This is a genomic window from Phreatobacter oligotrophus (genome assembly GCF_003046185.1).
GTDB lineage: Bacteria > Pseudomonadota > Alphaproteobacteria > Rhizobiales > Phreatobacteraceae > Phreatobacter > Phreatobacter oligotrophus.
The window spans coordinates 111,717-337,632 of the sequence record NZ_PZZL01000001.1 but is presented as its reverse complement, the minus strand read 5'-3'; the positions used below and the strand labels follow the sequence as shown (position 1 = coordinate 337,632).

General features: G+C 69.0%; 212 protein-coding genes, 1 tRNA gene, 1 other RNA gene and 1 pseudogene (2 of these 215 only partly in view). 109 read left to right on the top strand and 106 right to left on the bottom strand.

What is annotated here, in order from left to right:
* The 3 genes from C8P69_RS01610 to C8P69_RS01600 form a co-directional block, all read left to right on the top strand.
* A protein-coding gene (locus tag C8P69_RS01610; RefSeq protein ID WP_108174109.1) for an anhydro-N-acetylmuramic acid kinase crosses the window boundary here: on the top strand, positions 1-937 show its 3' portion. It extends 155 nt beyond the left edge of the window; 937 of the gene's 1,092 nt are visible here — the last part of the coding sequence; its start codon lies off the left edge, out of view; the stop codon is at positions 935-937.
* A 64-nt stretch (positions 938-1,001) separates the two neighbouring features.
* The gene (locus C8P69_RS01605) at positions 1,002-2,948 is read left to right on the top strand and encodes a methyl-accepting chemotaxis protein (protein ID WP_108174108.1); all 1,947 of its coding nucleotides are present in this window, start codon (positions 1,002-1,004) and stop codon (positions 2,946-2,948) included.
* Between the two features lie 51 nt (positions 2,949-2,999).
* A complete protein-coding gene (locus tag C8P69_RS01600; protein ID WP_108174107.1) occupies positions 3,000-3,317 on the top strand; it encodes a rhodanese-like domain-containing protein in 318 nt (105 codons plus the stop codon).
* Between the two features lie 6 nt (positions 3,318-3,323).
* On the opposite strand, the gene C8P69_RS01595 is transcribed toward C8P69_RS01600, so the two are convergent.
* On the bottom strand, positions 3,324-6,887 hold the full coding sequence (locus C8P69_RS01595) for a DUF3971 domain-containing protein (RefSeq protein ID WP_146167262.1): 3,564 nt from the start codon (positions 6,885-6,887) through the stop codon (positions 3,324-3,326).
* Positions 6,888-7,124: 237 nt separating this feature from the next.
* On the opposite strand from C8P69_RS01595, the gene bcp reads away from it, so the two are divergent.
* The 3 genes from bcp (at position 7,125) to C8P69_RS01580 (ending at position 11,110) form a co-directional block, all read left to right on the top strand.
* A complete protein-coding gene (gene bcp / locus C8P69_RS01590; RefSeq protein ID WP_108174105.1) occupies positions 7,125-7,589 on the top strand; it encodes a thioredoxin-dependent thiol peroxidase in 465 nt (154 codons plus the stop codon).
* A 131-nt stretch (positions 7,590-7,720) separates the two neighbouring features.
* Entirely contained in the window at positions 7,721-9,070 is a 1,350-nt protein-coding gene (locus C8P69_RS01585) for a M23 family metallopeptidase (protein WP_108174104.1), read from the top strand.
* 63 nt (positions 9,071-9,133) lie between these two features.
* Entirely contained in the window at positions 9,134-11,110 is a 1,977-nt protein-coding gene (locus C8P69_RS01580) for a coiled-coil domain-containing protein (RefSeq protein WP_108174103.1), read from the top strand.
* Between the two features lie 82 nt (positions 11,111-11,192).
* Here the strand turns inward: C8P69_RS01580 and C8P69_RS01575 are convergent, their stop codons facing one another.
* Both C8P69_RS01575 and C8P69_RS01570 read right to left on the bottom strand, forming a co-directional pair.
* Positions 11,193-11,930 (bottom strand): outer membrane protein, encoded by a 738-nt coding sequence (locus tag C8P69_RS01575; RefSeq protein WP_108174102.1) that lies wholly within the window; start codon positions 11,928-11,930, stop codon positions 11,193-11,195.
* A 188-nt stretch (positions 11,931-12,118) separates the two neighbouring features.
* Entirely contained in the window at positions 12,119-12,844 is a 726-nt protein-coding gene (locus C8P69_RS01570) for an outer membrane protein (RefSeq protein WP_108174101.1), read from the bottom strand.
* A gap of 534 nt (positions 12,845-13,378) precedes the next feature.
* Between C8P69_RS01570 and C8P69_RS01565 the strand changes: the two genes are divergently transcribed.
* The 4 genes from C8P69_RS01565 (at position 13,379) to C8P69_RS01550 (ending at position 16,202) form a co-directional block, all read left to right on the top strand.
* A complete protein-coding gene (locus tag C8P69_RS01565) occupies positions 13,379-13,531 on the top strand; it encodes a light-harvesting protein (RefSeq protein WP_108174557.1) in 153 nt (50 codons plus the stop codon).
* Positions 13,532-13,543: 12 nt separating this feature from the next.
* Positions 13,544-13,939: a light-harvesting protein gene (locus C8P69_RS24540; RefSeq protein ID WP_108174100.1), complete on the top strand. Its 396-nt coding sequence runs from the start codon at positions 13,544-13,546 to the stop codon at positions 13,937-13,939.
* Positions 13,940-14,163: 224 nt separating this feature from the next.
* Positions 14,164-15,579 carry an MFS transporter gene (locus C8P69_RS01555; protein WP_108174099.1) on the top strand — a complete coding sequence of 472 codons (1,416 nt, stop codon included), beginning with the start codon at positions 14,164-14,166 and terminating at the stop codon, positions 15,577-15,579.
* A gap of 17 nt (positions 15,580-15,596) precedes the next feature.
* Complete coding sequence (locus C8P69_RS01550) at positions 15,597-16,202, top strand: hypothetical protein (protein ID WP_108174098.1); 606 nt, start codon at positions 15,597-15,599, stop codon at positions 16,200-16,202.
* A gap of 92 nt (positions 16,203-16,294) precedes the next feature.
* On the opposite strand, the gene prfB is transcribed toward C8P69_RS01550, so the two are convergent.
* A protein-coding gene (gene prfB, locus C8P69_RS01545; protein ID WP_108174097.1) for a peptide chain release factor 2 occupies positions 16,295-17,426 on the bottom strand; the annotation gives its coding sequence in 2 pieces (ribosomal slippage) (positions 16,295-17,356 and positions 17,358-17,426; 1,131 coding nt in all).
* A gap of 90 nt (positions 17,427-17,516) precedes the next feature.
* On the bottom strand, positions 17,517-19,265 hold the full coding sequence (locus tag C8P69_RS01540; RefSeq protein ID WP_108174096.1) for a methyl-accepting chemotaxis protein: 1,749 nt from the start codon (positions 19,263-19,265) through the stop codon (positions 17,517-17,519).
* 274 nt (positions 19,266-19,539) lie between these two features.
* On the opposite strand from C8P69_RS01540, the gene C8P69_RS01535 reads away from it, so the two are divergent.
* Both C8P69_RS01535 and C8P69_RS01530 read left to right on the top strand, forming a co-directional pair.
* Positions 19,540-20,967, top strand: a complete 1,428-nt coding sequence (locus C8P69_RS01535; protein WP_170118088.1) for a lysozyme inhibitor LprI family protein — start codon at positions 19,540-19,542, stop codon at positions 20,965-20,967.
* A gap of 166 nt (positions 20,968-21,133) precedes the next feature.
* A complete protein-coding gene (locus tag C8P69_RS01530; protein WP_108174094.1) occupies positions 21,134-22,447 on the top strand; it encodes a solute carrier family 23 protein in 1,314 nt (437 codons plus the stop codon).
* A gap of 346 nt (positions 22,448-22,793) precedes the next feature.
* Here C8P69_RS01530 and C8P69_RS01525 read toward each other — a convergent pair whose 3' ends face one another.
* The 3 genes from C8P69_RS01525 to C8P69_RS01515 all read right to left on the bottom strand — a co-directional run bounded on the left by C8P69_RS01525 (position 22,794) and on the right by C8P69_RS01515 (position 27,420).
* Complete coding sequence (locus C8P69_RS01525) at positions 22,794-25,244, bottom strand: penicillin-binding protein 1A (protein ID WP_108174093.1); 2,451 nt, start codon at positions 25,242-25,244, stop codon at positions 22,794-22,796.
* A gap of 240 nt (positions 25,245-25,484) precedes the next feature.
* Positions 25,485-26,795 carry an N-acetylmuramoyl-L-alanine amidase gene (locus C8P69_RS01520; protein WP_108174092.1) on the bottom strand — a complete coding sequence of 437 codons (1,311 nt, stop codon included), beginning with the start codon at positions 26,793-26,795 and terminating at the stop codon, positions 25,485-25,487.
* A gap of 145 nt (positions 26,796-26,940) precedes the next feature.
* Positions 26,941-27,420, bottom strand: a complete 480-nt coding sequence (locus C8P69_RS01515) for a hypothetical protein (RefSeq protein WP_146167261.1) — start codon at positions 27,418-27,420, stop codon at positions 26,941-26,943.
* Between the two features lie 265 nt (positions 27,421-27,685).
* Between C8P69_RS01515 and C8P69_RS01510 the strand changes: the two genes are divergently transcribed.
* The 4 genes from C8P69_RS01510 to C8P69_RS01495 all read left to right on the top strand — a co-directional run bounded on the left by C8P69_RS01510 (position 27,686) and on the right by C8P69_RS01495 (position 37,039).
* A complete protein-coding gene (locus C8P69_RS01510; protein ID WP_245901826.1) occupies positions 27,686-28,339 on the top strand; it encodes a L,D-transpeptidase in 654 nt (217 codons plus the stop codon).
* Between the two features lie 500 nt (positions 28,340-28,839).
* On the top strand, positions 28,840-31,695 hold the full coding sequence (locus C8P69_RS01505) for an Rne/Rng family ribonuclease (RefSeq protein ID WP_108174090.1): 2,856 nt from the start codon (positions 28,840-28,842) through the stop codon (positions 31,693-31,695).
* Positions 31,696-32,491: 796 nt separating this feature from the next.
* Positions 32,492-36,211 carry a vitamin B12-dependent ribonucleotide reductase gene (locus C8P69_RS01500; protein ID WP_108174089.1) on the top strand — a complete coding sequence of 1,240 codons (3,720 nt, stop codon included), beginning with the start codon at positions 32,492-32,494 and terminating at the stop codon, positions 36,209-36,211.
* A gap of 399 nt (positions 36,212-36,610) precedes the next feature.
* Positions 36,611-37,039: a hypothetical protein gene (locus C8P69_RS01495; RefSeq protein ID WP_108174088.1), complete on the top strand. Its 429-nt coding sequence runs from the start codon at positions 36,611-36,613 to the stop codon at positions 37,037-37,039.
* 70 nt (positions 37,040-37,109) lie between these two features.
* Here C8P69_RS01495 and C8P69_RS01490 read toward each other — a convergent pair whose 3' ends face one another.
* Entirely contained in the window at positions 37,110-38,027 is a 918-nt protein-coding gene (locus tag C8P69_RS01490; protein ID WP_108174087.1) for a LysR family transcriptional regulator, read from the bottom strand.
* 118 nt (positions 38,028-38,145) lie between these two features.
* On the opposite strand from C8P69_RS01490, the gene C8P69_RS01485 reads away from it, so the two are divergent.
* From C8P69_RS01485 to C8P69_RS01445, 9 genes are all read left to right on the top strand, one after another.
* The gene (locus C8P69_RS01485) at positions 38,146-38,697 is read left to right on the top strand and encodes a carboxymuconolactone decarboxylase family protein (RefSeq protein ID WP_108174086.1); all 552 of its coding nucleotides are present in this window, start codon (positions 38,146-38,148) and stop codon (positions 38,695-38,697) included.
* A gap of 67 nt (positions 38,698-38,764) precedes the next feature.
* Complete coding sequence (locus tag C8P69_RS01480; RefSeq protein WP_108174085.1) at positions 38,765-39,430, top strand: peroxiredoxin-like family protein; 666 nt, start codon at positions 38,765-38,767, stop codon at positions 39,428-39,430.
* 48 nt (positions 39,431-39,478) lie between these two features.
* Positions 39,479-39,832, top strand: coding sequence for a DsrE family protein (locus tag C8P69_RS01475; RefSeq protein WP_108174084.1), 354 nt, complete (start codon positions 39,479-39,481; stop codon positions 39,830-39,832).
* A gap of 33 nt (positions 39,833-39,865) precedes the next feature.
* Positions 39,866-40,816 (top strand): DMT family transporter, encoded by a 951-nt coding sequence (locus tag C8P69_RS01470; RefSeq protein WP_108174083.1) that lies wholly within the window; start codon positions 39,866-39,868, stop codon positions 40,814-40,816.
* Between the two features lie 31 nt (positions 40,817-40,847).
* On the top strand, positions 40,848-41,135 hold the full coding sequence (locus C8P69_RS01465; RefSeq protein ID WP_108174082.1) for a DUF2798 domain-containing protein: 288 nt from the start codon (positions 40,848-40,850) through the stop codon (positions 41,133-41,135).
* Positions 41,136-41,233: 98 nt separating this feature from the next.
* Positions 41,234-41,845, top strand: coding sequence for a CDP-alcohol phosphatidyltransferase family protein (locus C8P69_RS01460; protein ID WP_108174081.1), 612 nt, complete (start codon positions 41,234-41,236; stop codon positions 41,843-41,845).
* A gap of 123 nt (positions 41,846-41,968) precedes the next feature.
* Complete coding sequence (locus C8P69_RS01455; RefSeq protein WP_108174080.1) at positions 41,969-43,435, top strand: dihydrolipoyl dehydrogenase family protein; 1,467 nt, start codon at positions 41,969-41,971, stop codon at positions 43,433-43,435.
* A 9-nt stretch (positions 43,436-43,444) separates the two neighbouring features.
* The gene (locus C8P69_RS01450) at positions 43,445-44,173 is read left to right on the top strand and encodes a TVP38/TMEM64 family protein (RefSeq protein WP_108174079.1); all 729 of its coding nucleotides are present in this window, start codon (positions 43,445-43,447) and stop codon (positions 44,171-44,173) included.
* A gap of 54 nt (positions 44,174-44,227) precedes the next feature.
* A complete protein-coding gene (locus tag C8P69_RS01445; protein WP_108174078.1) occupies positions 44,228-45,352 on the top strand; it encodes an FAD-dependent oxidoreductase in 1,125 nt (374 codons plus the stop codon).
* Positions 45,353-45,401: 49 nt separating this feature from the next.
* Here the strand turns inward: C8P69_RS01445 and C8P69_RS01440 are convergent, their stop codons facing one another.
* Together C8P69_RS01440 and C8P69_RS01435 are read right to left on the bottom strand one after the other, a co-directional pair.
* A complete protein-coding gene (locus C8P69_RS01440) occupies positions 45,402-46,178 on the bottom strand; it encodes an SDR family oxidoreductase (protein WP_108174077.1) in 777 nt (258 codons plus the stop codon).
* A gap of 11 nt (positions 46,179-46,189) precedes the next feature.
* Positions 46,190-46,903: a GntR family transcriptional regulator gene (locus C8P69_RS01435; protein WP_108174076.1), complete on the bottom strand. Its 714-nt coding sequence runs from the start codon at positions 46,901-46,903 to the stop codon at positions 46,190-46,192.
* 201 nt (positions 46,904-47,104) lie between these two features.
* Here C8P69_RS01435 and C8P69_RS01430 point away from each other — a divergent pair, with 201 nt between their 5' ends.
* The 6 genes from C8P69_RS01430 (at position 47,105) to kce (ending at position 54,503) form a co-directional block, all read left to right on the top strand.
* Entirely contained in the window at positions 47,105-48,373 is a 1,269-nt protein-coding gene (locus C8P69_RS01430) for an ABC transporter substrate-binding protein (RefSeq protein WP_108174075.1), read from the top strand.
* A 151-nt stretch (positions 48,374-48,524) separates the two neighbouring features.
* A complete protein-coding gene (locus C8P69_RS01425; RefSeq protein ID WP_108174074.1) occupies positions 48,525-49,403 on the top strand; it encodes a branched-chain amino acid ABC transporter permease in 879 nt (292 codons plus the stop codon).
* 4 nt (positions 49,404-49,407) lie between these two features.
* The gene (locus tag C8P69_RS01420; protein WP_108174073.1) at positions 49,408-51,933 is read left to right on the top strand and encodes a branched-chain amino acid ABC transporter ATP-binding protein/permease; all 2,526 of its coding nucleotides are present in this window, start codon (positions 49,408-49,410) and stop codon (positions 51,931-51,933) included.
* Between the two features lie 191 nt (positions 51,934-52,124).
* Entirely contained in the window at positions 52,125-52,604 is a 480-nt protein-coding gene (locus C8P69_RS01415) for an endonuclease domain-containing protein (RefSeq protein WP_170118087.1), read from the top strand.
* A 1-nt stretch (position 52,605) separates the two neighbouring features.
* Positions 52,606-53,532: a 3-hydroxyacyl-CoA dehydrogenase gene (locus tag C8P69_RS01410; protein ID WP_108174071.1), complete on the top strand. Its 927-nt coding sequence runs from the start codon at positions 52,606-52,608 to the stop codon at positions 53,530-53,532.
* A gap of 38 nt (positions 53,533-53,570) precedes the next feature.
* Entirely contained in the window at positions 53,571-54,503 is a 933-nt protein-coding gene (gene kce / locus C8P69_RS01405; protein WP_108174070.1) for a 3,5-dioxohexanoate:acetyl-CoA acetone transferase, read from the top strand.
* Positions 54,504-54,602: 99 nt separating this feature from the next.
* Here kce and C8P69_RS01400 read toward each other — a convergent pair whose 3' ends face one another.
* The 3 genes from C8P69_RS01400 to C8P69_RS01390 are packed head-to-tail and all read right to left on the bottom strand — an operon-like array spanning position 54,603 to position 57,260.
* Complete coding sequence (locus C8P69_RS01400) at positions 54,603-55,616, bottom strand: transketolase family protein (protein WP_245901825.1); 1,014 nt, start codon at positions 55,614-55,616, stop codon at positions 54,603-54,605.
* Positions 55,613-56,455 (bottom strand): transketolase, encoded by an 843-nt coding sequence (locus C8P69_RS01395; RefSeq protein WP_245901824.1) that lies wholly within the window; start codon positions 56,453-56,455, stop codon positions 55,613-55,615. The genes C8P69_RS01400 and C8P69_RS01395 overlap by 4 nt, the downstream gene beginning before the upstream one ends.
* 55 nt (positions 56,456-56,510) lie before the next feature.
* Entirely contained in the window at positions 56,511-57,260 is a 750-nt protein-coding gene (locus C8P69_RS01390) for an SDR family NAD(P)-dependent oxidoreductase (RefSeq protein WP_108174068.1), read from the bottom strand.
* 111 nt (positions 57,261-57,371) lie between these two features.
* Here C8P69_RS01390 and C8P69_RS01385 point away from each other — a divergent pair, with 111 nt between their 5' ends.
* Positions 57,372-58,274, top strand: coding sequence for a LysR substrate-binding domain-containing protein (locus C8P69_RS01385; protein WP_108174067.1), 903 nt, complete (start codon positions 57,372-57,374; stop codon positions 58,272-58,274).
* 39 nt (positions 58,275-58,313) lie between these two features.
* Here the strand turns inward: C8P69_RS01385 and C8P69_RS01380 are convergent, their stop codons facing one another.
* From C8P69_RS01380 to C8P69_RS01275, 23 genes and pseudogenes are all read right to left on the bottom strand, one after another.
* Positions 58,314-59,348, bottom strand: coding sequence for a cobalamin B12-binding domain-containing protein (locus tag C8P69_RS01380; RefSeq protein ID WP_146167259.1), 1,035 nt, complete (start codon positions 59,346-59,348; stop codon positions 58,314-58,316).
* A 176-nt stretch (positions 59,349-59,524) separates the two neighbouring features.
* On the bottom strand, positions 59,525-59,893 hold the full coding sequence (locus C8P69_RS01375) for a hypothetical protein (protein ID WP_108174065.1): 369 nt from the start codon (positions 59,891-59,893) through the stop codon (positions 59,525-59,527).
* A 26-nt stretch (positions 59,894-59,919) separates the two neighbouring features.
* Positions 59,920-63,048 carry an efflux RND transporter permease subunit gene (locus C8P69_RS01370; protein ID WP_108174064.1) on the bottom strand — a complete coding sequence of 1,043 codons (3,129 nt, stop codon included), beginning with the start codon at positions 63,046-63,048 and terminating at the stop codon, positions 59,920-59,922.
* 3 nt (positions 63,049-63,051) lie between these two features.
* Entirely contained in the window at positions 63,052-64,734 is a 1,683-nt protein-coding gene (locus C8P69_RS01365) for an efflux RND transporter periplasmic adaptor subunit (RefSeq protein WP_108174063.1), read from the bottom strand.
* 57 nt (positions 64,735-64,791) lie between these two features.
* Positions 64,792-65,169 (bottom strand): hypothetical protein, encoded by a 378-nt coding sequence (locus tag C8P69_RS01360; protein ID WP_146167258.1) that lies wholly within the window; start codon positions 65,167-65,169, stop codon positions 64,792-64,794.
* A gap of 143 nt (positions 65,170-65,312) precedes the next feature.
* A complete protein-coding gene (locus C8P69_RS01355) occupies positions 65,313-65,705 on the bottom strand; it encodes a DUF4149 domain-containing protein (protein ID WP_108174061.1) in 393 nt (130 codons plus the stop codon).
* Position 65,706: 1 nt separating this feature from the next.
* Entirely contained in the window at positions 65,707-66,516 is an 810-nt protein-coding gene (locus C8P69_RS01350; protein ID WP_245901823.1) for a methyltransferase family protein, read from the bottom strand.
* A 259-nt stretch (positions 66,517-66,775) separates the two neighbouring features.
* A complete protein-coding gene (ugpE, locus tag C8P69_RS01345; RefSeq protein ID WP_108174060.1) occupies positions 66,776-67,648 on the bottom strand; it encodes a sn-glycerol-3-phosphate ABC transporter permease UgpE in 873 nt (290 codons plus the stop codon).
* The gene (gene ugpA / locus C8P69_RS01340) at positions 67,648-68,529 is read right to left on the bottom strand and encodes a sn-glycerol-3-phosphate ABC transporter permease UgpA (protein ID WP_108174059.1); all 882 of its coding nucleotides are present in this window, start codon (positions 68,527-68,529) and stop codon (positions 67,648-67,650) included. The genes ugpE and ugpA overlap by 1 nt, the downstream gene beginning before the upstream one ends.
* A 102-nt stretch (positions 68,530-68,631) precedes the next feature.
* Complete coding sequence (locus tag C8P69_RS01335) at positions 68,632-69,972, bottom strand: extracellular solute-binding protein (RefSeq protein WP_108174058.1); 1,341 nt, start codon at positions 69,970-69,972, stop codon at positions 68,632-68,634.
* Between the two features lie 267 nt (positions 69,973-70,239).
* On the bottom strand, positions 70,240-71,151 hold the full coding sequence (locus tag C8P69_RS01330) for a flagellin (RefSeq protein WP_108174057.1): 912 nt from the start codon (positions 71,149-71,151) through the stop codon (positions 70,240-70,242).
* A gap of 12 nt (positions 71,152-71,163) precedes the next feature.
* Positions 71,164-72,906 (bottom strand): flagellar hook-associated protein FlgK, encoded by a 1,743-nt coding sequence (gene flgK / locus C8P69_RS01325; protein WP_108174056.1) that lies wholly within the window; start codon positions 72,904-72,906, stop codon positions 71,164-71,166.
* 27 nt (positions 72,907-72,933) lie between these two features.
* Positions 72,934-73,383, bottom strand: coding sequence for a flagellar protein FlgN (locus tag C8P69_RS01320; protein WP_108174055.1), 450 nt, complete (start codon positions 73,381-73,383; stop codon positions 72,934-72,936).
* Positions 73,380-73,685, bottom strand: a complete 306-nt coding sequence (locus C8P69_RS01315) for a hypothetical protein (protein WP_108174054.1) — start codon at positions 73,683-73,685, stop codon at positions 73,380-73,382. Before C8P69_RS01315 ends, C8P69_RS01320 begins: the two co-directional genes overlap by 4 nt.
* Positions 73,682-74,938: a flagellar hook protein FlgE gene (gene flgE, locus C8P69_RS01310; protein WP_108174053.1), complete on the bottom strand. Its 1,257-nt coding sequence runs from the start codon at positions 74,936-74,938 to the stop codon at positions 73,682-73,684. The genes C8P69_RS01315 and flgE overlap by 4 nt, the downstream gene beginning before the upstream one ends.
* A 9-nt stretch (positions 74,939-74,947) precedes the next feature.
* Positions 74,948-75,253: a flagellar hook capping FlgD N-terminal domain-containing protein gene (locus C8P69_RS01305; RefSeq protein WP_108174052.1), complete on the bottom strand. Its 306-nt coding sequence runs from the start codon at positions 75,251-75,253 to the stop codon at positions 74,948-74,950.
* 215 nt (positions 75,254-75,468) lie between these two features.
* Positions 75,469-75,786, bottom strand: coding sequence for a hypothetical protein (locus C8P69_RS01300; protein WP_108174051.1), 318 nt, complete (start codon positions 75,784-75,786; stop codon positions 75,469-75,471).
* Positions 75,787-75,926: 140 nt separating this feature from the next.
* On the bottom strand, positions 75,927-76,343 hold the full coding sequence (locus C8P69_RS01295) for a flagellar export chaperone FliS (protein WP_245901822.1): 417 nt from the start codon (positions 76,341-76,343) through the stop codon (positions 75,927-75,929).
* Between the two features lie 8 nt (positions 76,344-76,351).
* Positions 76,352-78,112 carry a flagellar filament capping protein FliD gene (gene fliD, locus C8P69_RS01290; protein ID WP_108174049.1) on the bottom strand — a complete coding sequence of 587 codons (1,761 nt, stop codon included), beginning with the start codon at positions 78,110-78,112 and terminating at the stop codon, positions 76,352-76,354.
* A 77-nt stretch (positions 78,113-78,189) separates the two neighbouring features.
* The gene (locus C8P69_RS24535) at positions 78,190-78,747 is read right to left on the bottom strand and encodes a flagellin (RefSeq protein WP_425440737.1); all 558 of its coding nucleotides are present in this window, start codon (positions 78,745-78,747) and stop codon (positions 78,190-78,192) included.
* Positions 78,748-78,851: 104 nt separating this feature from the next.
* Positions 78,852-79,365: pseudogene (locus C8P69_RS24530) on the bottom strand (flagellin N-terminal helical domain-containing protein); the annotation flags it as partial.
* A 136-nt stretch (positions 79,366-79,501) separates the two neighbouring features.
* Positions 79,502-80,182, bottom strand: a complete 681-nt coding sequence (locus tag C8P69_RS01280) for an RNA polymerase sigma factor (protein ID WP_245901821.1) — start codon at positions 80,180-80,182, stop codon at positions 79,502-79,504.
* A gap of 192 nt (positions 80,183-80,374) precedes the next feature.
* On the bottom strand, positions 80,375-81,022 hold the full coding sequence (locus C8P69_RS01275) for a TetR/AcrR family transcriptional regulator (protein WP_170118086.1): 648 nt from the start codon (positions 81,020-81,022) through the stop codon (positions 80,375-80,377).
* A gap of 111 nt (positions 81,023-81,133) precedes the next feature.
* Here C8P69_RS01275 and C8P69_RS01270 point away from each other — a divergent pair, with 111 nt between their 5' ends.
* The 5 genes from C8P69_RS01270 to C8P69_RS01250 all read left to right on the top strand — a co-directional run bounded on the left by C8P69_RS01270 (position 81,134) and on the right by C8P69_RS01250 (position 88,828).
* Positions 81,134-82,618, top strand: a complete 1,485-nt coding sequence (locus C8P69_RS01270) for an efflux transporter outer membrane subunit (RefSeq protein ID WP_108174554.1) — start codon at positions 81,134-81,136, stop codon at positions 82,616-82,618.
* Between the two features lie 44 nt (positions 82,619-82,662).
* Positions 82,663-83,844: an efflux RND transporter periplasmic adaptor subunit gene (locus C8P69_RS01265; protein WP_108174553.1), complete on the top strand. Its 1,182-nt coding sequence runs from the start codon at positions 82,663-82,665 to the stop codon at positions 83,842-83,844.
* A gap of 2 nt (positions 83,845-83,846) precedes the next feature.
* On the top strand, positions 83,847-85,799 hold the full coding sequence (locus C8P69_RS01260) for a MacB family efflux pump subunit (protein WP_108174045.1): 1,953 nt from the start codon (positions 83,847-83,849) through the stop codon (positions 85,797-85,799).
* Positions 85,800-85,930: 131 nt separating this feature from the next.
* Positions 85,931-87,946: a putative bifunctional diguanylate cyclase/phosphodiesterase gene (locus C8P69_RS01255; RefSeq protein ID WP_245901820.1), complete on the top strand. Its 2,016-nt coding sequence runs from the start codon at positions 85,931-85,933 to the stop codon at positions 87,944-87,946.
* A gap of 159 nt (positions 87,947-88,105) precedes the next feature.
* A complete protein-coding gene (locus tag C8P69_RS01250; RefSeq protein ID WP_108174043.1) occupies positions 88,106-88,828 on the top strand; it encodes an MgtC/SapB family protein in 723 nt (240 codons plus the stop codon).
* A 4-nt stretch (positions 88,829-88,832) separates the two neighbouring features.
* On the opposite strand, the gene C8P69_RS01245 is transcribed toward C8P69_RS01250, so the two are convergent.
* Complete coding sequence (locus C8P69_RS01245) at positions 88,833-89,171, bottom strand: hypothetical protein (protein WP_108174042.1); 339 nt, start codon at positions 89,169-89,171, stop codon at positions 88,833-88,835.
* 3 nt (positions 89,172-89,174) lie between these two features.
* Entirely contained in the window at positions 89,175-90,467 is a 1,293-nt protein-coding gene (locus C8P69_RS01240; protein WP_108174041.1) for a sulfite oxidase, read from the bottom strand.
* A 221-nt stretch (positions 90,468-90,688) separates the two neighbouring features.
* Between C8P69_RS01240 and C8P69_RS01235 the strand changes: the two genes are divergently transcribed.
* From C8P69_RS01235 to C8P69_RS01215, 5 genes are all read left to right on the top strand, one after another.
* Positions 90,689-91,087: a (R)-mandelonitrile lyase gene (locus C8P69_RS01235; RefSeq protein ID WP_108174040.1), complete on the top strand. Its 399-nt coding sequence runs from the start codon at positions 90,689-90,691 to the stop codon at positions 91,085-91,087.
* 54 nt (positions 91,088-91,141) lie between these two features.
* Positions 91,142-92,014 (top strand): glutathione-dependent disulfide-bond oxidoreductase, encoded by an 873-nt coding sequence (yghU, locus tag C8P69_RS01230; protein WP_108174039.1) that lies wholly within the window; start codon positions 91,142-91,144, stop codon positions 92,012-92,014.
* 328 nt (positions 92,015-92,342) lie between these two features.
* Positions 92,343-93,701 (top strand): globin-coupled sensor protein, encoded by a 1,359-nt coding sequence (locus tag C8P69_RS01225; protein ID WP_108174038.1) that lies wholly within the window; start codon positions 92,343-92,345, stop codon positions 93,699-93,701.
* A gap of 149 nt (positions 93,702-93,850) precedes the next feature.
* Positions 93,851-94,819, top strand: a complete 969-nt coding sequence (locus tag C8P69_RS01220) for a TAXI family TRAP transporter solute-binding subunit (protein WP_170118085.1) — start codon at positions 93,851-93,853, stop codon at positions 94,817-94,819.
* Between the two features lie 115 nt (positions 94,820-94,934).
* Positions 94,935-97,382, top strand: a complete 2,448-nt coding sequence (locus tag C8P69_RS01215; RefSeq protein WP_108174036.1) for a TRAP transporter permease — start codon at positions 94,935-94,937, stop codon at positions 97,380-97,382.
* A gap of 6 nt (positions 97,383-97,388) precedes the next feature.
* Here C8P69_RS01215 and C8P69_RS24505 read toward each other — a convergent pair whose 3' ends face one another.
* The 3 genes from C8P69_RS24505 to C8P69_RS23710 form a co-directional block, all read right to left on the bottom strand.
* Positions 97,389-97,724: a YegP family protein gene (locus C8P69_RS24505; protein ID WP_108174035.1), complete on the bottom strand. Its 336-nt coding sequence runs from the start codon at positions 97,722-97,724 to the stop codon at positions 97,389-97,391.
* Positions 97,725-97,820: 96 nt separating this feature from the next.
* A complete protein-coding gene (locus C8P69_RS01205; RefSeq protein ID WP_108174034.1) occupies positions 97,821-98,324 on the bottom strand; it encodes a peptide deformylase in 504 nt (167 codons plus the stop codon).
* 65 nt (positions 98,325-98,389) lie between these two features.
* The gene (locus C8P69_RS23710; protein ID WP_170118084.1) at positions 98,390-98,563 is read right to left on the bottom strand and encodes a hypothetical protein; all 174 of its coding nucleotides are present in this window, start codon (positions 98,561-98,563) and stop codon (positions 98,390-98,392) included.
* Between the two features lie 5 nt (positions 98,564-98,568).
* On the opposite strand from C8P69_RS23710, the gene C8P69_RS01200 reads away from it, so the two are divergent.
* Entirely contained in the window at positions 98,569-100,428 is a 1,860-nt protein-coding gene (locus C8P69_RS01200; RefSeq protein WP_245901819.1) for an ABC transporter ATP-binding protein, read from the top strand.
* A gap of 515 nt (positions 100,429-100,943) precedes the next feature.
* On the opposite strand, the gene thiL is transcribed toward C8P69_RS01200, so the two are convergent.
* From thiL to C8P69_RS01120, 17 genes are all read right to left on the bottom strand, one after another.
* The gene (gene thiL / locus C8P69_RS01195; RefSeq protein ID WP_108174032.1) at positions 100,944-101,936 is read right to left on the bottom strand and encodes a thiamine-phosphate kinase; all 993 of its coding nucleotides are present in this window, start codon (positions 101,934-101,936) and stop codon (positions 100,944-100,946) included.
* A gap of 39 nt (positions 101,937-101,975) precedes the next feature.
* Entirely contained in the window at positions 101,976-102,461 is a 486-nt protein-coding gene (gene nusB, locus C8P69_RS01190) for a transcription antitermination factor NusB (protein ID WP_108174031.1), read from the bottom strand.
* Positions 102,461-102,946 (bottom strand): 6,7-dimethyl-8-ribityllumazine synthase, encoded by a 486-nt coding sequence (ribH, locus tag C8P69_RS01185; RefSeq protein ID WP_108174030.1) that lies wholly within the window; start codon positions 102,944-102,946, stop codon positions 102,461-102,463. The genes nusB and ribH overlap by 1 nt, the downstream gene beginning before the upstream one ends.
* Before the next feature lie 26 nt (positions 102,947-102,972).
* Complete coding sequence (locus C8P69_RS01180) at positions 102,973-103,587, bottom strand: riboflavin synthase (protein WP_108174029.1); 615 nt, start codon at positions 103,585-103,587, stop codon at positions 102,973-102,975.
* A 12-nt stretch (positions 103,588-103,599) separates the two neighbouring features.
* Positions 103,600-104,718, bottom strand: coding sequence for a bifunctional diaminohydroxyphosphoribosylaminopyrimidine deaminase/5-amino-6-(5-phosphoribosylamino)uracil reductase RibD (ribD, locus tag C8P69_RS01175; protein ID WP_108174028.1), 1,119 nt, complete (start codon positions 104,716-104,718; stop codon positions 103,600-103,602).
* Between the two features lie 4 nt (positions 104,719-104,722).
* Complete coding sequence (gene nrdR, locus C8P69_RS01170) at positions 104,723-105,205, bottom strand: transcriptional regulator NrdR (protein WP_108174027.1); 483 nt, start codon at positions 105,203-105,205, stop codon at positions 104,723-104,725.
* Positions 105,206-105,220: 15 nt separating this feature from the next.
* Positions 105,221-106,525 (bottom strand): serine hydroxymethyltransferase, encoded by a 1,305-nt coding sequence (gene glyA / locus C8P69_RS01165; RefSeq protein WP_108174026.1) that lies wholly within the window; start codon positions 106,523-106,525, stop codon positions 105,221-105,223.
* 125 nt (positions 106,526-106,650) lie between these two features.
* Positions 106,651-106,851 (bottom strand): DUF6898 family protein, encoded by a 201-nt coding sequence (locus C8P69_RS01160; protein ID WP_108174025.1) that lies wholly within the window; start codon positions 106,849-106,851, stop codon positions 106,651-106,653.
* A 3-nt stretch (positions 106,852-106,854) separates the two neighbouring features.
* Positions 106,855-107,199: a helix-turn-helix domain-containing protein gene (locus C8P69_RS01155; RefSeq protein ID WP_108174024.1), complete on the bottom strand. Its 345-nt coding sequence runs from the start codon at positions 107,197-107,199 to the stop codon at positions 106,855-106,857.
* Positions 107,175-107,450 carry a BrnT family toxin gene (locus C8P69_RS01150; protein ID WP_108174023.1) on the bottom strand — a complete coding sequence of 92 codons (276 nt, stop codon included), beginning with the start codon at positions 107,448-107,450 and terminating at the stop codon, positions 107,175-107,177. Before C8P69_RS01150 ends, C8P69_RS01155 begins: the two co-directional genes overlap by 25 nt.
* Before the next feature lie 145 nt (positions 107,451-107,595).
* On the bottom strand, positions 107,596-108,861 hold the full coding sequence (locus C8P69_RS01145) for a L,D-transpeptidase family protein (RefSeq protein WP_245901818.1): 1,266 nt from the start codon (positions 108,859-108,861) through the stop codon (positions 107,596-107,598).
* Between the two features lie 247 nt (positions 108,862-109,108).
* A complete protein-coding gene (locus tag C8P69_RS24380; RefSeq protein WP_273510454.1) occupies positions 109,109-109,240 on the bottom strand; it encodes a hypothetical protein in 132 nt (43 codons plus the stop codon).
* 8 nt (positions 109,241-109,248) lie between these two features.
* Positions 109,249-109,773 carry a transcriptional regulator LdtR gene (ldtR, locus tag C8P69_RS01140; protein ID WP_245901847.1) on the bottom strand — a complete coding sequence of 175 codons (525 nt, stop codon included), beginning with the start codon at positions 109,771-109,773 and terminating at the stop codon, positions 109,249-109,251.
* A 461-nt stretch (positions 109,774-110,234) separates the two neighbouring features.
* Positions 110,235-111,122 carry a 3-hydroxyisobutyrate dehydrogenase gene (gene mmsB, locus C8P69_RS01135; RefSeq protein WP_108174022.1) on the bottom strand — a complete coding sequence of 296 codons (888 nt, stop codon included), beginning with the start codon at positions 111,120-111,122 and terminating at the stop codon, positions 110,235-110,237.
* Between the two features lie 52 nt (positions 111,123-111,174).
* Positions 111,175-111,648 (bottom strand): DUF6163 family protein, encoded by a 474-nt coding sequence (locus C8P69_RS01130; protein WP_108174021.1) that lies wholly within the window; start codon positions 111,646-111,648, stop codon positions 111,175-111,177.
* Positions 111,649-111,653: 5 nt separating this feature from the next.
* Positions 111,654-112,742: an enoyl-CoA hydratase/isomerase family protein gene (locus C8P69_RS01125; protein ID WP_108174020.1), complete on the bottom strand. Its 1,089-nt coding sequence runs from the start codon at positions 112,740-112,742 to the stop codon at positions 111,654-111,656.
* A gap of 12 nt (positions 112,743-112,754) precedes the next feature.
* Complete coding sequence (locus C8P69_RS01120) at positions 112,755-113,894, bottom strand: acyl-CoA dehydrogenase family protein (protein WP_108174019.1); 1,140 nt, start codon at positions 113,892-113,894, stop codon at positions 112,755-112,757.
* 190 nt (positions 113,895-114,084) lie between these two features.
* Here C8P69_RS01120 and hemB point away from each other — a divergent pair, with 190 nt between their 5' ends.
* The 4 genes from hemB (at position 114,085) to C8P69_RS01100 (ending at position 117,643) form a co-directional block, all read left to right on the top strand.
* A complete protein-coding gene (hemB, locus tag C8P69_RS01115; RefSeq protein WP_108174018.1) occupies positions 114,085-115,131 on the top strand; it encodes a porphobilinogen synthase in 1,047 nt (348 codons plus the stop codon).
* Entirely contained in the window at positions 115,128-115,559 is a 432-nt protein-coding gene (locus tag C8P69_RS01110) for a hypothetical protein (protein WP_108174017.1), read from the top strand. The genes hemB and C8P69_RS01110 overlap by 4 nt, the downstream gene beginning before the upstream one ends.
* Positions 115,560-115,612: 53 nt before the next feature.
* Complete coding sequence (locus tag C8P69_RS01105; protein ID WP_245901846.1) at positions 115,613-116,779, top strand: threonine ammonia-lyase; 1,167 nt, start codon at positions 115,613-115,615, stop codon at positions 116,777-116,779.
* Positions 116,780-116,893: 114 nt separating this feature from the next.
* Positions 116,894-117,643 (top strand): arginyltransferase, encoded by a 750-nt coding sequence (locus C8P69_RS01100; RefSeq protein WP_108174015.1) that lies wholly within the window; start codon positions 116,894-116,896, stop codon positions 117,641-117,643.
* 12 nt (positions 117,644-117,655) lie between these two features.
* Here the strand turns inward: C8P69_RS01100 and C8P69_RS01095 are convergent, their stop codons facing one another.
* From C8P69_RS01095 to C8P69_RS01075, 5 genes are all read right to left on the bottom strand, one after another.
* The gene (locus tag C8P69_RS01095) at positions 117,656-118,678 is read right to left on the bottom strand and encodes an amino acid ABC transporter substrate-binding protein (protein ID WP_425440736.1); all 1,023 of its coding nucleotides are present in this window, start codon (positions 118,676-118,678) and stop codon (positions 117,656-117,658) included.
* A 149-nt stretch (positions 118,679-118,827) separates the two neighbouring features.
* Positions 118,828-121,077: a DNA topoisomerase IV subunit A gene (gene parC, locus C8P69_RS01090; protein ID WP_108174013.1), complete on the bottom strand. Its 2,250-nt coding sequence runs from the start codon at positions 121,075-121,077 to the stop codon at positions 118,828-118,830.
* Positions 121,078-121,179: 102 nt separating this feature from the next.
* A complete protein-coding gene (locus tag C8P69_RS01085) occupies positions 121,180-121,461 on the bottom strand; it encodes a CopG family antitoxin (RefSeq protein ID WP_108174012.1) in 282 nt (93 codons plus the stop codon).
* Positions 121,430-121,738, bottom strand: coding sequence for a BrnT family toxin (locus C8P69_RS01080; RefSeq protein ID WP_108174011.1), 309 nt, complete (start codon positions 121,736-121,738; stop codon positions 121,430-121,432). The genes C8P69_RS01085 and C8P69_RS01080 overlap by 32 nt, the downstream gene beginning before the upstream one ends.
* Positions 121,739-121,806: 68 nt before the next feature.
* On the bottom strand, positions 121,807-122,235 hold the full coding sequence (locus tag C8P69_RS01075; protein ID WP_108174010.1) for a VOC family protein: 429 nt from the start codon (positions 122,233-122,235) through the stop codon (positions 121,807-121,809).
* Between the two features lie 138 nt (positions 122,236-122,373).
* On the opposite strand from C8P69_RS01075, the gene C8P69_RS01070 reads away from it, so the two are divergent.
* Entirely contained in the window at positions 122,374-122,883 is a 510-nt protein-coding gene (locus tag C8P69_RS01070; protein WP_108174009.1) for a CreA family protein, read from the top strand.
* Here the strand turns inward: C8P69_RS01070 and C8P69_RS01065 are convergent.
* Positions 122,880-123,491, bottom strand: a complete 612-nt coding sequence (locus C8P69_RS01065) for a hypothetical protein (RefSeq protein WP_108174008.1) — start codon at positions 123,489-123,491, stop codon at positions 122,880-122,882. The genes C8P69_RS01070 and C8P69_RS01065 overlap by 4 nt on opposite strands.
* Positions 123,492-123,661: 170 nt before the next feature.
* Here C8P69_RS01065 and C8P69_RS01060 point away from each other — a divergent pair, with 170 nt between their 5' ends.
* The 4 genes from C8P69_RS01060 to cimA all read left to right on the top strand — a co-directional run bounded on the left by C8P69_RS01060 (position 123,662) and on the right by cimA (position 127,775).
* Entirely contained in the window at positions 123,662-124,114 is a 453-nt protein-coding gene (locus C8P69_RS01060; RefSeq protein WP_108174007.1) for a hypothetical protein, read from the top strand.
* A 192-nt stretch (positions 124,115-124,306) separates the two neighbouring features.
* Entirely contained in the window at positions 124,307-125,692 is a 1,386-nt protein-coding gene (cysS, locus tag C8P69_RS01055; RefSeq protein ID WP_108174006.1) for a cysteine--tRNA ligase, read from the top strand.
* Positions 125,689-126,165: a GFA family protein gene (locus C8P69_RS01050; protein WP_108174005.1), complete on the top strand. Its 477-nt coding sequence runs from the start codon at positions 125,689-125,691 to the stop codon at positions 126,163-126,165. Before cysS ends, C8P69_RS01050 begins: the two co-directional genes overlap by 4 nt.
* The gene (cimA, locus tag C8P69_RS01045; RefSeq protein ID WP_108174004.1) at positions 126,162-127,775 is read left to right on the top strand and encodes a citramalate synthase; all 1,614 of its coding nucleotides are present in this window, start codon (positions 126,162-126,164) and stop codon (positions 127,773-127,775) included. Before C8P69_RS01050 ends, cimA begins: the two co-directional genes overlap by 4 nt.
* A 3-nt stretch (positions 127,776-127,778) precedes the next feature.
* Here the strand turns inward: cimA and C8P69_RS01040 are convergent, their stop codons facing one another.
* From C8P69_RS01040 to C8P69_RS01030, 3 genes are read right to left on the bottom strand one after another with little or no spacing between them, the layout of a single operon-like run.
* The gene (locus C8P69_RS01040) at positions 127,779-128,066 is read right to left on the bottom strand and encodes a type II toxin-antitoxin system RelE/ParE family toxin (protein ID WP_108174003.1); all 288 of its coding nucleotides are present in this window, start codon (positions 128,064-128,066) and stop codon (positions 127,779-127,781) included.
* Entirely contained in the window at positions 128,063-128,305 is a 243-nt protein-coding gene (locus C8P69_RS01035; RefSeq protein ID WP_108174002.1) for a type II toxin-antitoxin system ParD family antitoxin, read from the bottom strand. The genes C8P69_RS01040 and C8P69_RS01035 overlap by 4 nt, the downstream gene beginning before the upstream one ends.
* Positions 128,306-128,343: 38 nt before the next feature.
* Positions 128,344-128,955, bottom strand: coding sequence for an LOG family protein (locus C8P69_RS01030; protein WP_108174001.1), 612 nt, complete (start codon positions 128,953-128,955; stop codon positions 128,344-128,346).
* 199 nt (positions 128,956-129,154) lie between these two features.
* Here C8P69_RS01030 and C8P69_RS01025 point away from each other — a divergent pair, with 199 nt between their 5' ends.
* Complete coding sequence (locus C8P69_RS01025; RefSeq protein WP_245901817.1) at positions 129,155-131,116, top strand: ABCB family ABC transporter ATP-binding protein/permease; 1,962 nt, start codon at positions 129,155-129,157, stop codon at positions 131,114-131,116.
* Between the two features lie 8 nt (positions 131,117-131,124).
* Entirely contained in the window at positions 131,125-131,859 is a 735-nt protein-coding gene (locus tag C8P69_RS01020; RefSeq protein ID WP_108173999.1) for a hypothetical protein, read from the top strand.
* Between the two features lie 6 nt (positions 131,860-131,865).
* Here C8P69_RS01020 and C8P69_RS01015 read toward each other — a convergent pair whose 3' ends face one another.
* The 4 genes from C8P69_RS01015 to C8P69_RS01000 all read right to left on the bottom strand — a co-directional run bounded on the left by C8P69_RS01015 (position 131,866) and on the right by C8P69_RS01000 (position 135,652).
* The gene (locus tag C8P69_RS01015; RefSeq protein ID WP_108173998.1) at positions 131,866-132,072 is read right to left on the bottom strand and encodes a DUF2783 domain-containing protein; all 207 of its coding nucleotides are present in this window, start codon (positions 132,070-132,072) and stop codon (positions 131,866-131,868) included.
* Between the two features lie 174 nt (positions 132,073-132,246).
* The gene (locus C8P69_RS01010) at positions 132,247-133,848 is read right to left on the bottom strand and encodes an FAD-dependent oxidoreductase (protein WP_108173997.1); all 1,602 of its coding nucleotides are present in this window, start codon (positions 133,846-133,848) and stop codon (positions 132,247-132,249) included.
* A gap of 77 nt (positions 133,849-133,925) precedes the next feature.
* Positions 133,926-134,240, bottom strand: a complete 315-nt coding sequence (locus C8P69_RS01005) for a hypothetical protein (RefSeq protein ID WP_108173996.1) — start codon at positions 134,238-134,240, stop codon at positions 133,926-133,928.
* A gap of 23 nt (positions 134,241-134,263) precedes the next feature.
* Complete coding sequence (locus C8P69_RS01000) at positions 134,264-135,652, bottom strand: DUF2865 domain-containing protein (RefSeq protein ID WP_108173995.1); 1,389 nt, start codon at positions 135,650-135,652, stop codon at positions 134,264-134,266.
* Between the two features lie 182 nt (positions 135,653-135,834).
* On the opposite strand from C8P69_RS01000, the gene C8P69_RS00995 reads away from it, so the two are divergent.
* The 4 genes from C8P69_RS00995 (at position 135,835) to C8P69_RS00980 (ending at position 139,398) form a co-directional block, all read left to right on the top strand.
* Positions 135,835-137,166, top strand: a complete 1,332-nt coding sequence (locus C8P69_RS00995) for an aspartate aminotransferase family protein (protein ID WP_108173994.1) — start codon at positions 135,835-135,837, stop codon at positions 137,164-137,166.
* Between the two features lie 20 nt (positions 137,167-137,186).
* Positions 137,187-138,224: an amino acid ABC transporter substrate-binding protein gene (locus tag C8P69_RS00990; protein WP_108173993.1), complete on the top strand. Its 1,038-nt coding sequence runs from the start codon at positions 137,187-137,189 to the stop codon at positions 138,222-138,224.
* A 91-nt stretch (positions 138,225-138,315) separates the two neighbouring features.
* Positions 138,316-138,390: transfer RNA gene (locus C8P69_RS00985), tRNA-Val, on the top strand.
* A gap of 255 nt (positions 138,391-138,645) precedes the next feature.
* Positions 138,646-139,398: a GGDEF domain-containing protein gene (locus tag C8P69_RS00980; RefSeq protein WP_108173992.1), complete on the top strand. Its 753-nt coding sequence runs from the start codon at positions 138,646-138,648 to the stop codon at positions 139,396-139,398.
* A gap of 15 nt (positions 139,399-139,413) precedes the next feature.
* Here C8P69_RS00980 and C8P69_RS00975 read toward each other — a convergent pair whose 3' ends face one another.
* The 3 genes from C8P69_RS00975 to C8P69_RS00965 all read right to left on the bottom strand — a co-directional run bounded on the left by C8P69_RS00975 (position 139,414) and on the right by C8P69_RS00965 (position 142,334).
* The gene (locus tag C8P69_RS00975; RefSeq protein WP_108173991.1) at positions 139,414-139,617 is read right to left on the bottom strand and encodes a ribbon-helix-helix domain-containing protein; all 204 of its coding nucleotides are present in this window, start codon (positions 139,615-139,617) and stop codon (positions 139,414-139,416) included.
* 175 nt (positions 139,618-139,792) lie between these two features.
* A complete protein-coding gene (locus C8P69_RS00970) occupies positions 139,793-141,550 on the bottom strand; it encodes a methyl-accepting chemotaxis protein (RefSeq protein ID WP_170118082.1) in 1,758 nt (585 codons plus the stop codon).
* Between the two features lie 112 nt (positions 141,551-141,662).
* Positions 141,663-142,334 carry an HAD-IA family hydrolase gene (locus C8P69_RS00965; RefSeq protein WP_108174550.1) on the bottom strand — a complete coding sequence of 224 codons (672 nt, stop codon included), beginning with the start codon at positions 142,332-142,334 and terminating at the stop codon, positions 141,663-141,665.
* 149 nt (positions 142,335-142,483) lie between these two features.
* Between C8P69_RS00965 and C8P69_RS00960 the strand changes: the two genes are divergently transcribed.
* Positions 142,484-143,956: an NAD-dependent succinate-semialdehyde dehydrogenase gene (locus C8P69_RS00960; RefSeq protein ID WP_108173989.1), complete on the top strand. Its 1,473-nt coding sequence runs from the start codon at positions 142,484-142,486 to the stop codon at positions 143,954-143,956.
* A gap of 247 nt (positions 143,957-144,203) precedes the next feature.
* On the opposite strand, the gene C8P69_RS00955 is transcribed toward C8P69_RS00960, so the two are convergent.
* The 3 genes from C8P69_RS00955 to C8P69_RS00945 form a co-directional block, all read right to left on the bottom strand.
* Positions 144,204-145,739, bottom strand: coding sequence for an ArnT family glycosyltransferase (locus tag C8P69_RS00955; RefSeq protein WP_108173988.1), 1,536 nt, complete (start codon positions 145,737-145,739; stop codon positions 144,204-144,206).
* A gap of 18 nt (positions 145,740-145,757) precedes the next feature.
* Complete coding sequence (locus C8P69_RS00950; RefSeq protein WP_108173987.1) at positions 145,758-146,390, bottom strand: LysE family translocator; 633 nt, start codon at positions 146,388-146,390, stop codon at positions 145,758-145,760.
* A gap of 220 nt (positions 146,391-146,610) precedes the next feature.
* Positions 146,611-147,033, bottom strand: a complete 423-nt coding sequence (locus tag C8P69_RS00945) for an SH3 domain-containing protein (protein WP_108173986.1) — start codon at positions 147,031-147,033, stop codon at positions 146,611-146,613.
* A 142-nt stretch (positions 147,034-147,175) separates the two neighbouring features.
* Between C8P69_RS00945 and C8P69_RS00940 the strand changes: the two genes are divergently transcribed.
* Positions 147,176-147,526 (top strand): antibiotic biosynthesis monooxygenase family protein, encoded by a 351-nt coding sequence (locus tag C8P69_RS00940; RefSeq protein WP_108173985.1) that lies wholly within the window; start codon positions 147,176-147,178, stop codon positions 147,524-147,526.
* A gap of 21 nt (positions 147,527-147,547) precedes the next feature.
* On the opposite strand, the gene C8P69_RS00935 is transcribed toward C8P69_RS00940, so the two are convergent.
* The 3 genes from C8P69_RS00935 to C8P69_RS00925 all read right to left on the bottom strand — a co-directional run bounded on the left by C8P69_RS00935 (position 147,548) and on the right by C8P69_RS00925 (position 150,039).
* Complete coding sequence (locus C8P69_RS00935; protein WP_108173984.1) at positions 147,548-148,540, bottom strand: Bug family tripartite tricarboxylate transporter substrate binding protein; 993 nt, start codon at positions 148,538-148,540, stop codon at positions 147,548-147,550.
* A 130-nt stretch (positions 148,541-148,670) separates the two neighbouring features.
* Positions 148,671-149,726, bottom strand: coding sequence for a hypothetical protein (locus tag C8P69_RS00930; RefSeq protein ID WP_146167257.1), 1,056 nt, complete (start codon positions 149,724-149,726; stop codon positions 148,671-148,673).
* Complete coding sequence (locus tag C8P69_RS00925; protein ID WP_108173982.1) at positions 149,635-150,039, bottom strand: gamma-butyrobetaine hydroxylase family protein; 405 nt, start codon at positions 150,037-150,039, stop codon at positions 149,635-149,637. Before C8P69_RS00925 ends, C8P69_RS00930 begins: the two co-directional genes overlap by 92 nt.
* Positions 150,040-150,200: 161 nt before the next feature.
* Between C8P69_RS00925 and moaA the strand changes: the two genes are divergently transcribed.
* From moaA to C8P69_RS00890, 7 genes are all read left to right on the top strand, one after another.
* A complete protein-coding gene (moaA, locus tag C8P69_RS00920) occupies positions 150,201-151,226 on the top strand; it encodes a GTP 3',8-cyclase MoaA (protein ID WP_211353789.1) in 1,026 nt (341 codons plus the stop codon).
* A 226-nt stretch (positions 151,227-151,452) separates the two neighbouring features.
* The gene (locus tag C8P69_RS00915) at positions 151,453-152,145 is read left to right on the top strand and encodes a hypothetical protein (protein WP_108173981.1); all 693 of its coding nucleotides are present in this window, start codon (positions 151,453-151,455) and stop codon (positions 152,143-152,145) included.
* 93 nt (positions 152,146-152,238) lie between these two features.
* Positions 152,239-153,372: an N-methyl-L-tryptophan oxidase gene (gene solA / locus C8P69_RS00910; RefSeq protein WP_108173980.1), complete on the top strand. Its 1,134-nt coding sequence runs from the start codon at positions 152,239-152,241 to the stop codon at positions 153,370-153,372.
* Between the two features lie 7 nt (positions 153,373-153,379).
* A complete protein-coding gene (locus C8P69_RS00905) occupies positions 153,380-154,309 on the top strand; it encodes a DMT family transporter (RefSeq protein WP_108173979.1) in 930 nt (309 codons plus the stop codon).
* A gap of 341 nt (positions 154,310-154,650) precedes the next feature.
* Positions 154,651-155,259: a TRAP transporter small permease subunit gene (locus C8P69_RS00900; protein ID WP_108173978.1), complete on the top strand. Its 609-nt coding sequence runs from the start codon at positions 154,651-154,653 to the stop codon at positions 155,257-155,259.
* 152 nt (positions 155,260-155,411) lie between these two features.
* Positions 155,412-157,280: a TRAP transporter large permease gene (locus C8P69_RS00895; RefSeq protein WP_108174548.1), complete on the top strand. Its 1,869-nt coding sequence runs from the start codon at positions 155,412-155,414 to the stop codon at positions 157,278-157,280.
* 98 nt (positions 157,281-157,378) lie between these two features.
* The gene (locus tag C8P69_RS00890) at positions 157,379-158,554 is read left to right on the top strand and encodes a patatin-like phospholipase family protein (RefSeq protein WP_108173977.1); all 1,176 of its coding nucleotides are present in this window, start codon (positions 157,379-157,381) and stop codon (positions 158,552-158,554) included.
* Between the two features lie 7 nt (positions 158,555-158,561).
* Here C8P69_RS00890 and C8P69_RS00885 read toward each other — a convergent pair whose 3' ends face one another.
* A complete protein-coding gene (locus C8P69_RS00885; protein ID WP_108173976.1) occupies positions 158,562-159,392 on the bottom strand; it encodes a dienelactone hydrolase family protein in 831 nt (276 codons plus the stop codon).
* Positions 159,393-159,542: 150 nt separating this feature from the next.
* A complete protein-coding gene (locus C8P69_RS00880) occupies positions 159,543-160,631 on the bottom strand; it encodes a TRAP transporter substrate-binding protein (protein WP_108173975.1) in 1,089 nt (362 codons plus the stop codon).
* Positions 160,632-160,891: 260 nt separating this feature from the next.
* Here C8P69_RS00880 and C8P69_RS00875 point away from each other — a divergent pair, with 260 nt between their 5' ends.
* Positions 160,892-161,764, top strand: coding sequence for an NAD(P)-dependent oxidoreductase (locus C8P69_RS00875; RefSeq protein ID WP_108173974.1), 873 nt, complete (start codon positions 160,892-160,894; stop codon positions 161,762-161,764).
* 103 nt (positions 161,765-161,867) lie between these two features.
* Here the strand turns inward: C8P69_RS00875 and C8P69_RS24375 are convergent, their stop codons facing one another.
* The 4 genes from C8P69_RS24375 to C8P69_RS00845 all read right to left on the bottom strand — a co-directional run bounded on the left by C8P69_RS24375 (position 161,868) and on the right by C8P69_RS00845 (position 167,122).
* The gene (locus C8P69_RS24375; protein ID WP_170118081.1) at positions 161,868-164,042 is read right to left on the bottom strand and encodes a caspase family protein; all 2,175 of its coding nucleotides are present in this window, start codon (positions 164,040-164,042) and stop codon (positions 161,868-161,870) included.
* Between the two features lie 111 nt (positions 164,043-164,153).
* Positions 164,154-164,792, bottom strand: coding sequence for a uracil-DNA glycosylase family protein (locus tag C8P69_RS00855; RefSeq protein WP_108173973.1), 639 nt, complete (start codon positions 164,790-164,792; stop codon positions 164,154-164,156).
* A 9-nt stretch (positions 164,793-164,801) separates the two neighbouring features.
* Positions 164,802-165,413: a glutathione S-transferase family protein gene (locus C8P69_RS00850; protein WP_108173972.1), complete on the bottom strand. Its 612-nt coding sequence runs from the start codon at positions 165,411-165,413 to the stop codon at positions 164,802-164,804.
* Positions 165,414-165,511: 98 nt separating this feature from the next.
* Positions 165,512-167,122: a sensor histidine kinase gene (locus C8P69_RS00845; RefSeq protein ID WP_170118080.1), complete on the bottom strand. Its 1,611-nt coding sequence runs from the start codon at positions 167,120-167,122 to the stop codon at positions 165,512-165,514.
* Between the two features lie 176 nt (positions 167,123-167,298).
* Here C8P69_RS00845 and C8P69_RS00840 point away from each other — a divergent pair, with 176 nt between their 5' ends.
* The 3 genes from C8P69_RS00840 to C8P69_RS00830 all read left to right on the top strand — a co-directional run bounded on the left by C8P69_RS00840 (position 167,299) and on the right by C8P69_RS00830 (position 171,739).
* Complete coding sequence (locus tag C8P69_RS00840; RefSeq protein WP_108173970.1) at positions 167,299-167,856, top strand: thermonuclease family protein; 558 nt, start codon at positions 167,299-167,301, stop codon at positions 167,854-167,856.
* Between the two features lie 113 nt (positions 167,857-167,969).
* Complete coding sequence (locus tag C8P69_RS00835; protein ID WP_108173969.1) at positions 167,970-170,138, top strand: ATP-binding protein; 2,169 nt, start codon at positions 167,970-167,972, stop codon at positions 170,136-170,138.
* 83 nt (positions 170,139-170,221) lie between these two features.
* Positions 170,222-171,739 (top strand): malonate--CoA ligase, encoded by a 1,518-nt coding sequence (locus C8P69_RS00830; RefSeq protein ID WP_108173968.1) that lies wholly within the window; start codon positions 170,222-170,224, stop codon positions 171,737-171,739.
* 148 nt (positions 171,740-171,887) lie between these two features.
* On the opposite strand, the gene C8P69_RS00825 is transcribed toward C8P69_RS00830, so the two are convergent.
* Positions 171,888-173,240 carry a 3-carboxy-cis,cis-muconate cycloisomerase gene (locus tag C8P69_RS00825; protein ID WP_108173967.1) on the bottom strand — a complete coding sequence of 451 codons (1,353 nt, stop codon included), beginning with the start codon at positions 173,238-173,240 and terminating at the stop codon, positions 171,888-171,890.
* A 112-nt stretch (positions 173,241-173,352) separates the two neighbouring features.
* On the opposite strand from C8P69_RS00825, the gene C8P69_RS00820 reads away from it, so the two are divergent.
* From C8P69_RS00820 to C8P69_RS00775, 10 genes are all read left to right on the top strand, one after another.
* Positions 173,353-173,613 (top strand): hypothetical protein, encoded by a 261-nt coding sequence (locus C8P69_RS00820; protein ID WP_108173966.1) that lies wholly within the window; start codon positions 173,353-173,355, stop codon positions 173,611-173,613.
* A 53-nt stretch (positions 173,614-173,666) separates the two neighbouring features.
* Positions 173,667-174,051, top strand: an RNA gene (gene rnpB / locus C8P69_RS00815) — RNase P RNA component class A.
* Between the two features lie 116 nt (positions 174,052-174,167).
* A complete protein-coding gene (locus C8P69_RS00810) occupies positions 174,168-174,725 on the top strand; it encodes a LemA family protein (RefSeq protein WP_108173965.1) in 558 nt (185 codons plus the stop codon).
* A 14-nt stretch (positions 174,726-174,739) separates the two neighbouring features.
* Positions 174,740-175,795, top strand: coding sequence for a M48 family metallopeptidase (locus C8P69_RS00805; RefSeq protein WP_108173964.1), 1,056 nt, complete (start codon positions 174,740-174,742; stop codon positions 175,793-175,795).
* A gap of 111 nt (positions 175,796-175,906) precedes the next feature.
* On the top strand, positions 175,907-177,055 hold the full coding sequence (locus tag C8P69_RS00800) for an Acg family FMN-binding oxidoreductase (RefSeq protein ID WP_108173963.1): 1,149 nt from the start codon (positions 175,907-175,909) through the stop codon (positions 177,053-177,055).
* Positions 177,052-177,510 (top strand): MarR family winged helix-turn-helix transcriptional regulator, encoded by a 459-nt coding sequence (locus C8P69_RS00795; protein WP_108173962.1) that lies wholly within the window; start codon positions 177,052-177,054, stop codon positions 177,508-177,510. Before C8P69_RS00800 ends, C8P69_RS00795 begins: the two co-directional genes overlap by 4 nt.
* A gap of 80 nt (positions 177,511-177,590) precedes the next feature.
* Positions 177,591-178,754, top strand: a complete 1,164-nt coding sequence (locus C8P69_RS00790) for a lytic transglycosylase domain-containing protein (RefSeq protein WP_170118079.1) — start codon at positions 177,591-177,593, stop codon at positions 178,752-178,754.
* 55 nt (positions 178,755-178,809) lie between these two features.
* The gene (locus C8P69_RS00785) at positions 178,810-179,940 is read left to right on the top strand and encodes a M20/M25/M40 family metallo-hydrolase (protein WP_108173960.1); all 1,131 of its coding nucleotides are present in this window, start codon (positions 178,810-178,812) and stop codon (positions 179,938-179,940) included.
* A gap of 10 nt (positions 179,941-179,950) precedes the next feature.
* Positions 179,951-180,349, top strand: a complete 399-nt coding sequence (locus C8P69_RS00780) for a carboxymuconolactone decarboxylase family protein (protein WP_108173959.1) — start codon at positions 179,951-179,953, stop codon at positions 180,347-180,349.
* 215 nt (positions 180,350-180,564) lie between these two features.
* Positions 180,565-182,106 (top strand): Do family serine endopeptidase, encoded by a 1,542-nt coding sequence (locus C8P69_RS00775; RefSeq protein ID WP_108173958.1) that lies wholly within the window; start codon positions 180,565-180,567, stop codon positions 182,104-182,106.
* Between the two features lie 81 nt (positions 182,107-182,187).
* Here C8P69_RS00775 and serB read toward each other — a convergent pair whose 3' ends face one another.
* The gene (gene serB, locus C8P69_RS24055; RefSeq protein WP_245901816.1) at positions 182,188-183,084 is read right to left on the bottom strand and encodes a phosphoserine phosphatase SerB; all 897 of its coding nucleotides are present in this window, start codon (positions 183,082-183,084) and stop codon (positions 182,188-182,190) included.
* Between serB and miaA the strand changes: the two genes are divergently transcribed.
* Entirely contained in the window at positions 183,076-184,017 is a 942-nt protein-coding gene (gene miaA, locus C8P69_RS24050; RefSeq protein WP_245901815.1) for a tRNA (adenosine(37)-N6)-dimethylallyltransferase MiaA, read from the top strand. The genes serB and miaA overlap by 9 nt on opposite strands.
* Here miaA and C8P69_RS00760 read toward each other — a convergent pair.
* The 5 genes from C8P69_RS00760 to C8P69_RS00740 all read right to left on the bottom strand — a co-directional run bounded on the left by C8P69_RS00760 (position 184,000) and on the right by C8P69_RS00740 (position 188,704).
* A complete protein-coding gene (locus tag C8P69_RS00760) occupies positions 184,000-185,541 on the bottom strand; it encodes a sensor domain-containing diguanylate cyclase (RefSeq protein WP_170118077.1) in 1,542 nt (513 codons plus the stop codon). The two genes, miaA and C8P69_RS00760, sit on opposite strands and share 18 nt — an antisense overlap.
* A gap of 77 nt (positions 185,542-185,618) precedes the next feature.
* Entirely contained in the window at positions 185,619-186,167 is a 549-nt protein-coding gene (locus C8P69_RS00755; protein WP_108173954.1) for a hypothetical protein, read from the bottom strand.
* Between the two features lies 1 nt (position 186,168).
* The gene (locus C8P69_RS00750) at positions 186,169-186,966 is read right to left on the bottom strand and encodes an inositol monophosphatase family protein (RefSeq protein WP_108173953.1); all 798 of its coding nucleotides are present in this window, start codon (positions 186,964-186,966) and stop codon (positions 186,169-186,171) included.
* A gap of 74 nt (positions 186,967-187,040) precedes the next feature.
* The gene (locus C8P69_RS00745; RefSeq protein WP_108173952.1) at positions 187,041-188,036 is read right to left on the bottom strand and encodes a tetratricopeptide repeat protein; all 996 of its coding nucleotides are present in this window, start codon (positions 188,034-188,036) and stop codon (positions 187,041-187,043) included.
* Positions 188,033-188,704: a thiamine phosphate synthase gene (locus tag C8P69_RS00740; RefSeq protein ID WP_245901814.1), complete on the bottom strand. Its 672-nt coding sequence runs from the start codon at positions 188,702-188,704 to the stop codon at positions 188,033-188,035. The genes C8P69_RS00745 and C8P69_RS00740 overlap by 4 nt, the downstream gene beginning before the upstream one ends.
* Positions 188,705-188,889: 185 nt before the next feature.
* Between C8P69_RS00740 and C8P69_RS00735 the strand changes: the two genes are divergently transcribed.
* The gene (locus C8P69_RS00735) at positions 188,890-190,800 is read left to right on the top strand and encodes a hypothetical protein (RefSeq protein WP_146167254.1); all 1,911 of its coding nucleotides are present in this window, start codon (positions 188,890-188,892) and stop codon (positions 190,798-190,800) included.
* Between the two features lie 99 nt (positions 190,801-190,899).
* Here the strand turns inward: C8P69_RS00735 and fba are convergent, their stop codons facing one another.
* From fba to tkt, 5 genes are all read right to left on the bottom strand, one after another.
* Positions 190,900-191,967 (bottom strand): class II fructose-bisphosphate aldolase, encoded by a 1,068-nt coding sequence (fba, locus tag C8P69_RS00730; protein WP_108173949.1) that lies wholly within the window; start codon positions 191,965-191,967, stop codon positions 190,900-190,902.
* Between the two features lie 100 nt (positions 191,968-192,067).
* Positions 192,068-192,688, bottom strand: a complete 621-nt coding sequence (locus C8P69_RS00725) for an alpha/beta fold hydrolase family protein (protein ID WP_108173948.1) — start codon at positions 192,686-192,688, stop codon at positions 192,068-192,070.
* A 60-nt stretch (positions 192,689-192,748) separates the two neighbouring features.
* Positions 192,749-193,939: a phosphoglycerate kinase gene (locus tag C8P69_RS00720; RefSeq protein WP_108173947.1), complete on the bottom strand. Its 1,191-nt coding sequence runs from the start codon at positions 193,937-193,939 to the stop codon at positions 192,749-192,751.
* A 60-nt stretch (positions 193,940-193,999) separates the two neighbouring features.
* Complete coding sequence (gene gap, locus C8P69_RS00715; RefSeq protein ID WP_108173946.1) at positions 194,000-195,010, bottom strand: type I glyceraldehyde-3-phosphate dehydrogenase; 1,011 nt, start codon at positions 195,008-195,010, stop codon at positions 194,000-194,002.
* 101 nt (positions 195,011-195,111) lie between these two features.
* Complete coding sequence (gene tkt / locus C8P69_RS00710) at positions 195,112-197,106, bottom strand: transketolase (protein WP_108173945.1); 1,995 nt, start codon at positions 197,104-197,106, stop codon at positions 195,112-195,114.
* 318 nt (positions 197,107-197,424) lie between these two features.
* Here tkt and C8P69_RS00705 point away from each other — a divergent pair, with 318 nt between their 5' ends.
* The 5 genes from C8P69_RS00705 (at position 197,425) to C8P69_RS00685 (ending at position 201,546) form a co-directional block, all read left to right on the top strand.
* A complete protein-coding gene (locus tag C8P69_RS00705; protein ID WP_108173944.1) occupies positions 197,425-197,715 on the top strand; it encodes a DUF4164 domain-containing protein in 291 nt (96 codons plus the stop codon).
* A 15-nt stretch (positions 197,716-197,730) separates the two neighbouring features.
* A complete protein-coding gene (locus C8P69_RS00700; protein ID WP_108173943.1) occupies positions 197,731-198,105 on the top strand; it encodes a cell division protein ZapA in 375 nt (124 codons plus the stop codon).
* Positions 198,106-198,234: 129 nt separating this feature from the next.
* Entirely contained in the window at positions 198,235-198,537 is a 303-nt protein-coding gene (locus C8P69_RS00695; RefSeq protein ID WP_108173942.1) for a hypothetical protein, read from the top strand.
* Positions 198,538-198,901: 364 nt separating this feature from the next.
* A complete protein-coding gene (rpsA, locus tag C8P69_RS00690; RefSeq protein WP_108173941.1) occupies positions 198,902-200,608 on the top strand; it encodes a 30S ribosomal protein S1 in 1,707 nt (568 codons plus the stop codon).
* A gap of 194 nt (positions 200,609-200,802) precedes the next feature.
* Positions 200,803-201,546 (top strand): outer membrane protein, encoded by a 744-nt coding sequence (locus tag C8P69_RS00685; RefSeq protein ID WP_108173940.1) that lies wholly within the window; start codon positions 200,803-200,805, stop codon positions 201,544-201,546.
* Between the two features lie 7 nt (positions 201,547-201,553).
* Here C8P69_RS00685 and C8P69_RS00680 read toward each other — a convergent pair whose 3' ends face one another.
* Positions 201,554-202,513 (bottom strand): Bug family tripartite tricarboxylate transporter substrate binding protein, encoded by a 960-nt coding sequence (locus tag C8P69_RS00680; RefSeq protein WP_170118076.1) that lies wholly within the window; start codon positions 202,511-202,513, stop codon positions 201,554-201,556.
* A 132-nt stretch (positions 202,514-202,645) separates the two neighbouring features.
* Between C8P69_RS00680 and C8P69_RS00675 the strand changes: the two genes are divergently transcribed.
* Complete coding sequence (locus C8P69_RS00675; protein WP_170118075.1) at positions 202,646-204,070, top strand: class I adenylate-forming enzyme family protein; 1,425 nt, start codon at positions 202,646-202,648, stop codon at positions 204,068-204,070.
* A 35-nt stretch (positions 204,071-204,105) separates the two neighbouring features.
* Here the strand turns inward: C8P69_RS00675 and C8P69_RS00670 are convergent, their stop codons facing one another.
* Positions 204,106-204,693 carry a transglycosylase SLT domain-containing protein gene (locus C8P69_RS00670; RefSeq protein ID WP_108173938.1) on the bottom strand — a complete coding sequence of 196 codons (588 nt, stop codon included), beginning with the start codon at positions 204,691-204,693 and terminating at the stop codon, positions 204,106-204,108.
* Positions 204,694-204,948: 255 nt separating this feature from the next.
* Between C8P69_RS00670 and C8P69_RS00665 the strand changes: the two genes are divergently transcribed.
* The gene (locus tag C8P69_RS00665) at positions 204,949-205,587 is read left to right on the top strand and encodes an MBL fold metallo-hydrolase (RefSeq protein ID WP_108173937.1); all 639 of its coding nucleotides are present in this window, start codon (positions 204,949-204,951) and stop codon (positions 205,585-205,587) included.
* 176 nt (positions 205,588-205,763) lie between these two features.
* Positions 205,764-206,837: a lysylphosphatidylglycerol synthase transmembrane domain-containing protein gene (locus tag C8P69_RS00660; RefSeq protein WP_108173936.1), complete on the top strand. Its 1,074-nt coding sequence runs from the start codon at positions 205,764-205,766 to the stop codon at positions 206,835-206,837.
* 5 nt (positions 206,838-206,842) lie between these two features.
* Here C8P69_RS00660 and C8P69_RS00655 read toward each other — a convergent pair whose 3' ends face one another.
* Positions 206,843-208,075, bottom strand: coding sequence for a glycosyltransferase (locus C8P69_RS00655; protein WP_108173935.1), 1,233 nt, complete (start codon positions 208,073-208,075; stop codon positions 206,843-206,845).
* A 131-nt stretch (positions 208,076-208,206) separates the two neighbouring features.
* On the opposite strand from C8P69_RS00655, the gene C8P69_RS00650 reads away from it, so the two are divergent.
* The 14 genes from C8P69_RS00650 (at position 208,207) to C8P69_RS00585 (ending at position 218,256) form a co-directional block, all read left to right on the top strand.
* Positions 208,207-208,785: an NADPH-dependent FMN reductase gene (locus tag C8P69_RS00650; protein WP_108173934.1), complete on the top strand. Its 579-nt coding sequence runs from the start codon at positions 208,207-208,209 to the stop codon at positions 208,783-208,785.
* Positions 208,782-209,495: an orotidine-5'-phosphate decarboxylase gene (pyrF, locus tag C8P69_RS00645; protein ID WP_108173933.1), complete on the top strand. Its 714-nt coding sequence runs from the start codon at positions 208,782-208,784 to the stop codon at positions 209,493-209,495. Before C8P69_RS00650 ends, pyrF begins: the two co-directional genes overlap by 4 nt.
* 93 nt (positions 209,496-209,588) lie before the next feature.
* The gene (locus tag C8P69_RS00640; protein WP_108173932.1) at positions 209,589-209,903 is read left to right on the top strand and encodes a hypothetical protein; all 315 of its coding nucleotides are present in this window, start codon (positions 209,589-209,591) and stop codon (positions 209,901-209,903) included.
* A 122-nt stretch (positions 209,904-210,025) separates the two neighbouring features.
* The gene (gene sppA / locus C8P69_RS00635; RefSeq protein WP_108173931.1) at positions 210,026-210,997 is read left to right on the top strand and encodes a signal peptide peptidase SppA; all 972 of its coding nucleotides are present in this window, start codon (positions 210,026-210,028) and stop codon (positions 210,995-210,997) included.
* 46 nt (positions 210,998-211,043) lie between these two features.
* Complete coding sequence (locus tag C8P69_RS00630) at positions 211,044-211,328, top strand: integration host factor subunit beta (protein WP_108173930.1); 285 nt, start codon at positions 211,044-211,046, stop codon at positions 211,326-211,328.
* A gap of 2 nt (positions 211,329-211,330) precedes the next feature.
* Positions 211,331-211,672, top strand: coding sequence for a lipopolysaccharide assembly protein LapA domain-containing protein (locus C8P69_RS00625; protein ID WP_108173929.1), 342 nt, complete (start codon positions 211,331-211,333; stop codon positions 211,670-211,672).
* Positions 211,673-211,679: 7 nt separating this feature from the next.
* Complete coding sequence (gene lhpI, locus C8P69_RS00620; protein WP_108173928.1) at positions 211,680-212,639, top strand: bifunctional Delta(1)-pyrroline-2-carboxylate/Delta(1)-piperideine-2-carboxylate reductase; 960 nt, start codon at positions 211,680-211,682, stop codon at positions 212,637-212,639.
* A gap of 49 nt (positions 212,640-212,688) precedes the next feature.
* A complete protein-coding gene (locus tag C8P69_RS00615; RefSeq protein ID WP_108173927.1) occupies positions 212,689-213,351 on the top strand; it encodes a phosphoribosylanthranilate isomerase in 663 nt (220 codons plus the stop codon).
* Positions 213,351-214,568 (top strand): tryptophan synthase subunit beta, encoded by a 1,218-nt coding sequence (trpB, locus tag C8P69_RS00610; RefSeq protein WP_108174546.1) that lies wholly within the window; start codon positions 213,351-213,353, stop codon positions 214,566-214,568. The genes C8P69_RS00615 and trpB overlap by 1 nt, the downstream gene beginning before the upstream one ends.
* Positions 214,565-215,401, top strand: coding sequence for a tryptophan synthase subunit alpha (trpA, locus tag C8P69_RS00605; RefSeq protein WP_108173926.1), 837 nt, complete (start codon positions 214,565-214,567; stop codon positions 215,399-215,401). The genes trpB and trpA overlap by 4 nt, the downstream gene beginning before the upstream one ends.
* Positions 215,402-215,449: 48 nt before the next feature.
* On the top strand, positions 215,450-215,716 hold the full coding sequence (locus tag C8P69_RS00600) for a hypothetical protein (RefSeq protein WP_108173925.1): 267 nt from the start codon (positions 215,450-215,452) through the stop codon (positions 215,714-215,716).
* A 28-nt stretch (positions 215,717-215,744) separates the two neighbouring features.
* Positions 215,745-216,638, top strand: coding sequence for an acetyl-CoA carboxylase, carboxyltransferase subunit beta (gene accD, locus C8P69_RS00595; protein WP_108173924.1), 894 nt, complete (start codon positions 215,745-215,747; stop codon positions 216,636-216,638).
* A gap of 61 nt (positions 216,639-216,699) precedes the next feature.
* Positions 216,700-218,022: a bifunctional folylpolyglutamate synthase/dihydrofolate synthase gene (locus tag C8P69_RS00590; protein WP_108173923.1), complete on the top strand. Its 1,323-nt coding sequence runs from the start codon at positions 216,700-216,702 to the stop codon at positions 218,020-218,022.
* A gap of 54 nt (positions 218,023-218,076) precedes the next feature.
* Positions 218,077-218,256 (top strand): hypothetical protein, encoded by a 180-nt coding sequence (locus tag C8P69_RS00585; RefSeq protein ID WP_108173922.1) that lies wholly within the window; start codon positions 218,077-218,079, stop codon positions 218,254-218,256.
* Positions 218,257-218,283: 27 nt separating this feature from the next.
* On the opposite strand, the gene C8P69_RS00580 is transcribed toward C8P69_RS00585, so the two are convergent.
* Entirely contained in the window at positions 218,284-219,507 is a 1,224-nt protein-coding gene (locus C8P69_RS00580; protein ID WP_108173921.1) for an NAD(P)/FAD-dependent oxidoreductase, read from the bottom strand.
* Between the two features lie 135 nt (positions 219,508-219,642).
* Here C8P69_RS00580 and C8P69_RS00575 point away from each other — a divergent pair, with 135 nt between their 5' ends.
* The gene (locus C8P69_RS00575) at positions 219,643-220,728 is read left to right on the top strand and encodes a DUF2272 domain-containing protein (RefSeq protein WP_170118074.1); all 1,086 of its coding nucleotides are present in this window, start codon (positions 219,643-219,645) and stop codon (positions 220,726-220,728) included.
* A 91-nt stretch (positions 220,729-220,819) separates the two neighbouring features.
* Positions 220,820-221,482, top strand: a complete 663-nt coding sequence (locus C8P69_RS00570; protein ID WP_108173920.1) for a YitT family protein — start codon at positions 220,820-220,822, stop codon at positions 221,480-221,482.
* Between the two features lie 4 nt (positions 221,483-221,486).
* Here the strand turns inward: C8P69_RS00570 and C8P69_RS00565 are convergent, their stop codons facing one another.
* The 3 genes from C8P69_RS00565 to C8P69_RS00555 all read right to left on the bottom strand — a co-directional run bounded on the left by C8P69_RS00565 (position 221,487) and on the right by C8P69_RS00555 (position 224,585).
* The gene (locus C8P69_RS00565; protein ID WP_170118073.1) at positions 221,487-222,683 is read right to left on the bottom strand and encodes a multidrug effflux MFS transporter; all 1,197 of its coding nucleotides are present in this window, start codon (positions 222,681-222,683) and stop codon (positions 221,487-221,489) included.
* A 116-nt stretch (positions 222,684-222,799) separates the two neighbouring features.
* Positions 222,800-223,774 carry a tripartite tricarboxylate transporter substrate-binding protein gene (locus tag C8P69_RS00560; protein WP_108173918.1) on the bottom strand — a complete coding sequence of 325 codons (975 nt, stop codon included), beginning with the start codon at positions 223,772-223,774 and terminating at the stop codon, positions 222,800-222,802.
* A 67-nt stretch (positions 223,775-223,841) separates the two neighbouring features.
* Entirely contained in the window at positions 223,842-224,585 is a 744-nt protein-coding gene (locus C8P69_RS00555) for a GntR family transcriptional regulator (RefSeq protein ID WP_245901813.1), read from the bottom strand.
* 82 nt (positions 224,586-224,667) lie between these two features.
* On the opposite strand from C8P69_RS00555, the gene C8P69_RS00550 reads away from it, so the two are divergent.
* Both C8P69_RS00550 and C8P69_RS00545 read left to right on the top strand, forming a co-directional pair.
* Positions 224,668-224,955: a UxaA family hydrolase gene (locus C8P69_RS00550; RefSeq protein WP_108173917.1), complete on the top strand. Its 288-nt coding sequence runs from the start codon at positions 224,668-224,670 to the stop codon at positions 224,953-224,955.
* Positions 224,956-225,018: 63 nt separating this feature from the next.
* Positions 225,019-225,916, top strand: the 5' portion of a protein-coding gene (locus tag C8P69_RS00545; RefSeq protein ID WP_245901811.1) for a UxaA family hydrolase. 386 nt of this gene lie beyond the right edge of the window; only the first 898 of its 1,284 coding nucleotides appear in the window; its start codon is at positions 225,019-225,021; its stop codon lies off the right edge, out of view.

Here is a 225,916-nt window from a genome sequence, read left to right as displayed (position 1 = left end):
GGGCGCCCTCCTCACCGATCGCACCGCGCGCACGCCGCTGCTCCAGAAGGCCGAGGACCTCATCACCCGCGCCCATGCCGAGGCGGTCGAGCTCTTCCTCGAACGCAACGGCCTGTCCCGCGGCGACATCGCGGTGGTCGGCTTCCACGGCCAGACCGTCCTCCACCGCCCCGAACTGAAACTGACCGTCCAGATCGGCGACGGCGTGGCGCTGCGCCAGCGTCTCGGCATTCCCGTCGTCCATGATCTCCGGCAGGCCGATGTCGCAGCCGGCGGCCAGGGCGCGCCGCTGGTGCCGGTCTTCCACCGGGCGTTGGCCGATACGGCCGGCCTGCCGCGTCCCCTGGCGGTGGTGAACATCGGCGGCGTCGCCAACGTCACCTTCATCGACGCAGACGGCGGCCTCCTCGCCTTCGATACCGGGCCGGGGAACGCCCTGCTCGACGACTGGATGGCCGAGCGCACCGGCACGGCAGTCGATGCCGGCGGCGCGACGGCGGCGCGGGGGCGCCCGGACGAACAGATCCTCGCCTGGCTCCTCGTCCACCCCTATTTCGCCCGGCGGCCGCCGAAATCGCTCGACCGCAACGCCTTCGCCCATCGCATCGTCGGCAATGTGGCGACGGAGGACGGGGCGGCGACGCTGGCCGCCTTCACCGCGCGCTCCATTGCCCGCGGCGCTGATTTCCTGAAGGCGCCGCCTGCCCTCTGGGTCGTTTGCGGCGGCGGGGCGAAGAACCCGACGCTGCTGCGGCTCCTTGGACAAGCCACAGGCGCCGCGGTGAAGACGGGCGAGGACGTCGGCTGGTCCTCCGACTTCCTGGAGGCCCAGGCCTTCGCCTTCCTCGCGGTGCGGTCGATGAAGGGCCTGCCCCTGACCTATCCCTCCACCACGGGCGTCCCGGCGCCCGTGACCGGTGGGGTTTTCACAGAATGACCGCGACGTTTACGCGCACCTAACCAAAACTGCCGTAACGATAGGGGACCTCCGAGGGACCCCCATGCGCCTCCGCTCGATCCTGCGCCTCAATCTCATGGTGGCCATTGCGGCAACCGCAGCGACCTTCCTGGTGGCGGGGGGAGTCTTCACGGCCCGGCTGATCGACCAGAACCTCAGGCAGCATCTGGAAAGCGATAGCGCCCGGATCGTGGAGCAGGTGCAGAACGAGGCGCGGCGCGCCATCACGGTCGCCGAAGCCATGGCGACAATCCCCGGCGTGGCCGAGGCCATCGCGGCCGGCCAGCGCGACCGCCTCGCGGCACTCGTCATGCCGGCCTTCGAGGTCCTGAAGGGGCAGGGTGTCAACCAGTTCCAGTACCATCTGCCGCCAGCGACGTCTTTCCTACGGGTTCATAGCCCGCAACAATTCGGCGACGACCTTTCGGCGTTTCGCCACACCATCGTGCTCGCCAATCGTGAGCAGAAGTCAGTCCACGGCCTGGAGGGCGGCCGGGCCGGGATCGGCATCCGCGGCGTCACCCCCGTCCGGCTCGCGGGCCGCCACGTCGGCTCCGTCGAGGTCGGCCTTACCTTCGGCAAGCCGTTTGTCGATGCCTTCACGTCGGCAACTGGTTCGCGCCTTGCCATCCTGCTTGACGCGGATGGGGCGCTGCGCGCCCACGCGTCGACCCTTCCCGGCGACCTGACGCTCGATCCCGCCATGCTGGCGGCGGCCCGCCGAGGCGAGGCGAACGGCGCCACCGCTGCCTTCGCCGACCGCAGCTGGGCGCTGCAGGGTCAGCCCCTGCGCGATTTCGCCGGCAACACGATCGGCGTGCTGGTGGTTGCCGTCGACCGCACGGCGCTCGACGCGATGTGGCGGTCGGCCATGATCACCGCGCTGGTGAGCCTCGTCGTCATGCTGATGCTCGGAGTTGTCATTGCCTGGCGCCTCGAGCGGGTTATGGCGCGCCCCCTCTCCGCCATGACCGAGACGATGAGCGAGCTTGCCACCGGCCGCCACGACGTGACCGTCGACGCTTCCAGCCGTGTCGTCGAGGTTCAGGCCATGGCGCGCTCGATGGAGGTCTTCCGCGAGGCCATGGTCGCCCGTCTCGCGGCGGAGGCGACCGCTGCCGCCGAGGCGGAGGCCAAGCTTGCCCGGGCCCGTCGCCACGAGGAGGCCGCCGCCCGCTTCCGCTCCTCGGCTTCCGCCCTCGTCGCCGATCTCGGGGCGGCAACGGCCCAGCTCACCGGCGCGGCGCAGTCGATGTCCGCCATCGCCGTGCAAACGCGCGACAAGTCCTCCAGCGTTGCCGATGCCGCCGCGACCACCACCTCCAACGTCGCGACCGTCGCATCGGCGACGGAGGAGCTATCGGCCGCCATCTCGGAGATCGTGACCCAGGTCGATCGCTCCGCGCAGGTGGCGGGTGACGCCGTGAAGGCCGCAGGCCATGCCGAGGCGGTGGTACAGACGCTTCAGACCGGGACCGAACGCATCGGCAGCGTCGTCAACATCATCAGCGAGATCGCCGACCGCACCAATCTCCTCGCCCTCAACGCTACCATCGAGGCCGCACGCGCAGGCGAGGCCGGAAAGGGCTTCGCGGTGGTGGCAACGGAGGTGAAGACGCTGGCGGCACAGACCTCCAAGGCCACGGGCGAGATCAATGCCCAGATCGGCCGCATCCAATCGGAGACGCGCGATGCCGTCGAGGCACTGGGGCGCATCGTGCGGACGATCGAGGACATGAATGGAATCACCACCGGCATTGCCGCGGTGATGGAGCAGCAGGACGCGGCGACCGGCGAGATCTCGCGCAATGTGCAGCAGGCCGCCACCGGCACCCGGACGGTCTCCTCCAGCATCGACGTGGTGCGCGAAGGGGCGGCCGCGACCGGTGTCGCGGCCAGTCAGGTGCTGGACGCGACGCGTCGTCTCGGTGAGGTCGCCGGCGAGCTCGATCGGGAGGTCGGCGCCTTCCTCACCGAGGTGGCCGCCTGACCGTCGCGCGGAAAACGGTTAGCATGGCGTCGCCCCCCTTTGGAGACGCCCATGCCCGTCCATGACCTCACGCCCGATGACGTCGCCCAGGCGCTCGCCGAGGACCGCATCCTGCTCGTCGATGTGCGGGAGCCGCATGAAGTCGCCATGGCGCGCATTCCGGAAGCGGTGAACCTGCCGCTGTCGCAGTTCGATCCGGCGGCCATCCCGGATCCTCAGGGCAAGATGGTGGTGTTCCTTTGCGCTGCCGGCGTGCGCTCGATCCATGCGAGCGAGGCGGCGCAGGCGGCGGGGCTGCCCTATGACAGCCACATGGCCGGGGGCCTCAAGGCCTGGGCCATGGCCGGCCACGGCTTCGAGCGGGGCTGACGGCCCCTAGCGCAGGGCCTCGTCGCGCAGCAGCGGCTGCTGGACGCCATTGGCGCCGCGGAACTCGAACATCTTGCGCAGGAAGCCGGGCGTCACGGCGGAGAGCGGGTTGATCGTCAGCCGCGGCGCGGTGACCGGGCCGGCGATCTGGTAGGTGATACCGAACACGCCCTCGTCCGGCGCGCCGCCGAGGAAGAAGCCGAGAACGGGGATGCGGGCGAAGATGTTGTTCAGCGCATAGGCGGGCACGTAGGTGCCGCGCAGCAGGAGCTGGTCGCGGCCGGGGTCGAACTCGCCCTCGACCGTCGCGCCGATCGCGGCGCCCCAGAGCAGGCCGTCCGAGACGGTGACCTTGCTGGCATTGCGGGCGAAATTGGCGCGCAGCCGCGAGAAGGCAAAGGCATCGTTCGGCTGCTGGGCCGCCTGCCGCGGGGCGTTGGGGCCGGTGCCGGCAGCGGCGACCATGCCGGAAATCGCCTGGTCGCCGCGGATGCGGAACTCGGTGATCTCGACCGCGCCCTGGCGGATCACGCCGTTCGGCTGGGGCGGCGTCATGATCAGCGCGAGATTGCCGCCCTGGAGCGAGCGGTAGAGGTCGAGGAAGCGCAACAGCGCCCCGGCATCACCCGAGCTGACGGTGATGCGCTGGGCCGCGCCCTGGCCGCGCTGGTCCATGGCGAAGGTGGCGTCGCGGCCGACCCGTCCGCCAGCGCTGAGGGAGCGGATCGTCTGGCCCTGGCGGACCATCCGCATCTCGAACTGGCGGATGACCTCGCCATTGCTGCCGACGACGGCATTGGCCTTGACGTCGACCTCGACCTCGCCGGTCTGGGCCGGAGCGGCGCCTGCGCCGGCGGGACCGGGCTGGGGCGGATCGGAGAGCGACTTGATGAGGTGGCGCGCGTCGATCATCTCGCCGCGGCCGATGACGCGATGGCCGTTGCCGGCGCGCTCGACGCGGATCGACATGCGGTCGCCGTCGGAGAGGTTGTAGGCGGGGAAGACGCCGGAGACGAGGCCGCCCTTGTCGTCGAAGGTCACGGAGCCACGGACCAGCAGGCCGCGGCTTTCGACCACCAGATCCTCGAGCTTCCAGCCGCCCTCGCCCTCGACGGCGACGAAGCGCGCCTTGGCGGCCTGGCCGCGCGGCTTGTTCCAGCCGGGCAGGAGGTCGGCGAGGGTCGCGGGACCCAAGTCAACCTCGACCGTGTAGCGGCCGGAATCCTCGCCGACTGTCATCACCCGCACCGGCGTCGGCCCGACGATGCGGGTGCCGATATTGAGGCCGAGGCGGGCGCGGCCGCGGTCGTCGAGCGTCGCCGTCAGCCGGATCTCGGGCTTCGCCTCGGGGCGCGGCTTGCGATAGTCGAAATTGGCCTGGGCGCCGCCAAGGACGCCCTGCCCGCGCAGCACGAAACTGCGCGGCGTCGTCTGCACCTTGAAGCTCGCCCGCTCCATCCGCATCTCGCCGAAGGCATTGTCGGCGGCGAAACCGGTGAAGTCGGCATCGACCGTGTAGTCGACGAGGTTCGGCTGGTAGGTCTCGGTCATCGGCACGTTGACGATGACGGTGGCGGTCACCTGTCCGTCCACCTTGCCCGAGGGCAGAGTCGGCCCCGCGGCGGCGCCCTTGAAGCCCTCCTCGCCGAGCAGCGCGAAGGCGGCCTCAGCCGGCCCCTGGACGCGGAACCGGCTGACCGACTGGGCCGGCTGGATGCGATGGTCGGCAATGTCGAAACTGCCCTGCACGATCGACAGGCGCTTGCCGGGCTGCGGCTCGATCACGCCGCGCGACACCTCGACATGGGCCATCTGGCCGTCGACGACGACATCGACATCGGCCTCCTTGAGCGGCGAGACGCCGGGCAGCATGCGCATGGAGGTGCCGCGCACGCGGGCCCGCACGGCGAGCCCGTCCTTCTCGAGAACCGGATGCTTCTGGGCGAGGACGCCGGCCGGCACCGACATCCGGACGGTCACCTCCTCCACCATGCCGTTGCGCATGTTGTCCGCCACCCAGTCGCGGACATGCGGGTTGGACAGGCGCGGCCAGAGGGAGACGGCGGTGGCGAGCGGCATTCGCCCCACCGCGAGGTCGAGATCGACGGCCGGCGAGCCGGGCGCGAAGGTCAGCTTGCCGGAGATGCGGGCGAGCGGTTCGGCGCCCTGGTCGACGCTGAGCCCATTGACGGTGAGGGTCTTGGCGGTCGGGTCGAAGACAAAGCGGGTGGAGCCGATGTTCACCGGCACGGGCGGCTCGTGCGGGTTCAAAGCCGAGGTCACCGCCTTGAGGCTGTTGAGCTGCACCACGGTCGGCTCACCGTGGCGCGCCGGCGGGATGATGACGCCGTCCAGCGTGGCGCGGTTCTGGCCGGCGAGGATCTCGACCTTGTCGACCACCAGGCCCGGCGCGCCGGTCTGCCAGCGCACCTCGGCCGAGACGCTGTCGATCGCCAGCCGCATGGCCTCGTCATTGGGATCGCCGACCTTGCCGGCGCCGAGGGCGACGCGGCCCTGCAGGCTGATGGGATCGCCATCCTCGCCGATGACGCTGCGCAGGGTGCCGGAGATGGGCGTGTCGGCATAGCCCACCTGCTGGGCCTGGAGGGCGAGCGCGAGGTCCTTCGGGCTCATGCCGGTCATGGCGAAGTCGATGGTGCGATGGCCCTGCGCATTGCGCGGCGTCACCGTCGCGTTCGATGTCCAGCGGGCGCCGGAGCCGGAGGCATCGAGGTCGATGGACAGGCCACCGCCCGCCGGGACCGTCATGTCGAAGTCGATGCCGGCGAAGACGAAGCGCTTGCCGGAGCGGACATCGTCGACGATCACCGTGCCGTTGCGCAGGCCGAAGCCGGTGAGCCGGTGGCCGTCGAGACCCGATTTTTCAATGAGGTCGAGCCAGATGCCGAGGCGGCGGAACGGCGAGAGCTCGGGCTCGGGCAGGGCCGAGGAGACTTCCGCCGCGGGCCGGGCCGGATCGGCATTGGGCTGGGCCGCGTCTTCCGGCAAGGCGGTGCGGAAGCGGCCGGCGGCGAGCGCGATCTGGCCCTCCTCGCTGACCTTCAGCGCCACCGAGGCGCCGACGAGATCGATGCGGCGGATGGAGGGGCGGCCGAGGATGGGGATCGAATCGAGGCCGAGGGCGACCCGCGGCATGGAGACGACGCGCCGCCCGTCGGCATCATGGATGATGACGTCGCGCGCCTCGACCTCGACCTTGCCGGAGGGATCGCGGACCATGACAGCCGCGCCGATGCTCACCGTCCGGCCGTCGCCGATCTGTTCGGAGAGGGAGCGGGCGATCCAGGGGGTGACGAGGTCCAGCCCCATGCCGCCGCTGCGGATCTGCCAGGAGAGCAGGCCGATGGGGATGGTGAAGAGCAGGAGGAGGCCGACGGCGAAGCCCACGCAGACCTTGCGACGGGTCGACCAGCAGGACGGGGCGCCGCCGAAGATCCGGCCGAGGAAGGCCGGCATCCGGCGATTGGCCCACCAGGACGCGACGCGCGACCGACGTCCGCCCGCCGGCGCCTCCGCCGGTGCCCTGCCCTGATCGGGGCGCCAATCCATTCCGCGTCCATCCCCCGCCTGGGCCCCTCGGCCCGGGATCTCCGTTCGGCGACCTTGCTCCGGCGCCACTCTGCCTCGACTGCCTTAACCAAGCGTTAGGCAACATTCCACAGGACCAATGGCCTTTTCCCCGCCGCAACGCCAGCCCCTCCCCCGGTCGGGACGGACGATCCGGACGGCACCATTCGCCGTATGTTTCCGGTTGTGGCAGGCAATGCTGACGAAAGGAAGGCACCGATGACTTTGGCAGTGGGGGATGTGGCTCCGAACTTCACGGTGGCGACGGACCAGGGTGGGTCCGTCTCGCTCGCCGGACTGAAGGGCCGCAAGGTCGTCATCTATTTCTATCCGAAGGCCGACACCTCGGCCTGCACCCAGGAAGCCAAGGATTTCACCGCGCTCAAGGGCGAGTTCGAGGCGGCCGGCACCACGGTGATCGGTGTCTCGCGCGATCCGGTGAAGGCCCTGGACAAGTTCCAGGCGAAGTACGACCTCGGCGTCGCGCTCGGCTCGGACGAGGACGGCAAGGTCACCGAGGCCTATGGCGTCTGGGTGGAGAAGAGCATGTACGGCAAGAGCTACATGGGCATCGAGCGCTCCACCTTCCTCATCGACGCCGCCGGCAAGGTCGCGCGCATCTGGTCGAAGGTGAAGGTGAAGGACCACGCCGCCGAGGTCCTGGCCGCCGCCAAGGCGCTCTGAGCGCCCTCGCCGCCGCGCCTGCCGCGGCGGCTTCCATTCCACCGGCGGCCGCTGCTGTTTCCGCTGCGGCACGCACGGTTCGTTAACCTTAATCGGGGGTAATGGGGCGTCTCGCGTACGGATGGACGCCGATGCCGCATCCCGGCCCGCATTACAACCGAGCCCAGCTCGCCAAGGATGCCAATCTGCGTGCGCAGGTGCCAGGCGGCGCCCTGACGCTCGCCTGGCGCGGCCGCAGCGGCACCCGCACGCTCTCCCTGTCCTATGCCCTCATCGCGCTGATCGCGGCCCCGGCTGCCGCGCTCTGCCTCTGGGGCGTCGCGGTCACCAGCTATCTCGCCTTCAAGGACGACATCATCGGCGGCGTGATGAGCCGCCATGCCGCCGTCCAGCACGATTACGAGGAGCGGATCCGGCAGTTGCGCGGCCAGCTCGACCGGGTGACCAGCCGCCAGATGGTCGACCAGACCGAGCTGGAGCGCCGGGTCGACCAGGTCGCCCGCCGGCAGGCGCTGCTAGAAACGCGCCAGGCCATCGTCACCGCCCTGAAGGAAACGGTCGGCCAGGGCGCCAGCCCCGCCCGCTCCGTCCTCCCCGGCGCCCGACCCGAGACGGTGCCCGCCCGTCCTCTGCCCGTCGGCGACACGGTCCGGCTGACGCCGCCGCCGGAGCGCCAGTCGCGGCTCGAATCGCGCATCACCGTCGCCAGCGTCGCGCCGGCCACCTTCGCCCTCGCCTCGGCGCCTGCGCCGGGCCAGACCGACCGGATAGAGCAGATCGAGCGCTCGCTCGACACGGTCGAGCAGAACCAGCAGGCCCTGCTCCAGAACCTCGAGACCCGCGCCGAGCGGCGCGCCAAGCGCATCCGCGCCATGCTTGCCGAACTCGGCCTCGCCGAAGGTCGCATCGCGCCGGTGGCGCAGTCGCGCGGCACGGCCGGCACCGGCGGCCCACTCATTCCCCTTCCCGCCCCTGCTGCCGACGCCTCGCCCTTCGAGCGCCAGGTGTTCCGGCTGCAGACCGTCATCCGCGACCATGACCGGCTGACCCAACTCGTCGACAGCATCCCGGTCGCCCGGCCCCATGGCGGCGAACTCGAGCTGTCCTCCGGCTTCGGCGCCCGGCTCGACCCCTTTCTGCGCACCTGGGCGATGCATTCGGGCATCGACTTTCGCGGCGCCACCGGCGAGCCGGTCTTCGCGGCCGCCTCGGGCCGCATCGTCCATGCGGGGCCGCTCGGTGGCTACGGCCTGCTGGTCGAGGTCGACCACGGCAACGGGCTGAGCTCGCGCTACGCCCATCTGTCGCGCATCGAGGTCCGCGAGGGCGACCTCGTGGGCGTCGGCCAGCGCGTCGGACGCATCGGTTCCACCGGCCGGTCGACCGGCCCGCACCTGCATTACGAAACCCGCATCAACGGCGAGGCGGTCGATCCGATGCGCTTCCTGCGGGCCGGCCTGCGCCTCGCCGCCACCGAGTGATTTTTCTGCCGGCAACGGTGCCGGACCGCATGCCTGTTTCAATCCCGGATCCGGGAGACAACCGTGACCGACCTGTTCATTGCCTATCGGCGCGCTGACAAGGAGCGCGTCGACCTCATCCGCCAGTCGCTCTCAAGCCTCGGGCTCACCATGGCCGCCGACATCGAGCCGAAGGGGCGCGGGGCGGCCAAGGCCATCCGCGATGCCGCTGCCTCGGCGCGGGTGGTTCTGGCGCTCTGGCCGGCGGAGATCCTCGACCCGACGCAGAACCATGCCGGTCTCTATGGCCTGGCGCGCACCGCCCATGTCGATGGCCGGCTCGTCGCCGCCCGGCTCGCGCCGCTGGCGGTGGACAAGCTCGAAGCCCCCTTCGACACCCTGCCGACGCCTGATCTGTCGAACTGGCTCGCTGGCGATCCCCGTCCGGCCGGCGCGCCGGAATGGCAGTCGCTCGTGGGCGCCATCGGCCGGATCATCGGCCGTCCGGCCCTCGGCGAACTCGCCCTAGCCCTGGAGGCGGATGGCGCGACGATCGGGCCGGCGCAGATCGCCTTCGCGCGCCGCCATCGCGAGGATGCCGCCAGCGCCACGATCTGGGAGCGGTTCGAGACGGCGGAGCGCGAGCGCTTTGCCGACGCCTTCCGCAAGGCCCATGGCGTGCTGATGGAGCGCCACCAGGGGGCGCAGGACCGGCTCAAGGCCGCGCTCGAGGCCTTTCCCGCCTATCTGCAGGCGGTGCGCAAGGACGCCACGGTCCAGCCGCCCGATCCGCGCGAGGCGATCGCCGACGGTGCAGCCGCGCTGCGCGACGGCGTCGCCCGCCTGGCGGCTGACAATGAGCGGCTGCAGACCGCGCTCGACCGCGCCCGCGTCACGCCCCCGCCGATGGCGGCGAACGGCAACCGGCCCTGGGCCTGGATCGGCATGACGGCCGCCGCCTTCGTGGTGGGGTCGCTGGGTGCCGCGACACTCACAGAATTCGCCGGACCGTTCCGGGGCGATGCCCATCCCCGCATTGCCGGCCTCGCCCAGGCGGCGCAGGAGCGCGCCGAGACGGTCGCGCAGGCCTCGGCGGAGCTCGCGCGCCTGCGCGAACAGGCCCGCACCGCGGCACGCCGGGCCGAGACGGCGGAGGCGAACCTGCGCAATGCCCGCACCCAGCTCGCCCACAGCCAGACCGAACTGATCCAGCGCCAGACGCAGGCGAGCGAGGCGACGGGCTCGACCCGCCGCCTGCAGGGCGAGTTGCAGGCCGCCCAGCAGGCCCTCGCCAGCGCCGAGCGCAAGGCGCAGGAGGCGGCGACCCGCGTCGCCGGCCTCGAGCAGGAGGTTCAGGCGCTGCGCGAGACCGCGACGGCCGCGGCCGATGCGGCGGTCACCACCGGATCGGTGCGGCCGCGCCCCGCGTCGGGAGCCGCCGAGCCGCAGCCAGCGCCCGCCCCCCAGCCGCAGGCCGCACCGCCCGCCGCCTCCGCCCCGCTGCCGCCGGCCCGGCCGGATGGCGAGGTCACGGGTTCGGTGCCCCCTGCCCCGCCCCCGGCCATGGAAGGCCCCTATCGCCACCGGCGCGACCGCTGGTCCTTCGCCATCCCACCCGGCTTCCGCCTCGACAGCGAGAACGACCTGCCGGGCCCGGTGAACTCCGTCCTCATCCACGAGCAGAACCGCGACGCAGTCGTGGTCGTCAGCGCCAATGCGGCGCGTGGCGCGTGCACGGCGCAGGCCTGGTACTGGGACAATATCGTCGAGGGCTCGCGGCCCCGCCGCGGCGAGGTGACGGGCGATGCCGCCCTGCCCCAGGGCGAGGCGAGCTTCCGGGGATTCGCGGTGCGCGGCCGCGGCGTGCTGCAGGCTGACCGCTTCCGCACGGATCTCGACTACTACGACCTCGTGGCGCAGCGGCGCGGCGAGCCAGGCGTCGTTTACCTCGTCCAGGCCCGCTTTCCGCGCTCCATGGCCGGCGAGATGATCCGCTCGGTCCACGCGCTGTGGAAGGACTTCGAGGTCACGGGTCCCCGGGCCTATCCGACCCGGTGCTGAGCCCCGCGCCCTCTCGATCCGGAAACGAAAAAGGCCGCCCGAGGGCGGCCTTTTGCATCACCGGCGTCAGCGCGGACCACGATCAATAGCGGGCGACAACCGCCGAAGGCGCCGTGTTGAACGTATAGCTCACACCCAGGCGCACCGTGTGCGTGTCGAGGCGATGGCGGATGTCGGTGCCTGCAAAGCCAATGGCGGGCTGCACGCGCACGCCATAGGCGCCGTAGAGATACTCGGTCCTGACCGAGATGTTCGGCGTGACCGCATAGGCGAGGCCCGCGCCCACCGTCAGACCGGTGCGGGTGCCGCCATAAGTGGTGTTGGGAAAGCAGGCGCCGCCGGCCGCCACCGATCCGCAGCCCGAGTCATTGGCGAAGGTGACGCCCGCGGTCACGTAGGCAAGAGCGCGATCGAAGGCGTAGCCACCGATGGCCCGGACCGATGAGTCGTAGCGGAACCGGCTGCTGAGGAAGAACGGAGCACCCGCGCCGGGATAATCGCGACGCCGGCCCATCAGCCAGGACAGGTCAGCCTCGGCGCCGATGACGAAGTTGTTGGCGAACTGGTGCCGATAGCCGACATGGCCGCCGATCTTGGCCTCGCTGTCATTGCCGAAGGTGGTGGACGCCACGTTGGTGAACCGGTAGCCGTTCCGTCCGTGCCAGAAACCCGCATCGATGCCGACGTAGAACCCCGTCCAGCTGAACGAGGGGGCCACGACGGCCGCAGCCACGGGGCTGCGCGGCACGCCGAGATCGGCTGCCTGGGCCGAGGCGCCACAGGCCAGGGCGAGAAGCGTGGAGGCGAGGAGGCTGCGCATGGGGGCTGCTTTCCGTGAAACGTCAGGTCCGGACTACCCCAACGTCAGCCGTTCGTCATGGGCGGAATGACGGACCACCGGGGAACGCGGCCGGCAGTGGCAGGAAGGCCACACAACCGCCTCGCAACCGGTTGATTCTCCGTGTCTTTCCTGTGGAACGCCAGCTGCTCGCGCCTCGCCGCCGCCCCTCAGTAGCGGGCGACGACGGCGGAGGGCCCGGTGGCGAATCGGTAATTGAGACCGACCTTCACGGTGTCCATGCTGGCGCGGAAGAAGTCGTTGCCGATGCCCCAGAACTGGGCCTGCGGACGGCGCCACGAGCCGAAATCGTACCGCAGATACTCGACCTTCACCGAGAGATTGGCGTTCACGGCATATTCGATGCCGGCACCCGCCACCCAGCCGAGGCGATCGTTCTGCCAACCCGGGCCGAAGGCGGCGCCACCGAGGTAATTCATGTCGCGGGAGCGGGCATAACCGAGGCCACCGGTCGCGTAGACAAGCGCATCTCCAAAGGCGACGCCGCCGCGAAGGCGGGCTGAGGCGAAGAGGCTCGTGGACTTGCTCACCTCGTCGAGCAGCGCCCCGGGCGCGCGGCGCTGGGCAATGCTGCCGAAGCTGATGTCGCCCTCGATGCCGACCACAAACTGGCTGATCTGCTGGTTGTAGCCGATCTGGAAGCCGCCGAAGACGCCGCGCGGATTGACCGTGTAGAAGAGCGCCGGATTGTCGTCGGCGACACGCTGCTGGCCCCAACCGTAACCGAGATGGACGCCGCCATAGATGCCCGTCCAGGTCGTGGCCGCCGCTGTCACGGCACCGGCGACCGGCAGACGCGGCGAGCCGAGATCGGCTGCCGAAGCGCCCGACGCCGCCACAACCATCGCCACGATCATCCCAGCCCGAAACCGCATGGTCTGCCTCCGATTCCCCTGCAATCCGCCCTCGCGGACCTCAATACCGTTGGAATCGTCGCTGGATGTTTCTGAAATGTGGCAACGCAACAGAAGCCCCGGCAAACACGGAATGCCGTTGCCGCACTGCAACACGCACAGGTTGCATGTGATTTCCGTGTCCGCGTCCGGACACCCTCGCGACCCCGCCGCCGCCCGACCCGGCACCTCGCCGGTCGCACCCTTGTGTCGCGGCGTCTTGACGCATGTTTGTAAAGGTACTATTACACTCGACTACGTCCACTTTTATTGACGTCTTGCGACCGTTCGCGAACCTTCCCAAAGGGTTCGCCCTCCTCTTCACGGTGGCAATTTCGCCGATTGACAGCTGTGCCTCCCCCGGCAGGCCGTCCGCTCGAAGGATCGATTTCCGGTGCGCCAGCACCGGTAGGCTCTGCGCGCTGTTCGACTGCGGCGCGTGGGGGGATTCCGCCAAGGCGGGGTTCCGCAACGGGAGCGGTCTTGTCTCACTGAGGGAGAAAGAAAGTGGACAGCTTGGATGATCCAAACAGGGTCTGGCCGACCGGCCTGACCATCAAGGAGTCGGAGGCGTTGCATAAGCACGTCATCGACGGCGCGCGCATCTTCTTTGCGATTTCGCTGTTCGCGCACCTGCTCGCCTACATGTACTCCCCCTGGCTGAAGTGACGGGAGGGTTCCATGAACAATGGTAGGATCTGGTGTGTGGTGAACCCGACGGTCGGGTTGCCGCTCTTCCTTGGCAGCGTCGCGCTGATTTCCTTCACGGTGCACTTCGCCGTGTTGAACAACACGAGCTGGATCGCGGACTACTGGAAGGGCCGGTCGCGGACCGCGGCCCGGGCCGACACCGCGCCCATCGCCCCGGTCGCCTTGCGCGCTGACGGCAACACCACCTTCGTGCTCAACGTCGCTCCCGCCGGCACCGGCGATGCGGTGAAGCAGATCGTGGTGACCGTGACGCCCCAGGGCGCGGCGAGCGTGGCAGAGGGCACTCCCCCTGCGACGGTGGGCTCGGCCGATGATGCGACCCGCGTGGTGGACAGTCCCCAACGGCTCGCCTTCGCGACGGACTGACGCCAGGCCCGCTCCTGCGGAGCGGCTTGACGAACATGGCGGTCGCATGACCCCGGGACTGGAGCTTCCTTCCGGACTGGGTTATGCGGCTGTCGCCATGGGGACGCAGCCGGCTGCCTCGACCCGACGGTCGTGCCGCACGATCCCCGTCCCCAGACGCCAAAGTCCGGCAGGATTCCGGTCCTGTGCGGCCATGGATCCGGCGCGATGAAGGGTTTCGAGCGATGAACCCCATCAGTCAGAGAGCGATGCAGGCCTGGGTCGGCCTCGGGCCGCGCTTCCTGCCTTTCGCCGATGCCGCCTCGGCCGATGTGCCGCTGTCGCGGCTGCTGCGGCTGTCGCTCGTGCAGGTGTCGGTCGGCATGTCGCTGGTGCTGATGGTCGGCACGCTGAACCGCGTGATGATCGTCGAACTCGGCATCTCCGCCGCCCTGGTCTCCACCATGATCGCGCTGCCGGTGCTGTTCGCGCCGCTGCGCGCCTATATCGGCCAGAGTTCGGACACGCATGTCTCGGTGCTCGGCTGGAAACGGGTGCCCTTCCTCTTCAACGGCTCCATGGTCCAGTTCGGTGGGCTGTCGATCATGCCCTTCGCGCTGCTGGTCCTGTCGGGCGGCGGGGCCTCGCAGGCCTATCCGCAATGGGTCGGACAGGCCGCCGCGGCCCTGTCCTTCCTGCTGGTCGGGGCCGGCATCCACATCACCCAGACCGTTGGCCTCGCGCTCGCCACCGACCTCACCAGCGACGACCGCCGCCCCAAGGTGGTCGGGCTGATGTATGTGTCGCTGCTCGCAGGCTCAATCGCGAGCGCCCTCGTCTTTGGCCAGTTGCTCGAGGACTTCACCCCCGGCCGGCTCATCCAGGTGATCCAGGGCACGGCGGTCCTGACCCTCGTCCTCAACGGCATCGCGCTGTGGAAGCAGGAGAGCCTGAAGCGCGTCACGGCGGCGGAACTCGCCGCTCCGCAACCCCACTTCACCGACTCCATGGCGAACTACATGCGCGGCGGGGCGACGACGCGCCGGCTCGTCGCGGTCGGGCTCGGGACCATGGCCTTCGGCATGCAGGACGTACTGCTTGAGCCCTATGGCGGCGAGATCCTCGGCCTGACGGTCGCGGATACGACCAAGCTTACGGCCGCCCTTGCGGCCGGCGGGCTGGTCGGCTTCGCCGTCGCCTCGCACCTGCTGAGCCGCGGCGCCGACGCCTATGCCATGGCCGGGCGTGGCGCGCTCATCGGCAGCCTCGGCCTCGCCGCCGTCATCCTCGCCTCGCCCTTCGGGTCCGCCGCGCTCTTCGCTGCCGGCGTCATCCTCGTCGGCCTGGGGGGCGGCCTGTTCGGCCACGGCACCCTGACGGCGGCCATGAACGCCGCGCCGGAGGGCCAGGTAGGCCTGGCGCTCGGCGCCTGGGGCGCGATGCAGGCGACCGCCGCCGGCGTCGGCATCGCGCTCGGCGGCCTGATGCGCGATGTCGCACTGTCGTCGGGCGCAGCGGAACAGTTCGGCGCGGCCTTCGGTTATATGACAGTCTACACCACGGAAATCCTCCTGCTCCTCGTCACCTTTGCAGTGATGTCGTCGCTGTTCGGGTCCGGGAGCGAGCGGACCGAGGGAAGCCAGGGCGCGCAACACCCATAGAAGCGGGACACAGGGACATGCGACAGACCATTACCAAACTCTACGGCACGCAGGCCCAGGCCAGTGCGGCAGCGGAAGCGCTGAAGGCCGATGGCCATCGCTACGTGTTCCTCGTCCCGGGCGCGGAGCCCGGCGCGGCCGAGGGCACGGCCGATCCCGAGACGGTCAAGGCCATCATGGCCGCCCAGATCTACAAGGGCGATGCCGAGGTCTATGCCCGGCACCTCGCGAAGGGCGCGAGCCTCGTCACCGTCCACGCGATGTTCGGCAGCGCCCAGCGCGCCATCACCACGCTGAAGAGCTTCGACCCGCTGCCCGACGCCATTCCGAAGCCGCCCGTGCCGAGCCGCTTCGTCTACAGCGTCCATACGCCCTTCTCGAGCACGTTCGAGCTGCCGCTGCTCACCGAGAAGGTGGCCTATCCCGCCGAGACGGTTTCAGGCATCCCGTCGCTGACCCGGCGCCCGGTGCTGTTCACCGGACGGATCATGCCCTTCCTCACGGAGGCGGCTGCGCCGTTCTCGCGAATGCTGAGCCTGCCGACGCTCACCAAGTCAGCGACCCCCTTCTCGTCGCTGTTCCGCCTGCCGCTGCTGACGCGCCGGCGGGAGAGCGCGGCCTGACGCCTGGTAGATCTTCACTGCTCCAACGACAAAGGCCGCCCGATCGGGCGGCCTCTGCATGTTCGGGATGTCGCGCGGAAGGGCGCGCCACTTCACTCCACGTCGTCGGTATCGCCGGCCTTGGTGCCATAGGCCCGCATGGCGAGCGTTGCTTCCATGAAACCGTCGAGATCGCCGTCGAGCACGTCCGAAGGCACGCCGGAGGTCTTCCCCGTGCGCAGGTCCTTCACGAGCTGATAGGGCTGCAGCACATAGGAGCGGATCTGGTGGCCCCAGCCGATATCCGTCTTCGCGGCGAAGTCGGCGGCGGCGGCCTCCTCGCGGATCTTCAGCTCGCGCTCGTAGAGCTTGGCGCGCAGCATCTGCCAGGCGACGGCCCGGTTGGCATGCTGGGAGCGCGAGCCCTGGCTGACCACCATGATGCCCGTCGGATTGTGGACGAGACGCACGGCCGATTCGGTCTTGTTGACGTGCTGGCCGCCGGCGCCGCCCGAGCGCATCGTGTCGATGCGCACGTCGCTCTCGTTGAGCTGGATGTCGATCTTGTCGTCGATCACCGGATAGACCGTCGCCGAGGCGAAGGAGGTGTGGCGGCGTGCGTTCGAATCGAAGGGCGAGATGCGCACCAGGCGGTGCACGCCGGCCTCGGTCTTCAGCCAGCCATAGGCGTTGTGGCCCTTGATGAGCAGGGTCGCCGACTTGATGCCGGCCTCCTCGCCCTCGCTCTCCTCGACCACCTCGACCTTGAAGCCGCGGCGCTCGGCCCAGCGCGTGTACATGCGCATGAGCATGAGGGCCCAGTCCTGGCTCTCGGTGCCGCCGGCGCCGGCATGGACCTCGAGATAGGTGTCGTTGGCGTCGGCCTCGCCCGAGAGCAGGGCCTCGAGCTGCAGGCGCTCGGCCTTGGCGCGGGTCTCGACCAGGGCCTTGGCGGCCTCGTCGAGCGTGCCGGCGTCATCCTCGGCCTCGGCCAGTTCGGCGAGTTCGAGATTGTCGGCGAGGTCGCGGCTGATGGTGGTGAGGGCGGTCATGCGGGCATCGAGCGCGTTGCGCTCCTGCATGACCTTCTGCGCCTTGTCCGGATCGTTCCAGAGATCGTTGGACTCGGCGAGGGCGTTCAGTTCGGCGAGGCGCTTGACCGAGACATCCCAGTCAAAGATGCCTCCTCAGGAGCCCGACAGACTCCTTGATGGCCTCGGCCGTGGCGACGATGTCGGCACGCATGGGGCACTTCCCTTCGGGGTGGACGAAAAAGAGCGCGCACCCTAGTCGTGCGCGCCCTCATGTCAATGCGGTTCGGGCGGCGCCGATGCCTCAGGCGCGGCGGCGTTCCGGGCCGCCATAGCCCGCCGCGCGGAGCTTGCGGCGGTCGAGAGGTCCGCTGCGCAGCGCGGTGATGAACTGCGTCACCTCGCCGGAGAGGCGGCGCGCCTGGTCGGCGAGTTCGCGCGAGCGGGTGCTGACCGAGGCCGCGGTGTCGGACGTGCGGGCGATGACGCCGATGACCGCCTCCACGCTGCTGGTCAGCGTGCCGGTGCCGGTGGCGGCACGCTGGGCGCTGTGCGAGATCTCTTGCGTCGCATGCGACTGCGCATCGACGGATGAGACCACCATGCGGGTGATGGTCTCGACCTCGGTCATCGTCTCGGCGATGGAGCCGATGGTGGCGGCAGCAAGTTCCGTCGAGGCCTGGATGCCACTGACCTGATGGGCGATCTGGGCGGTCGCCTTGGCGGTCTGTCCGGCAAGCTGCTTCACCTCCTGCGCCACGACAGCGAAGCCGCGGCCCGCCTCCCCCGCGCGTGCCGCCTCGATCGTCGCATTGAGGGCGAGCAGGTTGGTCTGGGCGGCGATGGCCTCGATCAGACCGACGACATCGCCGATCTTGCGGCCCGCCTCGGCAAGGCTGCCGATCTGGCGCACCGATTCGGCCGTCACCTCGCGGGCGCGGCCGACCACGTCGGTGGCGCTGACCACCTTGGTCGAGATGTCGACGATGGAGGTGGCGAGTTCCTCGGAGGCGGCGGCAACGTTCTGGATGCTTTGGGACGTATGCACAGACGCCGTCTGCGCCTCGCCCGAACGGCCAGCGGCCTCCTCCGCCATGGCGGTGAGGTGGGTGGAAGCCCCGTCGAGACTGGTCACCGTCTGGTTGGTCGTCTGCAGCACCCCTTCAACCGATGTCTTGAAGGCATCCAGCATGTCGCTCAGCTTGGCGGCATAGGCGAGCTTGGCCTCCTCGTCGCGGACCGTCTGTTCCTCCAGCCGCGCGCGCTCGACGGCGTTGACCTTGAACACCTCGACGGCTCGCGCCATGGCGCCGATTTCGTCGCGGCGGTCCAGGTCCTGAATCGCGACCGTCAAATCCCCCTCCGCCACGGCATTCATCTTGCCGGTCATGCGGGTGATGGAGGACGAGATCGCCCGCGCCATGCGCCAGAAGACGAGGCAGGCGACGGCGGCGATGATCAAAACGACGAGAATGCTGGTGCGGGCGGCGCCCCAGAGGGCGGCTTCCAGATCGTCGATGTAGACGCCCGTGCCGATGACCCAACCCCAGGGGGCAAAGCCCGTGACGTGCGACAGCTTGGGCTGTGGGGTTTGGGCGCCGGGCTTCGGCCACATATAGGCAAGGACACCGCCGCCATCGCGGCCGAGGCGCGCAAACTCGACGAAGATGCGCTTGCCGGTCGGATCCTCGAAGGCCGCGAGATCCTGGCCGTTCAGCCGCGGATTGGTCGGATGCATCACCATCCGGGCCTGGGTGTCGTTGATCCAGAAATAGTCGTCCTGGCCGTAGCGCAGGCGGCCGATCCGCTCGGCGGCCGCGCGACGGGCCGCCTCTTCGGACTTGTCACCGCGGGCGGCCGCGGCCTGCTCATCACGGGCGATGGACAGGGCCGCCTCGGCGAGATGGCGCAGCTCGGTCTCCTTCTGCGCCACGAGGCCGCTGCGCAGGGCATAGAGGTTGTAGCCGGCGATCGCGGTGATCGAGACGACGAAGAGGGCAAGCAACAGGTACAGCCTGTGCGCAAGGCTGCTGCCCGGCGAGAAGCGCGGCATGTCAGACGACTCCGGAGACGTCGGCCGCTCCCCTGCGGCCTCGTGCGCGAGTCTCGGCGACTGCGACTTAACGCTGCGTTATGTCCCCGGCCGCGAGGCCCCAATACACATCATCCGAAAGTGGAAGGCATGGCTCATCTGCGCCGGAACAGGGTCGGTCAGCAGGCCACGCAGCCAGCGATGGACGACCGGGCGGAAGCCTTCAGGGCGTAGCGGCGACATGGCGCGGAAATCCGCGAGGGGCATCAGCCTGTCCATGATCCGGACCCGCCCCATGCGCCGCAGCCTTCTCGCCCTCGCCTTCAGCCTCGCAGGCCTCGCCTCCCCGGCCCTTGCGGATGGCCAACCCGATGTCTCCATTGCCGGCCGCTGGCGCATCGTCGCGGCGGAACGCGCGCCCTGGGCGAGCGGCAGCGCCGTTCCGACCCCGTTCCTGCGCGCCGGCATCGTGTTCCGCGACGGCCGGCTGGTGGGCCCTCACCCGATCGCCTGCCAACCGGCGGACTACAAGCTGATCATGATGCCGGCCGAGGGCCTGTTCGAGGGCGCGCTGCCGCCGGAGCGCGCCGTGGCGCTGGGCGAGAGGCTCGGCGTCGTCGGTCCCGGCGAGACCGTCACCCACCGCGTGACCTGTCCCAATGCCAGTTTCGACTTCCACCGGGCGACCGATTCCGTCTCGCTGAAGATCGCCATCGACAATGTCGTCTATACCTTGCGCCAGCCGGACGGCGACGGCGAAAGCCTGACCGACGAGGCCTTCGTGGCGCCGGCGACGCCGAGCTTCGCCTGTTCCCGCGCCCGCACCACGACGGAACGGTTGATCTGCGACGATGCCGAAGCCGCGCGCCGCGACCGGGAGATGGCCGCGGCCTTCGAACGCCTCAGGCCCTCGCTCTCCGCCGAGGGCCGGGGAGCGCTCCTCGAGGCGCAGCGCACCTTCCTCGGCTACCGCGACCGCCAGTGCCGCTCGGGCGGTGCCATGCCTCGCGAGGAGACCGACCGGCGCGATGCGGCGCGGTGCCTTGCCGAGGTGACCGGCGCGCGCGCCGATCTCCTGACATCCATGGCCGTGCAGCGGGCCGGCAGCCTCACCATCGAGCCCCGCATCACCACCCGCTGGGAACGGCGCGAGAGCGACGACGACGCGATCCGCTCGCTGCTGATGGACGATGTCCTCCCCGTCGCGTCGGGTCCCGGCGCCGAGGCCTTCAACCGCGCTGTCCGCATCGCCGTGCCGACGGGGCGGCCGCTCGACGTGGCGCTCTATCGCCAGCGGATGCCCGATCTCATCGGCGCCCTGACGCGCAGCTATGCCATCGCACTGGCCGATGCCCGCCTCGTCAGCCTGCTGGTGACGGGCACGGTCGAGACCGGCACCCGCGTGTCGCCGACGATGCGCGCCGTCACCTATGACCTGACGAGCCGGTCCCTGGCCGGCCCTGCCGACATCTTCCGGATCGACGCGGCGTTCCGCAGCTTCCTCGCCGCGCGCATCGCCGCCCATGCGCAGGAGCGGAACCGCACCGCCGACCCCGCGGACATGGAGCGACGCATGCTGGAGCCCGACCTCTGGCTCTACCATCCGGACAAGGCGGTGCTGATGCTGCCCTGGCTCGGAGTGGACATGGAGGAGCTCGAGATTCCGGCCGCCGACCTCAAGCCCTTCCTGAAGCCCGGCGGTCCGTGGCGGCCGGTCAGCTGACAGGGCGACAGTGTTGCGCGTTGGGGCGGCCAAACGCCCCCTGAAACCCGTATTTCCGGTGGATGACGGCTGGCGCGGCCTGTAGCCGCTGCGTCAACATGCCTAATGTCGGGCTTTCGGCCGAAACCGGCGATCCGACCGGGCGGCGCATCACGGGGGCTCCCACATGGCTGAAGGCTATTTTCCGAAGTGGACCGAGAAGAGCGGCGGCATCGTCATGCCCGACGAGCGCCTGCCGCTCGGCCAGACCGTCGTGGTCGGCCTGCAGCACGTCGTCGCCATGTTCGGCGCCACGGTGCTCGCGCCGATCCTCATGGGCTTTGACCCGAACGTCGCGATCCTCTTCTCCGGCATCGCCACGCTGATCTTCTTCGTGGTCACCGGCGGGCGCGTGCCGAGCTATCTCGGCTCGTCCTTCGCCTTCATCGGCCCGGTTCTCGCGGCGGTGGCCGCCGGCTCCGCGGCAGGCGCCGCACCGAACATCGGCGTCGCGCTCGGAGGCATCATCGCGGCCGGCGCGCTCTACACCGCCATCGGCCTCGTGGTCATGGTCATCGGCCATGGCTGGGTGGAGAAGGTCATGCCGCCGGTGGTGACCGGCGCCATCGTCGCCGCCATCGGCCTCGTTCTCGCGCCCATCGCCATCGGCATGGCCTCGGGGACCGGCCCGACCAATGCGGAAGGCTCGGCCTTCTCGCGCTGGATCGCCCTGTTCACCGTCGTCGCGGTCGGCGCCTTCGCCGTCTATGCGCCGGGCATGTGGCGCCGCCTGCCGATCCTGCTCGGCGCCATCGCCGGCTATGTGCTCTATCTCGTGCTCGCCAATGTCCTCGGCCTCGGCGCGCCCATCGACTTCTCGAAGGTCGGAGCGGCCCCGCTCTTCGGCCTGCCGAGTTTCACCGCGCCGGTCTTCGACGCCAAGGCCATGGTGCTGATCGCGCCCGTCGCCATCATCCTGGTCGCCGAGAACCTCGGCCACCTCAAGGGCATCGCGGCCATGACCGGCCGCAGCCTCGACCCCTATATCGGCCGCGCCTTCGTCGGCGACGGCATCGCCACCATGCTCTCGGGCTCGGCCGGCGGCACGGGCGTCACCACCTATGCCGAGAACATGGGCGTCATGGCGGTGACCCGCATCTATTCGACGCTGATGTTCGTGGCGGCGGCGCTCATCGCCATCCTGCTCGGCTTCTCGCCGAAGTTCGGCGCGCTGATCCTGACCATCCCGGTTCCGGTGCTCGGCGGCCTCGCCATCGTCGTCTTCGGCCTCATCGCCGCGACGGCGGGGCGGATCTTCGTGGAGAACAAGGTCGACTTCTCCAACCCGCGCAACCTCATCACCGTGGCGGTGGCGCTGGTGCTCGGCGCCGGCAATTTCAAGCTGACCATTGCCGGCTTCACGCTGGACGGCATCGGCACGGCGACGTTCGGGGCGATCATCCTCTACCACCTGCTGCGGGATCCCCAGCCGGAGGCGTGAGGGTCTTCTTCGCGGCGACATCCGGCGGGCGGGGCGAGCGATCGTCCCGCCCGTTGTCGTTGGGGGGGCGACGATGCAAGGCCCCTCACCCTTCCCTCTCCCCGCAGGCGGGGAGAGGGGGACTTTGACGTTCCGCCCTGTTCACATGCCTCGGTGCCGGGCACCACCGCCGCCCATCCGGTCGCAACGCTGTTGCCACCTCTCCCCGCCTGCGGGGAGAGGGAAGGGTGAGGGGCCAAAGTCCCTTTCCCAAAGCTCACCCGGTCCGCCCCAAAGCCTCAGCCGCATACGACAAAGGGCGGCCCGGAGGCCGCCCTTGAAGCATCGCCAGCGGAGGGCTGGGGGATCAGTACAGCCCACCCGTGCCCGTGCCGATGGCGCGGTTGCTCTCGTTCGACGGGCCGCGACGGCCATTGGCCGAGGCCGAGTCGAAGGGATTGATCAGCTGGTAGCTGTCCGGCGGGGCGGTGCCGGGCTTGAAGGCCTCGAGGATCGCGCCCGTGGACCCGGCGCCGGCGCGCAGGCCGGTGCGCGGGTCGATGCGGATCAGCTTGATGCCGGTCGGCACGCGGAAGGGAACGGCCGGCCGGTCGGCCAGCGCCACCTTCATGAAGTCGTGGAAGATCGGCACGGCGAGCGCGCCGCCGGTGGCGCTGGCGCCGAGGCTGCGCGGGTTGTCGTAGCCGACATAGACGCCCACCGCGAGATCGGGCGAGAAGCCGACGAACCAGGCGTCCTTGGCATCGTTGGTGGTGCCGGTCTTGCCGGCGATCGGCTTGCCCAGCGCCCGCAGCGAGGTGGCGGTGCCGCGCAGCACGACGCCCTCCATCATCGAGGTCATCTGGTAGGCCGTCATCGGGTCGAGAACCTGCTCGCGCCGGTCGATGAGGATCGGCTCGTCCTGGTTCTGCCAGCGCGGCGCGGTGCAGCCCTGGCACTGGCGATCGTCGTGGCGGAAGATCGTCGCGCCGGTGCGATCCTGGATGCGGTCGATCAGCGTCGGGCGGATGCGGCGGCCGCCATTGGCGAACATCGAATAGGCCGAGGTCATGCGCATGACCGTCGTCTCGCCGGCGCCCAGCGAATAGGACAGGAAGGCCGGCATGTCGTCATAGACGCCGAAGCGCTTGGCATATTCGGCGATCAGCGGCATGCCGACGTCGTTGGCGAGGCGCACGGTCATGACGTTGCGCGACCGCTCGATGCCGAAGCGCAGGGTCTGCGGGCCGTAGAACTGGCCGGAATAGTTTTCCGGACGCCAGACCTCGCCATTGCCGGTGTTGAGCTCGAAGGGCGCGTCCATGACGACGGTGGACGGCGTATAGCCGTTGTCGAGGGCGGCGGCATAGACGAAGGGCTTGAACGAGGAGCCCGGCTGGCGGCGCGCCTGGGTGGCGCGGTTGAACTGGCTCTGGTCGAAGGAGAAGCCGCCGACCATGGCGAGCACGCGGCCCGTATAGGGATCCATGGCGACGAGGCCGCCGGAGACTTCCGGGATCTGGCGCAGGCGGAACTGGCCTTCGCGGCCGCCCATCGGCTCGACATAGACGACGTCGCCGGCGTTCAGCAGGCGGTTGATCGGCCGGCGCGTCCAGCGTGCGCCCTCGGCGGTGATGAGGCCGATGTCGCGGACGGAGGAGACCTGGCCCGAGGCCTCGCGGCCGGGCTGCAGGCCGATGCGGGCCGTCTCGCCCTGGGCATCGATGACGACGGCGAGGCGCCAGCCCGTGTCGCCGAAGGCGCGGATCTCGGCGAGGCGCTGGCCCCAGTCGCCGCGCATGTCCTCGATGCGGGTCACAGGACCGCGCCAGCCGCGCTGCTCGTCGAAGCGGATGAGGCCGGCGGTGAGCGCGGCGCGGGCGGCAAGCTGGAGCTTCGGATCGAGCGTCGTGCGGATGGAGAGGCCGCCCTCGAGCAGCTTCTTGTCGCCGAAGCGGTCGGTCATCTCGCGACGGACTTCCTCGGCGAAGAAGTCGGCAGCGAAGGTCTGCTGGCGGGGCGAGCGCGGATTGACCGTCAGCGGCGTGCGGCGGGCAGCCTCGCCCTGGGCGGCGGTGATGTGACCGTCCTCGACCATGCGCGAGATGACGTAGTTGCGGCGCTCGACCGCGCGGTCGCGGTTGCGGAAGGGGTGGAGCTGCGTCGGGCTCTTCGGCAGGGCGGCGAGATAGGCCGCCTCCGGGATCGTCAGCTCGTGCACCGACTTGTCGAAATAGACGAGCGCGGCGGCGGCGATGCCATAGGCGCCGTAGCCGGGAATGACGAAGCCGAGATAGATCTCGTTGAGGTAGAGCTCGAGGATCTGGTCCTTCGAGAAGGCCGCCTCCATGCGCATGGCGATGAGCGCCTCGCGCACCTTGCGGTCGACGGTCTGCTCGCCCGAGAGCAGGAAGTTCTTGGCGACCTGCTGGGTGATGGTGGACGCGCCCTGCGGCCGGCGGTTGGAGCCGCGGTTCTGCAGGTTGGTGAGGGCCGCGCGGGCGATGCCGGTGAAGTCGATGCCGTTATGGCTGTAGAAGTTCTTGTCCTCGGCGGAGAGGAAGGCGTTGACCACCAGCTTCGGCACGGCCTGGATCGGCAGGTAGAGGCGGCGCTCGCGGGCATATTCCGCCATAAGCTGGCCGTCCGAGGCATGGACGCGGCTCATGATCGGCGGCTCATAGTTCCGCAGCGTGTTGTAGTCGGGCAGTTCCTTGGTCACCTGCGTGATGTAGACGGCCACGCCGGCGGCCCCGAGCAGGAACGCGATCGTCCCCAGCCCGAACGCCCAACCGAAAAATCGGAAAACCAGCTTCATCCGGCCCCATCGCGCCCCACCGGGGCTGCGCCTCTGGCCCTCCACGGCCGGCAGGCGCCGGGCAGAGGACATCTCATCCAAACGTTCAATCAGTCTACCACGAACCACCACGCCGGCCCACCCTCGGGGGCTGCCGTGACGGGACGTGGGCAGGCCTGCTGACAAGCCTGCACCATGACCGACGCTTGCGCGCCGAAAGTGGCGGGCTTGTGGCCCGTTCGCGACCCCGCGCCGCCCGGCCTACCGCCGTGCCGCGGGCGCCACAGGCCCGCGGTTGCGGGCGGCGAAGAACTGGTCGACCGCCTTCGACACCGAATCCGCCGTGCGCTCGCGCCAGATGGCGGAGGTCAGCATCTCGACGTCGCGGCGACTGGTGACGAAGCCGAGTTCGACCAGGACCGAGGGGATATCGTGGGCGCGGAGCACCTGGAAACCGGCCGAGCGCAGCGGCAGCGTGTGCATGCGCGTCACCTGGCGCATCTCGCCGGCGAGGGTGCGGGCGAAGTTGGCCGAGTAGATGCGCGTCTCGCGGCGGGTGAGGTCGATGAGGATGTCGGCGACCTCCGAGGGCTCTTCCGACAGGTCGAGGCCGGCAATGGCGTCGGCCTTGTTCTCGCGCTCGGCGAGACGCTCGGAGTCGGCGTCCGACGCGCGATCCGACAGCGTATAGACGGTGACGCCGCGGGCATTCTCGTTGGCGCCCCGGATCGAATCGGCGTGGACCGAGATGAAGAGCTGGGCGCGGGCGTCGCGCGCCATCCGCACCCGGTCGGCGAGCGGCACGAAGATGTCGCGGTCGCGGGTCATCAGGACCCGGTAGCGGCCACCGGCGGCGAGCTTGTCGCGCAGTACCTTGGCGAAGTCGAGGACGATCATCTTCTCCTCGTCGCCCGTCGAGGGGGCGATGGCGCCGGGATCGATGCCGCCATGGCCGGGATCGATGACGATGAGGGGCGGGCCGCCATCCTCCTCGACGCGGGGGGAGAGGCGCGGCCCCAAGGTCTCGCGATCGCCGCGGCGGGCGATGTTGCTGACGGCGCGCTCGGTCATGGCCCGGCGGAAGCCGTCGGCATCGGTGCGGACGAGGTCGAGATGCAGGCGCGGCGGCGTCCCCTCCCCGCCCTCGATGGTCAGCGCCCGCTCGATCGTGGCGGGCCCGGTGAGTTCGATGACGATGCGCGACTTGCCCGGCGCGAAGAGGCCGAAGCGGAAGGTCTTCACGAGGCCGCGGCTCTGGGCCTGGGGCGGCGCGATGTGAAAGTTCACCTCGTCGAGGTCGACGATCACCCGGTAGGGGTCGGCGAGGGCGAAGGCGCGCATCTCGACGGGGCGGGTGAGGTCGAAGGTGAGACGGGTGCGCTGGCCCTCGACGCCCACATGGGCGGCGACCACCACGGCGGGAAGAGCGGTTCGGGCGGCTTCGGCGGCGGCGGGCGTCGCACGGGCCGCGGCGCCCATCGTCAGGCTGCCGGTCGTCTGGGCGGAGGAAGGCGACGCCACGGCCAAGCCGAGCGCGGCGACGACGACAGCGATGATGCGCCCCGCTCCCATGGCTTGCGACGGATCCCCCGTGAATCGCGACCGACCGGCCGGATGGTCCTGCGATAAGCCATTAGCGGGACGCGGTTAACCCGCCGTTAAGCATATCCGGCGGGAGCGTGGCCCGCCGGACACGCCATTCCCCGCGTTCTCCGCCTCAGGTCTCCCGGGCGCGGATGCGCTCGACCAAGGCGCGATAGGCGGGAGTGCCGACGCCCACCTGGCCCCAGATCGGCCGCTTGCGCCCGGCGGGGGCGATGGCATCGTTCTCCTCGTCGGCGGCCCAGAGCGCAATGATCTGGCGGGGGAAGAGATAGCCCTCGGCATCGAAGGCATGGTCGCCGCCCTCCGCCGCGGCGATGGCGCGAAAGACCTCGGCCGCCGGCGTATCGGCGCAGTCGAGGCCGGCGACCGTCATGCGGTGGACGTCGGGGAGCGGGGCGATGCCGATGAAGCGGGTGCGGCCGGCATCGTCATAATCGATCTGAACGGTCTCGTCCGCGAAGGTGTCGGATTCCGCATGGGTCGGCCCGGCCGCGAGGCCGAGCTGGCGGGCGGCGGCGCGGATCGCCTCACGCGGCGCGCCGAGCTTCAGCGGCCCGACTCCGTCATGGGGCACGAGGGTCAGCCTGATCACGTTCACAGCGCTCCATGTTGCCGGCCGGGGCGGGCCCGGCGCTCATCTCTGTCTCGCCGCAGCGGCACCGGGTCGAGCATTCCCTGCAACGTCAATGAGTCCCCGGCGCGGCGGAAGCCGGGAAACTGTGTGAATTGAGCAACAGGCGCATGTCCTTTGTAACATTCGCTGGTCGTCTCGCAGGTTCGTGATTGCGGCTTTTTCGCGAAGCAGTCACGTCTAGAGGCCTCGCCTTCACCACGTTCATCGCAGGGCAGCCGCAGTGATGCAGAACGATCTCGACAGTGCCGCGTCCCCCGACATGGGCGGTCTCTCCCGCCGCTTCTTCGTCCTTGCCGCCCCGGCGGTGCTCACGGCGGCTTGCACGACCGCCGGTACCGGCTCGGGCTCCTACGGCCTCGTCAGCGACGGCCGGGTGACCCTTCCCGCCATGGACACCACCGGCATCGACCCGCGCTGGCTTCGCCAGACGGTCGAGTATCGCGGCAGCGAACCGGCCGGCACCGTGGTGGTGCGTCCCTCCGAGCGTCACCTCTACTTCGTGACGGGTCGCGGCACCGCCGTCCGTTACGGCGTCGGCGTCGGTCGCCAGGGCGCGCTCTGGCATGGCCGCGCCACGATCGGCCGCAAGGGTCAGTGGCCGAACTGGACGCCCACGGCGAACATGATCCGCTACGACCCCCGCAACGCCCGCTATGCCGGCGGCATGCCGGGCGGCCTCGGCAACCCGCTCGGCGCCCGTGCGCTCTATCTCTATCGCGGCAACCGGGACACGATGTACCGCCTGCACGGCACCAACGTGCCGTCGTCGATCGGCACCGCCGTCTCGTCGGGCTGCATCCGCCTGTTCAACCACGACATCATCGACCTCCACGACCGCGTCCGCATCGGCACGCCGGTGGTGGTCATCCCGGGCTGAGCCCTTTCGATACGGAGCCGAGGGGGCGGTTCGCCCTGGCGCATAGCCCCCTCCTCCTGTGACGGCTTGCCAATCGGGTCGTCACACCGCTACAAACCATACCGCAAGGTTCGCGGGCCCCGAAGGTGGCGAGTCGCGTCGACCGCCAAAGCGCGCGGTCCGGCATCACGACTTCCCCGCCCGACACGCGCCCCGTCACGGCTCCCGTTCCGGACCAGGACACCTTGCGCCGACGCCGCATTCCCTTTGCGGCGCCTCTCGTTCACGGGTGTACGGCATGCCGGCATCGACGGTTTCAATCGGGTCTGGACGATCGGATGGCGCAGCCATCGTCGCTCGCCGCCCCGCCGTCGGCCTTCCGTCCGGCCCTGCACCCTCCCCTTCCACCGCATTGACGGCCGTGCGCCGGCGCCTCGTCGGCGCCGCCCCGGCTCTTTCAGCCGAGCGGGGCCCAGTCGGGCCGGCGCGAGCGGCCGTCCCAACGTACAAGAGCTCATCCGATGGCCAACAAGATGCTCATCGATGCCGCCCACCCGGAAGAAACCCGGGTCGTGGTGGTCCGCGGTAATCGTGTCGAAGAATTCGATTTCGAAAGCCAATCCCGCAAGCAGCTACGCGGCAACATCTATCTGGCGAAGGTGACGCGGGTCGAACCCTCGCTGCAGGCCGCCTTCATCGAGTACGGCGGCAACCGCCACGGCTTCCTCGCCTTCTCGGAAATCCACCCCGACTACTACCAGATCCCGGTCGCCGACCGCGAGGCGCTGCTCGCCGAAGAGGCGCGCCAGCACCGCGACGAGGATGACGAGGAGAATGGCCGCGGCCGTCGCTCCGATCGCGGCAAGAGCGGCAATGGGCGCCGTCGCCGTCGCGGCGAGCGCCGTCCGCGCAACGAGGCCGCGGAGGCCCGTACCTCCGAGGCGGTGAGCGGCGAGGCCGAACTCGAGACCGAGACCAACGCCGAGGCCGGCGAGGCCTCCGAGACCCACGAGACCGCTGCGGCCGATGCCGCCGAGGTGGTGACCGACGCCACTCCCGTGACCGCCGAGGCGAGCGACGCTGCCGACGCGCCGGCCACGAGCGACGAGGCGTCCGAGGCCCGTGAGGCGGGTGATGACGAGCACGACGACGAGGACGACGAGGACGAGGGCGAGAACGGCACCGCCGAGGAGGACCAGGTCGAGTCCGTCGGCGCCGGCGACGCCTATGAGGACATGCCGGACCGGTCGTTCCGTCCGCGCAAGCAGTACAAGATCCAGGAGGTCATCAAGCGCCGCCAGGTCATGCTGGTGCAGGTCGTGAAGGAGGAGCGCGGCAACAAGGGCGCGGCGCTCACCACCTACCTGTCGCTCGCCGGCCGCTATTCGGTGCTGATGCCCAACACCGCCCGTGGCGGCGGCATCTCCCGCAAGATCACCAACACCGCCGACCGCAAGAAGCTCAAGGAAATCGCCAGCGAGCTGGACGTTCCGGAGGGCATGGGCGTCATCCTGCGCACGGCGGGCGCCAACCGCACCAAGACCGAGGTGCGGCGCGACTTCGAATATCTCCTGCGCATGTGGGAGACGGTGCGCGAGACGACGCTCCAGTCGCACGCGCCGACGCTGGTCTATGAAGAGGGCTCGCTGATCAAGCGCTCGATCCGCGACCTCTACAACAAGGACATCGAAGAGGTCCTGGTCGCCGGCGAAGAGGGCTACAAGGAAGCCAAGGACTTCATGCGCATGCTCATGCCGAGCCATGCGAAGAACGTCCGGCCCTATCGCGAGCCCCAGCCGATCTTCGCCCGCAGCGGCGTGGAAGCGCAGCTCGACGCCATGTTCTCGAACACGGTGCAGCTGAAGTCCGGCGGCTACATCGTCATCAACCCGACCGAGGCGCTGGTCGCCATCGACGTCAACTCGGGTCGCTCGACGCGCGAGCACAATATCGAGGACACGGCGCTGCGCACCAATCTGGAGGCCGCCGACGAGGTGGCGCGCCAGCTGCGCCTGCGTGACCTTGCGGGCCTCATCGTCGTCGACTTCATCGACATGGACGAGGGCCGCAACAACCGCGCCGTCGAGAAGCGCATGAAGGATGCGCTGAAGAACGACCGGGCGCGCATCCAGGTCGGCCGCATCTCGCATTTCGGCCTGCTCGAGATGAGCCGCCAGCGCATCCGCACCGGCGTGCTGGAGAGCTCGACCGAGACCTGCCCGACCTGCGCCGGCCTCGGCCATGTGCGCTCCGTCTCCTCCGTCGCGCTGCACCTCCTGCGCTCGGTCGAGGAGCAGCTGCTCCGGGCGGCGACCCACGATGTCATCGTGCGCACGCGCACGGCCGTGGCGCTCTACGTGCTCAACAACAAGCGCGCCCACCTGCATGAGCTGGAGACGCGCTTCCGCGTCAGCATCGATATCACTGCCGACGAGACCATCACCGGCACGCACATGTTCGCCATCGAGAAGGGCGCGCAGGTGCACACCCCGGAGACGGCCTACAAGCCGCCGGCCGCCCTGCCCGTTCCCGTGGAGCCCGAGGATCTCGTCGAGGACGAGGTCATCGAGGAGGCCGAGGAGGACGAGGGCGGCAGCCGCGAGGCCGAGGGTGGCGAGCGCTCCCGCGAGCGCGGCGAACGCAGCGAGCGTGGCGAGAGCGATGAGGCCGGCGAGCGCCGCCGCCGTCGCCGCCGTCGTCGCCGCCGCGGTCGCAACGGCGAGCGCGAGGAGGGCCTGGAGGCCGGCAACGGTTCCGACGAGGACAACGCCGAGGGCGAGGATGGCTCCGGCGAGGACTCGGGCGACGAGGCCGAGGAGGCCGAGGCCGGTGCCCGCGAGGGCGAGGCGTCCGACGAGGAAGGCGCCGAGAGCGAGCGTCGCCGCCGCCGTCGCGGTCGCCGTGGCGGTCGCCGCGGTCGTCGCGAGGACGAAGAGGGTTCGGCCGAGGCGGCGTCCGGCGAGGGCGATGCCGATGGCGCGGCCGATGCGCCCGCCGGCGAGGATCCCTTCCCCGTCGCCGAGGACAGCGATGCGGCGCCTGCGCCGCGCCATGCCGGTCGCCGTGGACGCGGCCCCCGCGCCGTGGCGATCACCGAGGATGGCGCCGAAGCCCCCGCCCCGGCTGCTGCCGAGGCGCCCGCAGCCGAGGAGGTGCCCCGTCGTCGCCGCACGCCGCCGGCCGAGCCGATCGATACGGTCGTCGCGGCTCCGCAGATCGCACCTGCACCGGTGGCGGCAGCCCCCGCCGCGCCGGAGCCGGCTCCCGAGCCGGTGAAGCGTCGCCGCACGCCGGATCCGGAACCGGTGGAGGTCGTGCAGACGACCGATGCCACCGCCCCGCGCCGCGCCGGCTGGTGGAATCGCAAGGGCGCCTGACGCACCTTCGCCATCGACGGATCAGGATCAGAACGGCCGGGGCGACCCGGCCGTTTTCCGTTTCGGGACCGATTCGATCCGTTCGCTCACCGGCGCGATTCGACCCGGAGACGGCAAAGGGGCGGAAACGCTGGGGAAGGATCGCGCCGGCGCTTCGGCGGACCCGTCCCTTGTCCCGTCACGAGGCGACGGCGTTGTCACGATTCTGCCACATGGCCCCGCGCCGGCCTGGGGACGGCGGGCCGAGTTGTCCCTTGATTTCGCGGGAATCGCCGGTCGCCCGAGACCCGCTCCAGAATCCCCTTGCCGAATCTCCTCGGGATTCCCGACACTTGGGTCGGCGCAAGAGGCCATTCCCTGGAAAATTTGGCGGCACCCACCATATTTAGGGTCTCGTTTACTCGGGCCCACTATATCTTGACGTCATCAGTGCCTGCCGCATAGGTTCGCCTTCGGTTCGGCGGTTCGTTTCAAGTCCCTGCCGGACCTTCCCCAGACGGCTTTTGAAGGTGGCCGACGCAGTTCTGCGTTGGTGCCGGAGACGTGTCTCTGCTCCCTCGGGAGAGCCCGCCACGGCGGTGCTCCCGGGTCCGTGCAGGGAGCCGCGAGGGGTCCGTTCGCGAACCGGACGGCGACACTTTCACAACGAGCCGGCGGCCCCTCCCTGTGGAGAGCGGTGACAAGCTGGCCGGGGCGACAAATGGGGCCCGGATAACACCGGGCGGGGCAGGTCCAGATCGCTGGACCCAATGTCGGCGAGGGAGCACACTCTCCGCCGCGATACGAGGATCGGACGATGCGCATCGACAGGCGTTACACGAAGGCTGGACAGTCGCCCTACGAGGGGATCGCCTTCCGCCAAGCGACGTCGGAAATCCGTAATCCCGACGGCTCGATCGTCTTCCGCCTGGAAGGCATCGAGGTGCCGGAGGCGTGGAGCCAGGTGGCGGCCGACATCCTCGCGCAAAAGTATTTCCGCAAGGCCGGCGTGCCGGCGCGCCTGAAGAAGGTCGAGGAGAGCACCATTCCCTCCTGGCTGTGGCGCTCTGTGCCCGATGAGGCGGCGCTGACGGAGCTTCCCGAGAAGGATCGCTGGGTGGGTGAGACCACCTCCCAGCAGGTCTTCGACCGTCTCGCCGGCACCTGGACCTACTGGGGCTGGAAGGGCGGCTATTTCGACCAGGAGGAGGACGCCCGCACCTTCTTCGACGAGCTGCGCTTCATGCTCGCCCGCCAGATGGTCGCGCCGAACTCGCCGCAGTGGTTCAACACCGGCCTGCACTGGGCCTATGGCATCGACGGCCCCGGCCAGGGCCACTACTACGTGGATTTCGAGACCGGCAAGCTGGTCAAGTCGCAGTCGGCCTACGAGCATCCGCAGCCGCATGCCTGCTTCATTCAGTCGGTGGCGGACGATCTCGTCAATGACGGCGGCATCATGGACCTCTGGGTCCGCGAGGCGCGCCTGTTCAAGTACGGCTCGGGCACCGGCTCGAACTTCAGCCACCTGCGCGGCGAGGGCGAGAAGCTCGCCGGCGGCGGCCGCTCCTCGGGCCTGATGAGCTTCCTGAAGATCGGCGACCGCGCCGCCGGCGCCATCAAGTCGGGCGGCACGACGCGCCGCGCCGCCAAGATGGTGGTGGTCGATGCCGACCATCCGGACATCGAGGCCTATATCGACTGGAAGGTCACCGAGGAGCAGAAGGTCGCCGCGCTGGTGACCGGCTCGAAGGTCGTCGCCAAGCACCTCAAGGCCATCATGAAGGCCTGCGTGAACTGTGAGGGCGACGGCGATGCCTGCTTCGACCCGAACCAGAACCCGGCGCTGAAGCGCGAGGTGAAGGCCGCGCGCAAGGCCATGGTGCCGGACAACTACATCAAGCGCGTCATGCAGTTCGCCCGCCAGGGCTACACCGACATCACCTTCCCGATCTACGACACGGACTGGGATTCCGAGGCCTACCTGACGGTGGCCGGCCAGAACTCCAACAACTCCGTCTCGCTGAAGGACGACTTCCTGCAGGCGGTGGAGGCCGACGGCGACTGGAAGCTGACCGCCCGCACCACCGGCAAGGTGACCAAGACCCTGAAGGCGCGCGACCTCTGGGAGAAGATCGGCCACGCCGCCTGGGCGTCCGCCGATCCGGGCCTGCACTTCAACACGACGATGAACGACTGGCACACCTGCCCGGCGGCGGGTCCCATCCGCGCGTCGAACCCGTGCTCGGAGTACATGTTCCTCGACGACACGGCGTGCAACCTGGCCTCCGCCAACCTGCTGCAGTTCTACGATCCGAAGGCCAAGCAGTTCGACATCGCCGGCTACGAGCACCTGTGCCGCCTGTGGACCGTCGTGCTCGAGATCTCCGTGCTGATGGCGCAGTTTCCCTCGCGCCAGATCGCCGAGCTCTCCTACGAGTACCGCACCCTCGGCCTCGGCTACGCCAATATCGGCGGCCTGCTGATGACCATGGGCATTCCCTATGACTCCGACGAGGGCCGGGCCCTTGCCGGCGCCCTCACCGCGGTCATGACCGGCATCTCCTACAAGACCTCGGCGGAGATGGCGGGCGAGCTCGGGCCCTTCCCCGGCTATCAGCCGAACCGCGAGCACATGCTGCGCGTCATCCGCAACCATCGCCGCGCCGCCCATGGCGAGGCGACGGGCTACGAGGCGCTGTCGGTGAACCCGGTCCCGCTCGACCATGCCAACTGCCCGGTGCCGGGCCTCGTCGCCCATGCCACCCGCGCCTGGGACGAGGCGCTCGCCCTCGGCGAAAAGAACGGCTACCGGAACGCCCAGGTCTCGGTCATCGCGCCCACCGGCACGATCGGCCTGGTCATGGACTGCGACACGACCGGCATCGAGCCCGACTTCGCCCTGGTGAAGTTCAAGAAGCTGGCCGGTGGCGGCTACTTCAAGATCATCAACCAGGCGGTGCCGGAGGCGCTGCGCACCCTCGGCTATCGCGAGAGCGACATCGCGGAGATCGAGGCCTATGCAGTGGGCCACGGCTCGCTCGCCCAGGCCCCGGCCATCAACCCGACGACGCTGCGCGCCAAGGGCTTCACCGACGAGGCGATCGCCAAGGTCGAGGCCCAGCTCAAGACAGCCTTCGACATCAAGTTCGTCTTCAACAAGTGGACGCTCGGCGAGGACTTCGTGGTGAAGACCCTCGGCATCCCCGCCGATGAGCTGAACGCGCCGGGCTTCGAGCTGCTGCCGCGGCTCGGCTTCTCGAAGAAGGACATCGAGGCGGCCAACGAGCATGTCTGCGGTGCCATGACGCTGGAGGGTGCGCCGCACCTGAAGACCGAGCATTACGCGGTCTTCGACTGCGCCAATCCCTGCGGCCGCAAGGGCAAGCGCTACCTCTCGGTGGAGAGCCACATCCGCATGATGGCGGCGGCCCAGCCGTTCATCTCGGGCGCCATCTCCAAGACGATCAACATGCCGAACGAGGCGACCGTCGAGGACTGCAAGAGCGCCTACATGCTCTCGTGGAAGCTGGCGCTGAAGGCCAACGCCCTCTACCGCGACGGCTCGAAGCTCTCGCAGCCGCTCAACGCCCAGCTGATCGAGGACGACGAGGACGAGGACGGCGTCGAGGAGCTGCTGGAGAAGCCGCAGGCCGCCCGCGCCGCGGCGCTGGCCGAGCGGATCGTCGAGAAGGTGGTCGAGCGCGTGCAGGTGGTGCGCGAGCGCGAGCGCATGCCGGACCGCCGCAAGGGCTACACCCAGAAGGCCGTCGTCGGCGGCCACAAGGTGTACCTGCGCACCGGCGAGTATGATGACGGCCGCCTCGGCGAGATCTTTATCGACATGCACAAGGAGGGCGCGGCGCTCCGCTCGCTGCTCAACAACTTCGCCATCGCCATCTCGCTGGGTCTCCAGTACGGCGTGCCGCTGGACGAGTATGTGGAGGCCTTCACCTTCACCCGCTTCGAGCCGGCCGGTCCCGTCCAGGGCAACGACACCATCAAGTATGCGACGTCGATCCTCGACTACGTCTTCCGCGAGCTGGCGGTGAGCTATCTCGCCCGCTCCGACCTCGGCCATGTCGATCCCGGCGAGAGCCGCTACGACGCGCTGGGCTCGGGCGCCTCGGAAGGCGTCGCCAAGGCGGTGCTGTCGAAGGGCCTGGTGCGCGGCAAGACCGACAAGTTCACGGTGGTCACGGGCCAGTCCGGCCTCGCAACCCCCGGCTCGCTGTCGAGCGATGGCCGCACCGGCACGGTGGTGACCATGTCGCGCGGCCCGGCGACCGTCGGCGCCACGGCGCTGAAGGAGGAGGTGGCCGCTGCCGTCTCCCCCGCCCTCACCGCGCTGTTCGACACGGCGGCGGAGGCGGCGCCGGAAGCCAAGGCCGAGCGGTCCACCGCCGACCGGCGCGCCGAAGCCAAGCTGCGCGGCTATGTCGGTGATGCCTGCCCCGAATGCTCGAACTTCACGCTGGTGCGCAACGGCACCTGCCTGAAGTGCGACACCTGCGGCTCGACGACGGGCTGCAGCTGATATAGCGGCGCCGGTGCATGCCCTCCCGCTCGGGCGGGGCATGCCGCGCAGTGTCGTCCAGGAATGACCAGAAGGCCCCGCCCCACGGCGGGGCCTTCGCCGTTTGCGGCTGGACCGGAGCGGCCTTGCGAAGCCTTGCCGCCGCGCCATCGCCGCCGGCCCGCGGCAACATCCGGCGCGGCAGCGTTGGAAACATGCCGTCCTCCCTTGAAGCACGAGGCTCCAGCATTTCCCTGACATAACGCGTTACGGAACGGGCCACGCCTCTCGACAGCCGGCCGTCTGCGAAGGCGCCTCCTCGGCACCTTGCGCGGATGACGACTGCTCAAGCGGGCGCATCACCGCCAGGCCTCGGAGCTGGCCCGCAGCCCTCAGGCCCTGCCAACCGGGATCACCGTCATGTCGCTCAGCCGCCGCCGTACCGCCTTCGCCGCCGCCTGCGGGATCGTTCTCGCCGCCTTCTCCGCAGCCGGGGCCCAGGCCCAGCGGGCGCCGGCCGCGCCTCCGGCCATTGCCGCTGAGTTCCGCCAGTTCATCGGCTCCTTCCGCCAGGCCGTGCAGGCCAATGACCGCAGCGCAGTCACCGCGCTGACGCGCCTGCCGATGCTCCATGCCAGCGATCTGCATGATCGCGCCGCCTTCGAGGGCCGCGTCTACCGGCAGATCTTCACCGCGCGAAACCGGTCCTGCCTGCAGACCGCGCGCCCGGTCTACGATCGGAGCGGCGACGGCACCGAGAGCTACACGATCTTATGCGGCGACATGTTTTTCCTGTTCACGAAGAAGGAAGACGGCTTCCGCTTCGCTGAAACCGGCGAGAACGACTGAGGCGCGGTGCCTCGCGGGCCGCATCGGGCCGCATCCCGATCCAAGGCGTCCAGTGTCGCGACTCGCGGCACTAGCCCGCGGCGATGCTGAGCCGGGGATCCAGGGCGAATTCGGCGGCGAAATAGTCGATGGCGCAGCGGACCTTGGGCGCGAGGTGGCGACGCGAGGGATAGACGGCGCTGATGGGCTGCTGCGGCGCTTCGAAGTCGCGCAGCAGAACGGTGAGGCGGCCATCCTCCAATTCGCCTTCGACGAAATGCCAGCTCGGCACATAGCCGATGCCAAGGCCCTCCAGGACCGCAGCCCTCACCGCCTCGGTGTTGTTGACTTGGATCGGCCCTTCGACGGGCACGCTGATGGGGCCAGCCGGCGTGACGAAGGGCCAGGTCGCGCCGGTGAGCAGCCGGTCATAGACGACGCAGTCATGGGCGGTGAGATCGGCTGGCGTCTCGGGCCGGCCGCGGGCCGCGAGATAGGCGGGCGTCGCCACCACGACGCGACGCGTCGTGCCGATGCGGCGGGCGACGAGGCCGCTCTCGCTCGGCGTGCCCACGCGGATGGCGAGGTCGATGCCCTCCTCCACTAGGTCGGCATAGCCGTCTCCCATGACGAGGGCGATCTCCACGTCGGGATAGCGGGCGCGAAACCGGGGCAGCCGCGGGATGACATGAAGCCGTCCGAAGACCCCGGCGCAGGCGAGCCGCAGCCGGCCCGAGGGCTTGCCGCGCCGCCGGCCCACCGAGCCCTCCGCCTCGGCCAGGGCCTCCAGCGTGCGCCGTGCCTGTTCGTAGAGAACGCGGCCGTCATCCGTCAGGGTGAGCGCCCGGGTGGTGCGCAGGAACAAGACGGTGCCGAGATGGTCCTCGAGCTGGGCGATCTGGCGGGAGACCGTGGGCTGGGAGGTCGACAGATCGCGCGCCACGGCCGAGAACGAGCCGGTTTCGACGACCCGGGTGAAGGTACGAAAGAGCGCGACGACGTCCGTCATTCATACATATTACGAATATATTTTCTCCGCGCAACGCGCGTTATCGCCGATGCGTGAATGAGACACTCTCTCCCCATCGACGGCCGGCGAGCCGCCGCACACAAGAGGAGAGACTGCCATGACCCCGATCAACGTCCCCAGCCGTGACGAGGTAAGCGCCGCCAATCAGGCGATCTTCGACCAGATCGCGGCGAAGTTCGGCAAGGTGCCGAACCTCTATGCGACCTTCGCCCACTCCGAGCACGCGCTGGGCACCTATCTCGCCCTGCAGAACGCCCGCTCCTCCATCGTCGGCAAGGCCCGCGAGGTCATCAACCTCGTCGTCAGCCAGGTGAATGACTGCGAATACTGCCTGGCGGCGCATACGGTCATCGGCGGCATGATGGGCTTCACGCCCGACCAGATCCTGGAAATCCGCTCGGGCCGCGCCAGCTTCGATGCCAAGCTCGACGCCCTCGCGCGGCTTGCCCGCAATCTGACCGAGACCCGCGGTCATGCCGATCCGGCTCTGGTGGACGCCTTCTTCGCCGCCGGCTGGAGCAAGGGCCAGCTCGTCGATGCGATCGTCGCCGTCGGCGACAAGACGATCTCGAACTACCTCCACGCCACGACCCGCATCCCGGTGGACTTCCCCGCGGCGCCCGCGCTCACCACGCGCATGGCCGCCTGATCCCCAAGGCGGCGGCCGCGTGCCGCCGCTGCCCCGTCGACACGATCCCGCAAGCCGGAAACAGGCCATGGACCTCGCATCGCACCTCGACGCCTTCCGCACGGGCTGGGAAGCCCGCGTCGGCGACGCCACCGCCGCCATGATCGCCGACGATCTCGTGGCCCTCCGCGACACAGGCATCCTCGACCGCGCCGCGCGCGCCGGCGACAGGCTGCCGCCCGCGGACCACCTCGTCGACGCGCTCGGCCGCCCCTTCGATCTTGCGGGCCTCGTCGCGGCGGGACCGGTCGTCATCACATTCTACCGGGGCGGCTGGTGCCCCTACTGCAATCTGGAACTGCGGGCCTACCAGGCGGCGCTGCCGGAGATCCTGTCTGCCGGCGGCGCGCTGGTCGCCATCTCGCCGGAACTGCCGGGCCACAGCCTGTCCACGGCCGAGAAGAATGACCTCACCTTCCCGGTGCTCTCTGATGTCGGCGGTGGCTTCGCCGATGCCCTCGGCATCCGCTTTACCCTCTCTCAGACGGTCCAGCCCTTCTACGAGAAGGCAGGGCACGCCCTGCCGAGCCGGAATGGCGACGGTCTCTGGGCCCTGCCGATCCCGGCCACATTCGTGGTCGAGCGCGGCGGAGGCATCGCCCTCGCTTCCGTCGAGCCCGATTACCGCCGCCGCCTCGAACCCGCCGCGGCGATCGCCGCCCTGCAGCGCCTCGCCAGGCCTGCCGCGGCCTGAGCCGCTCACCCCACCGCGAGGGCCGCCCGCCCCAACCCCGAGGATGCCATGACCAAGGTCGCGATCGTGATCTATTCCAAGCTCGAAGGTGCGGGGAAATCCGCCGTCTATCGCGCGCTGATGTTTGCCGACGAGCTCATGCGCGGCGGGGACGATGTCACCATCGTCTTCGATGGCGCCGGCTCCACGGCCCTGGCCGACGTGCTCGACCCCGCGAACAGCCTGCACCGGACCTGGCTCAAGGCGGCTCCAGCGCTGCGGGGCGTCTGCGCCTACTGCGCCAAGTCCTATGGCGTCCACGAGGCCCTGACATCGGCCGGGATCCCGATGCTGACAGAGGACAAGGGCCACGCCTCGCTGCGCGGCCTGCTCCTCGAAGGCCGTCAGATCATCACCTTCTGACCCCGCCTCACTCCTCATCCGTTGGAGACGACCATGTCCCACCTTCCCTCCGCCCTGCCGGGGACCACCACCATGGCCAAGACCGCGCTCCCCGCCCTGTCGCCGGAGGCGCGCGGCATGATGCTGGGCGCCGCTGCCGCAACCATCTGGGGGCTCTATCTCGCCCTCGCCCGCCAGGGCATCAGCACGGGCCTCACGCCTGTCGACATCGCCGCCTTCCGCTATGTGACGGCGGGCCTTGTGATGCTGCCCTGGCTGGTGGTCGCGTGGCCCGAGGTGCGAGCCATCGGCCTCTGGCGGTCGCTGGCGCTCGCCGCGCTGGCCGGTCCGCCCTTCATCCTCTTGGGCGTCGGCGGCTACCAGTTCGCCCCGCTCGCCCATGGCGCCGTGGTTCAGCCGGCAACCGTGACGGTCCTTGGCATGATCCTCGCCACACTTGTGCTTGGCGAAGCGCTGACGCGCGCCCGGATCCTCGGCACGACCATCATCGTCGCCGGCATCGCCGTCATCGCCGGCCCAGGCCTCCTCACCGGCGGCGGCCTCACGCCGCTGGGTGATGCGATGTTCGCCGGCGCCGGAGTGCTCTGGGCGGGCTTCACCCTACTCTCCCGGCGCTGGAAGGTGCCTCCCGTCGCCGGCACCGCCATCGTTTCGGTCATCTCGGGCGCGGTCATGCTGCCCTGGGCGCTGGCAAGCCACGGCGTCGCCCATTATGCGAGCCTCCCCCTCGGCACGCTTGCCGTGCAGGTGGTCGTCCAGGGCGTCCTGACCGGCGTCGTCTCGGTGATCGCCTTTACCCGCGCTGTTGGGCTCATCGGCGCATCCCGCGCTGCCATCTTCCCGGCCCTCGTGCCGGCCGCTGCCATCCTCATCGGCATTCCCGTGGCTGGAGAATGGCCGACCGTGCTGCAATGGTCTGGACTCGCCCTCGTCTCGACGGGCTTGCTGGTCGCGGTGGGCGTGATCGCCTTGCGAGGCCGCTAACCGCGCCGCCAGCGGCGAACCGAGCCTACAGGTGGCTGGCCGGCAGCTTGCAGGCCAGTCACCACCGTCTGGAGAAGCCCATGCCGAAGATCCCGCGCCGCACATCCACTTCGTCTTCGGAGCGCTCCAGTCAGGCCTGACCTCGGGCGTTGCCACCGCCGTCGCCAGCTGGCCGGCGCTGCAGGAGGGTCTGTTCCTCGCCCAGTGGCTGCGCGCCTGGCTCATCGCCTGGGCCCTGATGCTGCCGATCGTGATCGTGGCGGCGCCGGCCATCCGCGCCTTCGCGATGGCGGTCACGAGCGATGGCGCGGGGGACTAGGGCCACTTCGCGGGGCATGGCCGTGATATGCTGATGGCTGGCGGGACGACCTGAGCCGAGGTCTGGACCATCCCGCGCAGGAGCCAAGAGATCGTCGCATGCTGGACCCCTTCGCGCGGCGGATCATCGATCCCCCGCTGAACCGCGCCGGGCTCTGGCTGGCCGGCCGCGGCGCGACCGCCAACATGATCACCGGGGTCGGGCTCGTAGTCGGCTGCGCAGCTGCGCTGTCCATCGCCGCCGGCCAGTTCCTCCTCGCTCTCCTGCTGATCGCGGTGTCGCGGATCGCCGATGGCCTGGATGGGGCCGTCGCCCGCGCGCGCGGGCCCACCGACCTCGGCGGCTATTTCGACATCCTGGCGGATTTCGCCTTCTACGCGGCCGTGCCCGTTGCCTTCGGCATCGCCGATCCCGCCAACGCGCTTGCCGCCCTCGTCCTCGTCGCGAGTTTTCTTCTCTCGGGGACGAGTTTCCTCGCCTTCGCCACCATCGCCGCCAAGCGAGGCATGACCACCACGGCGCGGGGCGAGAAGAGTTTCTTTCACGCGGCGGGACTGGCCGAAGGCTCCGAGACCATTTTGGCCTTCGTCCTGATGTGCCTCTTCCCGCAGAGCTTCGGCCTGATTGCCTGGCTCTTCGCCGCCATGTGCCTGGTGACGGCGGCGGGCCGGTGCCTCGACGCTGCCCGGCTGTTCCGTGATCCCGCCTGAAACGACGACGGGCTGTCGAGCCCTTGCAGCCGGAGCCCCCGAGTTGTGGCAGGATGGGCGGGACATCGGCGGCTCAGGCGGCGTCGCCGACCCGCCGCCATGGCCACGAGGTGCTGATATCTGATGCAGGAGGCGACCTATTCTCCCGGGCCAGGCCGTCGACCGGTGCAGCGCGACGGCGACCTCGTCTGCGATATCTGCGTCATCGGTGCCGGGTCGGCAGGCCTGTCCGTCGCGGCCGGGGCCGTCCAGATGGGCGCGTCCGTCGTGCTCGTCGAGAAGGGCGAGATGGGCGGAGAATGCCTGAACTCGGGATGCGTCCCGTCGAAGGCCATCATCGCGGCCGCGGCGAAAGCCCACCTGCCCCGGACCAGTGCCGCCTTCGGCGTCACGCTCGGCCCGGCTGCGGTCGACCACCAGCAGGTCCATGACCATATCGCCAGCGTGATTGCGGCCATCGCTCCCCATGACAGCGTGGAGCGCTTCGAGGGCCTTGGCGTCGACGTGATCAAGGCGAGCGCCCGGTTTGTCGATCCGCGGGTGGTCGAGGCCGGCGGGAGGCGGATCCGGGCGCGCCGCTTTGTCATCGCCACCGGATCGCGGCCCGCCGTTCCATCCGTGCCGGGGCTGGCCGACAGCGGTTTCCTCACCAACGAGACGATTTTCACGCTCACGGCCTTGCCGGCAGACCTCCTGATCATGGGCGGCGGGCCCATCGGCGTGGAGATGGCGCAGGCCTTCCGACGCCTGGGTTCGACCGTCACCCTCATCGAGAAGGAGACGATCCTGTCCCGCGACGATCCCCAGGCCGTGGCCGTCGTCAGGGATGCGCTGATTGCGGACGGCGTCGCGATCCTGGAGGGCCAGGGCGTCGCCTCGGTCAGCCGGAGCGGCGACCGGGTCGAGGTCCTCCTCGACGGTGGGGACAGGATCAGCGGCACCGATCTCCTCGTCGCGACCGGGCGCCGGCCGAACCTCGAAGACCTCGGACTGGAGGCTGCGGGGATCGCGACCGGCCCGCGGGGCATCACGGTCGATGCGCGCCTGCGGACCACCAATCGACGGGTCTTCGCCATCGGCGATGTCACAGGCGGGCCGCTCTTCACCCATGCGGCATCCCAGCAGGCGGGTATTGTCATCCGCAACGCGCTCTTCCTGCTCCCCGCCAAGGCTGACTATGGCGCGCTGCCGCGGGTGACCTATACCGACCCGGAGCTCGCCCAGGTGGGAATGACCGAGCAGGAGGCCCGGAAGAGTGGGGAACCCGTCGAGGTGCTGTTCGCGCCCTTCGCGGGGAACGACCGCGCCCAGGCCGCACGCCGCACCGAGGGCTTCGCCAAGATCATCGTGGGACGGCGGGGACGGATCCTCGGGGCGACCATCGTCGGGCCGGGTGCGGGGGAGCTGATCGGTCTGTGGGCGCTTGCCATGTCGCAGCGGCTGGCGATCGGCGCTGTTGCCGGGCTCGTCCTGCCCTACCCGACCCTATCCGAGATCTCGAAGCGGGCGGCGGGCAGCTACTACACGCCCCGTCTTTTCGGGCCGACCACGCGGCGCCTGGTCGGCCTGATCCAGCGCTTCGTTCCCTGAGGCGACACCATGGCGCTGAAAACCTATCTGCGGGACAAACGCCTGTGGGCCGCCATCGGGCTGATCTGCCTGCTGGTGGGCCTGCGCTGGTCGGGGCTTGCCGACCAGCTGACGCTGGAGACACTGCGGACCCATCGCGGCGGGCTGCAGGACTTGGTGGCCCGCCATCCCGTCGGCTCCGCCCTCGCCTATATCGCGGTCTATGTGGCGGCCGTCGCCCTGTCGCTGCCGGGCGCCGTGTTCCTCACGCTCTCCGGAGGGTTCCTGTTCGGCGCCCTGTCCGGCACCCTGTTCACGGTGGTGGCCGCCACCCTCGGCGCGTCGCTGATCTTTCTCTTCGCGCGAACGGTGTTCGGCGCCGATGCGCTGGAGCGGTTCGGTCCGGCCGCCGCTGCCATGGCCGCAGGTGTCCGTCGCAACGCCGCGGCCTATCTGCTCGTCCTGCGCCTCGTGCCGATCTTCCCGTTCTTCCTGGTCAATCTCGTCCCGGCGCTGATCGGTGTTCCCTTGCGGACCTATGTGGCGACGACCTTTGTCGGCATCATCCCGGCCACGGCCGTCTTCTCGGTGACCGGAGCCGGTCTCGGGGCGGTTCTCGACAGTGGCGAGACCCTCTCCCCGGCCTCCATCCTCACGCCGGAGATCATCGCCGGGCTCTGCGGCCTCGCTCTCCTGTCGCTGGTCGCTATCCCCCTGAAGAAGTGGCTGTCGCGATCCGGGGAGACACCCGTCCCATGACCCGTGCGGGCGCGGCGACACCGGCTCGGCCCGCCAGGGTGGACGGGCCGCCACATGGCTGAGCACCGCGTCGTCCTGGTCGGCGGAGGGCACAGCCATGTCCAGGTGCTCCGGGCGTTTGCGCGCCAACCTCAGCCCCTCGCCCGGCTGACCCTCGTGAGCGACAGCCTCGAAGCTCCCTATTCCGGCATGCTGCCGGGACATATCGCTGGACTCTACTCCCGCGAGGCCATGCATATCGATCTAGCGGCCCTCGCGGCCCGTTGCGGGGCGGATGTCGTTCCGCAGGCGGCGGTCGGGATCGACCGGCCGGGGCGCCGGGTCGTTCTCGCCGATGGGAGCCACCTCCCCTACGACACGCTGTCGCTGAACATCGGCATCACGCCGGACCTCTCCTCCGTCACCGGGGCCGACCGGTTCGCGCTGGCCCTGAAACCGATCGGACGCCTGCTGGCGAAACTGGAGGGCGCCCTGGGCTCAGGGCCGCCGGCGAAGGCGCCGGGGCAAATCCTGGTGATCGGCGGCGGACCTGCGGGCGTCGAGGTCGCCCTGGCGTTGCGAGCCCGCCTCGCCGGCTCTGAACAGCGGCCCCATCCCTGGATCGGGATCGCCGCGGGGCGCGGCCTGGTCCCGCGCCTCAATCCGCACGCGAGGGGCAAACTGGCGCGCATTCTCGCGCGCAAGGATATCGAGGTCCTGCCGTCCTGCCGGATCACCGAGGTCGCGGCGGATGGCGCAAAGGCCGAGGACGGCCGCTGGATCGCTTCGGACCTGACGATCATGGCGACCGCGGCGCGGGGACAGCCCTGGCTCGCGGGCGCGGATCTGCCCCTCTCCCCCGACGGATCGGTGTTGGTCCGGCCGACGCTTGCCAGCACCGGCGATGACGCGGTCTTCGCCACCGGAGACTGCGCCGAACTCGTCGGCCAGCGGCTGGACAAGGCGGGGGTCTACGCGGTGCGGCAAGGCCCGGTCCTCGCGCAGAACCTTCGCCGGCGGATCCGCGGCGAGCCGCCGATGGCCTATCGACCCCAGGCGCGGGCGCTCGCCATCCTGTCCACCGGCGATGGCCGGGCGGTCGCCTCGTGGGGCGACCGGATCGCCGTCGAGGGGCGGTGGGTCTGGTGGTGGAAGGACTGGATCGACCGGCGCTTCGTCGAGGGCTTCTCGTCCCCTTGACGCGCCATCCTCGTCGGCTCCGGCCCCAGGGCCGCAAGACGCGCGGTCGTCAGGTCAGCATCTGCATGTCGCCGCAGATCGACAGAGCCTGCCCGGAAATGGTCCGACCCTTGGGGGACGCCAGGAAGAGCATCTGGTCGGCGAGCTGGCGGGCCGTAACGAAGGTCTTGAGCGAGGTATAGGCCACTGCCTGCGTCTCCATCTCGTGGAACGAGACCCCGCGGGACTGCGCCTTGGCTTCGAGCACGCGCCGGATCCTGTCGCCCTCCACGAGGCCGGGAAGGATGGCGTTGACGCGGATACCGAACTCGCCGAGCTCGATCGACAGCGACTTGGTGAACCCGACGACGCCCCATTTGGCGGCGGCATAGGGGGTCCGCAGCGCGAAGCCGAAGCGACCGGCGACCGAGGCAAGATTGATGATCGAGGCGTTGGGGCTCGCCTTCAGATGCGGCACGGCGAGTCGCGCGCAGTTGAACTGGCTGGTCAGGCAGACCTCGATGCAGCGATCCCAGTCCTCCGGGTTGATCTCCTCGACGCGGCCGGTGGGACCCGCGATGCCCGCATTGTTGACGAGCACGTCGAGGCCGCCGAGGCGATCGATCGCCGTGTCGAACAGGGCCTTCACCGCCGAACGGTCGGCCACATCGCACCACGACGACGAGATGCCGGGATCGGTGGTCGCGAGTTCGGCAAGCGCATCCCTGTCGACGTCGCAGACATGGACCTTGGCCCCCTCCTCGGCGAAGGCCCGCGCGACCTCGCGGCCGATGCCGTTGGCGCCCGCTGTCACCAGCACACGCAGCCCGCCGATGCCCAGATCCATGGTCCGTCTCCTTATGCCCTGTTGCGAGCTGCGGCGAGGCCGCCGCGCCCGATGATGAAGTCCGCGGCGCCGCTGATGTCGGCGACGATGGCGGTCCGCGCCGCCGCGCCATCGCGCGCCCGGATCGCGGCCAGCGCCTCGGCGTGGAACCGGATGGCGCCGCTGCGGGCCAGACGATCCGGATTGGCGCCGAGGTCGAGATTGAGCACCGGTCCGGCCTTCAGCCAGAGCGCCCCGATGATCTCGACCAGGGTCGGCAAGCCGGCCGCCTCGTAGATCGCGAAATGCAGGTTCTTGTTGATGCGGACGGCCTCGGCGAGGTCGGCCACCGGCTGGCTTCCGAGTGCGCGGAAGGCCGCTTCATGGCCGGCAATCCGCTCGATGGCCCTGGCATCCGCCGCAGCCGCTGCCGCCTCGGCCGCAAAACCTTCGATGGAGATGCGCACCGTCGTCAGCTCGCGAAACCCCTCCTCCGACATGACGGGAACGCGCACGGCGCGGTTCGGCGTCACCTCCAGCGCCCGGTCCGCCACCAGACGGCTCACCGCCTCGCGCACCGGCATCATGCTGGTGCCCAGCGCCAGCGCCGTCGCCCGGAGCGAGATCTTGTCGCCCGGCGCAAGCCGGCCGGCCATGAGCAACTCACGCAGGTGCCCATAAACCCGCTCGCCGAGCGTCTCCCGCTCCAGCGGGCCAATCGTAGTGAGGGCGTCGGCGACGCTCATCGGGGCTCCGGGCTGCGACCTTTCTATCCGGCGGGACCGTCATCCCCTCTCGCGAAGGGGCTGGACAAAGCGCCGCCAATGAGGAACCCTAACTGTGATCACAGATCACGGCAAGCTCCGGCTGGCCGTCGGCGAGGAGCGGCCAACGCGCCCGCCGGTGTGACGCAGGGCCTGGAAAACGCACCTTGAGGAGACGTCCCCATGACGGGCAAAACGACCCCGGACCATAAGAGTCTGTCCCGCCGTACCGTGCTGAAGGCATCGGCCGGCGTCGCTGCGCTCGGCGCCATCGGCGCTCCGGCGATCAGCTACGCACAGGCCGAGACCATCAAGATCGGTCACATCACGCCCCGCACCGGCTTCCTCGGTCCCCTGGGCGAATATGCCGCCCAGGCCGTCCAGCTCGCGGCGGAAGAGATCAATGCCGCCGGCGGCGTCCTCGGTCGGCGGATCGAGCTCATCCTCGACGACAGCCCCAACCCGCAGCAGGCCTCCGCCAAGGCCGAGCGCCTCGTCCAGCGCGACAAGATCATTGCCCTGCTCGGCGAGATCTCCTCGGCCTCGGCCCTCGCCATCGCCCAGGTCGTCCAGCGCGAGAAGGTGCTGTTCATCAACACCGGCGCCAATTCGGACGCGCTGCGCGGCTCTGACTGCCAGAAGTTCATGTTCCACATCGAGGCGCAGAACTCGATGTACGTGAAGGCGGTGGGCCGCTCGCTGATCCGCGACGGCCTCGTCTCGGGCAAGCGGTGGTACTCGCTGACGGCGGACTATGCCTTCGGCCACGACCTGCTCAACGTCGCCAAGCGCTACATGGGCGCCAATGGCGGCAACCATGCGGGTGACGACCTCATCCCCACGGACCTCGCCGACTTCTCGCCCTTCCTGCTGAAGATCCGCCAGGCCCGTCCGGACGTGGTCTGCCTCAACCTCGCGGGCACGCAGATCACCAACTTCCTCAAGCAATATGCCGAGTTCGGCCTGACCTTCCCGGTCGCCGGCTTCGGCTTCGACACGGCCCTGGCCTGGGGCGCTGGCCGCGGCAATTTCGGTGGCATCTGGCCGGTCGTCTGGCATCACCTCATCGACACGCCCGGTTCGAAGTCCTTCGTCAGCGGCTTCCAGCGGAAGTACAACCGCATGCCTGAGAACCAGGCCTGGGGCGACTACTGCTCGCTGAAGATCGTCGCGCAGGCCATCGCCGAGACGCGCGCGACCGATCCGGTGAAGATCGTCGAGCATTTCGAGAAGGGCGCGAAGTTCGACCTGCTGAAGACCCGCGAGGGCTACTTCAGGGCCAAGGACCATCAGATGATGATGGAGATGTACGCGATCACCGCGCTGCCCGCGGCGCAGATCCGCAACCAGTACGACATCTTCACCTCCTCGCCCCCGGTTCCCGCCGCCAACGAGAGCCTCGAGGTCATCGCGGCGACCGACGACGAGAACAAGTGCACGTTCCGGGCGTGACCTGACAGGACAGGCCGGGGCGGCGGATTGCGCCGCTCCGGTCGCCTGACCTCGTCGCACCTGCGCGCGCGCTGCCGCTGCCGCGGATCGCCGCGAAGCACCGCCCTTTCCCGCCGAACGCCGATGCCATCCCGCAATCTGGACGGATCCCGTGCCTGACCTGATCCCGCTCCTGTCGCAGATCCTCAACGGCCTCCTGGCCGGCTCCTACTACCTGATGATCGCGCTCGGCCTGTCGATGATCTTCTCCCTCGGCGGCATCGTGAACCTGGCCCACGGGGCCTTCTATGCGCTCGGCGCCTATCTCGCGGTCACCCTGTCGGAGCGCATCGGCTTCGGCGGCGCGCTCATCGCCTCGCCGGTGATCGTCGCCATCATCGGCATGGTGGTCGAGCGCTACCTGCTCCGCCGCTTCTACACGGCCGACCCGATCCTCGGCCTGTTGCTGACCTTCGGCCTCGCCATGGTCGCCGAGCAGGGCCTGCGCATGATCTACGGCGCGGCGCCCATCCCCTTCTCCATTCCGCCCGAGCTGCGCGGCCAGGTCTTCCTCGGGGACTTCGTCTATTCGCGCTACCGGCTGATCACCCTCGGCATCACGGCCGTCGCCGTCTTCGGTCTCTGGCTGCTGCTGACCCGCACCGCCTTCGGCAAGGTGGTCCGCGCCGGCGTGCAGAACCCCGACATGGTCGGCGCCCTCGGCATCTCGCTGAAGCCCTACATGACGGCGGTGGTGATGATCGGCGTCGGCCTTGCGGCGCTGGCCGGCGTGCTGATCGCGCCGATCGCCGGCGTCCACCCCGCCATGGGCCAGGAAATCATCACCTTCGCCTTCGTGGTGGTGGTGATCGGCGGCCTCGGCTCCTTCTGGGGCGTGGTCGCCGCCGCCGCCATCGTCGGCATGACCCGCGGTGTCGCCGCCCATTTCTATCCCGCTGCCACCGAGGCCTCGGTCTATCTCCTGATGGTCCTCGTCCTGCTGATGCGGCCGCGCGGCCTCTTCGGCGAGCGCATCCAGAAATTCGAGTGACACGATGACCCCGGCCCTGCGCAACCTTCTCGCAGCCCTCGCGGCGCTCGTCGTCCTGCCCGTCTTCATGCTGTCGATCGGGCTGACCCTGACCTCGGCGACCGACGTGGTCATCTTCGCCATCGCCGCCCTCGCACTGAACATCCTTGTCGGCCATACCGGCCTCGTCTCCTTCGGCCACGGCGCCTTCTTCGGGATCGGCGCCTATGCCGCGGTCCTCGCGCAGCGCCATTTCTTTCCCGGCCAGATGCTGCTGCCGATGGGCTTTTCGATCCTGTTCGTCGGCGTCGTCTCGGCCCTTCTCGGCCTGCTGATCCTGCGCCGCCGCGGCGTCTATTTCTCGCTGCTGACCCTCGCCATGACGGCGGTCGCCTACACCGTCTCCTTCCGCTGGACGGACCTGACGGGTGGCGAGAACGGCCTCGGCGGTGTCGTCAGGCCGGACTGGGGCTTTGCCAATCTCAACAATGGCTGGGTGTTCTACACGGTGGTCGCCCTCATCGGCTTCCTTGTGGTGCTCCTGCTTCAGCGGTTCCACACCTCGCCTGTCGGCACGGTCCTCGTCTCCATTCGCGAGAACGAGGTGCGCTCCCGCTTCATCGGTTACGACACCGACCGCTACAAGCTCATCGCCTTCACGCTCTCCGCCACCATCACCGGCTTTGCGGGCGTCCTGTCCGCCTTCCACCACCGCTTCACCTCGGCGGACCCGATCGCCATCCAGTTCTCCGGCGAACTCCTCGCCATGGTGGTGATCGGCGGCATGCGCTCCTTCATGGGGCCGGCTCTGGGCGCCCTCTTCTTCATGCTCTTCCGCGAGTACCTCTCGCTCTACACAGCGAGCTGGCTGCTGTTTTTCGGGCTGCTCTTCGTCGGCTTCATCATCTTCTCGCCCACCGGCCTCGTGGGCGTGGCGGGACGGCTGATGGCGCCGTTCCGCAAGGTGCCCGAAACCGATGCGGCCATGGCGGCGCGGCGGGTCGAGGCGGTCGGGCCCGTGCCGCCGGCCTTCATCCGCGAGGGCGCGACGGCGGCCGGGGCACCGGTCCTCGCCGTCGACGACATCGCCAAGAGCTTCGGTGGCATCAAGGCGGTGCGCGGGGTCTCCTTCGCGGTGCGCGACCGCACCCTCCACGCGCTGATCGGCCCCAACGGCGCCGGCAAGACCACGGCCTTCAACCTGCTGTCGGGCATGTTCCCGCCAGATCGCGGCTCCGTCCGGCTCGATGGACGCGAGGTCGGCGGCCTGTCGCCGCAGGCCATCACCCAGGCCGGCGTCGGACGCTCCTTCCAGATCACCAACCTCTTTCCCGGTCTGTCCATCGAGGAGAATGTCCGCCTCGCCATCCAGGCCCGGCATTCCGGCCGCTTCGGCCTGTGGGCGGAGGCCACCGCCCTGCCCGGCATCAAGGACGAGACGGCGACCCTCATTCGCTATCTCGGCCTTGCCGGCATCGAGCAGGCCGAGGCCGGCTCGCTGTCCTATGGCGGGCAGCGCCTCGTCGACATGGCGCTCGCCCTGGCGACGCGCCCGCGCATCCTCCTCCTCGACGAGCCGCTGGCGGGCCTTGCCGCGGCCGAGCGCAAGCGCGTCGGCGACATCATCAAGACCATCTCCGGCGACATTCCGGTGCTGCTCGTCGAGCACGACATCGACCGCGTCTTCCAGCTCGCGGACCACGTCACGGTGATGAACGATGGCGAGGTGCTGGTGGACGGCTCGGTCGAGGAGGCGCGCTCTTCCGAGCGGGTCCAGGCGGTCTATCTCGGCTCGGGCGCCCATGCGGTGGCGGCGAAGGAGCGCGCCTCGGCCGCGACACAGGACACGCTGCTCTCCCTCGATACGGTCAACACCTTCTACGGCAAGAGCCACATCCTGAACGACGTCAGCTTCACCGTCCGCTCGGGTGAGATCGTCGCTCTGCTCGGCCGCAACGGCGCGGGAAAGTCGACGGTCCTCAAGACCATCACCGGCATTGCCCAGCCGGCCTCTGGCACGATCACGTTGGCCGGCGAGACGCTCTCGGGCCTGGCGCCGGACCAGGCGGCGCGGCGCGGCATCGGCTATGTCCCGCAGGGTCGTGGCCTGTTCGCCGGCATGTCGGTGAAGGACAATCTCATGCTCGGCCGGCTGCGGCGGATCACCGGAGCCGGTCGCCACTGGGACGAGGACCGGGTGCTGGATTTCTTCCCGCGCCTGAAGGAGCGCTGGACCACCCCCGCCGACTTCCTCTCCGGCGGCGAACAGCAGATGGTCGCGGTCGCCCGCGCCCTTGTTGGCGATACCCGGGTCCTGCTGCTCGACGAGCCCTTCGAAGGCCTCTCGCCGGCGATCACCGAGGAGCTGTTCGAAGCCTTCGACAAGCTGCGCCATGACGTGTCGATCATCCTCGTCGACCATCATCTTGATCTCGCCCTGGCGCTCTCCGACCGGACCGTCGCGCTGGAGCGCGGCTCCGTCACCTGGGCCGGCGCCTCCCGCGAACTGCGCGAGGACCAGGACCTGCGCCGCAAGGTCCTGTGGCTGTGACGATGAGGCCGCATCCAGCTTGGGCCTCGTGGTTTCGCCCCCCCATCCCTGACCCCTCCCCGCCGCAAGCGGGGGGAGGGGAAAAGGCGCTCAACGGCTCCGTCGCGGCGACCTTGCGCTCGTGGGCGGGGAATGGCTCCATTCCCCTCCCCCCGCTTGCGGCGGGGAGGGGTCAGGGGTGGGGGGCCGCGATGGAACGACGCCGCGATCACCGCATACCCATTGCCCGCCGCCTCAGACGCGAGGCGACATTTCAAGAACGACTCATCTGGAATGCCATCCGCCAGTTCGCCATTCCAGGCTTTCACCCGCGGCGGCAGGCACCGGTAGGCCCATACATCGTCGATTTTGCCTGCCACAGCCTGAAGATCGTTATCGAGATCGACGGCGACCACCACGGATATGGCGAGCAGGCCCAGCGTGATGCCTTTCGAGACGATGACCTCAGGTCGCGCGGCTACGAGATCATCCGCGTCAGCAACCACCACATCGCGGAAAGCCTGGACGGCGCCGTCGAGACCATTCTGGCGGCCTGCCTGATGCGCGGCAACACTTCGGCCCCGATCCCCTCCCCGCCGCAAGAGGTGCGAGGACAAGGTAGCCCAACCGCCGACGATCGCTTGGCTGCCTACGAGCAAAACACTGCGACAGATATCAAACGAGGGAACTGACATGCCGAAGGTCGCCATCATCGGATCGGGCCTGATCGGGCGGGCCTGGGCCACGGTCTTCTGCAGCCACGGCTGGACGACGGCGCTCTACGATCCCGTTCCCGGCGTCGCCAAGGCGGCCAAGGCCCATATCGCCCGGAACCTCAAGGAGCTCGCCGACCTCGACCTGGTGAAGGACCCCAAGGGCGCGGCGCAGAACCTGGTCGCCTGCGGCAGCCTCGCCGAGGCCCTCGCCGGCACCGCCCTCGTCCAGGAGAACGGGCCCGAGACGGTGGAGGCCAAGATCGCCATCCACACCGAGATCGACACCCTCGCCCCGGCCTCTGCCATCGTCGTCTCCTCGACCTCCTTTCTCTTCGCCTCGCTCTGGGCCAAGAATCTCAAGCACCGCTCCCGCGTGCTCGTCGCCCATCCGGTCAACCCGCCGCATCTCGTCCCCATCGTCGAGCTCTGTCCCTCGCCCTGGACCGATCCGAAGGTGGTCGAGAAGGCGCGCGGCCTCTATGCCCGCGCTGGCCAGGTGCCGATCATCGTGCGCAAGGAGGTCGACGGCTTCGTGCTGAACCGCCTGCAGGCCGTGCTGATGGCCGAGGCCTTCGATCTCGTCGGCTCGGGCGTCGTCTCGCCGGAGGACCTCGACAAGACCATTCGCGACGGGCTCGGCCTGCGCTGGAGCTTCATGGGGCCGTTCGAGACCATCGAGCTCAACGCCCCCGGCGGCATCCCCGACTACAATCGCCGCTACGGGCCGAGCCTCACCCGCCTCACCGGCCGCAAGGTCTTCACCTCCGCCAACGAGGCGGCGATCATGGCGGAATGGCCGGGCGAGCAGACGCCTGAGCGCATAGCCCGCCTGTCGAAATGGCGCGACAGCCGTTTGGCCGCCTTGAAGGCCCACAAGCGCGGCGCGAAGAAGAAACCGGCCTGATCCTCACCTGTCCCGCATGCCGACGTAAGGAGCCTCGCATGGCCAAGTCGAAGAAAGTCATCATCACCTGCGCCATTACCGGCTCGATCCATACGCCGACCATGTCGGAGCACCTGCCGGTGACCGCGCAGGAGATCGCCGAGAATGCGATCGCGGCGGCGGAAGCCGGTGCGGCCATCGTCCATCTTCACGCGCGCGACCCCAAGGACGGTCGGCCCGACCAGTCGATCGAGGCCTATGCGCCGTTCCTGAAGGTCATCAAGCAGGCCTCCAACGTCGCCATCAACATCACCACCGGCGGCTCGCAGACCATGACCGTCGACGAGCGGGTGAAGCCTGCCGCGCATTACGCGCCGGAGGTGGCGAGCCTCAACATGGGCACGATGAACTTCGGCCTCTACCCGATGCTCGATCGCTACAAGGAGTTCAAATATGACTGGGAGCGGCCCTATCTGGAGGGCTCGCGCGCCGGCATGTTCAAGAACACGCTCGCCGACATCGAATATATCCTCACCACCTGCGCCAACAACGGCACCCGCTTCGAGGTGGAGTGCTACGACATCGGCCATCTCTACACGCTGCGCCATTTCGCGGACCGCGGCGTGATCAAGCCGCCCTTCTTCATCCAGTCGGTCTTCGGCATCCTCGGCGGCATCGGCGGCCATTACGAGGACGTGGTGATGATGAAGCGCACCGCCGACCGGCTGTTCGGCGACCAGTACCAGTGGTCGGTGCTTGGCGCCGGGCGGAACCAGATGACCATCGCCGCCATGGCGCTGGCCATGGGCGGGAATGTCCGCGTCGGCCTCGAGGACTCGCTGTGGATCGGCCCGGGCAAGCTCGCGAAGAACAACGCCGAGCAGGTGACCAAGGTGCGCCAGATCATCGAGGGCATGGGGCTGGAGATCGCCACGCCAGACGACGCCCGCGAGATCCTCGGCCTCAAGGGCGGCGACAAGGTCAATTTCTGACGGGCGCGGCGCGCGCCAACCACGCAGGCGTCCTGGCGCGGCTCATGCGGCGCCAGGCGGGTTTGGAGCGTCGCGCCTCTCATGCGTTGGTGCGGGCGTTCAGCCCGCGAGCCAGGCCTTCAGGCTGGTGCAGATGGCATCGGTCGAGATGCCGTAGCGGTCGTGCAGGGTCGGCAGGGCGCCGGCCGCGAGGAATTCGTCGGGCAGGCCGATCTGGCGGAAGCGCGGGCTGAGACCGTTGCGCATCAGCAGCCCCGCCACCGCCTCGCCCAGGCCGCCGACAACCGTGTGGTTCTCGGCGACGACGACGAGGCGCCCGGTCTTGCCGGCTTCGGCAAGGATCGTTGCCGTATCGAGCGGCTTGATGGTCGGCGCGTGCAGCACGGCGACGCTGACCTTGTCGGCCGCGAGCTTTGCGGCAGCTTCCAGCGTGCGCATGGTGAGCAGGCCGGAGGAGATGACCAGCACGTCGGTGCCGTCGCGGATGACCTTGGCCTTGCCGATCTCGAACCTGTAGCCGTACTCGTCGAGCACCAGCGGCACCTGACCGCGCAGCAGGCGCATATAGACCGGGCCGCGATGGTCGGCGATGGCCGGAACCGCCTGCTCGATCTCATGGGCGTCGCAAGGGTCGATCACCGTCATGCCGGGAATGGCGCGCATCAGCGCCAGATCTTCGGTCGCCTGGTGGCTCGGGCCATAGCCCGACGTCAGGCCCGGCAGGGCGCAGACGATCTTCACGTTGCGGTCCTCTTCCGCGATCGTCTGGTGGATGAAGTCATAGGCGCGGCGCGAGGCGAAGACGGCATAGGTCGTGGCGAAGGGCGTGAAACCCTCGGCGGCAAGGCCCGAGGCGGCGCCGAACATGACCTGCTCGGCCATGCCCATCTGGTAGAAGCGATCGGGATAGGCCTGCGCGAAGATGTGCAGGTCGGTGTATTTGCCGAGATCGGCGGTCAGGCCGACGATTTCCGGCCGCTCCTTCGCGGCGGCGACCAGCGCATGGCCGAAGGGGGCGGGCTTCGTCCGCTGCCCCTCCCCCGCGATGGAGGCGATCATGGCGGAGGTGGTGAGCCGCGGCTTGCCCGATGATGTCAGGACGGGTTTGGTCATCCGAGCCTCCCGGCATCGAGCGCATCGAGCGCGAGCTTCCATTCATGCGCCTCGACACGGATGAAGTGGTTCTTCTCGCGCGCCTCCAGGAAGGGCACGCCTTTGCCCATGAGGGTGTCGGCAATGATCATCCGCGGCTTCGGCTCGCCATGGTCGCGGGCGGCGTCGAAGGCCTTCACCACCGCGTCGAGGTCGTTGCCGTCGACACGCTGGGTGTGCCAGCCGAAGGCCTCCAGGCGATCCACCAGCGGCTCGAAGCCCATGACCTGGGTCGAGGGCCCATCGGCCTGCTGGTTGTTGACGTCGACGATTGCGATGATGTTGTCGAGCTTGTGGTGGGCGGCGGCCATGATGGCCTCCCAGACCGAGCCCTCATCGAGTTCGCCGTCGGAGAAGAGGACATAGACGCGGCTGTCCGAGCCCTTGCGCTTCAGCCCCATCGCCTTGCCTACGGCGATGGAGAGGCCAAGGCCGAGCGAGCCGCCCGACATCTCCATCCCCGGCGTGTAGGCGGCCATGCCGGACATCGGCAGGCGGCTCTCGTCGCCGCCATAGGTCTCGAGCTCCTCGGCCGGGATGATCCCCGCCTCGATGAGCGCGGCATAGAGCGCGATGGCGTAGTGGCCGTTCGACAGGAGGAAGCGGTCGCGGCCCTCCCAGTCCGGGTCGTCCGGCCGGTAGCGCATGGCGTGGAAATAGGCGACGGCGAGCACGTCGGCGATGTCGAGGGCCTGGGCGATGTAGCCCTGGCCCTGGACCTCGCCCATCAGCACCGCGTTGCGGCGAATGCGATAGGCGCGCTCCGCCAGTTCCTTGTTGTGGCCGGGTGAGGCTGTCACGGGAGGCTCCGGACGGGTGGGAGTGCGGGTTGGCGCGACGGCCGCGATCAGTGGATCAGTGGATCAGCATGCCGCCATTCACGTCGATGACCGCGCCGGTGATGTAGGCGGAGAGGTCCGACGCGAGGAAGAGATAGGCTCCGGCGACATCGCGGGCCTCGCCCAGGCGCCCCAGCGGAATGCCGGCGGCGATCTCGGCCTTCATGGCCGGGGTCAGCTTGTCGCCGGTGATGTCGGTCTGGATGAGGCCGGGAGTGACGCAATTGACGCGGATACCGTCCGGCCCCAGCTCGCGGGCCATGGCCTTGGCGAGGCCGAGGACGCCCGCCTTGGCGGCGGAATAGTGTGGGCCGCCGAAGATGCCGCCACCGCGCTGCGCCGAGACCGAGGACATGCAGGCGATCGAACCGGCCTTGCGCGAGCGCATGTGCGGGATGAAGGCCTGGCTGAGGAAGAGGACGCCAGTGGTGTTGACCGCGAGGATCCGGTGCCAGTCGGCCTCGGTGATCTCCATCGTCTTCACCGGCTGGGTGATGCCGGCATTGTTGAGGAGGATGTCGACATGGCCAAAGGCTGAAATGACCTCATCGGCAGCCGCCTTGCAGGCCGCAGCATTGCTGACGTCGCAGGCGATGCCGAGATGGCCGGTGCCAAGGTCCGCGGCGGCCTCGGCGGCGGCCTTTGCGTCGATGTCGAGGATGGCGACGCGGGCTCCATGCTCGACAAAGAGTTTTGCGGTGGCGAAGCCGATGCCGCGGCGGCCGGCGCCGCCCGAAATGACGGCGGTCTTGCCCTTGAGCAGCATGCAATCCTCCCGATGACGTCTTCTTGGTTTGTCATCGCGTTCTCTCACGCGCGACTCCGCCCAACAAACGCATAATTTACAACCTCTTATGAATCTGATTCACCTGTCCGCATGCTTAATGTCCCGGTGAACCTGCTCAGGGTCTTCGAGGTCGCGGCGCGGACGGGATCGTTCCGCACCGCCGCCTCGCAGCTCGGCCTGACGCCGAGCGCCATCAGCCACGCGGTGCGCAAGCTCGAGGAGACGCTCGGCGTTCCGCTGTTCGAGCGCGCCGCCCGGAGTGTCCGGCTCACCTATGAGGGCGAGGTGCTGATGCGGCATGTCGGCCGCGCCTTCGACGACCTGCGCCGCGGCATGGAGGCCGTCTCAGCCCGTGCGCCGAGCCTGCTGCGCCTCCACTGCGCACCGAGCTTCGCGGCGCAGTGGCTGACGCCGCGCCTGCCGTCCTTCCTCGAGGCTCATCCCGGCACCGACGTTCGGCTCGCCGCCGGCACCGACTATACCCGCTTCACCTCGGACGAGTTCGACGCCGACATCGTCTATGGCGCGCCGCGGGCCGAGGGGCTGGTGGTCATGCCGCTGGGCGAGGAGACGATCACCCCGGTCTGCAGCCCCGCCCTTGCCGCATCCATCCGCGACGCGCGGGATCTCCTGGGGCTGTCGCTTATCCAGAGCGATACCAAACAGGTCCAGTGGTCGGACTGGTTCGCAGCACAGGGGGTGACGGAGACGCCGCGGATCGGCAGCCGCTTCGACCGCAGCTTCCTGGCGATCCTGGCGGCGGCGCAGGGGCTTGGCGTCGCGCTGGAATCAACCCGTCTGGTCGAGGCGGAGCTCGCATCCGGCCGTCTGGTCGCTCCGCTGGCGGAGCGCAGCAGGCCGGTGCGCTATGTCGGCCATTATCTCGTCCATCCCCGCCATACCCAGCCGCGCAAGACGCTGCGGCAATTCTCGGACTGGCTGCAGCAGCAATTGCTCCTGGCCCCCGTCGGGCCGCAGGGCGGCCACGCATAGCCCGGGCTGGGCCTGAGGCCGAGCCTCGCGGCCCCTGAGCTAGGCTCCGATGCGCGCCATGCGGGGCACCTGCTCCAGCAGGGCGATGGCCTGGTCAGGGTCGCGCGCGCCGAAATCAGCCCCAAGCGTCAGGGCCAGATCGGGATTTTCGGTGAAATGATAGCCCCCAACCACGACGCAGATGCGCGGATTGGCCGAGGCGTCCCGCAGAAGCGCGATGGTCGCGGCGATCTCGTCATTCGACATCTCGCCGCCCGCCGACAGGCCGACCGCATCGAACCATGTGTCGTGGACGCGATCGAGCAGCACGTGCCGCGGCGCCGAGCCGAGATTGTCGACCTGCCAGCCGGCGTGGCGAAAGTACTCCTCCACGACGGACACACCGAGCGAATGACCCCCGCCGGGCACAAGGGCGAGCAGGATGTTGAAGCCCTCGCCCCGCGCTTTGACATTGGCGCTGAAACTCGGCCCGAAGGAGCGCAGGAGCTGCTGGATGCGCGACAGTCCGACCGCAACGGAGACAAAGGTCACGCGGTCGCTGTCCCAGAGCAGGCCGAGATGCCGGGCGGCGCTGCAGAGAACCGAGGAGATGACCGCTTCAATGGGAAAGCCGTCGTCCAGCAGCTTCTCGACATAGGCGTCGGCGGCTGAATAGGGCTGCCGGATCAGGAGGTCGCAAAAGGCCTCGACCTCGGCATAGGAGAACGACGTTGCGACTGTGGTCCCGGGCTGCAGATCGTAGCCAGACCCCAGATCCGTCTGGTGCGCCGTCATCAGGCGCGGAATGACCTGGGTCTCGATGGCGCGCCTGAGCTGGCCCTGCCCGTTCGGGGAGAGAACGTCTCCGAGGGGATGAAGGATCTTGTGCGTGCTGGCCCTGGTCTCGCCTTCCGGCAAGGTCAGACACGTGTCGCCGCTGGACGATGGATGGTCGGTCCCTGCCATGGTGTTCCCCGTGGCGGGCTGTTTTCCGGAATGGCGCTTCGGCCTTATCGTCGCGTGCCGCAGGATAGCGATCAGGCAACCGGAAAACGTTGTCTCCCACCGCCTCCGAGTGAACCATCGGATGGCCAATGTGGCAACAAGCCTTTCACCACGTGACGAAAGGTCAATCAGCTGACCTCTGCGTTCATCGGGACAGTGTCAGTTCTCATGCCCAACGCAATGGAGGCTCGGGCCCAGGCGGACGCGGGAAGCGTCCACCGGGGCTCGGGGTTGTCATGGCCTGAAGCGCAGCCGCTTCGGCTGCGTCACGGCACGACGAAGCGCGCGCTGATCGAATGGTTGTGATTGTCGCGGCCGGAGATCACGACGCGCGCACCGCTTGCGAGCGGCGCCTCCAGCCGGCCAACGAGGCGGTTCGGACCGCTCGCGGCGAGCGCGACGTTGATGGTGCGTCCGCTATCCTGGACGACGGCGCGGACGGCCGAGCCCTCGACCGTCGAGACCTTGCCGTCGTGGAGCAGGTAGACGCTGATCTCGGCCGGGGCGACGACGAGTTCGACCTGGTGATCGGCGGGCCCGCCCACCATGCCGCCGTTGGGTCCGCGGGCCTGTGCCAGAGCCGCGCCGGTGGCGATGGCAAGGGCCAGGGCGGCGGCGATGAATGTCGTCTTCATGGGTGTCTCCTTCGGGAATTGAGGGGTCAATAGGCGTCGACGACGGCAGGGCCGGCCACGGGTCGCTGGTCGCGGGCGGCGATCAGCGCATCCAGAGGCCGGCGGCCGAATTTCAGGAACAGGACCGGGGTGAGGAAGGTGTCGAGCAGCGTCGCCGAGACGAGGCCGCCGAAGATCGTCACCGCGACGGGGTGAAGGATCTCGCGGCCCGGCTCCCCTGCCCCGAAGAGCAGCGGGACCAGCGCGAGCCCCGCCGACAGCGCCGTCATCAGCACCGGCGACAGCCGCTCCAGCGAGCCGCGGATGACGAGGTCGCGGCCGAACTGCTCGCCCTCGTAGAGCGCGAGATTGATGTAGTGGCTGACCTTGAGGATGCCGTTGCGCGCGCTGATGCCGGCGAGCGTGATGAAGCCGATCATCGAGGCCACCGACAGCGACTGGCCGGCGATCCACAGCGCCGCGACACTGCCGATGAGCGCGAGCGGGATGTTGGTGAGCACGATCGCGGTCAGCACGGCCGACTGGTAGCGCATGTAGAGGACCATGAAGATCAGCGCGAGCGAGACCAGCGACAGCGCGCCGATAACGAGCGTCGACTCCTCCTGGGCCTGGAACGTGCCCTCAAGGCTGGTGCCGTAGCCGCGCGGCAGGCTGGTCTCGGCCACGACCCGCCGCACATCGGCGATGATCGCCGCCATGTCGCGGCGGCCATCGGCATTGGCCGAGACGACGATGCGGCGCTGGCCGTTCTCGCGCAGGATCTGGTTCGGGCCGTCGCCCTCCTCGACGGATGCGATGAGGCGCAGGGGCACGAAGCCCTTCGGCGTCGGCACCAGCAGATTCGCCAGGCTTGCAGTTGATCGCTCGTCCTCGGCCAGGCGCACCACCACGTCGAAGCGGCGGTTGCCCTCGACGATCTGCGACACGACGCGGCCGTTCGACAGGCCCTCCAGCGCCTCGGTGATGGAGGCCGGCGTGATGCCATAGAGCGCGGCCCGCTCGAAGTCCGGGGTGATGCGCAGCTGCGGGATGAGCACCTGCTTCTCGGTGTTGAGGTCGACGAGGCCGGCGACGCCCTGAAGGCGCGTCTGGAGGGTCGCCGCCAGCGTCCGCAGCACATCGATGTCCTCGCCGAAGATCTTCACCGCGATCTGGGCGCGAACGCCCGAGAGCATGTGATCGAGGCGGTGGGCGATGGGCTGGCCGATGGCGACGTTGACCGGCAGCACCGACAGGCGGTTGCGGATGTCGGCGAAGACCTCCTCCTTCGACCGCGCCGACTTGGACAGGGCGACGTCGATCTCGGAATTGTGGATGCCCTCGGCATGTTCATCGAGCTCGGCGCGGCCGGTGCGGCGGCCGACGCTGCGCGCCTCCGGCACCTGCATCACCAGCCGCTCGGCAATGGCGCCAAGCCGGTCGGACTCGGCCAGCGAGATGCCGGGGTTGTACTGGACGTTGATGAGCAGCGTGCCCTCGTTGAAGGGCGGCAGGAACAGCCGGGGCAGCTGCACCGCCGCGGCCGCGGCCACCGCAATGCCCAGCGCCACCGCGGCGAAGAGCGTCTTCGGCCGGTCGAAGGCCCAGAGCAGCAGGCGCCGGTTGCCGGCCTTGAGGTGGCGGACTAGCCAGCCGTCCTTGTGCTCCCTGATCTTCGTGCGGGACAGCAGGTAGTAGGACAGGACCGGCGTCACCGTGATGGAGGTGACGAGGCTCGCCAGGATCGAGACGATGTAGGCAATGCCGAGCGGCGTGAAGAGCCGCCCCTCGATGCCGGACAGCGCGAAGAGCGGGATGAAGACGAGGACGACGATCATCGTCGCGTAGACGATGCCGGAGCGGACCTCCTGGCTCGCCGCCGCGATCACCGAGAGAACCGGCAGCGGCGACGCCTTCTCGGCATTCTCCTTCAGCCGCCGCAGGATGTTCTCGACGTCGACCACCGCATCGTCGACCAGCTCGCCAATGGCGATGGCAAGGCCGCCAAGCGTCATCGTGTTGATGGAGAGCCCCATCGCCTGGAAGACGAGCGCCGTCGCCAGGATCGAGATGGGGATGGCGGTGAGCGAGATGATCGTCGCCCGGACGTTAAGCAGGAAGAGGATGAGGATGACGGCCACCACCGCCGCAGCCTCCAGCAGCACGATCTGCACGTTGCGGACCGATGTCTCGATGAAGGTCGCCTGCCGGAACTGTACCTGATCGGCGCGCACCCCCTCGGGCAGGGTGCGCTGGATCTCGGCCAGGCGCGCCTCGACCGCGCGGGTCAGCGTCACCGTGTCGGCGGAGGGCTGCTTCTGCACGCCGACGATGACGGCGGGCGCACCCTGATAGCCGGCATCGCCCCGCTTCGGCCGCGCCGCGAAGTCGACGCGCGCGACCTGGCGCAGGAGGATCGCCGTGCCGTTCGGGGTGGAGACGACGAGGTTGCGCAGGTCCTCCAGCCTGTTGGTCAGGCCAATGGCGCGGATGAGGTATTCGCGCGAGTGCTGGTCGACGAAGCCGCCGCCGGTATTGGCGCCGAAGCGCTGCACCGCCTGCTCGATCTGCTGTGGGGTCACCGACAGGCGCGTCATCGCCACGGGATCGGGCGTGACGCGGTACTGCCGGACCTCGCCGCCGATGGGGATGACCTGGGCAATGCCGGGAATGGTCAGCAGCTGCGGCCGGATGACGAAATCGGCGATCTCGCGCAGATCCATCTGGCTCGTGCCGGTCGCCGTCATGGCGATGAGCATGATCTCGCCCATGATCGAGGAGATCGGCCCCATCTGCGTCTGGACGCCGCGCGGCAGGCGCGCCTGCACCAGCGAGAGGCGCTCTGCCACCTGCTGGCGGGCCCGGAAGATCTCCGTGCTCCAGCCGAACTCGACATAGACGATGGAGAGCCCGACGCCGGACACGGAGCGAACGCGTTCCGCGCCGGGCATGCCGTTCATAGCCGTCTCGATCGGATAGGTGATGAGCTGCTCCACCTCCTGCGGGGCGAAGCCCTCGGCCTCCGTCATCAGCACCACGGTCGGCCGGTTGAGGTCGGGGAAGACGTCGACGGGCAGCCGCGGCACGACGAAGGAGCCGTAGGCGATGAGAAGCATCGCCGCAGCGATGACGAAGAGCCGGTTTCTCAGGCTCGCATTGACCAGGATGTTGAACATGGCTCAGCGCACCTGGTTCACGAGCGGTGCGCCGCGCACGACTACGCGTTCGCCCGGCTCGATGCCGCCGGTGACCAGCACGCGCTCGGCATCGAGCGCCTCCATCCGCACCGGCCGGGGCACGAAGAGCTCGGCCTCGCGATGCTGGAAGACGACGCTCTGGCCGTTCGGCGCCTGGGTGACGCTGGCGCGCGGCAGGACGATGCCGCGGGCGGTCTGGCCGGTCTCGGCGATCACCGACAGCGGCGTGCCGATGTCCAGCGAGGCAGGTGCGTCGAGGATGGCGAACTGGAGCAGCGTCGACTGCTGCTGCAGCGACCGCGACCGGCCGATGAGCGAGAGCGCCACCACCCGTCCGTCGGGGAGCCGGGCCGTCGCGGCGCGGATCTCCGCGGCATTGACCTGGTCGAAGACCAGCGCCTCCACCCAGAGGGAGGCCGGGTCGATGATCTGGAACAGGACGTCGGACGGCGAGACGACCTGTCCGTTGGCGACCCGCACCTCGGCGATGACGCCGTCGGCGGGCGCCACCAGCGGCTCCGGCACGACCTTGCTCTGGCGCAGTTCGGCGCGGCGGCGCTCGAGGCCGCGGAGCTGGATCTCGGTCTCCTCGAGCGACTGGCGCGGCACGGCATTGCGCTCCGCCAGCACCCTCTGCCGGTCGAGACGCGACCGGTAGAGCGCGATCTGCTGGTCGAGGTCGCCCTCGGTCTGCTGCAGCGTGGCGGCGTCCACCGGCTGGAAGGACGGCTGCACATAGGCCAGCACATCGCCGGCCTTCACCGTCTGGCCGAGGCGCGGCAGGCCGCCCCCCGCCGTGGCAATGCGCCCGCCAAGGGTCGCCTGGACGAGGCCGGACCGGTTGGGATCGGGGATGACGCGGCCGGCAAAGCGGACGGTTCGCACCGCCTCGCGCGGCTGGACGATCTCGGTGCGGACCTCCAGGAGCCGCTGCGTCGGCTTGGGCAGAAAGATAGTCCCGTCGGCGCGGCGATGCGGGGCGTTGCCCTGGGTGGCGGCGGCGCCGCCGCCATGGTCGTGGCCCTCATGGGCAAGGCTCAGCGAGGTGGCCATGACCAGGATAGCGAGGGCGGCGAGGCCCATGGCGACGCGCGGCCGGGAGCGCAGGCCAATGCCGACGAGGAGCCCGAGGAGCAGCGGGCCGCCGGCGAGCAGCAGCGTCGGGCGCAGGCTCGCCAGCTCCTGCCGGATGCGCGCGAGCCGCCCCTCGCCCTCTGCGGCGGTGCCGGTTGCGGCCGGCGCGGGAATGGTCAGCGCGCCGACCAGCAGGTCGGAGGTGCCGCCGGCCTCGACCTCGGCGATGACCTCGACAAGGCCGGGGGCCCTGAGGATGGGCGAGGCGAGCTCGTAGGTGCCGTTGGGCTGGGGCTCGGCCTTCAGCGCGGTGCCGTTGAGGCTGATGGTGATCGTCGCGCCGGCGACCGGTTCGTTGGTGGCGAAGCGGTCGAGATAGACGACCAGGACCTCGCCCTCGACGATGCCGACGAGTTCAAAGGCATCGGACGAGGCGGTGACGCGCGGGCTTGCCGGCGCCGTCGCTCCTGCGGGGGCCGGCCCATGGTCATGGCCGGGTCCGGCCAGGGCGAGGCTCGTGGTGATGACGATCGCGGCGACCATCGCGGCGGCAAGGCGCGCGATGCGAGAAAAAGGGCCAGAGGCCGGCATGGGAGAGGCTCCGATTGACGCGGGAAGGCGCGCGCCGCGAGGGCACGCGCAGGCGGGTCAAGCGGCGGAGCGTGGTGGTCGTTCGAGGCGGTCGAGCAGCGGGTCCGACAGGACCGGCACGGCGGGCGGGACCAGCACCGCAATCGCCCCCATCGGGGCAACGAAGCGGCTGGCGGTTTGCGGCAGGGCACAGCAGGGCGCGTGCTGGAGGCAGCAGTCGCCTGCCATCTTGCCGTCCGGTGATGCCGGTGCGTGGTCGTGCCCTGCCCCGCCCGGTGCGTCGACCACGGCATGGACATGCGCCGGGGCGTGGCCCGTGGCGGCGGCGGCCATGTCATGATGGTGCGGCATGATCAGGCCGAGCACCATCACCAGCACGACGAGCCATCGCGTGCAGCGCATCAGGGCAGAGGCTGGGCGGGCGAATTCGCTCACGGCATCCCACAAACAGGCAGCGCGCGACTCTTAGCGACGGCATGGTTCACCCGCAACCCTGACACGGTGACGCTGCCCGCGGTCTTGGGGGCGCGATCCCACGACGAAGGATCGCGTTGGCCCGTAGGCAACACAGGGCCGCTTCACGCGCCGAGTTGAACCAGCACCCAGCCAGCCGCGCCGATATGGGTGAGGGTGATGGCGACCGACAGGCCGTGGAGCAGCTTGAACCGGGACCGGTCCTGCGAATCTGTCGCCCGGTTGATGGCGGGCATCAGCACCTGGCGCGCGATGAGGACGGTGACGGCGATCAGCGCGAGGACGATGGCGAGCAGCGGCCTTGCCGGCGCGACCAGGGCCGCGCCCACCACGGAGGTGGCCAGGACGAACAGGTAGAAGTGCGGGAAGGCCTGGCGGATGACGGGACCGGCATCCTTTGGCGGCAGCACGTGGAAGATGAAGGCGGCGAAGCCGAACGAATAGAGGATCATGCCCCCGAACTGGAGAGCGGTGACGAGGAGGGCCATGGTCAGCATGTCAGGTCTCGGCTGGCGACGGTTTCGATGAGGGCGGCGGCCCTGCTGCGGCTGGATCGTGTCCGGCCCTGCCGTCCGGCGCAACGGGCGGGCGCGTCGTCCCGGACAGGCGCGGCAGCGCATAGGGCACGGAGGATCGATACGCCTCGAAGCGTGCGCCGTAGCGGGCGGCGAAGCGCCGTTCCTTCAGCTTCGGCGCCAGCAGGCAGTAGAGCGTGTAGGTGACGGCGATGACGAACTGGTCGGGGGTCCAGATCGGTACCGTCCAGAGGGTCAGGGCGAAGGCGACATAGATGGGCTGGCGGATGAAGCGGAACAGTCCGCCCGTCGGCAGGTCCGGATAGAGTGGCCTGCGGTTCGCCAGGAGCGACATCCAGCCCAGCGCGCCGGACTGGACTTCCGCACCGGCGTCAAAGCTCGCCTTGAGTAGCAGCAACCAGCTCGCGGCATAGGCGGCGCTGATCACGCCCAACAGCACGCCCTCCGCCCGCCACCAGATGACGCCGCTCGGGGTCCAGAGCGCGAACAGGAGGAGCAGCTGGACCGATGCGACGATGGCATAGGTCGTCGTGGACAGGGTCTGGCCATGGACCGGTATCGCCCGGTTCAGTAACCGGCCCCCGCGCTGGCTGAGCAGGAGCGAGTGGGTGATCGGGAACTGCAGGAGCAGCAGGCCATTGCAGAGATGGCTCCAGGGCGCCGGCACCTGGCCAAGGCTCATGCTCATGCCGAAGTACATGGCGACGATCATCGCCATCACCGCTGCCGCGAAGATGGCATGAACCACCAGGCCGAAGACGAGCGCGGTCACGATCCGCCCGCGGCCGGGTGGCGGACGGAGCGCCGGGGCCATCAGGGCCAACAGGCGATCGAACTGAGCCTTGGTATGGGAGGGCAAATCCGCTCTCGTTGATGCAACGGGCTGAACGGCACCTCATGCGGGATGGCCTGATGGTGCGAGGCCTCAAGCCTCGCACCGTGTACGCCGGCATGGCCAAAACAGATGCCGGGCGATCACGCAGACGCGGGGTCCTCCCGCCGGCCAGCGGACGTCGTTCCGCCGGGCCGCGTTACTTCTCGGTCTCGACGAGCCCCTTCACGAACCAGCGCTGCATCAGCACCACCACCAGTACCGGCGGCAACAGGGCGAGGATGGCGGTGGCCATGACCATGTTCCAGTCGGTCGGGCCGCCGGCCGAATCGATCATCTTGGACATGCCGATGACGATGGTCTGCATCCGCGCGTCGGTGCCGATGAGCAGCGGCCAGAGGTACTGGTTCCAGCCATAGAGGAAGAGGATGACGAAGAGCGCCGCGATATTCGTCACCGACAGTGGCAGGACGATGTCGCGGAAGAATTTCATCGGCCCGGCGCCGTCGATCTGGGCCGCCTCGACCAGCTCGTCCGGGATGGTCATGAAAAACTGCCGGAAGAGCAGCGTGGCGGTCGCCGAGGCAATCAGCGGGATGGTCAGGCCCGCATAAGAGTTCATCATGTTGAGGTTGGTGATGACCTGGATGGTCGGCACGATGCGCACCTCAACGGGGAGCATCAGGGTGATGAAGATCATCCAGAAGAAGGCCATGCGGAAGGGAAAGCGGAAGAACACCACCGCATAGGCCGACAGGATCGAGATGATGATCTTGCCCACCGCGATGGACAGGGCCATCACGGTGGAGTTCAGCATCATCTCCCAGACCGGCGGCGTCAGGATGCGCCCGGAGCGGCCGCCCTGCACCAATGCCTCGCCATAGTTGGCGACGGCCTGGTTGCCGGGCAGAAGCGGCATGGGCGCCTGGGCGATCTCGGGGTTGCTCAGGGTCGAGGCGACAAAGGCCACCCAGAGCGGGAAGGCCGTGATGGCGATTCCCACGGCAACGACGAGATGCGGAATGAGATTGTGGCGGCCCGGCTTCAGCGAGGGCAGGACGGGGCTGGTCATCAGTAGTGCACCCGTCGCTCGACATAGCGGAACTGGATGACGGTCAGGCCGATGACGATGACCATCAGGATCACGGCCTGGGCCGAGGAGCGGCCGAGGTCCTGGGCGATGAGCCCGTCGTACCAGGCCTTGTAGATCAGCACCTCCGTCGACTTGCCCGGCCCGCCCTGGGTGACGGCGTGGATGACGCCGAACGTGTCGAAGAAGGCATAGGTGATGTTGATCACCAGCAGGAAGAAGGTGGTGGGGGACAGCAGCGGGAAGACGATGGTCCAGAAGCGACGGACCTCGGTCGCCCCGTCGATGGCGGCGGCCTCAAGCAGCGATTTCGGGATCGACTGCAGGCCGGCGAGGAAGAACAGGAAATTGTAGCCGATCTGCTTCCAGGCCGAGGCGATGACAACGACGATCATGGCGTCCGTGCCGTCGATGCGCGGGTTCCAGTCGATGCCGAGGAACCGCAGCGGATAGGCGATGGTGCCGATCGAGGGCTGGAACAGGAACAGCCAGAGGGCGCCGGCAACGGCGGGGGCAATGGCATAGGGGATGACGAGGACTGTCCGGTAGGCGGTGGCGCCGCGCACCACGCGGTCGACCATGACGGCGAGCAGCAGGGCCGGGATCATCGCCAGCGCCGTGACGCCGAAGGAGAAGAGGAAGGTTCGCTGCAAGGTGGCGAGATAGGCCGGATCCTTCAGCACCGCCTCGAAATTCTCCAGCCCGACGAACTGGACCGAAAAGCCCAGCGGGTCCTGCAGCAGCGTCGACATCCAGATGGCCTGGCCGGCGGGCCAGAAGAAGAAGACCAGCGTGATGGCGATCTGCGGGGCGACCAGCAGGTAGGGCAGCAGCTTCTGGGGATAGACGACCTTGCGTTCCATGGGGGCCCCGGGACAGGCCGCTCGCGATGCGGCCGTCACGCCAAATAGAACCGCGGGGCGCCGGGCCTTGCAGCCGGACGCCCCGCGGCGGATCAGGATGGATCAGTTGGAGGCGCCGACCGCGCGCTCGAACTGGCGGAGGGCCTCGTTGCCGCGGCGAACCGCGTTGTCGAGGGCGGCCTGGGCGGTCTGCTGGCCCTGCAGGGCGCGCTCGACCTCCTCATGGTACATGTCGCGGATCTCCGTCCAGCGGCCGAAGCGGTAGCCCGACGAATTGGCGGTCGGGGTGCCGCGGGTCAGCTGCAGGATCGGAGCGTCGCGGCCCGGGTTCTGCTGGAAGAAGCCCTCGGCCTGCATCGCCTGGAAGGCGGCATTGGTGGCGGGCAGGAAGCCGGTCGCCTTGGCGAAGCGGACATAGATTTCCGGACGGGCGAGGAAGGCCAGGAACTGGGCCACGCCGCGGAGCTCCTCGGCCGAGCGGTTCGGGGCGTTGAACACCCAGAGCGAGGCGCCGCCGACGATGGAGTTCTTGGGCTCGGCGATCACGTCCGGCCAGAACGGCATGGCGGCCACCGAGAAGGAGGCCTTCAGGTCGCGGGCGATGGCCGCATGGCCGCCCGAGGACTGGATGAGCATGCCGCAGGTGCCGGCGACGAAGAGCGCGTTGGCGTCGTTGGAGCGGCCGCCATACTGGAAGGCCTTGTTGCGCGAAGCGTCGACCAGGGTCTGGACCATGCGGACGCGGGCCGCGTCGTTGAAGTTCAGCACCGCATTGAGGCCGCCGCGGCCGTTGGCCTCGGTGGAGAGCGGCAGGTCGTGCAGGGCCGAGTACTGCTCGAGCATCGTCCAGGCGAGCCAGGTCGTGGTGAAGCCGCATTCGGCGGCGTTGCGCTCACGGATCTGATTGGCGGCGGCGATCACCTCGGGCCAGGTGCGCGGCGGCTTGGACGGGTCGAGGCCGGCGCGGGTGAAGATGTCGTTGTTGATGAACATCACCGCCGTGGAGACGTTGAAGGGCAGCGAGTTCATCGTGCCGTCGGGGCGAGAATAGTAGCCGCGGGCCGGGCCGATGAAGGCGGCCGGGTCGAACTGCACGCCGGCGCGCTGCATGACCTCGGAGACCGGGATGGTCGCGCGCGGCAGGGCGAACATGTCACCGGTGCCGGCATCGAACATCTGCATGATGTGGGGCGGGTTGCCGGCGCGGAAGGCGGCGAAGGCCGCGGCGCGCTGCTCGGGATACTGGCCGCGGAACTCGACCTTGGCCTCGAACTGGGTCTGGCTGGCGTTGAACTCCTGCGCATAGCGCATGATTTCTTCCTGAGCCGGCCCGGTGACGCCGATCCACATGGTGATCGGGGTGCGCGCCTGCTGGGCGAGCGCAGGTGCCGTGGCGAGGCCAGCGACCGCCGCGGCGGCGAGGAGAAGACGGCGTGTGGGCATGGACAGTCTCCCGGTGGAAGGGTGGGCGCCAATGTGGCGATGGGCCCTTCTCAAGACCCAGCACGACAGAAGGGCGACGGTTTAATGACGACAGGATGACAGGCGTCGCACAAGAGCCGGAGCTCGCCGGAGCGGCCGCGGCCCATGCCGCAAACGGCTGCCTTATGAAGACCTTAGCGCTCGGTCGCAGGAGGACAGGACATCATGTCGCAAGCCCCGGCGCGGGCTGTGGCCGCCGCCGCGGATCACGCACCGCCCTGCCCCGCGTCAGCGCAGATAGTCGAGGAGGGAGAGGCCCTGAACCTTGCCGACCGCCGCATAGGAGGCCTGGAGCTGGGTCTCGTAGGCGGTCAGCTGCACCGTGACCGCCGCGACATCGACGCCCGTCAGCCCGGTCAGCTGGTTCGCGACGAAGTCCTGGTAGTCCTGCTGGCTCGTGGCGGCGCGTTCGAGCGCCGCGGAGCTGATCGACAGGCGCGACTGCACCGCCGTCACGGCATCGAGGGCCGAGACGAGGTCGGCCGACATGGCCTCAAGGTCGCTGTCGCTGGTGGTGCCGTCGACCATAGACAAGGCCTGGACGGCTCGCAACATCCGCTCGAAGGCCGGATCAGCGGCCGTCACGCCATAGGCGATCGTGCGATCGGCCGAGACCTGCACGGAGGCGATCGTCCCGTTGCCCTTGTAGTAGCTCGTGTCGGCGACGGTGGGGTCGGCCGGGGCATAGCCGTCGATATCGACGGGTGCGCTGGTGGTCGCGCTGCCGCCGAAGAGGTAGCGCCCCTCGTAGCGGACATTGAGGAGGCCGGCGAGGTCCTCAAGGGCGGAGGACGCGGCCGCGGCGAGGTCCGACGCCGATGTGTCGGTGCGGTCGGTGCTGAGCGCCGAGGTGACCTGCGCGCGCAGGTCCGTCACCCGGTCGGTCATGGTGGAGACCTGGTCGACCATGACCTGGACGCGAGCATTGGCCTCGGTCGCGGCGCTCCCGTAGAGCTTGGACCGGGCGGTGGAGATTTCGAGATCGAGCACCTTTCCGGCAGCGGCGCCGAGCCCGCCATAGTCGGTCGAGACCTGGCCCGTCGCCTGCTGGATCTGCATCTGCGCCATCTTCGCCTGGGTGCGCAGCGAAGCGGACAGCATCCGCTCGTTCATGGCGAAGGTTGCGACCCGCATGGCCATGGCGCGCCTCCGTCAGGTCGACTGCGCCGCGCTGAGCAGCGCGTCGAACATGGAGTTCAGCACCTGGAGGAGCTGGGCGGCGGTCGAGTATTGCTGCTCCAGCTCGCTCAGCCGGGCGGTTTCCTCGTCGAGGTTGACGCCGGTCTGGGAGGCGAACTGGTCGGCAAGTGTCTGCTTCACCGTCTCCTTGGCAGTGAGACCCGTGCTCGCGGAACTCGCAATGCTCGCGGCATCGGCGACGATGCGCGCTGCGTAGTCCGCGACGCTTTCGGTCGCCCCCGCGAGCCGCCCGGCGGCGGCGAAGCTCGTGTCCTCGCCGAGGGCCGTGCCGAGCGCAGCCGCAATGGCGCTCTCGCCGCTGCCGATCACCTTCGCCCCGGTGGTGAGGCTCGTGGCCGTGCTGAGGCCGCCGGTGGCGAGTTTGCCGGGATCCGCGAGAATGTCGGCGCGCAGGCGGATGTCGCTCGCCCCGCTCCCGGTCAACAGGTCGTTGAGACCGAAATAGCTGGAAACACCCTCCGCCTTCGCACCAACCGCCGCGCCGATATCGGCCAGGCTGACGCCCGAGGTGCCGTCCTCGGAGGCGATCACCAGCCGCCCTTCACCGGTGATCGTGGCGGAGACGCCGTTCAGACCATCGATGGCGAAGACGAGGTCGCCGACGGTCGCATAGGAGGACAGGTCGAGATCCGCATAGGAGCCGAGGGCACCGGCGCTGTCGGTCAGGGCGACGCGCAGGGTTCCACTGGCCGAGAGCGCATCCGTCGCAGCGACCGTCGTCGAGCCGGTGAGGCTCGCCGGGGCTGGCACCGAGCTGCCGGCGTTGTAGGCGGCGTTGAGCCCGTCGATGAGACCGGCGGCGAGAGCGTCCAGCGCGTCCTGGCTGTCGGGGAGCGTCTTGTCCCGCAGGGTGAGGAGCCCGCCAATGGTGCCGGAGCCGATCTGGCCGGTAATGTCCTTGCCATCGACCGTGATGCCCGAGAAGACCGTATCGGCTGTGACCGCGGTGGCCTCGCTGTAGCTGAGGGTGTGGGCGCGGGTGTCGAGCAGGGTCGTGCCGCCGGTCGTGTAGACGCGCAGCTGGTTGTCGGAATTGACGTAGTAGGACACGTCCATCTGCGCCGCGACGGCCTGCAGCGCGGTGTTGCGCCGGTCCTCGAGGTCGGCGGTCGGCTGGCCACGCGCGGTGGCCGCGGCGATCTGGGCGTTGAGGTCGGCCAGGGTCTTCAGCTGGTCGTTGACCGTGGTAACGGCATCGGCAATGCCGCCATCGGCATCGGCCCGCAGGCCCTGGATGCCCGAGGCGGTCTCCCGCACCTGGCCGAGCACGTCGTCGAGGGCGCTCACCGCCTGGGCCTTCAGCGTCTCGCTCTCCGGGGTGCCGGCCAGCGACGAGATGGCGGATTCCAGCGTGACGAGGCTGTTGGCGAGCGAGTTGCCGCCATCGGAACTCCCCGTCGTCGATCCGTAGAGCGCTTGAAGGCTTTCGGTGAACTGCGCCATCACATCGGCGGCGCCGAACTCGCTCGCCGCCGACACCAGGTCCTTAAGCAGGTACTTGTCGACGTCCGAACTGATGGCGGAAATGGTGACACCCGTCCCGACGCCGCCGGTGACCACGGCGGACTGGGTCGCGGTCTTGCGCGTGTAGCCGTCGGTATCCGCATTGGCGACATTCGCCGATGTCACGCTCATCTGGAACTGCGCCGCGGTAAGCGACGAGGTGGCGATGCTGCGGATGGACGACAGGGACACGGGTGTCCTCCCTCGGCGGGGCGGCGGTCAGGCGATGCGGCCAACCATGCCCGCATGGGTGGCGCGGGCGGCGGCGGCGACCCGGCCATTGGCCTGGTAGGCCCCGCGCTCGGCCATCTGGTCGCGCATTGCCCGCATGACGGCCTCGATGCGGCGGCGGCTTGCGAGGATCGCCGCCTCAAGGCGGGCGACGTTTTCCTCCATGGCCGTCTGGAGGTCGGCGCCGCGCCGACGCATCCAGGCGCAGAGCTCGGGATCGGCCGTCTCCAGCCGCAGCTTGCGCTGGCGCACCGCCAGCGTCCATTGCTCCAGCTCCGCGGCCAGGGAGGCCTTGCGCCCCACGACCTCGCTGAGCGAGGCCGGCAGGCCTTCCGCGAGCAGGGCGTTCTCCTCCTCGATGACCCCGACCATCGCATCGATCAGCGTGATGATGCGGATGACCATGGCGTCGACCTGTTCGGCGGTGAGGGCGTTCATGGCAACGATCCCCTGGAAAGAATGGGAAACCCGCCGCCGGGCGAGCGCAGGGCGGCGGTGCGGCGGTAGGCGTCGCCGGCACGGGACTTGGCGAGGAGGGTGTCGAGCTCGGCGCGAACCTTGAGGCGCGCGGCGCGCAGGTCGCGGAGCAGCAGGGCGAGATCGGCGGACAGCACCATCGCCTCGCGGCGCGCGGCCGGACCGGCGGCATGCGCCCTGCCCTCCCGCACCCGGCGCAGCAGGCGATCGAGCGCCTGGAGCAGCGGGTCCGCGGGCGGCGCTGAGGAGACCTGGCGGCTCATCGGACGGCCGAGATGAGGGTGTCGTACATCTTGTTGGCGGCCGACATGACCTGCGCCGCGGCCGAATAGGCCTGCTGCGCCGACATCATGTTGGAGAACTCGGTGCTGGTGTCGGAGGTGCTCGCCTCCAGCTTGCTGCCGAGCACATTGCCGGCGCCGTTGGCCCCGGCGACGTTGAGCGTGCCGCCGCCCGATTCCGAGCTCGCGCCATAGACGCCGCTGCCGAGGGCCGTGAGGCCGTCGGGATTGTTGAAGGTGGCGACGGCCACCTTGTAGATCGCGCGCTCCTTGCCGTTGTCGTAGCTGGCGTAGACCGTGCCGTCGGTGACCTTGATGCCGGTGAGGCTGCCGAAGCTGACCCCGTCCTGCTCGGTCTCCAGGCTGACGCTGAGCGTCTCGGCGCTGGTGGAGAGCTGCGACAGGCCCGACGACGTGCCGGCGGTCCCCATGTCGAGGCTGATCGAGCTGTCCGCCGCCCCGGTCGTCCAGGCGGTGATCGACAGGCTGGGCGGGCTCGGCGAGGTGCTGGCCAGCGTGCCATCGTCATTGAAGTTGATGGTGATGGCGCTGCCCGACACCGTGCCGAGCTGCGTCGTCCCGTCGGTGCTGGTGGGATTGCCGAAAGTGGCCGTCCAGGTGTTCTCGGCAGTCTTCGCCCAGGTCACGGTGGTCTTCGCCGCCGTGCCGAGGGAATCGTAGATCTCGACCTCGCTGGTGAAGGTCGCGCCCACCGCCGCCTCGGCCGGCAGGTTGGCCTGCATGCTTATCTCGGTCGTGGCGGCAGCGATGCTGGAGACGCTGTTGGTGTTGATCGACTGCAGCGCGCTCGCCGTCGTGCCCCCGGTCACGTTGCCGTCGGCATCGGTCGGCCAGCCCTGGAGATAGTACTCGCCGTTGGTGAGGTAGCCGCTCTCGTCGACGCTGAACTGGCCGTTGCGGGTGTAGGAGGTGTTGGTGCTGCCCGTGCCGGTGGTGACGACGAAGAAGCCGTTGCCGTCGATCGCCATGTTGGTCGAGGTCGTGCTGGAGGTCAGCAGACCCTGCATGGAGATGTTGGACAGCGTGCCGACCGCGACGCCGCCGGAGGAATAGGTGGAGGCCGAGGTGCCCGTCAGGAGGCTCTCGAAACTCGCGGAGACCGTCTTGTAGCCATAGGTGCTGGCATTGGCGATGTTGTCGGAGATCATCGCCAGGGCGGTGCTCTGCGCCGAGAGCGCCGACACCGCCGAGTTGAGCGCGCCGGAGAGGCTCATGGCGGCACCTCAGGCGCTGATGTCGAGCTTGGAGGCGATGCTCGACACGGTCGAGGACAGGCTCGACACCGTGTTGGAGAGCTCGGTGAGCGTCGAATTGGTCTGCGCCTGCTGGTCGTAGCTGGCGTAGGACATCATCTGGTTCATCAGCTCGCTGGTATCGGTGGTGTCGAGCGGGTTCTGGTTCTGCAGCTGCTCGACGAGGAGCGTCAGGAAATCGCTGCTGGAGAAGCTCGAGGAGCTCGACGAGGAGGTGGACGACGAGGAGGTCGTCGCGCTCGTGGAGGCGAGGGACGAGACGGAACTGATGCTCATGGCAAACCTCGACCGTTGCCCGCCTCGGTCACCGGAGGCGGGGGTTTCGTGGCGACGACGATGGGGTGGCGTCAGTCCTGAAACGGTCGGGACAGGAAAATCAGGCGCGGAAAATGCGCGCCGAACACGGCGAAAGCCGTGGAAAATCAGACGTTAACGAGAGGTTTCGAGGAGGGTCCGAAGCGGGACGGCAGCGCGCCCCGGGGATCCGCGCCTCAGCCGCCGAGCGGGCGGTGCGCCGGACGCGGCAGGGCGGCGCCCGTGGGCTCCGAAACGCTGGTCGGCGGGGACGAGACTTCGGGAAGGTCCTGGGCGAGGGCGGTTGCGACGATCCTCGCGGCCAGGCCGCGCGGCGCCGCGACCTTCGGCGTGGAGCCGATCAGGTCACGCAGGCGGCAGGCTTCTGCGAGAATGGCCGCGGCCGCAGGATCCGTCGACACCAGCGCCTCGCCGGCCAGCCGCTCGGCGACAGGCCAGCGCGCGAAGTCCGGTCCGAACCGGTCAACGGCATCCTGGAACTGCCAGCGCTCCATGGCTCTCGTCCCCGCGGCTCCCGGCAACAACCGGAGGCCCCAATGCGTATCGACATGTTGCAGCGCGTTTTCGCCTGCAACGGCGTGTATCGTGTTGTTAAGCGATACACGGGTGATTTGGCGAGTGGGATTTCACCGGCTCATTGCGACGAAGCGGGCCGCGTCACCATCTGGGCCTCTTCGGCCAGCGTCCGCATTCCCGCAACCGAGGCCCAGGCGTCGCGCAGCTCGGCAAGGCCGGCGGCGATCGCGGTGTAACGGGCGATGGCGTCCGGCCGGCCATAGGCGGCGTGCAGCGCGATGGTGTTCTTGGTGTAGGCGGTGAGCAGCGCGTCGGCGACATCGGGGCCGCGGTCGAAACGCAGGTTATGGCTCAGCCCCTGGAGCACGAGGCCGGCCTTGGCGATGGCGATGAAGCTGTCCTCGTGGCGCTTGGCCTCGGTCGCCTGGATGCCGCGGCGGATCTGCACCAGGGCCTCGTCGAACAGGCGGACGACGGCCACGAGCGGGTGGACACTGGTCGCGATCGAACGATAGGCGCCAATGGCCTGTGACATGCGGTGGGTCATGAGGAGCTGTTCCACTGGTCGAGCAGGGCGGTCAGGTAGTCCTGGGTGGATTCCGCCGTCGCGATCGCCGCCTGGTACTGGGCGTAGCGATTGGTCAGGTTGGTCCGGTAGGTCTCGGCCGCGGAGCGGATCGTGTCGCTCTTGGCCGTGAGGTCGTCGTTGGTGCTGTCGAGATTGTCGACGAGGGTCTGCAGCGTGCCGTCGCTGGTGTTCGCCAGGGCATCGGCGGCGTTGTAGAGCAGTTCGGCAATGCCCGTGCTGAAGCTGATGTCGATCGACTGGCTCTTGCTGCCGACATAGACGAAGGTGAAGCCCTCGTAGGGGCTCCCTTCCGCGCCGATGATGCGGGTGCCCGAGACGGTGAAGAGCGAGCTGTCGCCGTTGACGGAGGCCCCGGTCAGCGTGCCGTCCGCGGCGGTGGTGAGGGCCAGGGTGAAATCGGCCGGCGCCTCCTTGCCGCGGCTCAGCAGCATCACCTCGGAGGACGAGGCCTCCATCTGAAAGCTGAGCAGCGACTGGACGGCGTCGAGATCGTCGAGGAGCGCATCGTCGAGCGTGGTCTCGTCGAGCACGAGCTTGTTGTTCTCATCGAAGCTGAGGCCGAGCAGCGCCATGGCCTCGCTGCCGATGCGCTTGTTGAGCGCGTCATAGATGGACGAGTTGGCGCTGCGCAGGGTTCCGTCGCCGAACAGAACGGAATCGGAGGAGGCCGTGCCGCTGCTGGTCAGCGTCTGCTGCGAGACCGCGAAGTCGCGGAAGGCATTGTAGGCGTCGACGAGCGACTGGATGGCGGTCTTCACGCCGGAGACATCGGCCCCGACCTCGACGGAGATGGAGGTGTCGTCCGGCGTCGTCTGGTAGAGGCGGAAGGTCATGCCCTCGATGAGGTCGTCGATGTCGTTGGAGTCGCGGCTCACCTGCACGCCGTCGAGCGAGACGATCGCGTCCTTCGCCTCCTGCAGTTCGTCGGCGAAGGCTCCCTCGGCGTCGATCACGCCGAGCGAGGCCAGCACCCCGCCCTCCCCGTCGGTTGCGGCAATGGTCTTGCCGGTATCGACACTGGAGAGCACCAGGCGGTAGCTGTCCGAGGACACCTTGAGGACGGTCGCGCGCACCCCGCTCGTGTCGCTGTCGGCATTCACGGCCTCGGCGATCTCGGCGAGCGTCATGTCCTCGTCGATGGCGACGGACACGGCCTCGCCATCGTCGACGCCCAGCGTGAAGGTGCCGGACAGACCGAGCGCGGTGGTGCTGGAGGACTGGGCGCTGCCGGCGACCTTGTGGGCCTTGGCGAGCTGCAGGATCTTCAGGTCATAGGTGCCCTCCTCCGTGCCGCTCTCGACCGAGACGGAGAGCGAGGCGGAGGCGTCGACGTCGCCGACGGCGGTGAGATAGGCGGAGCGGTCGAGGAAGGCGTCGTCATCCCGGGCGGAGACACCGGACGGCGCGCGCAGGGCCTGGGCGGCGGTGCCGATATCCGAGAGCAGCGATTGCAGGCTCTGGTAGGCGGCGATCTTCGCCTCGTTCGACGTCACCTTGAGGTCGATGGAATCGGCGCGGGAGAGCTTGGCCTGCACGGCCGCCTCGATCAGCGCATCCCAGTCGATGTCGGAGCTGTCGGAGCTGCTGCTCGACGAGGCCGAACTCGTGGAGGAGCCTGACGAGGTCGAGCTGGTGGAGGACGTCGCCGACGCCGTCGAGCTCGTATAGGCGGACGACAGGAGGCTGGAGGTCGACGTGCTTGAGACGGTGGCCATCCTGCGCCCTCCTGAGGGATGGGGACCGGAGCATCGCCCCGGCCCCCCGCGTCGTCGTCAGTGAAAGGTGTCAGCGCTCACTGCAACAGCTTCAGGAGGTCCTGAGGCATCTGGCTGGCCTGCGAGGCGGCGGCGACGGCGGCCTGGGTCTTCACCTTCGCCGAGGCGAGCTTGGCGGATTCCGAGGCGACATCGACGTCCTCGATGGCCGAATTGGCGGCCGAGAGGTTCTCGATGCTGGTAGCGATCGATTCCGACCGGAAGGCGAAGCGGGATTCCGTCGCGCCGATGTCGGCGCGGGCCTTGGAGACGGTGTTGATCGCCTTGTCGAGGGCCTCGAGCGCGGCGCTGGCGCCGTCCTGCTTGGCGACCGACAGGGTGTCGCCCTTGTCGCGGCCGACGCTCGACGTCGTGTCGAAGCCGAGATCGGAGGCCGACAGGCCGGTGAAGTCGGTGAGGCTGATCGAGGACGACGAGCCGGTCGCGCTGTTCGACAGGGTCAGGGCGCCGGTGGTGGAATCGACACTGGCAGTGACCGTGCTGGTCGAGCCCAGCGCAGCATTGATCGCGTCGGCGATGTCGTCGGCGGAATAGATGCCGTCGCTGTTGGTGCCACCGTCATCGGCGAGCGTCACCGTGGTGCCGTTGACCTTGAAGGACACGTCGCCGGCGCTGGCATCGAAACCGGTGGTGCCGCCGACGAGATCGGCCGCCGCCTCGTCCTCCGCCGCGGTGATGCCGAGCGCCTCGGCCGTCAGCTTGGCGATGGAGACGGTGATCGTGTCGGAGGCGTCCGAACCGACCATGACCGAGACGCCGTTGGCGAAGGCGCTGGAGCCGTCCAGCAGGCTCTGCCCGTTGTAGCGGGTCGACTCCGAGATGCCGTTGATTTCCTCGGTCAGCTGCGAGAACTCGGCGTCGATATAGGTGCGCTCGTTGTCGGTGACGGTGCCCGAGGCGGACTGCGAGGCCAGCGCCTTCATGCGCTGCAGGATGTCGGAGATGTTGGCGGCGCCACCATCGGCGGTCTGCAGCACGGAGATGCCGTGCGAGGCATTGGTGGCGGCCTGGGTGAGGGTCGTCACGTCCGAGGTGATGCGGGTGGAGATGGCAAGACCGGCGGCATCGTCGGAGGCCTGCGAGATGCGCGAGCCGCTGGCGAGCTTCGACAGCGACGAGGTCTGGTCGGCGGAATTGACGTTGAGATAGCGGACCGCGGAATTGGCGGCGATGTTGGTGGAAATGACCGGCATGGGACGGGCTCCTCGCAAGACCTGGGCGTCGCCTCATGCGTTGAGGCGCTGCAACGCGGCCATCCGCGTCTGGTGCTTGAACGGATCGCCCCCGACAAAACAGGCGGTCGATCGATGATCGCACGTCGATTTATGGTTAATCGTCAGTAAACGACTGGCGGATGTCGCGCTCGGCGCGATTGAGAAGCTTGCGAAGAGCCTGCCGTCCGCGCTTCAGCAGGGATTCAACTGCCGAGACGGTCGTCTCCATGACCTCGGCGATCTCGCTGTTCGAGAGATCGTCGAAATAGGACAGGATGATCGCCACCCGCTGCTGGTCCGGCAGCCGGTCAATGGCGCGCTGGAGCAGGTCGCTCACCTCGTGGCGCTGCAGGGCGGTTAGCACGTCCGGCTGGGCGTCGGCGACCTCGGGGGCCGCCTCGATCGGCTCGGTGCGCGGCTGGCGGCGAAGATCGAGGCAGCGGTTGGTGACGACGCGGTAGAGCCAGGTGGAAAAGCGGGCCCGGCCCTCCTCCCAGCTGCCCCGGCTGTTCCAGATTTTGACCAGAGTCTCCTGCACCACGTCCTCGGCATCGGCGGGCTGCTGGAGGATGCGCAGGGCCAGAGCGTAGGAGCGGTCGATATGACGCTCGACGAGCTCGCGGAACGCGGTCTCGTCGCCATGGCCGATCCGCCGCAGCAGCAAGTCGTCGGCATCGGGCGGACGACGGAAGGCGGGCATCGGGTTGATGCCGGCCGGTCCGTCCGGGCCGTCACGCTCGGTCATGACAGGCGCCTTGGTGATCCGTGCTTCCGCTGCTGCCGCCACGAGTGACACGACGATTCTCCCGTCTGGTCGTTGGTGGCGAGCCGGTCATGGGGCCACCTGACACTGAAACGGACGGGGCGCGAAAAGCAGGCGCAGAATTTTTGGCAAAAGTCGTTTTTTTTCATATAGTTATCTAGGAATATTCTGCCGGGTACCGGGCAATTTTTGCCGCGTGCGGCCGGGGCCGGCGGAGCGATCCCGTCAGGCCGTGCCTCCCCGCGCCTCAGCGCCGTTGAGAAAGACGTCGATGGCGAGCAGCGCCATGCGGCGACGCGAGGAAAAATCCATCGGTGCGGGCGCAAGGGGCCGCGGGGCGAGGACACCGAAGACCAGCCCGAGGAGGATGGCGGCGAGGTCCCGCGGATCGCTGGCGGCAATGCGCCCCCTCTCCTGTTCGCGCTGCAACCACTCCGCCAGCAAGGCCTCCGCCGTCAGCGGCCCATGGGCGCTCAGCACCGGGAGCAATTCGGCATGGCGGCGGGCTTCGGCGAGCATGAGATGCATCACCGCCTGCCGCTCCTCGACATCGGCGGGGTCGGCGTCGAGCCGGAAGATGGCGGCGAGCTCCTCCGCAAGCGGCCGGTCCGAGGGCGGACGCGGCAGGTCGAGAATGCTGGCGCGATGCCGGTCCACCAGCGCGCCGAACAGCTTCTCCTTGCTGTCGAACAGCGCATAGAGCGTCTTCTTCGACAGGCCCGCGGCGGCGGCCACCATGTCCATGGTCGTGCCGGCATAGCCCCGCTCGGCCAGGACCCGGCGCAGGGCGCCGAGGGCACGATCCTGCTGGTGGGCATCACTGAGCGATTTCGGCCGGCCGCGCCGGGGCGTCGGTGATGGGACGTCGTTCATGCCGCTGACCAGATCGTGATCCCCCGCCATCCAGGGGCACAATTGACCATAGCCGAGTCCCGTGATTAAAGAAACTATGCAGTTTACAAATGTTTCACTGTGTTTCTGACAGTGCGCCCCCTCCCCCGTTCATGGCGGTCCCTTGCCCTGCTGTCGCTGGGCCTGCTGGCGGGCGGCTGCGTCGTCGGACCCGACTATCGCGCTCCTGAGCCGGCCCTCCCGGGGCGCTACCTCAACGCGCGATCGGGGCCCTCGGTGACGGCGGCTTCGCTCGATGGCTGGTGGAAACGCTTCGGCGACCCCGTGCTCGACGCGCTCATCGCCGAGGCGGTGGCCAACAACCTGGATGTCGAGCAGGCCAAGGCGCGGGTGCGCCAGGCCCGTGCGACGCGCCTGCAGACCGCCGCCGCCCTTGCGCCGTCGGTCGATGGCAGCGCCGCGTCGACCCATAGCCGCACCAGCGCCTCGGCCAGCGGCGCCAATGTCTCCAGCAATCTCTACCAGGCCGGCTTCGACGCGAGCTGGGAGCTCGATCTGTTCGGCGCCAACCGCCGCAGCCTCGAGGCGGCGACGCGCAGCGCGGAGGCGAGCGAGGAAGACCTCAGGGCGACGCTTCTGACACTCGTCGGGGATGTCGCCCAGAACTATATCGAGGCGCGCGGCTATCTCGCTCGCGCGGCGCTGGCCCGGCGCACCACCGCGAGCCAGCGCGAGACGGCGGAGCTGACGAGGGCCAAGGTGGATGCCGGCGCCTCCTCGCCGGTCGATCTCGCCAAGGCCCGGGCGCTCGCCGCCAGCACCCAGGCCAATGTGCCGACGCTGGAAGCCTCCTTCGCCAAGTCAGCCCACAGGCTCGGCGTCCTGCTGGGCCGCGGCCCGGAGGCCGTGGTCGCCCGGATGCGGCGCGACGCGACCATTCCGGCGCCGCGCAGGCCTCTGCCCCCCGGCCTTCCGGCGGACGTCCTGCGCAACCGGCCCGACCTGCGCCAGGCCGAACGCAAGCTCGCCCAGGCAACGGCCCTCATCGGCCAGGCCGAGGCCGCGCTCTATCCCTCCGTGACGCTGAGCGGCACCCTCGCGACCAGCGGGGTGCGCGTCGGCGATCTCGCCAATGCCTCGTCGCTGGCCTGGTCCTTCGGGCCTTCGGTGACCGTGCCGATCTTCGATGCCGGGCGGCGGCGGGCTGCGGTGGCCGTGGAGCAGGCGCTGCGCGACCAGTCCCACGCCGCCTATCACGGCGCCATCCTCGCAGCGCTCGAAGACGTCGAGAACGCCCTCGTGGGGCTTGCCCAGCAGCGCCTTCGCTCCGGCCATCTCGACACGGCGGCGCGCGGCTATCGCGAGGCGGCGCGGCTCGCCCGCATCCGCTACGCCGGCGGTTCGTCGAGCTTCCTCGATGTGCTCGACGCCGAGCGGTCGCTCTACGACGCCGAAGACAACCTGCTGCAGAGCCGCATACTCGCCGCCACGAGCTTTGTCGCGCTCGGCAAGGCGCTGGGCGGCGGCTGGGCCGGCGAGATCGACGCCGCGCGCGCGCGGGTGGTCGACAGCAACACCGGCCCGCGGCTTGCCACCCGGCCCGCCCCCCGCGACTGACCGCGGTCCCAGGGAGACACGTCTTGAAGCGCCTTTTCGTGCTCATGCTCGTCATCGCGGCCCTCGCCGCGGCCTATGTGGGTCATCGCCGCTTCGGGCAGCCGGCGGCCGACACGCTGATCACCGCGGCCGCGACCGTCGGCTCGGTGGAGCAGACGGTTCTCGCCAGCGGGTCCGTACGGCCGGTGCGCCTCGTCGCCGTCGGCGCCCAGGTCTCGGGGCGCGTGACGCGGCTCGCGGTCACGCCCGGGCAGCGGATAGCCCGCGGCGACCTCGTGGCGGAGATCGATTCAACGTCCCAGCAGAACAGCCTGCGCAGCGCCGAGGCCTCGTTGCAGAGCGTGCGCGCCCAGCGCGACGAGAAGGCCGTGAGCCTCTCCTATGCCGAGCTCACGCTGACCCGCCAGCGCACCATGCTGACCCAGACCGCCACGTCGCGGGCCGATTTCGAGACGGCCGAAAGCTCGGTGAAGACGCTCAAGGCCCAGATCGCCAATCTCGACGGACAGATTGCCCAAGCGGAAGCCAGCCTCGACATTGCGCGGGTCAATCTCGGCTACACCCGCATCACCGCCCCGATCGACGGCACCGTCCTCGCCATCGTCACGCAGGAGGGCCAGACGGTGAACGCCGTCCAGTCCGCCCCCACTCTCGTCGTGCTCGGCGATCTGTCCGCCATGCAGGTGCGGGCCGAGATCTCGGAGGCTGATGTCATCCGGGTGAAGCCGGGGATGCCGGTCTATTTCACCATTCTCGGGGACACGGCCCGGCGTTTCGAGGGGAGGATCGAGACCATCGACCCGGCGCCGGAATCGGTGAAGACCGACAGCAGTTTCACCACCTCGACCACGACCTCGTCGAGCACCTCGTCGACATCCTCGGCGATCTACTACTACGGCCAGTTCCGGGTGCCGAACGATGACGGCGTGCTGCGCACCTACATGACCGCGCAGGTCGTGGTGGTGCTGGCGGAGGCGAAGGGCGTGGTCACCGTGCCCTCCGCCGCCATCGTCACGCGCGGCCCGGACGGCACCGCGACCGTCCAGGTCCTCGATGACGCCGGCCGTCCCCAGCCGCGCGAGGTCCGGGTCGGCATCGACAACAAGGTGACGGCGGAAATCGCCACCGGCCTGTCCGCCGGCGAACGCGTGGTCATCGGCCGGCGTGCGGCGAGCGAAGCGCCGGCCGGGCGGCCCGGCATGGGCCCGCCGGGCGGAGGGCTTTGACCATGGCGGAGCCGCTGCTCGTCCTCACCCATATCCGCCGGGAATTCCGCACCGGCGAGGACAGTTTCGCCGCGCTCAAGGACATCAACCTCACCATCGAAGCCGGCGAGATGGTCGCGATCATCGGCGCGTCGGGGTCGGGCAAGTCGACGCTGATGAACATCCTCGGCTGCCTCGACCGGCCGACCAGCGGCGACTATCGCATTGCCGGACGAAGCGTCGCCGGCATGACGCCTGACGAGCGGGCCGATCTTCGCCGCGAGCATTTCGGCTTCATCTTCCAGCGCTATCACCTGCTCGACGAGCTGAACGCGCTGGAAAACGTCGAGATTCCGGCCATCTATGGCGGCCGCTCGCGGGGCGCACGCGAGGGCCGGGCGAAGGAACTACTGTCGCGCCTCGGCATGGGGGCGCGGCTGGCCCACCGGCCGAACCAACTCTCCGGCGGCCAGCAGCAGCGCGTCTCGATCGCCCGGTCGCTGATGAACGGGGCCGAGGTGATCCTGGCGGATGAACCGACCGGGGCCCTCGACCGGCAGACCAGCGGCGAGGTGCTGGAGATCCTCAAGGAGCTGAACGCCGAGGGACACACCGTCATCATCGTGACCCATGACCCGGGCGTCGCGGCCCATGCGCGGCGGATCATCGAGATCAGCGACGGCGACATTGTTGCAGACCGGCGGACAGAGACTACGGCAGAGCCGGTGACGGCGAACCGCCCGCGGGGCGCCGGCCAGCGGCGGGGCTGGCTGGCGCGGATCGCGAGCTTCGGCGAGGCGGCGCGCATGGCGCTGATCGCCATGAATGCCCACCGCCTGCGCTCGTTCCTGACCATGCTCGGCATCATCATCGGCATCGCCTCGGTGCTCTGCGTCGTGGCGCTCGGCCAGGGATCGCGCGAGCGCGTGCTCGCCAACATCTCGAACCTCGGCACCAATACGCTGGAGATCTTCCCCGGCACCGATTTCGGCGACGTGCGCTCCGGCCGCATTAAGACACTGGTGCTGGACGATGCCCGCGCCCTGCAACAGCAGCCCTTCGCCGCCGCGGTCACGCCGACCGTCTCCACCTCCTCCACCGTGCGGCTGGGTGCGACCGAGGCCACCGTGATGGTCAATGGCGTCGGCGACCAGTACTTCACGGTGAAGGGAACGCGGCTCAGCGAGGGGCAGTTCTTCGATGCCGACAGCGTTCGGTCCCTCGTCCAGGAAGTGGTCATCGACGACAACACCTCGAAGACGCTCTTCCCGATGGGCACCGCCTCGGCCATCGGCACGATTGTGCTCATCGGCAAGGTGCCCTGCCGCATCATCGGCATCACGCGGCGCCAGCAGAGCGGGTTCGGCTCCAGCCAGAGCCTGACGGTCTATCTGCCCTACACCACGGTCCAGGCGCGCTTCCTCGGCGACCCGGCGCTGCGGAGCATCATCGTCCGCGTCGCCGATACGACCCCGACGAACCGGGCCCTCGAGGCCGCGACGCGCCTCCTGGAGCAGCGCCATGGCCGCAAGGACTTCTTCGTCCTCAACACCGACGACATCCGCCAGACCATCACCTCGACCACCGAGACCCTCGCCCTGCTCATCGCCGCCATCGCGGTGATCTCGCTCATCGTCGGCGGCGTCGGGGTGATGAACATCATGCTGGTCTCGGTGGTGGAGCGCACACGCGAGATTGGTGTCCGCATGGCGGTCGGTGGCCGCGCCAGCGACATTCTCGAACAGTTCCTGATCGAGGCTGTGCTGATCACCCTCATCGGCGGGGTGGCCGGCATCCTGGTGGCGCTCGGCTTCGGGATCGTGTTCAACGCCCTCGTACCGGCCTTCTCGCTGATCTATTCGCCGCTATCCATCGTCCTGGCCTTCGGCTTTTCCAGCCTCATCGGCCTCGTCTTTGGCTTCCTGCCGGCACGGTCGGCGGCGCGTCTCGATCCGGTCGAGGCCCTGGCGCAGTAGAAGCATCCTTAACGTAAAGAAAACAGATTGCCTGCACGGTACTCCTGTAATCGTTTGTAGCGGCCGGTTTCACGGCCGCACGGCGATTGCTGGCGTCTTCTCGATGACTCGGCCGGCGGGGGCAGCGATCGATGAGTGTTCCGGGACACCAGACCGGCGAGACAGTGTCACGGACTATGCGCGAGCGGCTGATCGAGCCCATCGCCCGGCTCTGGGGATTGCCAGACGATCCCGATCTGCTCCACGCGCAGCACCGCGCCTTCTCGCGGCAGGTGCCGCTCATGTACGTCATCCTCATGACGAATACCTGGGCGCTGGCGGCCACCCACATCGCCCATGCGCCGGCCTGGATCACCATCGGCGTGCCCGTCGTGATGACGCTCTTCACCGGCCTCAGGATCGCCATGTGGTGGCGGCAGCGCGGCGGTCAGGTGACGCCAGAACTGGCGCGGGCTGAGCTCAGCCGCACGCTCAAGCTTGCCTTCGTCATCTCGCTGAGCTTCGCCGTCTGGTCGCTCTCGCTCTACGGCTATGGCACGGCCTACACGCGCGCCCATGTGGCGTTTTACATGGCCATCACCGTCATCAGCTGCATCTTCTGCCTGATGCACCTGCGGCCGGCGGGCCTGACGGTGGCGGTGATCGTCAACGGCCTGTTCGTGGGCTTCTTCATCAGCTCGGGTGAGCCGACCTTCATCGCCTCGGCGGTCAATGTCGGCCTCGTCTCGCTGGCGATGCTGATCATCCTGAACATCAACTACAACCACTTCACCCACATGGTTCAGGCGCAGGCCGAGGCCGTGGCGCTCGGCAACGAGAACTTCCGCCTGGCGAACCTCGATAGCCTCACGGACCTGCCGAACCGCCGGGCCTTCTTCGCCCGCCTCGCCGAAGCCTATGACAGCCCGGCGCAGGACCGGTTCCTCGCGGTCGGCATTCTCGACCTCGATGGGTTCAAGCCGGTGAACGACGCCTTCGGCCACGGCGTGGGCGACCGCCTGCTGCAAGAGGTCAGCCGGCGGCTGGAGGCCGCCTGCGCACCCCACGGGATCTTCCTCGCCCGGCTCGGCGGCGACGAATTCGCCTTCCTGCTGACGTCCAAGGCCAGCGAGGAGGACTGCCTCGCCTGGGGCCAGGAGGTCTGCGACGTCCTGTCGCGGCATTTCTCCCTCGCCGGCACGGTCGTGCAGATCTCGGGGTCGCTGGGCATCGCGACCCAGCATCATCACATCCACTCGCCGCAGGACCTGATGTATCGCGCCGACTACGCCCTCTACCAGGCAAAGCGCGGCCAGCGTGGGTCGGTCGTGATGTTCTCCGAGGCCCATAATGACGAGATCCGCCGCCATGCCGTGATCGAGCAGGCGCTGCGGTCGGCGGACCTCGAGAGCGAGCTCAAGGTGCTCTTCCAGCCCATCGTCGACGTGAGGACCGAGCAGGCCATCGGCTTCGAGGCGCTCGCCCGCTGGGTCAGCCCCACCCTCGGGCCGGTATCGCCCGGCGAGTTCATTCCGGTCGCCGAACGCGGCGGCTTCGTGTCGCGCCTGACCACGATCCTCCTGAAGAAGGCGCTGGAGACCGCGACGGCCTGGCCCGCGCCCCTGCGGCTGTCCTTCAACCTCTCGGCCCAGGACCTCAGCTCGCCGGAAAACCTCCTCAGGATCACGGCGGTGATCGGCCAGTCCGCCTTCGATCCGCGCCGCCTCGACCTCGAGATCACCGAGACCGCCTTCGCCTTCGACCCCGCCCAGGTGAGGCGCTCGGTCCTGCAGCTGCGGGATCTCGGCTGCGGCATCTCGATCGATGATTTCGGCACGGGCTATTCGAGCCTGTCCCGGCTGCATTCCCTGCCGCTGACGAAACTGAAGATCGACCGCAGCTTCATCGCCCGCATCGAACAGGACGCCGCCAGCCACAACATCGTCCGCTCGCTCATCGCGCTCAGCCGCGACATGAAGCTGGACTGCGTCATCGAGGGCGTCGAGACGGCAGGCGAGCTGGAGGTGCTGCGCGAGCTCGGCGGTGTGCTGGTCCAGGGCTATTTCTACTCCCCGCCCGTCGAGGCCGACGCCCTGGCGGGCTGCCTCAGCCGGTTCGACCAGACGCGCGCGGCGACGATGGGTGAGGCTGGCCTCAAGGCGTCCTGAACAGCGCCAGCGCCCCGGAGCGTCATCCCGCGGTCACAGGCCAGCGGCAAGGGCGGGACTGTCCACGCCCTCTTTCGGCTTGACTCGGGGCATGCGGCTGCGGCCTCTGCGCCCCGGGACCTTCCCCAGGCTGGCGCCCTGCCCGCGGACCTGACGCCCATGACCCTTGCCGCCGTCCAATCCTTCCAGCTGGTGCCCTTTCTCGACACCATCATCAGCCTCGCCACGGCCTTCGTGCTGGGCACGCTGATCGGCGCGGAACGGCAATTCCGGCAGCGCACCGCGGGCCTGCGCACCAATGTGCTGGTGGCGGTGGGCGCTGCCGCCTTCGTCGACATCGGCATGCGGCTCAACGGCAATGCCAGTGCCGCCCATGTGCTGGCCTATGTGGTCTCCGGCGTCGGCTTCCTCGGCGCCGGCGTCATCATGCGCGAGGGGCTGAACATCCGCGGCCTCAACACGGCGGCGACCCTCTGGGGCTCGGCGGCGGTCGGCGCCACGGCCGGGGCCGATTTCGTCGCCGAGGCGGTGCTGATCGCACTCTTCGTCCTTGCCGCCAACACGGCGCTGAGGCCGCTGGTCAACCTCATCAACCGCCAGCCGCTGGACGAGACCACGACGGAGGCAACCTACGAGCTCCACGTCTCGGCGTCCTCGGAGGATATCGGGCGCATCCGCGAGGTGGTCGAGGGCCATCTCGAGGCGCACAACTACGCGGTGCGGGAGACCTCGACCGAGGACCTGTCGGACGAGACGACGGAGCTGACCGTCGTGCTCGCCGCGTCCACCGCCAAGCCCGGCGAACTCGAGGGGGTCATCGCCGCCGTCGGCCGCACGCCGGGCGTCCGGCATGCCACCTGGTCGATGCGCACCAGCGACTGAAGGCTCAGCGCTGCGGAGCGAAGGGCACGACGAAGCCGCCACCCTGGGCCGGAGTGGCCGCGGGATAGGCCTTTTCCAGGTAGTCCAGCAGCAGCTTGCGGGTCTCGGCGTCGGGAGCCGGCATGTTGTGCTTCTCGCTCATCCAGCTGAGCGTTGAATCCCAGCGGTCGCGGTCCATGCCCTGGCGACCCACCACCTTCATCGAGTGGCAGCCGATGCAATAGCCGAAGGTCTCGTCGCGGCCGGGAAAGTCCGGCATGTCGGCCGGGCTCTCGTCGGCACGGACATCGCCCGCCACCGCCATCATCACGAGGGCGGCGGCCAGAAGGATCGAACGGGCCATGCGTCAGCCCACCAGAACGGCGACGCGGTGGAGCGGATTGGCGCCGTAGCCCTGCGGGTTCCAGTTGGTGGCCACATGAGGCTGGGCGATGCCCCGCGAGTCCGTGGCGCGGACCCAGAGCTCGTAGTAGCCGGCCGTCGGCAGTTCGACGGTGCCGGTCCAGCGGACCCAGTCGTAGCGGTTGCGCGGGCGGCTGAGCGTCATGGTCTGCCAACGCTGGCCGGCATCGGCCGAGACCTCGACCTTGGCCACCTCGTAATCGCCAGCCCAGGCCGCCCCGCGCAGCGGGAGGTGGCGCGTCGCCTCCGGCAGGCGGGTGCCATTGGCCGGCGCGGTGATGATGGCGCGCAGCGGCATGGAGGTCATGTCGGCGAAGTTGGTCTTCCCGTCGACATTGGAGCCGGGGATGATCGGCTGGGTCGGCATGCGGTAGGACGTGCCGCCCATGCCCTGGCCGTCATGGGGCGTGGCGCGGACGAGGATGCGCTTCAGCCACTTGGACGAGAGCGAGGCCGGCCAGCCCGGAACGACGAGGCGCAGCGGCCCGCCATGGATATGCGGCAGCGGCTCGCCGTTCATCTGCCAGACGATGAGGGAATGCGGCTCCAGCGCCTTCTCGATGGGCATGCCGCGGGAGATGGCATCCTTGTCGGTGTCGCCGGAGAGATGCGGATCGGCGCCGAAATGACCGGTGAATTTCGCCGTGGGTTTCAGGCCGGCGGCCTGCAACACGTCGGCAAGGCGCACGCCGGTCCATTCGGCGCAGCCGGCGCCGCCATTGGTCCACTGGTTGCCGCGGGCGGCCGGCTGGAAGAAGGAGCGGCCATTGCCGCCGCATTCCAGAACCATGCGGAAGGTCTGGGCCTGGAAGCGGGATTTGAGCTCGGCGACGGACAGGGTGAGCGGACGCTCCACCTCACCCTCGACGGTGAAGCGCCAGCCGTCGCGGTCAGTGATCTCCGCGGGGATCTGGCCATTGTTGCGGATGAAGAACTTGGCGATGGGCGTCGTGTCGTCGTCGAGCAGGGCCTCCGGCGTCTCGGCGACAAGCGGCCGGTCGCCAAGCAGTTTCAGCCCGCGCTCCTTGCCGGGAAAGTCGAAGGGCTGCGGGCCGGCGGGACGGGCGGGCGCCGCGGCAGGAGCCGGCGCGCTCTGGGCCAGCGCCGTCCGGGGCATGCCCGCGAGGCTGGCGCCACCCGTGACGGCGGCGATGGTGGCAAGGCTGGCGCCCATGGCCCCGCGGCGCGACAGGCCGCTCGGTCGATGGGACAGGGTCTCCTCGGCGCTCTTGTGCATCGTTTTCTCCCGTTGGCTTGTTCAGGAGGATCTACGTGCTCTTCCTGCGCCCAATGGCGATGAACGCATGCTAGGCCAAGACGGGTCCATGGTCCAAGGCGTATCCGGGACGATGGGGAATGCGGCGAGGCCCCCTTGCCGCGCCGGGCGGACACCATATTGTCGCGGCCGGGCGCCACAGTGAACGAGGCGCCGGCGAACGACAGGCCAGGGAGAGCATCATGGACATCAAGCGTTGCGGAGCGACGGAATCGCGGCGCCCCCCGGCAGCCTGGTTCACCGGCAGCGTCTGGCAGGACCCCATCATCGAGACCGAGGCGCCGGCCCGGGTCCGCGCCGCCGTCGTCCGCTTCGATCCGGGCGCGCGCACCAACTGGCACACCCATCCGCTGGGGCAGACGCTCTTCGTCACCGCCGGCTCAGGCTTCGTCCAGAAGCTCGGCGGCCCCATCGAGGAGATTCGCGCCGGTGACACCGTCTGGATCCCGCCGGGCGAGAAGCACTGGCACGGCGCCGGGCCGAAGACCGCCATGACCCATATCGCCATCCACGAGGCGCTGGACGGCAGCCATGTCGACTGGATGGAGCCGGTCACCGACGAACAGTATCGCGGCGCCTGAGCGCCCTGTCCTCTTCCGGGAGCCGCTGCGGCGGCTCCCCCGCTGGAGCCCCCGATGACCGCATCCGACTACACGCCCCCGAAAGTCTGGACCTGGAACAAGGCGAGCGGCGGCCGCTTCGCCAATATCAACCGTCCCATCGCCGGTCCGACCCACGAGAAGGACCTGCCGGTCGGACGCCATCCGCTGCAGCTCTACTCGCTCGGCACGCCTAATGGCGTGAAGGTGACGGTGATGCTGGAAGAGCTCCTCGCCCTCGGCCATGCCGGCGCGGAATATGACGCCTGGCTCATCCGCATCAACGAGGGGGCTCAGTTCTCGTCGGGCTTCGTCGCGGCCAATCCGAACTCCAAGATTCCGGCCCTCGTCGACCACAGCGGCGACAAGCCGGTGCGGGTGTTCGAATCCGGCGCGATCCTCGTCTATCTCGCCGAGAAGTTCGGCGCCTTCCTGCCGACGGAGCCGGCTGCCCGCGCCGAGACGCTGTCCTGGCTGTTCTGGCAGATGGGCTCGGCGCCCTTCCTCGGCGGCGGCTTCGGCCATTTCTACGCCTATGCGCCGACCAAGATCGAATATGCCATCGACCGCTACGCCATGGAGGTGAAGCGGCAGATGGACGTGCTCGACCGCCGCCTGGCCGAGACGCCCTATGTGACCGGTGACGAGTATACCATCGCCGACATGGCGATCTGGCCCTGGTACGGGCAGCTCGCCAAGGGCCTGCTCTATGAGGCCGGCGAATTCCTCGAGGTCCACACCTATACCAACGTGGTGCGCTGGTCGGAGCAGCTCTTCGAGCGGCCGGCGGTGAAGCGGGGCCGCATGGTCAACCGCGTGACGGGCGATCCCGCGAGCCAGCTCCGCGAGCGGCACGAAGCCAGCGACTTCGACACCAAGACCGAGGACAAGCTGGCGAAGCCCGCCTGAGTGGTCCCGACGGGGCCGAGCCGCGCCGGTTCGGCCCGTCTGGACGGCGTCGCACAGAGGCACGGCCTGCGACCTGACGTGGCACGTCAACCGAAGGTGAGCGGATTCATTCGCATTTGAGCCTTTGACGTGGCTCAAAATCGAGGCACGTCGCCACGAAATTACGCTTTTCCCTTGCGGTAATTTAGGAAGATTTTACCGCTTCGGCGCACCGTTCATGTGACGGGTCGTGCTGTCCAAGCACCCGCCGGCAGTGCAGACCGCCGCTCCCCCCCGAAGTGACGGTAAAACCCGATCTGCTCCGCAGACGTCCTTTGGGAACGCCACAATGAAACACATGCCCCCCGGGGCCTCGGACGAGGCCGCCGAACGCTCGACTCGTATGCGCTTCATGCGCATCACCCCGGAAACCTCCATCCTGCTGCGCGAATTCTGGAAGGTCGTGGAACCGAAGCTTCCGCAGATCCTCGAAGCTTTCTATCGCCACGTCTCAGCCGAGCCGAACCTCGCGGCCATGCTGGGCAGTGACATTCCCCGCCTCAAGAAGGTCCAGGGCAGCCACTGGGCACGGCTCTTCGACGGCTCCTTCGACGCCGAGTACATGCGCGGCGTGCGCACCATCGGCCACATCCACAACAAGATCGGGCTTGAGCCGCGCTGGTATATCGGCGGCTACAACATGGTGATGAGCGAGCTCGCAACGTTGGCGGTCGCGACCTACAAGTGGCGCCCCGCCAAGCTCTCGAAGATGCTGACGGCGGTGAATGCAGCGGTCATGATCGACATGGACCTCGCCATTTCCGTCTACCAGGAGGCCATGCTGACCGAGCGCCAGCAGCGGCAGGACCGCATGAACGCCGCGATCGCCGCGTTCAACACGGATATGAGCCAGTCGCTGAACGCCATGGGCCATGCCGCCCACCAGCTCACCAGCAATGCCAACAGCCTCGCCGCCAATGCGGAAGAGACGACGCGCCAGTCGACCGCGGTGGCGGCGGCCTCGGAGCAGTCGGCCTCGAACGTCCAGACGGTGGCGGCAGCCTCTGAGGAGCTCTCCACTGCAGTCGTGGAGATCGGCCGCCAGGTGAGCCATTCGAACGAGATCGCCACGCAGGCCGTCACCCAGGCCCGCCAGTCCAAGGTGGTCATGGACGGTCTCGCCGAGGCTGCCCAGCGGATCGGCGACGTGGTCAACCTCATCGCCAATATCGCCGGCCAGACCAACCTCCTCGCGCTCAACGCCACGATCGAGGCGGCCCGCGCCGGCGAGGCCGGCAAGGGCTTCGCGGTCGTCGCCTCTGAGGTGAAGAGCCTCGCCAGCCAGACGGCCAAGGCGACCGACGAGATCGGCGTGCAGATCGCGCAGATCCAGTCGGCGACGGCCCAGTCCGTCAGTTCGATCACCCAGATCGGCGCCACCATCGAGACGATCAGCGCCATTGCCGGGGCGATCTCCTCGTCGGTCGGCGAGCAGCAATCGGCGATCGGCGAGATCACCCGCAACATCCAGGAGGCCGCCCACGGCACCCAGGAGGTCTCGGCCAACATCGCCGGCGTCAGCCAGGCGGCGAGCGAAACGGGCAGCACCTCGACCTTCGTGTTGACGGCGGCCACGGAGCTCGACAGCCAGACGCAGGCCATCCGCCGGCAGGTCGACGAATTCTTCAACGTCATCAAGGCCGCCTGACCTGCGGTATTCCGCCACTGCGGCAGCCGGTCACCGGGCTGGCTGCCGCCTGCGGGGCTTCCCTTCACCGCCCCGTCATGCTTCTGTCCTCGCGAATTTTTCGCCCGAAGGCCGGATCAACCGGCCCGCCCGTTCCCGAGGAAACGTCGATGACCCTGATCCTGAACCGTCGTGCGGCGCTCGTCGCCGGCACTGCCCTCCTTGGCCTTGGCGCGCCTGCGCTGGCCCAGGCCCGCCGCCGCCTCACCGTCGCCACGGGCGGCACCGGCGGCGTCTACTTCGTCTATGGCGGCGGCCTTGCCCGCGTGCTCACCGAGAAGGTGCCGAACGTCCAGGCGACGTCGCAGGTCACCGGCGGCTCGGTCGACAACATCAACCTGCTCTCGGCCGGCGATGCCGATATCGGCTTCTCGACGCTGGACTCCGTGGTCGACGCGCTGAACGGCGTCGGCGCCTATGCCCGCGGCGGCAAGCGCGAGGTGCGCATCATCGCCGTGCTCTACGACAACGTGCTGCACGCCGTGGCGACGCCCGCCATCAACTCGGTCGCCGAGATGAAGGGCAAGCGCATCGGCGTCGGCTCTGCCGGCTCCTCGACCGAGGGCTGGGCCGACCGCACGCTGGAGGCCGCCGGCCTCAACCCGAAGACCGACATCATCCGTGACAATCTCGGCGTCGCCGAGAGCGCCAATGCCCTCGCCGACGGCAAGATCGCCGGCTTCTTCTGGGGCGGCGGCGTGCCGACGGCGGCGATCCGCGACCTCGCCCAGTCGGGCCGCACGGCCTTCAAGCTCCTCGACACCTCGAAGGAGCTGGTCGAGATGAACAAGAAATATCCCGGCCTCTACCGGGAATCGATCATGCCGCCGAACTCCTATCCGGGGCAGACCCAGGCCGTTTCCGGCATCGGCGTCGCCAATGTCATGCTGGTCGATGCCAAGGCGCCGAACGATCTCGTGACGCTGATCCTCGAGGGCATCTTCAACAACCTCACGGACATGCAGGCCATCCACCCCGAGGCTCGCAAGCTCACGCTGCAGACCGCCGCGGTGAAGCTGGCCGCGCCGTTCCATCCGGCGGCGGAGGCCTTCTACAAGGCGCGCGGCGTCTCGATCTGATCGCGACGCACGAATAGCGGGAGCCGGGGCGGGAGACCGTTCCGGCTTTTTCCGTGCCGCTGGCGGCAGGCCAGCGGCGCCTCGTCGGGGGACGAGAAGCGACAGGGGAACGGCCATGACCACCGACGCGCTGAAGCCGGCGTCAGGCGACGCGGAACGGGTCCTGACGGCCGAGGAGCTGGAGAAGCTGTCCTCGGATTCGGAAGGCGGGCCGGCGCGGCGCGTTGGCGGCTGGCTGGGGTGGCTGACCGGATCGGTCGCCTTCCTCATCGCCGCCACGGCGATGTACTGGACGCAGTTCTCGATCACCACGACGGTCTATCGCGCCAGCTTCCTGGCGCTCTGCCTCGCCCTCATCTTCATCCTCTATCCCCTCGCCAAGACGGGCCGCGACGGCGCCCCGCAGACGCGGCGCGTCAGCGTCGAGGAGATCGTGGTGGCGCTCATCGCCATCGCCATGCTCGCCTATATCCTGCACCACCCGAACCCGCGGATCGCGGTGGTAGGCCGCTCGCCCTTCGGCTACGGGCTCGGCTGGGTGCTGATCGCCTGTTTCGCCGCCTATCCGCTGCTCGTCGCCAACCGCTGGCTGGCGCGGATTCAGCCGGCGGACTGGTTCTTCGCGGCGCTCGGCCTCTATTGCGCCTGGTACCTGTCGACCAATATCGACGAGTTCAAGACCCGCGCCATGCAGCCCTCCGCCGAGGAACTGGTCCTCGGCCTCGCCCTCATGCTGCTGGTGCTGGAAGCCACCCGCCGCACCGTCGGCTGGGTGCTGCCGGCCATCGCGGCGGTCTTCCTCATCTATTGCTATGCCGGCACGGGCTGGCTGATCCCGGATGTATTCGAACATCGCGGCTTCAGCCTCAACCGCATCATCGGGCAGAACTTCCTGACGCTGGAGGGCCTGTTCACGACGCCGCTGGACGTCGCGGCGACCTTCATCATCCTCTTCACCATCTATGGCGCGGTGCTCGACCGCGGCGGCGCCGGGCGCTTCTTCATCGAATGGGCCTTCGCGCTCTTCGGCAAGAACCCCTCCCCCTCGGCCCCAGGACGCGCCGTGGTCGCCTCGGGCTTTCTCCTCGGCACCGTCTCGGGCTCGGGCGTCGCCACCACCGTGACTGTCTCGACCCTTGCCTGGCCCATGCTGAAGCGCTCGGGCTACGACCCGCAGGTCGCCGGCGGCATGCTCTCCGCCGCAGGGATCGGCGCGACCCTGTCGCCACCGACGCTCGGCGCCGCGGCCTTCATCATCGCCGAGTTCCTCGACGTCGATTACCTGCAGATCCTCATCTACGCGACCATCCCGACCGTCCTCTATTACGTCTCGTGCTGGCTGATGACGGAGGCCGATTCCCGCCGCCTCGGCGTCGTGCCGGTGCGCACCTCGGATGCCTCGGTCTGGGAGCTGACCAAGCGCGGCGGCTACCATTTCATCTCGCTCGGCGCGATCGCGGTGTTCCTGGTGATGGGCTTCACCAGCTTCATGGCGGTCTACTGGTCGATCGTCGTCGCCTTCGTCCTGTCCATGGTGCGCGAGGAAAGCCGCCTGGTGACGATCGAGGCCTTCGCGGTCGGCTGCGCGGCGGCGCTCGCCGCCTGGCTCTTCGGCGTGAGTGGCTGGCCACAGGGGCTCGGCATCCAGGAGCTGTTCAACGACCGCATCTCGGTCGCGACCTTCTGGGGCATCGCGGCGGCTGTCGCGGTCTCGGGGGCCCAGAGCCTTGCGGCCATGCGCAGCGGACGACCGGTTCCGGCCGGCGGCACCGGCATGATCGACGCGCTGCTCGACGGCACGCGCTCGACGCTCGGAATCGTCGCGGTCTGCGCCTGCGCCGGCATCATCGTCTCGGTGGTGAACCTCACCGGCCTTGGCCTGACCATTTCCGGCATCATCATTTCGGCCGGTGGCTCGAACGTCTTCCTCATCCTGCTCATGGCGGCGCTCGCCATGTGGGTGCTCGGCCTCTCCGTGCCGGTCACCGCGAGCTACATCATCGCCGCCGTCATGCTGGTGCCGGCGCTGATCAAGGTCGGCGTGCCGCCCGCCGCCGCACACATGTTCATGTTCTACTATGCGGTGCTGGCGGACGTGTCGCCGCCGACCGCGCTCGCCCCCTTCGCGGCCTCGGCCATCACTGGCGGCGAGCCCTTCCGCACGACGATGCAGGCGTGGAAATACACCCTGCCGGCCTTCATCGTGCCCTTCATGTTCTGCCTCACGCCCGATGGGGCGCAGCTGCTCATGCTGGTGCCGGCCGGCACCAATGCCGCGGGGGCGACGGTCTACGGCATGCCCGGCACCATCGCCGCCTGGCTTTCCGTGCTGTGGGTGACGCTGACCGCCTGCCTTGCCCTCGTCGGCTTCTGCGTCGCCTTCGCGGGCTATGCGCTGGGCCAGGCGAACGCCATGGAGCGGATCATCTGCCTTGCCGGCGGCGTGCTGCTGCTGGTGCCGCGGCCCTGGGCCACCGCGGCAGGCCTCCTCCTGCTCGCGGCCGGCCTGACGCTGCACTGGCGGCGGATCGGCCGGGCAAGCCCGGCCCTCCCCGCGGGATAGCGCCGATCAGGCGGCGGTGGTGTCGTCGAGCTTGGCCTCGGGCGCGTTCTTCTTGACGCTCTCGATGCCGGCGTCGCGCGAGGCCTCGGAGGAATAGACCTCGCTCGACCCGATCACCTGGCCGTTGGTGGCCTTCAGGTTGAACATCGGGCCGGTCTTGGCCTGCTTGCGCTCGTAGCGGCCATCCTCCTTGGCGTTCTTGCGGACACTCTCGATGCCCGCGAGCGCCGCCGCCTTGGTGGTGTACATCTCGCTGGACAGGATCACCTGCCCGTTCGACGCCTTTAGCGAGAAATGGAACTGACCGCTCTTGCCTTTGGTCAGCACAAACTTGCCTGCCATGCCGTCCTCCCTCGAAATCGCGCATTCGCGCTGGGGAAAAGCATAACCGGCCTGCGGGCAATGCGAGGTGCGGAAGGTCACGGACCCCGCAGGGCGTCACCGCGCATCGCGCCGCAGCTTCTCGTAGCGCTTGATGGCGCGCTCGCGTTTGAGCCGCGACAGCCGGTCGAGCCAGAAGATGCCATCGAGCTGGTCGATCTCGTGCTGGAGCACCACGGCGAGGAAGCCGTCGGCCTCGGCCTGCTCCTCGGCGCCGGTGAGCGTCGACCATGCAAGGCCGATCCGGGCGGGGCGCTCCACCTCCTCCGAGATGCCGGGCATGGAGACCGAGCCCTCGCGCTCGACCTTGGTCTCCGGCGAGGTCCAGAGGATGCGCGGATTGACGTAGAGCCGCATCAAGGCGTCGTCGGCGAGGCGGATGGCGACGAGGCGCTGGAAGACGCCGATATGGCAGGCCGACAGACCGATGGCCGGGGCGGCGACGACCGTGTCCATCAGGTCCTGCGCCAGCGCCTTCAGGTCATCGTCGAACAGCTCGACCGGGTCGGCGCGTCGGCGCAACCGCGGATCGGGAAACATGACGAGCGGACGTGCGGCCACGGCGGATCTCCTGACGAGCAGGTCTCTAGCCGAGGCGCGATGGCCGGAAAAGTCCCGCAGCGCGGTCACTGCCGCTCTTGCAGGCGCTGGCTGCCCGCCTCGGAGGCAGCCTCAGGAATGATCATCCACAGCATCCGGGCCATGCCCTCAGCGGGTTGCATTGGAATGGTCGTTGCATAAGGATGCACGCCCGGTGGCCCCTCGTGGGCCGCGCTTCCGATCTCCAGCACGAGTGACATTCCACGTGACCGCTTTGTCCCAGACTGCCGCCGACGGCCTGGCCCCCGCCGCCTCCACCGGTCCTGTCCTGTCCGTGAACAACCTCGTCACGTCGTTCCTGCGCGAGGGCGAGTGGAACGCGGTCGTGAAGGGCATTTCGTTCGAGGTCGGCGCCAAGGAAACCGTCGCCATCGTCGGCGAGTCGGGCTCCGGCAAGTCGGTCACTGCCCTGTCGATCATGCGCCTCATCCCGCCGCAGAGCGGCAAGGTGGAAGGCAGCATCAAGCTGGTGGGCCGCGAGCTCACCACGATCAACGACAAGGCGATGAACCATGTCCGCGGCAACGAGATCGCGATGATCTTCCAGGAGCCGATGACCAGCCTCAATCCGGTGCTGACCATCGGCTTCCAGATCGCCGAGGCGCTGATCTACCACCGCGGCCTGTCGCGCCAGGAGGCCGAGGCCGAGACAGTGCGCCTGCTCGAGAAGGTGCGCATACCCGCCGCCAAGTCGCGCTTCCACGAATATCCGCACCGCTTCTCCGGCGGCATGCGCCAGCGCGTCATGATCGCCATGGCGCTCGCCTGCCGACCGAAGCTGCTCATCGCCGACGAGCCGACCACCGCGCTCGACGTGACGATCCAGGCGCAGATCCTCGAGCTCATCAAGGAGCTCCAGGAGGAGGAGGGCATGTCCGTCCTCTTCATCACCCATGACATGGGCGTCGTCGCCGAAATCGCCGACCGCACCGTGGTCATGTACCAGGGCAAGGCGGTCGAGACCGGCAAAACCGAGCAGATCTTCGCCGCGCCGGCCCACCCCTATACCAAGGCGCTGCTGTCGGCCGTGCCGCAGCTCGGCTCGATGAAGGGCATCGCCCGCCCGATGCGCTTCCCCGTCGTCGACAAGATGACCGGCGAGAGCGACGTGCCGGTGGAGACGCCGGACACGGTGAAGGCCGCCGACCGCCCGGTGCTGGAGGTTGCCAACCTCACCACCCGCTTCGACATCCATTCCGGCCTGTTCGGCAAGGTCTCGGGCCGCGTCCATGCGGTCGAGAACGTGTCCTTCTCGCTCCATGCCGGCGAGACGCTGGCGCTCGTGGGCGAGTCGGGCTGCGGCAAGTCGACGACCGGCCGCTCGATCCTCCGCCTCATCCAGCCGAATTCCGGCTCGGTGGTGGTCGATGGCGAGGACGTGCTGACGCTCGACAACGCCAAGCTGCGCGACATGCGCAAGCGCATGCAGATTATCTTCCAGGACCCCTTCGCCAGCCTCAACCCGCGCATGTCCATCGGTTCGGCCATTGCCGAGCCCTTCTATGCCCATGGCCTTGCCTCGGGCTCCGAGGCGCGCGACCGGGTGGCCGACCTTCTCACCCGCGTCGGCCTGTCGCCCGACATGGCCTCGCGCTATCCGCACGAGTTCTCCGGCGGCCAGCGCCAGCGCATCTGCATCGCCCGCGCGCTCGCCCTCGGCCCGAAGCTGATCGTCGCGGACGAGGCGGTCTCGGCGCTCGACGTGTCGGTGAAGGCGCAGGTCGTGAACCTGATGCTCGACCTGCAGGCCAGCATGGGCCTCGCCTATCTCTTCATCTCCCACGACATCGCGGTCGTGGAGCGCATGTGCCACCGCGTGGCGGTCATGTATCTCGGCGAGATCGTCGAGATCGGCCCGCGCGCTGAGGTCTTCGGCAATCCGCAGCACCCCTACACCAAGAAGCTGATGGCCGCCGTGCCGATCCCGGATCCCTCCCGCCGCCAGCAGAAGCGCGGCGTGTCGAACGACGAGATCAAGAGCCCGGTCCGCGCGCCGGACTATGTCCCGCCGGTGCGCCAGTATCGCGAGATCTCGCCCGGCCACGTGGTCCAGGCCTGGGATTGAGGTTTGCCGCTTGAGCGGTTTCGGAAAGGCCCTGGTTCGCCGGGGCCTTTTTGTTTGGATGGCTCGGTGCGGTCAGCCCGAGATCACCGCCCTCTCCGTCCTGACTTGACCACCGCAGCCTCTAATCGACGCTCGACCGCACCGCTGACCACCTCTCCCCGGCGGGGAGAGGTCGACGAGCGCAGCGAGGCGGGAGAGGGGGAGATTGTTTCCCGAAGCAGCGGGCCCCCTCTCCCGGCCTTCGGCCGACCTCTCCCCGCTGGGGAGAGGTGGTGTGGAGCACCCGACAGCCGCATCCCAAAGGCCCACGGGCAGAACCGAACTGCGTCCTTCGAGGCTCGCTGACGCTCGCACCTCAGGATGAGGAGGGTGGTGGGTGGCAGGCAGCAAGGACGGCCAAGGAACCTGTCTGCAACACCCGACCTCCCTCATCCTGAGGTGCGAGAGAGCGGAGCGAACGAGCCTCGAAGGACGCACTTCATCAGTGCAATGCGGTCCCTCGAACAGCGAAGCGCTCAAAAGTGCTCGAACCGTTCCGATCCGAAGGTCAGCGGCTGGCCGTCGAGGGACCAGGTGACACTCCCGCTGCCCGTCACCTCGCCGATCACCGCGAGGGGCACCGCCACCGCCCCCGCGTCGGCCTGCAGCGAGGATAGCCGCGCCGGCGGGCAGGCCAGCAGGATCTCGTAATCATCGCCACCTGTCAGCGCCCGTATCCTGAGGGCCGGGTCCGTCGCGATGGCGGCAGCGGCGGCCAGCGAGAGCGGGACGGTACCCGCATCGACCATCGCGCCCGTGCCCGACGCCGCCATCATCTTGGCGAGGTCGCCGACGAGGCCGTCGGAGACGTCCATGGCGGCCGAGGCATGGCGCGCCACGGCCCTGGCCAGGGCGACGCGCGGCTGGGGCTTGAGATAGCGATCGACGAGGTGGCGGCGATGATCCTCGCCGAGCGCGGCAAGCCAGCCCGGCGCCGTTGCCGGGTCCCGTTCCGCCTGCCGCGCCACCAGCCCCAGAGCGCCATCGCCGATCGTGCCGGTGACGCAGAGGAGATCACCCGGCCGCGCGCCGCGGCGGCGCACCGTGCGGTTCGCCCGGCCGAAGGCGGTCACGGAGAGGGTCAGCGGCCCCGGAACCTTCACCGTATCGCCGCCGAGGAGCGGGCAGCCATAGGCGTCGAGATCGGCGGCAAGTCCCTTGGCGAAGGCGTCGAGCCAATCCACCGACCAGTCGGCGGCCAGCCCGAGGCCAAGCAGCATACCGGCCGGCACGGCGCCCTTGGCCGCAAGATCGGAGAGGTTCACCCGCAGCGCCTTGGCGGCGACAAGGCCCGGCGGGTCGTCGGGGAAGAAGTGGACGCCGGCGATCGCCATGTCCTTGGTGACGACGAGGTCCCCCTCCCCCGGCGGGATCACCGCGGCGTCGTCGGTCAGGCCGTCCGCGCCGGCGCTGGTGGCGAGCGGCGCGAAGAAGCGGGCGATGAGGGCGTCTTCGGAGGGGCGAGTCACGGGGGCATCATGGCCCGGTGGGGCCGCGCCGGAAAGCGCTCAGCGCTTCGGCGCCTCGCCGAGCTCGGCGGCGCGGACGCGCTTGGCGATCTTGTCGAGCACGGCATTCGCCATGCCGACCTCCTCGCGGTCCACGAAGGCGTCGGCCACGTCGACATATTCGGCGATGATGACCTTGGCCGGCACGTCCGGCCGCTCGAAGAGCTCATAGGTGCCGGCGCGCAGCACGGCGCGCAGCACCGCCTCGATGCGGCGCAGCGGCCAATCGTCGGCGAGGATCCGGTCCACCGCCACGTCGATGCGCTGCTGCTCGCGCATCACCCCCTGGATAATGTCGCGGAAGAACTGGTGGTCGGCGGGCAGGTATGTGTCGCCCTCGACCTCGCGGCCCATCCAGAACGTCTGGAACGAGCCGATGACATCATTGATGTCGGTGCCGGCCACATCCATCTGGTACAGCGCCTGGACGGCGGCGAGGCGCGCCGTGCCGCGCTTGTTGGCCTGTTTCGGGGCGGTGTCGGACATCAGGCCTGCTCCGCCGCGCGCTTCAGGCGGATCATGGCGAGGCAGGCCTTGGCGGCGCCGCCGCCCTTGTCGAGCTCGCTGCGGCGGGCGCGCGCCCAGGCCTGGGCGTCGTTCTCGACGGTGAGGATGCCGTTGCCGAGCGGCAGCTTGCGCTGGACGGAGAGGTCCATGAGGGCGCGCGAGCTCTCCTCGGAGACGATCTCGTAATGGGTGGTCTCGCCGCGGATGACCGTGCCGAGGGCGACCGCGCCGTCGAAGGGCTGGCCGCGGGCGGCCGCGCCGTCCATCAGGATGGCTATGGCGGCCGGGATCTCGAGCGCGCCAGGCACGGTGTGGACCTCATAGGTGGCACCGACCTCGGTCAGCGCCGCCTTGGCGCCATCGAGCAGGGCGTCGGCGAGATCGTCGTAGAAGCGGGCCTCGACGATCAGCACACGGGCATGCGTCGGGATCACGTGCTCGGCTGCGGAACGCGGAGCGGCCATGGTAAGTCCTTCGAAATGGGAGCGCTCTAGTAGCCCCCCGCCTTCGCATCCGCAAGGCGGGCGGCATAGCGCGCCATCATGTCGGCCTCGATGTTGACGCGGTCGCCGGCCTTCGCGTCCCCCCAGGTGGTCACCGCGAGGGTGTGGGGGATCATGGTAACGGTGAAGGTGTCGCCGTCGACGCCGTTGACGGTGAGCGAGGTGCCGTCGAGGGCAACCGACCCCTTCTCGGCGATGAACTTGGCAAGATCCTTCGGGGCGCGGAAGACGAAGCGGGCAGTGCCGTCCGTGTCATCGCGCGACACGATCTCGGCAACGCCGTCGACATGGCCGGTGACGATATGGCCGCCCAGCTCGTCGCCGATCCGCAGCGCGCGCTCGAGGTTCACCTTCTTGCCGGCCTGCCAGTCGCCCAGCGTGGTGCGGGCGAGGGTCTCGGCCGAGGCGTCGATGGTGAAGACGGTGCGGTTGCCCTGCTCGGAGAGGGAGGTGACGGTCAGGCAGATGCCCATGTGGCAGACCGAGGCGCCGAGCGGCAGGCTGTCGGCCGGATAGGAGCAGGCCACCGCGAGATGGCGGGCGGAGCCGCGCGCTTCGACCGCGACGATCTCGCCGACGTCGGTGATGATGCCGGTGAACATGGCTCAGGCTCCTTAAGCGGCGGGATCGGGGCGGAAGGTTTCGATGAGGTCGCAGCCGGCGGTGCGGCTCCCGGCGAGGCGGTAGCGCTCGGGCATGGGGATGACGAAGCCGGGGACGCCGTCGCCGAGCGTGGTCGGCGAGCGCGCGACGATGATCTCGTCGGCGAGCGCCTGGCGCATCAGCGTCGCTCCGAGGATCGGGCCGCCTTCGCTCATGACGCGGGTGATGCCGCGGGCGGAGAGGAGGCGGAGCGCCGCGCCCATGTCGACCGAGCCGTCGGCGAGGCGGCTCACCAGCATGACCTCGCAGCCGGCCTGGCGCAGCGCCCGCTCGGCCTCGGGCGGCGCACCGACCGTCGAGACGACCCATGTCGGCACGTCGCGGGCGGTGGCGACAAGGCGGGAGGTCAGCGGCAGGCGGAGCTTGGAATCGATGATGACGCGGACCGGCGAGCGGTCCTCCATCCCCGGCAGGCGGCAGGTGAGCAGCGGGTCATCGGCCAGCACCGTGCCGATGCCGATCATGATGGCATCGGCCATGGCGCGGACGAGGTGGAGCTGAACGGTGGCCTCGGGGCAGCTGATCTGGGTGCGCGCGCCGCCGGCCGCCGCGACGAAGCCATCGGCGGAGAGCGCCATCTTCAGCTGGACGAAGGGCCGGCCCTGGCGCACGCGGGTGAAGTGGCCGCGATGGTCGAGGGCGGCCTCCGCAGCACCGACGCCGACATCGACGGCGATGCCATAGGCGCGCAGCATGTGGAAGCCACGGCCGTGGACGCGCGGGTCGGGATCGCCGATGGCGCAGACGACGCGGGCGATGCCGGCTCGCGCCAGGGCATCGGAACAGGGCGCCGTGCGGCCGTAATGCGAGCAGGGCTCCAGCGTGACATAGGCGGTGGCGCCATGGGTGGCGCGGGGCCCGGAGGCGGCGAGCGCATGGGCGATGGCCGTGGTCTCGCCATGCGGGCGGCCGCCGACCTGGGTGACGCCGCGGCCGACGATCACGCCGTTCTTGACGAGAACGCAGCCGACCGAGGGATTGGGCCAGGCAAGGCCGAGGTGACGCCGGCCGAGGCGCAGCGCGTGGTCCATATGGGCGGCATCGACCGCGGTGAAGGCGCCAGCGGCCATGACGCTAGCCGCGCCCGGGCTCGGTCGTGCCCTCGCCGTCCTCGGACATCTCGCCGATCAGCTGCTGGAACTCGCGGGGATCGCGGAAATTGCGGTAGACCGAGGCGAAGCGGACATAGGCGACGTCGTCGAGGGCTTTCAGCGCCTCCATGACGATGCGGCCGATGTTCTCGGCGGGAATGTCCGACTCACCGGAGGCCTCAAGCTGGCGGACGATGCCGGAGACCAGGCGCTCGACGCGCTCGGGGTCCACCGGCCGCTTGCGCAGCGCGATCTGGATGGAGCGCATGAGCTTGTCGCGGTCGAAGGGCACGCGCTTGCCGGATCGCTTGACCACGATGAGTTCGCGCAGCTGCACCCGCTCGAAGGTGGTGAAGCGGCCGCCGCATTCCGTGCAGACGCGGCGGCGACGGATCGCCGAACCGTCCTCGGTGGGACGGCTGTCCTTCACCTGCGTGTCGGCGAACCCGCAGAAGGGGCATCGCACGGCCTCGTCGTCCCGTCAGGAATAGATGGGGAAGCGGGCGGTCAGGTCTTTCACCTTCTCCCGCACGATCGCCTCCACCTGGGCATTGCCCTCGTCGGAATTGGCGCGGGACAGGCCGTCCAGCGTCTCGGCGATCAGCTCGCCGACGCGCTTGAATTCGGCGATGCCGAAGCCGCGGGTCGTGCCGGCGGGCGTGCCGAGACGGACGCCCGAGGTGACGAAGGGCTTCTGCGGGTCGAAGGGGATGCCGTTCTTGTTGCAGGTGATGTAGGCGCGCCCCAGGGCGGCCTCGGAGGCCTTGCCGGTGAGGTTCTTCGGGCGCAGGTCGACCAGCATCAGGTGGTTGTCGGTGCCGCCGGTGACGAGGTCGAAGCCGGCGCTCTTCAGCGTCTCGGCCAGCGCCTTGGCATTGGCGACGACGGCATGGGAATAGGCCTTGAACTCGGGGCGGAGTGCCTCGCCGAAGGCGACCGCCTTGGCGGCGATGACATGCATGAGCGGGCCGCCCTGCATGCCGGGGAAGACCGCCGAGTTGAACTTCTTCGCCAGCTCCTCGTCGTCGGTGAGGATCATGCCGCCGCGCGGGCCGCGCAGGGTCTTGTGGGTCGTGGTCGTCGCCACATGGGCATGCGGGAACGGCGAGGGATGGGCGCCGCCCGCCACCAGGCCGGCGAAATGCGCCATGTCGACGAAGAGATAGGCGCCGACCTCATCCGCGATGGCGCGGAAGCGGGCGAAGTCCCAGAAGCGGGCATAGGCCGAGCCACCGGCGACGATGACCTTGGGCTTGGCCTCGCGGGCGATGCGGGCGACCTCGTCCATGTCGATGAGCTGGTCCTCGCGGCGCACCGTGTAGGGCGCGACCTTGAACCACTTGCCGGAGACGTTGACCGGCGAGCCGTGGGTGAGGTGGCCGCCGGCGGCAAGGTCGAGGCCCATGAAGGTGTCGCCCGGCTGCATCAGGGCGAGGAACACCGCCTGGTTGGCCTGGCTGCCGGAGTTCGGCTGGACATTGGCGAAGCGGCAGCCGAACAGCTTGGTGGCGCGCTCGATGGCGACCGTCTCGGCGATGTCGACGAACTGGCAGCCGCCATAGTAGCGCTTGCCCGGATAGCCCTCGGCATACTTGTTGGTCATCACCGAGCCCTGCGCCTCCATGACGGCGCGCGAGACGATGTTCTCCGAGGCGATCAGCTCGATCTCGTGTTGCTGCCGGCCGAGCTCCTTCTGGATCGCGTCGAAGATCACCGGATCGGTGTCGGCGAGGGAAGCGGAGAAGAAGCCGTCGAAGGGCTTCGCGGCAGCGGAGGACGAGGACATCCGGATGGCTCCGTGAGGCGGCGGACATCCGCCGTGGCGGTCGAGGAACTGGGCTAGCGGGTAGCACAGCGTCGGTGGCAAGTCCAAGGCCGAAGGCACGCGCGGCACCAGACCTTGTGCCGATGTCAGGACCCCTCCCCCGTATCCTGCATCAGCCGACGCTCCAGCTTACGACGGGCAAGCCGTTCGAGATCAGAGAGCGCGGTGTGCGCCGGCCCCATCACCACAACCTCGGTCCCGGTCTCGGCGCAGATCGCAGCGCAGCGCAGATAGGCGCCGATCACGGTGTGCTCGAAATAGACTGTGCGGCCGGAGGATTCGGGCATGGGTCAGGCGCCAAGCGCCCGGAGGGCGTGCCGCAAGTCCTTGGCCATCAGCCTGAACAGGGCAGCGGCAGCCGGGTCCGGCCGGTTGCGGGCCTGTTCCCAGTTGCGCAACGTCGCGACCGGGATACCCAGGAGGGCTGCGAACTCATCCTGGGTCATCCGGGCGGCAACCCTGAGCGCACGCGGCTCCGGCGGCAACTCAAGCCCGCCGATGTCGGGGGCCATGTCAGGGTCCGACGCGATGGTGGCCGCGACCCGCGCCTCGGTGGAGGCGAGACGCAGCCGACCACGGTCGATCTTAGGGCGGGACGCCCGGATCTCCTCTAAAGACCTGCGAACAATCGCCATCGCTGCCTCTCCTTGCGATTGGCCGGGCGGGCCGAAATGATCCGGCGAACGTCACCGCGGTCGGTGTAGACCACGACCAGAACGATCCCGTCGACGGCCCCGAGAGCGATCATGCGCCGCTCCCCGTAGTCTCGCCGATCGTCTGGCCATTCGAGGGTCGGCCCGTCGAAGACCAGGGCCGCGACATCGAACCCGAAGCCATCTGACGCAAAACGCGCATCGCTCTTGGCCTCGTCCAACTCGAAGTCCATGTCGCGACGATCCGCGGCCAATGAGCTCGCGAGCAAGGATGCCCCAAGGACCGCTACGCTTCAAGCGTAGCAGTGTCGCAGATCGCGCCAACGAAAAAGCCCGGCGCAAGGCCGGGCTTTCGAAGCAGCAGAAGCGGCGGGGCCGTCAGCGCAGGGCGACCGGCTGGCCCATGCCCGTCGCGGCCTGGGGGCCGATGCCGTCGCGCTGGTAGATGTCCTCGCGGAACTGGACGAGGCCGTCCGGATTGGCCCAGGCGGTGATGTAGACCCAGTAGACCGGCACCGGCTGCAGCGGCTTGGCGTCGACGCGATCGGTAGTGCGGAAGATCCGGTCGATCTCGGAGCGGCTCCACTGCGTACCCTGCAGGATCCAGGCGATGAGCTCGCGGACGTTCTGGACACGGGCGCAGCCCGAGGAGTGGAAGCGCTGGTCCTCGCCGAACAGGCCCTTGGAGGGCGTGTCGTGCATGTAGACCGCATGCTGGTTGGGAATGTTGATGCGGACATTGCCCATCGAGTTGCCCTCGAAGGGGTCCTGGCGGAAGCGATAGTTCATCGCCTCCATCGTATTCCAGTTGATCGATTCCGGCGCGACCTCCTGGCCCTGGCCGTTGAACACGCGGATGCGGTTCTTGGCGAGGTAGTCGGGCTCGGCCTGCATCTTCGGGATGAGGTCCTTGCGGATGATCGAAGCCGGGACAGTCCAGTAGGGATTGAAGTTGATGTCCTGGACGCGGGTCGAGATCACCGGCGACTGGCGGTCGATCTTGCCGACGACCGTGACGTGGCGGGAGACGACCGTGCCATTCTCCACCGCCTCGAGCTGGGCGGCGGGAATGTTCATGACGATGAAGCGATTGCCGAGGAACCCGGAATAGGCGCGGACCCGGACGAGGTTGGTCTCGAGCTGGCGCAGTCGCATCTCGGCCGGCACGTTGAGGGCGGCGAAGGTGGCGTCGCGCACCTGGCCATCCGGCGAGATGCCGTGGCGGGTCTGGAAGCGCTTCACCGCCGTGTCGACGAAGCTGTCGAAAATGTCGGAACGGCCGGTCGAGGCGTCGAGATCGCCCGAGGCGATCAGACGGTCGCGCAGGGCGATGACGGCCGGGCGGCGCGCGCCGATGCGCAGGCGCTCGCGATCGGGCACGGGCTGCCAGCCGCCGCGGGCGACGATCTGCTGATACTGGCCGATGGCCATCTCCAGGCCCTGCACCGTGTGGGGGCCGAGGACCGGATAGGGATTGCGCGTCGAGCGGCTGCGCGAGCCGGCGTCGAAGCTGTCGGACCACTCGGCGACGGCGGCGCGGCCCTGCTGGGCGAAAGCGGGCGTGGCGAGCGCGAGGGCCGGCAGCGAGGCCATGCCGCCGAGCAGCGCGCGCCGGTCAAGCCTGGTGGTGAAGCGATCGGTCAAAGGTCGGCTCCGGATCATCGGCGGGGTCCGCTCCCGCCGGCGGGGAGCAAACACCATTATCCTTAAGGAATGCCAAGCGGCGTCAGCCTCACCTATGGCAATCAATGTGACCAACTCAAGGCGTTTGTGGCGGGTTCCGCCCGCACAGATGCGTGAAAGGACGCATGGCAGCCGTGACGGGGCGCCCAGAACGGCGACGACCGGCCTCCCGTCGGAAGGCCGGCCGTCGAAGATCACGTCCCTCGGCTCAAGGGCGACGTTTTGTCTCGTCGCGGACGAAGAGCGCGGTGCCGGTCACGCCGAGCATGGTCTCGGCGAGGATCAGGACCATGGCGACGCCGGAGAGCAGCAGCGCCATGTCGGTGGACAGGAGCGTCATGGATCGCCTCAGAGCCGGTAGAGGATCTGGTCGGTCCAGAAGCGCTCCAGGCGCAGCAGCGACTTGTTGAGCGCCTTGAAGTCATCGAGGCTGACGCCGCCGACCTGCTCGACCGTGCGGACGTGCTTGGCGTAGAGGGCCTGCACGATGGCGGCGATCTCGTGGCCCTTGTCCGTCAGCGAGATGCGGACCGACCGGCGGTCGATGCGCGAGCGCTGGTGGGACAGATAGCCCATCTCGACGAGCTTCTTGAGGTTGTAGGAGACGTTGGAGCCGAGATAGTAGCCCTTGGTCCGCAGTTCGCCGGCGGTCAGTTCGCGGTCGCCGATGTTGAAGAGCAGCAGCGCCTGGACGGCGTTGATGTCGGAGCGGCTGCGGCGGTCGAACTCATCCTTGATCACGTCCAGCAGGCGGCGGTGCAGGCGCTCGATGAGCGTCAGGGCCTCCATATAGACGGGGGTGATGGCCTCGAAACGCTCGAGACGCTCGGGGGAGATCGGCGGCGAGGCAACCTCGCGCGTCTTCGTCATCATGCTCATGGGACGCCTCTTGTCCGGGTTGGCGCCGGGGCTGTTTTTTGACCCTCGGCCGAGCGGCCCTGTTCACCGCTCGTGTGATGCCAACCTAGCCCCGTGAATTTTAAGAGCGCCCGAACAAACACGATGAAGGCGGCTTAACCACTATTAGATCAACAAGTTATTGCGTTGATCTCTCGGCAATATCTCATTGTCTTTTCATCAACCGACCGGGTTTTCGGCAAGCTTCCGTCAACGATGGGAAGGGCGGATTTCCAAGGGCATCGGCTGTGATCTTCACAGACTGTTCAGACCCGGGAAAGGCATCGTCAACCAAGGGGCGGCAGAGCAATCCATCGACTGCCCGCGACCGGTGAAACCCGGCATTCATCATAGCGCGATGACGGCGCGGAAGCCCGTGGTGACAAGCTTCCGCGCGGTCAGGGGCGAGCCAACATCTTCCCTAAGGGAAGTGGGGGTCACTTCCCCCGCAGGAAATTGACGATGCCGGAAAAGTCGGTGCTGGCCTCGCCCTGGGCGGCATAGAGGCCGTAGAGGGCGGTCGCCTCGGCGCCAAGCGGCGTGACGGCCCCGGCAGAGCGGGCGGCATCCTGGGCAAGCTTCAGGTCCTTCAGCATCATCGCGGCGGTGAAGCCCGCCTGATAGCTGCGGTTTGCCGGCGAGGTCGGCACCGGGCCCGGCACCGGGCAATAGGTGGTGAGCGACCAGGACTGGCCGGAGGACTTCGAGGCGATGTCGAAGAGCTTCTGCGCATCGAGGCCGAGCTTCTCGGCGAGCACGAAGGCCTCGGAGGTGGCGATCATGGTGATGCCGAGGATCATGTTGTTGCAGATCTTGGCGGCCTGGCCGTTCCCGGGCCCACCGGCATGGACGATCGTCTTGCCCATGGCCTCAAGATAGGGCTTGGCCCGGGCGAAGGCGGCATCGTCGCCGCCGCACATGAAGGTGAGCGTGCCGGCCGTGGCGCCACCGACGCCGCCGGAGACCGGGGCATCGATCATCGCGAGGCCGCGGGCCGCCGCGTCCGTGGCAACGGCACGGGCGCTGTCCACATCGATGGTGGAGGAATCGATCAGGATCGCCCCGGCCTTGGCGGAGGCGATGATGCCCTGCGCCCCGCCATAGAGCGCCTTCACCTCGCGCCCCGAGGGCAGCATGGTGACGACCACGTCGGCCTCGGCCACCGCCGCGGCGATGGAGGCGCCCGCGACACCACCGGCCGCGACATGACGCTCGACGGCAGCGGGGGCGAGATCGGTGCCGATGACGCGGTGGCCGGCCTTGATGAGATTGGCGGCCATGGGCCCGCCCATGTTGCCGAGGCCGATGAAGGCGATGGTGCTCATGAAGTCCTCCCCTGGGGTCGCCCCGGCGCGGCCGGGGTGGCGGCTTAGCCGCTCATTCGGTGCTGGTGTGGTCCGCCTGGCGCGCGGCGAGGACCGCGACGATGGCATAGAAGAAGAGCAGGGCCGCATCGGCCGCGGTGGCCGGCCAGGCGCGGGCCGCGAGCTGCACCCAGCCCTGCATGCCGCCCATCATGGCGAGGTCGATGGCCACCGCCACGGCGGTGGCGAGGATCCAGACCACACCGCCCCAGGCCGAGGTTAGCCAGAGGCCGACGCCGGCCACGAGTTCGATGACCGCGAAGAAGACGGTCGAGGCCTGGAGGCCCGGGGGCAGTTCCTCGAAGCCGAGACCGTCGGCGTTGGGGCCGCCGCAGATGACCAGCCATTGCGACAGGCCGCGGGCGATGGTCATGACCGCGAGCGCGCGCATGAAGATGCGGTAGATGCGGGTCCAGTCGATGCCGCGCGCCTCGCCGTCGGCGGGGATCGGTGCGTCGCTGGCAGTGCGCAGGCGGGCGGCGGACATCGGCTTCAGGACCGCGGCACGGGCGGGGCGACGAGTTCGCTCTCACCAAGCGGAGCGAAATGGGCGGCCACCATCGCAGGGGTCACGGCCTCCACCGCGGCAGGCTGCCAGCGCGGGGCATTGTCCTTGTCGATGATGACGGCGCGCACGCCCTCGTAGAAGTCGTGCCCGTGGCAGATGCGCGAGACGATGCGGAACTCGGTCTTCATCGCCTCCTCGAAATCCATGGACCGGCCGGCGCGCACCTGCGCCAGCGCGAGCTTCATGGAGGTCGGCGACTTGGTGCGCATGGTGGTGAGGGTCTCGCCACACCAGGCGTCGCCCGCCTCGGCAGCGGTGCCGAGGGCGGCCATCACCTCCTCCACCGTATCGAAACGGAAGCAGGCGTCGATGGCGGCACGGCGGGCGGTGACGGTCGCCGGCACGGTGGAGGCATGGGCGAAGCCCTCCAGCACCAGGTCGACGGTCTCCCGGCCGCAGAGCGCCTCGCGCAGTTCCTCGAACCGGGACGAGGCGGTGGCATGGGTGGCAAGCCCGGTCGAGAGGGCATCGCCCTGCTTCATGCGCTCGCCGGTGAGGGCGAAATAGGCGCCGATCTCGCCGGGGATGCGCGGCAGGAAATAGGTGCCGCCGACATCCGGGAAGAAGCCGATGCCGACCTCCGGCATGGCGAAGACGAATTTCTCGCCCGCCACCACGTGGCTGCCGTTGATCGACACGCCGACGCCGCCGCCCATGACGATGCCGTCGATGAGCGACACGTAGGGCTTGGGATAGCGCTTGATGAGGATGTTGAGCTCGTATTCCTCGCGCCAGAACTGCAGCGCCTCGGCATGGCGGCCGGCCTTGCCGAGGTCGTGGAGCACGCGGATGTCACCGCCGGCGCAGAAGGCGCGACCGCCCGCACCGGTCACCACGACGCGGGTGACGCCGGGATCCACCGCCCAGGCGTCGAGCGCCTGGCGCATGGCGCGGACCATGGTGAGGGTCAGCGCGTTGAGCGCCCTGGGGCGGTTGAGAATGATGAGGCCGGCGGATCCTCGGCGCTCGAGGAGAACTTCCGGTTCGGCGGGGGCTTGAATCGGCTCGCTCATACCCTGCCTCTATCACGCGCCGAGCAGGTCGCGCGAGACGATCACCCGCATGATCTCGTTGGTGCCTTCGAGGATCTGGTGGACGCGCACGTCGCGCAGCACGCGCTCGATCGGGTGGTCGTTGAGATAGCCATAGCCGCCGTGGAGCTGCAGGCAGCCATTGACCACCTCGAAGCCGACATCGGTGGCGAAGCGCTTGGCCATGGCGGCGAGCGTCGTGGCGCGCGGATCCTTGTCGCCGACGGCGACGGCGGCGCGGCGGACCATGAGCCGGGCGGCCTCCAGCTCCGTGGCGTAGTCGGCGATCCGGAAGCGCAGCGCCTGGAAGTCCTTCAGCGCCTGGCCGAACTGCTTGCGGTCGCCCATGTAGGCGATGGTGCGGTCGAGGCAGAACTGGGCCCCGCCGAGCGAGCAGGCGGCGATGTTGAGCCGCCCGCCGTCGAGGCCTGCCATGGCGATGCGGAAGCCCTGCCCCTCCTCGCCGACGAGGTTCTCGGCCGGCACGCGGACATTGTCGAAATCGACGACGGCGGTTGGCTGGCTCTTCCAGCCGAGCTTCTTCTCCTGCGCACCGAAGGAGAGACCCGGCGTGCCGTTCTCGACGACGAAGCAGGAGATGCCACGCGCGCCCTCCCCGCCGGTGCGGGCCATGACGACGTAGATGTCGGAGCGGCCACCACCGGAGATGAAGGCCTTGGCGCCGTTGATGACCCAGGAATTGCCGTCGCGCACCGCGCGCGTGCGAAGAGAGGCCGCATCCGATCCCGCACCCGCCTCGGTGAGGCAGTAGCTGGCGAAGGTGTTCATGGCGCAGAGGTCCGGCACGTAGCGGCGCCGGAGGTCCTCATGGCCATAGGCGTCGATCATCCAGGCCGCCATGTTGTGGATGGAGATATAGGCCGTCGTGGAGACGCAGCCCTGCGCCAGCTCCTCGAAGATGACCGCGGCATCGAGCCGCGACAGGCCGGAGCCGCCGACATCCTCGCGCACATAGACGCCGCCGAAGCCGAGGCTCGCGGCCTTGCGCAGCGTGTCCTCGGGGAAGACCGAACCGGCGTCCCAGTCGCGCGCATGCGGCGCCATTTCCGCGGCCGCAAAGTCGCGCGCCACCTGGCGGAAGGCTTCCTGGTCCTCGGTCAGGGCGAAATCCATCGGCACCGGCTCCCCGTGACGGTCCGCCGGTTATGGAGCGATCCGCAGAAGGGTCAATTCAGCCGGGCGGGGGACCCCCGTTCGGCGGGTGCTTTTTGCGTGGGAGGTCCGTTGTCTGCGGGACTGTTCCGAACGATTCCAGGGTGATATTCAGGATGACCGGCGGCCTAGGCCGCTGCGGAGACCGGCCATGACCCTTCGCGCCCTGCATAAGCCCGCCGATGCCGCGACCCCGGCTGCCCCGCGGCTCGACCTTCAGACCCGCATGCGGCGCAACCGCAAGACCGAATGGTCCCGGCGGATGGTGCGCGAGAACGTGCTCACCACCAACGACCTTATCTGGCCGATCTTCCTCATCGACGGCAACGAGGCACGCACGCCCGTTGCCACCATGCCCGGCGTCGACCGTGTCTCGATCGACGAGGCGGTGCGCGAGGCCGAGAAGGCCGCCCGCCTCGGCATCCCGGCGCTCGCCCCCTTCCCCTATGTCGACCCGGCCCTGCGCGACCCGGTCGGCTCGGAGGCCGAGAACCACCGCAACCTCATGTGCCGCGCCGTGCGCGCCATCAAGGCGGCGGTGCCCGAGGTCGGCCTCATCTGCGATGCGGCGCTCGATCCGTACACCTCGCATGGCCATGACGGCGTGCTCACCGAGTGCGGCCGCATCCTCAACGACGAGACCGTCGCCATCCTCTGCCGCCAGGCGCAGGCGCTGGCCGAGGCGGGCGCCGACTGCATCGCCCCCTCCGACATGATGGACGGCCGCATCGGCGCGATCCGCGCGACGCTCGATGCCGCGGGCCTCAGCGAAGTGCAGATCATGAGCTATGCGGCCAAATATGCCTCGGCCTTCTACGGGCCGTTCCGCGATGCCATCGGCACCAAGAAGACGCTGATCGGCGACAAGCGCACCTATCAGATGGACCCGGCCAATTCCGACGAGGCGATCCGCGAGGTCGAACTCGACCTCGCCGAGGGCGCCGACATGGTCATGGTGAAGCCCGGCCTGCCCTATCTCGACATCTGCCGGCGCGTGAAGGACACGTTCGGCGTGCCGACCTTCGCCTATCAGGTGTCCGGCGAGTACGCGATGATCGAGATGGCGGCGCGGGCCGGCGCCATCGACGGCGAGCGCGCCATGGTCGAGAGCCTCATCGCCTTCAAGCGGGCCGGCTGCGACGGCATCCTCACCTATTTCGCGCCGCGCGTCGCCGGGCTCCTCAGCGCCGCCGCGTGATCGGCCGCCTCCTCGCCGCGACAGCGCTCCTCACCGTCGGCGCCTGCACGCCGGTGGTGGACCCTGCCCGCCTCGCCCTCTGCCGCGAGGTCCTGCCCGCCCTGCACGAGGCCGGAACGGTCATTTCCGGGACGCGCGACGAACCCGGCGACGGCGGGGTGAAGATCACCTATCTCGCCGAGCGCCCGGGCCGACCGCGCACCGTCCATTCCGCCACCTGCCGCTTCGATGGGGAAGATGGCCACGGACGCCCGGACCTTGTCGGCCTCGTCACCGAGCGTGGCCCGCTCTCCGCGGTCCGGCTGCTGATCCTCAAGCGCTGGTGGCTCGGCCAGGTGCCGGCGCCTGCCCGCGCCACGACGGTGGACTTCCGCGAAGCCTTCCCCGACCTTGCGGGGGACGAATCCGCAGCCGGAGGCCCTTCGTGAGCCTGACCTTCGCCGACATCCTGGCCGCCCGCGAGACCATCGCCGGCCAGGTCATGCGGACGCCCATGCTCCCAGCCCCGCCGCTCTCGGCCATCACCGGCGCCGAGGTCTTCGTGAAATACGAGAACCTGCAGGTCACCAATTCCTTCAAGGAACGCGGGGCCCTGGTGAAGCTCGCCTCGCTCTCCGCCGACGAGCGGCGGCGCGGCGTCATCGCCATGTCGGCCGGCAATCATGCCCAGGCCGTGGCGCTGCATGCGAGCCGCCTCGGCATCCCTGCGACCATCGTCATGCCGGAGACGACCCCCTTCGTGAAGGTGGCGGCGACCCGCAGCCATGGCGCGACCGTGGTGCTGGACGGCGAGACGCTGTCGGAGGCGCAGGCGCGGGCGGAAGCTATCCAGGCGGCCGAGGACCGGGTCTGGGTCCACCCCTATGACGACCTCCACGTCATGGCCGGACAAGGCACCATCGCCTGCGAGATGCTGGAGGATGTTCCGGACCTCGACATCCTCGTCGTGCCCATCGGCGGCGGTGGCCTGATCGGCGGCAATGCGGTGGCGGCCAAGGCGGTGCGGCCCGGCATCGAGGTGATCGGCGTCGAGGCCGCGCTCTACCCCTCCATGTGGAACGCCCTGCACAACGAGACCCGCCCGATCGGGGGGCCGACGCTTGCCGAGGGCATCGCCGTCAAGATCGTCGGCAAGGCAACGCTCCCCGTCGTCCGAGAGCATGTCTCGGCAGTGGTGCTCGCCAGCGAGAGCGATCTCGAACGCGCCGTGAACCTCTATCTCACGCGGCAGAAGACCATGGCGGAAGGCGCGGGCGCCGCGGGCCTTGCGGCGATGCTCGCCGAGCCCGAGCGCTTCCGCGGCCGCAAGGTCGGGCTGATCCTCTGCGGCGGCAATATCGACCCGCGGATCCTCGCCTCCATCATGGTCCGGGAGCTCGAGCGCGAGAGCCGCATCGCCTCCATCCGCGTCACCATCCACGACCGGCCGGGCGTGCTTGGCCATGTCGCGGCGCTGATCGGCCGGCTCGGCGCCAATATCCTCGCGGTGGAGCACCGCCGCTATTTCCTCGACACGCCCGCCAAGGGCACCAAGCTGGATGTCACCGTGGAGGTGCGCGACGGCGCCCATCTCCACGAGATCCTGGCGGCGCTGGAGGCCGAGGGCCTGCCGGCGGTCAGGATCGAGACGGCGGGCCAGCTCGGCTGAGGGCTGAATCACGGGCTCGTGCGGCGGTCAGCCTTTGACCGGGGCGAAGCGCCGATTATCTTCGAGCATCCGTCGCGCGCCGCCCGGCCCGGCGATTCGTCACCGGACCCCGCCTTGACGCAGCAACCCCGCGACACGCCCCAATTCTATCTGACGGCGCCGACCCCCTGTCCGTATCTGCCGGGCCAGTCGGAGCGGAAGGTGTTCACGCATCTGGTCGGTCCGCAGGCGCCGCATCTCAACGACATCCTGACCCAGGGCGGGTTCCGCCGCAGCCAGTCCATCGCCTATCGCCCGGCCTGCGAGACCTGCCGGGCCTGCGTCTCGGTGCGCGTGCCGGTGGCCGATTTCCGGCCCGGCCGCTCGTTCCGGAAGGTGATGCTGAAGAACTCCGACCTCGTCGGCGAGATGCGACCGGCCATCCCGACCTCCGAGCAGTACTCGACCTTCCGCGCCTATCTCGACGCCCGCCATCGCTCCGGCGGCATGGCCGACATGACGGTGCTCGACTACGCCATGATGGTCGAGGACAGCCACGTGAAGACTCGGCTCGTCGAATATCGCCGCCGCGACGCCGACACCGCCATCAATGGCCGCAGCAAGGGCGAGCTCGTCGCCTGCGTGCTCACCGACATCCTCGGCGACGGGCTGTCGCTGGTCTATTCCTTCTTCGAGCCGGACCAGCAGCACCGCTCGCTCGGCACACTGATCATCCTCGACCATATCGCCCGGGCGAAGGCCATGGGCCTGCCTTACGTCTATCTCGGCTACTGGGTCGATGGCTCCGCCAAGATGGACTACAAGGCCCGCTTCCTGCCGCAGGAACGGCTCATGCCCGAGGGCTGGGTGCGGGTGGAGGCCTGAGGCCTCCGGGCCTCACCGGAAGGGCGGGGCATATTGCAGGCCGCCGACGTTCCACAGGCGGTTCGGGCCGCGCGGCAGGCCGATGCGGCTGCGGGCGCCGAGGTTGCGGTCGAAGCTCTCACCGTAGTTGCCGATATGGCGGATGATGCGCAGGGCCCAGTCGCGGGTGAGGCCGAGCGTCTCGCCATAGTTGCTGTCCACCCCCAGCAGGCGCCGGATCTCCGGGTTCGGGCTCTTCAGCATCTCCTGGACATTGGCCTGGGTGATGCCGAGTTCCTCCGCCGCGATCATGGCGAAGAGCGTCCAGCGGACGATGTCGAACCATTGGGCATCGCCCTTGCGCACCCAGGGCCCCAGCGGCTCCTTGGAAATGACCTCCGGCAGGATGATGTGATCATCGGGGTTCTGCATGAGGAAGCGCGACCCGGCGAGCGCCGACATGTCGGTCGTGTAGGTGTCGCAGCGGCCGCTCTCATAGGCCTTGATGACCTCGTCGACCGTGGCATAGGCCACCATCTGGTAGCGGATGTTGTGGGTGCGGAAATAATCGGCAGCGTTGAGCTCGCTGGTCGTGCCCTGCGGCACGCAGACGGTGGCGCCGGCGAATTCGAGGGCCGACTTCACCCCGAGCGACTTGCGCACGAGAAAGCCCTGGCCGTCGTAGTAGTTGATGGCGGTGAAGGCGATGCCCTGGGAGATCTCGCGGCTGATGGTCCAGGTCGTCTGGCGCGCCAGCACGTCGATCTGGCTGGACTGCAGGGCGATGAAGCGGTCCTTGGACGACAGCGGGCTGAAGCGCACCTTGGTGGGGTCGTCGAAGATCGCGGCGGCAAGCGCCCGGCAATAGTCGACGTCGAAGCCCGTCCAGCGTCCCTGGCTGTCCGGCATGGAGAAGCCGGGGACGCCCTGATTGGCGCCGCATTCGAGGACGCCGCGCTCCTTCACGCGCGCGAGCGTCGCGGAGGTGGACGGCGCCTGCGCGAGCGCGGCGTCCGCGCCGATGGCGACAAGCGCCGCCGCGCAGACCGAGGACAGGATGGTGCGGATGGTCATGCGGTCATTCCCCCTTGCATCGGCCGAAGCCCGGCGAGGGAGAATTTCAGCATGCGGCAGAACGCCGCTTAAGCCCGAGTTTGCGCCAGTTCAGCGGCACATTTGCCCGGATTTTCGGCGCGATGCGCGGCTCACCCGAACCTGTTCGTCTTCGGGAAGCCCTTCGGCGGCAGGCGGCCGGAATCGGCGCGGTTGCCGATCCATTCGGCAAGGTCGGCCTGCGACACGGTCCAGGTGCGGTCGGAGGAATCCTTCCAGGTGAGGCCATCGGCGAGCGTGAAGGTCTTGAGGTCGACCATGCCGCCCTCCTTGTACTTCTGCAGGCGGACACCCTTGCCACGCGCCATTTCCGGCACCTGGTTCAGCGGGAAGACGAGGAGCTTGCGGTTGAGGCCGACGATGGCGACGTGGTCGCCCTCGACGAAGCGGACGGCCGCCAGCTCGTCCGGCGTGTCGACCCCCATCACGCCCTTGCCCTTGCGGGTATTGGCGACGAGATCGTCCTCGGCCACCACGAAGCCGCGGCCCTCGCGCGAGGCGAGCAGCACCTTGCGGCCGCCGCGATAGGGCGTGACCTCGATGATGTCGTGCTCCTGCTCGAGGTCGATCATCAGGCGCACCGGCTCGCCGGCGCCGCGGCCGCCGGGCAGCTTCGCGCCTTCCAGCGTGAAGACCTTGCCATTGGTGGAGAAGACCAGCAGCTTCGAGGTCGTCTCCGCGAAGAAGGAGAGCTTCAGCCGGTCATCAGTCTTGAAGGCGAGGCCGGAGAGGTCCTGCACATGGCCCTTGAGGGCGCGGATCCAGCCCTTTTCGGAGACCACGACGGTGATCGGCTCGCGCTCGACCAGTGCCTCGGCAATCGCGTCGACATCCACCTCGGCGGCCTCGCCGAAGGTGGTGCGGCGCTTGCCGAGCGGCGTCTCCTTGGAGAACTGCTTGCGGACATTGCCGATCTCCCAGGAGACCGTCTTCCACTGCATGGCCTCGGAGCCGAGCAGCTTCTCGATGCCCTGCTTTTCCTTCGTCAGTTCCTCATGCTCCTTGCGCAGCTCGATCTCCTCGAGCTTGGCGAGCGAGCGCAGGCGCATGTTGAGGATCGCCTCGACCTGCACCTCGGTGAGGTCGAACCGCGCGACGAGGGCCTTCTTCGGCTCGTCCGCCGTGCGGATGATGTGGATGACCTCGTCGATGTTGAGATAGGCGACGAGCAGGCCGGCGAGGACCTCGAGGCGCTTGTCGATGGCGGCGAGGCGATGCTGCGAGCGGCGGATGAGCACCTCGCGGCGGTGGTCGAGCCACTCGCGCAGCACCTCCTTGAGGCCGACGACCTTCGGCACCTTGCCCTTCATGAGCACGTTCATGTTGAGCGGGATGCGGCTCTCGAGCTCGGTGAGCTTGAACAGGCTCTCCATCAGCAGGGTCGCGTCGACATTGCGCGACTTCGGCTCGAAGACGAGGCGGATGTCCTCGGCGCTCTCGTCGCGCATGTCGGCGACGAGCGGCAGCTTCTTCTCGTTGATGAGCTCGGCGATCTTCTCGATCAGCCGGCCCTTGGTGACGCCATAGGGAATCTCGGTGACGACGACGAGATAGGTGCCGCGTCCCGTGTCCTCCTGGTGCCAGCGGGCGCGGGTGCGGAAGGCGCCGCGGCCGGTCTCGTAGGCCTCCTCGATGGAGGCGCGGCCCTCGATGATGATGCCGCCGGTCGGGAAGTCGGGACCCGGCACATGGGCGATGAGATCGCGCGTGGTGCAGCCGGGATTGGCGATGAGGTGGAGGGCGGCATCGCAGACCTCGGCCGCATTGTGCGGCGGGATCGAGGTGGCCATGCCGACCGCGATGCCCTGCGAGCCGTTGGCCAGCAGGTTCGGGAAGGCGCCGGGCAGGACGACCGGTTCCTCGTCCTCCTCGTTATAGGTCTTGCGGAAGTCGACCGCGTCCTCGTCGATGCCGTCGAGGAGGAGGCGCGCCACCTCCGTCATGCGGGCTTCGGTGTAGCGGTAGGCGGCGGCGTTATCGCCATCGATATTGCCAAAATTGCCCTGCCCGTCGACCAGCGGATAGCGCTGGGAGAAATCCTGGGCGAGGCGCACCAGCGCGTCATAGACGGACTGGTCGCCATGCGGGTGGAACTTACCGATGACGTCGCCGACGATGCGGGCGCACTTCTTGAACGCCGTGCCCGGATCGAGCTTGAGGAGCCGCATGGCATGGAGGATGCGGCGGTGGACCGGCTTCAGGCCGTCGCGGGCGTCGGGCAGCGCCCGGCCCATGATGGTCGAGAGGGCATAGGCGAGATAGCGCTCTTCCAGCGCGTCGCGCAGGTTGATGGTCTCGATGCCGTCGTCGCCGCCCGGCGGCGGGGTCACGCGCTCGCCCATGGGCTCAGGCCTCGCGAATCGGGAAAAGGATCATCCTCTCTCGATAGGCGGCGGCGCGCCTGAGAACAAGCGGGGAACGGGGACGGGACTGTGGGCGGCAGCTCAGCCCGCGTCACGCTTGAGCGGGGCGGGACGCGCGGCAATGGCGCGCTCAAGCGTCAGCCTGATGTAGCGCTGATACGGGATGCCCTCCTGGCGCGCGGCTGTCCGCACCGCATCAAGAAGCGCCTCGGGCATCCTCATGCTCACGGTCTTCTCCTTCGGCGCGAACTCGAAGGAGGCAGGCTTCAGACGATCCGAGGCGATGAACTCGGACAAGTCGCCGCGGTCCAGAAACGCTTCGGCCTCTTCGTCAGTCGCGAAGGCGGGCAATTTGCTGCTCATAGCGCCTCACTTCCTTGGCATGCATGTAGCGGGCGCTGATCGGCCGCAGAAGGAGCCGGCCGTCGCGCTCGCGGATCGTGAAGGCGACGAAGGCATGGCGCCCCGTCGCCGTGCGTCCGATGGCGATGCTGCGGGTCTCGGTCCCGGAATGCCGTCCGTCCGGCAGGATGAGGGTGATCGGTCCCGACAAAATCTCTTCGATCTCCCGGGGTGAAAGACCATGCTTGCGGCATTTCGCAAGATTGCCCTCGTCCCAGTCGAAGCCGTCGAACTGCATTGATGATCATTGCATTTGTCATGACATCCGACAAGACGCGATTCGGAACGCTCCTCGGCCGACCTTTGTCAGAACGTCACCCGCACCGAGGGCGCGCTGCGCTGGTGCTCACCGTGGAACACGGCCTCGATGTTGTTGCCGTCCGGATCGATGAGGAAGGCGGCGTAGTAGCCGGGATGGTACTTGCGCAGGCCCGGCGGGCCGTTGTCGCGGCCGCCCGCAGCGAGCCCGGCGGCGTGGAAGGCACCGACGGCGGCACGGTCCTTTGCCTGGAAGGCGAGGTGATGGCGGCCGGTGAGTTCGCCGAGCGCGGCGGGGCTGCTGGCCGAGGAAATGAACAGCTCGTCAGCCCAGAAATAGGTCTCCTCCTCGCCGCCGATGGGGATGCCGAGCACCTCGAACACCGCGCCGTAGAAGCGGCGGCTGGCGGCAAGGTCGCGGACCACAAGCTGCACGTGGTCGATCAGGCGGCCGCGATGGATCTCGTTCACGTCCATGGCACGTCTCCGTTCTGAGCTGCTTCGCGGGGAACCGGTGGGCGAGGCCGTCGTTCCTAGCGGTCCTGCACCCTGCGTCATCGCCTTGCCAAACCATGGCGGCAGCGTTGCTATGGCCGTCCTCCAGGAGCCTGTCCCATGCGCCGTATCCTCGCCGCCGCCCTCGCCGCCCTTCTTGCCGTGCCGGCGATCCCCGCCTTCGCGCAATCGCCGGAGCTGATCTTCCGGCGCTCCACAGTGTTCCGGCTGCTCTCGCCGAACGACAAGCTCGCGACCTATGGCATCGACGATCCGGACGTGGAGGGCGTCGCCTGCCATTTCACCGTGCCGGAAAAGGGCGGCTGGGCGGGGGCCTTCGGCTTTGCCGAGCAGCTCTCGGAGGTATCGCTCGCCTGCCGGCAGATCGGCCCGATCCGCATTACCGGCCGGTCTAGCCAAGGCGACGTGGTGTTCCGCGAGGGCCGCTCCTTCTTCTTCAAGCGGGTGCAGATCGTCCGCGGCTGCGACGCCCGGCGCAACGTGCTGGTCTACATGATCTATTCGGACAAGCTGATCGACGGCTCGCCGCAGAACTCGACCTCCACCGTGCCGATCATGCCCTGGGGCCAGCAGACCGAGGTGGTTCGCTGCGGCGACTTCATCAGCTAGTCGGCACGAGGCGGCGGCGCAGGCGGGCTGAGAAGGTCCAGCCATTGGCGGGCCGTCTGGGGGCGGTCACGCTCCCGGCGCTCGCGGCGGGTGAGGCCGTTGGGGTCGCAATAGGCGAAGGTCGCCTCGACCACGGCCAGGGGACGCCTGTCATCGCCGTCATCCGCGGCGGTCGGCCGACGCCGGCGCTCCGCCCAGCGCATGAGCCGCTGGTGCCAGAGGTCCTCGTGGGCGATCAGCCGGGCATCGTAATAGCACCGCTCGCGCAGTTCCCCGGCGATGGCAGGGCGGCTGTCGCCGAACGGCGTCCACAGGCCGAGGCGGACGCGGCGATCCTCCGGCAGGACGGTCAGCACGGCCGAGCCGATCGTCGCCTGGTGGATCGGCCGCAGGGCCGGTTCGACAATGCCATCCACCGTCGCCTCGCCGCTGTCGTGGTGGAGATATTCGACGAAGATGCGGTGCCGTTCGCCATGGACCGCATAGTCCAGCCAGAGAAGCGGCAGGCCAACCGCCATGGCGACGACGGTCCACAGCGCCAGCCTCGCCAGAACAGCGAGAGGCGCGAGGAAGAGCACGTGCGGGGAGCGCGACAGGGACGACATCATGGCGCGAAGGTCGCCGCCGCCCGCTTCCCACCGATGTCGCGCGAACCGGTCCTGCGTTGCCGGGTTGGCCCAGCCATGCTGGCTTTGTTTCCGCAACGGAAAATCGGGTGACGTTCAACGGAAAGACGGATGGGCGAAAGGTCCCCCCATCCTCTCTTCCGGAGCCCGTCATGGTCCCTCGCCTCGCCTGCCTCGCCTTTCTCGCTCTCGCTGCTGCTGCGCCGGCCCATGCCACCGGAGGCGTCTCCTGCGAGGCCGATGACCGCTCGGCCAAGTTCACCATCGGCAGCCCGGTTGGCCGCTCGACGGGCGGCGCCCTCTTCCAGTTCGAGGGTGCGCTCGAACTGAAGGGCCGCGACGTCGCGGAGGACTTCCGCAAGCTCTCCTTCGCCAAGGAGAATCTGACCCAGAGCTGGTTCGATGCCCGGGAGCTCAGGATGCGCGTCTACCACGAGCGGGCCGGTGAACCGCATGGCACGGTGGAACTGACCGTCGAGGCGCGCGGCAACCCTGAAGCGGAGACCTGGCGCGGCCGCTACACGATCCGCCTCGGCGAGGTCGTGAACGGCGAGTTCCGCACCCGGCAGCTCAACGGCCGGGTGTCCTGTTCCGTCGAGGGCTGAGGCGGCAGAAGCCGCTTGACGCTCAGGCGGCGATCTGCGCTATCTCTGCGCTCATGAACGGTTTCGCGACCATTTGCGGGATTATTTGCGGCTGAGCGTCTTCGCTGGCCGGTCGCCGTTCTTTGCCATCATCCTCAAGCGCAAAAGATCACCGACACGGCCCGCGGCGGATGCCCTTGCGCGGAGACGGCTATGGCGATCAGGCTCTACAACACGCTGACGCGGTCGAAGGACGAGTTCCGTCCCATCGATCCGAAGAACGTCCGCATGTATGTCTGCGGGCCGACCGTCTATGACGACGCCCATATCGGCAATGCCCGGCCGGTCATCGTCTTCGACCTGTTGTTCCGGCTGCTGCGCCACGTCTATGGCGAGGCCCATGTCACCTATGCCCGGAACATCACGGACCTCGACGACAAGATCAACAAGCGCGCCTTCGAGCGCGGCGTCACCATCCGCGACCTGACCGAGGGCACGGCGGCGCGGTTCCACGCCGCCATCGATGCCCTCGGCGCCTTGCGGCCGACGGTCGAGCCGCGCGCCACCGAGCATATCGAGGAGATGAAGACGCTCTGCGAGAAGCTGGTCGCGGCCGGCCACGCCTATGTCGCCGAGGACCACGTGCTGTTCTCCGTGCCCTCCATGCCCGGCTATGGCGGCCTGTCGAAGCGGCCGCTGGACGACATGATCGCCGGCGCGCGGGTGGATGTCGCGCCCTACAAGCGCTCGGAAATGGACTTCGTGCTGTGGAAGCCCTCGCGCGAGGCGCATGAGCCGGGCTGGCCGAGCCCCTGCGGTATTGCGCAACCCGGGCGGCCGGGCTGGCACATCGAGTGCTCGGCCATGAGCTGGAAGCACCTCGGCGAGACCTTCGACATCCATGGCGGCGGCATCGACCTCGTCTTCCCCCACCACGAGAACGAGGTGGCGCAGACGACCTGCGCCTTCGGCCACCAGGTGATGGCCAATGTCTGGATGCACAACGGCTTCCTGCAGGTCGAGGGCGAGAAGATGTCCAAGAGCCTGGGGAATTTCGTGACGATCCAGGAACTGCTGGACGGCTGGCAGGGCAAGGCCTGGCCGGGCGAGGTGCTGCGCCTGACCATGCTGAAGACCCATTACCGCCAGCCCATCGACTGGACCGTGCGGGCCATGGAGGAGAGCTGGAAGACGCTGGAGGGCTGGTACCGTGCCGCTCAGGGCGTTGAGGCCTCGACGGTGCCGGAGACCGTGCTGGAAGCCCTCGGCGACGATCTCAACACCGCCAAGGCGATCGCCGAGCTGCATGGGCTCGACAAGCGCGGCGACCACGCGGGCCTGAAGGCATCGCTGCAGCTCATGGGCTTCGACGAGGCTCGGCTTGGCGAACTTACGGCCGAAGCCGACGCCGAGGCGGACATGAAGGACACGGCGCGGATCGAGGATCTCATCGCCGCGCGCCTCGCCGCCCGCAAGGCCAAGAACTTCGCCGAGAGCGACCGGATCCGCGACGAGCTCGCGGCCATGGGCATCCAGCTGAAGGACGGCAAGGACCCGGCGACCGGCGAACCGATGACGACCTGGGAGGTGATGCGATGACCGCCCGTTTCACCGGCGGCTGCCAGTGCGGCGCCGTGCGCTTTGCCTGCGAGAGCCTCGGCCGCGCCTCGCTCTGCCATTGCCGCATGTGCCAGAAGGCTTTCGGCAGCTATTTCGCGCCTCTGGCGACGGCCCACGGCCTCACCTGGACGCGCGGGGCGCCGAAGCATTTCCAGAGTTCTAGCGTGGTGCGCCGCGGCTTCTGCGGCGAATGCGGCACGCCGCTGACCTATGAGCACGCCCACGGCGTCGAGCTCGCGCTCGGCGCCTTCGACGATCCCGCGGCCCTGCCCCCCGTCATCCAGATGGGGCTCGAGGCGCGTATGCCGTTCTTCGCCGACCTCGCCGGGCTTCCCACCCGTACGCCCGCGGAAGCGGAGAAGGTTGCGGGCTTTTACGCCTCGGTCGTCTCCCGCCAGCATCCGGACCACGACACGGCGGCCTGGCCGCCCCAGGACCGCAGCATCCCATGACCGCCTCCCTCCCCGATGGCCGCGAGCGGCTGTTCCTGTTCGACACGACGCTGCGCGACGGCGCGCAGACGACCGGCGTCGATTTCTCCCTTGAGGACAAGCTGAAGATCGCAGCGCTCTTGGACGAGCTCGGCATCGATTATGTCGAGGGCGGCTATCCCGGCGCCAATCCTACGGACACCGCCCTCTTCGCCAAGCGGCGACCGGTCAAGGCTCGGTTCACCGCCTTCGGCATGACCAAGCGCGCCGGCCGCTCGGCGGCGAACGATCCGGGCGTCGCCGCCCTGCTCGACGCCGAAGCCGACGCCATCTGCTTCGTCGCCAAGGCCTGGGACTACCATGTCCATGTCGCGCTCGGCTGCACGCTGGATGAGAACATCGAGGGCATCGCGGATTCGGTGTCGGCGGCGCGGGGGCGCGGCCGCGAGGTACTGGTCGATTGCGAGCACTTCTTCGATGGCTACAAGGCCAATCCCGATTATGCCCTCGCCTGCGCCCGCACGGCCTTCGAGAGCGGCGCGCGCTGGGTGGTGCTCTGCGACACCAATGGCGGCACGCTGCCCGAGGAGGTCGAGGCGATCGTCACCGCCGTGACCGCGGTGGTGCCGGGCGCCAACCTCGGCATCCATGCCCATAACGATACCGAACAGGCCGTGGCCAACACGCTCGCCGCCGTCCGCGCGGGCTGCCGACAGATCCAGGGCACGCTGAACGGCCTCGGCGAGCGTTGCGGCAATGCCAACCTGACCTCGCTCATCCCGACCCTGCTGCTGAAGCCCGCCTATGCCGAGCGCTTCGCCATCGGGGTCAGCCAGGAGAAGCTCCGCCACCTCACCAAGATCTCGCGCCAGCTCGACGAGCTCATCAACCGGCCGCCGAACCGCCATGCGCCCTATGTCGGCGCGGCGGCCTTCGCCACCAAGGCGGGCATTCATGCCTCCGCCGTGCTGAAGGAGCCGGAGACCTATGAGCACGTGCCGCCGGAGACGGTGGGCAATCGTCGCCATGTCCTCGTCTCCGAGCAGGCCGGCAAGTCCAACGTGCTGGCGGAGCTGGAACGGGTCGGCCTCACCGTCGCCAAGGACGACCCGCGGGTCGTGCGAATCCTCGACGAGGTGAAGGAGCGCGAGAGCCTCGGCTATGCCTATGAGGGGGCGGATGCCTCCTTCTTCCTCCTCGCCAAGCGGGTGATGGGCGAGGTGCCAGCCTTCTTCGCGGTGGAGCGCTTCAAGGTGAATGTCGAGCGCCGCTACAATGCCGCCGGCGACCTCGTCACCTTCTCGGAGGCCACCGTGAAGGTGAAGGTGGGCGACGAGGTGCTGATCTCGGCGGCGGAAGGCAATGGGCCGGTGAACGCGCTGGATGCCGCGCTGCGCAAGGATCTCGGCAAGTACCAGCGCTTCATCGAGGACCTGGAACTCGTCGATTTCCGCGTCCGCATCCTCAATGGCGGCACCGGCGCGGTGACGCGCGTGCTCATCGAGAGCCGCGACCGCGCCGGCGAGACCTGGACCACGGTGGGGGTCTCGGCCAACATCATCGATGCCAGCTTCCAGGCGCTGACGGATTCCATCACCTACAAGCTGGTGAAGGACGGCGCGGGGGTGTGAGGGCTAGAGATGCCCGGCAAGGTCCATGCGCTGGTGCAGGATGCGAACGACGGCCACCACGTCCGGTTGCAACCGATAGACGACGATGTGTGAGCCGGCCGGGACAATCCGCAAGCCCGGCCCCACCTCATCGGCGGTGCGCCCGAGTTCAGGAAAGCGCAGGAGCCTCTCCATGGTCGCCTGGAGAAGTTTCAGGTAGGCGACGGCACGGTCTGTGCCCCATTCATCGGCGGAATAGTCAAAAATCTCCGACAGGTCCTGTTCGGCGCGCGGGGTGAGCGCCAGTTTCATCCGCGCTCGGCGACCTTCGCTGCAAGGAAGCCGTCCATATTGAACGGGCGCGCCTCGCCGCTCGCCTCGCCCTCGGCCACCGCGGCACGAAGAGAGGCAAGACGAGCCTCGTGCTCCTCAAGCAGACGAAGGCCCGCGCGCAGCACTTCACTGGCGGAGCCGTACCGGCCTTCGGCAACCCGCTCGTCGATGAACGCCGTGAAGTGATCGCCGAGGCTGACGGAGGTATTCTTGGGCATACCAGACGATACCAAATCCTGGTATCGCCCTCAACGCCTCACATCTTCTCAATCACCACCGGGTCGTGCTCGGCGCCAAGCGCCTCCTGCGGCAGGTCGGCAACCTGCTTCTGGATCGCCGGGATGATGTCGCGGACCTCGTCGATGATCGAATATTTCACCTGCAGGCCCGGCCGGATGAAGCCCTCGTCCTTCATGTGATCGAGGAGGACGCGCAAGGGATCCCAGAAGCCACCGATATTGGCGACGACCACGGGCTTTGCATGCCGTCCGAGCTGCGCCCAGGTCAGCTGCTCCACCAGTTCCTCCAGCGTGCCGATGCCGCCCGGAAGCGCCACGAAGGCGTCGGCCTCGGTGAACATGCGCATCTTGCGGGTGTGCATGTCCGGCACGGTGACCACGTCGATGACGGCGTCCAGCGGCATCTCCTTGCGCTTCAGGAAGTCCGGGATGATGCCCAGCACCTTGCCGCCATGGTCGACCACGGATTTCGCCAGCGTGCCCATGAGGCCGATGCCGCCGCCGCCATAGACGAGGCGGATGTTGGCCTTGGCCATGGCGGCGCCGAGCTCGACCGCGGCCTTGCCATAGGCCTCGGCATGGCCGGAGCCGGAGCCGCAATAGACGCAAAGGGAACGAACGGTCGCCATGCAAGGCCTCCGGAAGCAGGCGCCTGCGGCTGTCCGCGGCGCGATTCAGGTCGTCACCGACCATAGACGCAGCGAGGGCCGAGGTCAGCCATGCAACAGGGGATCGCGCGTCAGGGGTTCTCGGGGACGATTTCCTGATTATATCGCTTCCAGGAAACAAGCCTTCTCCGCAAGGCGTCGCCGCAAGGACCCAGTCATCGTGTCTCCGCCCCCATCACCGGCCGCCGCAGGCTCCGGGAAACCCGTCTCGGCCGAGGGCGGCGCACTGATGCGCACCATCGTCAACCTGTGGCCCTTCATCTGGCCGCATGACCGGAAAGACCTGCAGCGCCGCGTCGGCTGGGCGATGGTGCTCCTCGTGGTGGCGAAGGTCGTCACCATGGTGGTGCCCTTCACCTTCAAATGGGCCACCGACGCGCTGGCAGCGCCGCAGACCACCTCGACCGCCTGGTGGGCGGGCGTGCTTGCCGCTCCGCTCGCGCTCACCCTCGCCTATGGCCTGTCGCGCATCCTCATGGCGGTCGTCACGCAGATGCGCGACGGGCTCTTCGCCAAAGTGTCGATGCACGCGGTGCGGCGCCTCGCGCTGCTCACCTTCGAGCACATGCACAAGCTGTCGCTGCGCTTCCACCTGGAGCGCAAGACCGGCGGGCTCACCCGCGTGCTGGAGCGCGGGCGCAACGCCATCGAGACCATCGTCAGGATGATCATCCTGCAGCTCCTGCCGACCATCCTCGAGCTGGCGATGATCGTCGGCGTTCTGCTGTGGATGTTCGACTGGCGCTACGTGGTGGTGATCCTCGTCACCGTCGCGGCCTATCTCGCCTTCACCTACTACGCCACGGAATGGCGCATCGCCATCCGCCGCGACATGAACGACAGCGACACCAACGCCAACGTCAAGGCGATCGACTCGCTCCTGAACTTCGAGACGGTGAAGTACTTCTCGGCCGAGGAGCGCGAGAAGGCCCGCTACGACGTCTCCATGGCGAAGTACGAGAAGGCCTCGACCAAGGCGCTCACCTCGCTCGCCGTGCTGAACGCCGGCCAGGCGGCGATCTTCACCGCCGGCATGACGGTCGCCATGGTTCTCTGCGCCATGGACATCGCCAAGGGCCGCAACACGGTCGGCGACTTCGTCATGATCAACGCCATGATGATCCAGCTCTACCAGCCGCTGAACTTCATGGGCATGGTCTATCGCGAGATCAAACAGGCCATCACCGACATCGAGGCGATGTTCGCCATCCTCGGCCGCCCGCCGGAGATTGTCGACCGGCCCGCCGCGCCGGACCTCAAGGTCGCCGGCGGCACGATCCGCTTCGAGGACGTCGCCTTCGCCTATGACCCGGCGCGGCCCATCCTCAAGGGCGTCTCCTTCGAGGTGCCGGCGGGCAAGACCGTGGCGATCGTCGGCCCGTCAGGCGCCGGCAAGTCCACCATCTCGCGCCTTCTCTTCCGCTTCTACGATGTGGGGGGCGGGCGCATCACCATCGACGGCCAGGACATCCGCGAGGTGAGCCAAGCGTCGGTGCGCCGTGCCATCGGCATGGTCCCGCAGGACACTGTGCTGTTCAACGACACGATCCGCTACAACATCCGCTACGGCCGCTGGGATGCTTCCGACGCCGAGGTGGAGGAGGCCGCGCGGCTCGCGCAGATCCACGACTTCATCCTGCGCAATCCGCAGGGCTATGAGACCGAGGTGGGCGAGCGCGGCCTGAAACTCTCCGGCGGCGAGAAGCAGCGCGTCGCCATCGCCCGCGCCATGCTGAAGTCGCCGCCGATCCTGGTGCTGGACGAGGCGACATCCGCCCTCGACAGCCATACCGAGCGCGAGATCCAGGAGGCGCTCGACCGCATCTCTCGCGACCGCACCGCCATCGTCATCGCCCACCGCCTGTCGACCATCGTCGATGCAGACGAGATCATCGTCCTCGACGACGGCAGGGTGGCCGAGCGCGGTACGCATGGCGAATTGCTTGCCAAGGGCGGCCTCTATGCCGGATTGTGGAACCGTCAGCGCGAGGCGGCCGAGGCAGAGGAGAAGATTGCCGGTCTCGAGCGCGGCGTCCCGGCCCGGTCCCAGGAAGCCGCCTCCGTTTCGCCCGATGCGCATGCTGCCATGATCCCGAAGCCGCCGAGCCAGGCGGCGGAGTAGCCGACCCGATGGTCGAGACCCGAGAGCGCCCACTGTCCCTGTCCTATCGCCGGCCCTCGGACCGCAGCGAGCGGCGGGTGCTGCAGGAGGTCCTCGATGGCCTGCACCACGATCCGCAGTCCGACCTCGCGGAGGTCGGATCGGGCTTTGGCCTCGGCCTCATCTCCCTGCTCTTCATCGGTCCGGTGGCGCTGCTCGTCGCCTGGCTCCTGCAATTTGCGACCGGGGTGACCTTCGGATCCGACCAGGCCTGGCTCGCCGCCGCCGCCCTCTGGCTTGCCGGCTGGAGTGGCATGAGCGCGGTGAAGGTCGCCGCCCGGCGCGGACGCGCCTCGGCGCTGCGGCGCGCCATCACCGCCGACATCGCCGAGGGCGACGTGCAGGAGGAGAGCTGGCGCTTCGTGGAGGCGATCGGGTTCCAGGAGGCGGAGAAGATGCCCCTCCTCTATCTCGTCCAGGCCGACAATGGCCGTATCGTCGCCTTCGAGGAGACGCGCCTCACTGGCCGCGAGCGCCAGCCAGGCGAGGGGTTCTCCTCCGCCGCACCGGCGGATGCGGTGCTGGTGAGGGGCATCCGCTCGGGCGTGCTGATCAGCGAGAATTATTCGGGCCCGACCCTGCCGCTGGTGGACGTCCAGCCGCTCGCCCTCCCCCGCGACGAGAGGCCGCCGCACGGTTCCGTCGTGGACCGTCCCTGGGGCGCGGTGGGTCCGTGGCTGTCCGGTCGCTCGACGGTGGCCTGAGGCCCCCTACCGCTTCTCATCCATCGTCCGCCGCGCCAGGGCCACGGCCTCGGCGAGGATTGTCGCGTCACCCACATGGTTGGCGAGGATCAGGACGAGCCGCGCATTGAGGTCGGCGCTCTCGGCCTCGGTCAGCGGCCGGTGCGCCTCGGTGAGGATGCGCAGCGCGGCGTCGGGATCGGCGAAGCGATTGTCGGTGACGAGGCCGCTCATCGGCTGCTCCTCATGTGGAGAGTCAGGGCCATCCTCACACAGTGATTCAAGGCGCCGTTCACACGGTGATTCAACCATGCTGCGACCAAGGGCTCTCCCGGGGCGCAGCTCATAGGATGATTCAGGTTCTTCACACGCCGATTCCGATTCAAGCGCATTGCCTAAGTCCTTGATTCAGAACCCCTTCGCCCGCTGGATCGCATGTGCGATCTTCACCGTCGCGGGATGCCGCCAGCGGGCGGTGAGATGCCCATCCGGCCGCAGGAGGACGGCACTCCCCTCCCCGGCATCGAAGCGCCCGGCGAACAGTCCGGCCTCATCGATCACGTCCTGGCCGATGACGATGTGCTCACAGCCAGCCGGCGCGACGCAGCTGTCCCCCATAGTCAGCAGGGTGAACCGGCCGGATGCGAGCGCGGTCAGATGGGTCGGCCCATGGCCCGGCCGATGAAGGGGCAGGTCCGGCACCGGGGCCCCGAGCCGGGCGCTGCCGCCCCAGCCATCCTCGTCCGGAGTGGTCAGCGGCGTCTCGTAGGTGGTGGGCACCGACAGGCGCCCGGAATTGACGAGCCGCCGGGCGAAGGGCGCCTCCGCCGCAAGGGCGAGGACCGCGTCGCGCAGTCGCCGCTCGCCGGCCGAGGGCGGCGCGATGAAGTCGGTGGAGCGGGTGGAGTTTAGGATGTTCTCGTCCGCCGCCGCGCCGCGCTCCAGGTCATAGGTCGCGATGAGGCCCGGACCTGCTTCGCCTGCGAGAACCAGCGCCAGTTTCCAGGCGAGGTTCTCAGCATCCTGGATGCCGGAATTGGCGCCGCGCGCGCCAAAGGGGGAGACCTGGTGGGCGGAATCACCCGCGAAGATGACGCGCCCATGGACGAAGCGGGCGAGCCGCCGGCACTGGAAGGTGTAGACCGACACCCATTCGAGGCTGAACGCGTCGTGGCCGAGCATGCGGCGGATCCGCGGCACGACGTTCTCGGGCTGCTTCTCCACCTCCGCGTCGGCGTCGCGGCCAAGCTGGAGGTCGATGCGCCAGACATCGTCGGGCTGCTTGTGGAGCAGGGCCGATTGCCCGCCATGGAACGGCGGCTGGAACCAGAACCAGCGCTCGGTCGGAAAGTCCGCCGTCATCTTCACGTCGGCGATGAGGAAGCGGTCGTCGAAGACCTCGCCGGCGAAGTCGAGACCGAGCATGGCCCGGGTTGGCGAGCGCGAGCCGTCGCAGGCGACGAGCCAGTCGGCATCCAGGCGGTAGGGGCCGTCCAGCGTGTCGATGGTGAGGCTGGCGCCATCGGTACGGGGCGCGACGGCCGCAAGGCGGTTCGACCAGCGCAGGTCGATCAGGTCGGGGAAGCTGGCGGCGCGGGCGGCCAGAGCCGCCTCCACATAATATTGCTGGATGTTGATGAAGGCGGGCCGGCGATGCCCCGCCTCGGGCAGCAGGTCGAAGTCGTAGAGCTCGCGCTCGCCGAGGAAGACGCGGCCGCGCTGCCAGGTGATGCCCTTGTCCACCAGTTGCTCGCCAAGGCCGAGCCGGTCGAAGATCTCCAGCGTCCGCTTGGCAAAGCAGATGGCGCGGCTGCCCTCGCCGATCCGGTCGGAATCATCGAGCACCACCGAGGCGACACCCCGGGTGGCAAGGTCGATGGCGAGCGCGAGGCCCACAGGCCCTGCCCCGACGATCACCACGGGATGGCGGGCCGGCGTCGCGGCATCCTGGTCGGGATGGTGCCGATAGGCAAAGCGTAGCGGCAGGTCCTCGAGCTTAACCGACGCCATGCCCCCTCCAGATGGTTTCTTCTGCAACCGTTATCCGGAAGTGTGGCGCAGGCCGGCGCGCGCCGTCCACTCCGCCGTCAGGCGGCGGCGCGGCCGAGGGCCCCGGCGGTCTTGAAGAAGGCGCTGGCGGCGCGGAGGACCGAGACGAAGGCGATGACGGCGATGGCCCATTCGAGGATGCGGCCGCGGCGCCAGAGATGGGCATAGAAGGCGAGCGAGATGAAGGGCCAGCGGGCGAGATAGGGGGCAAGGCCCGGCCGCCAGGGCTGCGTCAGGACGAGGCGCTGGGGCATGGCGAGATCATCGGCGACCCAGCGCGGCCAGAAGGACAGGACCCAGCCGAAGGCGGCGACGAGCGCGAGCCAGACGAGGCCGTGGAGGAGGATGTCCATGGTGGCGGGCTCCAGGAGGCGGGTCAGCCGCCGTTCGGCGCCGGCGCGGCGTCGGCGCGTGGCGCATAGATGGGCCCGATGACACGAACGGGGCGGCGTTCCTCCGGCGGCGGCTCAGGCGCCGGAGCGGCGGCGGGAACGGTGGCGTCCGGAACCGCCGGCCCCGGGGTGGCGGCGCCGCGGATGGCCGGGGGATCGGCGTCGACCGGCTGGCGGATCGAGCCGTCGAGGCCGATGGTCGGCCGCGGCGCACCATCCCGGCCGCGGCTGCGGTCGAAGCGGGCCTGGCGTTCGGCCTCGCGGCGGGCGCGCTCGCTGGCGGCGGCCTCCTCGCGGGCGGCGGAACGCTGCTCGGCCGGCATGGAGAGGATTCGGGCCTGTTCGGGGGAGACGACCTGATCGCCGCTGCGCAGGGTCGGATCGGGGCGGTTGGTGAAGGCCTCGGCCCAGGAGCCGTTGCGGGGGCGGCAGGTGCAGGCGGCGTCGAAACGCTGGCGGAAGCGCAGGGCGTTGGGCAATGCCGTGTAGGGCTCGCCGTCTACCGAGACCGCATTCTCGATCTGGTCGTCGCGCATCCGGTACAGCGCCGTCTCCGCCCCCGGGCACTGCATCTGGCACATCTCCTCCTGGCCAAGGCTCATGCCCGGGCGGGGCGAGGAGGTCATGGGGAAGAAGGCGCCGTCGCACAGGCGCACGCAGACGGCGCGATGGCCGACATTGCGCGGACGGTCGTCGCCGTCGCCGGGGCGCAGCTGGTCCTCAGGGATGGCTGCGACATCGCCATAGGAGGGCGGCGGGCGCGGGTCGCTGCGGCCGAAGAGATGTTCGATGAAATTGCCGAAGCCCGGTCGCTGCGGTTCCGCGCCTTCGCGATAGGCGGTCTGCGGGCGGCCCTCGGTGCGATAGTCGCGATAGACGTCGCGGTCGGGCGCCGCGCCGAGGCCGAAGAGACCGGGCCGCTGGGGGGCGGCCGCCTCGCGGGCGCCGCCGCCACGGCAGCCATTGGCATCGAAGGCGACGAGAAGCTGGGCGCGCTGCTGGGCCCGCTGGGCCGTTTCCATGCCCCCTCCGCCCGCCTGCGCCTCCAGCTGGGCGAGGTTCGCCTGCATCTGCCGGCGGCGGGCATCCAGCGCAGCGCACTGGCCGCTCTGGAAAAAGCCGCCGCAGCCGGCGGCCTGGTAGGTGCGGGTGGCGTTGGCAAGCTCGGCGCGCTGGCGCTGGGCGGCGGCGGCGAAGCGGCGGGCATTGGCCCCGCCCGAGGGCGCGGCATCAAGCTGCGCGATGCGCGAGCGGATCTGCAGGCAGACCGGGGACTGCGCCTCGGCCGGCGCCGACGGGACGAGCATCACCGCGGCCGTGACCGCCGCGAGCAGCAGGGCCGGGATGGCCTTCCGCTTCGTCCTCGCCTGCACGTATCCCCCTGCAATCTGGTGCCGCCCTTCATGGGGCGGTCGCGATGAAGCGCACAAAACTATTGCGAATTCGTGGTCGTGGCCAGAACGACGCAGCCGCAAGGCAGTTCCCCGGGCCGGCGCAATTGCGCGCGGCCACGCGATGCCGCCAAATGGCCGGGCGTCGATGAAGGACCTGCGCCATGACCCGTGTCTTCCACCGCAGCCTCGCCCACGACTACCCCGTGGCGGTGTCGGGCCGGGGCGTCACCATCCGCGACAGCGAGGGGCGCGACTATATCGACGCCTCAGGCGGCGCCGCGGTCTCCTGCCTCGGGCATTCCCACCCGGACGTGCTGGCGGCCATGCATGCCCAGCTCGACAGCCTCGCCTATGCCCATACGAGCTTCTTCACCACGGCCGTGGCGGAAGAGCTGGCGCAGACGCTGGTGGCGGACGCGCCCGAGGGCATCAGCCATGTCTATTTCCTCTCCGGCGGCTCCGAGGCGATCGAGACGGCGCTGAAGATGGCGCGGCAATATTTCGTCGAGATCGGTCAGCCGCAGCGCCGACACATCATCGGCCGCCGCCAGAGCTACCACGGCAACACCCTCGGGGCGCTGGCGGTCGGGCACAACGCGGCGCGGCGGGTCCAGTATGCGCCGCTGCTCATCGAGGCCGAGCATGTCTCGCCCGCCTATGACTACCGTGGGCGGGCGCCCGGCGAGACGCCGGAAGCCTATGGTCTCCGGCTCGCCGCCGAGCTCGAGGACACGATCCAGCGGCTCGGGCCGGACAGCGTCATCGCCTTCATCGCCGAGACCGTGGGTGGCGCCACCTGCGGCGCCATCACCGCCCCGCCCGGCTATTTCCGCGCCATCCGCGAGGTCTGCGACCGGCACGGCATCCTCCTCATCCTCGACGAGGTCATGTGCGGCATGGGCCGGACCGGAACGCTGCACGCCTGCGAGCAGGAAGGCGTCTCGCCCGACCTCATGACCATCGCCAAGGGGCTCGGCGGCGGGTTCGCCCCCATCGGCGCGGTGCTGGTGGCCGGCCGGGTGTTCCAGGCCTTCGATCGCGGCTCCAAGCTGTTCCAGCACGGCCATACCTATCTCGGCCATCCGCTGGCCTGCGCGGCGGGCCTTGCCGTGCAGACCGTCATCAAGCGCGACAACCTTCTCGCCAATGTGCAGGCGCAAGGGGCGCATCTCGCCCGCCGGCTCGGCGAGACCTTCGGCAACCACCACCATGTCGGCGACATCCGCGGGCGCGGCCTGTTCCAGGCCATCGAGATCGTCGCGGACCGGGGAAGCAAGGAGCCCTTCGATCCGGCCCTGAAGTTGCATGCACGGATCAAGGCGGAAGCCATGGCCCGCGGGCTCATGGTCTATCCGTCGGGCGGTACGGCAGACGGGACGCGGGGGGACCATGTGCTGATCGCGCCGCCCTTCATCGTCGATGCTGAGACCATCGACACCATCGTCGAACGGCTCGCAGAGGCCGTCGATGCCAGCCTGGCGCAGCCGGGCTGACCTCCAGCGGAGAGACGGACATGAAGATCACCACGCTCGCGGCCCTCGGAGGGCTGGCGCTCCTCGGCCTGGCTGCGCCGCCCCGGGACGCGGCGGCGCAGACCATCAACGTGCTGGAGCGGGCCAAGCAGCGCGGCTTCCTCACCTGCGGCATCCATACCGGGCTGCCTGGCTTCGGCTTCCAGGCGGATGGCGGCGAGTGGCGCGGCCTCGACATCGACCTGTGCCGCGCCATCGCGGCGGCGATCTTCGACGACCCGACCAAGGTGCGCTTCGTGCAGACCACGGCGCAGACGCGCTTCATCGTGGTGCAGACGGGCGACGTCGACCTGCTCGCCCGCAACGCCACCTATACGATGAGCCGCGACACGGCCATGGGCATGGCCTGGCCGGCCATCAACTACTATGACGGCCAGGGCTTCATGGTCCGCAAGGCCTCGGGCGTCACCTCGGTGAAGGGCCTCGACGGCGCCTCGATCTGCGTCACCCAGGGCACGACCACCGAGCTCAACCTCGCCGACTATTTCCGCGCCAACAACCTTCGCTACGAGGTGGTGAGCTTCAAGACCAATGACGAGGGCATCAAGGCCTTCGAGGCGGGACGCTGCGACAGCTTCACCACCGACGCCTCGGGCCTTGCGGCCGAGCGCCTGCGCTTCGCCAGCCCCGGCGACTACATCATCCTGCCCGAGCTCATCTCGCGCGAGCCGCTGGGACCTGCGGTGCGGCGCGGCGACGAGAACTTCGCCGCCCTGGTGCGCTGGACGCATTTCGCCATGCTCAATGCGGAGGATCTCGGCGTGACGCGTGCCAATGTCGAGCAGATGCGCGCCTCCACGACCAATCCGGAGATCCGCCGCCTGCTCGGCAGCGACGGCAAGTTCGGCGAGACGCTGGGCCTGACCAATGACTGGGCCTACCGGATCATCCGCCATGTCGGGAACTACGGCGAGAGCTTCGACCGCAATGTCGGCGCCGGCTCGCGCCTCGGCCTTGCCCGCGGCACCAACGCCCTGTGGAGCAAGGGCGGGCTGCAATATCCCTATCCCATCCGCTGATGCGGCGGGGCGCGGCGCGATGCGTCGCCGACATTCTTGACACCGGTCGGGGGGAGCCGCTAGGAACGCGGCTCCTCGCCACATGTGGCGCGGGCGCGTAGCTCAGCGGGAGAGCACTCCCTTCACACGGGAGGGGTCACAGGTTCAATCCCTGTCGCGCCCACCATTCCTTCGTCCCTCACCACCTCCATCGCGTCCTTGCGCGGCCAGCGCACACCCTCCTCGCGCATCGCGGGTGGGGCAGCGCAACGCTTCGCGTAACCCGATCCATAGCGCAGCTGGCCCATGCACATTACCTAAGGGCACGCGCGGCCGTTGCTGACCCAGACACCTTGCACGGTCCCCCACCTGCTCCGATCTCCACCGGGCCGCGCGCAGGAAGGCTGACCCGTGCCGGGTCTTTGGCCAGGAGGGGATTCGGGTGCCGCGCGCCGTCGTTCTGACCATCGTCGTCGCGTGTCTTGCGTCGCTCGGCTCGGTCGCCATGACCTATGGGGTCTATCTGGTGATCGGCCTCAAGGAGCCGCGGGTCGCCTTCACGCTCGCCACCGTCTGCCCCCTCATCATCGCGCCGCCCCTCGTCTACTGGTCCTTCCGCAAGAACGACCGGATCGCCGCGCTCAATCAGGCCCTCGCCGCCAGCAATGCCGAACTCGCGGTGGCGAAGCGCTCGCTGGAGGAGATGATGCGGAAAGACGGCCTCACCGGCCTGCTCAACCGCACTGCCTTCTTCGCCGCCATCGACGAGGCCCTGCAATCCGCGGGCGGGTGCCTGCTGATGCTGGACATCGACCACTTCAAGGCGATCAACGACGAGCACGGCCACGCGGCCGGCGACGACGTGCTGGTGGTGGTTGGCCACGCGCTCGCGGCCGCCTTGCCCTCCGGCAGCTTTGCCGGCCGTCTCGGCGGCGAGGAGTTCGGTGTATTCCTGCCGGGCATCGGGATCGGCGAGGCGCTGATCTATGCCGAGGCCCTGCGCCAAAGGCTCGGCAGCGATATCGGCACCAGGTCAGGGCTCGGCCGGCCGGTCACGGTCAGTGTCGGGGCGGCGGCGGTGGACAAGCAGGGCGACATCGCCAGCCTTTACCGGACGTCGGATGCGGCGCTGTACCGCGCCAAGCGGGAGGGACGGAACCGGGTTGCCGCCGGGGGACAGATCCCGCCGTGTTGAGGATGGGCCGGGCCCTCACCCGTCATTGGCGGCGGCGGGCCAGCTCGCCGGCGGCTCCTGCGGGCCGCGCCAGGAGAGCATGAGGCCATTGCCGACGGCCCAGGCGCGCAGCGCGGCGACCATGGCGTCGGTCCGGCTGGCGGAGGGCACCTCCTCCTCGATGAAGCGGTCGACCGCGGCGAGGAGGTCGGGGGGGATCTGCAGCTTGATGGTCGTCATGCGCGAATCCTCGAGGGGCGTCTCGTCAGGCAGGCTTGGGGCTTTGCACGGCGGCAGGATGCGCGCTCTCTCGTACAGGAAGGGTTAAGGCGCAAGATGGGTTTGTCCGGAGCGGCCGAAGACCTGGGCGGCGGCCGCCGCATGGAACCCGCGCCGCGTCCGCCGGCGCTCGGCCTCAGAGCTTGTAGGCCATCCGCAGGCCGCCCCAGTGCCGGCCGAAGACGCGGATCGGCGCGTCGATCTCCTTCATGAAGACAGTGACGCCGTTGCCCATGTCGCGGGCATAGGACTGGACGAGATAGGGCCGGGCGTTGCGCGCCGCCGACAGCCCCGCGCGGTCGTCGAAGACGCGCTTGTTGCGGCAATTGGCGGCGTTCCAGGCGGGATCGTCGGGCCGCTGGGGGTGGGAATAGATGCGGTTGTGGACGGGCAGATAGGCGTTGCGGTCGACAGCGGCGCAGAAGGTCATCTGCTTGTCGACGCCGAGCCATTTCTCCTGGATCGGCGGCAGGATGTCCTCGAGCACCTTCAGATAGCGCGTCGAGAACTGCACCGGGTTGGTGCCGGGGATCTGAACATAGTCGTTGTCGAAGAGGTCGTCGCGGCTGAGGCGACGGGCCTCGATCGCCGCCTCGAAGGCGCGCGAGACCTCGGCCGCCGCCGCGACGACGTGATCGATGCGGGTGCGGTCCGCCTCGCGCAGGGCGGTGAGGCGGGCGCTCACGGCGGCGGTGAAGTCGGGCGCCGGGCGGACGAATTCGCAGTGGCTGCCGAGGGCGGAGCGGCCGGCAATGCGGATCGAGGTCTCGCCAAGGCCGGGCAGCCGCGCGGTGGCGGAGGCGCCAACCGCCACGGCGTCGACCTCGCCGGCGGCGAGCAGCATGCCGCCCTCCGAGAGGTCACGGGTCTTGGTCCGGCAGGTCTTGCCGCCGGCCGAGACGGTCACGTCGATATCGACGGGCAGGCGGTCATGGCGGCGGCGGTCGCCGATCTCCGACTGGCGCAGGAAGATGGTGAAGCGCGAGCGCAGCTTCTCGGTGAGGAGCTTGGCCTGCCTGCCGGCGGCGTCCGCCTCGTCCGAGGTCACTTCCGCCTCGACAGCGGCCTGATCGATGGCCCCCGCCCCTGAGGCCACATGGCCGATGAAGGCGGCGCTCTCACCGGCCGATCGCGACAGCTCGCTGATCGTCTGGATCTGCCCGTCCACGGCTTCCACCACGCTGGAGAAGACGGGCCGGATGGCGTCGACGGCGCCGGCGATCTGCTGCACGGCGGCGATGGAGGCCTGGGCATCGGACTGGAGATGGGCGATGCGCCGGGCGATCTCGTCGGTGGCGCGCTGCGTCTCCATGGAGAGGCTCTTCACCTCCTGTGCGACGACGGCGAAGCCCTTGCCGGCCTCACCGGCGCGGGCGGCCTCGATCGTGGCATTGAGTGCGAGGAGGTTGGTCTGTCGGGCGATCTTGGCGATCAGCGCCACGACCTGGTCGATCTCGGCGGAGGAGGCGCGCAGGCCGTCGATGCTGAGCGAGGCATGGCCGACGGCCTCGACAGCCTCGTCGGTGAAGCGGGTCGCCTCGCGCACCCGGCCACCGATCTCGGTGGCGCTCTGGCCGAATTCCTCGGTCGCGGCGGCAAGCTGGCGGGAATTGTCGGAGGCGCGGGCGGCAAGGCCATCGAGCGCGCTGGAACGTTCGCGGATGGCCGCCAGCGCCCGCGTCGCGGCGGCGGTGCCATCATGGACATGATCGGCGGAGGCCGCGACCTCGGCGATGAGCTTCACGAGGTCGGATTCGACGAGGCCGATCGTGTCGCGAATCTGGTCGATCTCGCCCTTCAGGCGCGCAATCTCGGCGTCACGCGGATCGGGTCCGGCCGCGGCCTCGATGGCCGGAGCGGTGTCGCGACGGCTGGCGGAGATCCCGAAAACCATGGGCGCGCTTATCCCCCCGGTGCCCGGGTGAATTCCCGGGTTCGATCTGGGGATCATGCCCGCACATGGTAAACGGGCGCTTAAGCCTATCGCATGCCGATACGGAAGCGGCTTAGCGCGTCAGGAGGCGGCTGACCGCGTCGGGCAGGCCGTCATAATGGTCGAGGATGACGGTCGGATCGAGGTCCGGCAGCGGAATGGCCGTGTAGCCCCCGGAGAAGGCGACGACGGGGATGCCGGCACCCTGGGCCGCCCGGATGTCCGTCTCGGAATCACCGACCATGACCGCGCGGGCGGGATCGCCCCCGGCCGCGGCGATGGTGCGCAGGAGATGGGCCGGATCGGGCTTGCGGACGCCATAGGTGTCGGCGCCGGCGATGACAGCGAAGCGGCGGCTCATGTCGAGTTCGTCGAGCAGCTGGCGGGCGAGGCGCTCGATCTTGTTGGTGCAGACGGCGAGGATCATGCCGTCCGCCGCGAAGCGGTCGAGAGCGGCAAGGAGGCCCGGATAGGGCCGCGTCTCCTGCGTCAGGCGGGTCTCGTAGACGGCGATGTAGCGCTCGTAGACCGCCTCGATCTCGTCGCGGCTCTCGCCCCTGCCCTTCAGCTTGAGGGCCTTCTCCACCATCGGCTTGATGCCATGGCCGATGAGGGCGCGGGCCTCGTCATAGACGATGGGGTCGAGCCCCTCGCGCTCCAGCAGCCAGGACAGGGTGCCGATCAGGTCCGGGCAGCTGTCGACGAGCGTGCCGTCGAGATCGAAGACGATGGTGGGGGCGGACATGCGCGGCTCCATGGTGTTGTGGCAGGTCATGCCGAAAGGCCGCGCCGATGTCATCCTCCGTGTGGCTGGCCTGCCCATGGACGGGATGCGATGCCGTGGCCCCGGTGCTAGAAAGCCACTCCCCTGAAGATCGCAACCGGAGGCCGCCCATGAACGCCCCCCTGAAGTCGACGCCCCTGCCGCTGAAGGACCCCTCGCTCCTCAAATCGCAGTGCTACGTCAACGGCGAATGGGTCGGCACGCCGGTCGATCCGGTCATCAACCCCGCGACGGGCCAGACCATCGGCCATGTGCCGCGCTTCGGCGCCAAGGAGGCCGCGGAGGCCGTCGAGCATGCCGACAAGGCCTTCCGCCTCTGGTCGAAGAAGACGGCGAAGGAGCGCTCGAACCTGCTGCGCAAATGGTTTGACCTGATGATCGCCAACACCGACGATCTCGGGCTCATCATGACCGCCGAGCAGGGCAAGCCGCTGGCGGAGGCCAAGGGCGAGGTCGCCTATGCCGCCTCCTTCGTCGAGTTCTTCGCCGAAGAGGCCCGCCGCGTCTATGGCGACATCATCCCGCAGCACCGGCCGGATCACCGCATCCTCGTGCACAAGCAGCCGATCGGCGTCTGCGCCGCCATCACGCCGTGGAACTTCCCGGCGGCGATGATCACCCGCAAGTGCTCGCCGGCCATCGCTGTCGGCTGCACCATGGTGGTGAAGCCCGCCCCCGAGACGCCGCTGACCGCGCTGGCGCTCGCCGAACTCGCCCATCGCGCCGGCATTCCGGCCGGCGTCATCAACATCATCACGGGTGACGCCGCGCCCATCGGCAAGACCTGGTGCGAGCACCCGACCGTCCGCTTCGTCGGCTTCACCGGTTCGACGCCGGTCGGCAAGCTGCTGATGGCGCAGGCCGCCTCCACCGTGAAGCGCGTCGGCCTGGAGCTTGGCGGCAATGCGCCCTTCATCGTCTTCGACGACGCCGACATCGATGCCGCCGTCGAGGGCGCCATGGTCTCGAAGTACCGGAACATGGGCCAGACCTGCGTCTGCGCCAACCGCATCTTCGTCCAGGAGAGCGTGCATGACGCCTTCGTCGAGAAGTTCACCGCGCGGGTGAAGGCGCTCAAGGTCGGCAACGGCGTCGAGCCAGGCATCGACCAGGGCCCGCTGATCAAGCCGGCCGCCGTCGACAAGGTCGAGGCCCATGTGAAGGACGCGCTCTCCAAGGGCGCCAAGGTCGAGACGGGCGGCAAGCGCTCCGAACTCGGCCACACCTTCTTCGAGCCGACCGTGCTCTCCGGCGTCACCACTGACATGCTGGTGACGCGCGAGGAGACCTTCGGGCCGCTCGCGCCGATCTACCGGTTCAAGACCGAGGAGGAGGCGATCCAGCTCGCCAATGCCACCCAGTTCGGCCTTGCCAGCTACTTCTACGGCCGTGACATCGGCCGCATCTTCCGCGTCGCCGAGGCGCTGGAATACGGCATGGTCGGCATCAATACGGGCCTGGTCGGAACGGATGTCGCGCCCTTCGGCGGCGTGAAGGAATCCGGGCTGGGCCGCGAGGGCTCGCATTACGGCCTCGATGAGTTCATCGAGATCAAGCTGATGATGCTCGGCGGCATCCAGTGAGCTGAAGGCTGAAGGACTTTCCAAGGGCGGCGTCGCAAGGCGCCGCCCTCTTTCGTTGCGCCCCGAGATTAAATGCCCCACCCGCACCCTCCCCTCGCTGACGCGATGGGAGGGGGACTTCGGCGTCCCGCTTAGGTGAAAGGGCTGGGCCTGGCCGAACCGCCAAGACGACTGCGCCACATCGTGGTCCCCCTCCCCTCGCCCCAGCGAGGGGAGGGTGCGGGTGGGGCATTCGACAAAGTCAGCCTTACCGCATTGCCACGCTCACCGGCGCCAGGGACCGCAAGCCCCGCGCGGGCACGATGACGAGGTCGATCTCCCCGCGCCCGCCACGGCCGATCGACAGCCGCTCGGGCTCGCCGAGCACGGCGAACTGGCGCTCCAGCGTGGCGCGCTGGCGGGCAAAGGTCCCGGCCTGCGCGACGATCAGCACATCCGCGCCCTGGTAGGCGCGCGGCACCTGCCGGAACATGAAGCCGCGCGGGTCAGGGCCGATGACCATGACATCAGCGGCATCGCCCACCGCAAGGTCGACCTTGCCGCCCTCGTTCCAGGTCAGCGCCACCACAACGGGTCCGGACCGGGGACCGACCCCCCTGGCCGCGAGAACGGGCCGAAGGGCCTTCCAGTCGAACGCGTCGAGGGTCGGATCGGCCTGCGGCGGTACGCCGAGGCGGGTGAGCAGTCCGGTCGCGCCGATCGCGCCGATGCCGAGCGACAGAGCCACGGCGAGGCCGGCGCACCATTTTGCCCAGGCGCGGGGCGAAGGACTGGCATCGGGATTCGCCACCATCCAGCCGCCAAGCAGCGGGAAGAGGAAGAACCAGCCGGGCATGGGCCAGTGCGGCAGAGCCCAGCCCGACCAGAGCGACTGGATCGTGAAATAGAGGATGGTGGGCGCGGCCAGCGCCAGCAGGAACAGCCGGCGGGGATCGAACCAGCGCCGCGCCTCCTGCACCGCGATGGTGGCGAGCGGCACGGCGATCCACGGTGCGAGCCAGACGAACTGCCCGGCCAGCATCTGGGCGAAGGCGGCGAGCGTCAGCCCCTTGCCGCCGCCGCGTCCCGCCTGGAAGCGGAGCGAGGCCCAGTCGTTCGCCATGTTCCACAGGATGATCGGCGAAACCACGAGGGCAGCGAGAACGGCGCCGGCATAGGGCGCGGGATGGAGGAGCCATCGCCGGTGCGGCGTCGCCAAGAGAAAGCCGGCAAGGCCGACCACGACGAAGAGCGCCGAGTATTTCGACAGGCCCGCAAGGCCGAAGCAGAGACCCGCCAGGGCCCAGGCCCGCCACGCCGAGGGTGTCTCACCCCGCTTGGGGAAGAAGAGCTGCGCCAGGGAGAGCATGCCCGCGGCCAGGAACAGGAGAAGCGGACCATCGGGGACGATCCAGGCGCCGGGGGATGCGAGGAAGAAGAGCGAGCAGTTGAGCGCCAGCACCGCCCAGACGCCTGACCATCCCCCGAACAGCCGTTCAGTGAGGCGGAACATCAGCCAGGACGTGCCGGCGAACATGAGGATGAAGGGCAGGCGCACCGCCCATGTGGTGCCGAAGACCAGCATGGAGACATGGGCGAGCCAGAGATGCAGCGGCGGATGGTCGAAATAGGAGAGCGCCAGCCGCCGCGCCTGCCCGAGCGTGTAGCTCTCGTCGACGCCGAAGCCGAGCAGCATGGCGAAGGCGATGCGCAGGGCCGTGAAGGCGAGGATGAGCATCACCACCGCGCGGGCGGGATCATCGGGCAGGAGGGCGAAGGGCTTTGAGGTCGGCGCGGCCGTCATGACCGCGGGATTAGCCGATCAGGCGCGGGCGCGATAGCTCTGCACCGCATCGGCGATGGACTTGGCGCCGAAGAGCACGAAGGTCAGCCCGACGAGGCGGGTGACGATCAGCCCGTGGGTGAGGAAGAAGCGGCGCACCGGCGACAGGCCCGCAACCGCGACCAGGATGACGTCGGCGAGGACGAAGCCGAGGAAGGCGACGGCCATGACGAGCGGCGCCATGTCCCAGGTCAGCAGCCCCGCATAGTGCCCGACCAGAACGGTGAACATGGCGACCGAGACCGGATAGGCCTTGGGGTTGGTGACGCCGAAGAGCAGGCCGGCCACCAGGGGATGGCGTCCACCGATCACCGCGCTGCCGGACGCCTCCTTGGCCAGGATCGCCTTGACGCCGAGAAAGATGAGATAGGCGCCGCAGAGCAGGCCGAGGATTTCGAAGAGGAGCGGCCCGAGCTGGTTGACGCCGACGATGGCGGCGAGCGCGAGAGTTCCCCAGAGCACGTCGCCAACGAGGTGGCCGGCGACGAACCAGGTACCGGAGACGCGCCCGTCCTTCGCGGCAAGGGCAAACAGGGCGAGAAAGGCAGGCCCCGGCGTCAGCACATAGATCATCGCCGCGGCGAGGGTCGCGAAGAACAGGCCGATGGTCATGGGACGACTCGCGGGGCTGGTGATGCCGGTCAGGGGAGCACGGCCGAACCCAAGCGTCAAAGACAGGCCCGCCGCCCTCGTGGGGAGGACGGCGGGCCACCTGCCGGGAACAGGTCAGATGCTCCGCATGCCTATGCGTCGGTGCCGCGGACAGAAACCGGCAAAATCATCCGCGTCCATCGTCCCCGTTATGGCCGGTTGCCACCCGGCAGGGATCACGTCAGTAGCGCCAGCCGCCGACATAGGCGCCGGGCGTGCCGAAGCTGAAGCCGATGCCGCCGCCGCGGATATAGGGCTCGTCATCATAGCCGTCGCGCCAGACGGGATCGCCCGTCATCGGGCCTGCATAGGGCTCATAGCGCTCGACCACGCGCGGGCCGCGCTCCACGCGCATGGCGCCGCGGCCGGCAGGCTGGAGATAGCTTGAACTGGCATAGCCGCCGAGTTGCGGAATGAAGCACCAGCCGTCGCCGCAGCCGCGGGTCTCGACGACGCTGCCCTCAGGCAGCACGCCCACCACGGGGTGGTTCGTCCCCTGGCCGGCCCGGACATTGAGATCGGTGGTGACGACCGCGGGGGCGGCCATGGCCGCGCCGGCACCCATGGCGGTGGCGACGGCAGCGGCGAACAGAACACGTTTCATCGTCGATCCTCCCTGGAAAGCCCAGCCCGGACAGTTCAGGGAGAACCCGAAGCATCGGGGCGGGTTCCTGTGACAGAAGGACGCCCAGCCGTGACAGGCCCTGGGCCATGTCTTATGCACAATACAAAACGGGGAGGATGACGTGATCGCGGTGATCTTCGAGGTGATGCCGGCCGAGGGGCACCTGCCCGGCTATCTCGACCATGCGGCGCGGCTGCGCCCGCATCTCGAAACCATCGACGGCTTCATCTCGGTGGAGCGCTTCCAGAGCCTGACGACGCCCGGCAAGCTGCTCTCGCTGTCGTTCTGGCGCGACGAGGATGCGGTCAAGGCCTGGCGGACCCACGGCCTGCACAGGGCCACCCAGGCCGCCGGACGCGATGGCATGTTCGCGGGCTACAGGCTGCGGGTCGCGCATGTGCTGCGCGACTACGACATGGACGGCCATCGCGACGAGGCGCCCGCCGACAGCCGGGAGCACCACCGCGCCTGAGCCCGGTGGTGCGAGGTCACGTCAGTTCTGCAGCTTGATGTCGCCCTTCTCGATGATCGTCTTGAACTGGGCGATCTCGGAGACGGCCTTCTGGCGCATCTGCGCGCCGGTAGAGGGAATGGCGGCGGCGCCCATCTCCTCGAAGCGCTTGACGACGGTGGGATCCCGGAGGAGGGCCATCTGCGTCCTCTCGAGGAGGTCGACGATCTCCTTCGGCGTGCCCTTCGGCGCGAGGAAGCCGTTCCAGGAGGTGATGTCGAAGCCCGGCAGCGTGTCGTTGAGCGGCGGAATCTCCGGCGCGATGGCCGCCCGCGTCGCGGAGGTGACGCCAATGCCGCGGATGGTGCCGGCCTTGTAGTGCGGGAAGGGCGAGGTGAAATTGTCGAAGGAGAGCTTCACCTCGCCGGTGATCAGCGCCTGGACCAGGGCCGCCGAGGAGCGGAAGGGCACGTGGGTCATGCGCGTGCCGGTCAGCTGCATGAAGAGCTCGGCCGACAGGTGGATCGATGTGCCGATGCCGGAGGAGCCGAAATTCTCCTTGCCCGGATTGGCCTTCAGGTAGGCGATCAGTTCCTGGAGGTTGGTGGCGGGGATGGAGGGATGGATACAGAGGAAGTTCGGCTGCGACGAGGACAGGCCGATGAACTCGAAGTCATCCATCGGCTTGAACGGCAGCCGATCACCGAAGAGGTTCGGATTGATCCCGTGGGTCGAGATCGTCGTCATGCCGATCGTGTAGCCATCGGCGGGAGCGCGGGCGAGCGCCGCGACGCCGACATTGCCGCCGGCACCGGCGCGGTTCTCGATGACGAAGCTCTGGCCGAGGCGCTGGCTCAGCTGCTCGCAGACGATGCGGCCGATGACGTCGGTGGAGCCGCCCGCACCGAAGGGCACGATGCAGGTGACGGGCCGGGCGGGATAGGTCTGGGCGAAGCCGGACGTGGCGACGAAGGGCGCGCTGAGAGCGCCGGCGGTCAGGCCGAGCGCAGTGCGCCGGTCGATGGCCTTGGACATGGTACCTCCTGATGGCGTGTGGGGGCGATTGCGACCGCCCTTCTCGCCGGGGAGGCTAGCATGACCTGTCCGGTGCGCAACCGCCGGAATGCGCGGCACGATGACCACGCGTCCCGGCGGTCGCCGCGTCTCAGGGCAGCGGCTTGAGCTGGCGGGGCAGCGAGGCGAGGTCGGCCTCGAGCTCGCCGATCCGCGCGCGCAGCGCCGATTCCGCCTCGGTGCGATTGGCAAATTCCTGGGTGTCGACGACGAATTTCTCGCCGCGCAGGAAGCCGGACTTCTTCGTCTTCACGCCATTGGTCCTGAGATCATCGAGCAGCGCCTGGGCGGCGGTGATCTTGGCGTTGACGGCGTTGTTGTGCTCGATCGCGGCGGCGCGATCCACTTCGCGGCGGGCATCGGCGAGACGGGCGTTGCGGGCATCGATGCGGGCGCGGTAGTCGGCGGCCTCGAGCCATTCGGTGCGCTGGCAGACGACGAGCAGCGAGGCGGTGGTTCCGGCGGCCCAGCCGAGGCCGAAGGCGCCGAGCACGGCCTCGGCCTCGCGGCGATTGCCCTGGCGGACCACCTTCTGGTGCTCGTGGTAGGTGAGGCTCTTGTCGAGCGGCACCACCATCTTGATCTCCCACTGGTCCTCGTTGAGCGAGGCGATCAGCTTGTCGAGCCGCGCGGTGATGTCGGAGACATCCACCGTGACGGCGCCGAGGCTCCACTCCTTGTCGCCCTCCGTCTTCGTCCAGTTCGGGAAGAGATCGAGGGTGAACTGCTTGGTTTCGATCCAGGGGACCATGGCGGTGGAGCTCGTCGGCAGGGAAGAAGCGGGAGCGCGTGCGAAGGCACGCGGCGGGGGCGGGGAAAGGGGCTCTGCGGCCACCGGCTCAGGCTCGGCGACGGGCGGGAGCACCGTCGGCGCCGGCGTCGGCGCGGGGGCCGGCGGCACGAAGGGCTCGGCCGGCGGGTCGATGGATACCGGGGGAGCGACCGAGGGAGCGTCCGCGCCCATCGCCGTCAGCGCGGGCTCGGGACGCTCGAGGCTGAAGCCGTCGAGGGCGGCTGCGAGTTCATCGAGCCGCTCGCGATCGGCGGGCGCCAGCTCAACGGCCGGGGCGCTGCCGGGTGCCGCCGGCGGCCGCGAGGCCGTCGAGATAGCGTCTCCAGATCGCGTCGTGGTCTCGTCCGAGCTCATACAGGTAGTCCCATGAGTAGATGCCGGAGGAATGCATGTCGTCGAAGGTCAGGCGGACCGCGTAGTGACCGACCCGGTCGATGCCGATGAGCTGGACGTCCTGCTTGCCGCCGACGAACTTGCGTTCGGAGGGTGTGTGCCCCTGCACCTCGGCGGAGGGGCTCTCGACACGCAGATATTCGGCGTCGAGGGCGAAAATGTGCCCGTCGTCATAGGAAACCGTCAGACGGCGACGATCGGCCGAGAGCCGGAGCTCGGTCGGCCAGGCATGGCCGCGGCCGGTGGCGCTTTCGACGGCGCTGATCTCGGCCATTGGACGACTCTCCCCCTCGTCAATATCGGTCCCGGCAGGAGCCGACAGGTAGACTGTTCCGTGCGGTTCTTCAACGCGCCCCCGTGACTTGGCGCGCCTATGCCCCTAAATAAGCCGACCAAGGGCCGCGTAATTCCGCGACGTGCCTGGGGAGAGACGGGATGTTTGACGCCGCAGCGTCCGTGAAGCAGGTGCCGATGATCGACCCGTTCGGGCGGTCCATCGACTATCTGCGCGTCTCCGTCACAGACCGGTGCGACTTCCGCTGTGTCTATTGCATGGCCGAAAACATGTCCTTCCTGCCGAAGAAGGACCTTCTGACCCTCGAGGAACTCGATCGCCTCTGCTCGGCCTTCGTCGCCAAGGGCGTGCGCAAGCTGCGCCTCACCGGCGGTGAGCCGCTGGTGCGCAAGGACGTGATGACCCTGGTGCGGTCCCTGTCGCGCCATCTGGAGAGCGGTGCGCTCGAGGAACTGACGCTGACGACCAACGGCTCGCAGCTCGCGCGCCACGCAGCCGATCTCGCCGCCTGCGGCGTGAAGCGAATCAACGTCTCCCTGGACACGCTGGATGCCGACCGCTTCCGCGCCATCACCCGCTGGGGTGATCTCGACGCGGTGCTCAAGGGCATCGATGCGGCGCTCGCGGCCGGCATCGCCGTCAAGATCAACGCCGTGGCGCTGAAGGGCGTCAACGAGGCGGAGATCGAGGGGCTCGTCGCCTGGGCCCACGGCAAGGGCATGGACATCTCGTTCATCGAGGTCATGCCTCTGGGCGACATCGAGCCGTCGCGGCTCGACCAGTACCTGCCGCTGTCGATGGTCAGGGCACGGCTCGGCGAGCGCTGGACCCTCGCCGAGAGCGAGCATCGCACTGGCGGCCCGGCCCGCTATGTCGAGGTCGCTGAGACCGGCGGGCGCATCGGCTTCATCACGCCGATGACCCACAATTTCTGCGAAAGCTGCAACCGCGTGCGCATCACCTGCACCGGCACGCTCTACATGTGCCTCGGCCAGGACGATGCGGCAGACCTGCGGGCGCCGCTGCGGGCCTCAGAGGGCAACGACCTGCTCAACGCCGCCATCGATTCGGCCATCGCCCGCAAGCCGAAGGGCCATGACTTCGTCATCGACCGGCGCACGCGGCGGCCCTCCGTCTCGCGCCACATGAGCATGACCGGCGGTTGAACGATCCTTGCGCCGCGGGATACCGGCGGGGAAGTTTCTGTCAAATTTATTCTGCATGGCAGGATCGCGCCTTCCCTAAGGGCAAAAGACACCTTTTGGTCACAATTCGGCGGCCATAAGCCGCGCCTTCATGAGGGTCGTACCGCGTGGCGGAACGCACACGGCTCACCGCATCCAACAGGACATGTCGGCCGCCTTGCGGATCCGACCCATGAGGCGACCTGCGATGACCAGCTCATCCGTGCCGCCGGCCGATCCCGTTCTCGTCCGGGACGCGCTGCGGCGGATTACCCGTTCCTCCTTCGTGCCCGAAGGATCCCTGCTGGCAACCATGCTGACCTATGTCGTCGAGACGACGCTGGACGGCAATGCCCGCGCCATCAAGGCCTACACGATCGCCGTCGAGGCGCTCGGTCGCGGTGCCGATTTCGATCCGGACCGGGATTCGACCGTCCGGGTCGCGGCGATGCGGCTGCGCCAGGCACTCGACCTCTACTATGCCGGGCCGGGGGCGCTCGACACGCTGCGCATCCGCATGGTTCCCGGCAGCTATCGCCCGCAGTTCGAGACGGTCGACCATGCCGCCCCGGCCGCGCCGCCGGTGGCGGAGGCGCCCTCCCCCGTCGCGGGCGCGTCGTCCGCTGATATCGCGCAGGCGCCGACGGCCCTGAAGCGGCGCTTCCGCATTCCCGCCCAGGCCACCTGGCTGGCCGCGGTCACACTGGTCCTCGCGGTCGATGTGGCGATGACGGTCTCGCTGATGGCGGTGCAGAACCGCGGCGACACCGCCCTGATCGAGACCGAGGCCCGCCTCAACGCCGACGAGATCCGCGCTGCCGAGAAGCGGACGGCCGACCAGATCGTCTACGACATCATCCGCGAAGGGATCCAGCAGAGCTACCAGCAGCCGGTGGAGTGACGGCGCGGGTCTGATGCGACGCGCTGGCGCTCGACGGCGAAGCGCCACGGCGCTAGCTGATGGGCCGGGGAAGAAACACCGGAGCGCGACAGCGTGGCCCATTACGACGTGATCGTCGCCGGGATCGGCGCGATGGGCTCTGCTGCGGCCCATGAACTGGCGCGGCGCGGCCAGCGGGTCCTCGGGCTCGAGCGCTTCGACATCCCCCACGCCATGGGCTCGTCCCACGGCATCAACCGCATCATCCGCCTCGCCTATTTCGAGCATCCGCTCTACGTGCCGCTGCTCCGCCGCGCCTATGAGCTGTGGCGCGAGACCGAAACGGCCTTCGGCGAGCAACTCCTCCACATCACCGGCGGTCTCGATGCCGGCGCGCCGGACGGGCGTGTGGTCACGGGCTCACTGGCGGCCTGCCGCGAGCACGACCTGCCCCACGAACTCATGGACGCCGCCGAGACGCGCCGCCGCTTCCCCGGTTATCGCCTCGCCGAGGGCCATGTGGCGAACTACCAGGCCGATGCGGGCTTCGTGATGAGCGAGCGGGCGATCATCGCCCACGTGACCATGGCCATGGCGCGCGGCGCGGAGATCCGCGCGCGCGAGCCGATCCTCGGCTGGGAGCCGACGGCCGGCGGCGGCGTGCGCGTCACCACGGCGCGGGGCACCTACGAGGCCGGCCGCCTGATCCTCTCGACGGGGGCCTGGATCGGCGACCATGTGCCGGCGCTCACGCGCCTCGCCATACCGGAGCGCCAGGTGCTCGGCTGGTTCCAGCCGAAAGTGCCGGCGCATTTCGCGCTCGGCGCCTTCCCCGTCTCCATCGTCGAGTCCCGCCACGGCTCCTGCTACCAGTTCCCGGTCTTCGGCGTGCCCGGCTTCAAGATCGGCCTGTACAATCACCTGCGCCAGCATGGCCACGCCGACAGCCTGTCACGCGAGCCGACCGAGGCGGACGAGCAGGCGCTGCGGCGCGTCCTCGCCGAGGTCTTCCCCGATGCCGACGGCCCCACGCTGGCGCTGCGCTGCTGCCTCTTCACCAATACGCCCGACGAGCATTTCGTCGTCGACACCCTGCCGGGCCTGCCGCAGGTGACGATCGCCTCCCCCTGCTCAGGCCACGGCTTCAAGTTCGCGAGTGTCATGGGCGAGGTCCTGGCCGACCTCGCGACGGCGGGGACCAGCCGTCACGACCTGTCCCTCTTCCGCCTCGACCGCCTCGCGGCCTGACATCGCCATGCTCACCGCCCCTCCCGTCGAAGCCAACGGCAACCGTCGCGGCATCATCGCCATGTGCACGGCGATGGCCTGCTTCATGACCAACGATACGCTGGTGAAGATCGTCGCGCGCGATCTGCCCTCCGGCGAGATCATCGCCATCCGCGGCGCCTTCGCGGCGGTCATGGTGTTCGGCTGGCTGGTCGCCGCGGGGCACCTGAGGGACATCGGCCGCGTCGCCTCGCCGCTGGTGGCCGCGCGCGCCGGTCTCGAAGCGCTCGTCGCGTTTCTCTTCATCTCCGCCATCGGCGCGCTCCCCATCGCCGACATCACCGCCATCTTCCTCATCACGCCACTGCTCATCACCGCCCTGTCCGGGCCGCTCTTGGGCGAACAGGTCGGCTGGCGCCGCTGGTCGGCGGTCGCCGCGGGCTTCCTCGGCATGTTGCTGGTGGTGAAGCCGGGGGGTGCAGGCTTCCTCGCCGGCTCGGCGACGGTCATGGCCCTGCTCAGTGTCTTCTTCTGCGCCATCCGCGACATGGTCACCCGCTTCATCGATCCGCGCATCCCGACCATCGTCATCACCCTGACGACCTGCGTCGCGGTCGGGCTTTTCGGCGCGGCGATGATCCCGTTCCAGGGATGGGTCACGCCGAGCCTCACGCATGTCGGGCTGCTGCTCGCAGCGGCGACGGTCGTCGTCGCCGGCAACCACGCCATGATCCTCGCCTTCCGCGGCGTCGAGGTCTCGCTCGTCTCGCCGTTCCGCTACACGGTGATGGTCTGGGCGATCGTCTCGGGCATCGCCGTCTTCGGCGAATGGCCGGACGTCGCGAGCTGGGCGGGCATCGGGCTCATCGTGGGGGCCGGGCTCTACACGCTCCATCGCGAGCGGGTGCGCCTCAAGGTGCGCCGCGCCGAGGTGGAGGCGAAGGCAACACTCCCGTGACGACGGGAACTTGCGCGTTTTCCCCACAAAACGCGCCGGTTCTTGCGAACAGCGTCAGCCTTTCGGCCCATTCCTTACCGAAACCCTATTGTGCGTGACGGGGGCGTGCCATAGGAAGGCCATGGCGCTTTGGCGCCGGACCGGTCATCGCACAAAAACCGCGGGGCCGGCAGCGGGACAACAGACGGACGACAATCGCAGCACGGCGCTCCCGCCTTCGGGACGTGCGGCCGCGATCGGTTGCTCGTCTCTTGGGGCGACGATCGATCGCCCATGCCGGTGTCGGGGCCCTGCCCCGCCCTGCGGCCCGCTTTGCGTTGGCCTCCAGGGAGTTGCCCGGCATGCAGGGACTGCTTTCCATCAGCCGCGTCATCGACGCGATCAACACCGCCATCGGCCGTGCCGTGAGCTGGCTGATCCTCGTCGCGGTCATCATCTCCGCCGGCAATGCCATCATCCGCAAGGTGTTCTCGACCTCGTCGAACGCCTGGCTGGAGGCCCAGTGGTACCTGTTCGGCGCGGTCTTCATGCTCTGCGCCGCCTGGACCCTGCTCGCCAACGAACATATCCGCATCGACGTCGTGAACAGCCTGTTCCCGAAGCGGGTGCGCAACTGGATCGACGTGGTCGGCCACACGCTGTTCCTGATGCCCTTCTGCATCCTGCTGCTGATCGACAGCTGGCCCTTCTTCCTCAAGTCCTACAGCCAGAACGAGCAGTCGATGAATGCCGGCGGCCTCGTCGTCTGGCCGGCCAAGTTCCTGGTCGTCGCGGGCTTCGTCCTGCTGCTGTTCCAGGGCATCAGCGAGCTCATCAAGCGCATCGCCATCATGCGCGGCGAACTCGAGGACGTTCAGGGCGGCGGCCACCACGAGATGGCCGAGGCGGAAGCTGCCCGCCTGCTCGAAGTCGCCAAGGCCCAGGGCCTGCTCGACGCGGCCAAGAAGTGATGCGTACCGGGAGCCCCACCGTGAATCTCCGCCGTCCCCTCTCGGGCGCGCTTATCGCCGCCGCCCTTACCTTCCTCGCCCTGTTCATCTTCGCCGGACCGGCGGAAGCGGCGACCGATGCTGCCGGCTTCGGCGGCTTCCTGCGCGCCAACATGGCCCCGGTCATGTTCGCAGCCCTCGTCGTCTTCCTGCTGCTCGGCTACCCCGTCGCCTTCGCGCTCGCGGCCAACGGCCTGTTCTTCGCCATCATCGGCATCGAGCTCGGCCTGTTCCAGCCGAACTTCCTCCAGGCCCTGCCGGAGCGAATCTACGGCACGATGAACAACGACACGCTGCTGGCGATCCCGTTCTTCACCTTCATGGGCCTCATTCTTGAGCGCTCCGGCATGGCGGAGGACCTGCTCGACACCATCGGCCAGCTCTTCGGCTCGATCCGCGGCGGCCTTGCCTATGCGGTCATCTTCGTCGGCGCGCTGCTGGCGGCCACCACCGGCGTGGTCGCGGCCTCGGTCATCTCCATGGGCCTGATCTCGCTGCCCATCATGCTGCGCTATGGCTATGACCGGCGGCTCGCCTCCGGCGTCATCGCGGCGTCCGGCACGCTGGCGCAGATCATTCCGCCCTCCCTCGTGCTCATCGTCATGGCCGACCAGCTCGGCCGTTCGGTCGGCGACATGTACGAGGGCGCCTTCGTGCCCGGCATCGTCCTGTCGCTGCTCTATGCCGGCTACGTCTTCCTGGTGTCGGTGACCCAGCCGAAGAATGCGCCCGGCCTGCCGAAGGAGGCGCTCCTCTACATGCAGCCCGACGGCAAGCGCGGCACCTGGAAGCTCGGGATCCTCGTGCTGTTCTCCGCCCTCGTCGCGGTGTTCATCATGAACCAGACCAGCGTGAAGGGCGGCGCGGACTACGTGATCCTGTCCATGTCGGTGGCGGTGCTGGTCGCCTTCATCGCCGCGGTCTGCAACTACTATTTCGGCGCGCAGCGGCTCATCCTGACCATCGCCGCCACCGCCGCCCTCGCGGTCGCGTATTTCTTCCTCAAGAAGGGCGGCCACGAGACCTGGTCGCTCATCGCCGAGGCCGCTGCCTTCGGGTTCGCCTATGCCATCGTCGTCGGCCTCGTCGAGCGCTTCTCCGGCGTGAAGCTCATCTCGCCCATCGCCGAGCAGGTCACCTTCGTCATGGTGCCGCCGCTCGGCCTCATCTTCCTCGTCCTCGGCACCATCTTCATCGGCCTCGCCACGCCGACCGAGGGCGGCGCCATGGGTGCGGCGGGCGCAATGATCCTCGCCATCATGAAGCGCCGCCTGTCCTTCGACCTCGTGCGCCAGGCGACCGAGTCCACCGCCAAGCTGTCGGCCTTCGTGCTGTTCATCCTGGTCGGCGCCCGCGTCTTCTCGCTCACCTTCTACGGCGTCAACGGCCACATCTGGGTCGAGCATCTGCTGGTGTCGCTGCCGGGCGGCCAGGTCGGCTTCCTGATCGTCGTCAACATCATGGTGTTCCTGCTCGCCTTCTTCCTCGACTTCTTCGAGCTGGCCTTCATCGTGGTTCCGCTGCTCGGACCGGCCGCGGAAAAGCTCGGCATCGACCTGATCTGGTTCGGTGTCATGCTCGGCGTGAACATGCAGACGAGCTTCATGCACCCGCCCTTCGGCTTCGCGCTGTTCTACCTGCGCTCGGTCGCGCCGAAGGAGCCCTATACCGACAAGGTCACGGGCAACCGGATGGAGCCGGTCACCACCATGCAGATCTACTGGGGCGCCGTGCCCTTCGTGGTGATCCAGTGCATCATGGTGGCGCTGGTCATCATCTTCCCCGGCATGGTCATGCACTACAAGGCGACCGGCCCGCAGGTGGACCCGTCCAAGGTCGAGATCCGCATCGACCTGCCGGGCCTCGGCGGCGGCCTGCCGGGTCTCGAGGGACCGGGTGGACTGCCCGGCCTCGGCGGCCCGCCGCCTGGCCTTGGCGGCCCGCCGCCCGGCCTCGAGCCGCCGGCCGCGCCGCGCAACTGAGGATCGTTAACCGGGCCGCGACCACGTCGCGGCCCGTGTGCTTTGCGCCCTAGACGCCGCCACGTGAGGCCGGTAACGGTTGGGCCACGGAGTGGTTCATGCGCCTGACGATCCCCCGCGTCCTGACAGCCGCGCTCCTGGCGGCGACACTCGCCCTGGCCGGCTGCGCCTACCAGCCGCGCCTCGAGGCCGTGCCGCGGGAAGTCGCCCGCGAGGCCATTTTCCTCGGCATTCCCGACGCCCGCTTCGCCCTCAACGGCGACCCGGCTCCCCTGGCGGCCATGTTCGTCGCGGCTGAACGGCGGCGGCTGATGGCCGGTGGCGGCACGGTCGAGCACATGCTCGCGATCTCCGGCGGCGGCGAGAACGGAGCCTTCGGCGCCGGCCTGCTCTATGGCTGGACCGAGCGTGGCACACGGCCGTCCTTCCGCCTGGTGACCGGCGTCTCGACCGGCGCGCTGACCGCGCCCTTCGCCTTCCTCGGCAGCCGCTACGACGAGCAGCTGAAGGCGGTCTACACCACGGTCCAGCGCGACAACATCGCCCAGATCCTGCCGATCCTGACCATTATCGGGTCTGACTCGGTGGCAGACAGCCGGCCGCTCGCCAACCTGATCGCCTCCTACGTCACGCCGGAGATGGTGGCGGAGATCGCCGGCGAATATCAGAAGGGCCGGATCCTCCTCATCGGCACGACCAATCTCGACCAGGGCCAGCCGATCGCCTGGAACATCGGCGCCATCGCGGCCAGCGACCATCCGGCCCGGGTCCAGGCCATCCGCGACATCCTGCTGGCTTCGGCCTCCATCCCCGGCGCCTTCCCGCCGGTGATGATGGACGTGACCGTCAACGGCGCGCGGCGCCAGGAGATGCATGTCGACGGCGGCGCGACCACCCAGGTGTTCCTCTATCCGAGCAACGCGCCGCTGCGCGAGGCGCCCGCCTTCGCACGGCGCACGCAGCGAACCGCCTGGATCATCCGCAACGGCCGCACCCAGGAGCTCTCGGAGGATGTGAAGCGCGGGCTGCTGCCCATCGCGGCGCGGTCGATCTCGACCATGATCACGTCCAACGCCATCGGCGACATCTACCGGATGTACCTGATGACGCGGCGCGACAATGTCGACTTCAACCTCGCCTATATCTCCAGCCGCTTCACCGTGCCCTACGAGAAGCCCTTCGACCCCGTTTACATGAACGCGCTGTTCGAGTTCGGCCGCAGCGAGATCAAGCAGCAGCCCTGGCTGAAGCAGCCGCCGGGCTACCGCCCCTGAAGCTCCCTCACCGCGCGAGAAGCGCTCCGACGCGGCTGATCGCATCGGCGCGCGCCGCCGGGTCCGTGCCGATCATGGCGCGCCCCGACCCATCGGCGGTGAAGGCGAGACCGCGGCGCTCCCGGACGGCCAGATCCGGGGCGTCGAAGCCGTGATAGGCGCCGGGATAGGTGACGATGTCGGCGCTCGCGCCGGCCGCGCGCGCCATGGCGACGTAGTCGCGGCAGGGGCCGGGCGGCGTCCAGTTGTCGGCATCGCCGATGAGGATGGTCAGCGGCAGGCGCGGGGCGATGCCGCGGGCGAGCACATTGCGGCAGCCGGGATAGAAGGCGATGGCGCGACGGAAGTCGGGACGCCCGTCGGTTGGCCGGTTGCGTGCGCTGATGGCGTAGAGGGCTGTGCCCGCGCCGTTGGACCAGCCGACCAGCGTGATGGCCTCGGGGCGGATGTCGCGGCGGGCCTGGAGAAAAGCGCGGGCGGCAAGGACGTCCTGCACGCGCTCGACGCTCTGGCGCACCTCGCGGTCGGCGACCGTGCACTGCGCGCCGAGGCCGCGGGAGGAGAAGCTGTCGGGAAGCAGGACGGCATGGCCGGCGGCGACCCAGCGATCCGCCCAGTCGCGTTCGCGGCGGACGAGTTCACCGCGGGAATTGTTGCTGCCGCCACAGCCATGCAGGGCAATCACCGCCGGAAAGGGGCCGCTTCCCGCCGGCAGGAAGAGCCGGCCGACGATCTCGACCCCGGCGGAATTGGGGAAGCTGACGCGCGTCTGTGCTCCCGCTTCGCCGCCTGCCAGCGTCATCGCCAATCCCATCACCATCACCGCCATGGCCCGCATCGCTCATCCTCCAGGATCGATGGACGATGGTGTGCAGGCACCGGATGAACGCCCGCTGAAGGCGCCGCCATGACGTTCAACGTCAGGTGCAAATAAAAAAGGCCCCGGCGGATCGCTCCGCCGGGGCCTGTTCTCTGGCGTCGCCGGGTGTCAGCCGCGGGCGCGCGAGCGGATCATGAAGGTGTCGTAGGTGTACTCGGCCACCTGCCACCACAGATACTGCTCGCCGCGGAACGCGTTGGCGTGATCCATGATCCGCTTGAAGTCCGCGTTGGCGGCAGCGGTCTCGGCGTTCACCTCGTTGGTCGCCTTGAGGCAGGCCTCGAGAACTTCGAGCGAGAAGGGCCGCAGCTGCGTGCCGGCGGCGACGAGCTGGCGGAGGGCCGCCGGGTTCTGCGCGTCGTAGCGGGCCTGCATCCAGGTGTGGGCATGGTGCGAGGCGTTGAGCAGGATCGCCTTGTAGTTCGCCGGGAGCGCGTTGTAGCGCGCCACGTTGAACATGTTGTGGAGCATGGCCCCACCTTCCCACCAACCGGGATAGTAGTAGAACGGCGCGACCTTGTTGAAGCCGAGCTTCTGGTCGTCATAGGGGCCGACCCACTCCGCCGCGTCGATCGTGCCCTTCTCGAGCGCCGGGTAGATGTCGCCGCCGGCAACCTGCTGCGGCACGACGCCGAGCTTCTGCAGGATGCGGCCGGCGAAGCCGCCGATGCGCATCTTCAGGCCGTTGAGGTCGGCCGGCGTGCGGATTTCCTTGCGGAACCAGCCGCCCATCTGGCAGCCGGTATTGCCGGCCGGAATGGCGTAGATGTTGTGCTTGGCATAGAAGGCGTTCATCAGCTCCATGCCGCCGTTCTGGAACTGCCAGGCATTCTGCATGCGCGAGTTCAGGCCGAACGGGATCGCCGTGCCGTAGGCGAAGGTCGGGTCGATGCCGACATAGTAGTAGGAGGCGGTGTGGCAGGCCTCGACCGTGCCGTCACGGACCGCCTGCATGGCCTGCAGGCCGGGGACGATTTCGCCCGCCGCGAAGACCTGGATCTGGAAGCGGTTGTCGGTCATCTCCGCGACCGCCTTCGAGAAGATCTCGGCGGCGCCATAGATCGTGTCGAGCGACTTCGGGAAGGACGAGGTCAGGCGCCACTTCACCTCGGGGGCGGTCTGGGCGATGGCCGGGGCGGCGACGGCGGATGCGGCGGCAGCCACCGAGGCGGTCTTGATGAAAGTGCGGCGCTCCATGAGCTCAGGTCTCCCTCTTTAATCCCGCAACTGATCGAACAGCGGTCCGTTGGCCGGACTCGTGGGCGGCGACAGAACCATAATTCACAGACGCATGCCAGCATTGCTGATTGTGCGGGGTTAGATTTTCGCATGGATACGTATTTGTACGTATAAGGGGGTCTTCGGGCGCTTTCGCAGACCCTCAAGGCTTGACCTGCCGCCCGCCGCGGGGATGGTAAGCGTCCCTCAATTGGCGGGCATCAGCGGAGCTTCAGGTCATGGCGAAAGTCGCGTTTCTCGGTCTCGGCGTCATGGGCTACCCCATGGCCGGCCATCTCAAGGCCAAGGGCGGCCACGAGGTGACGGTCTACAATCGGACCTTCGCCAAGGCCGAGGCCTGGGTGGCCCAGCATGGCGGCACCGCCGCCCGCACCCCAAAGGAGGCCGCTGCCGGCCAGGACTTCGTCTTCGCCTGTGTGGGCAATGACGACGACCTGCGCGCCGTCACGATCGGTCCCGACGGCGCGTTCCAGGCCATGGCGAAGGGCGCCGTCTTCATCGACAACACCACGGCTTCGGCCGATGTGGCGCGGGAGCTCCAGGCCAAGGCCAAGGCCCTCGGCCTCGGCTTCGTCGACGCGCCGGTCTCCGGTGGTCAGGCCGGCGCCGAGAATGGCGTGCTCACCGTCATGTGCGGCGGCGAGGAGGGTGACTTCGCCCGCGCCGAGCCGGTGATCATGGCCTTCGCCCGCGCCTGCCGCCGCCTCGGCGGTCCGGGCGCCGGCCAGCTCGCCAAGATGGTCAACCAGATCTGCATCGCCGGACTGGTGCAGGGTCTCTCCGAGGGCCTGCATTTCGCCCGCAAGGCCGGCCTCGACATCGAGCAGCTGGTGGACGTCATCTCCAAGGGCGCCGCCGGCTCCTGGCAGATGGAGAACCGCTACAAGACCATCAACCAGGACAAGTTCGACTTCGGCTTCGCCGTCGACTGGATGCGCAAGGACCTGTCGATCTGCCTCGCCGAGGCCCGCCGCAATGGCGCCAAGCTGCCGGTCACGGCGCTGGTCGACCAGTTCTACGCCGAGGTCCAGACCATGGGCGGCGGCCGCTGGGACACGTCCAGCCTCTTCGCCCGCCTCGAGCGCAAGTGATGTGAGACGGACCACAGGGTCCGCTCGCGCGCCCCACCATTGTTCCTGAATGCGAAGGGCCGGTGCATTGCACCGGCCCTTGTCATGTCGACGGGATGAGCCGTCAGCGCCGCTCACCGGGCCGGCGCGGTGCGGGACGAGCGCCGCCGCCGCCGGCGCTGGGACGCGCGCCGCCGCCACCGCCGAAGTTCGGACGCGGGCCACCGCCGCCACCGCCCATGTTCGGGCGCGGACCACCGCCGCCCCCGCCGAAGTTCGGACGCGGACCACCGCCGCCACCGCCGAAGTTCGGACGCGGACCACCGCCGCCACCGCCGAAGTTCGGACGCGGACCACCGCCGCCACCGCCGAAGTTCGGACGCGGGCCGCCGCCACCACCGCCAAAGTTCGGACGCGGGCGACCGCCGCCGCCGCCGAAATCGGGACGTGGGCGGCCGGCGCCACCGCCGAAATCGGGACGCGGGCGACCGCCGCCACCACCGAGGTCAGGACGCGGACGGCCGCCGGGACCGACGCCGGGTCGCCCACCGGGGCCTCCCACGACGGGACGGCCGCCGGGTCCGCCGGTTCCCAGGCCGGGGCCCTGATTGCCGGGACGATTGGGGAAGGGACGCACGACGGGACCCGGCCCGCCAACGCCAGGCCGGCCGGCACCCGGGCCGCCCTGGCCGGGGACGAAGCCCGGGCGCTGGCCCGGACCACCGATGCCGGGCCGCACATTCGGCGGCAGGCCGGTGCCGCCCTGCGAGCCCGGAAGCGGCCGTCCGCCTGGCACCACGCCGGGGCGCAGACCCGATCCGGGGCCGGTGAAGCCGGGACCGGGACCGGGGCGACCTCCGGGGAAGCCAACCGGGCGTCCGACGAAGGTCGGCGGCGGCGGCAGCACCACGGGAGGACGCGGCGGCCGCACGAAACGGTTGATGATGATCGGAGCCGCGACCAGCGCCGCGACGCCCACCACCGGCAGCACGCCCCAGACCGGCGGCGGTGGCGGCGGCAGCACATAGACCGGCGCCACGGGCGGCCCCAGCCAGACCTCGCGGGCCACAATGACCTCGTCGTAGAAGGCGGGCGGCGCCGGCTCCCAGTAGTCGTCGACATAGACCACCTCCACCTGCGGCAGGGGCGGTGGGATGTCGTCATAGACCACGACATCAAAGGCCGGCGGAGGCACGGGGGGCGCCGACAGCCGGGCGAGGCGCAGGCGCGCCTCCTCGGCGTGGGGACCCCGCGGATAGCTCCTCAGATAGGTCCAGTAGGCCTGCGGGGAATTGGTGCGGATGGTGCGGCGCCAGACCAGCGCCTCGCGCTTGGCGGCCAGCAGGCGCTGGACGCGGCGGGCCAGGGGATCGGTCGGAAAGACGCGCAGGAAGGCCTGGTAGCCCTCGATCGTGTCGCGCTCGACCGCCAGCGCATAGGCCTCCTGGGCCGAGAGGCCCTCCATCGGCCGGGCTGCGGCCGGCGGCGGCGGGGGCGGCGTCGAGCCCGTCGCCTCGGAACCGGCATTGAGAACCGGGGTCGGCGGCGTCAGGGTCGAGACCTCCCAAGGGGTGTCGCGGCCATTGGTGAGCTGGTGAACGCGCAGGCGCGCCCGCGCGACGGCCTGATCGACCGGCAGGCCGGGCGACGCGAGCTGTTCGACCAGGGCGGAAGCGAAATGGCCATAGGAGGCCTCATTGGGGGCGGAGACGGCACCGGCGGCGGCGGCCGACGCGATCACCATGGACGGGCCCGCGTCGAGGAGGCCGAGGCCGGCGCGGACCGGCGGGCCGACATCGGCGAAGGGATGCTGGCGCGACACGTCGAGCAGGATGACCTTGGCGCGTGAGGGGATGGCGCCGAGAGCCCGCGTCAGGTCGTTGAGGCGGATGCCGGCCAGCGGCACGTCGCTCTCCCGCTGGATCACCGCGTCGGTCGTCAGGAGATAGCTGTCGCTGTCGTGCTGCAGGCCGACGCCGGAGAGATAGACGACCGCAACCGCGTCCGGCCCGGCATCGCGCACCTGCTGGACGAAGGACGCGATGGCCTGGCGCAGCTCGGCCTGCGGAAGATCGGCACCCTCGGTCGTGGAGAACCCGAGGTCGCGCAGGGTGCGCGCGACGAGCCCGGCATCGTTCAGCGCCGAAGGCACGGGATTGGTCTGGTAGGCACCGATGCCGAGCACCAGGGCGAGGCGGGTCTCGCTCGCAGCTGGCGCCTGGGCGCGGGCCACCTGCCCGCCGGTTGTGACAGCCAAGGCGAGGACCAGCAGGCCCATCCACCGCTTGATCATGCTCATCTGCGCTTCCCGTGTGACATATCGCCCAACCCGAGGACCTGCACTCTGCCCGCGAAGCAAGACGAAATACAGACCGACACCGAAGGGCAGGCACGTTGCTGCGGTATGGCTTCAGAAGCGTCGGCGGATTTCCTGCCGCAGCACGGGGAGGAGGTCGGCGGCGAACCACGGATTGCGGTTGAGCCAGCCGGAATTGCGCCAGGACGGGTGCGGCAGGACGAGGACGCGGGGGGCAGCGCAGGCGTCGAAAATGGTCCGCCAATCCAGCACCGTCTCGCCGAGCGTCGGCCGCATGAGCGCCCCGAGGCCAAGCCGCCTGAGATGATAGGCCTGCGCGGTCGCACCGATGGCCAGCACGAGGTCCACCGCCGGCATGGCCGCCATCAGCCGGTCGTGCCAGGCGATCCGGCATTCGGGCCGTGGCGGCAGGTCGCCGCCCTTGGCGTCATGGCCGGGAAAGCAGAAGCCCATCGGCACGATGGCGACGCGCGAGCGATCATAGAAGACCGCCTCGTCGAGCCCCATCCAGGCGCGCAGCCGGTCACCCGAGGGATCGGTAAAGGGCTTGCCGGAGGCGTGGACGCGGATGCCGGGCGCCTGGCCCGCGACGAGGATGCGCGCGGTCGGAGAGGGCCAGGCGACGGGCCGCGGTTCGTGCGGCAGCGGCGCGCCGCGCGGCGCGTCGCGGCAGATGCGGCAGGCCGCGATGGCGGCGGTGAGGTCCGCAAGTGGCTTCCCCTCCCCCGCCATCGGCGCGCCTCAGGCCTTGGCGCTCGGCCGTGCCGCCATGGCGGCGTGCCAGCGCTTCAGCTCGACCATCTCGTCGGGCACCGCGACCTTGGCGGGCTTGAGGAAGTCGATGCCGATCATCCCGGTGATGTCGGCATTGGTGAAGCGGTCGCAGCAGACATAGTCGCGGCCCTTGAGGTGGCCGTCGAGGAAGGCGAGCTCGCCGATGATGCGGGACTTGTTCAGCTCGCCCCATTCCCTCACCTGCGGCACCTCCATCGTGGCCATGGCCGGGTGCAGGTGGCGGAAGGCCGCGGCGATGGTGGCGAGGAGGTTCAGCTCCATGCGGCGCGACCACATCTCGATCTCGCCGATCTCCTTCGGCGTGCGGCCGAACAGGTTGGGCTCGGGGTGCAGCGCCTCGATATAGCGGCAGATGGCGATGGATTCGCAGAGGATCGAGCCATCGTCGAGTTCAAGCGCCGGGGTCTTCTGGCGCGGATTGATGGCGGCATAGGTCTCGCTCTTCTGCTCCAGCTTGCCGAGGTCGACGGTCACCTTGGGGATGTCGATCCCCTTCTCCGCAAGAAAGACGCGGACGCGGCGCGGGTTCGGCGCAACCGGCGTGTCGTAGAGCTTCATGGCATAGTCCTCCCGCGCACCGGCTGTCAGGCGCCGGTTTCGGCGGGGAGGATGGTCATGGCGAAGCCGCCAGGGTCAACCGGCCAGACGGGGGAGGATCAGCGCCTCGGGCCGAACAGGGCGCGGCGCAGGGCGGTAACGTTGGGCGCATCCGGAACCGCGGCCGGCTCCATGACGATCGGCAGGGGCGTGCCCGACGGGCTGGTCGCCGGGCTGGCGATGGCCGGCAGGGCTTCCATCACGCGCTCCGACGGGAAGGTCACGGTGACCTCGGTGCCGATGCGCACCGTCGATTTCAGCGTGAAGGTGCCGCCATGCATGGTCACGAGGCCCTGCACGATGGGCAGGCCGAGGCCGGTGCCCTGCTCGGCATTCTTGATGGCGTTGGAGCCCTGGCCGAAATTCGACAGGACGATGGGGATCTCGTCCTCCGGAATGCCGGCTCCGGTATCCTTCACCGAGACATACTGGCCGCCCGAGGCCGTCCAGCCGACCTTCAGCGTGATCTCGCCGCCCGCCGGGGTGAACTTGATGGCGTTGGACATGAGATTGAGGACGATCTGCCGGACGGCGCGTTCGTCGGCCCAGATCTTCGGCAGGTCCGGCTCGAACCGCTCGACAATGGCGACGCCCTTGTTCTTGGCGCGCACCTTGAGGAGGTGATGGCAGTCCTCGACCACGTAGGACAGCGTGATCGCCTCCTCGTTGAGGTCGTAGCGGCCCGCCTCGATGCGCGAGAGGTCGAGGATCTCGTTGATCAGCGACAGGAGGTGCTGGCCGGAGGAATGGATGTCATTGGCGTATTCCGCATATTGCGGCGCCGAATGGGGGCCGAACATCTCGCCCTTCATCACCTCGGAGAAGCCGAGGATGGCGTTGAGCGGCGTGCGGAGTTCATGGCTCATCTGGGCGAGGAACTGCGACTTGGCGATGTTGGCCATCTCGGCATTGCGCCGCGCCTCGTCGGAATTGGTCTTGGCGGTCTCCAGCTCGCCGATCAGCGCATCCTTCTCGGCGCGGGCCTCGATGGTGGCGAGGTTGGTCTGGTAGAGCCGCGCGGAGATGATGGCGAAGAACATCAGCGTGCCCAGCGCGATGGCCCCGAGCACCACGCCCTGCATGCCGTGCATCAGCAGGAAATAGGCCACCACCAGACAGGAAACCGGGAGGGAGGAGGCGAAGGTCGCCACCGGAACGGTCGAGCCGATCATCGCCGAGACGGCGACGACGATGAGCATGCCGACCAGCAGGAAGGTGCTGGCCTCCGGCACCTCGGTGCGCATCACCACGAGGAAGGCGAGCACCCACGACAGACCCAGCATGGTTTCGGCGACGACGAAGCGCAGGCGCCAGGAGCGCAGGTCGGCCCGGTCCGGCGGCACCTTGAGGAAGGACCGAGAGACGAGGACGCAAAAGCCGTGGGCGGTGATGACGATGAGAGCGGCCCCCGCCCCCATGGCGGGATTGGTCACCCAGCCGGCGACCCAGCCGGTGGCGGCAGCGATGAGGGCGATGGCGAGGGCAGCGGAGAGCTTGTTCTGCGCGAAGGCGCGCATCAGCTCGTAGTCGAAGGAGCGCTTGTTGCCGGTGGTGGAGGTGAGGCGGTCGCGGGCATCGCGAACCTGACGCAGCGTGCGCTTGCGGTTCTGCGCGTGCTGGCGAGCGCGCTCGGCCTGCCGCTCGTCCGGCTGCCCCTCTGCCCCCTCCATGCCCATCCGCGGGCCCTCTCCACGCAACGTAACGTCAACCGAGGTCGAAATGTGGCAGAGCTTGATTAACGGCGGGTCGACATCCATGGTAAACGAAACATGAACAGACTGTGCCGCCGATTCCGTCCGCTCGACCTGGACCGCCCGATCGGCCCACCCCGTGCCTCGACCGCGCCATGACCGTGCCCGCCCTCCTGCGCTTCTCGCGCTTTCGCAGCCTGCGGCCCCAGACCGGCTTTCTCTGGCTGCTGGCGGCGGTCGCCGGCATCACCGCGCTCGTCGTCCAGCATGCCTGGCGCAAGGCGGGCTCGCCGCGCACCGTGTCCGGCCATGCGCGGATCATCGATGGCGACAGCCTCGTCGTCGCCGGGGTCGAGGTCAGGCTCTGGGGCATCGACGCGCCTGAGCTGTCGCAGCGCTGCCAGCGCGACGGCCGGGAGGTGCGCTGCGGGCGCGAGGCCCATCGCTCGCTGATTGCCCTGGCAGCCGGCCAGCCGCTGACCTGCGAGCGCCGCGACATCGACCGCTATGGCCGCACCGTCGCCATCTGCCGGGTCGACGTGGTGGACCTGGGACGGGCCCAGGTGCTGGCGGGCCATGCGGTGGCCTTCGGCGCCTATTACCAGGACGAGGCGGCGGCGCGGGATGCGCGGCGGGGGCTGTGGGCCGGCGAGTTCGTCAGGCCGCGCGACTGGCGGGCCCAGCATCGTGCAATCGTGCCGACGGAGCACTGACACCGCATTTAAGCGGTTCTGATCGCGATGTTTTCAGGCAGTGGTAACTTCACGTTAACCACACCACCCCAGAGTGAAACCGCGGGCGCCGTGCCTCGCTCCCGGTCTCGTTCATGGCAGCTTCGCCGCCCGATCTCGTCCTGCCGCTTCTCGTCATCGCCTGCGTCAGCCTGGTGATGGCCGGCCATGTGACGCTCGAGAGCGGGCTGGTGCGCGCCAAGCACAGCGTCAATGCCGCCGCCAAGGCGCTGGTGCAGATCGCCATCACCGTGCTCGCCACCTGGGCCGTCGGCTTCGGCATCATGAATGCCGGCGGCGCCTTTGCCGGTGGCGGCCCCTTCCTGCCGGCCGATGGCGGCGCCGATCTCATCCTCGCCACCACGCTCGTCGCTGCTGCCGCGACCGTGCTGTCCGGACCCCTCGCCGAGCGGGCGACGCTGCGCGGCTATGCGGCCCTCGTCGCGGTCTTCACGGTGGCGGTCGTGCCGGTCACGGTTCACTGGGCCTTCGCGCAAGGGGCGGCGCCCGGCTGGCTCAAGGCCGCCGGCTATATCGACCTTGCGGGGGCCGGCGCCATCCATGCCGCCGCGGGCGCTGCGGCCCTCGCCGCAGCCTGGGTGGTCGGCCCGCGCACAGGCCGCTTTTCGGGGTCGCGCCGCACCCTCATCGTCCAGAGCCAGAGCTTTCCCTTCGCCGCCCTCGGCGTGATGCTGCTGTGGCTCGGCTGGTTCGGTGTCGCGGTAACGCAGGCCATGGCGGGCGGCCATGCCGTCGCCCCCACCGTCATCAACCTCGCGCTGTCGGGCGCCGCAGCCATCCTCGCCGCCTTCATCGCCAACCAGATCCGCCCCCGCCAGGTCACGGTGGTGCATATCATCCAGGCGGCGCTGGCCGGCGTCGTCGCGGCCTCGGCGGCGGCCCATCTCATGCACCCGGCCGGCGCGGTCCTCGCCGGCGTCGCCGGTGCGGCGGCGGCACTGGTCGGCAGCCGTCTCCTGGAGGCCATGCGCATCGACGATGCCCTCGGCATGGCCTCGGCCCATCTCTTCGGCGGTGCGGTTGGCGTCTGCGCCGTGGCCTTCTGCATGGTCGACGACCTGCCGGTGATGCTGGCGATCCAGCTGGCCGGCCTCCTTGCCCTCACGGGCTGGGCGATCGCGGTGATGGCGGGCTGCGGCTACGCGCTCCGCCAGGTCCTCGCCCTCCGGGTGACGCCGGAGGAAGAGCGCATCGGCCTCAATGTCACCGAGCATGCGATGACGACCGACGTCGCCATGCTGGTCAGCCAGCTCGGCGCGCTGCAGCTCAACAGCAAGTCCTTCCTCTATCTCGAGGCGGATGCCGACGGCGAGCTCGGCCAAATCGCCCGCGAGTACAACCGCGCCATCGACATCTTCAACGCCCAGATCCGCGGCGTGAAGGAGAAGCTGAGCCTGGCCGAGGCCGCAGCCGACCAGGCCAACGACCTCAATGCCCGCCTCTCCGCCGAGATGCAGGAGAAGGACGAGAAGCTGGAGGCCGTGAACCGCGAGGTCGCCTTCCTCACCGACCAGGTGGCGCGCGCCCTCATCGCGGTGGAAAACCTCAAGGGCGTGCGCTCGGGCATCCTGCGGCTCCTCGGCCGGACGTTCCGCCAGCCGATCGAACGCTTGCACCTCATGGCGCGGCGGGCGGCCTCCAGCCGTGACCAGGGCGACATCGACGCGCTGATCGAGGCGGCACGGGAGGAATCGGCCCGCCTCGCCCGCCGTCTCGCCGATGTGCTCGACTATGCCCAGGCCTCCGCCATCGAGGGTCCGCCTGCCGGCGATCTTGCGCCGATGGAAAAGCTCATCGGCGAGATGAACCTGCTGCACCGGCCGCGGGCGGAATCGAAGGCCATCCGCTTCCGCGTCGTCTGGACGCCCGAGGTTGCGGGCATGGGCGCGAACGCGGTTGCCATGCGCAAGATCATGGGCGAACTCGTCGCCCATGCCATCGATGCGACGCCGCGGGGCGGCATGGTCAATTTCTCAGCCAAGCAGGGCCCCGGGGGCGAGCTCGTCATCGATGTGGTGGACTCGGGCGGCGGCGTCTCGCCCGGCCAGCTGGCCGAGGCCCTCGACCCGCTCGCCGAGCGCGATAATGACGGCAGCGAGACCGGGCTGGGCCTCGCCCTCGTCAAGAAGCTCGTCGACCTCCATGGCGGCGCGCTGACGATCCGCTCCAAGCCCGGCGCCGGCACGCAGGTCCGCGTCAGCCTGCCGGCCCAGCATCTCGCCAAGGCGCTCGCCGCCAGCTGACGGCCCTCTCGACCTGAGGGACGGGATGCGGCATGGTCCGCCCTCCCCTGAGCGTGCCTGACAGCCGAGACCCGCGTTCCATCATGGCCAACCATCTCTACGACCTCGTCCGCCTCTATGCGACCGACCCCGGCAAGACCTTCATCGAGACGGACAACGGCACGGTCTTCACCTATGACGACCTCTTCGCGGCGACCGGCCGCTTCGCCAATGCCCTGGTCGCGAGCGGCGTGAAGCCGGGCGACCGGGTGGCCGTGCAGGTCGAGAAGTCGCCGGGCGCCATCTTCCTCTATCTCGCCTGCGTGCGGGCCGGCGCCGTCTTCCTGCCGCTGAACACCGGCTACACCCTGGCGGAGATCGAGTACTTCCTCTCCGACGCCGAGCCGGCCCTCGTCGTCTGCGATCCCAGCAAGCGCGACGGCATCGCCGAGGTCGCGGCCAAGACCGGCGTCCCCGCCGTGGAGACGCTCGGGCGGGGCAGGGATGGCTCGCTCTGGCAGAAGGCGTCGGGCCTGCCGGCGGTCTTCGACACGGTGTCGCGCGGCGCGGATGACCTTGCCGCCATCCTCTACACCTCCGGTACGACGGGGCGCTCGAAGGGCGCGATGCTGACGCATGACAATCTCGCGTCGAACGCCCTGACCCTGAAGGACTACTGGCGCTTCACCCGCGACGACGTGCTGCTGCACGCCCTGCCGATCTTCCACACCCACGGCCTCTTCGTCGCCACCAACACGATCCTGATGGCCGGCGCCTCCATGCTGTTCCTGCCGAAGTTCGATGCCGACACGGTGTTCGAACTGCTGCCGCGGGCGACCACCATGATGGGCGTTCCGACCTTCTATGTCCGCCTCGTTCAGGACGCGCGACTGACGCCCGGCGCCACCCGCCACATGCGCCTGTTCATCTCGGGCTCAGCCCCGCTCCTCGCCGAGACGCACCGCGCCTTCCGCGAGAAGACCGGCCAGTCGATCCTCGAGCGCTACGGCATGACCGAGACCAACATGAACACCTCGAACCCCTATGACGGCGAGCGCATCGCCGGCACGGTGGGCTTCCCGCTGCCGGGCGTGTCGCTGCGCGTCACCGAGCCGGAGACCGGCGCCGAGCTGCCGAAGGGCGAGATCGGCATGATCGAGGTGAAGGGCCCCAATGTCTTCAAGGGCTACTGGCGGATGCCGGAGAAGACCGCCGCGGAGTTCCGCGCCGACGGCTTCTTCATCACCGGCGACCTCGGCAAGATCGACGAGCAGGGCTACGTCCACATTGTCGGCCGCGGCAAGGATCTCGTGATTTCCGGCGGCTACAACGTCTATCCGAAGGAGGTCGAGACCGAGATCGACGGCATGACCGGCGTCTTCGAGAGCGCCGTCATCGGCGTGCCGCACCCCGATTTCGGCGAGGGCGTCACCGCCGTCGTGGTGCCGGTGCCGGGCGCGAAGCTCGACGCGGGCGCGATCCTCCAGGCGCTGGAAGCGCGGCTCGCCAAGTTCAAGCTGCCGAAGAAGGTCATCATCGTCGATGACCTGCCGCGCAACACCATGGGCAAGGTGCAGAAGAACGTCCTGCGCGATACCTACAAGGGGCTCTACGGGGGCTGACGTCCGGTCCTGCAAACCGGCGTCGTGCCGTTTGGGTGGCTCGAAGCGCTATGCGCGCCCCTCTCCCCAGTCTTGACCTCCGCTGAGCCTCCTCCCGTCACCCCCGGCCGAGCGAAGCGAGGGGAAGGGGGTCCAGGGGTGGCAGGACTCAGTCCCTGCCGATGCCCGCGTACCGCGCCAAGACCCGGTCGACGAAGGTCCCCGCCGCGCCGAGATAGTGCGCCGGGTCGAGCAGCGCCGCGAGGCGATCGCGGCCGGCATGGGCGGTGATCTGCGGATCCTCCGCCAGCACGTCGATGAGGTCCCTGCCCTCGGCCACGGCCGTGCGGCAGGCCGCCTCGATTCGGTCATGGGCGACGAGGCGGCCGAGGTCGGGCGCCAAAGCCATCTGCACCGCCTCGGCCATGAGCAGGCCGCGGGTGGCGGCGAGATTGGCGGCCATGCGCTCGGGCTTCACCTCCAGCCCTTCCAGCAGTTCCGCGAGTTTCGCGACCACGCCGCCGGTGAGGCGCGCGAGTTCGGGCAGCGCCAGCCATTCGGACTGCCAGCCGCCGGCGAAGCGCTCGTGCTCGCCGGCCCCGCCCGCGGCGATGGTGGCCAGGAGCTGCGGCGCCAGGCCCGCCGCCCCGAGGATGGTGGCGGAGAGCGCGGGGTTGCGCTTGTGCGGCATGGTCGAGGAGCCGCCACGGCCGGGGGCCGCCGGCTCCAGCACCTCGCCGATTTCGGTCTGCATCATCAGCGCCACGTCGCGGGCGGCCTTGGCCGAGGTCGCGACGAGACCCGCCATGAGGCTTGCGGCTTCGAGGATGCGGTCGCGCTGCCCGTGCCAGGGCGTGTCGGGCAGCGACAGGTTGAGGCGCCCGGCCAGCAGGCGGGCGACCTCCGGCCCCTTGTCGCCAAGGGAGGCGAGCGTGCCGGCAGCGCCGCCGAACTGGAGGCTGAGGATGCGCGGGCGGGCTTCGGCGAGCCGGTCGCGATGGCGCATCAGCGCATCGAGCGTGCCGGCCATCTTCAGGCCGAAGGTGATGGGCAGGGCCTGTTGCAGCCAGGTGCGGCCCGCCATGGGCGTGTCGCGATGGGCCCTGGCGAGGGTTGCCGCGGCAGCCATGGCGCGGGCGAGATCGGCCTCGATGACCTTGAAGGCCTCACGCAGCTGCAGCACCAGCCCGGTATCCATCGCGTCCTGGCTGGTGGCGCCGTAATGGACCCACTTGGCAGCGTCCGGATCGGCGGTCGTCACAAGCGCCGTGAGCATCTTCACCAGCGGAATGGCCGTGTTGCCGGCAACACCCGCGGCCTCGGCAAGCGCCGCGACATCCAGCGCAGCGGGATCGGTGGCCGCGATGGCGGCAGCGGCGGTCGGCGGCACGATGCCGGCCTCTGCTTGCGCGGCGGCGAGCGCCGTCTCGAAGGCGACCATGGCGACGACAGCCGCCTCGTCCGACCAGACCGCCTCCATGGCGGGCGAACCGAAGAGGGGCGCGAGAAGCTGCGAGGGCATGGGGACCTCATGGGTGGGCCCCGAGGCTTAGCAGAGGCCCGCGGCCCCTCAAAGGTCGCGGAACCTGCGCCGCGCCCGCGGGTTCCTCTCGCTGACGACAAAGGAGGGATCCATGGCCAACGAGGCCGATACCACCATCACCCATCCGGCCAAGGACCCGGCTGCGCTCCAGCGGGAAGGCACCCGCGAGTTCGACGAGGCCATCGCCGGCAAGGGGCCCGCCATGCCGAAGGCGGCCAACGCGACCGCCCATCGCGAGAACGAAGCCCTTCTCGACAAGGCGCTGAAGGATTCGTTCCCGGCGAGCGACCCGCCGGCGCCCGCATCTCCCAATGCCAGCCCCGGCGCACCGAAAGGGCGCGAGTCCGCGTGATGCGGGGGGCGCAGCTTGACATGACCGGTGGGGAGGCCCCATGCACCGCCCGGTCAGCCGGCCGGACGGCCGCCGCCGCAACGCTCGAAAGGGTGCGGGGGAGGAAAGTCCGGGCTCCACGGAACCACGGTGCCGGATAACGTCCGGCGGGGGCGACCCCAGGGACAGTGCCACAGAGACGAAACCGCCGGGGCTTGCCCCGGCAAGGGTGAAAAGGTGGGGTAAGAGCCCACCGCGCGACCGGCAACGGAAGCGGCTTGGTAAACCCCACCGGGAGCAAAACCGAATAGGGACGACAGGGGGCAACCCCGGGCGTGGATCCGCGCCGTCGTCCGGGTAGGTTGCCAGAGCGTCCGAGCAATCGGCCGCCTAGAGGAATGGCCGTCACGCGGGAGCAATCCCGCCCCACAGAACCCGGCTTACAGGCCGACTGACATATTGAGAGGCCCCGGCGCGAGAGTGTCCGGGGCCTCGCCATATCGGGCCAGGCTCGACATTGACCTGAAACACGGGATTGCGAGACCCTCAGCCCGAACCTTGAACAGGAGACCGTCATGGGCTGGGCCATCCTCGGCATCGTCGTCGTCGCCGCGATCTACGTGATCTTCGTCTATAACGGCCTGGTCGGGCTCCGGCAGCGGGTCAACCAGGCCTTCGCCGACATCGACGTGCAGCTGAAGCAGCGCCACGACCTGATCCCCAACCTCGTCGAGACGGTGAAGGGCTACGCCGCCCATGAGAAGTCGACGCTGGATGCGGTGATCGCTGCCCGCAACGCCGCGCAGGGCGCCCAGGGCCCGGCCGCGCAGGCCGCCGCCGAGCAGCAGCTCTCCGGCGCCGTCGGCCGGCTCCTCGCCCTGGGCGAGGCCTATCCCGACCTCAAGGCCAGCGCCAATTTCCAGCAGCTCCAGGTCGATCTCGGCAATGTCGAGGACAAGCTCGCCGCCGCCCGCCGCTTCTTCAACAATGCGGTGAGCGAGTTCAACGCCTCCATCCAGGCCTTCCCGGCCGTGCTCTTCGCGCCCGCCATGGGCTTCACGCCGCGCGAGTTCTTCGATGTCGGCGCCGAGACGCGGGCGCAGATCGAACAGGCGCCGACCGTCAAGTTCTGACCGGACACAAGGCCATGCTGGGCGAGGCCTATGGGCTCTACGGCCATATCCGCAACAACCGCATCCGGTCGGGCTTCCTGCTGGCCGGGCTGTTCCTGCTCGCCTATCTCCTGACCTTCGGGGTCATCCTGATCGGCTACGGGATGTCGGCGCATCACCTGACCGCCGAGGTCTGGCGCGAGACCTTCCGGGTCTTCGTGATCGCCCTGCCCTTCGTCACGGCGGCCACCGCGGTCTGGGTGTTCATCGGCTACCGGTTCAATGTCGGTCTCATCGGCTCGATGACCGGCGCTGCGCCCGCAACGGCCGTGGACCAGCCGAAGCTGCACCGGATGCTGGAGAACCTCTGCATCTCCCGCGGCATGGCGACGCCGAAGCTGATGGTGCTGGAGAGCGACGCGCTCAACGCCTTCGCCTCGGGCGTTAACGAGAAGCAGTTCACCATCACCGTCACCACGGGCCTCATCAAGACGCTGGACGACAGGGAGATCGAGGCGGTCCTCGCCCACGAACTCACCCATATCCGCAACGGCGACGTGAAGCTGATGATCATCGCCGTGGTCATTTCTGGCGTCATCTCGCTGGTGGGCGAGCTCGTCTTCCGCATGTTCCTGCGCGGTGGCATCCGCTCCTCGTCGGATGACCGCAAGGGCGGCGGCGCCCTCGTCGTCGTCCTCATCGGCGTGGCGCTGGTCGTGGTGTCCTGGATCCTCGCCGTGGTCGTGCGCCTGTCCCTGTCGCGGTCGCGCGAATATCTCGCCGATGCCGGGGCGGTGGAACTGACCAAGAACCCTGACGCGATGATCTCGGCGCTGCTCAAGATCTCCGGCCGCGCCGACATCGAGGGCGTGCCCTCCGGCATCATGGACATGTGCTTCGAGAACGATCCGGACGATTTCGCCGACCTGTTCTCGACCCATCCCTCCATCACCAAGCGGGTGCAGGCCCTGGTCGAGAAGGCGGGCGGGCGGATGCCGGAATTGCCTCCGCACGCGCCCGCCATGGCCCAGCGGCCGGACCTGCCCAGCATGGTCCAGGCGAGCGCCTCCTGGGGCAAGTCGCGCGGCTGATCCGGCATCACGGCCGGGCGCCATGAAGTTCGATATCTAATCATCTTGACGAAGGCCCGTTCGTTCGATATCAAACTACTAGTTAGATATCGAACCATATGGAGACCTTCGATGAACCGCCGTCATTTCCTCATCTCCGCCGGCGCGACCGGCCTCGTCGCCGCCACCGGCGTCACCGCCTTCGCCCTGACCCGCACGCCCACGGCTGCGCTCGCCCCCTGGGCGGAAGCCGCGGCGGCGCAACCGGATCCCCGCCGCTTCGTGCTGAACCACGCGGTTCTCGCGCCCAATCCGCACAATCGCCAGCCCTGGATCGTCGAGCTGACCGGCCCGCTGACCATGACCCTGTGGTGCGATCTCGACCGCCGCCTGCCCCAGACCGATCCCCATGACCGGCAGATCCTGATCGGCCTCGCCTGTTTCACCGAGATGGCCGCCATCGCCGCCACGGCGATCGGCTACCGGCTGGAGGTCGAGGCCTTCCCGGCGGGCGAGCCGGGCCCGCGTCTCGACCAGCGGCCGATCGCGCATTGGCGCCTCGTTCGCGAGGCGGGGCTGGCCGCCGACCCGCTCTTTCAGCAGATCCCGCAGCGGCGTTCGACCAAGCGGCCCTTCGACATGGCCCGCCCGGTGCCGGCCACGGGCATCGCGGCTCTGGAGATACTCTCGACCGATACGATCCGGGTCGCGGCGGTGACCGATCCCGGCAGGGTCGGCATGGTGCGGGACCTCACCTGGTCGGCCTGGCAGATCGAGGCCGCGACCAAGCGCACCCACATGGAGAGCGTCAACCTGATGCGGATCGGCCGACGCGAGATCGAGGCCAATCCCGACGGCATCTCGCTTGGCGGGCCCTTCCTCGAAGGACTGTCGCTGATCGGCCAGCTGTCACGCGAACAGCTCGCCGATCCCGCCTCCTCCGCCTCCCGCCAGGGCGCCGACATGTACCGCACCATGCTGGCCGCAGCGCCAGCCTACCTCACCGTGGTCGCGTCGGATGAGAGCCGCGTGGGGACCTTCGCCGCGGGACGGGCCTATCTGCGGGCGAACCTCACCGTCGCCGCGCTCGGTCTTTGCCTGCATCCGGTCAGCCAGGCGCTGCAGGAATTCCCCGAAATGGACGGGCCCCGCGCCCGCCTCGACGCGCTGCTCGGCACCGGCGCGCCGCGGCGGCTGCACATGCTGGCGCGGTTGGGCTACGGTCCGGCGGTGCCGCAGACGCCCCGCTGGCCCGCCTCGACCCGAATCCGGACCGCATGACAGCCGACCCCACCCCAGCGCCGACCGACCTGGTGTTCCGCGTCTTCAACGAGATCGGCATCATCGCCCAGCTCGCCGGCAATGCCTTCGAGAGGGTCATGCCCGACGGCATGACCCTCGCGCAGTTCACCGTGCTCAATCATTTCGTCCGGCTCGGGGGGCCGAAGCGGCCCTCGGACCTTGCCCGCGCCTTCCAGGTGACCAAGGCCACTATGACCTCGACGCTGCAGCGCATGGAGCCGAAGGGCCTCGTCGCCATCGTCCCAGACGACAGCGACGGTCGCGGCCGCAAGGTGACGATCACCGAGGCCGGGCGGGCCATGCACGCCGATTGCATCGCCCGCCTCGCGCCGGTCCTTTCCGGCGTTCTCGCGGCCACGGGCGAGGCTGCCTTCGCCGAATCGCTGGCCCCGCTTGCCCATATCCGTGCGACGCTCGACCGGATGCGCGACTGATCCACGGCGAAGGCGGGTGGCAAGGAGGCGCCGCCTTGTTCTAGACTGCGGTCATGCACCGTGGACTTCGGCCGATCCCCTTGTCCGTCCTTATGGTCGCGCTGGCGGCGCCCATCGCCACGGCCCAGCTCGACCTGACGCCGCCGGGCGTCGCGCAGCCGCCTGCCGCGCGACCGGCCCGCCCCGCTGCGCCGGTGGTCCGCGCGCCCCGGGTCGCGCCGTTGCCTGAACCACGGCCGGACGAGGCGGAGGCCGGGGATACGCCCGCGCCTGAACTCGCCACCACGCCGCCGACCCCCGTCCCGCCCCCTTCGGTCGCAAGCCCGCCGGTGGCGAGCCCGCCCATGCCGAGCCCCCCGCCGGCTACCGCTGCTCCGGCATCTCCGCCTGTGGCTGCGCCGCCCGCCGCGGCGGCCACCGCCCCGTCCCGCTTCGACGACGTCTTCCGCGAGACCGAGGCGGCCCGCAGCCGCGCGCCGGCCCTGCCCGAGGGCCACCCCGCCATCATCAATGCGCCGCTGCCGCCGAGCCGGACGCCCGCTCCGACTGCGCCTGCCGCCGCGCCGCCCGCACCGGTTGAGGCGGAGGCCTCGGTCGCTGCCGCCAACCCTCCGCAGCTCGAAGCCCCCTTTGCCGAGGCGCCGCACCGGCGCTTCGAGGGCCGCGCCTATTCCGACAAGCGCTATCCCGTCGGCCGCGCCGCCCATTTCGAGCTGGTCCGGCGGCTTGCCACCGAGTTGCGGGTGCCGATCGACCTCGCCGATGCCGTCGTGACGGTCGAGAGCGCCTATGACCCGCATGCCGTCGGCCTGATCGACGAGATCGGCCTCATGCAGGTGCGCCCCGCCGTCGCGCGCCAGTTCGGTTTCACGGGGACCATGCAGGACCTGTTCGAGCCCGAAACCAATGTTCGCCTCGGCATGACCTATCTCGCCGGTGCCTGGGAGCGCTCGGGCGGCCAGCTCTGCCAGGCGCTGATGAAGTATCGCGCCGGCTGGGACGAGACGCAGACGAGCCCGCTGTCGCAGGAATATTGCCGCCGGGCCGTCGTCCATCTCACCGCCATCGGCTCGCCGCTGGCGCGCGGCGTGACGGTCGCGCCGGGTCCCGCGGCGCCGCCGCCGGGCCAGCGCTCCACCAGCCAGTTCAACTGGCGCGACCATGAAGACCGCATCAAGCAGATCGAACAGCGCTTCGGCGGCCCGAATTTCGGCATCATAGCTCGTGAGCCGCAACGCCCGTAGACGGCACGCGCCCGCCTGCTAGCCTGCCCTGCACCCGATCCCGCAGGAGCCAGGCATGCCCGTCACACCCGACGTCGACCAGGTCGTATCCGACATCATCCGCTGGGTCTCGATCGAGAGCCCGACCTATGACGCGGCGGCCGTCAACCTGATGATGGACGAGGGCGCCCGCGATCTCGGCATCCTCGGCTTCGACATCGAGCGCATTCCCGGCAAGCAGGGCTTCGGCGACATCGTCATCGGCCGCCTTGCCGGCGCCGAGCCTGGGCCGGGCCTGCTCATCCTCGCTCATGTGGACACGGTCCATGCCGTCGGCACGCTGGCCGGTCCCCTTCCCATCCGCCGCGAGGGCGACCGGCTCTACGGGCCGGGCGTCACCGACATGAAGGGCGGCACGGTGCTCGCCCTGCACATGCTGGGCAAGCTGATCCGCCAGAACGGCGGGCGCCTGCGGCGTACCGTCACCGTCGTGCTGATCCCCGACGAGGAGGTCGGCTCGCCGTCCTCGCGCCCGGTCATCGAGGCCGAGGCGGCCAAGCACGCCCATGTGCTGGTGCCGGAGCCCGGCCGCGACCATTTCGTCACCTCCGGCCGCCACGCCGTGGTGCGCTACATGATCCACGTGCACGGCAGGCCCTCCCATGCGGGCGCCGCCATCAGCCGCGGCGTCAGCTCCATCCGCGCCATGGCGCGGATCATCGAGACCATCGAGGACTGGTCCGACTACGAGCGCGGCCAGACCTTCGCGGTCGGCCGGGTGAATGCCGGCACCTGGGTCAACGTCGTGCCGGTGCTCTGCTCGGCGGAGGTGCTCTGCGTCGCCGCGACGCCCGAGGACGTCGCCGACATCGATGTGCGGCTGCGGACCCTGCGCCCGCCCTTCCCCAACACCAAGATCACCATCGAGGCCGGGCCGGTGCGCCCGCTCTTCACGGCGGGACCGGGCACCATGGCGCTCTATGCCAAGGCCAAGGCCATTGCCGACCGGCACGGCTATCCGATCGACCACATGCAGTCGGGCGGCGGCTCGGACGGCAATTTCACCGGCGCAATGGGCGTGCCGACGCTCGATGGCCTCGGCGTCTGGGGCGGCGGCATCCACACCAAGGAAGAGTTCTGCGACATCCGCTCGATCCTGCCGCGCGGCACGATCCTCGGCGGCCTGATCGAAGAGATCGCGGCGTGAGGAGGCCCTGATGTCCACCGTGCGGCTGCTGGCCGATGCCGACCTGTCACCGGAGGCAGCGGCCGTCTTCGCCGACATCCGGGCCACCCGGAAGACCGACTTCATCAACAATTTCTGGCGCGCGCTGGCGAACGATCCGCCGGCGCTCAGGCGCACCTGGGAGAGCCTCAAGCAGGTCATGGGACCGGGCACGCTCGATCCGCTCACCAAGGAGCTGATCTATGTGGCCGTCTCGATGGCCAATTCCTGCGAGTACTGCATCCGCTCGCACAGCGCCGCGGCGCGGTCGAAAGGCATGAGCGAGGCGCAGTTCATGGAGCTCGTCTCGATCGTCGCCATGGCATCCGAGACCAACCGCCTGGCCATCGCGCTGCAGGTGCCGGTGGATGAGGCCTTCAAACCGGTGTGAACAGGCGCTGCCTGCGACGATGGCGGACTTTCCGCGGTCGCCATGTCGCCCCATTTCGTGGTTCATTGGTTTCGACGCAACGCCGCCGAAACAGGCGGGCTCCAGACAAGGGGCTCGCCTCACGGCACGACAGGGAGCCCGCCATGACAGTCGTATCCCCTGATCGCCCGGCCGCGCCGCCCTCCCCGTCCCTTTCCCGTCGCAGGACATCCCCGATGATCGCCCGCCTCGGCAGCGGCCTTGCCGCCGCCAGCCTTGCCCTGTCCCTCGGTGCCGGCCTCGCCCTGTCGCCGCCCGCCGCCACTCCCGCCACCGCCCGGCAGGCCATCGACCTGTCCGACCTCGCCGAACGGGTGATGGACGCGGTGGTGAACATCTCGACCTCCTCGCGCGTCGACACCGCCCCGGGGCAGCGCCCCGGCCAGCCGCCGCAGGGACGCCGTCCCGGCCAGCCCCAGCAGCCAGGCCCGGGCGCGCCGTTTGACGAGCTCTTCGAGGAGTTCTTCCGTCGCCGCGGCGAGAACCCGCCGGGCGGCCCGAACGGTCAGCAGCAGCAGCAGCCCCAGCGTCGCCAGTCGTCGCTCGGCTCGGGCTTCGTGGTCGACGCGAGCGGCATCGTCATCACCAACAACCACGTCATCGACAATGCCGACGAGATAACCGTCATCTTCAACGACGGCACGCGACTGAAGGCTGAACTGGTGGGCCGCGACCGCGAGACCGACATCGCGGTGCTGCGCGTCCAGCCGACCCGGCCGCTGAAGGCGGTGAATTTCGCCGATTCCGACCGCATTCGCATCGGCGAGCCGGTCATGGCCATCGGCAACCCGCTCGGCCTCGGCGGCACGGTGACCGCCGGCATCGTCTCGGCGAAGAACCGCGACATCCAGTCGGGTCCCTTCGACAACTACATCCAGACGGACGCCGCCATTAACCGCGGCAATTCCGGCGGCCCGCTGTTCAACATGGCCGGTGACGTCATCGGCATCAACACGGCGATCTTCTCGCAGTCCGGCGGCAATATCGGCATCGCTTTCGCGGTGCCGGCCAACACCGCCCGTCCCGTGGTGGCGCAGCTGCGCGAGTTCGGCGAGACCCGCCGCGGCTGGCTCGGCGTCCGCATCCAGGAGGTCACCGACGAGATCGCCGAGAGCCTGAGCCTCGGTGGCCGCCGTGGCGCGCTCATCGCCGGCGTCGAGCCGAACGGTCCGGCCGGCCCGGCCGGCATCAAGACGGGCGATGTCATCGTCCGCTTCGACGGCCGCGAGGTGCGCAATTCCCGCGAACTGCCGCGCATCGTCTCCGAGACGGCGGTCGGCAAGGCCGTGCCGGTCACGGTCGTGCGCGCCGGCAAGGAAGAGCAGCTCACCGTCACGCTCGGCCGCCGCGAGGGCAATATCCAGCAGGCCTCGACCGGCGACCAGCCGCGCGGCCAGCCGCCGCGGCCGCAGAACCCGACCGTCTCCGCCCTCGGCCTGCAGCTCTCCGGCCTGACCCAGGAGCTTCGCCAGCGCTTCAGCCTGCGCGAGGACGTGCGCGGCGTGGTGGTGACGCAGGTCGATCCGAACTCGCGCGCCGCCGAGCGGTCGATCGAGCCGGGCAACGTCATCCTCGAGGTGCAGAACGAGCCGGTCGTGTCGCCCGCCGACGTGACCCGCCGCATCGAGGATCTGCGCCGCGAGGGCCGCAGCTCCGCGCTGTTCCTGGTGGCGAATGCCCAGGGCGACCGGCGCTTCGTGGCGCTGACTCTTCGCTGACGTTTGGGACGGGCGGGCCTCAACGCCCGCCCTTTCGGCGCTGATGGTCTGGACGGGCGGGCCTCAATGCCCGCCCTTTTCTCAGCCCGCGAACTCGGCCCGGCGATAACCCTGCATGTAGAGCAGCGCCGTCAGGTCGCCGTGGTCGACGCGGAAGGCGGCGGCCTCGGCCACCTTGGGCTTGGCGTGGAAGGCAACGCCGGCCCCCGCCTCGCCGAGCATGGCGAGATCATTGGCGCCGTCGCCTACCGCCATGGTCTCGTGCGCTGACAGGCCGAAGCGCGCGCGCAGCTCGATGAGGGTCTCACGCTTGGCCTCGCGGCCGAGGATCGGCTCGCGAACGGTTCCAGCGAAGCGGCCCTCGGCCACCTCGAGGAGATTGGCGCGGTTCTCGTCGAAGCCGATCATCGCGCCGATGCGTGCGGTGAACAGCGTGAAGCCGCCGGAGACCAGCGCGGCATAGCCGCCTGCCGCCTTCATGGTGGCGACCAGCTCGCGGCCGCCGGAGGTGAGCGTGATGCGCTCGCGGATGACATCCTCGACCACATCGGCGGCGAGGCCCTTCAGCAGGGCCACGCGCTCGCGCAGCGCCGGCTCGAAGGCGATCTCGCCGCGCATGGCGCGCTCGGTGATGGCCGCGACATGCTCCTTCAAGCCCACGAGATCCGCGAGCTCGTCGATGCATTCCTGGCCGATCATGGTGGAGTCCATGTCGGCGAGGAACAGCTTCTTGCGGCGCCCCGCCGCCGGCTGGACGGCGACGTCGAGGGCCATGCCCGCCAGCGCGGCGCGCAGGTCATCGGCGATGGCGCGGTTGTCGGCGCCCGCGGCGGGTGCGAAAGGAATGTCGGCGGCGATGCCGGCATCGAGCGTCACCGGCGCTCCTGCCCCCGGCAGGCGCGCTGACGCGGTGGCGATGGCCTCCTCAGTCAGGCAGGGCCGCTGCGGATGGGCGATGAGGGTCGCGACGTGGGTCAAGTCAGGAGTTCCGCTGGACAGGCAAGGCCGAGGGCCGTCCTCATCGCAGGTCCGACGGCGAGCGGCAAGTCGGCCCTGGCGCTGGACCTGGCGCGGCGGTTCGGCGGCGTGGTGATCAACGCCGATTCGATGCAGGTCTATCGCGACCTCTCCATCATCACCGCGCGGCCGAGCGCGGAGGACATGGCCCTCGCCCCCCACCGGCTCTACGGCACGGTGGATGCGGCGGAGAATTTCTCGGTCGGGCGCTGGGTTGCGGCGTCGACCGAGGAGATCGGCCGGGCCGAGGCGGACAGGGCACTGCCGATCCTCGTCGGCGGGACGGGGCTCTACTTCAAGGCATTGCGGGAAGGCCTCTCGGCCATTCCGCAGGTGCCGGCGGAGGTCCGCGACAGGGTGCGCACTGAGGCCGAGGGTGTTCCGGCCGCAGAGCTCCATGCCCGCCTCACCGCCATCGACCCGCGCACCGCCGCGAAGCTCAGGCCGTCCGACCCGCAGCGGATCATCCGGGCGCTGGAGGTCATGGTGGCGACAGGCCGGCCACTGGCCGCCTGGCAGGAGGATGGCCGCGAGGCGGGGTTCCTCGCCGGCGCCGAGGTCGCGGCGGTGTTCCTGAGCGTGGAGCGCAGCAGCCTGCGCCATCGCATCGACGCGCGGTTCGTGGCGATGATGGAGCAGGGCGCGCTGGACGAGGTGAAGCGGCTCGCGGCGCGCGGCCTTGATCCCGCGCTCCCCGCGATGCGCGCCCATGGGGTCCCGGGGCTCATCGCCTTTCTCAGGGGCGAGGCCAGCCTCGACGAGGCGATTGCGCGGGGCCAGAAGGACACGCGCGCCTATGCCAAGCGGCAGGAGACCTGGTTCCGGCACCAGATGCCGGATTTCGCGGCCCTCGAGCCGGCTGCGGCGGCGAAGGCGCTAGCTGCCCGCCTTTGACCGCGAGCCGCGCGGACCGGTGCCCTGACGGGTGGAGGGCGTGAACGGCTCGGACAAGGGCTGCAGCGGCGCCTGCGGCGGGGCCACGGCAACGACGATCTCGCCGGCTCCCTCGTCGACGGCGACGGCGTTCCGGCCGGCGGCCTTGGCCCGGTAGAGGGCCGTGTCGGCGCGGCTGAGGAGGCGATCCATCGTCTCGCGCCCATCCCAGCAGGCAACGCCGAAGGAGCCGCTGAAGACGATCGGCCGGTCATCGTGCATGACGCCGGTCTCGGCCATCACCGCGCGCATCCGGCAGGCAACAGCCGCGGCGTCCGTGAGCCCGACATGCGGGAGCACGATGACGAATTCCTCGCCGCCGAGGCGGCCGACAAGGTCCACGTCCTCGCGCAGGCCATGGGTCAGCAGGTCGGTGACATGGCGCAGAACGGCGTCGCCACCGGCATGGCCGTGCTCGTCGTTGATGCGCTTGAAATGGTCGAGGTCCATGGCGAGCACCGATACCGGGTGGCCATAGCGCTCGGCGGTGGCCATGGAGCGCTGGAGGCCCTCGGTGACCGCGCGGCGGTTGAGGACGCCGGTGAGGCTGTCGCGGGTGGCGAGACGGCTCAGCTCAAGTTCGAGGTCCTGCCGGCGGCGGATTTCCTCCTTCAGCGCCTCGTTGGCGCGGGCGAGCTCGCCCTGCGCCTCCCGCTCGCGGTCCAGGGCCTTCTTCTTCTCGGTCACGTCCGTGACGGTGAGGGTGAAGCCGTCGCCGAAGGGCACGCAGGCGACTTCCATCCAGCACTGCCGACCAAGGATGGTCCAGGGCGTGATCAGCTGCAGCGGCGAGCGCAGTTCGGCCGCCTGGACATAGGCATCCCAGAGGCCGGCATCCTTGAGGTCCGGGCGCAACTTCAGGATCGTCGTCTGCAGCATGGCCTCGACGCTGATCCCCGACCATTCGGCGGCCAGCCGGTTGGCGGTGATGAACTCGCCGTCGGTGACGCGGCCCTGCTCGTCGCGGATCAGGCGGACAGCGACGATCGCATCGAGGGAGGCATCGAGCAGGGAGGCCAGAAGGTCATCCCGGTACAGGCGGGGCAAGGCGATGACCACGAGAAGCGTCTCGCCGGTCTCGTCCTGGCAGGGCAGGACAAGGCGCTCCCAGAGGTGCACCGGCCCCGCGCTCTTGCCGCGATGGAGGGTGAAGAGCGGCTGACCGCTCGCAGCCACCCGGGCGTTGCAGTCACGGAAGAAGGCGCCGATCGGCTCCTTGAGATGGGAGTGCGGCAGGCCGGTCATGTCGACGCCGTTCCGCTCGACCAGGGCGCGGCCGTAATGGGCGAAGACCATGTCGCCATCGGGCAGAGGGCGGAAGACGATCATGTCGTCGGCCGCGGGGCCCATGGTCTGGGGGGCGAAATAGGAGAAGGGCACCGCAGGGCCTTCGGCCCGCAGCGCCTGCCACCTGGCATAGAGACGGCGGATCACGGGGGCGTGGGCCCTCTCGTCGATCCCGGTGTCGAAGATCTCGCAGTACATGAAGCCTCGTCCGGAAGCGTCAGACTGCCGCAGGGTCATTTAAAGCGGGGTAAAGGACACCACACAACCTGTGGTATTTAGGCGAAAGGCGCCGCCTTTGCCTCGCGGAAGCTCGGGACGTCGAGCGGGCGGCCGTCGCGATCGGCGATCGCGACCATGTCGCGGGCCAGCACCTCGCTGAGCGTCGCGACGTCGCGGATGAGCATTTCGCGGCCGCGATCGGTGACGAACAGGGCGAAACCGGCGCCGACCTGCATCTTCAGGAAATCGACCAGCAGCGCCGAGGTCTTCCAGTAGAGCGGCCGCGCCGGATCGACGAACAGGAAGATCACCTTCTCCACGGGATCGCGGTGGAAATAGGCGCCGCAATCGAGCGGATGGGGGATGCGGTTGCGCTCGGGCGCCTCGGTCATCCGCGCCGTCAGATAGGCGCAGGCATAGGCGAGGCAGGCAGCCGGACGTTCCGGCTGGCCGAAGATGGAGCATCCGCCCCCGGCAATATGGGTGCATGGACGGTAGGCGGGCTTGTCGAGAGCCTCGATGCGCGGCAGCGAGCAGCAATAGGTGCAGGTCCGGCAGTGGGAGATCCGGTCGCCGGCTTCCCTGCGCCGCTTGGCCTGCCCCATCTCAGCCCCGCTGGCCTTCCTTCACCGCCGCGAGCAGTTCCTTGTGGATCGGCTCGTTGCCGCAGCACACCGTCCCGGTGAGCAGCATGTTGTCATGGCCGTCGCAATCGGTGACGAAGCCGCCGGCCTCGCGGATCAGCACGATGCCTGCCGCGATGTCCCAGGGGCTGACACCGCGCTCCCAGAACCCGTCGAAACGGCCGGCCGCGACATAGGCGAGGTCGAGGGCGCAAGCGCCCATGCGGCGCACGCCGCCGAAGCGCGACTGCACCACCTTCAGCTCGTTGCGGAACTGGACATGGTCGCCGCGGGCGATGTGCGGAATGCCGCCACCCACGACGCTGTCCTCCGGCTTGCGCCGCGCCGAGACGCGCAGGCGGCGGTCGTTGAGGAAGGCTCCGGTGCCGCGCTCGGCGACATAGAGCTCGTCGTTGGCGGGGTTGTAGACGACGCCGGCGACCGGCACGTCATTGCGCACGAGGCCGATGGACACCGCGAAATGCGGGATGCCGTGGAGGAAATTGGTGGTGCCGTCGAGCGGGTCGACGATCCAGGTATGGGTGCTGTCGGAACCCTTCTCCTCGCCGCCCTCCTCGCCGATGAAACCGTAGCCCGGGCGGGCCTTCATCAGCTCGGTCTTGACGATCTGCTCGGCCTTGCGGTCGGCGGCGGAGACGAAATCGGCCGGGCCCTTGAGCGAGACCTGGAGGTTCTCGACCTCGCCGAAGTCGCGCTTGAGGCTGCGTCCCGCCTTGAGGGCGGCGCCGACCATGACGTTGAGAAGGGCTGAGCGGAGCATATCGGTCTTTCGGATGGTTCGCGGCGGTCATGCCCGCGAAAGGGACCGGGGGTCAAGTCCGGCGGGGTCCGGCCTCAGCGCAGCCAGTCGCGGGCGCCCTGCTCGGCGGCCTCGCGCTGCACGGGGTCCATGTTGCGAACATAGTCCTGAAGCCAGGAGTCGGGAGCCCCCAGCATATGGGCGGTGATGTGCCATTGCGCCGCCATCTTCGCGTCCGGGCGGGTGCCGCGGCCAGCGGCCAGCAGGCGGGCGTAGCGGTTCATGGCGAGCGGGTTGCCCCGCAGCGCCGCCTTGCGGAAGAAGCTGGCGGCGCGGGCCTCGTCCTTCGGCAGGCCCTGGCCGTTGAAGAGCATGACGGCGAAGTCGATCTGCGCCTCAAGGAGGTCCTGAAGGGCGGCGCGCTGCATGTAGCTGGCAGCGCGCGGCAGGTCGGCTGGAATGCCGTTGCCGTCCTTCAGCATGACGGCGAAGGCATATTGCGCGTCGGCATTGCCGAGGTCGGCGGCGCGCTGGAACCAGCGCGCGGCAGCGGCGGGGTCGACCTCCCCGCCCTGGCCGGCCAGCGCCAGAAGGCCGAGATTGTAGGCGGCTGCGACATGACCGAGGGCCGCGGCGCGCTCGAAAAAGGGCCGGGCGAGTGCGGGATCGCGCGTCAGGCCGGCACGGCCCTCGATGTGGAACATGCCGAGGGAGAAGATGGCGTTGCGCTCGTTGCGCTCGGCGGCGAGGCGATACCAGCCGAGCGCCCGCTCCTCGTTCTGGGGAATGCCGATGCCGGCAGCGTGGAGTTCGCCGAGCATGGTCATCGACACCGGATCGGCGAGGGCCTCGACGCGCTCGGTCGCCTCGCGGAAGGCGGTGAGGTAACGGCCGCGCTGCCAAGCGGCATAGGCCGATTCGACGCTCGGCGGCTCCGGACGGGCGGCCGGCGCGGGCGCCGCCGGTGCGGGACGCGCGGGCGGGCGCGTCTGGGCGACGGCGCCCGAGGCCGCGAGCGAAAGGCCAAGTGCGGCGACGAGACCAAGCCCGGCAACACGACCAAGCCCGGCGAGGAGCGCGGCGCGCCTCATGCCGGCGTCTCCGCCGCGATCAGGGCAAGCGCCGCGGTGACCGCGGCGGCGGGCCCGCCGTCATGGCTCCAGACCGGCTCGCCGATGGCGGCGAAATCGGCCCGCACCCGAGCCAGCGCGGCGACGCCGTCAATATCCTGGGCAAGGCCGACGACCGGGACCTCGAAGAGCTCGGCCCACCAGCCCACCCGCTCGACGACGGCGGCGAAGGGCGGCATCTGGCCATTCTTCTCGGCATGGCGCGAGACGATGGGCTCGCCGAACATCACATAGTCGGCACCGGCCTCGCCGGCCGCCATGGCGTCGTCGCGCGAGCGCAGGCCGCCGACACCGACCATCCGCTGGGGCGCGAGGCGGGAGACCGCGTCGCTGAGCGCCTCGGGCGCATAGGTGAGATGGATGCCGTCAGCGCCGGCCCGGGCAGCGACCTCGACGGGCGCCTCCACCATCAGGGCGGCGCCACGGCCCTGGACGAGGGGGGCGAGCGCCTTGATGCGGTTCACCAGCGTCCTGTCGTCGCAGGCCTCGAAACGGGCAATGACGGCGGCGACAGGACCCGCAGCCAGCGCCGTCTCCAGCGATGCGGCGAAAGAGGCGGGATCGCCAAGGATCGGCGTCACCAGCACGAGCTGGGTCGGCGCGGCGTCGGTGGAACGGTCGGCGGGCATGGCGCGGCACCCTAGCGGTGAAAGCGGCGAAAAAGCGGTCGCCCAGGCGATGCCGCGGAACCGACATCGTTCTGAAACATCTCCGCAGGAGCCTCGTTTCCATGCGGCCATCGCGGCGGGAAATCAACTGAGCCCATGCTATGGTGATGGCCGTTCAGGTCCATCCAGACGTCAGGATCCAACCGATGATGCGATCAACCCGTTCGTTGCGGCTCTCCGCCTTTGTGCTCTTCGCCCTCGGTTCGTCAGCGCTTGCCGGGCCCGCGGAGGACCTGTCGCGGGCGGCGATGGCGGCCCTGCCCGGCCTGCAGATCGGCTCCGGCGCGGTCGGCGAGAGCCGCGACGAGGGCGGCGCGGCCGTGCTCGCCAACATCACCTATTCCTCCACCGGCGAGCGGCCGATCGGCGTGAAGATCGCCACCGTCACCGTCACCGGCGGGATCGGCGCGACGGATGCGCTGACCAATTCGCGCGTCGTGCTGCAGGGCGTCGAGGGCACCGCCGCCGATGGCCAGTCCTACAAGATCGACAGCGTCGAGATCGCTGGCGCGCAGGGTTCGCTCGCCGCGCTGCTCGGCAGCCTCGCCACCCGCGAGCCGTTCTTCCAGGGCGCCAACGAGGCGACCATCACCGGCTATTCCGCCCAGACCATCACCGTCCCGAGCCTGACGCTGCAGCGCCGGCGCGACGGCAAGATGGAGCAGGCTGCCTATCGCGACGTGCGGCTGACCAACTACCAGCGCGGCCGCGTCGGCGAACTGGTGATCGGCGGCATCGTGACCAGCCCGACCGAGGGCCAGACCGGCTCGCGCGTCGAGATCGGCACCAGCCGCTTCATCGGCCTCGACACGGCGACCGGCGTGCGCACGGGCAACGCCACCGCCGTGGCGCTGGAGAGCGGCAGCCTCGGCACGATCCGTGGCACGGGCACCAACGGTACCCCCTTCACCATCGAGTCCATCACCTTCGGCAAGATCTCCACCCGTCCCGGCGAGCGCTCGCTGGTGGCCCTGAGCCAGGCCATGCAGGAGATCGATCCCTCCTCCACCAACGAGGAGACGCGCCGCCGCAGCATGGGCCTGCTCGCCGAGCTCCTGGCCCGCCTCGACATCGAGCGGGTCGAGATGGCCGGCTTCCGCGGCCAGACCGAGGCGCGCCAGCCGGTGGTGATGAACCGCTTCGCCCTTGCCGGTGTCTCGCAGGGCAAGATCGCCTCCTTCGAATTCGCGGGGATGCAGGTCTCGGCGAACAACCAGGACACGAGCATCGGCCGCATCACGGTCGAGGGCATCGACGCCACCGGCCTCCTGGCCCTGGCCAAGGACTTCTCGGAGGGCCGCTTCTCCGCGGGCCAGCCGGTGCCGCCCACCGCCTATCCCGACATCCGCCGCGTGGTCGCCGAGGACATCGACGTCAAGCAGGGTACGACCCGTCTCGCCAAGGTCGGCCGCTTCGAGGTGGAGAGCGGCCAGCGCATCGGCCTCATGCCGTCGCGGCTGCGCGCCAAGCTGACCGGCTTCGAGGCGCCGATCACCGGTGCCCAGCGGGCGCAGGTGGCCCCGATCGGCCTTACCAACCTCGTGAAGCTCGCCGCCGAGATCGACCTCGAATATGTCGACACGGCCCGTGAGCTGCGCGCCCGCAACATCACCATCGAGGTCGACGATGTCGGCTCGCTGAAGCTCGTGACCGCCATCGGCGGCCTCGAGCGGGCGCAGATCGAGGGCCTGCCGAATTCCGCGGCGGTGCTCGGCCTCTCCGCCAAGGCCGGCGCGACGACGCTGACCTTCACCGAGGACGGCGGCGTCGCGGCGCTCATCGCCCATTCCGCCCAGCAGGCCGGCGTGAACGAGGACGACTTCAAGGAGCAGCTCAAGGAGCAGGCGACCGCCCTCATCGGCCAGTTCATCCAGGACCGGGCGCTGGCCGAGACCATCAGCGAGGCGATCGGCGAGTTCATCGACGATCCGAGCTCGCTCGCCATCACGCTGAAGCCGAAGGGCGACATCCCGCTGGCGGCGCTGGCGGTGAGCATGCGCGGCTCGCCCTTCGCCGTGCTGCCGATGTTCACCATCGAGGTGAAGGCCAACGAGTGAGGACGGGGGGCCGCTGGCCCCTGCCCTCCTGACACCTGGCACAAACGACAACGGGGAGGCTCGCGCCTCCCCGTTCAATTCTGGCCGCGCGGTGCGGGATCAGGCGATCTTCGGGTCGAGGTCGCCCTTGGCGTAGCGCTTGGCCATGTCGGCCAGCGGCAGAACGCGCTTGATCTTCGAGGCCTGGCCAGCGGTGTTGAACTCCTGCAGGCGCTGCTTGCAGAGGGCGGTCATCGCCTCCATGGCCGGCTTCAGGTACTTGCGCGGGTCGAACTCGCTCGGGTTCTCCGACAGGACCTTGCGGATCTGGCCGGTCATGGCCATGCGGTTGTCGGTGTCGATGTTGATCTTGCGGACACCGTGCTTGATGCCGCGCTGGATCTCCTCCACCGGCACGCCCCAGGTCGGCTTCATCTGGCCGCCGAACTTGTTGATGATATCCTGCAGCTCCTGCGGCACCGACGAGGAACCGTGCATCACGAGGTGGGTGTTCGGCAGCTTGCGGTGGATCTCCTCGATCACGTGCATGGCGAGGACCTTGCCGTCCGGCTTGCGCGTGAACTTGTAGGCGCCGTGCGAGGTGCCCATGGCGATGGCGAGCGCGTCGACCTTGGTCTCCTGGACGAACTTCACGGCCTCGTCGGGATTGGTGAGCAGCTGGTCGTGGGAGAGCTTGCCCTCGGCGCCGTGGCCGTCCTCGGCCTCGCCCATGCCGCTCTCAAGCGAACCGAGCACGCCGAGCTCGCCCTCGACCGAGATGCCGCCGAGATGGGCCATCTCGGTGACCTTCTTCGTCACGCCGACATTGTAGTCCCAGTCGCCGGGGGTCTTGCCGTCGGCCTTCAGCGAGCCGTCCATCATGACGGAGGTGAAGCCGGCCTGGATGGCGGTCATGCAGGTCGCCGGCTCGTTGCCGTGGTCGAGATGCACGCAGACCGGGATATGCGGATAGATCTCGGTGACAGCGTCCATCATGTGCTTGAGCATGATGTCGTTGGCGTAGGAGCGCGCGCCGCGCGAGGCCTGGATGATGACCGGCGCATCCACCGCGTCAGCGGCCGTCATGATCGCCAGCGCCTGCTCCATGTTGTTGATGTTGAAGGCGGGCACGCCGTAGTCGTTCTCGGCGGCGTGGTCGAGCAGCTGGCGGAGGGTGATGCGGGCCATGGGTGGTTTCCGTCCTGTCGTTCTGGAACGCGCGGTGGCGACCCTCTAGCGCAAGGTCGCGGCCAAAAAAAGCCGTCCTTTCCGCTGGAGGAGCCCTGCGTCACCGTGGTCGCGGCATAGGAACCGGAGCGCTGGTCGGCGGCGTGAAGCCCGGCGCCAGTTCGGCGGTCCGCCGTGCCGCCTCGGCGGCCTGACGCTCGGCGAGCAATGCCGCAGCCTTCTGCAGCACGAGCCGCTGCACCGTCTCGTTGGTGGCGAGCATGGCGTGGTTGACCATGAAGGCGCCGGCCTGCCAGGCATCGACATTCTCGGCGCCCTCCAGCTTCGGGAAGCCGGGGCTGAAATAGTTGGTGCAGCGGGCGACCGGACAGGGCGGCGAGCCGAAGGCGGCATCGATGGTGAGGATGACCGGGGCGGGCTTGCCCGCCGCCACCATCTGGGCCGCATGTTTCAGCGCGCTGGTGCCGCCCATGGAATGGCCGATGATGAGGGCGGGCTCCTCGGTGCTGGTGCGCGCCATGAGATGGGTGTCGACCACGGCCCGGTAGCCCATCTCCTCAAGCCTTGGGGCCAGCGCGGAGACGCCGACATAGGTCTGGTGGACATAGATGAAGAGGCCGTCGAGCAGCAGGACGGTCGGGCGCGTGTCCTGCGCACGCGCTGCCGATAGGCCGGCGAGGCAGGCCACAGTCAGAAGGATGCCAAAGATGCGGCGCGGCATGCCTCGCGTCATCGACCTTTCTCGCGGAAGCCCCCCGGCCCCGGCGGTGGTCCCGACGCGTCAGGCCTTCAGCACGTCCACACCCGGCAGCGGCTTGCCCTCGAGCCATTCGAGGAAGGCGCCGCCGGCCGTCGAAACATAGCTGAAGCGCTCGCCCGCGCCAGCCCGGTTGAGTGCTGCGACCGTATCGCCGCCACCGGCGACGGAGACGAGCTTGCCGGCCTCGGTGAGCTCGGCGGCAGCCTCGGCCACGGCGACCGTGCCGTTGTCGAAGGGCTCCAGCTCGAAGGCGCCGAAGGGCCCGTTCCAGACGAGCGTCTTGGCGCGCCCGAGGAGCGAGACGACGTGCTCGACCGACTGCGGGCCGATGTCGAGGATCATCTCGTCGGCGGCGATCGCATCGATGCCGCAGACGCGGTGAGCGGCGTTGGCCTTGAATTCCTTGGCGCAGACGACGTCCACGGGCAGGACGATGCGGCAGCCGTTCTTCGCGGCTTCGGCAACGATGGTGCGGGCGGTATCGAGAAGGTCATGCTCGCAGAGCGACTTGCCGACCGCCTTGCCCTCGGCGGCGAGGAAGGTGTTGGCCATGCCGCCACCGATGACGAGGATGTCGACCTTCTTGGAGAGGTTGCCGAGCAGGTCGAGCTTGGTCGAGACCTTGGCGCCGCCGACCACGGCGACGACCGGCCGCTCCGGCTTCTCGAGCGCCTTCGACAGCGCCTCCAGCTCGGCCTGCATGGTGCGCCCGGCATAGGCCGGCAGCATGTGGCCAAGGCCCTCGGTCGAGGCATGGGCGCGGTGGGCTGCCGAGAAGGCATCGGCCACCCAGATGTCGCCATTGGCGGCCAGCGCCTTGACGAAATCGGGCTCGTTCTTCTCCTCGCCCTTGTGGAAGCGGGTGTTTTCCAGCACCAGGATCTCGCCCGGCTTGATGGCCGCGACGGCCTTCTCCGCGACCTCGCCGATGCAGTCGGCGGCGAAGGCGACGGGGCGCTTCAGCACGTCGGCCAGGGCGGGCACGACGGCCTTCAGGGACTGGGTGGGATCGACGCCCTTCGGCCGGCCGAAATGGGCGAGGACGATGACCTTGGCGCCGCCATCGGCGAGGTCGGTCAGCGTCGGCACGATGCGCTCGAGGCGGGTGAGGTCCGAGACCTTGCCGTCCTCCATCGGCACGTTGAGGTCGACGCGCACCAGCGCGCGCTTGCCCTTGAGATCGGCGTCATCGAGGGTGCGGAAGGCGGTCATTCAGGCAATCCCGATCGGAAAAAGGGCCGCCTGTGGGAACAGGCGGCCCGGGGTCTTGGGTCAGATCAGCTTCGCGAGGGCGACGGCGGTGTCGCTCATGCGGTTCGAGAAGCCCCACTCGTTGTCGTACCAGGACAGGACGCGCACGAGCTTCTCCTCCATGACCTTGGTCTGGTCGAGGGCGAAGATCGACGAATGCGGGTCGTGGTTCATGTCGATGGAGACGTTGGGCTGGTCGGTGAAGCCGAGGATGCCCTTGAGCGGGCCGCGCTTGGCGGCCTTGAGGATGGCCTCGTTGATCTTCTCGACCGAGGTCTTGCGCTTGGCGATGAACTTGAAGTCCACCACCGAGACGTTCGGGGTCGGCACGCGGATCGAGGTGCCGTCGAGGCGGCCCTTCAGCTCGGGGATGACGAGGCCGATGGCCTTGGCCGCGCCCGTCGAGGTCGGGATCATCGACAGCGCCGCGGCGCGGGCGCGGTAGAGATCCTTGTGCATCGTGTCGAGGGTCGGCTGGTCGCCGGTATAGGCGTGGATCGTGGTCATGAAGCCCTTGTCGATGCCGCAGGTCTTGTGGAGCACGGCGACGACGGGGGCGAGGCAGTTGGTGGTGCAGGAGGCGTTCGAGACGACCAGGTGGTCCTTGGTCAGCTGCTCGTGGTTGACGCCGTAGACGACGGTGAGGTCGGCGCCGTCGCAGGGGGCGGAGACGAGGACGCGCTTGGCGCCGGCCTTGAGGTGGGCGGCGGCCTTGTCGCGGGTGGTGAAGATGCCGGTGCACTCCATCGCCACGTCGACGTTCAGCGCCTTGTGCGGCAGCTCGGCCGGATCCTTGATCGCGGTGACCTTGATGCGCTTGCCGGCGACGACGATGTGGTCGCCGTCCACCGAGACCTCGGCCGGGAAGCGGCCATGGACCGAATCGAAGCGCAGCAGGTGCGCATTGGTCTCGACCGGACCGAGGTCGTTGATGCCGACCACCTCGATGTCCTTGCGCTTGCCCTCGACGATGGCGCGCAGCACGTTGCGGCCGATGCGGCCGAAGCCGTTGATGAAGACCCGGGTGGTCATCGCATTCCTCTCCTTCATGCGGTCCGCCTTTTGGTCACGGACCCTCGTCGCGGGGCGGACGCCGCGATCTGGCGCCCAATCTCGTCATTCACAAGGCAGGATCAGCCGATCCGGCCCAGAACAGCCTCGGCAGCGGCTTCCGCCGTGATGCCGAAATGCTTGTAGAGCTCCTTGTAGGGCGCGGAGGCGCCGAAGCCGGTCATGCCGACGAAGACGCCGTCATGGCCGATGAGCGCATCCCAGCCCTGGCGGACGCCCGCCTCGATGGCGACCTTGACCGGCGCAGAGCCGATGACCGCGGCGCGCACATCGGCCGGCTGCTCGAGGAACAGGTCGAGCGAGGGGACGGAGACGACGCGGGCAGCCACGCCCTTGGCGGCCAGCAGCTTCTGGGCGGCGACCGCGATCTCCACCTCGGAGCCCGAGGCGAAGAGGGTCGCCTGGGCCTTGCCCTCGGCCTTGACCAGCTCATAGGCGCCGGCGGCCGAGCGGTTCACCTTCACGTCGGTGCGCAGCTGCGGCAGGTTCTGGCGGGTGAGCGCCAGGGTCGTCGGGCCGTCGATGCGGTTCAGCGCCAGCTCCCAGCACTCCGCCACCTCGATGGCGTCGCAGGGGCGGAAGACCCGCATGTTCGGCATGGCGCGCAGCGAGGCCACATGCTCGACCGGCTGGTGGGTCGGGCCGTCCTCGCCGAGGCCGATCGAATCGTGGGTCATCACATAGACGACGCCGGTGCCCATCAGCGCCGAGAGGCGCATGGCAGGGCGGCAATAGTCGGTGAAGACGAGGAAGGTCGCGCCGTTGGGGGCGAAGCCGCCATGCAGGGCGATGCCGTTCATGGCCGCGGCCATGCCGTGCTCGCGGATGCCGTAGTGGATGTAGCGGCCCTTGGGGTTCTTGGCCGAGAAGGCCACCGCGGACTTCGCCTTGGTGTTGTTGGAGCCGGTGAGGTCCGCCGAGCCCGCGAGGAATTCCGGCATGGCCGGCACGATGGCCTCGATGGCGAGCTCGGAGGACTTGCGGGTGGCAATGTGCTGCGGGTTGGCGAGCAGCGCCTTCTTGTGGGCGGCCAGCGCCTTGGCGAGCTTGGCCGGCCGCTCGTGGGCGATGCGGCGGCGGAACTCGGCCTGCTTCTTCGGCGGCAGGGTGCCGAAGAGCGATTCCCAGGTCTTGCGGGTGGCCGCGCCGCGGGCGCCGATCTTGCGCCAGGCGTCGAGCACGTCGGGGGCGATGGCGAAGGGCTCGGGGGCGATCCCGAGCTTCTCCTTGGCACCCTTCAACTCGTCGGCGCCGAGCGGCTCGCCATGGGCCTTGGAGGTGCCGGCCTTCTTCGGCGCGCCATAGCCGATCACCGTCTTGCAGGCGATGAGCGAGGGCTTCGACGACTTCTTCGCCCGCTCGATGGCTGCGGCGATGGCCTCGGGGTCATGGCCGTTGATGCGCTCGGCGCGCCAGCCGGCGGCCTGGAAGCGCTTCAGCTGGTCGACCGAGTCGGCAATGGAGAGCGGACCGTCGATCGAGATGTCGTTGTCGTCGAAGAGCACGATGAGCTTGTTCAGCTTCCAGTGCCCCGCCATGGCGATGGCTTCCTGGCTGATGCCCTCCATCAGGTCGCCGTCGGAGGCGATGACATAGGTGTGGTGGTCGACGGCCTTCTTGCCGAACTCGGCCGCCAGCATCTTTTCGGCCAGCGCCATGCCCACGGCAGTGGCGATGCCCTGGCCGAGCGGACCGGTGGTGGTCTCGATGCCCTTGGTGATGAAGTTCTCGGGATGGCCCGGGGTCTTCGAGCCGAGCTGGCGGAAGTTCTTGATCTCGTCGAGGGTCATCTCCGGCGCGCCGGTGAGATAGAGCAGCGCATAGACGAGCATCGAGCCGTGGCCGGCGGAGAGCACGAAGCGGTCGCGATCCGGCCAGTCCGGCGTGGAGGCGTCGAACTTCAGGAACCGCGAGAACAGGACCGTGGCGATGTCGGCCGTGCCCATGGGCATGCCGGGATGGCCGGACTTGGCCTTTTCCACCGCATCCATCGCCAGCGAGCGGATCGCGTTGGCCAGCTTGTCATGCTCGGAACGCGGGAGGGTGTCGGTGGGCATCAGCTCGGCTCCTGGCGGCGCCGGAGGCTCGGTTCCGGCACGCTTCCGATGGAAAAGGCCCGGAGATCACGGTTCCGGGTCGTCGGGCCGGTGTCCTAGCAGCGACGGCCCCTGAGTCAATGGCTGCGAAGGCAGGGAGGGGGAGACATCGTGCCCCGCGGGGCGGAAAATGCCCGACTTGCCGTTTGGTCATGAAGCCGTCGTCATTGGTGGCCGCGGCCGTTGACGCTGTTCGACCGCCTCGCTTAGTTTCCACGCAGCCACCGGACGGTCTTCGGCTCGCGACCCCGACCGGGCTCAAACCACACAGGACCGAGCGTGGGATCCACCACCGGACCATCGCGCCTCGAGGCCTCGGCCTCCAGGCTGAAATCAGCGCTCGCGGCGCTGGAAATTGCCGTTGCCCGGAAGGTCGAGGCGGAGCGGCAGCAGGCGGTGGTGCAGAAGCAGGTCGATGCCCTGCAGGCCGACCGCGCCCGTCTCGCCGAGGATCTCGACCGCTCGGCCGATCGAGTCGCGGGGCTGGAATCGGTGAATCGCGAGGTGGCCCGCCGCCTCGACCTGACCATGGACGCGATCCGCGGGGTCCTCTCCCGCTACGAGAGCTGAGGGAGCCGGCAGTCCATGGCGCATGTGTCCGTGACCATCAATGGCCGTTCCTTCCGCATGGCCTGCGACGACGGGCAGGAGGATCATCTCCTGCGCCTCGCCGCGGAGGTGAACGGCAAGGTCGACCAGCTCAAGGGCGCCTTCGGCGAGATCGGCGACACGCGGCTGACCGTCATGGCGGCGATCATGGTGGCGGATGAGCTCGCCGACACCCGTCGCCGGCTGAAGGCGGCCGAAGCCGAGCTGCAGGCCCTGCGCGAGGCCCGCGCGGCCGTCGTGGAGCGCTCGGAGGAGCGCGAGGCGCTGCTCGCCCACACGCTGGACGATGCCGCCGCCTCGATCGAGCGCCTCACCGCCCAGCTGGGTGGCCTCAACCGTCCCCTCTCCTGACGCAGGGGCACGGCAACCGCGGGGGTTGCGGCGGCGAAATCGCCGCGCCCAAGACGGTTGCGCCGGTCCGTCCGGCTGTCTAAACCCGTGGCGGAAGGCCTTGTCGTCCCCTTGCCGCCGATGTCCGCGATGTCCGACCCCCACCAGCCGGAGCCCCCGCAGCACATTCTGGGCGACATGGGCTTCGATTTCGTCGCCGCCCCACCCGAGCAGCCTCGGGTGCGCTGGGGCGACATCATGACCATCCCCGAGCGCGGCAGCGGCGCCGAGCCGCGGCTCGAGGCGCGGGTGCTCATGTATCCCGACAAGTCGCGCTTCTTCGTCCACTATCCCTCCGGCAAGGAGGAGATCCTGTCGGCGGCGCAGTTCGTCGCCTTCGTGCTGGAGCTGAAGCGCTCCCACCGGTTCAGCTTCGACCGCAAGCGGGGCTGAGGCATTCCGCGCGCTTGTCGCGGCCTGATCTTTCCTGTATTGGCGCTCCATTCGGCAGATCGACCCATGGTCGGACCTGCCGGCAACGCAGAGGTGAAGTCCGCTTCACCCGGGTTCGGCCGAGCGCCCTGCCCGCCTCGCGTCCTCGCCGTGGCCCCCGACGGGCCGCCGCCTCAGGACGGGGTCCGTCGCCGGTTCCGTCCCGGTCCGCCGCGATATCCAAGCCGCCTTCCGCCTGGGTTGCGCCCGCGAGCCGTCTTCGGCCGCGTCCGGTCGTGATTCAAAGCCCCTCGTCCGGCCCTCGCGGAGCCGGCGGCCACCATCAACCCCGGCGCAGCAACGGGCCCTCAAGGACGACCACTCCATGGCGAATGCCGAAAGCATGAATCCCTCCCGCGACGATTTCGCCGCGCTCCTCGCTGAGAGCTTCAGCAAGACCGAGATGAACGAAGGCTCGGTGGTGAAGGGCACCGTCGTCGGGATCGAGAAGGATCTCGCCATCATCGACGTGGGCCTGAAGACCGAGGGCCGCGTGGCCCTGAAGGAGTTCACCGGCCCGGGCCGCGAAGGCGACATCAAGATCGGCGACGTCGTCGAGGTCTATCTCGAGCGCGTCGAGAACGCCCTCGGCGAGGCCGTGATCTCGCGCGACAAGGCGCGCCGCGAGGAAAGCTGGGTCAAGCTCGAGAAGGCGTTCAACGCCGGCGAGAAGGTCACCGGCACGATCTTCAACACCGTCAAGGGTGGCTACACCGTCGATCTCGACGGCGCCGTCGCCTTCCTGCCGCGCAGCCAGGTCGACATCCGTCCGATCCGCGACGTCGGCCCGCTGATGAACTCGCCGCAGCCATTCCAGATCCTGAAGATGGACCGTCGCCGCGGCAACATCGTCGTGTCGCGCCGCACGGTTCTCGAAGAGACCCGCGCCGAGCAGCGTCATGAGCTCGTCCAGAACCTCGAAGAGGGTCAGGTCATCGACGGCGTGGTGAAGAACATCACCGATTACGGCGCCTTCGTGGACCTCGGCGGCATCGACGGCCTGCTGCACGTCACCGACATCGCCTGGCGCCGCGTCAACCACCCGTCCGAGGTGCTGACCATCGGCCAGACCGTGAAGGTCAAGATCGTCAAGATCAACCACGAGACGCACCGCATCTCGCTGGGCATGAAGCAGCTGCTGGACGATCCGTGGCAGGGCATCGAAGCCAAGTACCCGATCAATGCCAAGTTCAAGGGCCGCGTCACCAACATCACCGACTACGGCGCCTTCGTGGAGCTGGAGCCGGGCATCGAGGGCCTCATCCACGTCTCCGAGATGAGCTGGACGAAGAAGAACGTCCATCCCGGCAAGATCGTCTCCACCTCCCAGGAGGTCGAGGTCGCCGTGCTCGAGGTCGACTCGTCCAAGCGCCGCATCTCGCTGGGCCTCAAGCAGACCCTGCAGAACCCGTGGGAGGCCTTCATCGAGCGCCACCCGATCGGCACCGTCGTCGAGGGCGAGGTCAAGAACAAAACCGAGTTCGGTCTGTTCCTGGGTCTCGAGGGCGATGTGGACGGCATGATCCACCTGTCCGACCTCGACTGGAACCGTCCGGGCGAGCAGGTCATCGACGAGTTCAAGAAGGGTGACATCGTGCGCGCCCAGGTTCTCGACGTCGACGTCGAGAAGGAGCGCATCTCGCTCGGCCTGAAGCAGGTTGGCTCGGATCCGTTCGCGGATGCCGGCGAGCTGCGCAAGGGCCAGGTCGTCACCTGCGAGGTGATCGAGGTGAAGGAAGGCGGCATCGACGTGAAGATCGTCGGCACCGACCTCACCGCCTTCATCAAGCGCGCCGAGCTCGCCCGCGACCGCGGCGACCAGCGTCCGGAGCGTTTCGCCACCGGCGAGAAGCTCGACGCCCGCGTCACCATGTTCGACCGCAAGGCCCGCAAGGTCCAGGTGTCGATCAAGGCGCTGGAAGTGGCCGAGGAGAAGGAAGCCATGGCCCAGTTCGGCTCGGCCGACTCGGGCGCCTCGCTCGGCGACATCCTCGGCGCGGCCCTCAAGGCCCGCACCGGCGACAAGAAGTGATCGCCCGGGGCTGATGCCCCGACGCCATCAGACCCCGCGCGGAGCGATCCGCGCGGGGTTTTTCTTTGGCGAAAGCTGTCGCGCGGCCGCCCCGACTGTTGCGAGCGGGCATCGTCCGCCGGCATCCGGTCGTCTCCTGCCACAATGCCCCTTGCCGGGATCGCGCTTGTTGCGGATAAGGATGGGAACAGTGCATGGCCAGCCCCACTCCTTGCCTCTGGGCCCAGATGCTCCGTCTCAGCTTCCTTTCCGGTGTGGCTCTCTGCGCGCTCCTGGCGCGTGACGCGACGGCGCAGCCGCTGCCCGCGCCTGCCGCCAACTGGACGGGCGCCTATGCCGGCGGTGTGCTCGGCGTCGGCGTGGCCAGCAATCGCTGGACCGATGAAAACACTGGCTTCACCAGCTATTTTGGTGCCAGCCAGTCTCGCACCATCTCGGCGACCGGCCCGCTGTTCGGAGCCTTCGCCGGGCACAACTGGCAGGTATCACCGAACCTTGTGGTGGGCGTCGAGGGCGACCTGACCGTGACGACCGGCTCCGGCGGTTCGCGCTCCCAGATCAACGGCGACAACCTGTTCGTGACGCGACCTGGTGTCGTGGGCTCCATTCGGGCCCGAGCCGGCTTGCCCATCGATCGCCTGCTGCTCTACGTCACCGGCGGCATTGGCATCGGCCAGGTCAACACCAGCGCCATCAACCAGGCGGCACTCGGGTCACCCACCCTTTGGGCGATCAACCAGACACGGGTCGGCTGGACGGCGGGAGGTGGCGTCGAGTACCTCGTCTCTCGGTATTGGTCGTTCCGGTTCGAGGCGCTCTACACCGACCTCGGCAGTGCCCGCCTGACCTCCCTGCCGGGGGCGATTACGCCGACGAAGTTCATGCGTGTCCGCTCGTCGCACACGCAGGTGCGCACCGGCTTCGCCTACCGGTTCTGACGGCCCTTCAGTCGATCCTCAGACCGATCTCCGCCACCAGGGCCTGGACCTCCCGGCTCTGGGCGAGGATGCGATCCGTGAAAGGACCTGCTGGCAGCGGCGCCGCCTCGACGCGGGCGCGAAGGGCTGCGCCCCGGAACACCGGATCGGCGGCGGCGGCAAGACAGGCCGCCTCGATCGCCGCCCGCGCCGCCTCGGGCACGCCCTTCACCACGTAGATGCCGGCGAAGGAGGCGAGCGGCGGCGGCTGGCCCATCTCGACGATGGTCGGCACATCCGGCTGGTCGGGATAGCGGCTGGTGCCGAGGATCACGAGGTGGCGGACGATGTCGGGCTCGTAGGAGCCGGGGGCGAGGACGGCCGCCTCGAGTTCGCCGGTCAACAGGTCCTGCACCAGCTGGCCCTGCGAGCGGTAGGGAATGTCGAGGAAGGTCAGGCCATGCTGCCGGGCGAAGATGACCATGAGCAGATGGGTCGCCGAGCCCGGCCCGTAATGGCCGAAGCGGATGCGGCCCGGCTCGGACCGCGCCCGGTCGAGAAACGCTGCGAAGGTTGTCGCGGGACTGCGACGGCTCGCCACCACGGCAAAGGGTGTCTCGTAGAGCTGGCAGACGGGGGCGAAATCATCCAACGTGAAGGCGACGCGACGTCGGATGTGCGGCTGGATGGTGAACTGGCCCGGTCCGCTGAACAGCCAGGTGGTCCCATCGGCCTCGGCCTGCGCCATCTCCGACAGGGCGATGAATCCCGCCGCGCCGTCGCGATTGACCACGAGCGGACGCTGGCCGATGACCGGTTCGAGCGCTGCCGACAGGGCGCGCGCCATGACGTCCAGCGTCGTCCCGGCGGAGAAGGGCACGATGATGCGGACGGGACGCTGGGGCAGCGCAGCAGTCTGCGCCGATGCCGGGCTCCCCAAGCCGGCGGCCATCATGGCCCAGCCCAGCAGCTGCCGCCGGCTGACCATCGCTTCCGTTGTCCCGTTCCGCCGATCCTGTCCTGGCTTTGCCACGTCTCGCGCTCTTGCCGGCCGACCGTCTCCGTCTAGCATGGCGCGTGCCGCCGCTCCCACCCGCGGATGCCATGCCATGGACCACCGATGATCTTCGCCGAAGCCGCCATGTTCCAGGGTCGCGCGACGCCCCACCGGCCCGCGCTCGTCTGGGCCGATCGCGTCGTCACCTACGGCATGCTCGGCGAGGGGATCGATTGGCTGAGCCGCCGCTTCCATGCCGAGGGCGTGCGGGCCGGCGACACGGTGGCCATCATGCTCGACAGCCCCGTGCGGGACGTGATCGCGACCCTTGCCCTGTTGCAGCTCGGGGCCGTGACCGCCTCGATCCGGCCGGACCAGATCAGCGAGCTTCCGCGCCTGGGGGCCAGCGCCCTTGTCACCACCGCCGATGTCCCACCGGGGGGGCCGCGGCGCATCCGGCCCGGCGATGACTGGTTCGCGCCCACCGACCTGCCGCCACCCCCCTCCTCTCCCGAGCACGACCATCCCGGCCGGCTCTGCCGGATCGCCACGACCTCGGGCACCACAGGTCATCCGAAGCTCGTCGCGGCCACCGTGGGCGAGACGCTGGCCCGCATCCGCACCAACATCCTCTGCCATTGGGAGCAGGGCTCGGGCCGCAGCCTGGTGCTGGTCGGCACGTCCATGCTCTGGGGCTTCAACGAGGTGATGCGCCACATTCTCTCAGGCATGACCATTTGCTTCGCCACGTCCGGCGAGGAGGCACTCCGGGTCATCGACCTGTTCAAGGTGGATTCGATCTTCGCCGCGCCCCAGCAGGTGCGGGCGATCCTGACGGCGATGGACGACACCCCGGCCACCTGCGAGAGCGTGCGCTTCATCGGCTTTGCCGGCAGCCTCGTCACCCCGGTCTTCGTCGACGAGATCCAGCGGCGGATCTGCCGGACCGTGGCGATCAGCTATGGCTCCTCGGAAGCCGGCAAGACGGCGGCAGCGCCCTTCGAGCGCCTGCGGTCGACGCCCGGCGCGGTCGGTTATGTGCTGCCGGGGCGGCGGGTCGAGGTGGTGGACGATGAGGACCGTCCCCTGCCACCGGATCACGAGGGCCGCATCCGCATCATGGCGGTGGCAGGCGGACGTCCCTTCGAGCCGGGCCCGATCCACCCGGACCGCAGCGAGGACTGGTTTTATCCCGGCGATATCGGCCGTCTGACCGCGGAGGGCCTCCTCATCATCACCGGGCGCAGCGACGAGGTCATCAATGCCGGCGGCAACAAGATCGCCCCGGACCGCATCGACCAGTGGCTGGCGACACGGCGCGACCTCGCTGATGCGGCGGCCTTCGGCGTGACGGGAGCGTCAGGACTCCCGGAGGTGTGGATCGCGGTGGTGCCACGCGGTCACCTCGACGCGGCGGACCTCATCGCGTGGTGCGAGGCGCGGCTCCCCGACATCCCCGTGGCGCGGATTGTCGAGGTGCCTGCGATCCCCCGCACGGCCATGGGCAAGGTCGAGCGTGGCCGGCTCAAGGCTCTCGCCGGCGGATGAGGTGGCGCGGCGTGTCGCCGCCGCGCCCGCCATCGTCAGAGGCTCGCCATCAGCCGCGTCACGCGGTGCGAGTAGGCGGTGCGCCCGCAGGAGGCGCCGAGACCGCGGTTGTGGAGCGCCGCCGCACCCGCCGCCGAGCCGCAGCGCTGGTAGGCGACGGCAAGGTGGCGCATGCCCCATTCGAGGCCGGCGCCGCAGGAGTTCAACGCCGAGGCCGGGCCGGTATAGCCGAGGCCACGCGCGGTGGTCGGCTTGATCTGCATGGGTCCGAGTTCACCGTGCCGGCCGCGGGCCTGGCAGCGCATGTTGCTCTCCAGCCGGACGACGGCGAGGGCGAGGCTCGCCGGAACGCCGTGGCGCGCGGCGACTTCAGTGACGCGGCGGCGGATGGAAGCCATCTCGGTCGGCTCGGAGGCGGCGGACGCGGCTGCGGAGGGCGCGGCCCGGGTTGGAAGGGCGTTCGGCGACGGCTGCCCGGCGGCATAGAGCTGTGCCCAGTTGGCGTCGGCGCGATCGGCCTCGCTGGCCTGCAGGCGATGGGAGGAAAGAAGAAGGCCAAGGCCTCCAGCAACGACAGCAACGGCAATGGCATTGCGCTGCGCAAACGCGCGAAGTTGGATCATGTCTTTTTGTTGTCCTCAGTAAGATCAGTCGCGCCGATCACATCAGGCAACGACTATCGGAGCTTCATCCGCCTCACTGATCGAATGCGCTCTGCGACTGTTCGATCGACGGCTCATGGATGAGCGGTGACGGGGGGCTTATAGACGCTCCGGACGGTGGAATGCAATAAAGTTGTCTTGCAGTTCGTGACAGGGGTCTGGCGCTTGCCGCGGCGCGCTCCTCGCCTTAAGCCGGACGGGACCAGGAGAAAGCCCATGGCGACGTTGAAGGTTGCGATCGTTCCGGTGACCCCGTTCGAGCAGAACTGCTCGATCGTCTGGGATGCCGACACCATGCGGGCGGCCATCGTCGATCCCGGCGGCGACCTGCCGCGCATCCAGGGCGCGATTGCCGATCTGAAGGTGCTGCCGGAGAAGATCCTGCTCACCCACGGCCATATCGACCATGCCGGCGGCGCGGCCGAGCTCGCCGAACTGCTCTCTATCCCGATCGAGGGATCGCACGAGGACGATGCGCCGCTGCTGGCCAACCTCACGGCCCAGGCGCAGCGCTTCGGCCTGGCGGGCGTGCGGCCGGTGACGCCGACGCGCTGGCTGAAGGAGGGCGACACCGTCACGGTCGGCGGCCTGACCTTTGACGTGCTGCATGTGCCCGGCCATGCGCCGGGCCACGTCGTCTATGTCCATGCCCCGTCGGAATTCGCCCTCGTCGGCGACACGGTATTCCAGGGCTCCGTCGGCCGCACCGACCTGCCGGGCGGCGACCATGACCTGCTGATCCGCGGCATCAAGGAGAAGATCCTGCCGCTCGGTGACGACTTCACCGTGCTGCCCGGCCATGGTCCGGCGACCACGCTGGAGCGCGAGCGCAAGAGCAATCCGTTCCTGCAGTGACGTCACGTCTGGCTGGACATCGCGTCGGCGATGTCTACATGCCGACGGGGGACCGTGTGGCGCGGCGCGCGTCACATCACACGCCTGTCGCATGACATGGGCCAGTAACCCTGCCCGTGCTAACTGGCCCTTCCCGCGCGATTCCGCATCGCGCCGACCGCGAGACCGAGCCGCCTGTGATCAAGACGACGTTGGATTTCCTGCGCGACCGCATCGGGCTGAAGCGCATCCTGCTGGTTGTCGCCGTCGCGATGCTCGCCACAGCAGGCTATGTGCTCTTCACCAAGCTGCGGCTGATCGACTGGGCCAAGGTCTGGGAGGCGATCGGCCAGATCGGTGCGCCGACGCTGCTGCTGGCTGGCCTGTTCACGGCCGCTGCCTACGCCACCCTGACGGCTTACGACTATTTCGCCACACGCACGATCGGCCGTGAGGACATCCCCTACCCGGCCTGCGCCATCGGTTCATTCAGCAGCTATTCCATCGCCCACAATCTCGGCGCCACGGTCTTCACCGCCGCCGTGGTGCGCTACCTCGTCTATTCCCGCTACAAGATCACCGGCCCGCAGGTGGTGAAGATCTGCTTCATCGCCGGACTGACCTTCTGGCTCGGCAATGCCACGGTGCTCGGCCTCGGCTTCGTGCTGGAGCCCTGGGTGGTGACGCCGGTCGTGGCGCCGCTCGGCATCAGCGGCGACATGGTGCGCGTGGTCGGCGTGCTGATCCTGGCGGTCCTCGCGGGCTGGCTCTTCTTCGTGTCGCGGCCGCGCCAGTTCGGCTCGGGCACCTGGCAGATCAAGCTGCCGACAGCGCGGCTCACCTTCCTGCAGATGGTCATCGGCATCGTCGACCTCGCCTGCACGGCGATGATTCTCTACGTGCTGCTGATGGCCATGCCGAACGCCCCGCCGGCCCCCTTCGTGGCCGTGGCGGTCATCTTCTGCTCGGCCATGCTGCTCGGCTTCGCCACCCATGCCCCGGGCGCCGCCGGCGCCTTCGAGGCGACGCTGCTCGTCGCCCTGCCGCCCCTCGGCTTCACCGCCGAGGCCGTCGTGGCGGCCTTCATCCTCTTCCGCCTCTATTATTTCATCGCACCCTTCGTCCTGGCGCTGATCGTCGTGGCGATCCGCGAGTTTACGGGCGGCCGCGGCTCGCTCGACCACCTGAAGGAGAGCATGGCGGTGATCCGCGAGGCCGAGGCGAGCCAGGAAGCCGCCAAGGCCGCGGCGAAGCCCAGCACCCAGGCCTGATCCGCTCAGCGGCGCGCGAGGGCCTCGACCCAGGCGATCTGGCGCGGCAGCGCGACGGAGGCCAGGTCATAATCCCGGACGATCCGGCGCCGCGCCGCCGCGCCAAACCGCTCCTGCCGCGGCCGGTCAGCGGCCAGCGCCGCCACTGCCTGGGCGAGGCCCAGCGCGTCGAAGAAATCGACCAGCTGCCCATCCGCCCCCGAGGTGATGACCTCGCGGACCGGCGCCGTGTCGCTGGCGACAATGGCGCAGCCGCTGCTCATGGCCTCCAGGAGGCTCCAGCTCAGCACGAAGGGATAGGTCAGGTAGACATGGACCGTCGACACCTTGAGCAGCGACAGGAAGCGGTCATAGGGGACCTGGCCGAGATGATGGATGCGGCTCGCCTCCGATCCTGACAACGACGGCCCGACCTCCTCGGCCATCGCCTGCTTCCAGCTCACCCCGTCCTGGCGCGGCACGCCGTAGCTGACGCCCTCCTGTCCGACGATGAGCACCTCGGCATTGGGCCGCGCCTTCAGCAAGGCCGGCAGCGCGCGCATGAAGACATGGTAGCCGCGATAGGGCTCGAGGCTGCGCGTGACGAAGGTGATGACCTCGTCGCGCCGGCTGAGGAGGCGCCCGTCGAGGGCGAAGGTCGCGCCGGGATCGGGAGCGGCTGCGGCCGTATCGATGCCGTCGTGAATGACGGCGATGCGCGACCGGAAGGTCTCCGGATAGGTGCTGGCCTGCCAGCGGGTCGGCGCAAGGGCGGCGTCGGCGCCGTCCATGGCGAGGAGCATGGCGGCGTTCCTCAGGGTGACCCGGCTCGCCTCGGCCTCGGTGACGACGGAGGTTTCGGGATCGAAGCCGACGTCAGCGCCCTCGCTGCGGTAGAAGAACTCGCAATAGAGGCCGATGCGCGACTTCGGCCAGACATGCCTGAGGAACAGGCTCTCGCCCCATCCGGGATGGGCGACGATGACATCGGGCAAGAAGCCCTTGTCGCGCAGCTGCAGCGCCGCCCTGAAACAGGCCTCGCCGCGGATGACCTTCGTCTCGAAATCCCCCGCCCAAGCATGGATGCCGCGGCTCGATCCGCGCGTGACCGCATAGGTGACGACACGCACGCCCTTCAAGGCGGCGGGCGCCTGCCGGCGCAGCGTCAGGGCGACGACCTCGTGGCCGGCGGCCGCGAGCGCAGGGGCGAGGTGCTTGAACTGGGCCGGGAAGTTCTGGTGGACGAAAAGGACTTTCATGCGATGCGCTGCCGGCTGACCTGCCCCATCAAGCCCGAGCGGACTTGCCCTGTCGAGGCGGGGGCCCTGCGCGTTTACGCGCCGGGCGGGCGCCGCTACAAGGGCCCAACCTCATCGATCGGAGAACGGCCTTGGTCCGCATCCTCGTCTTTGCCGGCTCCATCCGCACGGGCTCGTTCAATGCGCGCCTCGCCGCCGCCGCCGCACGGGAACTCGCCCTGCTCGATGTCGACGTGTCGCTCATCTCGCTCGCCGACTATCCCATGCCGATCTATGACGGCGATCTCGAAGCCGCCGAGGGCGTGCCGGAGAATGCGCTGAAGCTGAAGCGCCAGTTCTGCGCCCACCAGGGCATCTTCATCGCCGGCCCGGAATACAATGCCGGCATGACCCCGCTCCTGAAGAACGCCATCGACTGGGTGAGCCGTGTCCGGGAAGAGGGCGAGAAGCCGCTCGCCGCCTATCACGGACGGGTCTTCGCCCTCGGCTCGGCCTCGCCCGGCGGCTATGGCGGCTTCCGCTCGCAGATGGCGGCCCGCCAGGTGCTGGAGCTCGGCTGCGGCGCGCTGGTGATCCCGGAGAGCTGCGCCGTGGCGGCGGCCCACCAGGCCTTCAACGAGGACGGCCATCTCAAGGACGACCGCACCCGCGGCATGCTCACCGCCTGCTGCCGCGCGCTCGTCGCGACTGCCCGGAGCCTCGCCCCATGACCCTGCGCAACAGCGATCCGCGCGAGAAGCTCTTCGTCGCCCTCGACCTGTCGAGCCTCGGCGAGGCCGAGCGCCTGGTCGACAGGCTCGGCGACACGGTGACGCACTACAAGATCGGCTACCGGCTCGGCTACGCCGACGGCCTCGCCTTCGGGCGGGAGCTGGCCGCCGCCGGCAAGACCGTGTTCTTCGACCTCAAGCTGCACGACATCGATAACACGGTGCGCGAGGGCGTGGAGTCCGTGGCCCGCATGGGCGCCCATTACCTGACCGTCCACGCCTATCCGCAGACCATGAAGGCGGCGGTGGCGGGACGCGCCGGGACCGGGCTGAAAATCCTCGCCGTGACCATTCTCACCTCCTGGAATGACCTCGATTGCGCGGAAGCGGGCTATTCCGGCACGGTTTCGACGCTTGTCCCGATGAAAGCGCGGCAGGCGGCTGCCATCGGCATCGACGGTATCGTCTGCTCGGCGCAGGAAACGGCGCAGCTGCGCGCGGTCGGAATCCCGCCCGCCATCGAGTTCGTGACGCCGGGCATCCGGCCCGCGGGCTCGGCCTCCGGCGACCAGAAGCGCATCGTTACGCCCGCTGACGCCATTCGCGGCGGCGCGGATCGCCTCGTCGTGGGGCGGCCGATTACCGGGGCAGCCGACCCCGTGGAAGCTGCGCGCGGAATTTTGATCGAGATCCATGGGGCGACTGCGTAAGAGCGTGTTAAGGTTTGGGATCCCTTATGGGGTCGATGTGCGCGTTCACCCGAGCCTTCCGCCTCGGCGGAGACCTGATGAAAGGCGTTGTCCATGAACCGACCTGACGGAAACCGTCGTCTCGGCCCAGTCGCCACCCTTTTCGTCGCGCTCGCTGGCGTCGCCGGCGGGCTCGTTCTGGCCCTCTACAGCTTCGTCCAGCTTCGCACCGCCTGGCTCGACGGCGTCTTCGCCTTCGGAGACCCGACGCGGACCCGGATCGATCTCGACTACGAGAGCGAGCCGCTGAGCTACATCGTGGCGATGTCGGCGCTCTATCCGACGGCCATCGTGGTCGGCGGAGGCCTCGCCATCGTCTGCGCCGTGATCGCCTACAAGCAGCTGACCGGGCGCCGCCGCACGCGCTGATGCGCCCTCATTTCCACGCGTGACACGCGGTCGCGGCAGCGGGCGTTGCCCGCTCCGCTTGCGCTGGCCTCGTCCGACAGCTACCTCAGACCCACCGACCCGGCGATGAGAGGGAGCTCCCGATGCCGCTCGAGACGGACGCCGTGCTTGATCGCAGGCTCCTGCGCCGCAAGGTGACCTTCTGGCGTGTCCTCGCCATCGGCGTGGCGGTGATCGCCGTGCTGGTGGTCGGCCTCGTCGGGGCCCAGCGCGCCGGCTGGCTCGGGTCGCTGGACCATGTGGCGCGCGTCGAGGTGCGCGGCGTCATCACCCAGAACGCCAATCTCATCCGCACCATCGAGGGTCTTGGCCGCAACCGCAACGTCCGCGCGGTCATTGTCACCATCGACTCGCCCGGCGGCACGGTGGCGGGATCCGAGGCGCTCTACACCGCCATCCGCGGCGTCGCGGCGGCCAAGCCGACCGTCGCGGTCATCGAGGGCACCGCTGCGTCGGGCGGCTACATCGCCGCCATCGGCGCCGACCACATCGTCTCCCGCGAGACCTCGGTCGCCGGCTCCATCGGCGTCATCGCCCAGTTCCCCAATGTCGTGCGCCTGCTGGAGACGATTGGCGTGCGGGTCGAGGCGATCCGCTCGACCCCGCTCAAGGCCATGCCGAGCGGCGTCGAGCCGACGAGCCCGGAGGCTCTCGCCGCGCTGCGCGAGATCATCACCGACAGCTATGTCTGGTTCCAGCGCATCGTGAAGGAGCGCCGGGGCCTCACCGACGCCGAGCTCGCGACCGTCGCCGACGGCCGGGTCTTCGTCGGCACCCGCGCCCAACGGCTCAAGCTGGTCGACACGATCGGCGGCGAGCGCGAGGCCCGGACCTGGCTCGCCAGCAAGGGCGTGCCGGCCGAGCTGCGGGTGCAGTTGCATCGCCCGGCGGCGCGAACGGACCTCTCGTGGTTCGGCGCGGCGGCGAGCGGCCTTGCCGAGGCGGCGGGCCTGACGGAGTGGGCGGAAAACCTGCGTTCGTCCTCTCTCGCGGTCCAGGTGGAACGGACGTCGCTTGACGGGCTGCTGGCGCTCTGGCAGCCTCCAACCCCATGATAGATTTTGCATTTTCAGGGAGCGGCGCGACGGCGCCTTTGACCCCATGATCAAGTCCGAACTCGTCCAGAAGATCGCCGAACAGAACCCGCAGCTGTACCAGCGCGACGTCGAGAACATCGTCAACGCCATCCTCGACGAGATCGTCGCGGCCCTGGCGCGCGGCGACCGGGTCGAACTGCGCGGCTTCGGAGCCTTCTCGGTGAAGGCGCGCCAGGCCCGCGTCGGCCGCAATCCGCGCACCGGCGAGCATGTCTCCGTCGATGACAAGGTCGTGCCCTTCTTCAAGACGGGCAAGGAAATGCGCGAGCGCCTGAACAAGGGCGCCTGACCATGCGCCGCGCCCTGAACTGGCTGATCGTCCTGCCCTTCGCCCTCGTCGCCATCCTCGTGGCGGTGGCGAACCGGACCCCGGTCACCCTGTCGATCGATCCGTTCACGCGGGACTCCACGGCCTTCTCGATCACGGCGCCGCTCTTTGCCGTGGTGATCCTCGCGGTCATCCTCGGCGTCATCGTCGGCGGCATCGCCGTGTGGTGGAAGCAGGGCCGCTATCGCAAGCGCTGCCGCGTCGCCGAGCAGGAGCTGGCCGAGGCGCGGCGCGAGATCGACACGCTGCGCCGTGACACCCGCCCCGCGGGTCCCCTCGCCTTCCTCGACCGGCCGGCGGCCTGAGCCTCCCATGCGCATCATCACCGCCGCCGAGATCGCCGGCGCCCTCACCTATGGCGCGCTGGTCGATGCGCTGGCCGACGCCTTCCGCTCCGACATCACGGTGCCGCTGCGCCATCACCACCCGATTCCGCAGGTGCCGGGCGAGCCGGAGGCGATGCTGCTGCTGATGCCGGCCTGGACGCCGCCGGGCGATGGCGCCTTCGTCGGCACCAAGCTTGTCTCGGTCTATCCCGGCAACGGCGCCCGCGGCCTGCCGTCGATCTATGGCAGCTACGTCCTGTGCAACGGCGAGACCGGCGCGCCGCTCGCCATCCTCGACGGCACCATGCTGACGGTCTGGCGCACGGCCTGCGCCAGCGCCCTCGCCTCCCGCTTCCTGTCGCGGAAGGACGCTTCCAGCATGGTGATGGTGGGCGCCGGGGCGCTCGCCCCGCACCTGATCCGGGCCCATGCGGCGGTGCGCCCCATCCGCAATGTCGCCCTATGGAACCGCTCGCGCGAGAAGGCCGTCGCCCTCGCCGAGGGGCTGGGCCGCACCGTGCCGGGCGTCACCATCACGGTCGCCACCGACCTTCAGGCGGCGGTGGAGGAAGCGGACATCGTCAGCTGCGCCACCATTTCCTCCCAGCCCATCGTGTCCGGCGCCTGGCTGAAGCCGGGCGCGCATCTCGACCTCGTCGGCGCCTACACGCCGGCCATGCGCGAGTGCGACGATGCGGCGGTGACACGCGCCAGCCTCTACGTCGACACCCGGACCGGCGGCCTGAAAGAGGCCGGCGACATCGTCGATCCGATCCGCCGTGGCATCATCCGCGCCGAGGACGTGCGCGCTGACCTGTTCGACCTTTGCCGCGGCCGTCAGGCCGGCCGGGCGCACAGCGACGAGATCACGCTGTTCAAGTCGGTCGGCACGGCGATCGAGGACCTCGCCGCGGCGATCCTCGTCTGGCGGTCGCTTCCTCTCTGAGATGGCGCGGGGAGTATCCTTCGCCGGCCGAAGCGACTAGAGACGGGCCATGCCCCTCCTGGTGAAGATCTGTGGCCTGAAGACCATGCGCGACGTCGACGCCGCCATCGGCGCGGGCGCGGACATGATCGGCGTGGTCTTCTTCCCCAAGAGCCCGCGCAACGTCTCGCTGGCCACCGCCTGCGCCCTGTCGGGCCGCGCCTGCGGCCGCGCCGGCGTGGTGGCCCTCGCCGTCGATCCGGACGACGATTTCGTCGCCGCCATCATGGCGAACCTCAAGCCGGACCTGATCCAGCTGCATGGCGCCGAGACGCCGGAGCGCGTCGCCGACATCCGCCACCGCTTTTCCGTGCGCGTCATGAAGGCGATCGGCGTCGGCTCGGCGGAGGATCTGGCGCAGGTTCCGGCCTATGCGGCGGTGAGCGACATGCTGCTCGTCGACGCCAAGCCGCCGAAGACGCCGGACGGGCTTCCGGGCGGCAATGGCCTCACCTTCGACTGGCGTCTCGTCGCCGGCCTTGACCCCGGCCGCCCCGTCATGCTTTCCGGTGGCCTCCATCCCGGCAATGTGGCTGAGGCGATCCGGCTGACCCGATTGAACGGCGTGGACGTATCGTCAGGTGTGGAAAGTTCTCCGGGCCGCAAGGACCCGGACAAGATCAGGGCCTTCGTCGAGGCCGCCCGCCTGACCGAGGCCGAGGGAGTATGGTGATGAACGCGCCGGTGAAGCCCAATTCCTTCCGGTCGGGTCCGGACGAAAACGGCCGTTTCGGCATCTATGGCGGCCGTTTCGTCGCCGAGACGCTGATGCCGAACATCCTGGAGCTCGAGGCGGCCTATAACGAGGCTCGCAACGATCCGGCCTATCTCGCGGAGATGGCGGGGCACCAGACCCATTTCATCGGCCGGCCGAGCCCGCTCTATTTCGCCGAGCGGCTCACCCAGCATCTCGGCGGCGCCAAGATCTACCTGAAGCGCGAGGAGCTGAACCACACCGGCTCCCACAAGGTGAACAACGTCCTCGGCCAGATCCTGCTGGCCCGCCGCATGGGCAAGAAGCGCATCATCGCCGAGACCGGCGCCGGCCAGCACGGCGTCGCCACCGCGACGCTCTGCGCCCGCTTCGGCCTCGAATGCATCGTCTATATGGGCGCGGTCGACGTCGCCCGGCAGGCGCCCAACGTCTTCCGCATGAAGATGCTCGGCGCCACCGTCGTGCCGGTCCAGTCGGGCGCCAAGACCCTCAAGGACGCCATGAACGAGGCGCTCCGCGACTGGGTGACCAACGTCGAGACGACCTTCTACTGCATCGGTACGGTCGCGGGCCCGCACCCCTATCCGTCCATGGTGCGCGACTTCCAGTCGATCATCGGCAACGAGACCCGCGAGCAGCTCCAGGCCCAGGAAGGCCGCCTGCCCGACAGCCTCATCGCCTGCGTTGGCGGCGGCTCGAACGCCATCGGCCTGTTCCACCCGTTCCTCGATGAGCCCTCGGTCGCCATGTACGGCGTGGAAGCGGCCGGCCACGGCCTCGACAAGCTGCATGCCGCCTCGATCTCCGGCGGCAAGCCGGGCGTCCTGCACGGCAACCGCACCTACCTGCTGATGGATGCCGACGGGCAGATCCAGGAGGGCCACTCGATCTCGGCTGGCCTCGACTATCCGGGCATCGGGCCGGAGCATGCCTGGCTGAACGATATCGGCCGCGTCACCTATCTCTCGGCCACCGACGACGAGGCGCTGGAAGGCTTCCAGCTCCTGTCGAAGGTCGAGGGCATCATCCCGGCGCTGGAATGCGCCCATGCCATCGCCAAGATCGCCGAACTCGCGCCGAAGCTGCCGAAGGACCACCTGATGGTGATGAACCTGTCGGGCCGCGGCGACAAGGACGTGCCGCAGGTGGCCGAAATCCTGGGGACCAAGCTTTGACCACCCGCCTCGACACCCGCTTCGCCGCGCTCGCGCAGGACGGCCGCGCCGGCCTCGTGACCTATGTCATGGCCGGCGATCCCGACCGCGAGACCGCCCGCGCCATCCTCAAGGCCCTGCCGGCGGCCGGCGCCGACGTCATCGAATTCGGCATGCCCTTCACCGACCCGATGGCCGATGGCCCGTCGGTCCAGGCAGCCGGCCTCCGGGCACTGGCCGGCGGCCAGACCCTGGCGAAGACGCTCGAGGATATCGCCTGGTTCCGCAAGGATGACCAGGCGACCCCCATCGTGCTGATGGGCTACTACAACCCGATCTACATCTACGGCGTCGATCGCTTCCTTGCCGATGCCAAGGCCGCCGGCATCGACGGCCTGATCGTCGTCGACCTGCCGCCGGAGGAGGATGCCGAGCTCTGCATCCCCGCGCTGAAGGCCGGCCTCAACTTCATTCGCCTGGCGACGCCGACCACCGATGATAAGCGCCTGCCGACGGTGCTCGGCAACACGTCGGGCTTCGTCTACTACGTCTCGATCACCGGCATCACCGGCGCGGCCACCCCGGATTTCGGCAAGACGGCCGAGGCGGTGGCGCGGATCAAGCGGCACACGGACCTGCCGGTCGCCGTCGGCTTCGGCGTGAAGAATGCGGACCATGCCAGCGCCGTGGCGCGCGGCGCCGACGCGGTCGTCGTCGGTTCGGCGCTGGTCGACGCGCTGAAGGGTTCGCTCGATGGTGAGGGCAAGGCGACGGCGCGGACGGTCTCCGCCGTGACCGATCTCGTCGGCTCCATCGCCGCGGGTGTCCGCCATGCCCGCAAGGCCGCGGAGTGATGCGCGGCGCCTCGTGATTGGCTATATTGGCCGCGAGGAGGCTTGGTCATGAGCGAGCCCGAGAACCTGATCCTTGCGCATCTGCGCGAATTGCGGGCGGACATGACCGCCCGTTTCGATGAACTGGATGCGAAGTTCGAAAAGCGCTTCGAAGCGATCGAGAGCCGCTTGGAAAAGCTCGATGCCAATGCAGTCAAGTTCATGCGCTCCTTCATCGGCCATCGCAGCATGACCGAACGCACTTTCGCCAGTTTCGAGGTTCAGCTCGAACAGCTCGAGGCGCGCCTCACCCGTCTGGAACGCGCCGGCGCCTGAGCGCCCTCATCTTTCGCCACGAGGCCCCATGAACTGGATCACTGACGTCCTGCCACCGCGCATTCGCTCCTTCCTGAAGCGCGACACGCCGGAGAACCTGTGGATCAAGTGCCCGGAGACCGGGCAGATGGTCTTCCACAAGGACCTGGAGAGCAATCTCTTCGTCATTCCCGGCTCGGGCGTGCACATGCGCATGGGCTCGACGGCGCGGCTGAAGTCGATCTTTGACAACGGCACCTGGTTCGACGTCCAGCTGCCCGAGGCCCCGATCGATCCGCTGAAGTTCCGCGACGAGAAGCGCTATGTGGACCGGCTGAAGGACGCCAAGGCCAAGACCGGCCTCGCCGATGCCATCAAGGTCGGCTACGGCAAGCTCGAAGGCCTGCCGGTGACGGTGGCCGTGCAGGACATGGACTTCATGGCCGGCTCGCTCGGCACCGCGGCGGGCGAAGCCATCATCCGCGGCATGATGACGGCGGTCGAGAAGAAGACGCCCTTCATCATCTTCACCGCCTCCGGCGGCGCCCGCATGCAGGAGGGCATCCTGTCGCTCATGCAGATGCCGCGCACCACGGTCGCCGTGCAGGCGCTGCGCGACGCGCGCCTGCCCTACATCGTCGTACTGACGAACCCGACCACCGGCGGCGTCACCGCGAGCTATGCCATGCTCGGCGACGTGCACCTCGCCGAGCCCGGCGCGCTCATCGGCTTTGCCGGCCCGCGCGTCATCGAGCAGACCATCCGCGAGAAGCTGCCCGAAGGCTTCCAGCGCGCCGAATATCTGAAGGATCACGGCATGGTGGACCTCGTCGTCCATCGCCACGACCTGCGCGCGACGCTGGCGCGCCTCTGCCGCGTCCTCACCAAGGCGCCCGCCCCGGCTCCGGCCGAGGCTACCGCCCCGGTCGCCGCGGCGTCCTGACCCTTTCCTGTCCTCCATGGGGGTGCGCCGAACGGCGCGCCCTCGTCGCTGTCGAACGGCCATGACGGTTCTCGCTCCCCCCATCGCCGATATTCTCGACCGGCTCGCCAAGCTTCACCCGAAGCTGATCGATCTGTCGCTCGACCGCATGACCGGCGCGCTGTCCCGGCTCGGCGACCCGCATCTGGCCCTGCCGCCGGTGATCCACGTCGCCGGCACCAACGGCAAGGGGTCGACCTCGGCCTTCGCCCGCGCCCTGCTGGAGGCCTCGGGGCGGACGGTGCATGTCTACACCTCGCCCCATCTCGTGAAGTTCAATGAGCGCTTCCGCCTCGGCGCGCCGGGCGGCGGCAAGCTCGTCGATGACGAGACGCTCGCCGACATCCTGCTGGAGGTCGAGCGGGTGAATGCCGGTCAGGCCATCACCCAGTTCGAGATCACGACGATTGCCGGCCTGATGCTCTTCGCGCGGCATCCGGCCGATGCGGTGATCCTCGAGGTCGGCATGGGCGGCCGGTTCGACGCCACCAATGTCGTGCCGCGGCCGGCGGTGAGCGTCATCACACCCGTCTCCATCGACCATGCGGAATTCCTCGGCGACACGATCGGCAAGATCGCGGGCGAGAAGGCCGGCATCCTCAAGCGCGGCCGTCCGGCGGTCATCGCCCGGCAGGAGCCCGAGGCCATGGCGGTGATCGAGGCGGCGGCGGACGCCACCCGCTCGCGCCTGTCCGTTTCTGGCCTCGACTGGTTCGCGCGCCTGGAAAACGGCCGTTTCGTCTACCAGGACGAGGACGGGCTGATCGACGCTCCGCCGCCGCGCCTGCCCGGCGCGCATCAGGCGGAGAATGCCGGTACGGCGATTGCGGCGGTGAAGACTGCCGGCTTCGCGCTCGACGAGGACGCCATCGCCCGCGGCCTGCAGACCGTCACCTGGCCCGCGCGCCTGCAGCGCCTCACCGGCGCGGTGGCCCAGGCCCTGCCGACCGGTGCCGAGGTCTGGCTCGACGGCGGGCATAATCCCGGCGGCGGCGAAGTCCTGTCGGCCGCCATCGCCGCCATGCAGGCGCGCCAGCCCCGGCCGCTGGTGATGATCGCCGGCATGATCTCGACCAAGGATCCGCGCGGCTTCCTGAACTTCTTCCGCCCCTTCGCGCCGAAGCTCCTCGCCGTGCCCTTCGCCTATCCGGCGGCGCTGTCAGCCGATGCCCTCGCCGTTGCGGCGCGCGATATCGGGCTCGACGCACGGGCCATGCCGAGCCTCGACGCGGCGCTCGCCGCGGTCACAACCGAACCGGGCGCCCTGCCGCCCCGCGTGCTGCTCACCGGCAGCCTCTATCTCGCCGGCGAGGTGCTGAAGCAGGACGGCTGGACGCCCTCCTGACGGAACCGCGACGATCCCTGGCCGGTTGACCTCGCGACAGCGAGGAGACTTCCCATGGACGATCCCGACCAGACTGCCCCCGTGCCGCGTGATGACGGTGGTGCGAAGCCTGCACCGCCCTCCCGCCGCGAGGAGCGCGAGATGGTGACCGGCAATGGCCGCGCCGCCCGGCCGCGCCCGTCGGATGGCAAGGCCATCGCCATCGAGGACCTCGACGCGTCCAACGACAAGTAGTCGCCGGCAGTCGCGGCCCACGGCACGTCAGAAGCGGCGGCGGAACGAGAAAAGGTCGGCATCGGGATCGCCCGTTCCGGTGACCAGCCCGCGGATGATCTGCGCCGCCATCATCGAGAAGGTGATGCCGTTGCCGCCATAACCGAGGACGCAGGAGCAATTGGCCATGCCGGGGACCGCGCCGATGGAGGGCGTGCCGGTCGGCGAGGCGCCGAAGCTGCCGCACCAGGCGTACTCGGGCTCCGTGTCGATGCCCGGCATCAGCCGTCCAAGCTTGTCGCGGATGACGGCGACCTTGTCGTGGAGCATGGCGTCGCGCCGCTCCTCGTCAGCGAATTCCTCGTCCTCGCCGCCGCAGATGATGCGCCCGTCATGATCGCGGCGGAGGTACAGATAGGGCTCCGAGGCCTCCCAGACGAAGGGCATGGCCTTCGGCACGGCGCGCGGCTGCGGCTTCGTCGCCAGGCAGAAGGTCGAGACGATGCGGTGGCCCTTGCGCGGCACGCCGACGGGGAGCTCGTAACCGGTGGCGAAGACGAGATGGCCAGCGCGGGCGACGGGGCCGACATCGGTCGCGACCGTCACGCCGCGGCTGTGGCTCTCGACGCCGACCACCTCAACCGGGGCATAAAGGCGCGCGCCATTCGTCAGGGCATTGCGCAGGAAGCCCGCCGCCAGCCGGCGCGGATCGGCCGCCACATTGCCATGGCCGAGGATCGCCGCTCGTGGCTCAAGACCGTAGCGACCCGCCACGACCGACAGTTTCAGGAGCGAGACCTCGAAGCCGGCGCGCCGGCGCGCCTCGGCCTCAAGGGCCAGAGCCTCGGGGCCGAGCAAGTCACCGGCCAGGTACAGGGTGTCCCGGGTGCTGATATCGGCTGATATGGCGAGGTGACGGGCCCGTTCATGCAGCGCTTCGAGGGCGAGTTTGGAGCGCCGCCAGACGCGCTCCGCACGATCGCGGCCGATGGCCTCGGTCAGCAGGGTCAGCGGCGTGTCGATCTCGTACTGGAGGAGGGCCGTCGAGGCGGGCGTCGAGCCGAGCAAGGGTCCCCGCCGGTCGAACAGGATGACCATGAGGCCGGCATCGGTGAGAAGGTCCGCGACAAGCGCGCCGGAAATGCCGGCGCCGACCACGATCACATCGGCCTTCAGGTCCCGCTTCGGCACGGATTGCGGCAGCGCGCGGAGCGGCCGCGACATCCAGGGCGAACGGCCCGTACGCAGATCCTTGCCATGGGTCGCGGTCATCGGCGCCTCGCATCATCGGGAGGTGAGCCGATCGGCGATCCGTCGGTCGGGGCGAACAATGCGCGGAGTGGCGCTGCGGTTCCCCGCAACCGGGCGAGGCGTCATGACGATCTCGTCAAGCCGGCGGAATCCTGCTTGTCTCGCGCCATGAGGATGGGTGGGAAACTGAGGGGCGCGCGGCCGGCCAAGACGGGTCTCGGGGCGGCGCTGAGCCTCGCCCTGATTCTTGCCTGCGCGGCAGGATCGGCCACCGCTGCGCCGCAGCGCCCAAGCCCCGTCGACCGCCTTTGCCGCGCCACCGGCGTGACCGCCCCCTCCCCCGCCGCGCTGGCCATAGCCGCCGCTGCCGTGCGCGAACACGAGACCTTCGGCGGCCACATCATCGGCCGCGACGGCATCCTTGTCCGCTTCGGGGCGGTGGAGGCGGACGTGGCGCGCGACGAGACGGCCGGGCGTGGCGTCCCGTGGCGGCAGGTGATGCGCTACTGGCAGAGCCTCGGCCCCCTCGCGGAGGGTCCGCTCCAGCTTCGCCGCGTGCCGCGCGCCATCGATGACGCATCGGTGGGTGGATCCGGCGACCTCGTGCCGCTGGCCGATGCCCTCGCGCGCCTGCGCGGCCCGGCCATGGCGGAAGCCGAGCGCGAGGCGCTCATGCAGGCCGCCCTGCGCGCCGCCGCCGTGGACATTCCCTGGTCAGCCGCCTTCGTATCCCATGTGCTCCTGTCCGCGGGCGTGCCGCGGACGCGCTTCGCCGCCGCCATCGCCCATCTCGACTATGTGGCGGAGGCGGCGCGCCGCAGCGCCGAGGAGGCGGAAGGGCGGCCGACGACGAGCTTCTACCGGGCCTGCGACCCCCGCCGCACGGCGATGCGGCCCGGTGACCTCCTGTGCCTGCACCGGCACGATGCCGGCTCGCTGGCCACCGGCGGCGGCTATGGGGACCTGATGCCGGCACTGGCGCGCGGCGAGCGCCCGGTCTGGAACCTGCACTGCGATATCGTCGTCTCGCGCGACAACCGTCGCGGCACGGCGACGATTATCGGCGGCAACGTGCTGCAATCGGTGGCGCGGCGCGACTTGCGCATCGACCGACGCGGCGCGCTTGGGGCCGCACGGCCCGGCCCGTCCTGCACGGGGGAGGCACGCACCGGCCCGCTCTGCCGGCCGGAAGCTGCTCCCTGGTTCGTACTGTTGCAGGCCGTCGATCCCTCAGACCCCTGAGGCCCTGCCGAATTTGCAGGCCTGCCCAGATGTTGGGCGCGACCAAAGCCGTCTGGTTCTGGTATTGTGCGCTGCAGCAACGGAGTCGTTCATGGCGAAGCAGACGTCGATGTCCGATGAGACCCCCCTCGCGCAGGACAAGCCGCTCGCCGAGATGGGCGTCCCGCATCGTCTCTACGAGGACGCCATGGCCCTCGTCCTCGGGACGCTCTTCGTCTCGCTCGGCATCGCCTTCTACGCCAAGGCCTCGCTGCTGACCGGCAGCACGGTCGGCATCGCCCTGCTCCTCAGCTACGCGACGCCCGTCGATTTTTCCGCGCTGTTCCTGCTGGTGAACCTGCCCTTCTTCGCGCTCGCCCTGCTGCGGCTCGGCTGGGCCTTCACGGTGAAGACCCTCGCCGCCGTCTGCCTCGTCTCGGTCTTCTCCAAGCTCATGCCGCTGTGGCTGGAGATCGGCCATCTCAACCCGGTCTATGCGGCGATCGCCGGCGGCGGCCTGTTCGGCATCGGCCTGCTCATCCTCTTTCGCCACGGGATGAGCCTCGGCGGGGTGAGCATCCTCGCCTTCTATCTCCAGGAAAAGCACGGCATCCGCGCCGGCTATTTTCAGCTCGCCGTCGATCTCCTGGTGATGCTGGCCGCTCTTGCCGTTCTGAGCCTCGAGCTCGTGGCGCTGTCGGTCGCCGGCGTCACCGTGCTCTGCACCATCGTCGGCCTCAACCACCGCCCCGGCCGCTATGCCGGCGTGAGCTGACGGGTCAGTAGGCGTCGCGACGGCGGATCAGGGCGAGCGACAGGAAAGCCCCGGCCGCCCCCGCAAGGCTGATGGCGACCATCGGCACCGTGCTCATCAGCGAACCGACCAGCGTGCCGGAGGCCTGCGCCGCCAGGGCGCCGAGGCCCATCTGCGAGAAGCCGACGAAGCCGGACGCCGATCCCGCCGCCTCGGGCCTCACGCTGACCGCGCCGGCGATGGCGCCGGGCAGTTGCAGGCCATTGGCGAAGGCAATGGCGGCCTGCGGCAGGAACAGCCAGACGGGATGGACCATCCAGCCGGCCAGCGCGATGGCGAACTGGACGAGGGCCATGGCGAGCATCATCACGCTGCCCCAGCGGATCAGCCGATCCGAGCCAAAGCGGGCGGCATAGCGGCCGCAGACGGCGTTGCCGAGCATGTAGCCGCAGGCATTGACCATGAACCACAGGCCATAGGCGGTGGAGCTCTGCCCCATCAGCGTGACCGTGGCGTGCGGCGCGCCGCCGACGAAGGAGAAGAAGGTCACGGACGAGAGCGCGCCGATCAGCAGGTAGCCGAGGAACATCCGGTTGCGGACGAGGTCGCGGGCATCGCGCAGCAGCTGCCCGACAGTTGGCGACGAGACCACCGCCCGCGTCTCGGGCAGGCGGATGGCGGCGAGCGCCAGTGTCACCGCCGCGATCACGGCGGTTGCGGCGAAGACCCAGCGCCAGCCGATCGTCTCGCTCATCAGCCCGCCGATGGAGGGCGAGATCATCGGGGCGACGACCATGGCCATGGTGACCCAGCCGATCATCGAGGCGGCGCGGTCCTTGTCGAAGACGTCGCGGATGATGGCGCGGCCGATGACCTGGCCCGCCGAGGCGCCGAAGCTCTGCAAGACGCGGGCGAGGATGAGCATGGCGGCGCTGGCAGCGAGCGCGGCAAACAGGCTCATCGCGGCGGTGACCGCCAGCGCGCCGAGAATGACCGGGCGGCGGCCATAGCGGTCCGACAGCGGCCCGAGGACAAGCTGGGCCACCGCCATGCCCGCGAGATAGAGGGTGATGGTGAGCTGGATCGTGCCGGGATCGGTCTCGAAATAGCGCGCCAGGCCAGGCACCGCCGGAAGCGGCAGGTTGAGCGCCATCGGGCCGATCGCGGCGAGGACGACGAGCAGCGGCACGAGGGCGCGCGGCGCGAGGCGGGGATCGGACATCGGGGCCCTCGAGGCTTGGGCCCCGATGTCGCCCATCGCAGGCGACGGGGTCAAGACGGTGGCGGGAATGGCCGCCCTGTCACCCGCCGGGGTGGCAGGACGGCGTTACCGCCCCATCAGTTGGTCGGCGTGAAGCCGGAGTCGGTGATGACCTGGCGCCACTTCGCCACTTCGCTCTCCAGCTTGGCGCGCGCGGCGGCGGGGCCGCGCTCACCGACCGGATAGGGCGTGGTGCCGAGATCGGCGAAGCGGGCGAGGATGGCCGGGTCCTTCAGCGCGACCTCCAGCGCGGCGCTCAATTTCTGGACCACCGCATCCGGCGTGCCGCGCGGCGCATAAAGCGCGTGCCAGACCGTGACCTCGAAATTGGGAAAGCCGGATTCGTGCAGCGTCGGAAGGTTCGGCAGTTGCTCGACCCGCTGGAGGGCGGTGACGGCATAAGGGCGAATGCGGCCCCCCTGGATCTGCGGGATGGAGTTCGTGGTCTGGTCACAGAGCGCGTCGAGCTGGCCCGAGATGAGGTCGTTCATGGCCGGGCCGGTGCCACGATAGGGGATCTCGTTGAACTGCACCTTCAACTGGGCCTGCAGCATCATGTTGCAGAGGTGGGAGCCGGAGCCGACGCCGGCCGTGCCGAAGCTGATGCCGCGGCCCGATTTCTTCACGTGCTCGATGAATTCGGCGAGGGTCCGCGTCTCGAGGCCGGTCTTGGAGACGATGACATAGGGTCCCTGGTTGATGAGGCCGAGCGGCTCGAAATCCTTGACCGTGTCGTAGGGCAGGTTCCGGTAGAGCGTCGCACCCGCCGCCAGAGCCAGGTGATGGATCAGCAGCGTGTAGCCGTCCGGGGCCGCGCGTGCCGTGCGCGCCGCGCCCGTCGTACCGCCCGCACCGCCGACATTCTCGATCAGGATGGTCTGGCCGAGCGTCGCGGACATGGACTGGCCGATGAGGCGCCCGAGCACGTCGGACGGCCCGCCGGCGGCGAAGGGCACGATCAGGGTGATGGGGCGGTCGGGAAAGGTCTGGGCCGTCGTCGGCATGGACAGGCCCATGACGATCGCGGCCGCGCTGAACAGACGTCCGAGCATCGGTTTCCTCCTTGGGGGTGACGGTATTGTCGTTGTTCAGCGTCCGGTCCGTCGAGCCGGCGCCATTTCATTTCAGGTCCGAAGTGTAGTGGAATTGATCTGTCCTGCAGAGAGACACGCGCCATTCCACCTTCTGCCCGTCGAGGTCGAGGGCGAGGCGGTCGATGGCCAGAACGGGTGAGCCGGGGGCAAGGCCCAGATGAGCCGCGTCGTCCGGCGGGCAGGCGACGGCCTTCAGGCTCTCGCTAGCGCGGGCGACAGTGACGCCGTAGCGCTCGGCATAGAGCCCGTAGAGATTGTTCGGCACCGGATCGCAGGCGGCAAGGCCGGCGAAGCGCGCCGAGGGCACGACGATCCGCTCGCTGACAGCAATGGCGCCGCCGAGCGAGCGCAGGCGGTGGATGCGCACGACGCGGGTGCCCCGGCGGATACCGAGGCGGGCCGCCTCCGTCGCATCGGAGGGCTGCTCGCCGACGGAGAGGACGGAGCTGTCGGGGAAGACGCGCCGGCCGTCGTCGCGGCCCAGCTTGAAGAACTGGAAGAGGATGCGGTCCTCGTCATGGCTCGCCACGAAGGTGCCGACGCCCTGGCGGCGGATGAGGAGCCGCTCGGCGGTCATCTCGTCGAGCGCCTTGCGGACGGTGCCCTGGCTCACGCCGAGCTCGGCAGCGATCTGCATCTCGGAGGGGATGGCGCGGCCGGCCTGCCATTCGCCGTCGGCGATCCGGCGGACGAGCCGCTCCTTCACCTGCCGGTAGAGCGGCAGGAAGCCGATGACACGTCCGGGATCCGCCTTGCCTGTGATGGCCACCGCAACCCTCTCTGCCGACGATTGACAGCCTATCAGGTCTTATGTCTTATACAAGACTAATAAGCCTACGGAGGAAACGCCCATGGGGGCCCCGCATCTCTTGGTCCATGAGAAGAAGGACACGGTCGGCGTCGTGGTGGTGGAGGGCCTGAAGGCCGGAACCGACATGCTGGCCGTCGTCACCCACGACAATTCGGACTTCCGGATCACGGCGAAGCAGGACATCCCGATCGGCCACAAGGTGGCACTGCAGGACATCAAGAAGGGCGACACGATCTGGAAGTACGGCCAGGACATCGGCATCGCCAAGGCCAACATCAAGAAGGGCGAGCACGCCCACGTCCACAACATCAAGACCAAGCGCTGGTGAGGCCGGGCGCGGAGGCAGACGGCCTCCCCCGCCGCACACGGAACGCATAACGAGGAAAACGCCATGTCGCTGATGGTCGCCAATTTCGCGCTGGTCGAGCGCAAGCTGAAGAACGTGAAGGGCCGCAAGATCGAGGCGGAGCCCTTCAAGGCCCCGGTGGTGAAGCGCCCGACGGGCCGGGCCCTCGACACGATCTGGGGCTGGCGGCGCGAGAACGGCCGCGTCGGCGTCCGCAACCACGTGCTCATCCTGCCGCTGGACGACCTGTCGAACGCCGCCTCCGAGGCGGTGGCGAACAACGTGAAGGGGACGCTGGCGATCCCCCACGCCTATGGCCGCCTGCAGTTCGGCGCCGACCTCGACCTGCACTTCCGCACGCTGATCGGCACGGGCTCGAACCCCAACGTCGCGGCGGTCGTCGTCATCGGCATCGAGGACCAGTGGACCAAGATCATCGTCGACGGCATCGCCAAGACCGGCAAGCCGGTGGTCGGCTTCGGCATCGAGGGCCATGGCGACATCGCCACCATCGCCAAGGCGAGCTATGTGGCCAAGGAGTTCGTCCAGTGGGCGAGCGAGCTGCAGCGCGAGAAGGCCCCGATCACCGACCTGTGGGTCTCCACCAAGTGCGGCGAGAGCGACACGACCACGGGCCTGTCGTCCTGCCCGACCGTCGGCGCCATGTATGACAAGTTGATCCCGCGCGGCATCTACGGCGTGTTCGGCGAGACCTCGGAGATCACCGGCGCCGAGCACCTCTGCAAGGCCCGCGCGGCGACCAAGGAGGTCGGCGAGCGCTGGTACAAGATGTGGAAGGCCTACCAGGACGACGTCATCGAGGCCCACAAGACCAACGACCTGTCGGACTCGCAGCCGACCAAGGGCAACATCGCCGGCGGCCTGACGACCATCGAGGAGAAGGCGCTCGGCAACCTCGAGAAGATCGGCCGCGAGTGCCGCT

Excerpts from the sequence above, each read along its gene's own strand:
- C8P69_RS01605 (WP_108174108.1), top strand. The coding sequence starts at position 1,002 with ATGCGCCTCCGCTCGATCCTGCGCCTCAATCTCATGGTGGCCATTGCG.
- C8P69_RS01600 (WP_108174107.1), top strand. The coding sequence starts at position 3,000 with ATGCCCGTCCATGACCTCACGCCCGATGACGTCGCCCAGGCGCTCGCC.
- C8P69_RS01595 (WP_146167262.1), bottom strand. The coding sequence starts at position 6,887 with ATGGATTGGCGCCCCGATCAGGGCAGGGCACCGGCGGAGGCGCCGGCG.
- bcp (WP_108174105.1), top strand. The coding sequence starts at position 7,125 with ATGACTTTGGCAGTGGGGGATGTGGCTCCGAACTTCACGGTGGCGACG.
- C8P69_RS01585 (WP_108174104.1), top strand. The coding sequence starts at position 7,721 with ATGCCGCATCCCGGCCCGCATTACAACCGAGCCCAGCTCGCCAAGGAT.
- C8P69_RS01575 (WP_108174102.1), bottom strand. The coding sequence starts at position 11,930 with ATGCGCAGCCTCCTCGCCTCCACGCTTCTCGCCCTGGCCTGTGGCGCC.
- C8P69_RS01570 (WP_108174101.1), bottom strand. The coding sequence starts at position 12,844 with ATGCGGTTTCGGGCTGGGATGATCGTGGCGATGGTTGTGGCGGCGTCG.
- C8P69_RS24540 (WP_108174100.1), top strand. The coding sequence starts at position 13,544 with ATGAACAATGGTAGGATCTGGTGTGTGGTGAACCCGACGGTCGGGTTG.
- C8P69_RS01555 (WP_108174099.1), top strand. The coding sequence starts at position 14,164 with ATGAACCCCATCAGTCAGAGAGCGATGCAGGCCTGGGTCGGCCTCGGG.
- C8P69_RS01550 (WP_108174098.1), top strand. The coding sequence starts at position 15,597 with ATGCGACAGACCATTACCAAACTCTACGGCACGCAGGCCCAGGCCAGT.
- C8P69_RS01540 (WP_108174096.1), bottom strand. The coding sequence starts at position 19,265 with ATGCCGCGCTTCTCGCCGGGCAGCAGCCTTGCGCACAGGCTGTACCTG.
- C8P69_RS01535 (WP_170118088.1), top strand. The coding sequence starts at position 19,540 with ATGCGCCGCAGCCTTCTCGCCCTCGCCTTCAGCCTCGCAGGCCTCGCC.
- C8P69_RS01530 (WP_108174094.1), top strand. The coding sequence starts at position 21,134 with ATGGCTGAAGGCTATTTTCCGAAGTGGACCGAGAAGAGCGGCGGCATC.
- C8P69_RS01525 (WP_108174093.1), bottom strand. The coding sequence starts at position 25,244 with ATGAAGCTGGTTTTCCGATTTTTCGGTTGGGCGTTCGGGCTGGGGACG.
- C8P69_RS01520 (WP_108174092.1), bottom strand. The coding sequence starts at position 26,795 with ATGGGAGCGGGGCGCATCATCGCTGTCGTCGTCGCCGCGCTCGGCTTG.
- C8P69_RS01510 (WP_245901826.1), top strand. The coding sequence starts at position 27,686 with ATGCAGAACGATCTCGACAGTGCCGCGTCCCCCGACATGGGCGGTCTC.
- C8P69_RS01505 (WP_108174090.1), top strand. The coding sequence starts at position 28,840 with ATGGCCAACAAGATGCTCATCGATGCCGCCCACCCGGAAGAAACCCGG.
- C8P69_RS01500 (WP_108174089.1), top strand. The coding sequence starts at position 32,492 with ATGCGCATCGACAGGCGTTACACGAAGGCTGGACAGTCGCCCTACGAG.
- C8P69_RS01495 (WP_108174088.1), top strand. The coding sequence starts at position 36,611 with ATGTCGCTCAGCCGCCGCCGTACCGCCTTCGCCGCCGCCTGCGGGATC.
- C8P69_RS01490 (WP_108174087.1), bottom strand. The coding sequence starts at position 38,027 with ATGACGGACGTCGTCGCGCTCTTTCGTACCTTCACCCGGGTCGTCGAA.
- C8P69_RS01485 (WP_108174086.1), top strand. The coding sequence starts at position 38,146 with ATGACCCCGATCAACGTCCCCAGCCGTGACGAGGTAAGCGCCGCCAAT.
- C8P69_RS01480 (WP_108174085.1), top strand. The coding sequence starts at position 38,765 with ATGGACCTCGCATCGCACCTCGACGCCTTCCGCACGGGCTGGGAAGCC.
- C8P69_RS01475 (WP_108174084.1), top strand. The coding sequence starts at position 39,479 with ATGACCAAGGTCGCGATCGTGATCTATTCCAAGCTCGAAGGTGCGGGG.
- C8P69_RS01470 (WP_108174083.1), top strand. The coding sequence starts at position 39,866 with ATGTCCCACCTTCCCTCCGCCCTGCCGGGGACCACCACCATGGCCAAG.
- C8P69_RS01460 (WP_108174081.1), top strand. The coding sequence starts at position 41,234 with ATGCTGGACCCCTTCGCGCGGCGGATCATCGATCCCCCGCTGAACCGC.
- C8P69_RS01455 (WP_108174080.1), top strand. The coding sequence starts at position 41,969 with ATGCAGGAGGCGACCTATTCTCCCGGGCCAGGCCGTCGACCGGTGCAG.
- C8P69_RS01450 (WP_108174079.1), top strand. The coding sequence starts at position 43,445 with ATGGCGCTGAAAACCTATCTGCGGGACAAACGCCTGTGGGCCGCCATC.
- C8P69_RS01445 (WP_108174078.1), top strand. The coding sequence starts at position 44,228 with ATGGCTGAGCACCGCGTCGTCCTGGTCGGCGGAGGGCACAGCCATGTC.
- C8P69_RS01440 (WP_108174077.1), bottom strand. The coding sequence starts at position 46,178 with ATGGATCTGGGCATCGGCGGGCTGCGTGTGCTGGTGACAGCGGGCGCC.
- C8P69_RS01435 (WP_108174076.1), bottom strand. The coding sequence starts at position 46,903 with ATGAGCGTCGCCGACGCCCTCACTACGATTGGCCCGCTGGAGCGGGAG.
- C8P69_RS01430 (WP_108174075.1), top strand. The coding sequence starts at position 47,105 with ATGACGGGCAAAACGACCCCGGACCATAAGAGTCTGTCCCGCCGTACC.
- C8P69_RS01420 (WP_108174073.1), top strand. The coding sequence starts at position 49,408 with ATGACCCCGGCCCTGCGCAACCTTCTCGCAGCCCTCGCGGCGCTCGTC.
- C8P69_RS01415 (WP_170118087.1), top strand. The coding sequence starts at position 52,125 with ATGGAACGACGCCGCGATCACCGCATACCCATTGCCCGCCGCCTCAGA.
- C8P69_RS01410 (WP_108174071.1), top strand. The coding sequence starts at position 52,606 with ATGCCGAAGGTCGCCATCATCGGATCGGGCCTGATCGGGCGGGCCTGG.
- kce (WP_108174070.1), top strand. The coding sequence starts at position 53,571 with ATGGCCAAGTCGAAGAAAGTCATCATCACCTGCGCCATTACCGGCTCG.
- C8P69_RS01400 (WP_245901825.1), bottom strand. The coding sequence starts at position 55,616 with ATGACCAAACCCGTCCTGACATCATCGGGCAAGCCGCGGCTCACCACC.
- C8P69_RS01390 (WP_108174068.1), bottom strand. The coding sequence starts at position 57,260 with ATGCTGCTCAAGGGCAAGACCGCCGTCATTTCGGGCGGCGCCGGCCGC.
- C8P69_RS01385 (WP_108174067.1), top strand. The coding sequence starts at position 57,372 with ATGCTTAATGTCCCGGTGAACCTGCTCAGGGTCTTCGAGGTCGCGGCG.
- C8P69_RS01375 (WP_108174065.1), bottom strand. The coding sequence starts at position 59,893 with ATGAAGACGACATTCATCGCCGCCGCCCTGGCCCTTGCCATCGCCACC.
- C8P69_RS01370 (WP_108174064.1), bottom strand. The coding sequence starts at position 63,048 with ATGTTCAACATCCTGGTCAATGCGAGCCTGAGAAACCGGCTCTTCGTC.
- C8P69_RS01365 (WP_108174063.1), bottom strand. The coding sequence starts at position 64,734 with ATGCCGGCCTCTGGCCCTTTTTCTCGCATCGCGCGCCTTGCCGCCGCG.
- C8P69_RS01355 (WP_108174061.1), bottom strand. The coding sequence starts at position 65,705 with ATGCTGACCATGGCCCTCCTCGTCACCGCTCTCCAGTTCGGGGGCATG.
- ugpE (WP_108174060.1), bottom strand. The coding sequence starts at position 67,648 with ATGACCAGCCCCGTCCTGCCCTCGCTGAAGCCGGGCCGCCACAATCTC.
- ugpA (WP_108174059.1), bottom strand. The coding sequence starts at position 68,529 with ATGGAACGCAAGGTCGTCTATCCCCAGAAGCTGCTGCCCTACCTGCTG.
- C8P69_RS01335 (WP_108174058.1), bottom strand. The coding sequence starts at position 69,972 with ATGCCCACACGCCGTCTTCTCCTCGCCGCCGCGGCGGTCGCTGGCCTC.
- C8P69_RS01330 (WP_108174057.1), bottom strand. The coding sequence starts at position 71,151 with ATGGCCATGCGGGTCGCAACCTTCGCCATGAACGAGCGGATGCTGTCC.
- C8P69_RS01320 (WP_108174055.1), bottom strand. The coding sequence starts at position 73,383 with ATGAACGCCCTCACCGCCGAACAGGTCGACGCCATGGTCATCCGCATC.
- C8P69_RS01315 (WP_108174054.1), bottom strand. The coding sequence starts at position 73,685 with ATGAGCCGCCAGGTCTCCTCAGCGCCGCCCGCGGACCCGCTGCTCCAG.
- flgE (WP_108174053.1), bottom strand. The coding sequence starts at position 74,938 with ATGAGCCTCTCCGGCGCGCTCAACTCGGCGGTGTCGGCGCTCTCGGCG.
- C8P69_RS01305 (WP_108174052.1), bottom strand. The coding sequence starts at position 75,253 with ATGAGCATCAGTTCCGTCTCGTCCCTCGCCTCCACGAGCGCGACGACC.
- C8P69_RS01300 (WP_108174051.1), bottom strand. The coding sequence starts at position 75,786 with ATGGAGCGCTGGCAGTTCCAGGATGCCGTTGACCGGTTCGGACCGGAC.
- C8P69_RS01295 (WP_245901822.1), bottom strand. The coding sequence starts at position 76,343 with ATGTCACAGGCCATTGGCGCCTATCGTTCGATCGCGACCAGTGTCCAC.
- fliD (WP_108174049.1), bottom strand. The coding sequence starts at position 78,112 with ATGGCCACCGTCTCAAGCACGTCGACCTCCAGCCTCCTGTCGTCCGCC.
- C8P69_RS01275 (WP_170118086.1), bottom strand. The coding sequence starts at position 81,022 with ATGAACGACGTCCCATCACCGACGCCCCGGCGCGGCCGGCCGAAATCG.
- C8P69_RS01265 (WP_108174553.1), top strand. The coding sequence starts at position 82,663 with ATGCTCGTCATCGCGGCCCTCGCCGCGGCCTATGTGGGTCATCGCCGC.
- C8P69_RS01260 (WP_108174045.1), top strand. The coding sequence starts at position 83,847 with ATGGCGGAGCCGCTGCTCGTCCTCACCCATATCCGCCGGGAATTCCGC.
- C8P69_RS01255 (WP_245901820.1), top strand. The coding sequence starts at position 85,931 with ATGAGTGTTCCGGGACACCAGACCGGCGAGACAGTGTCACGGACTATG.
- C8P69_RS01250 (WP_108174043.1), top strand. The coding sequence starts at position 88,106 with ATGACCCTTGCCGCCGTCCAATCCTTCCAGCTGGTGCCCTTTCTCGAC.
- C8P69_RS01245 (WP_108174042.1), bottom strand. The coding sequence starts at position 89,171 with ATGGCCCGTTCGATCCTTCTGGCCGCCGCCCTCGTGATGATGGCGGTG.
- C8P69_RS01240 (WP_108174041.1), bottom strand. The coding sequence starts at position 90,467 with ATGCACAAGAGCGCCGAGGAGACCCTGTCCCATCGACCGAGCGGCCTG.
- C8P69_RS01235 (WP_108174040.1), top strand. The coding sequence starts at position 90,689 with ATGGACATCAAGCGTTGCGGAGCGACGGAATCGCGGCGCCCCCCGGCA.
- yghU (WP_108174039.1), top strand. The coding sequence starts at position 91,142 with ATGACCGCATCCGACTACACGCCCCCGAAAGTCTGGACCTGGAACAAG.
- C8P69_RS01225 (WP_108174038.1), top strand. The coding sequence starts at position 92,343 with ATGAAACACATGCCCCCCGGGGCCTCGGACGAGGCCGCCGAACGCTCG.
- C8P69_RS01220 (WP_170118085.1), top strand. The coding sequence starts at position 93,851 with ATGACCCTGATCCTGAACCGTCGTGCGGCGCTCGTCGCCGGCACTGCC.
- C8P69_RS01215 (WP_108174036.1), top strand. The coding sequence starts at position 94,935 with ATGACCACCGACGCGCTGAAGCCGGCGTCAGGCGACGCGGAACGGGTC.
- C8P69_RS24505 (WP_108174035.1), bottom strand. The coding sequence starts at position 97,724 with ATGGCAGGCAAGTTTGTGCTGACCAAAGGCAAGAGCGGTCAGTTCCAT.
- C8P69_RS23710 (WP_170118084.1), bottom strand. The coding sequence starts at position 98,563 with ATGTCACTCGTGCTGGAGATCGGAAGCGCGGCCCACGAGGGGCCACCG.
- nusB (WP_108174031.1), bottom strand. The coding sequence starts at position 102,461 with ATGTCCGACACCGCCCCGAAACAGGCCAACAAGCGCGGCACGGCGCGC.
- ribH (WP_108174030.1), bottom strand. The coding sequence starts at position 102,946 with ATGGCCGCTCCGCGTTCCGCAGCCGAGCACGTGATCCCGACGCATGCC.
- C8P69_RS01180 (WP_108174029.1), bottom strand. The coding sequence starts at position 103,587 with ATGTTCACCGGCATCATCACCGACGTCGGCGAGATCGTCGCGGTCGAA.
- ribD (WP_108174028.1), bottom strand. The coding sequence starts at position 104,718 with ATGGCCGCTGGCGCCTTCACCGCGGTCGATGCCGCCCATATGGACCAC.
- glyA (WP_108174026.1), bottom strand. The coding sequence starts at position 106,525 with ATGTCCTCGTCCTCCGCTGCCGCGAAGCCCTTCGACGGCTTCTTCTCC.
- C8P69_RS01160 (WP_108174025.1), bottom strand. The coding sequence starts at position 106,851 with ATGCCCGAATCCTCCGGCCGCACAGTCTATTTCGAGCACACCGTGATC.
- C8P69_RS01155 (WP_108174024.1), bottom strand. The coding sequence starts at position 107,199 with ATGGCGATTGTTCGCAGGTCTTTAGAGGAGATCCGGGCGTCCCGCCCT.
- C8P69_RS01150 (WP_108174023.1), bottom strand. The coding sequence starts at position 107,450 with ATGGACTTCGAGTTGGACGAGGCCAAGAGCGATGCGCGTTTTGCGTCA.
- C8P69_RS24380 (WP_273510454.1), bottom strand. The coding sequence starts at position 109,240 with ATGACGCTCCTGTCCACCGACATGGCGCTGCTGCTCTCCGGCGTCGCC.
- ldtR (WP_245901847.1), bottom strand. The coding sequence starts at position 109,773 with ATGATGACGAAGACGCGCGAGGTTGCCTCGCCGCCGATCTCCCCCGAG.
- mmsB (WP_108174022.1), bottom strand. The coding sequence starts at position 111,122 with ATGAGCACCATCGCCTTCATCGGCCTCGGCAACATGGGCGGGCCCATG.
- C8P69_RS01130 (WP_108174021.1), bottom strand. The coding sequence starts at position 111,648 with ATGTCCGCCGCCCGCCTGCGCACTGCCAGCGACGCACCGATCCCCGCC.
- C8P69_RS01125 (WP_108174020.1), bottom strand. The coding sequence starts at position 112,742 with ATGAGCGAGCCGATTCAAGCCCCCGCCGAACCGGAAGTTCTCCTCGAG.
- C8P69_RS01120 (WP_108174019.1), bottom strand. The coding sequence starts at position 113,894 with ATGGATTTCGCCCTGACCGAGGACCAGGAAGCCTTCCGCCAGGTGGCG.
- hemB (WP_108174018.1), top strand. The coding sequence starts at position 114,085 with ATGACCCTTCGCGCCCTGCATAAGCCCGCCGATGCCGCGACCCCGGCT.
- C8P69_RS01105 (WP_245901846.1), top strand. The coding sequence starts at position 115,613 with ATGCGGACGCCCATGCTCCCAGCCCCGCCGCTCTCGGCCATCACCGGC.
- parC (WP_108174013.1), bottom strand. The coding sequence starts at position 121,077 with ATGGGCGAGCGCGTGACCCCGCCGCCGGGCGGCGACGACGGCATCGAG.
- C8P69_RS01085 (WP_108174012.1), bottom strand. The coding sequence starts at position 121,461 with ATGAGCAGCAAATTGCCCGCCTTCGCGACTGACGAAGAGGCCGAAGCG.
- C8P69_RS01080 (WP_108174011.1), bottom strand. The coding sequence starts at position 121,738 with ATGCAGTTCGACGGCTTCGACTGGGACGAGGGCAATCTTGCGAAATGC.
- C8P69_RS01075 (WP_108174010.1), bottom strand. The coding sequence starts at position 122,235 with ATGGACGTGAACGAGATCCATCGCGGCCGCCTGATCGACCACGTGCAG.
- C8P69_RS01070 (WP_108174009.1), top strand. The coding sequence starts at position 122,374 with ATGCGCCGTATCCTCGCCGCCGCCCTCGCCGCCCTTCTTGCCGTGCCG.
- C8P69_RS01065 (WP_108174008.1), bottom strand. The coding sequence starts at position 123,491 with ATGATGTCGTCCCTGTCGCGCTCCCCGCACGTGCTCTTCCTCGCGCCT.
- C8P69_RS01060 (WP_108174007.1), top strand. The coding sequence starts at position 123,662 with ATGGTCCCTCGCCTCGCCTGCCTCGCCTTTCTCGCTCTCGCTGCTGCT.
- cysS (WP_108174006.1), top strand. The coding sequence starts at position 124,307 with ATGGCGATCAGGCTCTACAACACGCTGACGCGGTCGAAGGACGAGTTC.
- C8P69_RS01050 (WP_108174005.1), top strand. The coding sequence starts at position 125,689 with ATGACCGCCCGTTTCACCGGCGGCTGCCAGTGCGGCGCCGTGCGCTTT.
- cimA (WP_108174004.1), top strand. The coding sequence starts at position 126,162 with ATGACCGCCTCCCTCCCCGATGGCCGCGAGCGGCTGTTCCTGTTCGAC.
- C8P69_RS01040 (WP_108174003.1), bottom strand. The coding sequence starts at position 128,066 with ATGAAACTGGCGCTCACCCCGCGCGCCGAACAGGACCTGTCGGAGATT.
- C8P69_RS01035 (WP_108174002.1), bottom strand. The coding sequence starts at position 128,305 with ATGCCCAAGAATACCTCCGTCAGCCTCGGCGATCACTTCACGGCGTTC.
- C8P69_RS01030 (WP_108174001.1), bottom strand. The coding sequence starts at position 128,955 with ATGGCGACCGTTCGTTCCCTTTGCGTCTATTGCGGCTCCGGCTCCGGC.
- C8P69_RS01020 (WP_108173999.1), top strand. The coding sequence starts at position 131,125 with ATGGTCGAGACCCGAGAGCGCCCACTGTCCCTGTCCTATCGCCGGCCC.
- C8P69_RS01015 (WP_108173998.1), bottom strand. The coding sequence starts at position 132,072 with ATGAGCGGCCTCGTCACCGACAATCGCTTCGCCGATCCCGACGCCGCG.
- C8P69_RS01010 (WP_108173997.1), bottom strand. The coding sequence starts at position 133,848 with ATGGCGTCGGTTAAGCTCGAGGACCTGCCGCTACGCTTTGCCTATCGG.
- C8P69_RS01005 (WP_108173996.1), bottom strand. The coding sequence starts at position 134,240 with ATGGACATCCTCCTCCACGGCCTCGTCTGGCTCGCGCTCGTCGCCGCC.
- C8P69_RS00995 (WP_108173994.1), top strand. The coding sequence starts at position 135,835 with ATGACCCGTGTCTTCCACCGCAGCCTCGCCCACGACTACCCCGTGGCG.
- C8P69_RS00990 (WP_108173993.1), top strand. The coding sequence starts at position 137,187 with ATGAAGATCACCACGCTCGCGGCCCTCGGAGGGCTGGCGCTCCTCGGC.
- C8P69_RS00975 (WP_108173991.1), bottom strand. The coding sequence starts at position 139,617 with ATGACGACCATCAAGCTGCAGATCCCCCCCGACCTCCTCGCCGCGGTC.
- C8P69_RS00970 (WP_170118082.1), bottom strand. The coding sequence starts at position 141,550 with ATGGTTTTCGGGATCTCCGCCAGCCGTCGCGACACCGCTCCGGCCATC.
- C8P69_RS00965 (WP_108174550.1), bottom strand. The coding sequence starts at position 142,334 with ATGTCCGCCCCCACCATCGTCTTCGATCTCGACGGCACGCTCGTCGAC.
- C8P69_RS00960 (WP_108173989.1), top strand. The coding sequence starts at position 142,484 with ATGAACGCCCCCCTGAAGTCGACGCCCCTGCCGCTGAAGGACCCCTCG.
- C8P69_RS00955 (WP_108173988.1), bottom strand. The coding sequence starts at position 145,739 with ATGACGGCCGCGCCGACCTCAAAGCCCTTCGCCCTCCTGCCCGATGAT.
- C8P69_RS00950 (WP_108173987.1), bottom strand. The coding sequence starts at position 146,390 with ATGACCATCGGCCTGTTCTTCGCGACCCTCGCCGCGGCGATGATCTAT.
- C8P69_RS00945 (WP_108173986.1), bottom strand. The coding sequence starts at position 147,033 with ATGAAACGTGTTCTGTTCGCCGCTGCCGTCGCCACCGCCATGGGTGCC.
- C8P69_RS00935 (WP_108173984.1), bottom strand. The coding sequence starts at position 148,540 with ATGTCCAAGGCCATCGACCGGCGCACTGCGCTCGGCCTGACCGCCGGC.
- C8P69_RS00930 (WP_146167257.1), bottom strand. The coding sequence starts at position 149,726 with ATGAGCTCGGACGAGACCACGACGCGATCTGGAGACGCTATCTCGACG.
- C8P69_RS00925 (WP_108173982.1), bottom strand. The coding sequence starts at position 150,039 with ATGGCCGAGATCAGCGCCGTCGAAAGCGCCACCGGCCGCGGCCATGCC.
- moaA (WP_211353789.1), top strand. The coding sequence starts at position 150,201 with ATGTTTGACGCCGCAGCGTCCGTGAAGCAGGTGCCGATGATCGACCCG.
- C8P69_RS00915 (WP_108173981.1), top strand. The coding sequence starts at position 151,453 with ATGACCAGCTCATCCGTGCCGCCGGCCGATCCCGTTCTCGTCCGGGAC.
- C8P69_RS00905 (WP_108173979.1), top strand. The coding sequence starts at position 153,380 with ATGCTCACCGCCCCTCCCGTCGAAGCCAACGGCAACCGTCGCGGCATC.
- C8P69_RS00900 (WP_108173978.1), top strand. The coding sequence starts at position 154,651 with ATGCAGGGACTGCTTTCCATCAGCCGCGTCATCGACGCGATCAACACC.
- C8P69_RS00895 (WP_108174548.1), top strand. The coding sequence starts at position 155,412 with ATGGCCCCGGTCATGTTCGCAGCCCTCGTCGTCTTCCTGCTGCTCGGC.
- C8P69_RS00890 (WP_108173977.1), top strand. The coding sequence starts at position 157,379 with ATGCGCCTGACGATCCCCCGCGTCCTGACAGCCGCGCTCCTGGCGGCG.
- C8P69_RS00885 (WP_108173976.1), bottom strand. The coding sequence starts at position 159,392 with ATGCGGGCCATGGCGGTGATGGTGATGGGATTGGCGATGACGCTGGCA.
- C8P69_RS00880 (WP_108173975.1), bottom strand. The coding sequence starts at position 160,631 with ATGGAGCGCCGCACTTTCATCAAGACCGCCTCGGTGGCTGCCGCCGCA.
- C8P69_RS00875 (WP_108173974.1), top strand. The coding sequence starts at position 160,892 with ATGGCGAAAGTCGCGTTTCTCGGTCTCGGCGTCATGGGCTACCCCATG.
- C8P69_RS24375 (WP_170118081.1), bottom strand. The coding sequence starts at position 164,042 with ATGAGCATGATCAAGCGGTGGATGGGCCTGCTGGTCCTCGCCTTGGCT.
- C8P69_RS00855 (WP_108173973.1), bottom strand. The coding sequence starts at position 164,792 with ATGGCGGGGGAGGGGAAGCCACTTGCGGACCTCACCGCCGCCATCGCG.
- C8P69_RS00850 (WP_108173972.1), bottom strand. The coding sequence starts at position 165,413 with ATGAAGCTCTACGACACGCCGGTTGCGCCGAACCCGCGCCGCGTCCGC.
- C8P69_RS00845 (WP_170118080.1), bottom strand. The coding sequence starts at position 167,122 with ATGGAGGGGGCAGAGGGGCAGCCGGACGAGCGGCAGGCCGAGCGCGCT.
- C8P69_RS00840 (WP_108173970.1), top strand. The coding sequence starts at position 167,299 with ATGACCGTGCCCGCCCTCCTGCGCTTCTCGCGCTTTCGCAGCCTGCGG.
- C8P69_RS00835 (WP_108173969.1), top strand. The coding sequence starts at position 167,970 with ATGGCAGCTTCGCCGCCCGATCTCGTCCTGCCGCTTCTCGTCATCGCC.
- C8P69_RS00830 (WP_108173968.1), top strand. The coding sequence starts at position 170,222 with ATGGCCAACCATCTCTACGACCTCGTCCGCCTCTATGCGACCGACCCC.
- C8P69_RS00825 (WP_108173967.1), bottom strand. The coding sequence starts at position 173,240 with ATGCCCTCGCAGCTTCTCGCGCCCCTCTTCGGTTCGCCCGCCATGGAG.
- C8P69_RS00820 (WP_108173966.1), top strand. The coding sequence starts at position 173,353 with ATGGCCAACGAGGCCGATACCACCATCACCCATCCGGCCAAGGACCCG.
- C8P69_RS00810 (WP_108173965.1), top strand. The coding sequence starts at position 174,168 with ATGGGCTGGGCCATCCTCGGCATCGTCGTCGTCGCCGCGATCTACGTG.
- C8P69_RS00805 (WP_108173964.1), top strand. The coding sequence starts at position 174,740 with ATGCTGGGCGAGGCCTATGGGCTCTACGGCCATATCCGCAACAACCGC.
- C8P69_RS00800 (WP_108173963.1), top strand. The coding sequence starts at position 175,907 with ATGAACCGCCGTCATTTCCTCATCTCCGCCGGCGCGACCGGCCTCGTC.
- C8P69_RS00795 (WP_108173962.1), top strand. The coding sequence starts at position 177,052 with ATGACAGCCGACCCCACCCCAGCGCCGACCGACCTGGTGTTCCGCGTC.
- C8P69_RS00785 (WP_108173960.1), top strand. The coding sequence starts at position 178,810 with ATGCCCGTCACACCCGACGTCGACCAGGTCGTATCCGACATCATCCGC.
- C8P69_RS00780 (WP_108173959.1), top strand. The coding sequence starts at position 179,951 with ATGTCCACCGTGCGGCTGCTGGCCGATGCCGACCTGTCACCGGAGGCA.
- C8P69_RS00775 (WP_108173958.1), top strand. The coding sequence starts at position 180,565 with ATGATCGCCCGCCTCGGCAGCGGCCTTGCCGCCGCCAGCCTTGCCCTG.
- C8P69_RS00760 (WP_170118077.1), bottom strand. The coding sequence starts at position 185,541 with ATGTACTGCGAGATCTTCGACACCGGGATCGACGAGAGGGCCCACGCC.
- C8P69_RS00755 (WP_108173954.1), bottom strand. The coding sequence starts at position 186,167 with ATGGGGCAGGCCAAGCGGCGCAGGGAAGCCGGCGACCGGATCTCCCAC.
- C8P69_RS00750 (WP_108173953.1), bottom strand. The coding sequence starts at position 186,966 with ATGCTCCGCTCAGCCCTTCTCAACGTCATGGTCGGCGCCGCCCTCAAG.
- C8P69_RS00745 (WP_108173952.1), bottom strand. The coding sequence starts at position 188,036 with ATGAGGCGCGCCGCGCTCCTCGCCGGGCTTGGTCGTGTTGCCGGGCTT.
- C8P69_RS00740 (WP_245901814.1), bottom strand. The coding sequence starts at position 188,704 with ATGCCCGCCGACCGTTCCACCGACGCCGCGCCGACCCAGCTCGTGCTG.
- C8P69_RS00735 (WP_146167254.1), top strand. The coding sequence starts at position 188,890 with ATGATGCGATCAACCCGTTCGTTGCGGCTCTCCGCCTTTGTGCTCTTC.
- fba (WP_108173949.1), bottom strand. The coding sequence starts at position 191,967 with ATGGCCCGCATCACCCTCCGCCAGCTGCTCGACCACGCCGCCGAGAAC.
- C8P69_RS00725 (WP_108173948.1), bottom strand. The coding sequence starts at position 192,688 with ATGCCGCGCCGCATCTTTGGCATCCTTCTGACTGTGGCCTGCCTCGCC.
- C8P69_RS00720 (WP_108173947.1), bottom strand. The coding sequence starts at position 193,939 with ATGACCGCCTTCCGCACCCTCGATGACGCCGATCTCAAGGGCAAGCGC.
- gap (WP_108173946.1), bottom strand. The coding sequence starts at position 195,010 with ATGACCACCCGGGTCTTCATCAACGGCTTCGGCCGCATCGGCCGCAAC.
- tkt (WP_108173945.1), bottom strand. The coding sequence starts at position 197,106 with ATGCCCACCGACACCCTCCCGCGTTCCGAGCATGACAAGCTGGCCAAC.
- C8P69_RS00700 (WP_108173943.1), top strand. The coding sequence starts at position 197,731 with ATGGCGCATGTGTCCGTGACCATCAATGGCCGTTCCTTCCGCATGGCC.
- C8P69_RS00695 (WP_108173942.1), top strand. The coding sequence starts at position 198,235 with ATGTCCGACCCCCACCAGCCGGAGCCCCCGCAGCACATTCTGGGCGAC.
- rpsA (WP_108173941.1), top strand. The coding sequence starts at position 198,902 with ATGGCGAATGCCGAAAGCATGAATCCCTCCCGCGACGATTTCGCCGCG.
- C8P69_RS00685 (WP_108173940.1), top strand. The coding sequence starts at position 200,803 with ATGGCCAGCCCCACTCCTTGCCTCTGGGCCCAGATGCTCCGTCTCAGC.
- C8P69_RS00680 (WP_170118076.1), bottom strand. The coding sequence starts at position 202,513 with ATGGTCAGCCGGCGGCAGCTGCTGGGCTGGGCCATGATGGCCGCCGGC.
- C8P69_RS00675 (WP_170118075.1), top strand. The coding sequence starts at position 202,646 with ATGATCTTCGCCGAAGCCGCCATGTTCCAGGGTCGCGCGACGCCCCAC.
- C8P69_RS00670 (WP_108173938.1), bottom strand. The coding sequence starts at position 204,693 with ATGATCCAACTTCGCGCGTTTGCGCAGCGCAATGCCATTGCCGTTGCT.
- C8P69_RS00665 (WP_108173937.1), top strand. The coding sequence starts at position 204,949 with ATGGCGACGTTGAAGGTTGCGATCGTTCCGGTGACCCCGTTCGAGCAG.
- C8P69_RS00655 (WP_108173935.1), bottom strand. The coding sequence starts at position 208,075 with ATGAAAGTCCTTTTCGTCCACCAGAACTTCCCGGCCCAGTTCAAGCAC.
- pyrF (WP_108173933.1), top strand. The coding sequence starts at position 208,782 with ATGACCCTGCGCAACAGCGATCCGCGCGAGAAGCTCTTCGTCGCCCTC.
- C8P69_RS00640 (WP_108173932.1), top strand. The coding sequence starts at position 209,589 with ATGAACCGACCTGACGGAAACCGTCGTCTCGGCCCAGTCGCCACCCTT.
- sppA (WP_108173931.1), top strand. The coding sequence starts at position 210,026 with ATGCCGCTCGAGACGGACGCCGTGCTTGATCGCAGGCTCCTGCGCCGC.
- C8P69_RS00630 (WP_108173930.1), top strand. The coding sequence starts at position 211,044 with ATGATCAAGTCCGAACTCGTCCAGAAGATCGCCGAACAGAACCCGCAG.
- C8P69_RS00625 (WP_108173929.1), top strand. The coding sequence starts at position 211,331 with ATGCGCCGCGCCCTGAACTGGCTGATCGTCCTGCCCTTCGCCCTCGTC.
- lhpI (WP_108173928.1), top strand. The coding sequence starts at position 211,680 with ATGCGCATCATCACCGCCGCCGAGATCGCCGGCGCCCTCACCTATGGC.
- C8P69_RS00615 (WP_108173927.1), top strand. The coding sequence starts at position 212,689 with ATGCCCCTCCTGGTGAAGATCTGTGGCCTGAAGACCATGCGCGACGTC.
- trpB (WP_108174546.1), top strand. The coding sequence starts at position 213,351 with ATGAACGCGCCGGTGAAGCCCAATTCCTTCCGGTCGGGTCCGGACGAA.
- C8P69_RS00600 (WP_108173925.1), top strand. The coding sequence starts at position 215,450 with ATGAGCGAGCCCGAGAACCTGATCCTTGCGCATCTGCGCGAATTGCGG.
- accD (WP_108173924.1), top strand. The coding sequence starts at position 215,745 with ATGAACTGGATCACTGACGTCCTGCCACCGCGCATTCGCTCCTTCCTG.
- C8P69_RS00590 (WP_108173923.1), top strand. The coding sequence starts at position 216,700 with ATGACGGTTCTCGCTCCCCCCATCGCCGATATTCTCGACCGGCTCGCC.
- C8P69_RS00585 (WP_108173922.1), top strand. The coding sequence starts at position 218,077 with ATGGACGATCCCGACCAGACTGCCCCCGTGCCGCGTGATGACGGTGGT.
- C8P69_RS00580 (WP_108173921.1), bottom strand. The coding sequence starts at position 219,507 with ATGACCGCGACCCATGGCAAGGATCTGCGTACGGGCCGTTCGCCCTGG.
- C8P69_RS00570 (WP_108173920.1), top strand. The coding sequence starts at position 220,820 with ATGGCGAAGCAGACGTCGATGTCCGATGAGACCCCCCTCGCGCAGGAC.
- C8P69_RS00565 (WP_170118073.1), bottom strand. The coding sequence starts at position 222,683 with ATGTCCGATCCCCGCCTCGCGCCGCGCGCCCTCGTGCCGCTGCTCGTC.
- C8P69_RS00560 (WP_108173918.1), bottom strand. The coding sequence starts at position 223,774 with ATGCTCGGACGTCTGTTCAGCGCGGCCGCGATCGTCATGGGCCTGTCC.
- C8P69_RS00550 (WP_108173917.1), top strand. The coding sequence starts at position 224,668 with ATGGGGGCCCCGCATCTCTTGGTCCATGAGAAGAAGGACACGGTCGGC.